Source organism: Streptomyces sp. NBC_01294 (assembly GCF_035917235.1).
Taxonomy (GTDB): Bacteria; Actinomycetota; Actinomycetes; order Streptomycetales; family Streptomycetaceae; genus Streptomyces; species Streptomyces caledonius.
Genome location: NZ_CP108423.1, coordinates 1,884,145 through 2,114,830, shown reverse-complemented (window position 1 = coordinate 2,114,830; position 230,686 = coordinate 1,884,145). Strand labels below are relative to the sequence as shown.

General features: G+C 71.5%; 158 protein-coding genes, 8 pseudogenes and 1 riboswitch (2 of these 167 running past the window's edge). Of the genes and pseudogenes, 96 read left to right on the top strand and 70 right to left on the bottom strand.

Annotated features, from left to right (window positions below):
* Positions 1-877, bottom strand: the 5' portion of a protein-coding gene (locus tag OG534_RS09345) for a hypothetical protein (protein WP_326587625.1). The gene continues 482 nt to the left of window position 1, outside the view; 877 of the gene's 1,359 nt are visible here — the first part of the coding sequence; it begins with the start codon at positions 875-877; its stop codon lies off the left edge, out of view.
* A gap of 230 nt (positions 878-1,107) precedes the next feature.
* Positions 1,108-2,067 carry a DUF1152 domain-containing protein gene (locus OG534_RS09340; protein WP_326587624.1) on the bottom strand — a complete coding sequence of 320 codons (960 nt, stop codon included), beginning with the start codon at positions 2,065-2,067 and terminating at the stop codon, positions 1,108-1,110.
* A gap of 147 nt (positions 2,068-2,214) precedes the next feature.
* Here OG534_RS09340 and OG534_RS09335 point away from each other — a divergent pair, with 147 nt between their 5' ends.
* The 8 genes from OG534_RS09335 to OG534_RS09300 all read left to right on the top strand — a co-directional run bounded on the left by OG534_RS09335 (position 2,215) and on the right by OG534_RS09300 (position 9,757).
* The gene (locus tag OG534_RS09335; protein WP_326587623.1) at positions 2,215-3,072 is read left to right on the top strand and encodes an arylamine N-acetyltransferase family protein; all 858 of its coding nucleotides are present in this window, start codon (positions 2,215-2,217) and stop codon (positions 3,070-3,072) included.
* A 32-nt stretch (positions 3,073-3,104) separates the two neighbouring features.
* Complete coding sequence (locus OG534_RS09330; protein ID WP_030713338.1) at positions 3,105-3,710, top strand: YdbC family protein; 606 nt, start codon at positions 3,105-3,107, stop codon at positions 3,708-3,710.
* A gap of 72 nt (positions 3,711-3,782) precedes the next feature.
* Positions 3,783-4,442, top strand: a complete 660-nt coding sequence (locus OG534_RS09325) for a histidine phosphatase family protein (RefSeq protein ID WP_326587622.1) — start codon at positions 3,783-3,785, stop codon at positions 4,440-4,442.
* A gap of 11 nt (positions 4,443-4,453) precedes the next feature.
* Positions 4,454-5,368, top strand: coding sequence for an ADP-ribosylglycohydrolase family protein (locus OG534_RS09320; protein ID WP_326587621.1), 915 nt, complete (start codon positions 4,454-4,456; stop codon positions 5,366-5,368).
* A 435-nt stretch (positions 5,369-5,803) separates the two neighbouring features.
* Positions 5,804-7,519 (top strand): DUF4153 domain-containing protein, encoded by a 1,716-nt coding sequence (locus OG534_RS09315; RefSeq protein WP_326587620.1) that lies wholly within the window; start codon positions 5,804-5,806, stop codon positions 7,517-7,519.
* 185 nt (positions 7,520-7,704) lie between these two features.
* Entirely contained in the window at positions 7,705-7,851 is a 147-nt protein-coding gene (locus tag OG534_RS09310) for a hypothetical protein (protein ID WP_326587619.1), read from the top strand.
* Positions 7,852-8,342: 491 nt separating this feature from the next.
* Positions 8,343-9,053: a ribonuclease HII gene (locus OG534_RS09305; RefSeq protein WP_326587618.1), complete on the top strand. Its 711-nt coding sequence runs from the start codon at positions 8,343-8,345 to the stop codon at positions 9,051-9,053.
* Positions 9,054-9,061: 8 nt separating this feature from the next.
* Positions 9,062-9,757 (top strand): hypothetical protein, encoded by a 696-nt coding sequence (locus OG534_RS09300; protein ID WP_326587617.1) that lies wholly within the window; start codon positions 9,062-9,064, stop codon positions 9,755-9,757.
* Between the two features lie 232 nt (positions 9,758-9,989).
* On the opposite strand, the gene OG534_RS09295 is transcribed toward OG534_RS09300, so the two are convergent.
* Positions 9,990-10,619, bottom strand: a complete 630-nt coding sequence (locus OG534_RS09295) for a hypothetical protein (RefSeq protein WP_326587616.1) — start codon at positions 10,617-10,619, stop codon at positions 9,990-9,992.
* Between the two features lie 213 nt (positions 10,620-10,832).
* The gene (locus OG534_RS09290; protein WP_326587615.1) at positions 10,833-12,992 is read right to left on the bottom strand and encodes a RecQ family ATP-dependent DNA helicase; all 2,160 of its coding nucleotides are present in this window, start codon (positions 12,990-12,992) and stop codon (positions 10,833-10,835) included.
* A gap of 122 nt (positions 12,993-13,114) precedes the next feature.
* Between OG534_RS09290 and OG534_RS09285 the strand changes: the two genes are divergently transcribed.
* The 7 genes from OG534_RS09285 to OG534_RS09255 all read left to right on the top strand — a co-directional run bounded on the left by OG534_RS09285 (position 13,115) and on the right by OG534_RS09255 (position 23,531).
* Positions 13,115-14,380: a DUF4192 domain-containing protein gene (locus OG534_RS09285; RefSeq protein ID WP_326587614.1), complete on the top strand. Its 1,266-nt coding sequence runs from the start codon at positions 13,115-13,117 to the stop codon at positions 14,378-14,380.
* A gap of 206 nt (positions 14,381-14,586) precedes the next feature.
* Positions 14,587-16,575, top strand: a complete 1,989-nt coding sequence (locus OG534_RS09280; RefSeq protein ID WP_326587613.1) for a glycogen debranching N-terminal domain-containing protein — start codon at positions 14,587-14,589, stop codon at positions 16,573-16,575.
* Between the two features lie 120 nt (positions 16,576-16,695).
* Positions 16,696-17,442 carry an NUDIX hydrolase gene (locus OG534_RS09275; RefSeq protein ID WP_326587612.1) on the top strand — a complete coding sequence of 249 codons (747 nt, stop codon included), beginning with the start codon at positions 16,696-16,698 and terminating at the stop codon, positions 17,440-17,442.
* Between the two features lie 202 nt (positions 17,443-17,644).
* Positions 17,645-19,438: an ABC transporter ATP-binding protein gene (locus OG534_RS09270; RefSeq protein ID WP_326587611.1), complete on the top strand. Its 1,794-nt coding sequence runs from the start codon at positions 17,645-17,647 to the stop codon at positions 19,436-19,438.
* Positions 19,439-19,575: 137 nt separating this feature from the next.
* Positions 19,576-20,517 (top strand): FadR/GntR family transcriptional regulator, encoded by a 942-nt coding sequence (locus OG534_RS09265; protein ID WP_326587610.1) that lies wholly within the window; start codon positions 19,576-19,578, stop codon positions 20,515-20,517.
* Between the two features lie 376 nt (positions 20,518-20,893).
* Positions 20,894-22,474, top strand: a complete 1,581-nt coding sequence (locus OG534_RS09260; protein ID WP_326587609.1) for an RNA polymerase sigma factor — start codon at positions 20,894-20,896, stop codon at positions 22,472-22,474.
* Between the two features lie 130 nt (positions 22,475-22,604).
* Entirely contained in the window at positions 22,605-23,531 is a 927-nt protein-coding gene (locus OG534_RS09255; protein WP_326587608.1) for a serine protease, read from the top strand.
* Positions 23,532-23,725: 194 nt separating this feature from the next.
* Here OG534_RS09255 and OG534_RS09250 read toward each other — a convergent pair whose 3' ends face one another.
* A complete protein-coding gene (locus OG534_RS09250; RefSeq protein ID WP_326587607.1) occupies positions 23,726-23,962 on the bottom strand; it encodes a DUF7455 domain-containing protein in 237 nt (78 codons plus the stop codon).
* Between the two features lie 447 nt (positions 23,963-24,409).
* On the opposite strand from OG534_RS09250, the gene OG534_RS09245 reads away from it, so the two are divergent.
* From OG534_RS09245 to OG534_RS09235, 3 genes are all read left to right on the top strand, one after another.
* The gene (locus tag OG534_RS09245; RefSeq protein WP_326587606.1) at positions 24,410-26,530 is read left to right on the top strand and encodes a DNA gyrase/topoisomerase IV subunit B; all 2,121 of its coding nucleotides are present in this window, start codon (positions 24,410-24,412) and stop codon (positions 26,528-26,530) included.
* A 177-nt stretch (positions 26,531-26,707) separates the two neighbouring features.
* On the top strand, positions 26,708-27,193 hold the full coding sequence (locus OG534_RS09240; protein ID WP_326587605.1) for a DUF485 domain-containing protein: 486 nt from the start codon (positions 26,708-26,710) through the stop codon (positions 27,191-27,193).
* Positions 27,190-28,782: a solute symporter family protein gene (locus tag OG534_RS09235; protein WP_326587604.1), complete on the top strand. Its 1,593-nt coding sequence runs from the start codon at positions 27,190-27,192 to the stop codon at positions 28,780-28,782. The genes OG534_RS09240 and OG534_RS09235 overlap by 4 nt, the downstream gene beginning before the upstream one ends.
* Positions 28,783-28,788: 6 nt before the next feature.
* On the opposite strand, the gene OG534_RS09230 is transcribed toward OG534_RS09235, so the two are convergent.
* From OG534_RS09230 to OG534_RS09220, 3 genes are all read right to left on the bottom strand, one after another.
* Positions 28,789-29,490 carry a response regulator gene (locus OG534_RS09230; protein ID WP_326587603.1) on the bottom strand — a complete coding sequence of 234 codons (702 nt, stop codon included), beginning with the start codon at positions 29,488-29,490 and terminating at the stop codon, positions 28,789-28,791.
* Entirely contained in the window at positions 29,487-31,097 is a 1,611-nt protein-coding gene (locus tag OG534_RS09225; RefSeq protein WP_326587602.1) for a sensor histidine kinase, read from the bottom strand. Before OG534_RS09225 ends, OG534_RS09230 begins: the two co-directional genes overlap by 4 nt.
* Positions 31,098-31,440: 343 nt before the next feature.
* Complete coding sequence (locus OG534_RS09220) at positions 31,441-32,676, bottom strand: citrate synthase (RefSeq protein ID WP_326587601.1); 1,236 nt, start codon at positions 32,674-32,676, stop codon at positions 31,441-31,443.
* Between the two features lie 65 nt (positions 32,677-32,741).
* Here OG534_RS09220 and OG534_RS09215 point away from each other — a divergent pair, with 65 nt between their 5' ends.
* Together OG534_RS09215 and OG534_RS09210 are read left to right on the top strand one after the other, a co-directional pair.
* A complete protein-coding gene (locus OG534_RS09215; protein ID WP_326587600.1) occupies positions 32,742-33,908 on the top strand; it encodes a citrate synthase/methylcitrate synthase in 1,167 nt (388 codons plus the stop codon).
* 35 nt (positions 33,909-33,943) lie between these two features.
* The gene (locus OG534_RS09210) at positions 33,944-35,020 is read left to right on the top strand and encodes a CobW family GTP-binding protein (RefSeq protein ID WP_326587599.1); all 1,077 of its coding nucleotides are present in this window, start codon (positions 33,944-33,946) and stop codon (positions 35,018-35,020) included.
* Here the strand turns inward: OG534_RS09210 and OG534_RS09205 are convergent.
* Together OG534_RS09205 and OG534_RS09200 are read right to left on the bottom strand one after the other, a co-directional pair.
* Positions 35,017-37,086, bottom strand: coding sequence for a restriction endonuclease (locus OG534_RS09205; RefSeq protein ID WP_326587598.1), 2,070 nt, complete (start codon positions 37,084-37,086; stop codon positions 35,017-35,019). The two genes, OG534_RS09210 and OG534_RS09205, sit on opposite strands and share 4 nt — an antisense overlap.
* A gap of 98 nt (positions 37,087-37,184) precedes the next feature.
* Positions 37,185-39,641 carry a DNA gyrase/topoisomerase IV subunit A gene (locus OG534_RS09200; RefSeq protein ID WP_326587597.1) on the bottom strand — a complete coding sequence of 819 codons (2,457 nt, stop codon included), beginning with the start codon at positions 39,639-39,641 and terminating at the stop codon, positions 37,185-37,187.
* Between the two features lie 267 nt (positions 39,642-39,908).
* Here OG534_RS09200 and OG534_RS09195 point away from each other — a divergent pair, with 267 nt between their 5' ends.
* From OG534_RS09195 to OG534_RS09180, 4 genes are all read left to right on the top strand, one after another.
* Positions 39,909-41,261 carry a M16 family metallopeptidase gene (locus OG534_RS09195; protein ID WP_326587596.1) on the top strand — a complete coding sequence of 451 codons (1,353 nt, stop codon included), beginning with the start codon at positions 39,909-39,911 and terminating at the stop codon, positions 41,259-41,261.
* Positions 41,262-41,281: 20 nt separating this feature from the next.
* Positions 41,282-42,649 carry a M16 family metallopeptidase gene (locus OG534_RS09190; RefSeq protein ID WP_326593533.1) on the top strand — a complete coding sequence of 456 codons (1,368 nt, stop codon included), beginning with the start codon at positions 41,282-41,284 and terminating at the stop codon, positions 42,647-42,649.
* Positions 42,650-42,867: 218 nt separating this feature from the next.
* Positions 42,868-43,026: riboswitch (cyclic di-AMP (ydaO/yuaA leader) on the top strand.
* A 13-nt stretch (positions 43,027-43,039) separates the two neighbouring features.
* Complete coding sequence (locus OG534_RS09185) at positions 43,040-43,840, top strand: M23 family metallopeptidase (protein ID WP_326587595.1); 801 nt, start codon at positions 43,040-43,042, stop codon at positions 43,838-43,840.
* Positions 43,841-44,072: 232 nt separating this feature from the next.
* A complete protein-coding gene (locus tag OG534_RS09180) occupies positions 44,073-44,750 on the top strand; it encodes a GntR family transcriptional regulator (protein ID WP_326587594.1) in 678 nt (225 codons plus the stop codon).
* Positions 44,751-45,441: 691 nt separating this feature from the next.
* Here OG534_RS09180 and OG534_RS09175 read toward each other — a convergent pair.
* Positions 45,442-45,723: an HPr family phosphocarrier protein gene (locus tag OG534_RS09175; protein WP_030026990.1), complete on the bottom strand. Its 282-nt coding sequence runs from the start codon at positions 45,721-45,723 to the stop codon at positions 45,442-45,444.
* Between the two features lie 184 nt (positions 45,724-45,907).
* Here OG534_RS09175 and OG534_RS09170 point away from each other — a divergent pair, with 184 nt between their 5' ends.
* The 6 genes from OG534_RS09170 (at position 45,908) to OG534_RS09145 (ending at position 52,842) form a co-directional block, all read left to right on the top strand.
* Positions 45,908-48,742, top strand: a complete 2,835-nt coding sequence (locus OG534_RS09170) for a bifunctional acetate--CoA ligase family protein/GNAT family N-acetyltransferase (protein ID WP_326587593.1) — start codon at positions 45,908-45,910, stop codon at positions 48,740-48,742.
* 50 nt (positions 48,743-48,792) lie between these two features.
* Positions 48,793-49,389, top strand: a complete 597-nt coding sequence (locus OG534_RS09165) for a DUF5998 family protein (protein WP_326587592.1) — start codon at positions 48,793-48,795, stop codon at positions 49,387-49,389.
* Positions 49,389-50,591, top strand: a complete 1,203-nt coding sequence (locus tag OG534_RS09160; protein WP_326587591.1) for an alkaline phosphatase family protein — start codon at positions 49,389-49,391, stop codon at positions 50,589-50,591. Before OG534_RS09165 ends, OG534_RS09160 begins: the two co-directional genes overlap by 1 nt.
* A gap of 80 nt (positions 50,592-50,671) precedes the next feature.
* Positions 50,672-51,322 carry a thymidine kinase gene (locus OG534_RS09155; protein WP_326587590.1) on the top strand — a complete coding sequence of 217 codons (651 nt, stop codon included), beginning with the start codon at positions 50,672-50,674 and terminating at the stop codon, positions 51,320-51,322.
* A 168-nt stretch (positions 51,323-51,490) separates the two neighbouring features.
* The gene (locus OG534_RS09150; RefSeq protein ID WP_326587589.1) at positions 51,491-52,321 is read left to right on the top strand and encodes a hypothetical protein; all 831 of its coding nucleotides are present in this window, start codon (positions 51,491-51,493) and stop codon (positions 52,319-52,321) included.
* A complete protein-coding gene (locus OG534_RS09145; RefSeq protein ID WP_326587588.1) occupies positions 52,318-52,842 on the top strand; it encodes a SixA phosphatase family protein in 525 nt (174 codons plus the stop codon). Before OG534_RS09150 ends, OG534_RS09145 begins: the two co-directional genes overlap by 4 nt.
* Before the next feature lie 159 nt (positions 52,843-53,001).
* On the opposite strand, the gene OG534_RS09140 is transcribed toward OG534_RS09145, so the two are convergent.
* On the bottom strand, positions 53,002-54,024 hold the full coding sequence (locus OG534_RS09140; protein WP_326587587.1) for a helix-turn-helix transcriptional regulator: 1,023 nt from the start codon (positions 54,022-54,024) through the stop codon (positions 53,002-53,004).
* Positions 54,025-54,147: 123 nt separating this feature from the next.
* On the opposite strand from OG534_RS09140, the pseudogene OG534_RS09135 reads away from it, so the two are divergent.
* The 4 genes and pseudogenes from OG534_RS09135 to OG534_RS09120 form a co-directional block, all read left to right on the top strand.
* Positions 54,148-54,341 (top strand): annotated as a pseudogene (locus tag OG534_RS09135) (VOC family protein); the annotation flags it as partial.
* Entirely contained in the window at positions 54,333-54,593 is a 261-nt protein-coding gene (locus tag OG534_RS09130) for a hypothetical protein (protein ID WP_326594042.1), read from the top strand. The pseudogene OG534_RS09135 and the gene OG534_RS09130, both read left to right, overlap by 9 nt.
* Entirely contained in the window at positions 54,590-55,684 is a 1,095-nt protein-coding gene (locus OG534_RS09125; RefSeq protein WP_326587586.1) for a winged helix DNA-binding domain-containing protein, read from the top strand. The genes OG534_RS09130 and OG534_RS09125 overlap by 4 nt, the downstream gene beginning before the upstream one ends.
* 281 nt (positions 55,685-55,965) lie before the next feature.
* Positions 55,966-57,234 (top strand): ATP-binding protein, encoded by a 1,269-nt coding sequence (locus OG534_RS09120; protein ID WP_326587585.1) that lies wholly within the window; start codon positions 55,966-55,968, stop codon positions 57,232-57,234.
* A gap of 95 nt (positions 57,235-57,329) precedes the next feature.
* On the opposite strand, the gene OG534_RS09115 is transcribed toward OG534_RS09120, so the two are convergent.
* The gene (locus OG534_RS09115; protein ID WP_442807222.1) at positions 57,330-57,650 is read right to left on the bottom strand and encodes a hypothetical protein; all 321 of its coding nucleotides are present in this window, start codon (positions 57,648-57,650) and stop codon (positions 57,330-57,332) included.
* A gap of 190 nt (positions 57,651-57,840) precedes the next feature.
* On the opposite strand from OG534_RS09115, the gene OG534_RS09110 reads away from it, so the two are divergent.
* Both OG534_RS09110 and OG534_RS09105 read left to right on the top strand, forming a co-directional pair.
* Positions 57,841-58,440 carry a hypothetical protein gene (locus tag OG534_RS09110; protein WP_326587584.1) on the top strand — a complete coding sequence of 200 codons (600 nt, stop codon included), beginning with the start codon at positions 57,841-57,843 and terminating at the stop codon, positions 58,438-58,440.
* Between the two features lie 110 nt (positions 58,441-58,550).
* Positions 58,551-58,800, top strand: a pseudogene (locus tag OG534_RS09105) (thymidine kinase); the annotation flags it as partial.
* 27 nt (positions 58,801-58,827) lie between these two features.
* Here the strand turns inward: OG534_RS09105 and OG534_RS09100 are convergent.
* From OG534_RS09100 to OG534_RS09020, 17 genes are all read right to left on the bottom strand, one after another.
* Complete coding sequence (locus tag OG534_RS09100; protein ID WP_326587583.1) at positions 58,828-59,592, bottom strand: NADase-type glycan-binding domain-containing protein; 765 nt, start codon at positions 59,590-59,592, stop codon at positions 58,828-58,830.
* A 1,610-nt stretch (positions 59,593-61,202) separates the two neighbouring features.
* Complete coding sequence (locus tag OG534_RS09095) at positions 61,203-61,802, bottom strand: phage tail protein (RefSeq protein WP_326587582.1); 600 nt, start codon at positions 61,800-61,802, stop codon at positions 61,203-61,205.
* Positions 61,799-63,778: a putative baseplate assembly protein gene (locus OG534_RS09090; RefSeq protein ID WP_326587581.1), complete on the bottom strand. Its 1,980-nt coding sequence runs from the start codon at positions 63,776-63,778 to the stop codon at positions 61,799-61,801. Before OG534_RS09090 ends, OG534_RS09095 begins: the two co-directional genes overlap by 4 nt.
* A complete protein-coding gene (locus OG534_RS09085) occupies positions 63,778-64,200 on the bottom strand; it encodes a GPW/gp25 family protein (protein WP_326587580.1) in 423 nt (140 codons plus the stop codon). Before OG534_RS09085 ends, OG534_RS09090 begins: the two co-directional genes overlap by 1 nt.
* A complete protein-coding gene (locus tag OG534_RS09080) occupies positions 64,200-64,517 on the bottom strand; it encodes a PAAR domain-containing protein (protein WP_326587579.1) in 318 nt (105 codons plus the stop codon). The genes OG534_RS09085 and OG534_RS09080 overlap by 1 nt, the downstream gene beginning before the upstream one ends.
* Positions 64,518-64,585: 68 nt before the next feature.
* The gene (locus OG534_RS09075; protein WP_326587578.1) at positions 64,586-66,403 is read right to left on the bottom strand and encodes a VgrG-related protein; all 1,818 of its coding nucleotides are present in this window, start codon (positions 66,401-66,403) and stop codon (positions 64,586-64,588) included.
* Complete coding sequence (locus OG534_RS09070) at positions 66,400-67,134, bottom strand: CIS tube protein (RefSeq protein ID WP_326587577.1); 735 nt, start codon at positions 67,132-67,134, stop codon at positions 66,400-66,402. The genes OG534_RS09075 and OG534_RS09070 overlap by 4 nt, the downstream gene beginning before the upstream one ends.
* An 86-nt stretch (positions 67,135-67,220) precedes the next feature.
* Positions 67,221-67,646 (bottom strand): phage tail protein, encoded by a 426-nt coding sequence (locus OG534_RS09065; protein WP_326587576.1) that lies wholly within the window; start codon positions 67,644-67,646, stop codon positions 67,221-67,223.
* 43 nt (positions 67,647-67,689) lie between these two features.
* Positions 67,690-70,977, bottom strand: coding sequence for a hypothetical protein (locus OG534_RS09060; RefSeq protein WP_326587575.1), 3,288 nt, complete (start codon positions 70,975-70,977; stop codon positions 67,690-67,692).
* 4 nt (positions 70,978-70,981) lie between these two features.
* Complete coding sequence (locus tag OG534_RS09055; RefSeq protein ID WP_326587574.1) at positions 70,982-71,140, bottom strand: DUF6760 family protein; 159 nt, start codon at positions 71,138-71,140, stop codon at positions 70,982-70,984.
* Complete coding sequence (locus OG534_RS09050) at positions 71,137-71,634, bottom strand: hypothetical protein (protein WP_326587573.1); 498 nt, start codon at positions 71,632-71,634, stop codon at positions 71,137-71,139. The genes OG534_RS09055 and OG534_RS09050 overlap by 4 nt, the downstream gene beginning before the upstream one ends.
* Positions 71,631-72,071, bottom strand: coding sequence for a phage tail protein (locus OG534_RS09045; protein WP_030388073.1), 441 nt, complete (start codon positions 72,069-72,071; stop codon positions 71,631-71,633). The genes OG534_RS09050 and OG534_RS09045 overlap by 4 nt, the downstream gene beginning before the upstream one ends.
* 105 nt (positions 72,072-72,176) lie before the next feature.
* Positions 72,177-73,733 carry a phage tail sheath family protein gene (locus tag OG534_RS09040; protein WP_326587572.1) on the bottom strand — a complete coding sequence of 519 codons (1,557 nt, stop codon included), beginning with the start codon at positions 73,731-73,733 and terminating at the stop codon, positions 72,177-72,179.
* Positions 73,734-73,904: 171 nt separating this feature from the next.
* Positions 73,905-75,938 carry an ATP-binding protein gene (locus tag OG534_RS09035; protein ID WP_326593531.1) on the bottom strand — a complete coding sequence of 678 codons (2,034 nt, stop codon included), beginning with the start codon at positions 75,936-75,938 and terminating at the stop codon, positions 73,905-73,907.
* Between the two features lie 128 nt (positions 75,939-76,066).
* Complete coding sequence (locus tag OG534_RS09030) at positions 76,067-76,780, bottom strand: DUF4255 domain-containing protein (RefSeq protein ID WP_326587571.1); 714 nt, start codon at positions 76,778-76,780, stop codon at positions 76,067-76,069.
* On the bottom strand, positions 76,777-79,899 hold the full coding sequence (locus tag OG534_RS09025; protein WP_326587570.1) for a hypothetical protein: 3,123 nt from the start codon (positions 79,897-79,899) through the stop codon (positions 76,777-76,779). Before OG534_RS09025 ends, OG534_RS09030 begins: the two co-directional genes overlap by 4 nt.
* A gap of 261 nt (positions 79,900-80,160) precedes the next feature.
* A complete protein-coding gene (locus OG534_RS09020; RefSeq protein ID WP_326587569.1) occupies positions 80,161-80,832 on the bottom strand; it encodes a helix-turn-helix transcriptional regulator in 672 nt (223 codons plus the stop codon).
* A gap of 224 nt (positions 80,833-81,056) precedes the next feature.
* On the opposite strand from OG534_RS09020, the gene OG534_RS09015 reads away from it, so the two are divergent.
* Entirely contained in the window at positions 81,057-82,463 is a 1,407-nt protein-coding gene (locus tag OG534_RS09015) for a COG1470 family protein (protein ID WP_326587568.1), read from the top strand.
* Between the two features lie 227 nt (positions 82,464-82,690).
* Here OG534_RS09015 and OG534_RS09010 read toward each other — a convergent pair whose 3' ends face one another.
* Positions 82,691-84,775 carry an eCIS core domain-containing protein gene (locus OG534_RS09010; RefSeq protein WP_442807049.1) on the bottom strand — a complete coding sequence of 695 codons (2,085 nt, stop codon included), beginning with the start codon at positions 84,773-84,775 and terminating at the stop codon, positions 82,691-82,693.
* Between the two features lie 221 nt (positions 84,776-84,996).
* Here OG534_RS09010 and OG534_RS09005 point away from each other — a divergent pair, with 221 nt between their 5' ends.
* Entirely contained in the window at positions 84,997-87,555 is a 2,559-nt protein-coding gene (locus tag OG534_RS09005; RefSeq protein ID WP_326587567.1) for a bifunctional serine/threonine protein kinase/MFS transporter, read from the top strand.
* Between the two features lie 37 nt (positions 87,556-87,592).
* Here OG534_RS09005 and OG534_RS09000 read toward each other — a convergent pair whose 3' ends face one another.
* From OG534_RS09000 to OG534_RS08975, 6 genes are read right to left on the bottom strand one after another with little or no spacing between them, the layout of a single operon-like run.
* Positions 87,593-88,609, bottom strand: coding sequence for a pyridoxal-phosphate dependent enzyme (locus OG534_RS09000; protein ID WP_326587566.1), 1,017 nt, complete (start codon positions 88,607-88,609; stop codon positions 87,593-87,595).
* Positions 88,530-89,690 (bottom strand): GHMP family kinase ATP-binding protein, encoded by a 1,161-nt coding sequence (locus OG534_RS08995; protein WP_326587565.1) that lies wholly within the window; start codon positions 89,688-89,690, stop codon positions 88,530-88,532. Before OG534_RS08995 ends, OG534_RS09000 begins: the two co-directional genes overlap by 80 nt.
* Positions 89,687-90,520, bottom strand: a complete 834-nt coding sequence (locus OG534_RS08990; RefSeq protein ID WP_326587564.1) for a Rossmann-like domain-containing protein — start codon at positions 90,518-90,520, stop codon at positions 89,687-89,689. Before OG534_RS08990 ends, OG534_RS08995 begins: the two co-directional genes overlap by 4 nt.
* Positions 90,517-91,404 (bottom strand): ABC transporter ATP-binding protein, encoded by an 888-nt coding sequence (locus tag OG534_RS08985; RefSeq protein WP_326587563.1) that lies wholly within the window; start codon positions 91,402-91,404, stop codon positions 90,517-90,519. Before OG534_RS08985 ends, OG534_RS08990 begins: the two co-directional genes overlap by 4 nt.
* Positions 91,401-92,624: a FecCD family ABC transporter permease gene (locus OG534_RS08980; protein WP_326587562.1), complete on the bottom strand. Its 1,224-nt coding sequence runs from the start codon at positions 92,622-92,624 to the stop codon at positions 91,401-91,403. Before OG534_RS08980 ends, OG534_RS08985 begins: the two co-directional genes overlap by 4 nt.
* Complete coding sequence (locus tag OG534_RS08975; protein ID WP_326587561.1) at positions 92,614-93,651, bottom strand: ABC transporter substrate-binding protein; 1,038 nt, start codon at positions 93,649-93,651, stop codon at positions 92,614-92,616. The genes OG534_RS08980 and OG534_RS08975 overlap by 11 nt, the downstream gene beginning before the upstream one ends.
* Positions 93,652-93,847: 196 nt before the next feature.
* Between OG534_RS08975 and OG534_RS08970 the strand changes: the two genes are divergently transcribed.
* Positions 93,848-95,125, top strand: coding sequence for an MFS transporter (locus OG534_RS08970; RefSeq protein WP_326587560.1), 1,278 nt, complete (start codon positions 93,848-93,850; stop codon positions 95,123-95,125).
* Positions 95,126-95,169: 44 nt separating this feature from the next.
* Here OG534_RS08970 and OG534_RS08965 read toward each other — a convergent pair whose 3' ends face one another.
* Positions 95,170-95,955, bottom strand: coding sequence for a VOC family protein (locus OG534_RS08965; protein ID WP_326587559.1), 786 nt, complete (start codon positions 95,953-95,955; stop codon positions 95,170-95,172).
* A 176-nt stretch (positions 95,956-96,131) separates the two neighbouring features.
* On the opposite strand from OG534_RS08965, the gene OG534_RS08960 reads away from it, so the two are divergent.
* Positions 96,132-96,977, top strand: coding sequence for a sulfurtransferase (locus OG534_RS08960; RefSeq protein WP_326587558.1), 846 nt, complete (start codon positions 96,132-96,134; stop codon positions 96,975-96,977).
* Between the two features lie 184 nt (positions 96,978-97,161).
* On the opposite strand, the gene sepH is transcribed toward OG534_RS08960, so the two are convergent.
* Entirely contained in the window at positions 97,162-98,178 is a 1,017-nt protein-coding gene (gene sepH, locus OG534_RS08955; protein WP_326587557.1) for a septation protein SepH, read from the bottom strand.
* Positions 98,179-98,700: 522 nt separating this feature from the next.
* Between sepH and OG534_RS08950 the strand changes: the two genes are divergently transcribed.
* Complete coding sequence (locus OG534_RS08950; RefSeq protein WP_326587556.1) at positions 98,701-99,549, top strand: hypothetical protein; 849 nt, start codon at positions 98,701-98,703, stop codon at positions 99,547-99,549.
* Between the two features lie 2 nt (positions 99,550-99,551).
* Here the strand turns inward: OG534_RS08950 and OG534_RS08945 are convergent, their stop codons facing one another.
* Complete coding sequence (locus OG534_RS08945; RefSeq protein ID WP_326587555.1) at positions 99,552-100,883, bottom strand: D-arabinono-1,4-lactone oxidase; 1,332 nt, start codon at positions 100,881-100,883, stop codon at positions 99,552-99,554.
* Positions 100,831-102,087 (bottom strand): MFS transporter, encoded by a 1,257-nt coding sequence (locus OG534_RS08940; protein WP_326587554.1) that lies wholly within the window; start codon positions 102,085-102,087, stop codon positions 100,831-100,833. The genes OG534_RS08945 and OG534_RS08940 overlap by 53 nt, the downstream gene beginning before the upstream one ends.
* A gap of 174 nt (positions 102,088-102,261) precedes the next feature.
* Here OG534_RS08940 and OG534_RS08935 point away from each other — a divergent pair, with 174 nt between their 5' ends.
* Positions 102,262-103,431, top strand: coding sequence for a ferrochelatase (locus tag OG534_RS08935; protein WP_326587553.1), 1,170 nt, complete (start codon positions 102,262-102,264; stop codon positions 103,429-103,431).
* Entirely contained in the window at positions 103,428-104,231 is an 804-nt protein-coding gene (locus OG534_RS08930; RefSeq protein ID WP_374776228.1) for an inositol monophosphatase family protein, read from the top strand. Before OG534_RS08935 ends, OG534_RS08930 begins: the two co-directional genes overlap by 4 nt.
* A 96-nt stretch (positions 104,232-104,327) precedes the next feature.
* On the opposite strand, the gene OG534_RS08925 is transcribed toward OG534_RS08930, so the two are convergent.
* The gene (locus tag OG534_RS08925; protein WP_326587552.1) at positions 104,328-104,507 is read right to left on the bottom strand and encodes a hypothetical protein; all 180 of its coding nucleotides are present in this window, start codon (positions 104,505-104,507) and stop codon (positions 104,328-104,330) included.
* 246 nt (positions 104,508-104,753) lie between these two features.
* On the opposite strand from OG534_RS08925, the gene OG534_RS08920 reads away from it, so the two are divergent.
* From OG534_RS08920 to OG534_RS08905, 4 genes are all read left to right on the top strand, one after another.
* Positions 104,754-105,407: a response regulator transcription factor gene (locus OG534_RS08920; protein ID WP_326587551.1), complete on the top strand. Its 654-nt coding sequence runs from the start codon at positions 104,754-104,756 to the stop codon at positions 105,405-105,407.
* A gap of 5 nt (positions 105,408-105,412) precedes the next feature.
* Positions 105,413-106,654 carry a sensor histidine kinase gene (locus tag OG534_RS08915; RefSeq protein WP_326587550.1) on the top strand — a complete coding sequence of 414 codons (1,242 nt, stop codon included), beginning with the start codon at positions 105,413-105,415 and terminating at the stop codon, positions 106,652-106,654.
* A gap of 382 nt (positions 106,655-107,036) precedes the next feature.
* Complete coding sequence (locus OG534_RS08910) at positions 107,037-107,333, top strand: DUF4193 domain-containing protein (RefSeq protein WP_030036261.1); 297 nt, start codon at positions 107,037-107,039, stop codon at positions 107,331-107,333.
* Between the two features lie 12 nt (positions 107,334-107,345).
* Positions 107,346-108,266, top strand: coding sequence for a hypothetical protein (locus tag OG534_RS08905; protein WP_326587549.1), 921 nt, complete (start codon positions 107,346-107,348; stop codon positions 108,264-108,266).
* Positions 108,267-108,292: 26 nt separating this feature from the next.
* Here the strand turns inward: OG534_RS08905 and OG534_RS08900 are convergent, their stop codons facing one another.
* Entirely contained in the window at positions 108,293-108,757 is a 465-nt protein-coding gene (locus OG534_RS08900) for a DUF3093 domain-containing protein (protein ID WP_326587548.1), read from the bottom strand.
* A 58-nt stretch (positions 108,758-108,815) separates the two neighbouring features.
* Between OG534_RS08900 and OG534_RS08895 the strand changes: the two genes are divergently transcribed.
* The 7 genes from OG534_RS08895 to OG534_RS08865 all read left to right on the top strand — a co-directional run bounded on the left by OG534_RS08895 (position 108,816) and on the right by OG534_RS08865 (position 115,471).
* Positions 108,816-109,400 (top strand): PaaI family thioesterase, encoded by a 585-nt coding sequence (locus OG534_RS08895; protein ID WP_326587547.1) that lies wholly within the window; start codon positions 108,816-108,818, stop codon positions 109,398-109,400.
* On the top strand, positions 109,400-109,945 hold the full coding sequence (gene dut / locus OG534_RS08890; protein WP_326587546.1) for a dUTP diphosphatase: 546 nt from the start codon (positions 109,400-109,402) through the stop codon (positions 109,943-109,945). The genes OG534_RS08895 and dut overlap by 1 nt, the downstream gene beginning before the upstream one ends.
* A gap of 1 nt (position 109,946) precedes the next feature.
* Complete coding sequence (locus tag OG534_RS08885; RefSeq protein WP_326587545.1) at positions 109,947-110,735, top strand: DUF3710 domain-containing protein; 789 nt, start codon at positions 109,947-109,949, stop codon at positions 110,733-110,735.
* A 173-nt stretch (positions 110,736-110,908) separates the two neighbouring features.
* The gene (locus OG534_RS08880) at positions 110,909-113,611 is read left to right on the top strand and encodes a sensor histidine kinase KdpD (protein ID WP_326587544.1); all 2,703 of its coding nucleotides are present in this window, start codon (positions 110,909-110,911) and stop codon (positions 113,609-113,611) included.
* The gene (locus OG534_RS08875; RefSeq protein ID WP_326587543.1) at positions 113,608-114,294 is read left to right on the top strand and encodes a response regulator; all 687 of its coding nucleotides are present in this window, start codon (positions 113,608-113,610) and stop codon (positions 114,292-114,294) included. Before OG534_RS08880 ends, OG534_RS08875 begins: the two co-directional genes overlap by 4 nt.
* 25 nt (positions 114,295-114,319) lie before the next feature.
* Positions 114,320-114,739, top strand: a complete 420-nt coding sequence (locus OG534_RS08870) for an OB-fold nucleic acid binding domain-containing protein (RefSeq protein WP_326587542.1) — start codon at positions 114,320-114,322, stop codon at positions 114,737-114,739.
* A 3-nt stretch (positions 114,740-114,742) separates the two neighbouring features.
* Entirely contained in the window at positions 114,743-115,471 is a 729-nt protein-coding gene (locus OG534_RS08865) for a DUF3159 domain-containing protein (protein ID WP_326587541.1), read from the top strand.
* Between the two features lie 257 nt (positions 115,472-115,728).
* Here OG534_RS08865 and OG534_RS08860 read toward each other — a convergent pair whose 3' ends face one another.
* Together OG534_RS08860 and OG534_RS08855 are read right to left on the bottom strand one after the other, a co-directional pair.
* The gene (locus OG534_RS08860) at positions 115,729-116,391 is read right to left on the bottom strand and encodes a potassium channel family protein (protein ID WP_326587540.1); all 663 of its coding nucleotides are present in this window, start codon (positions 116,389-116,391) and stop codon (positions 115,729-115,731) included.
* Complete coding sequence (locus OG534_RS08855) at positions 116,388-117,056, bottom strand: potassium channel family protein (protein WP_326587539.1); 669 nt, start codon at positions 117,054-117,056, stop codon at positions 116,388-116,390. The genes OG534_RS08860 and OG534_RS08855 overlap by 4 nt, the downstream gene beginning before the upstream one ends.
* Positions 117,057-117,275: 219 nt before the next feature.
* Between OG534_RS08855 and OG534_RS08850 the strand changes: the two genes are divergently transcribed.
* From OG534_RS08850 to OG534_RS08810, 9 genes and pseudogenes are all read left to right on the top strand, one after another.
* Positions 117,276-119,330 carry an APC family permease gene (locus OG534_RS08850; protein WP_326587538.1) on the top strand — a complete coding sequence of 685 codons (2,055 nt, stop codon included), beginning with the start codon at positions 117,276-117,278 and terminating at the stop codon, positions 119,328-119,330.
* Positions 119,331-119,429: 99 nt separating this feature from the next.
* Complete coding sequence (locus tag OG534_RS08845) at positions 119,430-120,767, top strand: class I SAM-dependent RNA methyltransferase (protein ID WP_326587537.1); 1,338 nt, start codon at positions 119,430-119,432, stop codon at positions 120,765-120,767.
* Between the two features lie 619 nt (positions 120,768-121,386).
* Positions 121,387-122,298, top strand: coding sequence for a helix-turn-helix domain-containing protein (locus OG534_RS08840; RefSeq protein ID WP_326587536.1), 912 nt, complete (start codon positions 121,387-121,389; stop codon positions 122,296-122,298).
* A gap of 323 nt (positions 122,299-122,621) precedes the next feature.
* Positions 122,622-122,861, top strand: a pseudogene (locus tag OG534_RS08835) (RNA polymerase sigma factor); the annotation flags it as partial.
* Positions 122,862-122,932: 71 nt separating this feature from the next.
* Entirely contained in the window at positions 122,933-123,646 is a 714-nt protein-coding gene (locus OG534_RS08830; RefSeq protein WP_326587535.1) for an ABC transporter ATP-binding protein, read from the top strand.
* Entirely contained in the window at positions 123,643-125,040 is a 1,398-nt protein-coding gene (locus OG534_RS08825) for a hypothetical protein (protein ID WP_326587534.1), read from the top strand. Before OG534_RS08830 ends, OG534_RS08825 begins: the two co-directional genes overlap by 4 nt.
* Positions 125,037-125,612, top strand: a complete 576-nt coding sequence (locus OG534_RS08820; protein ID WP_326587533.1) for a hypothetical protein — start codon at positions 125,037-125,039, stop codon at positions 125,610-125,612. The genes OG534_RS08825 and OG534_RS08820 overlap by 4 nt, the downstream gene beginning before the upstream one ends.
* Positions 125,613-125,762: 150 nt before the next feature.
* Positions 125,763-126,042: pseudogene (locus OG534_RS38670) on the top strand (transposase); the annotation flags it as partial.
* A 140-nt stretch (positions 126,043-126,182) separates the two neighbouring features.
* Positions 126,183-126,389, top strand: a pseudogene (locus OG534_RS08810) (IS110 family transposase); the annotation flags it as partial.
* A gap of 43 nt (positions 126,390-126,432) precedes the next feature.
* Here the strand turns inward: OG534_RS08810 and OG534_RS08805 are convergent.
* Positions 126,433-126,804: a VOC family protein gene (locus OG534_RS08805; RefSeq protein ID WP_326587531.1), complete on the bottom strand. Its 372-nt coding sequence runs from the start codon at positions 126,802-126,804 to the stop codon at positions 126,433-126,435.
* Between the two features lie 94 nt (positions 126,805-126,898).
* On the opposite strand from OG534_RS08805, the gene OG534_RS08800 reads away from it, so the two are divergent.
* The gene (locus OG534_RS08800; RefSeq protein WP_326587530.1) at positions 126,899-127,360 is read left to right on the top strand and encodes a MarR family winged helix-turn-helix transcriptional regulator; all 462 of its coding nucleotides are present in this window, start codon (positions 126,899-126,901) and stop codon (positions 127,358-127,360) included.
* Positions 127,361-127,482: 122 nt separating this feature from the next.
* Here the strand turns inward: OG534_RS08800 and OG534_RS08795 are convergent.
* Together OG534_RS08795 and OG534_RS08790 are read right to left on the bottom strand one after the other, a co-directional pair.
* Positions 127,483-130,270, bottom strand: a pseudogene (locus tag OG534_RS08795) (hypothetical protein).
* A gap of 80 nt (positions 130,271-130,350) precedes the next feature.
* On the bottom strand, positions 130,351-131,073 hold the full coding sequence (locus tag OG534_RS08790) for a hypothetical protein (protein WP_442807048.1): 723 nt from the start codon (positions 131,071-131,073) through the stop codon (positions 130,351-130,353).
* A gap of 444 nt (positions 131,074-131,517) precedes the next feature.
* Here OG534_RS08790 and OG534_RS08785 point away from each other — a divergent pair, with 444 nt between their 5' ends.
* From OG534_RS08785 to OG534_RS08775, 3 genes are all read left to right on the top strand, one after another.
* A complete protein-coding gene (locus OG534_RS08785) occupies positions 131,518-132,207 on the top strand; it encodes a response regulator transcription factor (protein ID WP_326587529.1) in 690 nt (229 codons plus the stop codon).
* Between the two features lie 14 nt (positions 132,208-132,221).
* Entirely contained in the window at positions 132,222-134,030 is a 1,809-nt protein-coding gene (locus OG534_RS08780) for a sensor histidine kinase (protein ID WP_326587528.1), read from the top strand.
* A 73-nt stretch (positions 134,031-134,103) separates the two neighbouring features.
* Positions 134,104-134,912 (top strand): IS5 family transposase gene (locus OG534_RS08775; RefSeq protein WP_326586176.1). Its coding sequence is split into 2 segments (ribosomal slippage): positions 134,104-134,451 and positions 134,454-134,912, totalling 807 coding nucleotides; the frame shifts between segments, so codons are not numbered across the junction.
* A gap of 149 nt (positions 134,913-135,061) precedes the next feature.
* Here OG534_RS08775 and OG534_RS08770 read toward each other — a convergent pair.
* Positions 135,062-135,202 (bottom strand): annotated as a pseudogene (locus OG534_RS08770) (DNA-binding protein); the annotation flags it as partial.
* Positions 135,203-135,542: 340 nt separating this feature from the next.
* Between OG534_RS08770 and OG534_RS08765 the strand changes: the two are divergent.
* Positions 135,543-135,791 (top strand): hypothetical protein, encoded by a 249-nt coding sequence (locus OG534_RS08765; protein WP_326587527.1) that lies wholly within the window; start codon positions 135,543-135,545, stop codon positions 135,789-135,791.
* Positions 135,792-135,873: 82 nt separating this feature from the next.
* On the opposite strand, the gene OG534_RS08760 is transcribed toward OG534_RS08765, so the two are convergent.
* From OG534_RS08760 to OG534_RS08750, 3 genes are all read right to left on the bottom strand, one after another.
* Entirely contained in the window at positions 135,874-136,170 is a 297-nt protein-coding gene (locus tag OG534_RS08760) for a putative quinol monooxygenase (protein WP_326587526.1), read from the bottom strand.
* A gap of 111 nt (positions 136,171-136,281) precedes the next feature.
* The gene (locus tag OG534_RS08755) at positions 136,282-138,837 is read right to left on the bottom strand and encodes a GH32 C-terminal domain-containing protein (protein ID WP_326587525.1); all 2,556 of its coding nucleotides are present in this window, start codon (positions 138,835-138,837) and stop codon (positions 136,282-136,284) included.
* Positions 138,838-139,046: 209 nt separating this feature from the next.
* Positions 139,047-140,018: a carbohydrate kinase family protein gene (locus tag OG534_RS08750; RefSeq protein WP_326587524.1), complete on the bottom strand. Its 972-nt coding sequence runs from the start codon at positions 140,016-140,018 to the stop codon at positions 139,047-139,049.
* A 299-nt stretch (positions 140,019-140,317) separates the two neighbouring features.
* Between OG534_RS08750 and OG534_RS08745 the strand changes: the two genes are divergently transcribed.
* From OG534_RS08745 to OG534_RS08730, 4 genes are all read left to right on the top strand, one after another.
* Entirely contained in the window at positions 140,318-141,331 is a 1,014-nt protein-coding gene (locus OG534_RS08745; RefSeq protein ID WP_326587523.1) for a sugar ABC transporter substrate-binding protein, read from the top strand.
* Positions 141,332-141,516: 185 nt separating this feature from the next.
* The gene (locus OG534_RS08740) at positions 141,517-142,512 is read left to right on the top strand and encodes an ABC transporter permease (protein ID WP_326587522.1); all 996 of its coding nucleotides are present in this window, start codon (positions 141,517-141,519) and stop codon (positions 142,510-142,512) included.
* The gene (locus tag OG534_RS08735; RefSeq protein ID WP_326587521.1) at positions 142,509-143,342 is read left to right on the top strand and encodes an ATP-binding cassette domain-containing protein; all 834 of its coding nucleotides are present in this window, start codon (positions 142,509-142,511) and stop codon (positions 143,340-143,342) included. The genes OG534_RS08740 and OG534_RS08735 overlap by 4 nt, the downstream gene beginning before the upstream one ends.
* A gap of 110 nt (positions 143,343-143,452) precedes the next feature.
* Positions 143,453-144,496 carry a LacI family DNA-binding transcriptional regulator gene (locus OG534_RS08730; protein WP_326587520.1) on the top strand — a complete coding sequence of 348 codons (1,044 nt, stop codon included), beginning with the start codon at positions 143,453-143,455 and terminating at the stop codon, positions 144,494-144,496.
* Between the two features lie 274 nt (positions 144,497-144,770).
* Here OG534_RS08730 and OG534_RS08725 read toward each other — a convergent pair whose 3' ends face one another.
* The 4 genes and pseudogenes from OG534_RS08725 to OG534_RS08710 all read right to left on the bottom strand — a co-directional run bounded on the left by OG534_RS08725 (position 144,771) and on the right by OG534_RS08710 (position 146,923).
* The gene (locus OG534_RS08725) at positions 144,771-145,160 is read right to left on the bottom strand and encodes a DNA-binding protein (RefSeq protein WP_326587519.1); all 390 of its coding nucleotides are present in this window, start codon (positions 145,158-145,160) and stop codon (positions 144,771-144,773) included.
* A pseudogene (locus OG534_RS08720) lies at positions 145,157-145,375 on the bottom strand (hypothetical protein); the annotation flags it as partial. The pseudogene OG534_RS08720 and the gene OG534_RS08725, both read right to left, overlap by 4 nt.
* A gap of 441 nt (positions 145,376-145,816) precedes the next feature.
* Positions 145,817-146,575, bottom strand: a complete 759-nt coding sequence (locus OG534_RS08715; protein ID WP_326587518.1) for a 4'-phosphopantetheinyl transferase family protein — start codon at positions 146,573-146,575, stop codon at positions 145,817-145,819.
* A gap of 171 nt (positions 146,576-146,746) precedes the next feature.
* Positions 146,747-146,923: a transposase gene (locus OG534_RS08710; protein ID WP_326587517.1), complete on the bottom strand. Its 177-nt coding sequence runs from the start codon at positions 146,921-146,923 to the stop codon at positions 146,747-146,749.
* 667 nt (positions 146,924-147,590) lie between these two features.
* On the opposite strand from OG534_RS08710, the gene OG534_RS08705 reads away from it, so the two are divergent.
* The 4 genes from OG534_RS08705 (at position 147,591) to OG534_RS08690 (ending at position 152,384) form a co-directional block, all read left to right on the top strand.
* A complete protein-coding gene (locus OG534_RS08705; RefSeq protein WP_326587516.1) occupies positions 147,591-149,579 on the top strand; it encodes an RICIN domain-containing protein in 1,989 nt (662 codons plus the stop codon).
* A gap of 143 nt (positions 149,580-149,722) precedes the next feature.
* Positions 149,723-150,349, top strand: coding sequence for a hypothetical protein (locus OG534_RS08700; RefSeq protein WP_326587515.1), 627 nt, complete (start codon positions 149,723-149,725; stop codon positions 150,347-150,349).
* Between the two features lie 206 nt (positions 150,350-150,555).
* Positions 150,556-151,425, top strand: a complete 870-nt coding sequence (locus tag OG534_RS08695; protein ID WP_326587514.1) for a papain-like cysteine protease family protein — start codon at positions 150,556-150,558, stop codon at positions 151,423-151,425.
* A gap of 14 nt (positions 151,426-151,439) precedes the next feature.
* Positions 151,440-152,384 carry a hypothetical protein gene (locus OG534_RS08690; RefSeq protein WP_326587513.1) on the top strand — a complete coding sequence of 315 codons (945 nt, stop codon included), beginning with the start codon at positions 151,440-151,442 and terminating at the stop codon, positions 152,382-152,384.
* A gap of 1,474 nt (positions 152,385-153,858) precedes the next feature.
* On the opposite strand, the gene OG534_RS08685 is transcribed toward OG534_RS08690, so the two are convergent.
* Positions 153,859-156,417 (bottom strand): AMP-binding protein, encoded by a 2,559-nt coding sequence (locus OG534_RS08685; protein WP_326587512.1) that lies wholly within the window; start codon positions 156,415-156,417, stop codon positions 153,859-153,861.
* A gap of 213 nt (positions 156,418-156,630) precedes the next feature.
* On the opposite strand from OG534_RS08685, the gene OG534_RS08680 reads away from it, so the two are divergent.
* From OG534_RS08680 to OG534_RS08670, 3 genes are read left to right on the top strand one after another with little or no spacing between them, the layout of a single operon-like run.
* Complete coding sequence (locus OG534_RS08680; protein ID WP_326587511.1) at positions 156,631-157,650, top strand: iron ABC transporter substrate-binding protein; 1,020 nt, start codon at positions 156,631-156,633, stop codon at positions 157,648-157,650.
* Between the two features lie 6 nt (positions 157,651-157,656).
* A complete protein-coding gene (locus OG534_RS08675; protein WP_326587510.1) occupies positions 157,657-159,252 on the top strand; it encodes an ABC transporter permease in 1,596 nt (531 codons plus the stop codon).
* Positions 159,249-160,298 carry an ABC transporter ATP-binding protein gene (locus OG534_RS08670; protein WP_326587509.1) on the top strand — a complete coding sequence of 350 codons (1,050 nt, stop codon included), beginning with the start codon at positions 159,249-159,251 and terminating at the stop codon, positions 160,296-160,298. The genes OG534_RS08675 and OG534_RS08670 overlap by 4 nt, the downstream gene beginning before the upstream one ends.
* Before the next feature lie 354 nt (positions 160,299-160,652).
* Here the strand turns inward: OG534_RS08670 and OG534_RS08665 are convergent, their stop codons facing one another.
* The gene (locus OG534_RS08665; RefSeq protein WP_326587508.1) at positions 160,653-161,468 is read right to left on the bottom strand and encodes a sulfite exporter TauE/SafE family protein; all 816 of its coding nucleotides are present in this window, start codon (positions 161,466-161,468) and stop codon (positions 160,653-160,655) included.
* An 824-nt stretch (positions 161,469-162,292) separates the two neighbouring features.
* Here OG534_RS08665 and OG534_RS08660 point away from each other — a divergent pair.
* The 4 genes from OG534_RS08660 (at position 162,293) to OG534_RS08645 (ending at position 168,589) form a co-directional block, all read left to right on the top strand.
* A complete protein-coding gene (locus OG534_RS08660; protein ID WP_326587507.1) occupies positions 162,293-162,505 on the top strand; it encodes a hypothetical protein in 213 nt (70 codons plus the stop codon).
* Positions 162,502-163,983: an esterase/lipase family protein gene (locus OG534_RS08655; protein WP_326587506.1), complete on the top strand. Its 1,482-nt coding sequence runs from the start codon at positions 162,502-162,504 to the stop codon at positions 163,981-163,983. The genes OG534_RS08660 and OG534_RS08655 overlap by 4 nt, the downstream gene beginning before the upstream one ends.
* The gene (locus tag OG534_RS08650) at positions 163,976-168,262 is read left to right on the top strand and encodes a WD40 repeat domain-containing protein (protein WP_326587505.1); all 4,287 of its coding nucleotides are present in this window, start codon (positions 163,976-163,978) and stop codon (positions 168,260-168,262) included. Before OG534_RS08655 ends, OG534_RS08650 begins: the two co-directional genes overlap by 8 nt.
* A gap of 147 nt (positions 168,263-168,409) precedes the next feature.
* Positions 168,410-168,589, top strand: coding sequence for a hypothetical protein (locus OG534_RS08645; protein WP_326587504.1), 180 nt, complete (start codon positions 168,410-168,412; stop codon positions 168,587-168,589).
* A gap of 345 nt (positions 168,590-168,934) precedes the next feature.
* On the opposite strand, the gene OG534_RS08640 is transcribed toward OG534_RS08645, so the two are convergent.
* Positions 168,935-171,031: a UvrD-helicase domain-containing protein gene (locus tag OG534_RS08640; RefSeq protein WP_326587503.1), complete on the bottom strand. Its 2,097-nt coding sequence runs from the start codon at positions 171,029-171,031 to the stop codon at positions 168,935-168,937.
* 132 nt (positions 171,032-171,163) lie between these two features.
* On the opposite strand from OG534_RS08640, the gene OG534_RS08635 reads away from it, so the two are divergent.
* Positions 171,164-173,746 carry a GmrSD restriction endonuclease domain-containing protein gene (locus OG534_RS08635; RefSeq protein WP_326593527.1) on the top strand — a complete coding sequence of 861 codons (2,583 nt, stop codon included), beginning with the start codon at positions 171,164-171,166 and terminating at the stop codon, positions 173,744-173,746.
* Between the two features lie 33 nt (positions 173,747-173,779).
* On the opposite strand, the gene drmC is transcribed toward OG534_RS08635, so the two are convergent.
* The 9 genes from drmC to OG534_RS08590 form a co-directional block, all read right to left on the bottom strand.
* Positions 173,780-174,544 (bottom strand): DISARM system phospholipase D-like protein DrmC, encoded by a 765-nt coding sequence (gene drmC, locus OG534_RS08630; RefSeq protein WP_326587502.1) that lies wholly within the window; start codon positions 174,542-174,544, stop codon positions 173,780-173,782.
* Positions 174,541-176,442 carry a DUF1998 domain-containing protein gene (locus OG534_RS08625; RefSeq protein ID WP_326587501.1) on the bottom strand — a complete coding sequence of 634 codons (1,902 nt, stop codon included), beginning with the start codon at positions 176,440-176,442 and terminating at the stop codon, positions 174,541-174,543. Before OG534_RS08625 ends, drmC begins: the two co-directional genes overlap by 4 nt.
* On the bottom strand, positions 176,439-180,269 hold the full coding sequence (drmA, locus tag OG534_RS08620) for a DISARM system helicase DrmA (protein WP_326587500.1): 3,831 nt from the start codon (positions 180,267-180,269) through the stop codon (positions 176,439-176,441). The genes OG534_RS08625 and drmA overlap by 4 nt, the downstream gene beginning before the upstream one ends.
* Positions 180,270-180,422: 153 nt before the next feature.
* Positions 180,423-182,012 carry a hypothetical protein gene (locus OG534_RS08615; RefSeq protein ID WP_326587499.1) on the bottom strand — a complete coding sequence of 530 codons (1,590 nt, stop codon included), beginning with the start codon at positions 182,010-182,012 and terminating at the stop codon, positions 180,423-180,425.
* A 330-nt stretch (positions 182,013-182,342) separates the two neighbouring features.
* Positions 182,343-184,685 (bottom strand): hypothetical protein, encoded by a 2,343-nt coding sequence (locus OG534_RS08610; protein ID WP_326587498.1) that lies wholly within the window; start codon positions 184,683-184,685, stop codon positions 182,343-182,345.
* 136 nt (positions 184,686-184,821) lie between these two features.
* A complete protein-coding gene (locus tag OG534_RS08605; protein WP_326587497.1) occupies positions 184,822-189,153 on the bottom strand; it encodes an Eco57I restriction-modification methylase domain-containing protein in 4,332 nt (1,443 codons plus the stop codon).
* Positions 189,150-192,368 carry a DISARM system SNF2-like helicase DrmD gene (gene drmD / locus OG534_RS08600; protein ID WP_326587496.1) on the bottom strand — a complete coding sequence of 1,073 codons (3,219 nt, stop codon included), beginning with the start codon at positions 192,366-192,368 and terminating at the stop codon, positions 189,150-189,152. Before drmD ends, OG534_RS08605 begins: the two co-directional genes overlap by 4 nt.
* A 150-nt stretch (positions 192,369-192,518) precedes the next feature.
* Positions 192,519-193,970, bottom strand: a complete 1,452-nt coding sequence (locus OG534_RS08595; protein ID WP_326587495.1) for a serine/threonine-protein kinase — start codon at positions 193,968-193,970, stop codon at positions 192,519-192,521.
* A gap of 96 nt (positions 193,971-194,066) precedes the next feature.
* Positions 194,067-195,005, bottom strand: a complete 939-nt coding sequence (locus OG534_RS08590; RefSeq protein ID WP_326587494.1) for a serine/threonine-protein kinase — start codon at positions 195,003-195,005, stop codon at positions 194,067-194,069.
* Between the two features lie 206 nt (positions 195,006-195,211).
* Here OG534_RS08590 and OG534_RS08585 point away from each other — a divergent pair, with 206 nt between their 5' ends.
* On the top strand, positions 195,212-197,248 hold the full coding sequence (locus OG534_RS08585) for an N-6 DNA methylase (protein ID WP_326587493.1): 2,037 nt from the start codon (positions 195,212-195,214) through the stop codon (positions 197,246-197,248).
* Between the two features lie 66 nt (positions 197,249-197,314).
* Here the strand turns inward: OG534_RS08585 and OG534_RS08580 are convergent, their stop codons facing one another.
* On the bottom strand, positions 197,315-198,796 hold the full coding sequence (locus tag OG534_RS08580) for a serine/threonine-protein kinase (protein ID WP_326593526.1): 1,482 nt from the start codon (positions 198,794-198,796) through the stop codon (positions 197,315-197,317).
* A 69-nt stretch (positions 198,797-198,865) separates the two neighbouring features.
* Between OG534_RS08580 and OG534_RS08575 the strand changes: the two genes are divergently transcribed.
* From OG534_RS08575 to OG534_RS08555, 5 genes are read left to right on the top strand one after another with little or no spacing between them, the layout of a single operon-like run.
* Positions 198,866-200,719, top strand: coding sequence for a PD-(D/E)XK nuclease family protein (locus OG534_RS08575; protein WP_326587492.1), 1,854 nt, complete (start codon positions 198,866-198,868; stop codon positions 200,717-200,719).
* Positions 200,712-201,899 carry a restriction endonuclease-related protein gene (locus OG534_RS08570; protein WP_326587491.1) on the top strand — a complete coding sequence of 396 codons (1,188 nt, stop codon included), beginning with the start codon at positions 200,712-200,714 and terminating at the stop codon, positions 201,897-201,899. Before OG534_RS08575 ends, OG534_RS08570 begins: the two co-directional genes overlap by 8 nt.
* Entirely contained in the window at positions 201,892-205,581 is a 3,690-nt protein-coding gene (locus OG534_RS08565) for a hypothetical protein (protein WP_326587490.1), read from the top strand. Before OG534_RS08570 ends, OG534_RS08565 begins: the two co-directional genes overlap by 8 nt.
* The gene (locus OG534_RS08560) at positions 205,581-208,535 is read left to right on the top strand and encodes a pPIWI_RE module domain-containing protein (RefSeq protein ID WP_326587489.1); all 2,955 of its coding nucleotides are present in this window, start codon (positions 205,581-205,583) and stop codon (positions 208,533-208,535) included. The genes OG534_RS08565 and OG534_RS08560 overlap by 1 nt, the downstream gene beginning before the upstream one ends.
* Before the next feature lie 9 nt (positions 208,536-208,544).
* A complete protein-coding gene (locus tag OG534_RS08555) occupies positions 208,545-208,922 on the top strand; it encodes a DUF2399 domain-containing protein (protein ID WP_326593525.1) in 378 nt (125 codons plus the stop codon).
* 133 nt (positions 208,923-209,055) lie between these two features.
* Here the strand turns inward: OG534_RS08555 and OG534_RS08550 are convergent, their stop codons facing one another.
* The gene (locus tag OG534_RS08550) at positions 209,056-209,640 is read right to left on the bottom strand and encodes a TIGR00730 family Rossman fold protein (protein ID WP_326587488.1); all 585 of its coding nucleotides are present in this window, start codon (positions 209,638-209,640) and stop codon (positions 209,056-209,058) included.
* Between the two features lie 499 nt (positions 209,641-210,139).
* Between OG534_RS08550 and OG534_RS08545 the strand changes: the two genes are divergently transcribed.
* The 6 genes from OG534_RS08545 to OG534_RS08520 form a co-directional block, all read left to right on the top strand.
* Positions 210,140-210,358: an MbtH family protein gene (locus OG534_RS08545; protein WP_053788479.1), complete on the top strand. Its 219-nt coding sequence runs from the start codon at positions 210,140-210,142 to the stop codon at positions 210,356-210,358.
* Positions 210,359-210,374: 16 nt separating this feature from the next.
* On the top strand, positions 210,375-215,315 hold the full coding sequence (locus OG534_RS08540; protein WP_326587487.1) for a non-ribosomal peptide synthetase: 4,941 nt from the start codon (positions 210,375-210,377) through the stop codon (positions 215,313-215,315).
* A complete protein-coding gene (locus tag OG534_RS08535; RefSeq protein ID WP_326587486.1) occupies positions 215,312-228,790 on the top strand; it encodes a non-ribosomal peptide synthetase in 13,479 nt (4,492 codons plus the stop codon). Before OG534_RS08540 ends, OG534_RS08535 begins: the two co-directional genes overlap by 4 nt.
* Positions 228,787-230,052 (top strand): MFS transporter, encoded by a 1,266-nt coding sequence (locus OG534_RS08530; protein ID WP_326587485.1) that lies wholly within the window; start codon positions 228,787-228,789, stop codon positions 230,050-230,052. The genes OG534_RS08535 and OG534_RS08530 overlap by 4 nt, the downstream gene beginning before the upstream one ends.
* A gap of 134 nt (positions 230,053-230,186) precedes the next feature.
* A complete protein-coding gene (locus tag OG534_RS08525; protein WP_326587484.1) occupies positions 230,187-230,519 on the top strand; it encodes an ArsR/SmtB family transcription factor in 333 nt (110 codons plus the stop codon).
* Between the two features lie 3 nt (positions 230,520-230,522).
* On the top strand, positions 230,523-230,686 hold the 5' portion of the coding sequence (locus OG534_RS08520; protein WP_326587483.1) for a hypothetical protein. 94 nt of this gene lie beyond the right edge of the window; the window shows 164 of its 258 coding nt (coding positions 1-164); the start codon lies at positions 230,523-230,525; its stop codon lies beyond the right edge, outside the window.

Genomic DNA, 230,686 nt, shown 5'->3' with positions numbered 1-230,686 from the left:
CGGAGGGATCGGGTGAGGCCAGCGCTTCGGTCACCACGCGCCGGGACTCGGGCGTCCCGATCACCCCGGCGTACCGGGCGGCTACCTCGGTCAGGCCGTGCTCGTCGAGCCACGCAGCTCGCGCGCCCTCGAAGCAGCGGTTGATCGAGATGAGCTGGAGCAGGGCCTGGACGGTCGTCGCGCCCGCCGTCCGGTGGCGCAGGTAGTGCGCCAGCGCGCGAGGAGCCCCTTCGTACGAGGAGAGGGACGCCCCCGGCCCGTCCACATCGGAGAGCGCGACGAGCATCCGGCCCGCGCCTCCCAGGGTCTGCTCGTCGAGCGTCGGCCGGCTGAGCACCCCGGCGAGGTCACCGGTCCGGGCGGCAGCCAGAACGAAGTAGCTGTCCAGGACGTCACCGGTGCAGGCATCGCGGATCAGCCAGTCCTTGATTTCCGGGTCGATCTCCGGGTCGGGGCTGCCGGTCAGCGCTTCGACCATGGTGACGCGGCTCCACCCCGTCGAGCGGCGGGCCAGTGCGAACAGGGCGCGCTCGGCCGCCGGATGGCGGCGCGACAGGGCTTCGGCCGTCGCGCGGCAGAAGATCGGGTCGGTGCCGAAGAGGCGGAAGAGGTCTTCGTCCCGCTCGGAGCCGAAGCCGCCGAGGAGGGCGAGGCCGAGGCGGACGGCGTTGGGGTGCTCCCCGCGCATGGCGTACCGGCGGCCGAGGCGGTGGAGCCGGTCGCGTGGGGCGGGCAGGTGCCGCAGCGATTCCGCGAGGGCGGATCCGTGGTCGTACCAGTTCAGACGCCGGACCATCAGGTCCAGCGCGCTGAGGACGGCGGCTTCGGGCTCCGCGGCGGCCGCGGCCCGGGCGACGGCCGCCACGATGCGGGGCACGCAGTGAGGGGAGCTGCTGAAGCGTCGGCCCGGTGGGGGAGGCCCGTCGTCGGGGCGGGGCGGCGGCCCGACCGGGGAGTCCCCCCGGTGCTGCCGGCTGTGGGCGACGGCGTGGTCGTAGAGGGAGCGGCTCACCGGGTGAAGACCCGGTTGTCCTTTCGCATGTTCATGCGGTGATCTTCACACGGTGGTGAGCGGCCGGGCAATCGGAAAGGCGCGGGGCCGGGTTGTCAGTGGGGGATGCGCAGGGGCGGCCGGGTGACCAGCTCGTCACGGAATTCCGCGATCCGGGAATGGACCTGGCGCATCAGGTGGGTGTCCTCGATGCGGTCCAGGTAGAGGCAGCGCGCGGCGAGCCCCGGCAGGTCGAAGGCGAAGCACAGCGACATCAGCGGGTTCACGAAGAGCTCGCTGCCGCGGGTGCGGTCGGTGAACTGGACGTCGCCGAAGGAGCCCCGTACGGCTGCGGCGATGGAGCCGTTCACGATGCTGGGGCGGTCCGGGGTGTGCTCCTGGGCATGGGCCACCGCGTCCAGGAAGAGCGCGCCCTCGCGGGTGGCGCGCGGTATGGAGAACGCGCCGAGGTACGCGCCCTCGCGCTCCAGCGCCGCGATGTTCTCCAGCACCAGGCCGTGACTGACCCCGTGGTACGCGTCCACGCCGAAGCCGACCGACACGACGAGGCGTTGCGGTACGTCGTCCAGCGCGGCCAGCGCCGCGACGCTGGTCAGGTCCTCCTCGGGCGTGCCGAGGCCGGCCTCGTCGCCCCGCATCAGGATGTCCGTGCCGCCGTCGACCAGGACGACCGCGTCGATGCGGTGGAGGTCGATCAGCGCGCGGTAGGCGGCGCGCAGCGGCTGCACGCCGATCTGGGGGAAGGCGTAGACGGTGGCCGGGTAGCCGTGGATCTCCAGCCACCGGGCCAGTGTCCGCTCGGGGAAATAGGCCTGGTGGGGTGCGGTGCGCGGGGTGACGGCAGCGAGGTCGGGGGCCGCCCACTCCTCGACGGGCAGCCCGGCGAGGGAGCTGAAGGAGAGGTTCGCCAGGTGGACCTCCTTGCCCTGGTGCAGGAGGGAGAGGGCGAGGGGGAGGCCAGCGTAGATGTCGAAGCCGCCGCCCGCGCCGGCGACCAGGATGCGTTCGGCGTCGGCGAGGCGGGCGAAGAGCGGGTTGGTCTGCAAGGCCGTCATGGCGATCATTGTGCGGGGCGTGGACGCACCGGCGCCCCGGGATTTCACGGCCGTGCGGTGGCAGACGACGTGTACGGCGCGGTTGGCGCTGGCGGCGCGACTGGCGCGACTGGCGCGACTGGCGCGGGGGACGAGGGAAACGGGGAGATGGGGAGATGGGGAGCCATGTGGAGCGGTGACGAGCTGGACCTGGACGCGTATCTGGCACGGATCCGTCTGCCGGGAGGATCGGGGGCGGCCGGGGAACTCCGGCCGGACCTCCGCACGTTGTACGCAGTGCACCGGGCCCACACCGCCGCCATCACCTTCGAGAGCCTGGACGTTCTGCTCGGCCGCCCCGTCGCGTTGGACGTCAAGTCGATCGAGGACAAGCTCGTGCACGGCCGTCGAGGCGGCTACTGCTACGAGCAGAACTCACTGCTGGCCGCTGCCCTGGAGCGGATCGGCTTCGAGGTCTCCGGGCGCGGGGCCCGCAACCGCACCCGCGGGGACTCCCTGTTGGCCGTCACGCACGCCGTCCTCGTCGTCACGGTCGACGGTGAACCGTGGCTGTGCGACGCCGGGTTCGGCTACCAGGGCCCTCGCGAGCCGGTTCCGCTGGGGCGGCCCGGCACCGAGGTGCAGCAGGGGCAGTGGACGTACCGCGTCCGCGAGGAGGAGGACGGCATCCTCGTGCTGTGCCTGCTGCGCGGGGGCGTCTGGCGGGACCTGTACGCCTTCTCCCCGCAGCGCTACCACCCCGTCGACTACGTCCTGCTCAACCACTACAGCTCCACCCACCCCGGGTCCTCCTTCATCGGGCGGGTCGTCGTCCACCTCCCGGGCGACGACGTCCGCCGGGCGCTCGTCGGGCAGGAGCTCACCGTGCTGCATCCGGACGGGCGGGCCGAGCGGCGGGTGGTCGGCCCGGACGAGCTGCTCGCCGTGCTCGACCGGGAGTTCGGCCTTCGGCTGCCCGAGCGGGATGCGGCGGAACTGGTGCGGATGTACCCCGCTGGGGACTGACCCGGGCCGCGCCGGGCCCGTACGATGGCGCAGTGCTGGTCAAGTGGATTCGCTGCACGGTGACGGACCGACGCGGGTTCGAGCGCGGGCAGCGAAAATGGGCGGGGCTGCCGGGCGAGCCGGGATTCCGGGGGCAGGGCGGCGGCTGGAGCCGGGGCCGGCAGGGGGTCGCGCACGTCTTCGCATTCTGGGAGAGCCGGTCCTTCTACGACTCCTTCATGGCCCGCTCGCACGACCGGCTGGCCGCCTCCCAGAACGGCACCTACACGGATCTGCGGGTCACCCTCTTCGACCACCGCTTCGACGTGAAGACCGGCTTCGAGCCGCGCTTCACCGATGCCGACGTCGTACGGGTCGCGCACACCCGGGTCCGGGAGGGCCGGGTCGACCACTTCGCCCTCATGCAGGAGAAGGTGTGGAATCCGGCCATGGCGGGCTCGCCCGGCATGATCCGCGGCCTCTTCGGGGAGGCTCCGGGCCGGGAGTTCCTGGTGCTGTCGATGTGGCACGCCGCCGCCGAGCACGGCAAGTACCGGCAGGAGCGGGTCGAGCGGCTCTCCCTGCGCGCCCAGATCCAGGCCGATGTCGAGGCCCTCACGGGTGACGTCGTCGACCTCGAACCGTCCTGGACGGTATGACCGTACGACGAGCGCCAGGCGAACCGGCGTGCCCGGTCCTCCGGCCCGCCGGTGGCCGAATAGGGTCGGGGGATGGTTCGACCACGGCGCATCGTCCTTGTCCGACACGGGGAATCGGAGGGGAACGCCGACGACACGGTGTACGAGCGGGAGCCCGACCACGCCCTGCGGCTGACCCGCAACGGCCGCGAGCAGGCCGCGGCGGCCGGCGTACGGCTGCGCGAGCTCTTCGGCGACGAGACCATCAGCGCGTACGTCTCCCCGTACCGCCGCACCCTGCAGACCTTCCGGGAGCTTCGGCTGGACCCGACGCGCGTGCGGATGCGCGAGGAGCCCAGGCTGCGCGAGCAGGACTGGGGGAACTGGCAGGACCGGGACGACGTACGGCTGCAGAAGGCGTACCGGGACGCGTACGGGCACTTCTTCTACCGGTTCGCGCAGGGCGAGTCGGGGGCCGACGTGTACGACCGGGTCGGTTCCTTCCTGGAGAGCCTGTACCGCAGCTTCGAGGCGCCGGACCATCCGGAGAACGTGCTGCTGGTGACGCACGGGCTGACGATGCGGCTGTTCTGCATGCGCTGGTTCCACTGGTCGGTGTCCGAATTCGAGGCCTTGTCCAATCCCGGCAACGGCGAATTCCGGGTGCTTCTGATGGGGCCGGACGGCCGGTACCGGATGGACCGCCCGTTTGAGCGGTGGACCACACCCGAGCCTTATGACCTGGACGGCTAGAGTGACCCGCGATGACCCCTGATTCCACTCCCGAACGGCGCTACGCACGCGCCATGGCCAGCCTCCGCGGGCTGGCGCTGGGTGACGCCCTGGGCTCCCAGTACTTCGTCCCCGTGAACTACCCGCTGCTGAAGCGGCGTGAGCTGCCGACCGGCGCCGAGACGTGGCAGTGGACCGACGACACGGAGATGGCCTGCTCGGTGGTGGCCGTGCTGGCCGACCACGGACGGATCGACCAGGACGCGCTCGCGCTTTCCTTCGCCCACCACCACGACTTCGACCGGGGCTACGGGCCCGCGGTGAACCGGATGCTGCGTCTGGTGCGGGAGGGGCAGGACTGGCGCACGCTGGCCGCCGAACTGTTCAACGGGCAGGGTTCGTGGGGCAACGGCGCCGCCATGCGCATCGCGCCGCTGGGTGCCTGGTACGCCGACGACCCCGAGCAGGCCACGCACCAGGCGGAGATCTCCGCCTACACCACCCATCAGCACCGCGAGGCCGTGTGCGGGGCCATGGCCGTCGCCGCTGCGGCCGCGCTGGCGGCCGGCTCGGAAGCCCCGCCTAAGGCCTCCGACCTGCTGGACGGGGTGATCGCGCTGGTGCCGCGCAGCGCGGTGGGCGCCGGACTGCGGCGGGCGCGGGACATGCTGGACTACGGGGACGCGACCACGGTCGCCGCGGTGCTGGGCTGCGGGCGGCGCACGAGCGCCCATGACACCGTGCCGTTCGCCCTCTGGTCGGCGGCGCGGGCGCTGGACGACTACGAGCGGGCGTTCTGGACCACCGCGCAGGTGGGCGGGGACGTCGACACGACCTGCGCGATCGTCGGCGGGGTGCTGGGGGCGCGCGGGGACGCGGTACTTCCGGCCGCCTGGCTGGCGCGCACCGAGGCCCTGCCAGCCTGGCTGCCGGAGGCGGCGGGCTAGAGCGGCGTTACCGGGTGACCGCGTGACCGGGCAACTGTGTGACCGGGTAACTGCCCGACCACGTGACAGCTGGGGGCCACGGTACGGGACCGGCCGTCCCCTGGTGCTCCGAGGCCGCCCCCAGGCGGTACCAGCGCTCCGACCTGTTCCGACCTGTTCCGAACTGCTCCGCCTCGGACCGCGCCACGCGCCACCGGGCGGCCGCTTCCATGCGCCCGGCGCACACCCGTAGCGCGCGGCGACGTCGTCCGTGAAAGTGGGCGCCGTCCAGGGTGCCCAGGGCGTCCAGCGACGGGTGAAATTTCGCGTTCCGATTGTCACGGTCCTGACACAGGGATCTTTTGAGCCTGTTCAAAACTGCCCGTCACCGGCCTACTCTGTTCCCTCGCCGCCCCTACCGGAACACCGGGGCGGCCTGCAGGGGAGGGAAAACCGATGTCAGACAACACCGGCGGGGCGGACGAAGCCCAGCCCAAGGCCGCGGCCAGCACCGAGGCCACGGCCGGGGATTCACCCGCGCGCCCGGCCCCGGCCGGGGGAAACCCCACCGGAGCGGCGGCCCCCCAGGCAGGGGCGCCCCTCGACGCCGCCGCCTGGCAGGCCTGGCAGGCGCAGCAGCAGCAACAGCACGCATGGGCGGCCAGCCGCGCGAAGGCCTCCGCGGCCCCCGTGTGGCCCGCGCTGGTGCGCCCCGCCGAGGCCGCACCCGTCCGGACGGCGACCCTCGCCGCCGCCCTCGTCGCCGGCTTCGCCTCCGCACTGTTCCTCGGCGACGGCATGGGCCCCGGCCTGCTGCTCGCGGTGGTGCCCGCCGTCGTCGCCGCGTACGTCGCCGCCCGCACGGCCCGTCGTACGGCCCGCCCTTGGACCGTGGTCTGGGCGATCGGCTGCCTCGCCCTCCTCGTCGTACCGGCCCTGCGCGACTCCGCGTGGCCGTCCACCCTGGCGATCCTGTCCGCCGTCCTGCTGGGCGCGCTGGCCCTGCACGGCAGCCGCACCTGGCCCGGCATCCTGCTCAGCCCGCTCGGCTTCTTCGACTCCGCCGTGTCCGGGGTCGGCTGGGCCTGGAAGGGTCTGCGCTCGCGCGGCGGGGTCAGCAAGGACCGCTGGCTCCCCGTGGCCAAGGCGACCGCCGTGGCCGTGGTCCTGCTGGTGCTCTTCGGCGCGCTGTTCGCCTCCGCCGACGCCGCCTTCGCCGATCTCCTCGGCGGACTGATGCCCGACGTCTCGATCGGGGACGGGCCCATCCGGTTCCTGCTCTTCCTCCTCGGCGCGGTCCTCGCGCTCGCCGCCGCCCGCACCGCCGCGGCCCCGCTGCGCTGGGACCGGATCAAGGTGGCCCCGGGCAAGCCGCGTTCCCGGGTCGAATGGGCCCTTCCGCTCGTCGTGCTCAACCTGCTCTTCGCCGGTTTCAACGCCGTCCAGCTGGCCGTCCTGTTCGGCGGCTACGACAAGGTCCTGCAGAGCACCGGCCAGACGTACGCCGAGTACGCCCGCCAGGGCTTCTGGCAGCTGCTCTGGGCCACCCTGCTCACCCTCGTCGTCATCGCGCTCGCCCTGCGCTGGGCCCCGCGCGCCGGAGCGGGCGACCGCCGCTTCGTCCGCATCGTCCTCGGGGTGCTGTGCGCGCTGACGCTGGTCGTCGTCGCCTCCGCGCTCCGTCGGATGGACCTGTACGTGGACGCGTACGGGCTGACCAGGCTGCGCGTGTCGGTGGCCGCGATGGAGCTGTGGCTCGGGCTGGTCATCGTACTGATCATGGCGGCCGGGGTGTTCGGTGCGCGCTGGCTGCCGCGCGCCGTCGCGGGCAGCTCGGCGGCCGTCGTTCTCGCCTTCGGCCTGCTGTCCCCCGACGGGATGGTCGCCGAGCGGAACGTGACCCGCTACACGGCGGACAAGAAGATCGACCTGGCCTACTTCCAGTCCCTGTCGGCGGACGCGGTGCCCGCCCTGGACCGGCTGCCCGAGCCCCAGCGGTCCTGCGCCCTGCGCGGGATCAACGACGAGATGGCCAGGGACGGAGACGTTCCCTGGTACGCGATGAGCCTGGGTGAGTACCGGGCACGGCAGATCCTGCGTGAGCGCCCGGTGACGGCCTCGTACGAGGTCTGCTCGCGCCTGGGTGCCTTCTCCACCCGCACCGAGGACTAGAAGCCGTCGCACCGGGGACCGCGAGCGGAACCGGAGCGCGTATGAGGGCCCGGGCGGGGGATGGTTCCCCCCGCCCGGGCCCTCGTCATCTGCCGCGCGGCCTCGTCGCGGTCGGCGCACTGGCCGGCGGCGCCGACGAGGCGCATCGGGGGTTCCGACTCGAACGGGCGATTCTCGATGCCGCGTTGGAGCAGCCGAGTACGGTCGGCTGGAACGCGCTCACGATGGAGGGCGTCGCGGCCGGCGCGTACACCGGCAAGGCCGTGCTCTGCCGGTGCCGACCGTCGAAGGCGGACCTGGTGGCCGCTGCGCATCGGGCCGGTCCACAGTAGATCGGTGAGATTCCCGACGGCGGATCGATCCGCGAGCACCTTCACCTGCCGTGCGTGCGCACGCCCGACGCCGTGCACTCGAGTGCCGGGCAGGCCCTGCGATGGCTGCTTCACGAATGCGATCACGCACATCCTGGCCGGTTCCGTGAAGTCGTCTGGTCCGGGCCGCGCGGGGCGGCCCGGCGCCTGATCGGGGGGGCTTGCGCTGCGGGGAATCGAGCGGGGCGGCGTTTGGTCGGAAGCGAGTAGTCCGTTTGTCGTGGATGTCATTCCGGCGACGCTGATGTACCGCGCCAAGATGTGCGGTAGCGAATAGAGGGATGCGGAGATCGCGGAGCCGATCGACGAGGTGAGGGTGCCGCTGCTCAGGGTGTGAGACGCGGCGGGGGTGGTGCGGGGTGCGCGGGGCGGCGGCCGTGCCGGTTCGGAGGGGCGTCGGACCCGGGCGGGGGTGTGCAGTTGGCTCAGGGCGGCGTAACCTTGCTGGCGCCATGCCGTACGAAGCACCCACTCACACCGTCGAACGCTCCCTCCGTGCAACCACCGGCGCCAAGGTCATCGCCGGGGTCGACGAAGTCGGACGAGGGGCCTGGGCCGGACCCGTCACCGTGTGTGCGGCGATCACCGGCCTGCGCCGGCCGCCCGCCGGGCTCACCGACTCCAAACTGCTCACCGCCAAGCGGCGCGATGCCATGCTCGACGCCCTGGAGAGCTGGGTCACCGCGTACGCGCTCGGGCACTCCTCGCCCGAGGAGATCGACGAACTGGGGATGACCGCCGCCCTGCGGCTCGCGGCGGAGCGCGCCCTGGGCGCCCTGCCGGTGCGGCCCGACGCGGTGATCCTCGACGGCAAGCACGACTATCTCGGCTCGCCCTGGCGGGTCCGTACGGTGATCAAGGGCGACCAGTCCTGCATCGCCGTCGCCGCGGCCTCGGTCATCGCCAAGGTCCGACGCGACCGCATGATGGCCGAACTCGGTGAACAGGGCGGCGGAATCGAAGACTTCGCTTTCGCCGCCAACGCCGGATATCCCTCGCCCGTGCACCGGGCGGCGCTGGAGGAACGGGGGCCCACCCCCTACCACCGGCTCTCGTGGTCGTACCTCGACGCGCTGCCGCGGTGGCGTCACCTCAAGAAGGTGCGCCGCAGCGAGGAATCGATGGAGCTGGAAAACGGAGGCCAACTCGGCTTCGATTTCTGATCGCACCCATGTGCCACCGGCCGGTACGTTTCGTACCGGTGTTTGATAGACAGCAACTCACGCCTCTCACCCACGCCATCGAGGAGCCTCAGATTCACGAGAGTGCCCAGGGTCCCCGCGTCACGCCGGCCGCGAGCCGCACCGCGCAGACCCCCCGCCCTGTACCTGGTCCGCGTCCCGCCGCCGTACCGCGGCCCGGTCGCCCCGGTCCCGCCCGGCCCGCATCGCCCGCGCAGCGTGCGCCGCAGGTCACCCCCGGACCCGTTCCCGCAGCCCCTGCCGCTGCTCCCACCGCACCGTCCGTCTCCGCGGCGGTGCCGCAGATCCAGCTGATCCCGGCCTCCGCCGAGGGCGCGCTGGACGCGGCCGAAGAGGCCGTAGACCTGCTGCTCGACACCGGGCGCGCGCCCGGCGACATCCTGGTGCTCACCAGTGGCGACCCGCACCCGTGGGCCGCGCACGAGCTGTCCTTCGGCGAGGCCGCTTACTGGGCCCTGCACGACGCCGCGGACGACGTCTTCTACGCGGACGCGGCGCAGGTCCAGCGCGCCACCGGCCGTCCCGTCGTGGTCTTCGCGGCCAACGGCGGAGCGACCGAGACCGTCGCGGGCGCCCTGCCGGTCGCACTCACCCGGGCGGGTGCGCTGCTGATCGTGTGCGGTGACCCGCAGCAGGTCAACTCCGTGCTGGGTGCGGGCGTCTGACGCCCTGTACCCCGGCACGGGCGAGGGGCGGGGCGGGCCTGGTGCCGGCCCCGCTGAAGCCCGGGCCGAAACCCGTGCTGCAGTCGTGGCCGGGTCCGAGCCGAGCCCGCTCTGCGGTCTGAGCCGGAGCCCGAGCCGATGTCCGAGGCCTGATCCGCCGTACGCCCGGTCCCGGGTGTACGGCCGTGAGGCCTGCCCGCGAGCACCCCGTGCTGTGCCCCGCGTACGAAGGTCAGCGCGCGGCGGTCCGGCGCAGGGCATCGCCCGCGCCGCCGCCGGTGTGCAGGGCGAGCGGGGAGAACTCGGCCGCGGTGTCGCCGAGGCGCTGCGGCCGCGAGTGCGAGCTGGGACGTCTGCCGCCACGGCCCTCGCCCAGCACCTGCCAGCCGTCACGGGTCAGCGTGATGTACGCGCCGCAGCGCAGCCCGTGCAGGGTGCAGGCGTCCCGCAGCCCCCACATCCAGGCACCGTCCTCCTCGGTCCACCGCTCGTCGCCTTCACGGCAGTAGAGCAGCACCGCCGTCCGCACCGGGGTCCGTCGCCGCAGGTCGTGCGGGAGGACCCGGCGCAGCCGGGAGAGCAGGGCGTTGCGGTACTCCCAGCCGTCGGCCGAGGTCGACCGCTGTACGAAGGAGGCGCTCGCCACGAGTTGCTCCTCCGGTCCGAGCACGGCGATGACCGCGGTCGAGGGCACGGGGCTGTGCCGGGAGTGCAGGCCGCTGACGACCTCGCGCGGATTGCGGAGCAGGGGGATGCCCGCCGCCGTCCATTCCGCAGGTTCCAGCAGCCTGCCGTGGCGGCTGGCGCCGCCGGTGGCCGTTGCCAGGGACGTGGTCGAGGGCGGCGCGAATCCGAAGGTCACGGTCCTCCCTTCGGGTACACACCCGCGGACGGGCACGGCTGGAGTCAGGGCGCGCCGCAGCACGGCCCAGGAGTGCCGGGGAGCCGAGCGGGAGCACTCCAATTCTCGCGTGGCTTCGGAGTGTGCGGCAACGAGCAATTGGCGCCGCAGACCGGAATTCGCCGGTATGCCGTTCATATCCTTGCCCCGCCACGCCGAGGATGACGCATTCGGCTAGCCCTGGAGCGCCAACACCAGTGGGAACACCCCCTTCGCACCCGCGCGCCGCAGCAGTCGGGCGGCCACGGCGAGGGTCCACCCGCTCTCCGCGCGGTCGTCCACGAGGAGCACCGGGCCCGCAGCCTCCGCCAGTGTCTCGGCCAGCGCCGGGGGCACGGTCAGGGACTGGTGGAGCCCGCGGACGCGCTGGGCGCTGTTCGAGGCCGCCGAACCGAACTCCGGGGCCTGGTCGGTGTACGCGACCGTGCCGAGCAGGGGCATCCGCCCGACCTCCGCGATCCGCGCGGCCAGCGAACCGACCAGCTGGGGGCGGCTGCGCGAGGGCAGCGCGACCACGCCCACCGGCCGGGCCGGGGCGTCCGGCGCCCCCGAGGCCCAGCCGCCGGGGCCTCGGGCCCAGTCGGCGAGCACCGCGACCACGGCCTGCACGACGTCGTCCGGAACCGGCTGGTCCGGAGCCTGCGGGGCGAGCATCGGGCGCAGCCGGTTGCCCCAGCCGATGTCGGACAGGCGACCCAGCGCCCGGCCCGTCGAAGCCTGATCTCCGGCGGGGATGCGCCCCTTGAGGTCGACGCCGACCGCCACGAGCCCGGTCGGCCACATCTTGCGCGGCTCCAGTTCCACGCCCGGGCGGCCGAGTTCGCCGCGCGCAGTGTCCAGTGCGGTGGTGGAGACCTCCGCGGTGAACCGGGCTCCGGCGCAGTTGTCGCAGCGGCCGCAGGGCGCGGCCTCCTCGTCGTCGAGCTGGCGGCGCAGGAACTCCATGCGGCATTCGGTGGCCGACGCGTAGTCACGCATGGCCTGCTGTTCCGTAGCCCGCTGGCGAGCCACCCAGGCGTAGCGCTCGGCGTCGTAGGCCCACGGCTCGCCCGTCGAGGTCCAGCCGCCCTTGACGCGGTGCACGGCGCCGTCGACGTCGAGGACCTTGAGCATGGTCTCCAGCCGGGTGCGGCGCAGATCGACCAGCGGTTCCAGGGCGGGCAGCGACATCGGCCGGCCCGCCTGGGCCAGGACATCGAGGGTTCGGCGCACCTGCTCCTCGGGCGGGAAGGCCACCGAGGCGAAGTACTGCCAGATCGCCTCGTCCTCCCGGCCGGGGAGGAGCAGGACCTCCGCGTGCTCCACTCCACGGCCGGCGCGGCCGACCTGCTGGTAGTAGGCGATGGGGGAGGAGGGCGAGCCCAGGTGCACCACGAATCCCAGGTCGGGCTTGTCGAAGCCCATCCCGAGGGCTGAGGTGGCCACCAGCGCCTTGACCCGGTTCGCCTGGAGGTCGTCCTCGGCCTGCTGCCGGTCGGCGTTCTCCGTCTTGCCGGTGTACGAGGTCACCGTGTGGCCGCGGTGGCGCAGATAGGCGGTGACCTCCTCGGCCGCCGCCACGGTCAGCGTGTAGATGATCCCGGAGCCCGGCAGCTCCCCGAGGTGGTCGGCGAGCCAGGCCAGCCGGTGCGCCGCGTCGGGCAGGGTCAGCACCGCCAGGCTCAGGCTCTCGCGGTCCAGGGGGCCACGCAGCACCAGCGCGTCCGTGCCGGCTCCGGTGCCCAGCTGTTCGGCGACGTCGGCGGTCACGCGGGCGTTGGCCGTGGCGGTCGTGGCGAGGACGGGCACGCCCGGCGGCAGGTCGGCCAGCATGGTGCGCAGCCGGCGGTAGTCGGGGCGGAAGTCGTGTCCCCAGTCGGAGATGCAGTGGGCCTCGTCCACCACGAGCAGGCCGGTGGCGGCGGAGAGCTTGGGGAGGACCTGGTCGCGGAAGTCGGGGTTGTTCAGCCGCTCGGGGCTCACCAGCAGGACGTCCACCTCGCCCGCCGCGACCTCGGCCTGGATCCCCTCCCACTCCTCGGGGTTGGCGGAGTTGATGGTGCGGGCGCGGATTCCGGCCCGGGCCGCGGCTTCGACCTGGTTGCGCATCAGCGCGAGGAGCGGGGAGACGATCACGGTGGGGCCTGCGCCGCTCGCCCGCAGCAGCGAGGTGGCGACGAAGTACACCGCGGACTTGCCCCAGCCCGTGCGCTGCACCACGAGGGCCCGTCGCTTGTGTGCGACGAGGGCCTCGATCGCCCGCCACTGGTCCTCGCGCAGCCGGGCGGTGCCCGTGGGGTCGCCCACGAGCCGGGCTAGTACGGAGTCGGCCGAGGACCTCAGGTCTGCGTTCATGCCCCCATGCAACCCGATGCCTCGGACATCGCGCCAATGCGGCTCCGGCCCTGTGGAAATTCAAGCATCAACAGTTATCCACAGGGCTTTCCGGATCGGATCATGCACGGGACCTTCGTGGCATGACGAACAACCACGCATCACGCAACCCGTCCGACCGGCCCTCCATCAGCCCGGCCGGAGCCGGCACCGGACCCCAGATCACCCTGCGCAGCCCGGCCGAACTGGCCGACGCGCTGCCCTACATGCTCGGATTCCACCCGACCGACTCCCTCGTCATGGTCGCCGTGCACGGCGAGGGCGGCCGCTTCGGCGGCCGGCTCCGCGTCGGCATTCCCGGCACGCCCGCGGAATGGGAGGACACCGCCCGACAGGTCGCCGACTGCCTGATCCGGGGCAGCGAACGGCGCGGCGACAAGCCGGACGGCATCGTCGTCTACCTCTGCCAGGAACCGCTCGGAGAGGAGAGCGGCCAGCGGGTGATGACCCGGCTGCGGCCGCTCGCCCAGCGGATCCGGCTGGCCTGCGGCGCCCTGGACGTGCCGGTGCTGGAGGCGCTGTGCCTCTCTGCGGGACGGTTCTGGTCCTACGTCTGCCCCGACGAGCGGTGCTGCCCGGCGGAGGGCAGTCGGCTGGCCGCTGTCGGCACCTCGGTGATGGCCGCGGCGGCGACCTTCGCAGGGCTCCAGGTCCGGGGCTCGCTCCGGGAGATCGAGGGCAGGCTGGCACCACTGCGCGGGGCCGTGGCCGAGGAGGCGGAACGGGCCCTGGACCGGGCGGCCGCCGCCCTGATGCCCAGGATCCTCGACGGGGCGACGCGGGAGGAGGTCGGCGCCGAGACCATCGGCCTGGCGCAGGCACTGATGCGGCGCCTGACGCTGGCGCCGCCCGTCGAGGGCGGTTCCGACGCCGACGACTGGGACGACGCACTGCTCGGCCACGACGAGGCCGCCTCGCTGATCCTCGGCCTGCAGGACCGCGAGATCCGGGACGTCGCGGCCGAGTGGATGGAGGACGAGGAGGCGGCCCCCGCCCTGCGGCTGTGGCGGGCCCTCGCCCGGCGCTGCGTCGGGGCCTACGGCGAGCACGCCGCGGCCCCGCTCACCCTCGCCGGCTGGGTTTCCTGGTCCACCGGGGACGAGCCGACGGCCCGGATCGCGTTCGGCCTGGCCCTGCGCGCCGACGCCGAATACCGCTTCGCCCAGCTGCTCCACCACGCGTGCAACGAGGGCATCGACCCCGAGGGGCTGCGGGAGTGCCTGCGGGAGGAGCGGCGCCGCCGGGAGCCCCGGCGGGGGCGCTCCTCGGCCACCACGCGTCCTCCCGGCCGACGCGGTCGGACGGCGCCCCGCCGCGGGTCCCGCCGCACCGCGGGGAGCGAACAGTGAACGCGCGCCGGCCCTTGCACGGTGGTCCGGTACGGCTTCTCCGGACCGCCCTGGGCCTGGCATCGCGGCGCACGCTCCGCCCCGGGTGCGCCCGGTCGGCGGCGGGGGCCGTGACCCCGGCAGGGGTGGGGGCGTTCAGCTGGGGGGTGGTGCGGGCCCGGCCACGCCGCCCAGGTGAACCGACCGGAGCGCAGACAAGGCGACACATGTCTCACCCCGCACCTCCCCACCCGCCCGGCGTGCCCGCCGCCCGCCGGCCCGAACTGCCGCCCGTGCACGGCGCCGTCATCTGCGTCGCCGCACCCTGTCTGGTCATCTCGCCGGAGCACGGCCAGCTGACCGGACGGGGGATCGACGGGATCTACCGCTCCGGGCGGCGACTGCTCTCCCGCTGCGTGCTGCGCGTCGGCGGCCGGGACCCGGTCGCCGTCCAGGGACGCAGCCTCGGCGCCGACCGGGCCGCATTCACCGCGACCGTGCGCACCGGTGCCGAGCCCGGCCCCGACCCGGACATCGGTGTGGAACGGGTCCGGCACGCGGACGGCACCGAGCGGATCACCCTGCGCAGTTTCACGACCCGGCCGGTACGGCTCCCCGTGGAGGTCCTGCTCGGCACCGATCTGGCGGAGCTCGCCGCAGTCGCCGCCGGCCGGTCCGGGCCGGAGCTGCCCGCCGGGGTACACGCCGCCGGGCTGCGCTGGAGCACCGGCGAGGCGCAGGCGGTCACCGCCGCCGAGCCGCCGCCGGACGACGCGCTGGCCTCGGCGGGGCTGCTGCGCTGGCAGCTCGAGCTGGGCCCCGGTGAGTCCCGCACCATCGAGCTCCGGACCACACAGGACCGGGTGTCGCGGGCGCCCGCCGGACAAGTGGCGAACCCGCTGGCCGATGCCCGGGCCGAAGGGGACGACCCGAGGGTCGAGGCGTGGTTCCGGACCAGCGTCGAGGACCTGGGCGCGCTGCTCCTGAGGGACCCCGAGGAGCCGGGCGACGCCTTCGCGGCCGCGGGGGTGCCGTGGCGGCTGGGCCTGGCCCCGGCGGAGTCGCTCTGGGCCGCCAGGATGGCGCTGCCGCTCGGCACCGGTCTCGCCGCGGCCACCCTGCGCGTCCTCGCCCGGACACAGACCGACGGACACGGTCCCGACGCCGGGAAGATCCCCGGGCCGATGCGCGGAGCGGGCCCGCAACTCCCGCCGGCGTGCACCGGAACGGAGGCCACCCTGGCCTTCCCCGTGGTGCTCGCCGAAGCCCGGCTCTGGGGCATGCCGGAAGAGGAGGTGGCCCGACTGCTCCCGGCCGCCGAGCGGTGCCTCGACTGGCTGCGCGGCGCTCTGGGCGAGGACGGTTTCCTGGCCGATCCCGACCCGGGACCGCGGCGCTGCGAGACCCAGGCCCACGCACACCGGGCCGCCGTGCTCGGCGCCGACCTCCTCGCCGGATGCGGGAGGCCCGGCGCCGAGGAGTGGCGGGAGCGGGCGGACGCGTTGCGCGAGCGGTTCCGGGCCGGCTTCTGGATCGACGGCCCCGACGGCGGCCGGCCCGCTTCGGCCCTGCATCCCGACGGACGGCCGCTGCCGCGGCTGACGGGAGCCGCGGCCCACCTGCTCGACACCGGACTGCTCGGCGGTGGTCGGCTCGCGCCCGGACTCCTCGACCGGACCCGCGCCGAGCAGCTGGCACGGCTGCTCGGAGCCCCCGCCATGGATTCCGGATGGGGGCTGCGGAGCATGGCCGTCAAGGAGCCGGGGCACAACCCGTTCGGCCACCGCTCCGGCGCGGTGCGGGCGTACGAGAGCGCCGTGGCCGTGGCCGGCCTGGCCCAGGCGGGCTTCGACAAGGAGGCCGCGGGCCTGCTCAGAGGCCTGCTGGACGCGGCGGAGACCTTCGGGTACCGGCTGCCGGAGATGTTCGCGGCCGAACAGCGCACCGCGGGCAGCGCCCCCGTCCCGCACCCGGCGGCCTGCCGCCCCGCCGCGGTGGCCGCGGCGGCCGGGATCCACGCGCTGACCGCCCTCGCCGGAATCCGGCCCGACGCGCCCTTGGGCACGGTCGCCCTCGCACCCCTCCCCGGCGCCCCCCTCGGCGCGCTCCGGCTCTCGGGCCTGCGGGTGTCGGGGGAGCCCTTCGCCGTACGGATCAGCAGGCTCGGCCTCGGCATGGTGGAGGAGGCAGCCGATGTGCTCCAGCTGGGAGGCTGAGGGCCGCCCTGCCGATCAGGCGGGGCAGCCCGACCGGCAAGAGGGACCCAGCCGCCGGAACAGTGCCTTCAAGGTCACCAAAGCGCTGTTTATCGTCAGGCAGACGACTATGATCGCGGCATGTCGCCCTACGACCCGTCGGCCTATCCGCCCTTTGCCGTCACCGTCGACCTGGTCGTGCTCACCGTGCGGCGCCACGCGCTCTGCGCGCTGGTCGTCCGGCGGGGTGAGCAGCCGTTCCAGGGGCGCTGGGCGCTGCCCGGCGGATTCGTCCGCGGGGACGAAGACCTGGCGGCTGCCGCCGCCAGGGAGCTCTCCGAGGAGACCGGCCTCTGCGCGCACGACCCCGCACTGCCCGGCGCGGGCAACGGGGCGCACCTCGAACAGCTGGCCACCTACGGTGATCCGAAGCGTGATCCGCGGATGCGTGTCGTCAGCGTGGCGCACCTGGTGCTGGCTCCGGACCTGCCGGCGCCCCGGGCCGGGGGCGATGCCAACAGCGCGCGCTGGGCCCCGGTCGACGAGGTGCTGGCCGCCACCGGCGAGGCCTCCACGGGGCTCGCCTTCGACCACGCCACGATCCTCGCCGACGGTGTGGAGCGGGCCCGATCGAAGATCGAGTACTCCTCGCTGGCCACCGCCTTCTGCCCGCCCGAGTTCACCGTCGGCGAGCTGCGCCGGGTCTACGAGGCCGTCTGGGGCGTTGCCCTCGACCCGCGCAACTTCCACCGCAAGGTCACCGGTACCCCTGGATTCCTGGTGCCGGCCGGAGGGACGACGACCCGTCAGGGCGGACGCCCGGCCCAGTTGTTCCGCGCGGGCGGTGCCACCCTGCTCAACCCGCCGATGCTGCGCCCGGAAGTCTGACACCGGGACTGCCGCGAGCGCGGCGGCGCGGGCCGGGGCAGTGGGCCGGGCGCCGGGCCCGAGCCCGCCATCCGTGCCGGGTGCGGCGGCAGTATCGGCATCCCATCGGACCGGTTGCGCCTTAAATCGGACATATCGCGTTATCTTGCTTGCGGTATTCACCCTGCCGCAGAGCGGTCTCACCCCCCCCGCGAGAGAAGCGATGCTCCAGGCCATCGGACTCACTAGCAACCACCGCCCCAACACCCCGCCCCGCGTGGACGACCTCACCTTCGAGGCCCGCCCGGGACACGTGACCGCCCTGCTCGGCGAGCCGGGATCGGGCAAGACCACCGCGCTGCGGCTCATGCTCGAACTCGAACCGGGCCGCGGCGTCACCTACTTCCGCGGCCGCCCGCTGCACCGGATCCCCCACCCCGGCCGTGAGGTCGGCGTGCTGCTCGGCGACGTGCCCGGCAACCCGGCGCGGACCGTCCGCAACCAGCTGCGGATGCTGTGCGCCGCCGCCGGGGTGCCGGCCTCCCGGGCCGACATCATGCTCGAGGTCGTCGGCATCGGGGGCCTTCGGGACCAGCGGCTCGGCTCCCTGTCGCTCGGCATGGAGCGCCGGGTCGCGCTGGCCTCGGCGCTGCTCGCCGATCCGTGCACCCTGCTCCTGGACGAGCCCGGTGCCGGGCTGTCCCCCCGCGAACGCGGCTGGCTGCACGGGCTGCTGCGCGGTCACGCCTCCCTCGGCGGAGCGGTGCTCTTCACCACCGACGACGCCAAGGAGGCCGCCCGCAGCGCCGACCGGGTCGTCAGCATCGAGGCGGGCCGGCTCGTCGCCGACCAGGACGCCGCCGAGTTCGCCCGGACCCGGCTGCGCCCGCGGGTCGCCGTGCGCACCCCGCACGCGGCCCGGCTGGCCGACGTACTGGGCCGGGAGGCCCGGGCGGCCCAGCGCTCGGTGGAGATCGTCGAGGAGAGCGGCAGTCGCCTGTCGGTGTACGGAAGCAACTGCGCCGAGGTCGGCGAGGCGGCGTTCCGGCACGGCGTGCTGGTCCACCAGCTCGCCGACGAGACCGGCGACGCCGGCACGCCGACGGCGCCGGTACCGCACGCCCGCACCGCCGCCCGAAACCCCGCGGAGGCCGCGGAGGCCTCCACCGGGGCCTCCGACGGGCCCTCCGGCGGCCGGCCCCGCGATGCCCGCTCCCGGCGGCCGGCCTCGGCCGTGCGCCGTGTGGGCGGGCCGCTGCGGCCGCTGCGCTACGAGTCGCTCCGGGTCTTCGGCACCGCGACCCCCGTCCTCACCGCCGCCCTCGTCGTCGCCGTGTCCGTCCTCACCGCCCTGGTGCTGGCCCGGCTCGGACAGACCCCGCAGAACCGGCTGCTCGCCGCCTGGCCCGAGCTGCTGCCGCTGCCGCCCGCCGCCCTGGGGGCGGGACTGCTCGGCGCGCTGGCCTTCGGCGAGGAGTACCGCTACCCCGCACTCGCCGCCGACCGCGGCACCGTGCCCCGCCGACTGGGGCTGCTCATCGCCAAGCTCGGCATGAGCGCCGCGCTGGCCCTGCTGCTCGGCGCCCTGGTCGCGGCGGCCGACGCCGCGGCCCTGGCACTGGTCTTCGACAGCGGACCGCTGCGCACGCCGAAGGAGTGGCTCTCCCCGGCCGCGAGTTGGGCCGGGCTGCTGATCGGCTGCGCCTGGGCCGGCGTACTGGCCTCCGGTGTCTTCCGGTCCGCCACCGCGGGTCTGGCCGCGGTGCTCGCCGTACCGGTGGTGGTCGTACCGCTGGTGCGCCGGGCGCTGGAGGGCTCGTCCGCGTACCCGGTGACCGGACTCGGGCCCCGGCTGCGGGGCCTGACCTGGGTGCAGTGGCCGCCGGAGGCGGACCGCCTGCTCGTGGGGGCCCTACGGGTGATGACCCAACCCGTCGGGACCGCACTGGTGTTGTCGCTGATGGTCCTGTTGTGCGCCTATGGGTTCACCGGACTGCGCAGCCGGGTCCGTTGGTGATCGTTCCGGTGCGGGAGAAGTCACGGACGGGACCGTTGCCGTCCGTGTCGCGTCAAGCGGACCGCAACTCCCCGCAAAAGGCCCGGTTCTTTACGATAAGTCGTCAATTGCGTAGGTGGCACCGATCACCCTTTCGTGTGCTTTTCACCAAAGACCTCAAGGGTCATGGAGGCAAGGCCGACAAAGGATTCGTGAGTACCCTTGCGCACACCATGATGACCGCCGCCCGCCACGCCGACTCCGGCCTCGCCGGCCCGGGCGAACTCGACCGCTACCCCTACGCGGAGGCCCCCGGGTCCGACCGCGTCGGAGCGCCCCACTGGGACGGCGCCGACGTCGAGTTGAGCCGCGTGGGCCGCCGCGCCGCAGGCAGTCGCGGCCGCGGCCTGCACGGCCAACTCGTCCAGCAACTCGGCCAGATGATCGTCTCCGGCGACCTCGGCGCGGACCGCCCGCTGGTCCCCGAGGAGATCGGCCAGCGCTTCGAGGTCTCCCGCACGGTCGTCCGCGAATCGCTGCGGGTCCTGGAGGCCAAGGGCCTCGTCAGCGCCCGCCCCAACGTCGGCACCCGGGTCCGTCCGGTCGCCGACTGGAACCTGCTCGACCCCGACATCATCGAGTGGCGCGCCTTCGGCCCGCAGCGCGACGACCAGCGCCGCGAGCTGGGTGAGCTCCGCTGGACCATCGAACCGCTCGCCGCCCGCCTCGCCGCCGGCCACGGCCGTCCGGACATCCAGCAGCGCCTCGCCGACATGGTCGAGATCATGGGCCACGCCCTCGGCCAGGGCGACTCGATCACCTTCGCGCGCGCCGACAACGAGTTCCACGCGCTGCTCATCCAGGTCGCCGGCAACCGCATGCTGGAGCACCTCTCCGGCATCGTCTCCGCCGCGCTCCAGGTCTCCGGCAGCCCGATCACCGCCTGCGACCGTCCGAGCGAGACCTGCGTCGCCCACCACGCCCGGATGGTCGAGGCCCTTGCCGCAGGCGACGCGATCGGCGCCGAGAATGCCATGCGCCAGCTCCTGACGGTTCATCCGGAGGTCGAGCGCGTGGTTCCCGCCCCGCGCGAGCACTGACGGGCGGACGCGTCGCGGGGGCGCGGGGGTGTACGAGGTGTCGCCGGGCCCGGTCGGGTCCGGCGACACCCGTGTGGGGCGCCGTTCTGCAGGGGTTTCGGCCTCGCCGGAACGGCCGGTACGACCCTATGACCGGCATTCGTGCATACGGGGTGTGACTCGGGCCACGAAGATTGGGCGTAACGCTCCGCGAGGTTTCGCGATGACCTAAGAGGTGATGGCCGACGGAGGGAAGACAGCAGCCCTTGGGGGTGCTGTGCAGCTCCCCGGCCCCTGCCCGCGCCGCCGGCCCAACCCCGGTCGGTGGTCGTCGGCTCCGGTCCAGCACCACCAGGCCGGGGTCGGAAGCCGTTTCCATCGTTCCGAGAGGTTGTTCGTGTCGGCCAGCACATCCCGTACGCTCCCGTCGGAGATCGCCGATTCCGAGTCTGTGATGGCGCTCATCGAGCGGGGCAAGGCCGAGGGGCAGATCGCCGGCGATGACGTGCGTCGGGCCTTCGAGGCTGACCAGATTCCTGCGACCCAGTGGAAGAATGTTCTGCGCAGCCTCAACCAGATCCTCGAGGAAGAGGGTGTGACGCTGATGGTCAGTGCCGCGGAGTCGCCCAAGCGCACCACCCGCAAGAGCGTCGCAGCGAAGAGCCCGGCCAAGCGGACGGCCACCAAGACCGTCGCGGCCAAGACGACGGCAGCGCAGCCCGCAGCCACCTCGGCCACCGTGGTCCCGGCAGGCGAGACGACGGACCCGGAGACCGCGGACGCCCTCGCGCAGGAGCCCGGAACGGAGCCCGCCGCCAAGAAGACGGCGGCGAAGAAGACGGCGGCGAAGAAGGCCGCACCCGCCAAGAAGACCGCCGCCAAGAAGACGGCGGCGAAGAAGACCGCCTCCAAGAAGGACTCCGACGCCGGCGACGAGGAGACCCGGGACGAGGGTCCCGACGCCGCCAAGGCCGAGGCCGACGAAGAGGAGGAGGGCGGCGAGAACAAGGGCTTCGTCATCTCCGACGACGAGGACGACGCCCCCGCCCAGCAGGTCGTGGTCGCCGGCGCCACCGCCGACCCGGTCAAGGACTACCTCAAGCAGATCGGCAAGGTCCCCCTCCTCAACGCCGAGCAGGAGGTGGAGCTCGCCAAGCGCATCGAGGCGGGCCTGTTCGCCGAGGACAAGCTGGCGAACTCCGACAAGCTGGCGCCCAAGCTCAAGCGCGAGCTGGAGATCATCGCCGAGGACGGCCGCCGGGCGAAGAACCACCTGCTGGAAGCCAACCTCCGCCTCGTGGTCTCCCTCGCCAAGCGCTACACCGGCCGCGGCATGCTCTTCCTGGACCTGATCCAGGAGGGCAACCTGGGTCTCATCCGCGCGGTCGAGAAGTTCGACTACACCAAGGGCTACAAGTTCTCGACCTACGCCACGTGGTGGATCCGGCAGGCGATCACGCGCGCCATGGCCGACCAGGCCCGCACCATCCGCATCCCGGTGCACATGGTCGAGGTCATCAACAAGCTCGCCCGCGTGCAGCGCCAGATGCTCCAGGACCTGGGCCGCGAGCCCACCCCGGAGGAGCTGGCCAAGGAACTCGACATGACCCCCGAGAAGGTCATCGAGGTCCAGAAGTACGGCCGCGAGCCGATCTCCCTGCACACGCCGCTCGGCGAGGACGGCGACAGCGAGTTCGGTGACCTGATCGAGGACTCCGAGGCCGTCGTTCCGGCCGACGCCGTCAGCTTCACGCTCCTGCAGGAGCAGCTGCACTCGGTGCTCGACACCCTGAGCGAGCGCGAGGCCGGCGTGGTCTCGATGCGCTTCGGCCTCACGGACGGCCAGCCCAAGACGCTCGACGAGATCGGCAAGGTCTACGGGGTCACGCGCGAGCGGATCCGCCAGATCGAGTCGAAGACGATGTCGAAGCTGCGCCACCCGTCCCGGTCCCAGGTGCTGCGCGACTACCTGGACTGACCGGGCAGGGTCTCGACGGCGACGCAAAGGTCACGACGGCGAGGGCGGCAGCGGTGGCCGCGCGGGTGCGCGCGGCCACCGGGCATCCCACTCTGGGTGGAGTCATGCACACTCGGAGTCAGGAGGCCTCATGCGTCGTCCCTTTGCCCGTGCTCTGGCGGGCGCGCTGACCCTGGCGGCGGGAGCGGCCGCGGCGCCGCTCGCCCAGATGCCGCAGGCGGCCGCGGACAGCGTGGTGATCGGTGGCAAGCCGGTGAGGGTGGCCGACAGCCCCTGGGTGGTAGCCCTGGCCAGCCGTGACCGATTCGGGGGTACGCGGGGCGGACAGTTCTGCGGGGGCGTCATCGTGGCCCCGACCAAGGTGTTGACCGCGGCGCACTGCCTGGGCCACCAGGTATTGGGCGGCCCGGTCGAATCCGTGCCCGACTTCCGGGTGATCGCCGGCCGTACGGAGCTCCGGGCGACCGACGGCCGGGAGATCGCGGTGAGCGGGGCCCGGGTGAACCCGGACTACGACCCGGCGAGCAACGCGGGGGACCTGGCCGTACTGGAACTGACCGAGTCCGTTCCGGCGCACTACGTGCTCCCCATGGCCGAGGCGGGGCATTCCGCCTACGCCGCGGGGACCGAGGCAGCCGTGTACGGCTGGGGCGACACGAGCGGTTTTGGTGACTACGCGTATGCGCTGCGTGCCGCGCCGGTGACCGTCTTCGCGGACGAGGTCTGCGGGAGCGCCTACCCCGGGGACGCGGACGGGCAGTACCGCGCCGAATCCATGGTGTGCGCCGGGGACAGCGGAGGCGGCAAGGACGCCTGCCAGGGTGACAGCGGCGGGCCGCTGGTCGCGCAGGGCCGGCTCATCGGGCTGGTCTCGTGGGGGCGGGGCTGTGGGCGCGCCGACAGTCCGGGGGTGTACACGCGCATCGCCCCGCTGGCCGGCTTCGTGACGGCCCCGGAGAGCGGCGCGCAGCCCGGCGGGGTCCAGGACGGCGCAGGACAGGCCCGGAGGGGCTCCGGGCCTGGCGCAGGGCCCGTGCAGGGGTATCGCATGGGCTAGCGAGTGTCCGGCCTCGGCGGCGGACGCTCGCGGACGCCGTCCGGGCGCCCTCCGAGAGGTCCGTACGGCCGTCCGTCCCCGAGGACGGGCGGGCGCAGGACGTGAGGACGGGCGGCACCCCTGGGTCTCAGGGGTGCCGCCCGTCGACCGGCCTGGCCGGTCCTGGCTCGTCGGATGCGAGGTGCAGGCCTGTGTCAGCGGTCCTCGGGTTCGGCGGCATTCGCAGCCGGAGCGGGCGTAAGCCGCTCGGTCTCATCCTGTATTTCCGCGGCGATCTTCTTGAGTTCCGGCTCGAACTTGCGACCGTGGTGGGCGCAGAAGAGCAGTTCACCGCCGCTCAGCAGGACGACGCGCAGATATGCCTGGGCGCCGCAACGGTCGCATCGGTCAGCGGCCGTCAGCGGGGTCGCGGGTGTCAGAACAGTAGTCACGTCGCCTCTTCTCTAGCTCGACGAGCTGTCGTACCAGGGTCAACATCCAACCAGGCCGAAAACGTTCCCGCTCGCGGCTTTTCCTCGAAACTTCCTTCCGAAGCTGGCCGGCTGTTGCCGGTTGGCGGCGAAGGAGCCGTATTGCGTTGCTTTACGGTTTCGCGTTGTCAGTCGTGCGCTTGTTGCAGTTCCATCCTCGCTGGCGTCAGTGCCAGGTTGTTCATGAGGACGTGCCCGAACCCTAAATGGTTCATGCGCGGAAGGGAACGTGATGTTTCCTTCACCCGACCGGGGGATCGAACAGCCGTGCGGATCTGGACTAGGCTGAGGAACGCGCGAGGGTGGCGTTGCATCGGCTCTACCTGGCCTCGGTACCCTTCGACCGGCAACCGAGCCACCCCTGCGCCCGACAGGGCCAGAAAAGAAATTCAGCGAGGAGCGAACTGCGTGACCGCCGACACGTCCGTGCCTTCCAGCGCGCTGCTGTCCGGAGCAGACCGGGACGGTTCCAACTACACCGCGCGGCACCTGCTCGTCCTCGAAGGGCTGGAGGCCGTCCGCAAGCGCCCCGGCATGTATATCGGCTCGACCGACAGTCGAGGCCTGATGCACTGCCTGTGGGAGATCATCGACAATTCCGTCGACGAGGCCCTGGGCGGCTACTGCGACCACATCGAGGTGATCCTCCACGAGGACGCCTCCGTCGAGGTCCGGGACAACGGCCGCGGCATCCCCGTGGACGTCGAGCCCAAGACCGGCCTGTCCGGCATCGAGGTCGTCATGACCAAGCTGCACGCCGGCGGCAAGTTCGGCGGCGGCTCGTACGCGGCCTCCGGCGGCCTGCACGGCGTCGGCGCCTCCGTGGTCAACGCCCTGTCCGCCCGCCTGGACGTCGAGGTCGACCGCAACAGCGCGACGCACGCCATCAGCTTCCGCCGCGGCGTCCCCGGCATGTTCACCGAGCAGGGCGCCGAAAGCCCCTTCGACCCGGCGAACGGCCTGCGCAAGATCAAGCGCGTCACCAAGGGCAAGACCGGCACCCGGGTCCGCTACTGGGCCGACCGCCAGATCTTCCTCAAGGACGCCCGCCTCAATCTGGAGACGCTCTACCAGCGCGCCCGCCAGACCGCCTTCCTCGTTCCCGGCCTGACCCTGGTCGTCCGCGACGAGCGGGGCATCGACGGGGCCGGCAAGACCGAGGAGACCTTCCGCTTCGACGGCGGCATCAGCGAATTCTGTGAGTACCTCGCCCAGGACAAGGCCGTCTGCGACGTGCTGCGCCTGACCGGCACGGGCACCTTCAAGGAGACCGTCCCGGTCCTCGACGACCGCGGCCACATGACCCCCACCGAGGTCACCCGCGAGCTCGGCGTGGACATCGCCCTGCGCTGGGGCACGGGGTACGAGACCAACGTCAAGTCCTTCGTGAACATCATCGCCACCCCCAAGGGCGGCACCCACGTCTCCGGCTTCGAGCGCTCGATCGCCAAGACCGTGAACGAGGTGCTGCGCTCGGCCAAGCTGCTGCGCGTCGCCGAGGACGACGTGGTCAAGGACGACGCGATGGAGGGCATGACGGCCGTCGTCACCGTCCGCCTCGCCGAGCCGCAGTTCGAGGGCCAGACCAAGGAGGTCCTCGGCACCTCGGCGGCCACCCGGATCGTCGCGGCCGTGGTCGCCAAGGAGCTCAAGGCCTTCCTGACCTCCAGCAAGCGCGACGACAAGCAGCAGGCCCGCGCCGTGATGGAGAAGATCGTCGCGGCCGCCCGGACCAGGATCGCGGCCCGTCAGCACAAGGAGGCGCAGCGCCGCAAGACCGCGCTGGAGACCTCCTCGCTCCCCGCGAAGCTGGCCGACTGCCGCAGCGACGACGTGGAGCGCAGCGAGCTCTTCATCGTCGAGGGCGACTCGGCCCTCGGCACCGCGAAGCTCGCCCGGAATTCGGAGTTCCAGGCGCTCCTGCCCATCCGCGGCAAGATCCTCAACGTCCAGAAGTCCTCGATCTCGGACATGCTCAAGAACGCCGAGTGCGGGGCGATCATCCAGGTCATAGGAGCCGGCTCGGGCCGGACCTTCGACATCGACGCCGCCCGGTACGGCAAGATCGTGCTGCTCGTCGACGCCGACGTGGACGGCGCGCACATCCGCTGCCTGCTGCTCACGCTCTTCCAGCGGTACATGCGGCCGATGGTCGAGGCCGGCCGGGTCTTCGCGGCCGTGCCGCCGCTGCACCGGATCGAGCTGGTCCAGCCGAAGAAGGGCCAGGACAAGTACGTCTACACGTACTCGGACAACGAGCTGCGCCAGGCCCTTTTGGAGTACCAGCGCAAGAACATCCGGTACAAGGACTCGATCCAGCGCTACAAGGGCCTCGGCGAGATGGACGCGGACCAGCTGGCGGAGACCACCATGGACCCCCGGTTCCGTACCCTGCGCCGGATCAACATCGGCGACCTGGACTCGGCCGAGCAGGTCTTCGACCTGCTCATGGGCAATGAGGTGGCCCCGCGCAAGGAGTTCATCACGAGCTCCGCGGCGACCCTGGACCGCTCGCGCATCGACGCCTGATCCGGGTGCTGCCGCCGGCGCCGGCGGCACCTGACACCGAAGGGCTCACGGCACACCGGTGCTCTTCGCCCCATCACCTGTTGGAGTGAAGAGCACCGGTACACCAGTCCGGAAAGCGCCCATTCCGCACATCCTTGTGGGCACGCGGCCAATGCGGCGGCGGACAAGGAGAGTTCGGTGGACAAGCACGAAGGTCGTGATGCCGGAACGATCCGGCTGGACGACCCCTGGTACGACGCGCTGGCCGTCGGCTGGGGCGAGGGAGAGGAAACGTCCCCGCCACGCCCGGCCCCCGGCGGCCGCCCCGCACCCGGCGCATCCGACATCTACCTCGAAGTGCAGCGCAGCGCCGCCTTTCAGGAGGTGCGCCGCCGCTACCGCAGGTTCGTCGTCCCCGCGACCGCCGGTTTCTTCCTCTGGTACGTCGCCTACGTGGTCGCCGCCACCGCCGCACCCGGCGTGATGGCCCGGCCCGTGGTGGGCGCGGTCAACGTGGCCATGCTGGCGGGGCTCGGCCAGTTCCTCAGCACCTTCCTGCTGACCTGGGCCTACGCCCGGCACGCGCGGCTGCGCCGGGACCGCGCCGCGCTCGACCTGCGCTGGACCGTCTTCGAGCAGGAACGCGGCCAGGAGCGGGCCAGGGCGAGGGGGGCCGGCCGGTGAGCACCGAGCACCAGACCCTCGCGCTGATCCTGTTCAGCGTCTTCATCGCGGTCACCCTGGGCATCACCACCTGGGTCAGCCGCAACCGGCACGGATCGGCCGAGGAGTTCTACGCCGGCGGGCGGTTGTTCTCCCCCATGGAGAACGGTTTCGCCATCGCCGGCGACTACATGTCCGCCGCCTCCTTCCTCGGCATCTCCGGCCTGATCGCCCTCTTCGGCTACGACGGCCTGCTCTACTCGGTGGGATTCCTCGTCGCCTGGCTGGTGGTCCTCTTCCTGGTCGCCGAACTGGTCCGCAACTGCGGGCGCTTCACCCTCGCCGACGTCGTCGCCGCCCGGATGAGCGAGCGCCCGGTGCGGATCGCCGCCGGCACCTCCTCGGTCGTCGTCTCCGTGCTCTACCTCATCGCGCAGATGGTCGGCGCGGCCAGTCTGGTCGGTCTGCTGCTCGGGAGTTCGAGCGCCACCGCCCGGACCCTCGCCGTGGTGGGGGTGGGCGCGCTGATGGTGGTCTACGTGTCCTTCGGCGGGATGCGGGCCACCACCTGGATCCAGATCGTGAAGGCCGTGCTGCTGATGGGCGGGGCGATCACCCTGACGGTGCTCGTGCTGCTGCGCTTCCACGGGAACTTCGACCAGCTGCTCACCACGGCCGCCGACCGCAGTGGGCACGGGCGGGCGTTCCTGGCCCCCGGCCTCAAGTACGGCGGGGACTGGACCGCCCGCTTCGACTTCATGAGCCTCGGTCTCGCGCTGGTCCTCGGGACCGCAGGGCTGCCGCACATCCTGTCGCGGTTCTACACCGTGCCCACCGCGCGGGCGGCCCGCCGCTCGGTGGTGTGGGCGATCGCCCTGATCGGCGGCTTCTACCTGATGACCATCGTGCTCGGGTTCGGCGCGGCCGCGCTGGTGGGCCCGGACCAGGTGAGGGCCTCCAACGCCTCCGGGAACACGGCCGTTCCCCTGCTCGCGGCCTTCCTCGGCGGGGGCGCCGGATCCACCGGGGGCGCGGTGCTGTTCGCCTTTGTCGCCGCCATCGCCTTCGCGACCATCCTGGCCGTGGTGGCCGGCATCACCCTGGCCTCGTCGGCCTCGGTCGCGCACGATCTGTACGCCTCCCTCAAGCGCCGGCACGCCAGGCAGCGCAGCGAGGTCGCGGTGGCCCGGGTCGCGGCCGTCGGCATCGGGGCGGTGGCGATCGCCCTCGGGCTGCTCGCCCAGAACCTCAATGTGGCGTTCCTGGTGGGGCTGGCCTTCGCCGTGGCGGCCTCCGCCAATCTGCCGGTGCTGCTGTACTCGCTCTTCTGGCGCGACTTCACCACGCGGGGAGCCGTCTGGTCGGTGTACGGAGGCCTGGTTCCGGCGGTGTTGCTGGTGCTGGTGTCGCCGGTGGTGTCGGGCAGCGCGGAATCCCTCTTCCCCGGAGTCGACTTCCAGTACTTCCCGCTCCAGAACCCGGGCATCGTCTCGATCCCGCTGGGCTTCCTGGCGGGCTGGCTGGGCACGGTCACCTCGAGCGAGGAGCCGGACGAGGCGAAGCACGCGGAGACGGAGGTCCGCTCCCTGACCGGCGCCGGAGCGGTCTGAGCGCCGTCAGGCCGGGCCCTCCGACGGGAGCCAGGTGTAGCGGTGCTCCGGGCGGCCGGTCTCGCCGTAGCGCAGGGCCAGGGTGACGCGGGCGGTGCGTTCGAGGAGCTTCAGGTAGCGCTGGGCGGTCTGGCGGCTGATGCCCGCGCGGTCGGCGATCTGCTGGGTGGACAAGGGGCCTTCGGCGGAGAGCAGGACCTGACGGACCAGCTCCGCGGTGGTGGGGGAGTGGCCTTTGGGGAGTTCGTTCGCGGGTCCTGCCGCGGCGAGGGCGCCGAAGATCCGGTCCACCTCGGCCTGTTCGGCCTCGCCGCCCGTGTCCAGGGTGCGGCGCAGGGCCCCGTACGCCTCCAGCCGGGTGCGCAGCCCGGCGAAGGTGAAGGGCTTGACCAGGTACTGGAGGGCGCCCAGGCGCATGGCGGCCTGGACGGTGGCGAGGTCGCGGGCTGCCGTGACCATGATCACATCGGTGCGGTGGCCGAGTTGGCGCAGGCGGCGGACCAGGTCCAGGCCGTTCTCGTCGGGGAGGTAGTGGTCCAGGAGGACCAGGTCCACCGGATGCGTGCCGAGGAACTCCAGGGCCTCTGACGCCGAATGGGCCTGCGCCATCACCAGGAAACCGGGAACCTTCGCGACGTACGCCGCGTTGATCCGGGCAACACGCATGTCGTCGTCGACGACCAATACGTGGATCGGGGTCTCGTTCATCGCAGGGCCTCCGGAAGTACGACGGAGAATTCCGCCCCTCCGTCCGCTGCTTCACCGGCCCGGGCGCTGCCGCCCTGCCGCTCCGCGAGGCGGCGTACGAGGGCGAGGCCCAGCCCGCGCTCGCGGTGGGCCCGGGGCTGTTTGGTCGACCAGCCCTCAGTGAAGATTTCCTCGCGGCGCGCGGCAGGCACCCCGGGGCCGCTGTCGCGCACCCGCAGCACGGCGGTACGGCCTTCGGCGCGCAGCTCCACCTCGACCAGGGGCGCCGTCGAACCGGCGGCGGCGTCCAGGGCGTTGTCGACGAGATTGCCGAGGATCGTGACCAGGCCGCCGGGATCCACCAGGCGGTCGGGGAGGAGGCTGGTCCCGGCCAGCCGCAAGGGGACGCCGCGCTCGGCGGCGACGGTCGCCTTGCCCACCAGAAGGGCGGCCAGCAGCGGGTCGTGGACCTTCTCGGTGACCTGCTCGGCGGTCGTGCGGTGCACCCCGACGACCTCGGTCACGAACTCCACCGCCTCCTCGTGCAGGCCCAGCTCCAGCAGGCCGAGGAGGGTGTGGAGGCGGTTGGCGTGCTCGTGGTCCTGGGCGCGCAGGGCGTCGATCAGGCCCCGGGTGGAGTCCAGCTCGCGGCCCAGGTGCTCCAGTTCGGTGCGGTCGCGCAGGGTGGCGACGGCGCCGCCGTCCTCGGTGGGCATGCGGTTGGCGACCAGGACGCGGGAGTCCTGGACGGTGAGCAGGTCGCGGCCGGTGACGCGGCCCGACAGCACGTCGGCGGTGCGGCCGGCGCCGAGTACGTCGTCGAGCGGGCGTCCTGCGAAGGTGCCGGCGGGGTCCGGGGCGAGGCCCAGGAGGCGGGCGGCCTCGTCGTTGACCAGCCGGACCCGGCCGTCCGGGGCGAGGGCGATCACGCCTTCGCGGATGGAGTGCAGCATCGCCTCGCGCTCGGCGAGCAGGCCGGCGATGTCGGAGAAGGCCAGGTCGCGGGTCTGGCGCTGGATCCTGCGGGAGAGCAGGTAGGCGGCGAGGGCGCCCACCGCCAGGGCGCCGCCGGCGTAGGCGAGCAGTCCCGGGATGGCGCCGAGCAGCCGGTCGCGGACGCTGTCGTAGGCAATGCCGACCGAGACGGCGCCGACGATCTCGCCGTCGGCCGCGACGAGCGGGACCTTGCCCCGTGCGGAGCGGCCCAGGGTGCCCTCGTCGATCTCCATGACCTCGCGGCCCGCCAGGGCGTCGCTCGGGTCGGTGGAGACGGGCAGCCCGATCCGGTCGGCGCTCGGGTGCGAGCGGCGGATGCCGTCCAGGTCGAGGACGACGACGTACTCGGCGCCGGTGGCGCGGCGGATCCGCTCGGCCGAGGCCTGCACCGGGCTGTCCGCGGACGCCTCGGACGCCCCGGACGCCAGGAGACCGGCGGCCAGCGAGGGGTCGGCCGCGGCGCTCTGCGCGATGGCCAGGGCGCGCCGCATGGCCTGGTCGTCGAGCTGTGCGCTCAGCGGCGCCAGGAACAGTCCGGTGGCCAGGACGAGGACCCCGGCGGCGATGGCCAGCTGGGTCAGCAGGATCTGGGAGACGGCCCGTCTGGGCAGCCCGAGGCGCCGAGCGCTCATGAGGGGGAACCGCATGGGCAGTAACGGTAGGTCGGCTTCGGCACAAGCGGAACATTTGCGCCCGACTTGTCGGGTACCCCACTCCGGTCATGGCAGGGCCGTGTCCACGGCTCACTGCTGGTGAAGTGGGTGTCGTCGAGATCCTGCACGTCGAGCAGGACTCGGCGGGCGGGCGCCGAGGAGCTGTACGCGGCGCCGCTGCCGTACCGTGACGCCCCGCCGCCCTCCTCCGGGTTCACCGTGGCGGACCGGCCGGTCGTCCGGGTCCTCGGTGAACCGGCCGGTCGTCCGCGTCCTCGGTGAACCGGCCGTGCTGCCGGGCCGCGGGCCGGGCCGCAGCCCGTCAGGGCATCGGCTGGGGCGGGCGGGGACCGTGGTACTGCCCGCTCGGGCGCATCCGCAGGGGCCGCTCCTGGTACTCCTCCAGGGCGTGCGCGATCCAGCCCGCCGTACGGGCCACGGCGAAGACCGTCTCCCCGGCCTCCGCCGGCATCCCGCACGACACGGTGAGCACCGCCAGCGCCAGGTCCACATTGGGGTGCAGCCCGCCCTGCCGGGCCATCACCGAGGCCACCTCGCGTGCCGCACCCAGCGCCGGCCCGGCCTGCTCCAGCCCTTCCAGCCGGGCGAACAGCGCCCGCGCGCGCGGGTCCTCACCCTGGTAGAGCCGGTGGCCGAGGCCCGGGACCCGGCGTCCCGCCCGCAGGTACTCCGCCACCACCGGCGCGGCCCCGCCCTGCTCCAGCACCTCCACCAGCATCCGGTGCGCGAGCCGCCCGGCCGCGCCGTGCAGCGGCCCTTCGAGTGCGCCGAGCCCGGCCGACACCGCCGCGTACGGGTGGGCGCGCGCGGATGCGGCCACCCGTACGGCCAGGGTCGAGGCGGCCAGGTCGTGGTCGACCAGCAGCGCCAGCGCCAGGTCCAGCACGGCCAGCGCGTCCGGGTCCGGCTCGCGGGTCGTCAGGCGCGACCACAGCTGCCGGGCGATCCGGCCGTCCCCGGCCCACCGGGCGGGGCCCGCCGCGGGCAGTGCGCCGACCAGCGTGGGAATCAGGCAGCGCGCGGAGCCGAGTACGGCCTCCTCGGACAGGTCGAAGCGCAGCGGGTCCGCCACCGCGGCGGCCGCGACCGCGACCCGCAGCCGGTCGATGGGGCCGCCGTGGTCCGGCAGCGCGGCCACGGCCCGGCGGGCCGCCGCCAGGGCCTCCGGGGGAGCGGTGAACCGGGCGCCCCGGGGGACGGTCCCCGTCCAGAGCCACTCGGCGACCTCCTCGTAGCGGTACCGCGAGGCCAGGTCCACGGCGTCCACGCCGCGGAAGTAGTACCGGTCGGGCTCGATGAGGGTGAGCGCCGTGCGGACGGAGAGTTCCCCGGTGGGCGCCGCCGCCTCGCGCCGGCTCCGCCGGGCCAGGGCCTCGACCTCGGCCGCGTCGAAGCTGCTGCCCCGCCCGGCCGGATCGCGGCGGCTGGTGAGCTGGCCCCGGCTGACGTACGCGTACACCGTCGCCGGTTTCACCCCGAGGGCCCGCGCCGCCTCCTGTGTGCTGAGCCTGCGCCCGCCGTCCGTCTGGTCGCTCATGACGGACACCCTACAGATGAAGTGTTGTATTGATTTAATCAATATTGACAAGGATTGAATCCATCATGGATGGTCGATCCATGAACACCACCTTCGAAGTACCCCGCGGTCTCGCGGGTGTCGTGGTCACAGAAACCGAGCTGGGCGACGTCCGGGGCCGCGAGGGCTTCTACCACTACCGCCAGTACTCGGCGGTCGAACTCGCCGCCGGCCGCAGCTTCGAGGACGTGTGGCACCTGATGTTCCGCGGCACGCTCCCGGCGGACTCCGCCGAGCGGGCCGCCTTCGCCGCCGAGACCGCCCCGCTGCGCCGGCTGCCCGCGCCGGTGCGCGACGCCCTGCCCGGTCTGGCCCGGGCCACCCGGCTCTCGGGCCCACTCGCCGGGCTGCGCACCGCGCTCTCGCTGCTCGGCGCCTCCGCCGGCTTCCGCCCGGTCTACGACCTCGACCCCGGCCGCCGGGCCGCCGACGCGCTGGCCGCCTGCGCCGCCGTACCGACCCTGCTGACCGCCCTGCACCGGCTGGGGCAGGGCCTGGAGCCGGTGGAGCCGCGCGACGACCTCCCGTACGCGGCCAACTACCTCCACATGCTGACCGGCCGGGAGCCCGACCCGGCCGCGGCCCGCGCGGTCGAGCGGTACCTGATATCCACCGTCGACCACGGCTTCAACGCCTCGACCTTCACCGCCCGCGTGATCGCCTCGACCGGCGCCGACGTCGCGGCCTGTCTGACCGGGGCGATCGGCGCGCTCTCCGGGCCGCTGCACGGCGGCGCCCCCAGCCGGGCCCTGGACACCCTCGACGCCATCGGCACCGTGGACCGGATCGGGCCCTGGATCCGCGAAAGGGTCCTGGCGGGCGACCGGATCATGGGCTTCGGCCACCCCGTCTACCGCACCGAGGACCCCCGCTCACGCATGCTGCGCGAGATCGCCCTCCAGTTCGGCGGCCCCCTCGTGGACTTCGCCGTCGAGGTCGAGCGCCAGGTCGAGGAGATCCTCGCCGAACTCAAGCCGGGCCGGGAGCTGCACACCAACGTGGAGTTCTACGCGGGGGTGGTCATGGAGCTGTGCGGGCTGCCGCGCGAGATGTTCACCCCGACCTTCTGCGCGGCCCGGGTGGTCGGCTGGAGCGCGAACATCCTCGAACAGGCCGCCGATTCGAAGATCATCCGTCCGGCCGCCCGGTACACCGGCCCGACCCCGCCCCAGCCCGTGCCGCTCTTGGACTGACGGTCGGACCGACGGAGCCTGACTACGATCGACCGGTGAACAGCAGGCAGCCCATCCCCGTCGTCGTCCTCGCCGGATTCCTCGGATCCGGGAAGACCACCGTGCTGAACCACCTCCTCGCCGGCCGCGGAGGCACCCGGATCGGGGTCGTCGTCAACGACTTCGGGTCGATCGAGATCGACGCGATGTCGGTGGCCGGCCAGGTCGGGGACTCGATGGTCTCCCTCGGCGGCGGCTGCCTGTGCTGCGCCGTCGACGGCAGCGAGCTGGACGCGTACCTGGAAAAGCTCTCCGCTCCCGCCCACAGGATCGATGTGATCGTCATCGAGGCGAGCGGGCTGGCCGAGCCCCAGGAGATGATCCGCATGCTCATGGCCAGCGAGAACCCCGCCATCCGGTACGGCGGGATGGTGGAGGTCGTGGACGCGGCCGAATTTGACGCGACCCGCGCCAGGCACCCGGAGACCGACCGCCACCTCGCCGTCGCGGACCTGGTCGTGCTCAACAAGACCGACCGGGTGGACGCGGCCGAGCGGGCCCGGATCGAGTGCGAACTCGCCGGGCTCTGCGCCCCCGGCACCCCGGTCGTGGGCGCCGACCACGGGCGGATCGACCCGGAACTGCTCTTCGACCGCAGGCCCTGGACCGAGACGCGGGGGCAGCTCTCCTTCGAGGACCTCCTCGCTGAGGCCGACGGCCACGACCACTGCACCCACGCGCACGCCGCGTACGAGAGCACGGAGTTCGCCTCCGAACAGGCCCTGTCCCCGCGCCGGTTCATCGACTTCCTCGACCGCCGCCCGGCAGGGCTCTACCGGATCAAGGGCTTCGTGTGGTTCGGGGTCACCGGCCACGAGGAGAAGTACGAGGTCCACGCGGTCGGCCGCTTCCTCCGCTTCGCCCCGCGCCCCTGGGGCAAGGGCGAACCCCGCCTGACGCAGCTGGTCCTGATCGGCGCCGGCACCGACGGCCCGGGTCTGGTGCGCGAACTGGAGGCCTGCCGCGAACCGGCCCCCCACGAGGCCCGCCCCGAGAGCATGTGGGGCGTCCTGCGCTACGTGGCCCGGCCCGCAGAAGCCGAGGGCGAGACGCCCGAAGCCGACCCCGCCTAAGCGACCTCGACGCCGTACTCGCTCAGCAGGGCCTCCAGGCCGCCGCGGTAGCCCTTGCCGCCGATCACGAAGTCCCAGTCCCCGTTGGAGCGGCGCCGGAACGAGCCGAGGACCAGGGCGGTCTCGGCGGGGCGCCCGTCGGAGACGTCCAGCCGGCCGAGTTCCTCGCCGCCGGCGGACAACAGCCGGATGTGGGCGTCGGTGAACCCGGCGAGGTCGGCGTGGGGATCCACCTCCGGATCGATCGCGGCCACGAGGACCAGGCGGTCGGCGGACGTGGGCAGGGCGTCGAAGGAGACCTCCAACGCCGCCTTGTCGGGCGCCGCGTGCTCGCGGGACCGTACCGAACCGTCCGGGGTCCGCGTGTTGTTGAAGAAGACGAAGTGGTCCTCGCTCAGCACCCGGTTGCCCGTGCAGACGAGGGCGCAGACGTCCAGGGCGACCGAACCCGACCAGGACATGCCGAGCACGTTGTGGTCCGCCGCGGGAACGGGCTCGGGTGCCTGCCGCGCCGGGGCCGCGGCGGCGCCGCCGAGCCGGCCGCGAAGCCCGTACTGGCGGAGCAGATCGACCAGGTCCGTTCCGGGAACCAACTCCAGCGGCTTGCCGTTGGCAAAGGTGTACGACCCCGGCCCGAAGGACGCGGTGGTGACCAGCACCCCCTTGTTCGCCCCCTTGTCCTGGACCGTGCCGTACAGATCACGCACGGCCGTCGGCGGCACCGTGTTCCGGTAGCGCTTGACCTGCACCACGATCCGCCCGCCCCGGATCGGCGCCGGGTCCACCGCCTCCACGTCCACCCCGCCGTCGCCCGACCGCTGCGTCGTCACCGCCTCCATGCCCATCGCCCGGAACAGCTCGGCGACCAGGTTCTCGAAGGCGATCGGGTCCATCACGAAGAGATCCGGCTCGTCCTCGTCCGCGTCGCCCGCGTGCCCGCCGTGGCTGACGACACCTCCGCCGACCTCGTCGGGCCGGCGCCCGGGGCGTACCGCCGTCAGCAGGTCGGGCCGCGCCGACAGCTGCCCGCCCAACCCCGAGACCAGACAGTCCACCGCGCTGACCTGCTCCAGCCGCAGTCCGGCGAATGCGCTGCGCGCCGCAGGCACCGTGGCGAGCACGAACCGTGCCTCCTGACCCGTCACCGGATCGTGGCAGTCCACGAAGCCGTTGACCACGACCGAGTCCAGTACGCCGAACTCGTCGGCCGCGTACAGCTCGCGCACCACCAGCAACAGGCACTGAGCCAGCAGGTCCCGGTACAGCGCACGTCGTTCCGTGACCGGGCGGGGCTTCACCTTGTCCTGGTCGGTGCTCGGCAGGTACTGCACCGCCCGGGCCTCCGGTACCACCGCGTACCCGGGCAGTTCCCAGTCCAGCACCAGCTGGCGCGCGGCGGGATCGTACGCGGCCGCCAACTGCCTCGGCAGTGCCTCGGGCCAGGCCGTCGAGGCGTACAGGGCGGCCGAGAAGTACTCCACCGCCGCGTCGGCGTCGCCCGCGCGCAGTGCGTCGGCCAGCTCGGTGAGTCCGCCGTTGTGTGCCTGCATCCCGGCGAGCTGCTCCGCTGCCCACCGGTCGTACTGCTGGCGGTACGCGTCCAGTTGCTGCCGGCGCTGCGCCTCCGCCGCGTTCGCGGCCTGCCAGGCCTGGGTGTACCGGGCGTGCGCCTCCCGCTCCGCCTGCGCCCGGTGGTTCGAGCCGAGCGTCCAGCCCCGGCTCTGCTGCTGGAAGTCCTCGATGCGGGGCATCGGCACCGGGTGCGCGAGAGCCCCGGGGTCGAAGGGCTGCAGCCGGTCGGGCCGGGCCAGGGCGGATATGCGGAACGCCGGTGCCCGGCAGCCCGCGGCCAACAGGCCCTTGAGGGCGTCGACCTCGGCGTCGAGCTGCGCGGTACGCCGTAGGGCCTCGGCCTCGCGGTACTGCCGGTGGCTCCGGTTCGCGTCCCGTTCGTGGTCGCGCTGACGGCGCTCGGCCTCCCGCTGCTGGACCTGCTGGGTCTGTTGCTGCCGGCGCTGCGCCTCTGCCCAGTTCCCGATCAGTCCGCTGCCCGCTCGACGGCTCATCAGCTGCGTTCTCCCCCCACCGTGCCAAGAGGGAAAACACTAGTCGCCATTCGGGTGGTACGTCCCCCTGACGTACCACCCGAACGGCCGCGTACGTCCTACAGCGCGGCGCCCGCCAGCGCCGCGACGGTCGCGGGCAGCGCCGCCCCCGAGCCGTCCCGGCGCGGGTCCACCGCCGGCAGTTCGGCCGGGGTGCCGTTCGCCGCCGCCGCGCGGACGGGGGAACCGCCCGCCCAGGCCAGCACCAGCACGTCCTCGCCCTTCAGGAACCGCTGGCAGCGCACGCCGCCGGTGGCCCGTCCCTTGCGCGGGTACTGGTCGAAGGGGGTCAGCTTCCCGGACGTCACCGAGTCGTCCAGCGTCCCGTGCGAGCCCGCCACCGTGAAGACCAGGGCCTCCCGGCCGGGATCCACCGCCGAGAAGTGGATCACCTTCGCGTTGTCGGCGAGCTTGATGCCCGCCATACCGCCCGCCGGGCGGCCCTGCGGGCGTACCTGGGCCGCCGGGTAGCGCAGCAGCTGGGCGTCGTCGGTGATGAAGACCAGGTCCTCCTCGCCCGTGCGCAGCTCGACCGCGCCGACGATCCGGTCACCCTCCTTGAGGGTGATGACCTCGAGCTCGTCCTTGTTGGCCGGGTAGTCCGGCACGACGCGCTTGACCACGCCCTGCTCGGTGCCCAGCGCCAGGCCCTGCGAGGACTCGTCCAGCGAGATCAGGCAGATCACCTTCTCGTCCGCCTCCAGACCGGAGAGGAACTCCGAGACCGGGGCGCCGCCCGCCAGGTTCGGCGCGGCGTGGGTGTCCGGCAGCTGCGGCAGGTCGATCACCGACAGCCGCAGCAGCCGCCCGTACGAGGTGACCGCGCCGACGTCCGCCCGGGCGGTCGCCGCGACCTGCGAGACGATCAGGTCGTGCTTGGCGCGGGCGCGGCCCTCCTCCTCCGGCAGCGGGTCGCCGTTCGCCGTGCGGGCCAGCAGGCCCGTCGAGGACAGCAGCACCCGGCAGGGGTCGTCCGCGACCTCCAGCGGGACCGCCGCCACCGCGGTGCCCGCCGACTCCAGCAGGACCGTACGGCGCTCGGTGCCGAACTTCTTCGCGACCGCCGCCAGTTCCGTGGAGACCAGCTTGCGCAGCTCGGTGTCGGACTCCAGGATCCCGGTCAGCTCGTCGATCTCGCCGGTCAGCCGGTCGCGCTCGGACTCCAGCTCGATCCGGTCGAACCTGGTGAGGCGGCGCAGCGGGGTGTCCAGGATGTACTGGGTCTGGATCTCGCTCAGCGAGAACCGCTCGATCAGCCGGGCCTTGGCCTGTGCGGAGTTGTCGCTGTCCCGGATGAGCCGGATGACCTCGTCGATGTCGATGAGGGCCACCAGCAGGCCCTCGACGAGGTGCAGCCGGTCGCGGCGCTTGGTGCGGCGGAACTCGCTGCGCCGCCGGACGACCTCGAAGCGGTGGTCGAGGTAGACCTCCAGCAGTTCCTTGAGGCCCAGCGTCAGCGGCTGTCCGTCCACCAGCGCCACGTTGTTGATGCCGAAGGACTCCTCCATCGGCGTCAGCTTGTAGAGCTGCTCCAGCACGGCCTCGGGGTGGAAGCCGTTCTTGATCTCGATGACCAGGCGCAGGCCGTGCGAGCGGTCGGTGAGGTCCTTGACGTCGGCGATGCCCTGGAGCTTCTTCGACCCGACCAGGTCCTTGATCTTCGCGATGACCTTCTCGGGACCGACCGTGAAGGGCAGTTCGGTGACGACCAGGCCCTTGCGGCGCGGCGTCACGTCCTCCACCGCCACCGTCGCGCGGATCTTGAAGGTGCCGCGGCCGTTCTCGTAGGCGTCCTTGATGCCCGAGAGCCCGACGATCCGGCCGCCCGTGGGCAGGTCGGGACCCGGGACGAAGCGCATCAGCGCCTCCAGGTCCGCCTGCGGGTGGCGGATCAGATGGCGGGCGGCCGCGATGACCTCGCCGAGGTTGTGCGGGGGCATGTTGGTGGCCATGCCGACCGCGATCCCGGACGCGCCGTTGACCAGCAGGTTCGGGTACGCGGCGGGCAGCGCGACCGGCTCCCGCTCCTGGCCGTCGTAGTTGGCGGTGAAGTCGACGGTGTCCTCGTCGATCGACTCCGTCATCAGCGAGGTGGCGTCGGCCATCTTGCACTCGGTGTAACGCATCGCGGCCGGCGGGTCGTCGTTGCCGAGCGAGCCGAAGTTGCCGTGGCCGTCGACCAGCGGCAGCCGCATCGAGAAGGGCTGGGCCATGCGCACGAGGGCGTCGTAGATCGACGCGTCGCCGTGCGGGTGGAGCTTGCCCATGACCTCGCCGACGACACGGGCGCACTTCACGTAGCCGCGGTCGGGGCGCAGCCCCATCTCGTTCATCTGGTAGACGATGCGGCGGTGCACCGGCTTCATGCCGTCCCGGGCGTCGGGCAGGGCGCGGGAGTAGATCACCGAGTACGCGTACTCGAGGAAGGAGCCCTGCATTTCGTCGACGACGTCGATGTCGAGGATCTTCTCCTCGAAATCCTCCGGCGGCGGGGTCTTCGTGCTGCGGCGGGCCATCGCTGCGCGGCTCCTTAACCAAGAATGGGATGTGCTGGGTGTCTGGCTGAGTCTGGCTGGGTCTGGCTGGGTCGAGTGGGTGTCCGGCGGGGTATGCCGCGGACCATTGTGGCCCGAGGCACCGACAACGCCGACTCCGACCCCGGGGGTCCCCCCGGACGGAGTCCAGGGGCGTGACCCGGGAACTTATCCGGCAGCCGACGCGCTTGCATACAGTGGCAGGTCTGACAGAAATCTCTGCATCGCGATCGAAGGGACCACATGCCCATGGGTCACACGGCCACAGCCCAGGCCGGCTCCGGCGGCCTGACAGCGACCGAGCACCGGCTGGCCAACGGCCTGCGCGTGGTGCTCTCCGAGGACCACCTGACCCCGGTCGCCGCGGTCTGCCTCTGGTACGACGTCGGCTCGCGCCACGAAGTCAAGGGGCGTACCGGCCTGGCTCACCTCTTCGAGCACCTGATGTTCCAGGGATCGGCGAGCGTACCGGGCAACGGGCACTTCGAACTGGTCCAGGGCGCCGGCGGCTCCCTCAACGGCACCACCAGTTTCGAGCGCACCAACTACTTCGAGACGATGCCGACCCACCAGCTGGAGCTCGCGCTCTGGCTGGAGGCGGACCGGATGGGGTCCCTGCTGGCAGCCCTGGACGACGAGTCCATGGAGAACCAGCGCGACGTCGTCAAGAACGAGCGCCGCCAGCGGTACGACAACGTCCCGTACGGCACGGCGTTCGAGAAGCTGACCGCCCTGGCGTATCCCGAGGGCCACCCGTACCACCACACCCCGATCGGTTCCATGGCCGATCTGGACGCCGCCTCCCTGGAGGACGCGCGCACCTTCTTCCGCACGTACTACGCGCCCAACAACGCGGTGCTGTCGGTCGTCGGGGACATCGACCCCGAGCAGACCCTCGCCTGGGTCGAGCAGTACTTCGGCACCATCCCCGCGCACGACGGCAAGCAGCCGCCCCGCGACGGCTCGCTGCCCGACGTCATCGGCGAGCAGCTGCGCGAGGAGATCGTCGAGGACGTCCCGGCGCGTGCGCTGATGGCCGCCTACCGGCTGCCGCACGACGGCACCCGCGAGTGCGACGCCGCCGACGTGGCGCTGACCATCCTGGGCGGCGGCGAGTCCTCGCTGCTGCACAACCGCCTCGTCCGCCGCGACCAGACGGCCGTCGCGGCCGGCTTCGGCATGCTGCGGCTGGCCGGGGCGCCCTCGCTGGGCTGGCTGGACGTCAAGACCTCCAGCGGGGTCGAGATCCCCGCCATCGAGGCGGCCGTGGACGAGGAGCTCGCGCGGTTCGCCGCCGAGGGCCCGACGGCCGAGGAGATGGAGCGCGCCCAGGCGCAGCTGGAGCGCGAATGGCTGGACCGGCTGAGCACGGTGGCCGGGCGCGCCGACGAACTGTGCCGCTTCGCGGTGCTGTTCGGCGACCCGCAGCTGGCGCTGACCGCCGTCCGGCGCGTCCTCGACGTCACCGCCGAGGAGGTGCAGGCCGTGGCCGCGGCCCGACTGCGCCCGGACAACCGCGCGGTGCTCGTCTACGAGCCCATTGCCGCAGACGAGGGCGATGAGCCCAACCAGGACGACGAGAACGAGGGGGCGGAGCAGTGAGCGACACCGCAGCCGTCACGATGACCTTCCACCCGCGTCCGCAGGCCGGCGAGCCGCAGCCGTGGGCCTTCCCGGCCCCCGACCGTGGGGAGCTGTCCAACGGGCTGACCCTGCTGCGCTGCCACCGGCCGGGCCAGCAGGTGATCGCGGTCGAGGTCAACCTCGCCGCCCCGCTCGACGCGGAGCCCGAGGGCCTGGACGGTGTGGCGACCATCATGGCGCGCGCGCTCTCCGAGGGCACCGACAAGCACTCCGCCGAGGAGTTCGCGGCCGAGCTGGAGCGCTGCGGCGCCACCCTCGACGCGCACGCCGACCACCCGGGCATCCGGGTCTCCCTGGAGGTCCCGGCCTCCCGGCTGCCCAAGGCGCTGGGCCTGCTCGCCGAGGCGCTGCGCGCCCCGGCGTTCGCCGACTCCGAGGTCGACCGGCTGGTGCGCAACCGGCTCGACGAGATCCCGCACGAGCTGGCCAACCCGCAGCGCCGCGCCGCCAAGCAGCTCTCCAAGGAGCTCTTCCCGGCCTCCCTGCGCATGTCCCGGCCGCGCCAGGGCACCGAGGAGACGGTCGTCCGGATCGACTCCGCCGCCGTACGCGCCTTCTACGAGGCCCACGTACGCCCCGCCACGGCCACCGCGGTGGTCGTCGGGGACCTGACCGGCATCGACCTGGACGCCGTGCTGGCGGACACCCTGGGCACCTGGACGGGCAACACCGCCGAGGCGCTCCCCGTGCCGCCGGTGACCGCCGACGACACGGGCCGCGTGGTCATCGTGGACCGGCCCGGAGCGGTCCAGACGCAGCTGCTGATCGGCCGGATCGGGGCGGACCGCCACGACCGGGTCTGGGCGGCCCAGGTGCTGGGCACGTACTGCCTGGGCGGCACCCTCACCTCGCGCCTGGACAAGGTGCTGCGCGAGGAGAAGGGGTACACCTACGGCGTGCGCGCCTTCGGCCAGGTGATGCGCTCCACCGCGGACGGCAAGGGCGCCTCGATGCTCGCCATCAGCGGCTCGGTGGACACCCCCAACACGGGGCCGGCGCTGGACGACCTCTGGAAGGTGCTGCGCACCCTCGCGGAGGGCGGTCTGACCGATGCCGAACGCGACGTGGCCGTGCAGAACTTGGTGGGCGTGGCCCCGCTGAAGTTCGAGACGGCGGCCTCGGTCGCCGGCACGCTCGCCGACCAGGTCGAGCAGGAACTGCCGGACGACTACCAGGCGCAGTTGTACGCGCAGCTCGCCGAAACCGGCACGGTGGAGGCCACTTCGGCGGTCGTGAAGGCCTTCCCCGCGGACCGGCTGGTGACGGTCCTGGTGGGCGACGCGGCGCTGATCGAGGAGCCGGTGCGGGCGCTCGGGATCGGTGACGTGACCGTCGTCGCCAACTGACGGCCGGATGACCGTCAACTGACGACCATTTGACGGGTATGTGTAAGGGGCTCTGGCGGCTTGTCCGCCGGAGCCCCTTTTGTCCGTTTAGTGGTGAGGTTGCTTTTATGTGGTGTGGCGTACGCAACAAAAAGGCGTGTCTGTTTGGCGATTGACTGATGATCCGCCTAGCGTCGGCCGTGCTGTCCGTCAGTTGTGCCCGCCGCACCCGCGGCACCGGGCAGCGATCGCCGAGTCCCCGTCAGGCGCGAGCCTGGGGAGCCGGGGACCCACATGAGTCCCTGGGGTGAATCGGACCCCCTCGCAAGAGGAGGCCCGTAGGAGACCTTCCTGCTCCGAACCCGTCAGCTAACCCGGTAGGCGAGAAGGAAGGAAAGGATCAAACCCTTCATGGCGTTTGGCAGTCGTCCCGCTGGCTCCGGTAAGCACCGTGGTTCCAGCCGTCTGAGCCGCAAGACCGCCGGTTACGCCGGTATAGCCGCGATCGCCACCACGGGTGTCGTCGGCTCCCTCGCCGCCCCGGCCTTCGCCGCGGACAACCACAGCAGCTCCGCCCCGGAGAACGGGCTGGGTGCCGTGGTCGTCGCCGAGGACCTCGCGGGCGACCTCGCCGAGCAGGCCGAGTCCCAGGAGCGCGTGGCCGACCAGGCCGCCGCCAAGGCGCAGGCCGAGGCCGAGGCCAAGCAGAAGGCCGCCGAGTCCAAGCGCCTCGCCGAGGCCAAGGCGAAGGCCGAGCGCGACGCCGCCGAGCGTGCGGCCCGCGAGGAGGAGCGCAAGCGCCTCAACACCTTCGTCTCGCCGCTCGACGCCTCGTACGTCAGCACCCAGTACAAGGCGGGCGGCGGCATGTGGTCCTCCGGCAGCCACACGGGCATCGACTTCCACGCCGCCTCCGGCACGTCGGTCCACGCCGTGGGCGTCGGCACCGTCGTCGAGGCCGGCTGGGGTGGCGCGTACGGCAACAACGTCGTCATCAAGCACAACGACGGTACGTACACCCAGTACGGGCACATGTCCTCGCTGAGCGTCTCCGTCGGCCAGCAGGTCACCCCGGGCCAGCAGATCGGCCTGTCGGGCTCCACGGGCAACTCCAGCGGCCCGCACCTGCACTTCGAGGCCCGCACGGGCTCGCAGTACGGCTCGGACATCGACCCGATCGCCTACCTGCGCTCGCACGGCGTCAGCCTCTGACCCCGTCCCGCACCGCTTCACCGAAGACCCCGGCTCCCCGAGCCGGGGTCTTCGTGTTGCGTCCCGTGTTGCGTCCCGTGTTGCGTCCCGTGTTGCGTCCCGTGTTGCGTCCCCGTGCAAATGTTTCGTATTTCCGGCCGCTCTCGGAAATTATCGTGTGTTGCAATAGAGTCGCAGCGCACGCATGTGCGTGCAAGGAGACTGGCAGTCGGAAATAGGCGGAGGTTCGGTCTTGCGTATTCCTGCGCACGCGGTATGCACAGCAATCCGCGACGACATCGTCTCCGGGGTGTTCGAACCGGGCAGTCGGCTGACCGAGGAGGTGCTGGCCCGCCGGTACGGAGTCTCGCGCGTCCCGGTCCGCGAGGCGCTGCGGACCCTGGAGTCCGAGGGGTTCGTGACCACGCGCCGCCATGCGGGGGCCTGCGTGGCCGAGCCGACCGAGCAGGAGGCCGCGGACCTCCTGGAGGTACGGATGCTCCTGGAGCCGCTGGCGGCCGCCCGGGCGGCCCGGCGTCGCACCGAGGCACACCTCAAGGTGCTGCGCGGGCTGGTCAGGCTGGGGCAGGAGCGGGCCAGGCGGGGCCAGGGGGAGGATCTGCGGTCCCTGGGCGGCTGGTTCCACGAGACGCTCGCGCAGGCGTCCGCCAGCCCCGGGCTGATCGCGATGCTGACGCAGATGCGGCACAAGATCGCGTGGATGTACGTGGTGGAGGCGCCGGCCCGGCCCGTGGAGTGCTGGGCCGAGCACGGCGCGATCGTGGACGCGGTGGCGCGCGGGGACGCCGAGCGGGCGCGGACGCTGACCGCGGTGCACGCCGACCGGACGGCGGGGGCGCACCGGCCGCGGCTCCGCCCGGCGGTGAGCACTTCGCAACCTGCCGTAAACATGTCGAGCGGCCGGCATTAACAGACGCCGTATACAAAGGCGGGATGCGCGGGAATTCGCTGCGCGGCGGCCGGGTGGATTTCAAACCGGGTGAATTCGCCGTGCAGAATTCCTGCGGAGCGGGGCAGGGGCGATTTCTCTGCCGAGCAGGATTTCCCGAGGTCCGGTCCCGCGAGGGTTCGATTCCGCAGGCGGGCCCGCCTGCATCGGATCGCCTGCATCGGCGGGCCCGTATCTGCGGGGCCGGGCGCTCTCGGCCCGCCGCCCGGCGGGGGCGGGGGCTGCGCCGGCTTACGCACCGTCAGGCCGGACGGGATCCGGAGGGGTCCGGAGGGGTCCGGAGCAGCCTTCCCGCAGCGGCCGGGTTCCCGGCCCCCTGGGCGGTCGGGTGGGCCGGCTCCTTGCGGGCGCGGGAACCGTCCGGGGCGGGTGAGGAGGCCCGCCCCGGGCGGCCGTCGCTTCGCGTGGCGGGGCGCGGCGGCCGGGGCCCGGCTCTTCGGGCGGGCGGTGAGGTCTGCCCCGGCGGGCCACGCGGCGGAGCCGACGGCCCGGGGCCGGCCCTCAGGATGGGCGGGTGGTTTCCCCGGCGCCCGTCGCGCCGCGTGGCAGAGCGCGCCGGCCGGGCCCGGCGCCGGAACGGCGAAGCCGCGGCCCCCGGGGCGTCGGGGGCCGCGGCTTCGCCGCTCATCCTGCGTGGGTCGAACCCGAAGGGTCAGACGGTCTCGGGGAGCTCCTCGAGACCCTCGGCGACCAGCTTCGCGAGGCGGTCCAGCGCGGCCTCCGCACCCTCGGCCTCGGAGGCGAGGACGATCTCCTCGCCGCCCTGGGCGCCCAGGCCCAGAACCGCCAGCATGGAGGCGGCGTTGACGGGGTCGCCGCCGGACTTCGCGATGGTCACCGGGACGCCGGAAGCGGTCGTCGCACGGACGAAGATCGAGGCGGGACGAGCGTGCAGGCCCTCGGCCCAACCGACGTTGACGCGGCGCTCTGCCATGGTGATGCCCTTCAGGTTCTTACGGTTGTCTAGACCAGTCTCTCACGACGCCCGGAATGCTCCGACCGGCCTCCGGCCCGGATTTTCGGCCGCTCGGCCTTCCCCAGCTTGCACTGATTTGTCAGGTCTTGCCTAATGCGCCGCGCGAGCGCTGTCCGGGCCGATCCGGCCGTAAGGTAGGCCCATGACCATCGAGTCGGACCCCTCCTACCCGGCCCACTGGGAAGCCGATGTCGTCCTCCGCGACGGCGGCACCGCCCGGATCAGGCCCATCACCACCGAGGACGCGGGCCGGCTCGTCAGCTTCTACGAGCAGGTCTCGGACGAGTCGAAGTACTACCGCTTCTTCGCCCCCTATCCCCGGCTCTCCGACCGCGACGTGCGCCGCTTCACGCACCACGACTTCGTGGACCGGGTCGGCCTCGCGGCGACCATCGGCGGGGAGTTCATCGGCACCGTCCGCTTCGACCGCATCGGCCCCGACGGCCGCCCCGCCTCCGCGCCCGCCGACGAGGCCGAGGTCGCCTTCCTCGTCCAGGACGCCCACCAGGGCCGCGGCGTCGCCTCCGCACTCCTCGAACACATCGGCGCGGTGGCCCGGGAGCGCGGCATCCGCCGGTTCGCCGCCGAGGTGCTGCCCGCCAACACCAAGATGATCAAGGTGTTCACGGACGTCGGCTACCAGCAGAAGCGCAGCTTCGAGGACGGCTCCGTCCACCTCACCCTCGACCTCGAACCCACCGCCGAGTCCCTCGCCGTGCAGCGCGCCCGCGAACAGCGGGCCGAGGCCCGCTCGGTGCAGCGGCTGCTGGCCCCCGGCTCGGTGGCCGTCGTCGGAGTCAGTCGCTCCGGTGCGGGCGTGGGCGCGGCCGCGCTGCGCAACCTGCGGGACAGCGGCTTCCACGGCCACCTCTACGCCGTCAACGAGGCCGTCACGCGCGACCTGCTCGACGGCGTGCGCGCCTACCGCACCGTCGAGGCCATCGGCGCCCCGGTCGACCTTGCGGTGATCGCGGTTCCGGCCGACCGCGTCCCCGAGGCCGTGGCCGCCTGCGGCGAGCACGGGGTGCAGGGCCTCGTCGTCCTGTCCGCCGGATACGGGGACAGCGGCCCGGCCGGCCTCGCCCGCCAGCGCGAACTGGTGCGGCAGGTGCGCTCGTACGGCATGCGGCTGATCGGACCCAACGCCTACGGGGTGATCAACACCGCGCCGGAGGTGGAGCTCAACGCCTCGCTGACCCCCGCGCCGATGCCGACGCGCGGCCGGATCGGCCTGTTCACGCAGTCCGGGGCGATCGGGATCGCCCTGCTCTCCGCACTGCTCCGGCGCGGCGAAGGACTGTCCTCCTTCATCTCCGCGGGGAACCGGGCCGACGTCTCGGGCAACGACATCCTCCAGTACTGGTACGACGACGAGACGACCGACGTCGCCCTGATGTACCTCGAAACCCTGGGCAACCCGCGGAAGTTCAGCCGCCTCGCCCGGCGCACCGCAGCCGTGAAGCCGGTGGTCGTCGCCAAGGGCGGCCGCCACACCCCGGCCGGGCTCGTCGTCCCCGACACCAGGCTGCCGGAGGCCACCGTCTCCGCCCTGCTGCGGCAAGCCGGCGTCATCCGCGTCGACACGGTCACCGAATTGGTGGACGTCGGCCTCCTGCTGGCCGCGCAGCCGCTGCCCGCCGGGCCCCGGATCGCGATCCTCGGCAACTCCGAGTCCCTCGGCGTCCTCACCTACGACGCCTGCCTGACCCAGGGCCTGCGGCCGCTGCCGCCGCTGGACCTGACGACGGCCGCCTCGCCCGAGGACTTCCGCGCCGCCCTCGCCGCCGCGCTCGCCTCCGACGACTGCGACGCGGTGGTGGTCACGGCCATTCCGTGGGTCAGCGAACACGCGCTGGCCGACGACCTCGCCGGCGCGCTGCGGGAGGCCGTCGCCGAGATTCCGGGCAAGCCCGTGGCCGTGGTGCACGTGGAGCTCGGCGAACTCGTCGAAGCCCTTTCCGCCGCGCGGAGCACGTCCCCCGCCCCGCCCCTTCCCGCCGTACCGCACACGGAGCCCCACCCCGCGGGGGCTTTGCCCCGGAGCCCGTACGCACGCCCCGCGCCCGCGGCCGCGCCCGTCCCCTCGAACCCCGGGCGGGCCGGATCGGGCCGGATCCCCAGTTACCCCGCCGCCGAGCGGGCCGTACGGGCCCTCGCCGAAGCCGTCCGGTACGGGCAGTGGCGGCGGGGACTCGCCGAGGTCGGGCAGGTCCCCGAGTACGAGGACATAGACGAGGCCGGGACCGCCGCCCAGCTGGCCGGGCTGCTGGCGGACGTCGACGGCGGGGCCGTGCTGACCCTGACCGACTGGGACGCCCGCGAGCTGCTCGCGCGGTACGGGATCCGCGTCCTGTCCACCCTGCCCGCGCCGAGTGCCGACGCGGCGGTCCGGGCCGCCGGGATCCTGGGCTACCCGGTCGCCCTGAAGACCACCGCCCCGCACCTGCGCCACCGCGCAGACCTGGGCGGCGTACGCCTCGACCTCACGAGCGAAGCCGAGCTCAGGCGCTCGTACGAGGAGATCACCGAGCTGCTGGGCAAGCCGGCGGAGCTCCAGCCGGTGGTGCAGGCCATGGTGCCGCGCGGCGTCGACACCGTGGTCCGCTCCGTGATCGACCCCGCGGCGGGAGCCGTCCTCTCCTTCGGGCTGGCCGGCGTCGCCTCAGAGCTGCTCGGGGACACCGCCCACCGGCTCGTGCCCGCCACCGACCGCGACGCCGCCGGACTGATCCGGTCCATCCGGGCGGCCCCCCTCCTCTTCGGCTGGCGCGGCAGCGACCCCGTGGACACCCCGGCCCTGGAGGAGCTGCTCCTGCGGCTCTCGCGCCTCGTCGACGACCACCCCGAGGTGGTCGGGGTCACCCTGGAGCCCGTGGTGGTCGCGGCCGAAGGCCTGTCCGTGCTCAGCGCCACCGTCCGCGTCGCCCACCCGCCCGCCCGCGACGATCTCGGCCCGCGGACCCTCCCCAGTTACTGACCGGGTCCGGCGCGGTCTGAGGGCACCGGAGGGGCCTTAGGATGGACCTCATGGCGAAATCCGGTACGACGACCCAGGGGCTGCGCACGGCGATCGAGCGCAGCGGCTACTACCCGGCCCTCGTGGCCGAGGCGGTGGAGGCCGCGGTGGGCGGCGAGCCGATTTCGTCGTACCTGGTCCACCAGGAGACGACCTTCGACTCCAACGAGGTGCGCCGCCACGTCACCGTGCTGGTCCTGACCGGCAACCGTTTCATCGTCAGCCACACCGACGAGCAGGCCGCCGACGCCGGGTCCCCGTCCCCGTACGCGACCACCTCCACCGAGTCGGTCAAGCTGTCCAGCATCTCCTCCGTGGTGCTGAGCCGCGTCGTCGCCAACCCGGAGTCCTACACCCCCGGCACCCTGCCCCGCGAGGTCGTCCTGACCATCGGCTGGGGCGCGGTCTCGAGGATCGACCTGGAGCCGGCCGCCTGCGGCGACCCGAACTGTGACTCCGACCACGGCTACACCGGCAACTCCACCGCCGACGACCTCAGCCTGCGGGTCAGCGAGGCCGGCGACGGCCCGGAGGCCGTGCGCCAGACCCTGGTCTTCGCACAGGCGCTCAGCGAAGCCACGGCCGCCACGTCGGCCCCCACCCGCTGATGGCCTACTCCGCGGCGCAGAACTGGGCCGAGCCGGAGCTGCTGGACCTGGCCGGCGCCCCCGTCCCGGAGTACGGCACCGGTTCGCTCGCCGACCTGCTGCCCACGCTCGTGGCCGGCCAGGGCGTCCCCGGCTTCACCGCCGCCATCGCCGAGCTGACCCCGGCCGACCGGAACTGCGTGTTCCTGGTCGACGGCATGGGCTGGGAACAGATCAAGGACCACCCGGACGAGGCCCCGTACCTCACCTCCCTCCTCGGCAGCTCGCGCGGCGGCACCGGCCGCCCGATCACCGCGGGCTTCCCCGCGACCACCGCCACCTCGCTGGCCTCCGTCGGCACCGGCCTGCCGCCCGCCCGCCACGGCCTGCCCGGCTACGCCGTGCGCAACCCGGCCAGCGGCGAGCTGATGAACCAGCTCCGCTGGCACCCGTGGACCCCGCCGAAGCCCTGGCAGCCGTACCCGACGGTCTTCCAGCAGGCCGACAAGGCCGGTGTGGCGACCGCCCAGGTGTCCTCGCCCGCTTTCCAGACCACCCCGCTCACCAAGGTCGCGCTGAGCGGTGGCACCTTCCACGGGCGGATGACCGGCGAGGAGCGGATGGACCTCGCGGCCATCCAGCTCGCGGCGGGCGACCGCTCGCTCGTGTACACGTACTTCAGCGAGCTCGACGGCGCCGGCCACCGCCACGGCGTGGACTCCGACGCCTGGCGAGGCCAGCTGATGCTGGTCGACCGGCTCGTCCAGCGGATCGCCGAGCAGCTGCCGCCGCGCACCGCGCTGTACGTGACCGCGGACCACGGCATGGTCGACGTCCCCTTCGACGAGGACTCCCGGATCGACTTCGACGAGGACTGGGAGCTGGGCGCCGGCGTGGCCCTGCTGGGCGGCGAGGGCCGGGCCCGGCACGTGTACGCGGTGCCGGGCGCGCAGAACGACGTGCTGACCGTGTGGCGCGAGGTGCTCGGCGACCGGTTCTGGGTCGCGAGCCGCGAAGAAGCCCTGGAACTGGGCTGGTTCGGTGTGCCGGGGGAGTGCGACGAGCGGGTGCTCGGGCGGATCGGCGACGTGGTCGCGGCCGCCCAGGCCGATGTCGCGATCACCGCCTCGCGCAACGAGCCGAACGAGTCCGCGCTCGTCGGCATGCACGGCTCGATGACGGCGGCGGAGCAGCTGGTCCCGCTGCTCGAAATCCGCACCTGACCGCGCCGGCCACCCGCCGCCGCCCTCGACCACCCACCTACCCCCACCTACCGCACGACCCGAAAGGTCCCGTACTCCCCATGCCCGAGCTGGTGTTCTTCTCCGGAACGATGGACTGCGGAAAGAGCACCCTGGCGCTCCAGATCGCGCACAACCGCGATGCGCGGGGACTCCAGGGCGTGATCTTCACCCGTGACGACCGGGCGGGCGAGGGCAAGCTGTCCTCGCGCCTGGGCCTGGTGACGGAGGCGGTCGAGGCGCCGGAGGGCATGGACCTGTACGCGTACCTGGTCGCGCAGCTGTCGAAGGGCGGCAGGGCGGACTACGTGATCGTGGACGAGGCGCAGTTCCTCGCCCCGGAGCAGATCGACCAGCTGGCCCGGATCGTGGACGACCTCGGGCTGGACGTGTTCGCCTTCGGGATCACCACGGACTTCCGCACGAAGCTCTTCCCGGGCTCGCAGCGTCTGATCGAGCTGGCGGACCGCTTGGAGCAGCTCCAGGTCGAGGCACTGTGCTGGTGCGGCGCCCGGGCCACGCACAACGCCCGTACGGTGGGCGGGGCGATGGTGGTCGAGGGCGCCCAGGTCTTCGTCGGCGACGTGAACCGCCCGGCGGAGGAGATCGGCTACGAGGTCCTCTGCCGCCGCCACCACCGCAAGCTCATGACCTCGGCCGCGGCCCACGCGGGCGCCCTTTCCCCGGACGTCCTCCCGGTCAACCACGCCTGACCGTCCACCTCGGTCCTGGTGCCCCCTGGGCTCCTGCCCGCCGACCGGCTTCCTGGGGGCTGAAAGGGCGCCGGCCCCGCGATCGTGCGACGCGCGGTGTTCCACAACGTCGGCGTCCTGGTCAGGTCCTCCCCGGTGCCGGAGGTTTCCACGACTAGCCTCCACATCATGCTGCGTATCGCCGACACCCGCACCGGCCGCTCCGTGGAGATTCCTTCCGCACACCGCCATCTGCTGCGCATCTGCGTCCACCTGCCGGTCATCGACACCGAGATCGGGGCGGTGCACGTACGGACGCCCCTGGTCGGCGACGTGCTGGCGCGCACCGCGGAGCTGCATGGCCTGGAGTCCCAGACGGTCCTCATCACACCGGAACTGCCGGATGGGCAATCCCAGGCGCTCGATCGCGCCATGTCCGATCTCGGCATCCACCCACCCGCCACCGTCGGTGGACATGATCTGACCGAGACGCTTTGCGCCGCTGCCGAGGTGCACGTGCTCGCTCACGGCACCCCCGGACAGGACGCCGCCGGCGCGGTCTGGATCGACGTGGGACAGGTCAGCCCAGCACCCCCGGACGGAGGCGTCCCGGGCCGTGACCACCTCCTCGCCCCGGGCCTCCTGAACGCGTTCGCCCCAGCGGGGACCGATCCGCTGGCGGTGCGGCTGCTGTTGCTCGGCCACGCACACAGCACGCCGGTCACGGTCACCAGCGCCGCGCTCGACGAGGCCCGGCGGACGCTGGGGCGTTGGCGGCAGCAGGTGGCCGACTGGGCGCAGGAGCCGTCCAGGCCGATCCCTGCCGACGTGCTGCGACAGGCTCATGCAGCGCTCGCCGATGATCTCGGCGTCCCCGCTGTCCTGGGCATGCTGGTCGGCATGGCGACGCGCGCCGACGTGCCGGCCGGCGCCAAGTTCGAGACGTTCGCCTTCCTCGACCGCGTCCTCGGGCTGGACCTCGCGCGCGAGGTCGGCCACCAGCACCAGGCGACGCCATGACGTCGGATGACTCCCGGCGCCTGGTCGTCCTGCGGCACGCCAAGTCCGCCTGGCCGGAGGTGCCCGACTCCGAGCGGCCGCTCGCCCCGCGCGGCCGCCGTGACGCACCCGAAGCCGGCCGCTGGCTGCGCGAGGCCGGCTGCGTTCCCGACCTCGTCGTGTGTTCCTCCGCCCACCGCACCCGCCAGACGTGGGACCTCGTCGCGGCCGAGTTCGGCGCCACCACACCCGTGATCCACGACGCGCGCATCTACCGCGCGACAGCCGGGGAGTTGCTCGGCGTCGTACGGGAGGTTCCCGCGCACGTGCGGACGCTGATGCTGATCGGGCACAACCCGGGCGTGCAGGAGCTGATTCTGCTGCTTGCCGGTGAGGCGGACGGCTACGCGCTGGAGCAGACCCGTACGAAGTTCCCGACGTCCGCGATCGCGGTCCTGCGCGTGCCGGGGCCTTGGTCGTCTCTCGAACCGGGTGCCGCCCGAATGACCGACATGGTCGTGCCGCGCGGCGCGAAACCCTGATGGACGGCACGGGTCGGCCTGCCGTACCGCTGGCCGGCTCCGGACCGAGCGAGGTGCGTGCGCTGCCTGGTCGGGTCGTACGGTTCAAGTCCTACCAGCGGCTGGCGTATCTCCCCGAGGAGCCCATCCGCCCCGAACCGTGGCCGACGAGCGCTCGGGTCATTGAATCGGGGGCAGCGTGGCGGGTGTGCCGGTTGCGGCGTTGGCGTAGCGGCGGGCCAGGTGCCCGAAGGCGTCATTGAGTTCGGCCGGTCCGACGACCTCGATGTCGGCGTCGAACCTGCCGATGGTGGCGGCCAGGCCGGGCCACGACCACGAGCCCAGGACGAGCCGGCAGCGGTTCGGCCCGAGTTCCTCGACCAGTCCGTCGGGGGTGTGGCGGGACACGGCTGCGGCCGGCAGGTCGAGGAGCACCTCGCCCCGGCAGGGCCAGTCGGCCGAGCCGTCGGCGCCCCGGAACCTGTCGGCCACGAAGGCGGCCACGTCACCGCCGGGCAGCTCACGCGGGGTGAAGCGGGGCCCCGAGGGGGTGCGCGGGGTGATCCGGTCCGCGCGGAAGGTGCGCCAGTCCTCGCGGTCGAGGTCCCAGGCTACGAGGTACCAGCGCCCGCCCCAGGTGACCAGGTGGTGGGGCTGCACCCGGCGCGGAGGGGAACCGGCGTTGCCGTCGTGGTCCGCGGCTACCGGCGCGGACGCGGGGGCGTAGTCGAAGCGCAGCACCTCGCGGGCGTGGACGACGGCGCTGAGCGCCATGAGCACGCCGCCGTCGACCTGTGGGTGCGGCCGGACCGAGGGCCGCTCGACGACGGTGACCTGGAGGGTGTCGATGCGGCGGCGCAGCCGTGCGGGCATGACCTGCCGGACGCTGTGCAGCGCACGGCCCGCGGCTTCCTCGATGCCGGCGCCGCTGGTGGCGGCGACCTGGAGCGCGACGGCGAGGGCGACGGCCTGCTCGTCGTCGAACAGGAGCGGGGGCAGTTCCGCGCCGGCGTCGAGCCGGTACCCGCCGTCCGGGCCCTTGGTGGCCACGACGGGATAGCCGAGCTCGCGCAGGCGGTCGACGTCGCGGCGCACGGTGCGGGGGCTGATGTCCAGCCGCTCGGCCAGCAGGCCTCCCGGCCAATGCCGCCGAGCCTGGAGCAGCGAGAGCAGCGACAGCAGGCGCGCTGAGGTCTTCTGCATGACTCCCATACTGCCCCGAGAAGCGGACAGAACCTGACCGCTTCTCCTGCGACTGTGGTCATCGGGCCGGGCCAGGCAAGCCGGGTCGCCCAGACACAACGCATCGAGAGCCAGGAGCCCATCATGTCCGTCAACGCTGTGACTCACCTGAACTTCCGAGGTGACTCCCGCGCGGCACTCACCTTCCACGAGTCCGTGTTCGGTGGGGACGTGGTGGTGGTCACGTCACCGCGTTCTGGGAGAAGCTCGCCGACGGCGCGGCCGTCCTGCAGCCGCTGGGCCCTGCGCAGTGGGCGCCCCTCTACGGAATGCTGAAGAAGGACCTGGCAGTGAAGATGCGCGCGCTGGGGCGGACCGGGATTCAGGTCAACCCCTACTGTCCGGGCACCGTGATGTTCGGCCAGGCAGACGATCCCGATCACGATGACTGCGTCCGAATCATCCACCGGGTGCCGGACTCAGGGATCAACCTCGTCGACGCGGCCGACGTGTCCAGCACCCCGCCTGCCATCACCCGCCCGGCACTGCACCGACGATCGGCAGACGAGCGCGCCGGGGTGACCCGATGACCGTTCTCGACACCCGGGCCCTGGGCCGTGCGACGCTCGCCCGGCAGTTGCTGCTCGATCGCGCCGACATTCCCGTCCTCGACGCCGTCGCGCACCTCGGCGGTCTGCAGGCGCAGGAGCCGCAGGAACCGTTCGTCGGGCTCTGGTCGCGGCTACGCGCGTTCGACCCGGCGGCACTCTCGGACCAGCTTGTCCGGCGGGGCGTGGTGCGGACCCATCTCATGCGCCGCACCGTCCACCTCGTCACCGCCGACGACGCCCTGGCCTGGCGGGCCCGCCACGAGACCATGCTGCGCCAACGGGTCCTCGGAACCTACCGGCGCGAGCTCGAAGGGGTTGACCTCGACGAGCTGGCCGCAGCGGGCCGGGCGATCATGGCCGACGGCGAACCGCGCTCGATGACCGAGCTCGCGCGGGCGCTCGCCGAGCGCTGGCCGGCGCCGGGGCCACGGGCTCTGGGGGAGATGCTGGTCGCCGCCCTCGTGCCGATGGTGCAGCTGCCGCCGCGCGGGCTCTGGCGCACCAGGGCGGGAGTGCGCAACGTCCCGCTCTCGTCCTGGCTGGGTCGCGAGATCGACTCTCCGTCCCCCAACGCCGCCGATCCGGTGGGCCAGGCGCTGGTGCGGCGCTATCTGGCCGCGTTCGGCCCCGCCGCCTCGGCCGACCTGCGTGCCTGGTGCGGCCTCGCCGGACTGCCGGCCGCGGTCGCCGCGATCCGCGAGGAGCTGGTCAGCTTCCGGGACGAGCGGGGCAGGGAACTGTTGGACCTCCCCGGCGCACCGCGCCCCGACCCCGACACACCCGCCCCGGTCCGGTTCCTGCCGGCGTTCGACAACGCGATCCTCGGCTACCACGACCGCAGCCGAATCATCGACGACGCCCACCGCGGACTGTCGGTCGCCGGCGCCCGCGTCGTCCTGGTCGACGGCCGGGTCGCCGCGACCTGGACCGTTGAGGACGGCACCGTGATCGTCAGCCCGTTGGGCCTTCTCTCCCGAGCCGACCGCACCGCCGTGGCCGAGCAGGGGCGGGCAACGGCGTCGTTCCTCTCCGACAACGACAGCCACCGCGTACGGATCGCCGCTTCCTGAGCACAGGGTTTCGCACCCTGTGCATGGTGTGCGTCACTCCGATCCGCGTCGCGGCAATCGGGAGCGCTCGGCGCCCGGCCGGCCGTTGACACGGGCCGGCCGGAGGGCGGCGCCGAGATTCCGGACCCGGCGGATCCCGCCGACGAGGAGCTGCCCGACGCGCTGCGGCTCGGTCGCCGGGTTCCGGGTCGCCCGCGCTGATCGGACGTACGGCTCCCATCGCGCGCGTTCTCCGCGCATCGGCTGATGATGGGAGTACGGCCGAGCACGCGGAGCTGATCATGACGGGTTGGCGTGTCAGGGACTACACCCAGGACGATCTCGAAGCGGTGATCCGCGTCGATGCGGAGAGCCGCGCGGCCGAGGAGCCACCCCTCTTCCCGCTCTCGGACGCCGTGGCCGCCCTTCAGGCTCTGCACCCGGCGGTGGTGGCCACGGCGGACGAGGTGGTGGTCGGCGCCGCGGTGAGCAGGGTGGAGGGTGACAGGGCGTGGATCCTGCGCATCTGCATGGCGCCCGCCTGGCGGCACCAGGGCCTGGGCAGCAACCTGATCACAGCCCTTGAGGACCGGCTGTTCGCCGGTGGAGTCCGAACGGTGCAGGCGGTCCTGCCCGACGGCGGGACCGGAGCCGCGGCCCTGCACAACTGCGACTTCGGCGCCCGCCCGGGCCTGGTCTTCTTCGAGAAGCGCGGGCGGGTGACTCCTCAGGCGGTCGGCATGCTCTCCTCGCTCGGAGCGGAGCTGCCGCCCGGGGGACTGTGGCAGAAGGTCGCGGGCATGCAGAGGGAGAAGCAGCTCATCGAGCGACGTCTGGTCCTGCCGCTGGCCCACCCGGGACTGGCCGCCCAGCACGGGGTGGAGCCGCCGCGGGCGGTGATGCTGTTCGGTCCGCCCGGGACCGGGAAGAGCACGTTCGCGCACGCGATCGCCAGCCGCCTGGGATGGCCCTTCCTCGAACTGTTCCCCGCCCGTCTGGCCGCCGAATACGGGCTGGCGAGCGGGCTGAACCGGCGCTTCGACGAGATCGCCCAGCTGGACCACGTCCTGGTCTTCATCGACGAGGTCGAGGAGATCGCCGGGACACGCAGCGGTGCGGACGCGACCGCGGTCGGTGTCGTCAACGAACTGCTCAAGGCGATCGTCCGGTTCCGGGGCCAGGACGGCCGGCTGCTCGTCTGCGCCACGAACAACGTGACCACGCTCGACTCCGCATTCCTTCGGCACGGCCGCTTCGACTACGTGCTGCCGATCGGACCTCCCGACCACCGCGCCAGGACCGCGTTGTGGGAGAGCTACCTGGCCCGAGCGGGCGCGGAGGCCGACAGCACGGCGCTGGCGTCCGCCAGCGAGGGGTTCACCCCCGCCGACATCGCCCATGTGGCGCGCACCGTCTCCCAGGTCCAGTTCGAGCGCACCTTCGACACCGGGACCCGGGCCCGCCCCACGACCGACGACTACCTGGGCACCATCGGCGACACCAAGCCCACGGTCAGCGCCGCCATGGCCCAGGAGTTCGCCCAGCAGACCGAGAAGTTCGCCCGCATCTAGGCCGCGCTCTTCCTCCTCGGCCTCCATGCGCCGGATTCCCTCGTGGGTGAGGGTGACCATTGCGGGGGTGTTGCCCGGTTCCCAGTCGACGGTGATCAGGCCCTCGCCCGCGAGGTAGGTGCAGGCGGCGGCCAGGTCCTGTTCCGGTACGTGGAGGTCGCGCCGCAGTCGTCGGAGTGGGCGCCGCTGCCGGCGGGGGTCCTGCTGGCGGCCAGCCACGAGCGGGCGGGGCCGGCGGGTGTCGCGGTGTCCACGGTGAGGTGGAGGCGGGTGTCGCCGTCGGGGGCGGGGTAGCTGCGCTGTTCCGTGCCCGCGAAGCAGTGGCGAAGCGCCTCCGCGACTGCTCGGGCGGCTTCGGGCGTGTGCGCGATGATCCTTACCTCGGCGTGCCCGAGCGAGGGCAGGGTCTGGGCCAGGTGAAGCACCCGTCCTGGTGGGACGGGAACGCGGCGCCGCCCCGCGCCGGCGACAAGCTCCACGTCTGCGTGCTGGACGCCACCCTCGAGCCGTTTGCCCGTCTCAGCGCGCTCCAGAACGACATCGACGTCGCCCGGCGGCTGAGAGGTGACGCCTGGCACGGCAACGACTTCGCCTTCGCCTTCACTGATGACGCATGGGCTGCCGTGCGCATACGGTGCGGGCGGGCGGCTGGTCACCCGCGCCAACGCCGCGGGCCGGGCGGTCCTGGTGGAGTGCGACGTACTCCACGACCCCGGATCCACGTTTGTGACACCGGACATCGAGCTGTATCCGTACACGATCCAGGCATCAGAGGGGCCCCCACGAATGAGCGGGACCGGAGAAGCGGCGAAGGCCGGGCTGGAGGTCGTGGCCGGGGACGTCGGTGAGGCGGTGCCCTCGTACGCGCGGGCCTTCCAGGTCGTTGTCAACATCGAGGTGAAGCCGGTGGCCACCGTGCCTCGCAGGACTTCGGGAGCGCCGGAGGAGGCCGACCGGCTGTGGCTGGAGCACGCGCGGACTGCTGCTGTCATCGATGACGAGGGCTGCTTCCTGGTCCGGGGCGCCGATCGGGACTGGGTCCGCGTGCGCCGCACCGCGCACACCGCGCTCTCCGCCGCCCTCGTACCCGGTGCCGGCTCCATGGTCATCGCGATGTCTCCGGACGGCCGGCGACTGTGCGCCCTGACCGAGGAGGACGACGACTACTGGATCGTCGTGCACCACTTCGAGGACCGTCCGGTGTGACCCGGGGCGCGGCGGCACGGTACCTGCGGCAGCGCTCCGCACCGTGGAGCCCGCCGCCGATCGCTACGCTGGCCGCCTCGGTCGCGCGTGACTCCGGCGCGAGTTGGTGGATGCCCAGTAGGAGGACCCTGCCGCTCCGGATCGCGCACAACCGCGATGCGCGGGGACTGCAGGGCGTGATCTTCACCCGTGACGACCGGGGAGGAGGAGGGCAAGCTGTCCTCGCGCCTGGGTCTGGTGACGGAGGCGGTCGAGGCGCCGCAGGGCATGGACCTGTACGCGTACCTGGTCGCGCAGCTGTCGAAGGGCGGCAGGGCGGACTACGTGATCGTGGGCGAGGCGCAGTTCCTCGCCCCGGACGTCCTCTCGGTCGACCACGCCTTTTCGTCAGCTGCGCTGGAAGAACTCCACTTCGCCCAGGGCGACATGGCGGTCCGGGGTCAGTCCGGCGGGTGCGTCGAGGGTGAGGCGGATCGTCGTGGCGTCGCTGATGCCGGTGGGGAATGTCTGTGGTCCGGGCTTGTCGCTCAGGGCGAACTTTTTGTGGATCTTTTGGCCGTCCCGTGCGGTCACCTCCATGCCGATCTGGAGTGCCCGTCCCTGTTTCGCGTACTCCTCGGGTGATGACGAGGCGCCGTTGGTGATGATCACGTTGACCAGGCGGAACGGCTTGGCGAAGGTGTACGTCACCGAGGCGCCGGGGCCGGGCACGGCCCAGTAGCGGTTGCTGAGCCCGTCCGTGCTGTGGCTCACCGGGTGTCCGGGCAGTTCGGTGCTCGCCTCGATGCGGGTCGGGGTCACCGCCTTGGCCTTGCCGAGCTTGTCCCGGGTGTCCTCCAGCAGGTGGCGTCCGGCCGGCAGCAGCAGGAAGCCGCCCGCGCACAGGGCCAGCACCACGGCCAGGATCACCAGGAAGCGCACCATCCGGCCCGAGCCCGCCCGGGTGCGGCGGCGCAGCGGCCAGATCGTCCGCCACCAGGGCAGAGGAGCCGGTGCGGTGGTGGGCGTCAGCGGCGCGGCGCAGCGGCGGCAGAAGCGGCGCTCTGGCGGGTTGGGCGTGCCGCAGGCGGGGCACGGCACCCCGGCCACGTCGTCGCTCACCGCGGCGGGACGGACGACCGGACGCGGCGCGACGGCCTTCGCGGGGCGCACGGGTGCCGGTGACGCTGTGGGCGCTCCCGCTGGGGTGGCGGGTTGCGCGGCGGTGGCGGGCGGTTGCGGTGCGCGGGGCGGCGGGGACGTCGGCGCCGGGGCGACGGGCGGTACGACGGTCGGTGTTCGTGCTGCCTGGGAGGCGCCGGTGGTGCTCCGGGCAGTGGGCGCGGCTTGAGGGGTGCCTTCCGCACCGTCCGCCCGAGCGGCTGAACGGGCGGATGGTGCGGAGGGGACCGACTCCGCGCCGGCGGGACCGGCCGGGCCGGCCCCGGCGTCGGCGGGCGCGCCCGGGTGGGACTCCGAGGCAGCGGGTGTGGACGGGTTGCCCCGTCCACGCAGCCAGGCCAGCCGCCGACCTGCGGGGGCGGGCGGGGTCGACTCCGTGTTGGCGCGAGCGGAAGGGCCGGGCTCGGCGTCGATGGACGCAGGCGGGTGAGACTCGGTGCCGACGGGCGTAGTCGGATGGGATGCCGGGGCGGCGGGTGTGGACGGGGTGGACCGTCTACGTGGCCAGGACAGCCGCCGACCTGCGCCGGCGGGCGCGGATGGGTCGGATTCCGCCCCGGCGGGCGCGGGCGGGATCGACTCGTCGGCGGTGGGCGGCCGGGAGTCCGACCGTTGCGGGGCTGTGCGCTCTCGGGGTGCGCCCGGTTGGGCTGTACTCGCCTGGGTCCTGCCCGGTTGGGCTGTGCCCTCTCGGGTCGTTGCCTCCCGGGGCGTGCCTTCCCGGGTTGTGCTCTGCTGGGTGGGGCCAGCTTGGGTTGTGCCGCGGGCCGTGCCCTCCGGAGCTGTGCCCGCGCGGGTTGCGGCCTCGTGGGGCGTGCCCGCCTGGGGCGTGTCCGCCTGGGGCGTGTCCGCCTGGGGCGTGTCCGCCTGGGCCGTGCCCGTCTGGGCCGTGCCCGTCTGGGCCGTGCCCGTCTGGGCCGTGCCCGTCTGGGCCGTGCCCGTCTGGGTGGGGCCAGCTTGGGTTGTGGCGCGGGTTGTGCCCTCCGGAGCTGCGGCCTCGCGGGGCGTGCCTTCCCGGGGGGTGCTCTCCGGGGTCGCGCCCCGTTGGGGTGTGCCCTCGCGGGCTGTACCCTCCGCAGCTGTGCCCTCGCGGGGCGTGCCCTCCCGGGCCGTGCTCGCCTGGGTGGGGCCAGCTTGGGTTGTGCCGCGGGCCGTGCCTGCCGCAGCCGTGGCCTCGCGGGTCGTTGCCTCCCGGGGCGTGCCCGCCGGGGCCGTGCCCTCGTAGGCCGTGGCCTCCCGGTCCGTGCCCGCTTGAGCCGTCCCACTTTGGGCCGTGCCCGTCTGGGGCCTGCCTGCTTGGGCCGTGCTCGCCCGGGCCGTGTCTGCTTGGGTCGAGGTTTCCCGGGCCGTGGTCGCCTGAGGTGTGCTTGCTTGGGCCGGGGTTCCTTGGGGCGTGCCCGGCTGGGGCGTGGGCTCTTGGGGTGTGGTGTTCTGGGTGTCGGGTTCCGGACCCGCAAGGGGTGCCGGGGGGTTTGGGGTTGGGGCCGACGTACGCCGTGCGGGGGCGGAGTCGGACCAGCCCAGGTAGGCGCCGCAGTTGGCGCAGAAGTCGTCCGTCGCGCCATTGGACGCCCCGCATGCCGGGCACGCTCGCAACGCCGTCACCTTCCTTCACCGGTGGGCGGTCCGGGCAGGACCTCCACCCGGCAGACCGTGTGGACAGGGCACAGGGTGCGGACGAGTGCGCGGACCCGGTCCGCGTCCACCGTGTTCATCGTGTTCACCGCGCCCGCCGATCCCGCCGATCCCGCCTGCGGTGCCCACACCCGTACCAGGACCTCCTCGGCCGGGGCGGGCGGCAGATCGGCGCCCGCCGTGCGGGACCAGGTGGCCCCGCCGTCCCCGCTGACCTCGGCGGACACGCCCAGCACCAGGCGCAGGGCCTCGACCAGGCCGCGCCGGGTGCCGCGCCACCGGTGCAGTTCCACCGCGCGTGCCACCGCCTCGCGCCGCAGCTCGACCGGCCACCGCGGATCGTCGAGGCTGCCCACCCAGGAGGCCAGCCAGGACAGGAAGTCGGCCGGGGCCAGCCGGGGATCGAGGTAGGAGGGCAGGTTGTCGAGGGTCGTGAACACGGGGGCGAGGACGGTGTCCAGCCCCGCCGTGAACCGCTGGGCGAAGTCGTCGTCGGCGTACAGCGCGGGCAGCTGCTCGCCGATCGGGTGCCGGCTGGGCAGGCCGGGGACGGCGGCCCGGCTCATCCGAGCACCTCCGGCTCCGGCGCCGTCACGACCACTTGGTGCTGGTAGGAGAAGACCAGTGCGCCCGCACCGATGTCGATCCGGTCGACCGGCGCCCCGCGCCGCCCCGTGATCGGGTCGGCGGCGAACATCCGGATCTCCTCCACCAGTACGTCCCCGACGGCGCGTTGCAGGACGCCGAACACCTCGCCGTACTGCACGGGCCGCCCGAACGGCCAGCCGGTGCCGTCGGGCCCGCCCTGCAGCGGGTTGAGGTGGCGGAACAGCGCGGCGAGCGCCGCGTCGCGCACCCGGTCGGCGTCCCCGGCGGGCGCCGACAGCCGGGCGACCACGGTGACGCCCTGGTAGACGGGCGGTTCCACGACGAGGCGCGTGCCGATCAGGCGCCGTTCGTCGAGGGTCGTGGTGATCGCGGTGAGCACCTGGTCGGAGGGGATCAGCTGCTCGAAGCGGAGCCGGTCGTCGCCCTCGTCGGCCACCGCGTCCGGAACCACGAGGACCCGTACCGCGCCCGGGCCTCCCCCGCCGTCCCGGTCGGGAAGGCAGCGGACCCGGCGCACCGACGGCGCCGCCCGGCGGGCGATGATCTCGTAGTCCTCGGCGGTCACCGCGCGCTCCTGCACGCGCAGCGCCTGCGGCGCCCGCAGCTTGGCGTTGTCGATCGTCTCCCCGGCGACACCCCCGCGCGCCGCCTCCCGGTTGGTGACCCGGGCGACGTACGGGACGGAGCTGCGCAGTACGGAGATCGCTCCGCGCGAGACGTTGCCCGCCGGGCCGCCCCCGGTGCGGTAGCGGGCCACGCGGATCTGGGAGCCCTTGGGCGGTACGGCACCGCAGGGACGCAGGGTGCCGTCGGCCTCGCGCAGCACCGGCGGGAAGGCGAACTCGCCGGTGGTGGCGTCCACGCGCACGTGCCGGTCGTCGGGCCCGGAGCGGCCGAAGTGCTCCACGACGTCCCAGCGCTGCCACCCCTCGGCGGAGGACACCTCCACCACCGGCGGTTCCCCGTCGAGCAGGACGGGCGGGCGGCCGAGCCGGAAGGTCTGCCCCGCCACCCCCTCCGACGCGCCGAGCGGTACGTCGCTCACGCGCTCGGCGTGTTCCACGGCCATCGTGCCGCCGACGGTGAAGACGGCGGCCTCGCGCACGGTCGGGGACTCCGAGTAGAACGGCTGGCCGGGCTCCGGCTCGGTCACCCGGCAGCGCAGCCAGCCCGCGCGGGTCCCGCTGATCACCGACGCGGCGTGCCCGGCCGGTACGTAGACGATGACCTCACCGGGCCGGTTCAGGCCGCCGGTGCTGTCGGAGCCGGTCTCGCAGCGCTGCCACCGCCCGCCGTCCCACGCCTCCCACACCAGCGGGGGCTGGCGCGGGTCGACACCGACGCCCTCGACGCGGCTGTCGAGGCGCACCGCGACCACGCAGCGCGGCACCGCGGTCGGCAGGCCGAACAGCAGGGCGTCGCCGGGCTCGGGCGTCGCCTGGAAGCACGGTGTGTCGCGGCCCTCGGCGAGCGCGCCGGTCCGGTCGGTCAGGTCGCCGGTGCGGGGCGAGGTGACCAGGCGCGTCAACTCGCTCGGCACGATCCGCAGATCGCCGGTGGTCGCGAAGACCACCGCCTCCTCGGTCTCGCCGGTCTCGCCGGCCGCGGTGGTCACCTCGGTGCCGGCGGGCAGCGTCACCGTCTCGGGCTGAGGGGCCGAAAGCCAGAAGTCGACGTCGGCGAGGGCGGCCGAGGGCGGGTACAGCTGGATGCCCAACAGGTCCAGGAACGCCAGGTAGTTCTTGTCCGGGACCCGGTTCAGCCGGTACAGCAGCTGGTCGACGAGGTAGGCGAACGTCTCGATCAGGGTGACGCCCGGGTCGGAGACGTTGTGGTCGGTCCACTCGGGCGCGCGCTGCTGCACGTACCGCTTCGCCTCGTCGACGAGCTGCTGGAACCGTCGGTCGTCCAGGTTGGGGGAGGGCAGGGCCATCAGTCCGCGACCATTTCCTCGGCCCCCTCCTCGGAGGGGATCGTGTAGAAGGGGAAGACCAGGTTGCGCCGGTCGTTGGTGGTGCGCACCGTGTAGTGCACATCGATGTAGAGGGTGCCCGCGTCCACGGAGTCGAAGGCCACGACGACCTCGTCCACCGCGATCCGCGGCTCCCAGCGCTCCAGCGCCTCGCGCACCTGCTGGGCGACCCGCCCGGCGGTGTCGCCGTCGCCGGGCGCGAAGACGTACTCGTGGATGCCGCAGCCGAATTCGGGCCGCATCGGCCGCTCGCCGGGCGCGGTGCCCAGGACGAGGCGGATGGCCTCCTCCAGCTCCCGCTCCCGCTCGACCATGGCGATCCCGCCGGTCGGCCCGACGCGCAGGGGGAAGGCCCAGCCGCGCCCGATGAACCGTTCGCTCATCACACGCCCCCGATCAGGACGTTCGGGGCGCCGGTCAGGACCATCGCGCCGCACGCGGTCTGGTCGCGGGCCCGCGCGGCGGGCAGCCCGCCGATGAGCACCGTGCCGGAGGCGAGCCCGGCCGGGTTGGGCACGATCACGTTGGCCGGTCCCAGCGCCGCGTGCGGCGGGACCACGCAGACGTGCAGGCTGCCCACGACGGCGGCGGGCAGGCCGCCGATCAGCACCGTCGCGACCGCCGCGGCGGCGCCGGGCGGCGGCGTGGCGAGCCGGCCACCGTGGTTGGTGGGGTCGCCGGTACGGGCTGCGGCTGGCATCGGGTGCTCCTCGGGGAAGGCGGTCGTGGGGCAGGGGGGACGGGGGCCCTGGGGCCCTGGGGCGAGGCTCAGTTGATCCGGATGAGCCGGGCCTTGAGGACGGCGAGCAGGCCGCCGTTGACGGTGACGTCCGCGGTTCCGTTCACCTTCACCGACCGGCCGCCGATGCTGACCCCGGCCGTGCCGTCGATGTCGACCTGGCGGCCGGACACCTTCACGGTGCCCTGCCCGGCGTCCAGCGTGATGCCGCTCTTGTCCAGGAGGACGGAGGTCAGCGGGCGGTTCCGCCCCGCGTACACGGTGAGCTCGATCCGGTCCCGGCGGTCGTCCATGCGTACTTCGAGCCGCTCATCCCCGGTCACCAGCCGCAGCCCGGACGGGCCCGGCGCCGCCGCGTCCAGCAGCTCCACGCGGTGGCCCGAACGCGACACCACCGAGCGGCGGTTGACCTTGCCGCTGGTCTTGTCGATCAGCGGTACGTCGTGCGGTGAGGGCTGGTCCACGCCGTTGTAGAGCCCGCCGAGGACGTACGGACTGTCGAGCAGCCCCTGTTCGAAGCCGACGAGCACCTCGTCGTTGACCTCGGGGCTCACCACGCCGCCGCCGCCCTTGCCGCCCCACTGGACGGTGCGCACCCAGTCGGTGACGTAGGTGTCGTCCAGCCAGGGGAACTTCAGGCGGACCGCGCCGCGTTGGGAGCCGTTCGGCTCGCGTACGTCCGTCACCACGCCGATCGCCAGACCGGGGAGGCGCGGGCCGCGTCCCGGCGCGTTGGCGCCGGTCACCAGGCCGGTCAGGGAGCGGTCCGGGCTGGCGCTGACCCACACGGTCGTGCGGTAGCCGCCGTGCGGCTCCAGCACGTGCTGCACGGCCGTCGCCGTGTACCGGCCGGAGAACGCCTGCCCCACGTTGCCGAGCGCCACCGGCTTGCCCGCCCGCAGCAGCGGGTTCCCCTCGGCGACCGCCTCCAGCTCGCCGAACCCGGCGCTGGTCCGGTCCGCCGCCGCCTTCGCGGCCGCCGTCGTCTCGGCCTGCGTCCGGTACGGGGTGTCGGTGACGGCCACGGCCGACTTCCCGAACCGTGCGGCGAGCTGGGGGCTGAGGCCCGGCACCACGGTGTCGCTGACCACGGACGGCTGCTCGGCGACCAGCGGCCGCTTGGTGGTCACGTCCCAGCCGCGCACCTGCACCTTCGAGGCGCCGTCGGCGGCCGACAGCGCGGCCCGCAGGGCGAGGAGGTTCCGCCCGTACTCCAGGACCATCGGGTCGCGCGTCGCCGACGTCGAGGGGGCGGGCGCACCGGAGGCCTTCACGGGCCGGGTGAACTGGAGCAGCCCCTTGTCGTCGACGCGCACCTGCGCGCCGCACTCGCCCGCGAGGTACTGCAGGAAGTCCCAATCGGAGACGTTCGCCTGCGACAGCTGCTTGTACGTCACCGGCGCGGCCTCCACCTTCCCGACGGCCAGCCCGGCGCCGGCGGCCACCTTGCGGACGATGGCGGCGGCCGTCATGTTCCGGTACGCCACGACCTTGCGGCCGCGCTGCAGGCGGTGGGCCTTGGAGTAGGCGCGTACGACGGTGAACGAGCCGGTGCGGTCCCGGTCGATCTCCAGGGCCGTGACCTCGCCGTTGAACAGCCGCTCCCGTGCCTGCCCCTTCACGGTCGTCACCGACACCCGCAGCGGGGTCCCGATGGTGATGCCGGTGGCGCGCAGGAACTCGTGGTCGGGGTCGCGGTAGGTGAGGACCGCGGTGTCCGGCAGGCCCACGTTCTCGTCGACCACACAGCTCACCAGCTGCGCGGCCCAGACCGGCGGCAGTTCGCCGGGCGTCTCCACGATCGGGTCGGCCGCGAACGACCGGCCCCCGGATTGGGACGTACTCACCGCTGGTCCTCCTCGCCGGCGCCGTATTCGGGGTCCTGCAGCCCGGGCACCACGAGCTCGGTGCCGGGGACGAGCGCCATCGGGTCGTCGATGCCGTTGGCCTCGGCGATGGCCCGCCAGGCCGTCGCGTCGCCGTATTCGCGCCAGGCGAGCATCGCCAGACTGTCGCCCGCCACCACGATGTGCGTGCTGCGGGCGGTGCGTGACCCGGAGGTCGGGTTCTGGCCGGGCGGGTCGACGCTCGCCTCTTCGATGGACAGTGAGCAGGTGGCCCGCAGCGGCTTCCCGTCCACGTCGAAGAGCGTGTACGACACCGACAGGTTCGACAGGACCCCGTCGAACGAGGTCGTCCGGGCGCTGCCCCACTCGAAGCGCACCCACGGGCTCGCCGGCTTCTTGCGGCCGAGGCTGGCCGGGGTCGGCACGCATGCCTTCATCAGCTTCTCCACCGCCTGCTCCACCGAGTTGTCGTGCGTGGCGGTGGCGTCCAGGAACACGTCCAGGCTCAGGGTGCGCGGACCGCTGCCCACGAACTCGGGCAGCGCCGACTGCCCCGCCATCCGGGACGGGGAGCGCCGCCACTCGGTCGTCTTGCCCAGTTGCAGCGTCGAGGGGTTGAACTGGAGGTCGAGCTTCGCGATCGTCCCGCCGGGCTTGGCCCCGACCGAGGTCGGGGGCTCCTTGAGGGTGAGCTGGGCCCTGGCGCGGCTGGCGCGTGCCGATGAGGCCATGGCGTGGGCTCCCTTCCGGAGCGGGGACGACGAGGACGACGTACAGGGGGTGGACGGTCGGGCGGGCGGCGGCGGTCGGGCGGCGGTCAGGAGGGCAGCAGACCCGCGTGGGCGATCTCCAACGTCTCCACCGCCGCGGCGGAGTTGGCGGGGTCGAAGGACGGACCCTGCCAGCGGACCGGGACGATCCCGAACACCTGCCAGCTGATGATCCGGCTCAGGTCGGGCTTCAGGGCCACGATCTCGCCGTCCTTGGGCTCGACCCGCCGCAGCGTCTCGTCCAGCCAGCGGCCGATCTTCGCGGTGTCGGCGGTGACGGGCCGGGTGAGCGTGATGTTCGACCAGGTCACGCGTCCCGGCAGCTGCCAGGTGAAGCCGTTGTTGCCGCCCTCGGCGTAGCTCTCCATCTCGACCTCGGCGCCCATGCCGGAGCAGGTGTGGAAGGCGCCCAGGTCGTTGCCGCCGATCGCCAGCCGGAAGAACACGCTGGTCGCGAAGATGTTGTCCGTCATCGGTACGTCGTCCGTTTCTCGTTCGTACGTGATCTCGGCGCGCTCAGCGGCGGCCGTCGAAGGGCCGGCCCGCGCGTTCCCGGCCGCGCCGCAACTCGGTGCGCAGCAGGCGGGCGACCGGATCGAGCAGACGGCGTGCCAGGTCGTCCAGGTCGGCGTCGGGGACTTGCGGCGCCGCCTCGCGCGCACGCTCGTGCCGGCCGGAAGCCGTGGTCCCTGTCCCTGTCCCGGTGCCTGTGGTCGGGGCCGGGCGTCGGTCGCCGCGGGGCGCGGGGGCGGCGGTCTGGACGCTGACCGGACCGGGGGTGCCCCGACTGCCGCCCGTGTCGCGCTGTACCGGTGGTGTGCTCGCCGGTGGCGTGGGGCCGTTCGCTCCCGGGGTGACGGCGGGGGCCGGTGTCCTGGGCCGCACCACGGGTACGGGCCGCGCCGACGACGCGGCCACCAGGGACGGCTGGACCACGAGCGGCGGAGCGTGCGGGCCGGTCACGGGCAGCGCGGTGGCCGCGACGCGGGCCGGGGCGGCCGATGTGGGCGCCGGGCGCACGGCGTGCACGGGACGCGGGCCGTGGCCGGGGGAGGCGGAGGGACGTGCCGGCGTCGGCGTGGTCGGCGGGGTCGTTCCTCGTGTCCCGTCGGCGGCGCGCTGGACGTGCTGCGGTGCGGTGGACGGGGCGGGCCAGCGTGCCGCGACCACGGGACGGCTCGCCGGGCGGGGCGCGGGGGCGGCCGCGCTGCCCATGTCACGGGTGCCGAGGGGCAGGGGACGTGCCGCCAGGAGCTGGAGGGTGCGGGGCGCGGGAGGCGCTGCCGCGACGGGCGTGCGGTGCGGGGTTCCGCTCCGGTCCGCCGCGACGGCGCGGGCGACGACGAGCGGGACCTGACCGCCGGTACCACGGGCCGGCGACGGCTTGTCGGTGCGCCGGGACGGGGCCGGTGCGCCGGACCCGGCCGCGGACGGCGCGGTGCCTTGCAGGGTCGGGAGGTCCGGCGAGGTGGCGGCGGCCCGCTGGACGAGCCGGGGAGCGCCGGGCGCGGGGGCCTCGGGGGCCGTTGCGGGGGTGGGGTTCGGCGCCTTGCCCGCGCCCAGCAGAGGCGCGTGGACGGACGGTGCCTGGGTCCGCGCGGCGTCAGCGGGCGCGGGCGCGCGCTGGACGTCGGCGGGGGAGGCGGGCCGCGAGGCGCGGGACCGGTACGAGGGGTACGAGGGGTACGAGGGGTACGTGGGCGAGGCGGCGCTCGGCGGCAGTGCGGGCAGCGGAGCCCCCAGCCCGGTGCGCACGCGCGGCGTGGATCGCCCCGGGGCCGGACGGTCGGCCGGGGGTTCCGCCTGGCGCTGCACGATGGGCATCGCCGGGGTGGGTGCCGGGTCGGCGGTCGCTGCGGGTCGGCCCGGTGGTGTGGCCGTGGGCGGGAGTTCCGTGAGCGGTGCGCCGAGGGGTGCGCGGGTCTGTGCGCGTTGGACGGGCGTCTGCGGCTCGGTCGTGGTCGTGACCGGGCCCGGGTGGTCGGCCGGGGGTTCCGGTTGGCGCTGCACCATGGGCATGGCCGGCGTGGGTGCCTGGTCGGGCGCCGCTGTGGAGCGGGCCGACGGCACGGCGGTGGCGGGCAGTTCGGGCAGCGGTGCGCCGAGCGGTGCGCGGGTCTGTGCGCGTTGCACGGGGGTCTGCGGGTCGGTCGTCGTCTTGGTGGTGGCCGGTGCCGGACCCGGGCCCGGGCGGTCGGCCGGGGGTTCCGCCTGGCGCTGCACCATGGGCATGGCCGGGGTGGATGCCTGGTCGGGCGCCACTGCGGACGGGCCCGACGGCACGGCCGTGGCGGGCAGTTCGGGCAGCGGTACGCCGAGGGGTGCGCGGCTTTCCACACGCTGCACGGGGGTGTCCGCGTCGGTCGTGGTCGTGGTTGTGACGGGGGGCGCCTGCGCGGGCGAGGGACGTACGACGGACACGCGGCGCCTCGGCGTGGCCGGGACCCGGGCGACGGTCAGCGCGCGGCCGACGGCGCGCGGCCGGACCACCGTGTGCGCCGGCTTCTCCGCGCTGGGCGCGGGGGCGCCGGGGGCCTCCGGGACGGGCCCCGATCTCGTGGAGCTGGTGGTTCCGGTGGATCCGGACGTGCCCGCCGCGGCCCGCTGGACGGGTGGGGCGGACGCGGCGGACGGGCCGGCCGAAGGCGCCGTGGCACGCCCGGCGGACGTCGCTCGGGCCGCCGGGGAGCCTTCGACGGACGCCCCGGGGACTACCGCGATACGGCGGATCAGCGGGAATGGCGGAGGCATCGGCGCACGGCCGGGCGCTGCCGGGGACACGGCGGTGCCGCTGCCGGTCGCCTCGGCCCGCTGCACGGCGGGAGCGGGAGTGCCGAGCAGGGCCGCGGAGTGCGTGGACGTCAGGCCACGAGTACCCGGTGTCGCGCCGGTAGGTGTCCGGCCCGGCGCGTCCGTGCCCGACCGGACCTCGCGCGCGCCGCCACGGGCGGTGGCACGGGCCACGACCGGGCCGGGCGCACCGCCGCCGCGGGACGGCGACGTGGGGTTCGGCGCGGACGGGCCCGTGCCCGCCGCTGCCGCGGGAGCAGACCCGGCCGTGCCCGTTCCGGACATCGCCGGATCCGCTGCCGGCCCGCGTGCACCTGAGGTACTCGTACGAGACGACGTCACGCTGGACGACGGGGAGCCGGACGGGGCGGAACCGGAGGAGGAGGCGTCTGACCGCACCCGGCGGGAGATCTGCGGGGTGTCGAGCCTCGGCGGGGTGTCGCGCCTGCGCGGTGTTCCCGGTCCTCCCGGTGCTCCCGGCGTTCCAGCTGCACTCGGAGCCGTGGTCCGTGCCTGTGCGAACGGGGCCGCCGCCCCGGGCGCCGCGTCCGCCTCGGACGGGTGTCGCAGCGCACGCAGCAGCAGCGGCCCGCCGCCGCTGGAGGCAGGCGCGGGGCGTGCGGTGGCGGGGCGGGCGACCCCGCGTACGAGACCGGCCGGGGCGGACGGCAGCAGGGCGTGGGCGAGCCCGGTGTCGAACGACGGATCGCGCCACGCGGCCAGGCCGGACCGGAAGGCCAGCCCGTCGCTGACGCCCATCGGCGCGCGGGACACCGTCAGTGCGGGCTGCGCCGTCATGCGCCAGCCGCCGTCCCAGTCACCGGGCACGCCGACGTTCCGGATGGCAGCAGCCGCGCCACCGGACGACGCCGCGCCACCGGACGACGCCGCGCCACCGGACGACGCCGAGTCGCCGGAGGACGCCGAGTCGCCGGAGGGCGCTGCCGCCTCCCGGCCGGTCGCGGCGTCCGGTGGCACGGCGGCGCGCCGACGCAGCCTGTCCCGCCATGCCATGTTCTCAACCGCCTTCGTTCACACGGGTGTTGATGCGAGCGATCTCGCCGACCCACTCCTGGCGCTCGCCGTGGGTCAGGTCGAGGATCTCGTCGCGTTGCCAGTGGAAGTGGTAGGCGATGTACGCGATCTCCTCCCTGAGCCGGGGGAGGGCGTACGTCACGATTCCCCCAGGCGCCCACCGGAGAGGTCGACCTCGAAGCCGCCTTCGCAGTGCGGGCAGGTGACCGCCGCGCGGGTGTGTCCCTCGCTGTTGACGCGCCGGTAGAAGTCCTGGAGGAACGCGACGTCGGTCGCGTACATCCGCTCCACGATCCCGGCGTGCACGTCGGTGATGGTGCCGAGCCGGGTGATCACCTGGCTGAGCAGCACCACGCTCAGGTATGCCGGGTTCTCCTTGACTCGCAGATCGATCTGCGGGCGCAGCTCGTCACGAGCCGTGGCCAGGCGCATCGAGCCGTGCCGGTGCACGGTGCCCGCTTCGTCCACGTATCCGCGCGGCAGCTCGAACTCGAACTCGGTGCGCAGCCCGTGGTCCTCGCGAGGGGCCGGAGCGGCGGCGGCCGGGGGTACCGCCGCCTGCTCCGGGGTCTGGGTAGGCGCCGTGACCTGGAGGATCTCCTCCAGGTTGCCGGCCGTCACCGTACGACGCCTCATTCGACGATGATCTCCTCGAACACGATGGTCACGGACTCGGTGGCCGCGGCGGACTCGCCGGCCTTCAGGGAGGGGCCCTCCCACTTGGAGGCCCAGCCCTGCATCAGCTGGATGCGGCGGACGGTCGCGCCCGTGGAGTCCTTGATCTCGATGGTGAGGTTCTGCCGAGCGGTGTCGACGGCACCGTTGTTCAGGGTCTCCTTGATCCACTTGGTGAACTCGCTGCTCTTGTCGAGTCCCCGGGTGATCGTGACCTCGCCCGCCTGGCGGGCGCCGGGCTGCTTGCGGATGATCTGCTTGCCCTCCGCGCTGACCTGGCGGACCTCGACGACCTCCTCCTCGACGGTCAGGCCGCTGATCTCCTGGATCGATTCGACCAGGTAACCACCGAGCTGCACGCCGAAGATATGGGTGGAAAGAGCATCGCCCTCTGCCATGACTGTCCTTCACCTTTCCTTGCTGTTCCGGCTGTTACGGCTGTTCCGACTGTTCGGGCCGTTCGGGCCGTTCGGCCGTTCACGCGGTTGGGGCTGCCGCGGCTGTCACTCGTCGACGAGGCTGGTGCTGTCGGAGAACTGGGCCAGGCGGAACACCACGAACTCGGCGGGCTTGACCGGCGACACACCGATCTCGCAGACCACGCGGCCCTGGTCGATCGACTCCTGCGGGTTGTTGTCCCGGTCGCACTTGACGTAGAACGCCTCCGCGGCCGTGCGGCCGAACAGCGCGCCACGACGCCACTCCTCGGTCAGGAACGCGGTGACGTTGCGCCGGATGCTCGACCAGAGCCGGTCGTCGTTCGGCTCGAAGACCACCCACTGGGTGCCCAGGAGGATGGACTCCTCCAGGTAGTTGAAGAGGCGGCGCACGTTCAGGTAGCGCCAGGCCGGGTCGGAGGAGAGGGTGCGGGCGCCCCAGATCCGGATGCCCCGGCCGGGGAAGGCCCGTACGCAGTTCACGCCGATCGGGTTGAGCAGGTCCTGCTCGCCCTTGCTCAGGCGCAGTTCCAGGTCCACCGCGCCGCGGATCACCTCGTTGGCGGGCGCCTTGTGCACACCGCGCTCGGCGTCGCTGCGTGCCCACACGCCGGCGATGTGGCCGCTCGGCGGGACGGTCGTGTTGTGCCCGGCGGCCGGGTCGAAGACGCGCACCCACGGGTAGTAGAGGGTGGCGTAGCGGGAGTCGTAGCCCGCCTCGTCGTTGCGCCAGGTGCGCACCTGCTGCGCGGAGAGCCCGGGCGGGGTGTCCAGGACGGCCACCCGGTCGCCCATCTGCTCGCAGTGCGAGATCACCGCGAGCTGCACGGTGCGCACGCCTTCGGCGTCGATGTCGCCGCGCTGGTAGGCGCTCATCAGGTCCGGCACCGCGACCATGGTGATCTCGTCGATGGTCTCCAGACCGGCGAAGCCGGTGCGGGCGCTCGCGTCCCCGACGTACTCGGCCGGGTCGAGCCGGGACACGTCGCCGTGGCCGGTCGCGGCGAGCGCGGCCGGGGCGTCGGACAGGGCCACGGTCTGGGCGGCGGGCCGGGTCTGGGCGGCGCCCCGCTGCTCGGTGACCTCGATCAGCTTCGAGGCGCGGGCCTGGGTGACGAGGTAGCCCTTGACGTTCTTGCGGGCGGACACCTCGTAGGTCTCGGCCACCTGCTCGCCCTGGCGGACCAGGACCTTGAAGCGGTCCTCGGGCGGGTTCTCCCCGTCCGCGTCGGCGATCTCCACGGAGACGCCGGTGACGCCCGGCCGGGCCGCGACCAGGAAGCCGCCGAGCTCGGCCGGCTCCGCCGCGCGGACCGGGGGGCGTCCGGCGCCGGAGGCCGGTGCGGAGGCGTCCCGGTCGGACCCGCCGACGCGGACGACGTACGCGGCGCCGCCGCCGTTGGCGAAGTACCCGTAGACCGCGTGGGGCAGGTAGGTGCCCTCGGTGAAGCCGCCGAAGTGCTGGCTGTACTGGTCCCAGCTGGTGACCAGGGTGGGCTCGTGGAACGGTCCGCTCTGGGCGAACCCGACGAACGCGGCGACGGCGGTGCCGACCCCTTCGATCGGGCGAGCACCGGACTGCACCTCCTCCACGTACACGCCCGGGGTGAGGTACGTCGGCATGCTCGCTCCTTCGTGTTACTGATCTTCATTCAGGTCTGTTCACAGCCTTTCCGGCCGGGGTCCCGGACGGCAGGGGCGTTCGGACCTGGCCGGGGGCAAGCGGGCTGCCCTCCTGGTCGCCCCCGCCGGACCTGCCAGGCAGCGCGCCCGACCGGTCCGGCGCCGCGCGGCTCACACGTGCGTGACCTGGCCCACGTACGGCCCGAACTCGCCCTCCAGGAGCAGGCGGCCGAGCTTGCGGTACTCCTGGGCGACCGCCGTGACCACCTGGGGCATCGTCAGCGGCTCGCCCGACGCGGCCGCGAAGTAGGCGGCGGTCACCGCGCAGGCCCGGATCGAGCCCCCGGCCAGTTCGAACCGCTCCGCGCAGAAGCCGAGATCGAGGTCGCCGGCCCGGGGCAGCCGGTCGCCCAGACACCGCTCCCACAGGGCCAGCCGCTGGGCCGCGTCGGGCACCGGGAAGTCCGCGACCACGTCCAGGCGGCGGGTGAACGCCTCGTCGAGGTTGGCCCGCAGGTTGGTGGTCAGGATGGCGATGCCGTCGAAGGACTCCATCCGCTGGAGCAGATAGGCCGACTCCATGTTGGCGTGCTTGTCGTGGGAGTCCTTCACCTCCGAGCGCTTGCCGAAGATCGCGTCGGCCTCGTCGAACAGCAGCACCGCGTTGACGGCCGACGCCTCGGTGAAGATCCGCTCCAGGTTCTTCTCGGTCTCGCCGACGTACTTGTCGACGACCGTGGACAGGTCCACGACGTACAGGTCCATGCCCAGGTCGGCCGCCACCACCTCGGCGGACATCGTCTTGCCGGTACCGGAGGAACCCGCGAACAGCGCGATCACCCCGCGCCCGCGCCCGCCGCCGGGCCGCATGCCCCACTGTCCGAGCACCTGGTCACGGTGGCGGGCGCGCACCGCGAGCTCGCGCAGCCCGCGGAGGGTGGGGGCGGGCAGCACCAGGTCGTCCCAGCCCACCGCGGGCTCCACCCGGCGGGCGAGACGGGCGAGCCCCGCGCCGTTCTGGGCCCGTACGGCGGTGCGCAGGTCCTCGGGGGAGACCGCGCGGCCGTCGAGCGCGGCCGTGCGCACCGCGGCTCCGGCGGCGCGCCGCAGCTGCCCGGCGTCGAGGCGGTGCGCGGACACGGACCGGGCGAGGGCGTCGGCCTCCCCCGTCGCGCCGTGCTCCCCGGCGGCCCGTTCCAGCGCGTGCCGCCAGCGCACGGCCTGCCGGTCGGGGTCGGGGGCCGCCACGGTCAGGGCGACGGGGGTGTCGGCCGCCCAGGCGGGTTCCCAGCCGCCCGCCCCGTACGTGAACAGGGGGATGCCGCGCAGCTCCGTGCACAGCGTGCGCAGGAGGCGGGCCCGCTCATCGGGCTTGTCGGGGAGTTCCTCCACCGGCCCGAGCAGGACCCCGGCTCCCGTCAGACGGGCCTCGCGGGCGGCGGCGCGGGCGAGTTCGGGCACCGTACGGGCGTGGTGGGCCAGGGCCGAGGCGTCCAGGGCCAGGGGGCTCAGCCCACACGCGCGCAGCGCGGCGGCGGCCAGGCCGACGGGATCGCCGCCGCGGGTCCGCAGGTGGACGTGGCCGGTTCCGCTGCCGGCCGCGGCGACGGCCCGGTGCGACTCGGCCGGGTCGACGGCCGGGTCGTCGGTGGCCTCGCCGAGTACGCCGGCCAGCCGCGGGTCGGGCGAGGTGTCGCCGAGCAGGTGGGCGGTGACCCGGTCGGGGACGACCAGCACCCGGGACAGGGGCGGCCGTTCGGGCTCGGTCACCTCCAGCAGACCGCCCGCGACGAGCGGCGCGGCGGGGGAGAGCCGGAACCGCGCGGCCGCGGCGCCGGTGCGGCCGCACAGTTCGAGGGCGAGGCCGACGGTGGGCCGACGGCGGGTCAGGTCGTCGTTGAGATAGCCGTAGAGCTGCTCGAAGCGGGCGTCCAGGTCCGGGGCCAGGGCGACCAGGAGCAGGTCCAGGTCGAGCGGCGCCAGCGCGAAGCGCGTGGCGAGGACGTCGAGCGGCGAGCCGGGCGGCGGGTCGGCCGGTGCGCGTTCGGGCGGGCCGGGGTCGTGCCGTGCGTCCAGGATGCGGGCGGCCGCGTCGGGGGTGAGGTACTGGCCCCGGTAGGGGTCGTCCGGGTCGGGGTCGACGGCACGCCGGAGCGCCACGGCCCGGCGCACCCGCTCCTCGACGATCCGGAGCCGTTGCCACAGGTACGGGGTCGTGTCGGCCGGGGCCGGGGCCGGGGCCGGTGACGGTGACGGTGACGGTGACGGTGACGGTGACGGTGACGGCACCTTGGCTTGTACCGGTGCCGTGGGCGCCGGCTCGAGGGTGTGCGTCACGGCTGCCGTTCCCCCCGCCGGCGGCGCGCGGGAACCCGCGGCCGCTCCCGGGAACCGCCGAAGCCCTCCGGTCCCGGCTCGCCGGGCTCGTCCAGCTCGACGTAGCGCAGCCGGCGCGCGTCCTCGGCCCCGTACGGTTCGGCCTGCGGCACGGACCGTACGACGACCCCCTCGGTGACCGGCGCGGCGGCGACCCTGCTGATGCCTGCCAGCGGTGCCTTCACGCGCAGCCCCAGGGACGGCTTCAGTTCGCCGCCCAGCGCCGACCACACGTCGGAGGCGGCCGGTGCGTCCATCCCGGTGCCCCCCGCGTCCACGTCCACGAGCAGGCCCAGGTCGGCGAGCGTGCCGCCGAGCAGGCGCGGCGGCAGCGTGTCGGTGGACACGAGGCAGGCCAGCACCTGGGAGAGCAGCCGGTGTTCGTCCTGTGGCCGGCTCGCCCACGCGGTGACCAGGTACGTCAGATCGAACCAGCGGGGCGGGGTGCGGCGCGCGACGACGAACCCGTCCGCGTCGTACACCTCGCCGGCGCCGCTGCCGCGCCGGGTGTGGTCCTCGCGGATGTCGTACAGGAACACGCAGACCGTGGGCGCGCTGCGGCGGGCCGCCCAGTCACGCGTCGGCGCGTCGAAGACCACCTCGACGCCCGACGCCTCCAGGCCGGACTCCGCCAGCAGCCGGCGCAGCCCCTCGTCGACTTCGTGGATCACCGGCGGGTCACCTCGTCCGGCGGCTGCACCGTGCCGCTGACCACGAGGAAGTCGGTCTGCACCGGGGAGAATCCGGGGCCGCTCGCGGTGATGACACGGGGGCCGGTCTGGTCCTTGGCGAGGATCAGCAGCTGGCCGATGAACGTGCCGTCGGGCCCCGGGACGGTCGGCGCCGCGGCTGCCGTGATGCCCGGCTTCCACACGAACCGCACAGGCGCGCCGGGCGGGAAGTCCTCGCCGCGCACCGAGGTGACGAAGCCGGGCTTGCCGATCGGCGGCACGGCGACGATGCGCGGCTGGAGGATGCGCAGCTGCTGCTCGGCGGTGTTGTCGCCGGGGTCGGCGTCGGTGCCGGTCGTGGTGAGGTTGCCGGTCACCCGGCCGGTGAGCGCCTTGTCGGGGGTGAGGACGACCTGGAGGACGGTCCGGGCGCCCGGCGTCAGGTCCGGCAGCGCGCACACCCAGCTCTGGTCGCAGCCCGGCGGCGGCCCGTCGTGGGGTACGCCCGCGGGCAGGCCGATGCGCAGCCGCAGGCCGGTGGCCAGGGCGTTTTGGCCGTTGCGGACGGTGTACGTGACGACGACGCGGCCGCCCACGTAGCCGGGGTTGGGCTGCGCGGTGACGCGCACGCCGGGGCCGGCCGGCGGCGCGGGCGGCTCCGGCTGCGGCTGCGGCGTGGGCGTCGGGGCCGGCGCGGTCGGCGTCGGCGGCTTCGGCGTCGGCGGGTTCGGGGTGGGCGGGTTCGGCGTCGGGGGCACGGGTGCCTCGCGCACCGGCACCACGGTCCGGTCGGCGTTGTCGCTGGGGCGGGGGTCGAGGACGGTGCCGGTGACCGACCACTCCACGGGCTGGTCGCCGGGGGTGACGCCGGTGAGGGTGACGGTCACCGGCACGGCGGTGCCGGGGCGCACCACGCCCAGGGCGCAGGTCAGCGCCGCCGCGTCACAGGTGGCGCCGGGCGCGGTGAGCGCGGTGACGCGCACGCCGGCCGGGGGCGCCACGGTCAGCCGGGTACCGGGCGAGGCCGCCGGGCCGTGGTTGACGACGTCGACCCGGACGGTGGCGGAGCCGCCGACGGTGAGCGGCGCGGCCTTGTCCGGTGCCTGGACCGCGAGGTCCACGGACTGCTGCACGCTGGGTTCCTTCTGACGGCCCGGCAGGCCGGTGACGAGCAGGTTGTGGGCGCCGGAGGCCACGTCCACCAGCTTCAGCTTCTCCGGGCTGTTGGGGGCGCGGGAGCCGCGGGCGCTGAGCACCAGGCTCTTGCCGTCGGCGGTCCAGGCGGCGTCGCGGGGCTGGAACGGTCCCTTGTCCGTGGGTTCGGGCAGCTCCCGGCCGCAGGCGCCCGGCACGTCGCGGGCGGCGTCGGGCAGCAGGACCCGGCAGGAGCCGGAGCCGCCCGCCGCGGAGGCGAGCAGGATGCCGCTGCGCTCGTCGACGCGGCCTCCGCCGTTCTTGCGGTTGAAGGCGATGGTGGCGCCGTCCGGTGAGAAGGCCGGGCTGTCGTCGATGACTTCGCACGCACCGAAACAGACGGTGGCGCTCAGGTCGCGCTGCCGGTCCAGGCGGTCCACGGGCACGGTCCAGATGTGCTTGTTGCCGCCGTGGCCGTTGATCACGAGGTTGCGGGTGAAGGCCAGGGTCGTGCCGTCGGAGGACCAGGTGGGCTGGGCGTCGCCGCCCCGGGCCTGGCCCGCCGGCGGGGTGATCTCACCGCGGATCGCACCGGTGGCGGCGTCCGCGATCAGGATGCGCGCGGGGCCGGCGGCGGCGCCGACGCCGCCGGGCGAGGTCCGGGTGAAGGCCAGGGACCTGCCGTCGGGGGAGAACGTCGGGTCGGTGTCCCAGTCCTTGGGGCCGCGTCCCGCGAGCGGCAGGGGCTCCGCACGGGAGCCGTCGGCGTCCGCGATCCAGATCCGTTCGATCCGGCCGTCGGGTGTGTCCTCGAAGCGGGTCAGCACGATCCTGCGCCCGTCGGGCGTGTAGTTCTGCCGCTCGGTCCACGGGTCGGACCCGGGGGCGGGCTGGAACAGCGGGTCCTTGGCCGGGTCGGTGTTGGTGTCGGCCGCCGGGTCCTCCTTGAGGATGGTCAGGCCGAGGTCGCGGGGGTCGGAGCCGTCCATCCGGGCGTCCTGCAGGGTCACCACGTGCGGCCCGGCCGCGGAGGTCCGCTCGACCACGGCGCCGCCGCCGTTCAGCGGACCGAGCCAGGTGGGCGAGCCGACCTCGCGGTCCTCGCTGAGCACCAGCTGGGGCGTGTCCGCCGAGTGCGCGGGCACCCGGAAGACGTGGTCCCAGTCGCCCTTGCAGTCACAGGTGCGGTCCGGGCTGAGGAAGAGCAGCCCGTTCCCGTCGGGCAGCCAGGCTGCCCCGTGGGTACGCCAGCCGGCCTGGGCGCCCGCCAGCAGCTGCCCGCCGCGGCGCCCGTCGGTCCACCGCAGGCGGGGCCCGGCGGGTCCGGTGGCGGTGTAGGCGATCAGGTCCCGGTTCGCCGCGTCGTCCACCGGGTTCCACACCGGCTCGGTGGCCGTGCCGCCCGCCGGGTCGGTGACGCGGGTGGCGGCGCCGCCCCGCAGGGGACGTACGTGGACCTGTCGTCCGGCGGCCCGGTCCTCGTCGCTGGAGTACGCCAGACGTCCGCCGTCCGGCGAGACCGTGGGGTGCTCCTCGTTCGCGGGAGTGTCGGTCAGCCGGGTGAGGCCGGTGCCGTCGGTGCGCACCAGCCACAGGTCGCGCTGCGTTCCGCCGGACCCGGCGGGCGGCGCCGAGTCGAAGACGACCGCCCGGCCGTCCGGGGTCAGCCGGGGGTGCGCCACGTCCAGGCCGCTGGTCAGGCGGCGTACCGAGCCGTCCGCGGACCGCAGGTAGACCTGCGGGTTCCGCTCGTCGCGGCGGCTGGCGAAGACCAGCCGGTCGCCCAGTGCGGAGGGCTGGAGGTCCTGGTGGGCCGGGCCCTCGCCGAACAGGGGAGTGCTGGACGTGCCGCTCGCCACCCGGCCCAGGCTGCGGTGGCGCGTACCGGCGTACGCGACGCGGCTGTCACCGGCGTCGGCCGCGACGGTTCGCGCCCCGGCGTCGCCGGGGCCGCTGGCCGCCGTCACCGCGAGCAGGGGGATCATCAGCAGCAGCGACGCGCCGACTCTCCCCCATCGGGGTCGCCGACCGCCGGATCCACCCGTGCCCATCAGGGTCCACCTCACCGTCCGGTGCAGCATCTACGTATGACCCCGTCACCCTGCGGCCCGCCCGTGCGGACCGGGAGGGCCGCGGGGCCGGACCCGGGGGAAGCACCCGGTGCGCTTTCGGGCAGTGGCGGGTCCCGGCGGCCCGCCCGCGCGGGGCGCCGGGGCCGGAGCGTGGGCGCCGGGAGCACTCCACGGTCAGATCAGTCCGTTGCGCAGGGCGTAGCCGACCGCGTGCGTGCGATTGCGCAGTTGCAGCCGGGTGATGACCTCGTGCAGCACGTTCTTGACGGTCCGTTCGGAGTACGAGGTCTTGCGCGCGATCTCCGCGGTGTCCAGTCCTTCCGACACCAGGCGCAGCATGTCCGCCTCGCGCGGGGTCAGCGTGGACAGGGACACCGCGCGCGGGTCGAGCGCCGACCGCTGCAGGCTGCCGACGTGGTCGAGGAGCTTCGCGAGCAGGTCACCGGGCAGTACGCCCTCGCCGTTCGCTATCGCCAGGACCAGCCGCAGGAGCCGGTCCTGGTCCGCCTCGGTGCGCCGCAGCACCGCGGTGACCCCGCATTCGATGGCGCGCTGGAGCGCGTCCCCGGATTCGAACGTGCCGACCACGAGCCCGGTGCGCGTGTCGGAGTTGTGCCGCAGCCGGTACAGCAGGGCGGCCGTCTCGTCGTCCACGCTGTCCACGGTCACGAGCGACACCTGCGCGTCGTCGGCCCGGGCGTGGTCGACGAGCACGATCTCCGGTCGCTGGCGCAGCTGGTGGACGACCCCGACGCGCAGGATCGGGTCCGACGCGTACACGGCCACGGTGACCCGTTGGCCGGCGCCGAATGAAGGGGCGGGTCCGTTGCTGTCAGGCTGGGGCATGTGGGGTACCTGTTCCGTGATGCGTGGTCGTGGTGCAGAGGTCGGGATGCGTGGGTCGGGATGCGTGGGCCGGATGTGTGTGGCGTGTGTGGAAGGAGAGGCGGAATGAGCAACAGATGGTTCATTGCGTGGAGTTGAGGACAGCCCGCGGGGGCATCGGGGCTGCCCGGGGCGTTGCCCTCGCGCCCGTGGAAGTGGCCGCGGCGTCGCCCTAGCGTCGCGGTGTGATATCCCCAGCAGCCTCTTCCAGCCCTGGCGCGCCCGCCCTCGACATCCCGCCGGTGTCGGTGACGCCGGGTGGTACCGCATCCACCAGCCTGACCGTCCGCAACGACAGCGACATCGTCGAGGCGTACCGCCTGGAGGTCGTCGGCGACTGCGCTGCGTGGACCACGGTGGAACCCGAGCGCGTCTCCCTCTACCCCGGCACCTCGGAAACGGTGACGATCCGCCTGGCCCCGCCGCGTTCGTCGCAGGTGCGGGCGGGCGACGCGCCGCTCGCCGTGCGCGTGCTGCCCACCGAGCACCCCGAGTCCGTGCGGGTCCCCGAGACCACCGTGCACGTCGAGGAGTTCCGGGAACTGCGCGTAGAGAGCGCTCCCAAACGCCGCCGCGGCTGGCTGCGAGGGCGCTATCGACTGGCCGTGCGCAACGAGGGCAACTCCCCCGTACGGCTCGGTTTCACGCCCGCTCAGCCGGGTGAGGAGCTGAAGTTCGACTTCCGCCCCGCGGAGCTGAAGCTGGAGCCGGGTGAGTCGGCGGAGGTGGTGCTGCGGGTCCGCACCGGCCGGCCGGTGTGGTTCGGAACCCCGGTGACCTGGCCGTTCGCCGTCGAGGTGGTCGACGTCGGCGCCGGCGACGGCGACGGCGACACCGACGCTGACGGTGACAGCGAGGGCGGCACGGAGCGGTCGGAGCGGTCGGAGCGACCTGAGCCGGACCCCGTACGCGCCCCGCTGGAGCTGGAGTTCGTCCAGATCCCGATCTTCCCGACGTGGCTGCTCGCGGTCCTGGCCGCACTGCTCGCGCTGCTGCTCGCCTGGTTCATGCTGGTGCGCCCGGCCGTGCGCAGCACGGCCAAGGAGGCCGCCGACCAGGCGGTCCAGAACAGGCCGACGCCCGGTGCGGACGCGAACGGGCAGAACCCGGGGGCCGCCGGCAACGCCAACCAGCCGGGCGGCGGAGGCAAGAACCCCCAGCCCGGGACGGGCGGGGGCGGTGCGGGAGCCGGAGCCGGTGCGGGAGCCGGGGCCGGATCCGGCGGGGGCGTCGCAGGACAGCAGAGCTCGGCCACCATCGACCTGCAGACCGGCAGCGGACAGACCAAGACCGGTTCCTACACGGTGCCCGCGGGCAAGGCGTTCGGGATCACGGACATCGTCGTCGCCAACTTCCAGGGCGACGAAGGGGTGGTGACCATCAGCTTCGGCGACCGTAAGATCACGACGATCGCGCTGGAGACGTTCCGCAACCAGGACTACCACTGGGTCACCCCCATCAGCATCACCGAGAGCCAGACTGTGACCGTCCAGGTGACCTGTGCGAAGCCGGGCACCCCTGCCACCGGTCGTCAGGCGCAGGAGTGCCACGAGGTGCTCAACGTGAGTGGTGTGCTGAACGACCTCAGGTGACCCGAGCGGGGAAGGTCATCCTCGGTCAGGTCGGGCGCCAGGACAAAGAGCGCCTTCTCCGTTCCGTCCGGAAATCGGCACTCCGGCGACCGCTCGGATGTCCGTTCATCGACCGTACGTTCTTATCCCAGCGGCCCCGGAGCAGTGAACGCGGGGCCGCTGGGCAAGAGTTGACCGAGCCAGAAAGATGGCCGGTTCTCGACTAGGTCGAGGGCTCCGGGCTCCGGTCAGTGCGTGGCAGCCCCCACCTGCTGGCCGGAGGCCAGGACCACCGTGGCGCCACTGAGGTCGACCGTGTTCGGCAGCATGGCCTGCGGCCGCAGCAGGTCCTTGAGGAGGAAACGCATCAGATCGGCGCCGGACATCGCCTTGAGCCTGTCCGCCAGCTGCGGGTTCACCTCCCCGAGACGCTGGATCTCCACGATCGCCCGCTCCACCAGACCCGGCACGATGTCCCGGCCCATCAGGGTGTTGGACCGCAGCCGCTCCGAGTGGACCTGCTCCTGCTCACCGGCGCCGTAGGTCATCGCGCTGTGCGGGTCCGACAGTGCCTGGGTCGTGGCGAACATGATCTGGCCCCGGCGGTCCGGGTCCGTCTCGTTGCCCATCGCCTCCATGACCCTGTCCATGTCCAGCGCGTCGGCTCCCGCCGCCGCCCCGATGTCGAACTTGCGCACGGGCAGGTCGAATCCGGGCGAGAAGGTCTCCTCGCGGGTACCCAGCCGGCTCTGCGTCTGCGCCGGATCCCCGGGCTTCGCCCGCACGGTCGGGTACTCGCGCTGCGCGAAGTCGCTGAGCATCAGCCAGCCCTGGCTCATCAGAGGGGACCTGGCGAGGGGGATCTGGATCCGGGCGGGCTCGTCGCCGCCGAACCGCGTCTCGCGGAACGGGCTGTCCTCCACTTCCAGGAAGAAGAAGACGAAGCCCTCGTTGGCCAGAACGTGCTTGTCGTACGCCTCCGAGTTGTTCGCCGCGTCGGGGTTCGCCTTGATCAGCTCGGTCTTGGACTTCATCTGCCCCTGGGCGAGCATCGTCTCGGCCCGTGACTTGCCGGTGTAGTGGCACAGCACGCTCCGGTCGAGCGCGGTCGACAGCTTGGTCCGGACGTCGGCGACCCAGTTCCGGTCACCCCCGCCCCCGGAGATCTCCTTGGCCATCCCGGCCCGGTTGAGCTCCGAGAGCTCGCGGAAGTAGCTCGCCCCGTGCATCTGGAACGCGGCGGCGCTGTCGGCCCACTGCTCCTGCTGCCACAGCATGCCGTTCTGCGTCATCGCGTCGAACGGCGGCCGCGCCCCGTCGGGGAACTCGTTGTCGCGGACGAGCTGGTCGTTCACCAGCACCAGTTCGTCCTTGATGACCTTGAGCGCCGCCGACAGCCAGGGCTTGACGGCCGCGGCCGCGTCCTCCTCGGCCGGCGCGAACTCCTGCGTGAGGTCCGTCAGCGCCATCATGCAGTGCATGGGGTCGCGGTTGGTGTCGCCGTCGTACGCGGCGATGCCCGCCCGGACCCGCGCCACCAGGTCGTCCGCCGGCGCCGGCATCGTACGGGTCTTCGCGATGAGCCGGCCGAACAGGTTGCCGCCACGCGGCGGGTCGGCCGGCAGCGAGGGGGCGAGATCCTCGGGTCCCTTGCGCTGGACGACGGCCCGCCCGCCCGGTACCGGCGCGTGGGTGCCGTGCTCGTCGCAGGCCGCACGCTGCACGTCGGGCGCGGGGCCGGCCATGACCCGGCTCGCGTTGGCCTCGGCCTCCCGCTCGAAGCGGTCGCCGGGGTCGCTGACCCGCAGCCCGTGGCCCGTGTCCGTGCCCGAGACCGGCCCCTGCCGCTGCTGGATGACATGGGTGAGCTCGTGGGCGAGGGTGTGCTTGTCCTTCCCGCCGTCCGTGACGACCACATGGCTGCCCGAGGTGTACGCACGGGCCCCGATCTCGGTCGCGGACCGCTGCGCGAGGGGATCGGAGTGGACCCGTACGTCGGAGAAGTCGGCGCCGAGCCGGTTCTCCATCTCCTCGCGCAGGGGGGCGTCGAGGGGCCGCCCGGGCGAGCGGAGCACCTGGTGCGCGGACGCCCGCTGGACCGGAGCGTCCTCGTGCCCGTGCCCGTGTCCGTCCTCGTGCCCGTGGCTGGCCCCGTGGCCCGCCGCGAGCATGCGCGTCACCGCCGCGTTGCCGACGGACCGCTGGAGCGCCGGCAGCGTCGCCGCCGCGGGAGCGGCGGGGGCCCGCTCCTCACCGGGACGCGACTGCCGGGACGGGGCGGAGCTCTCCTTGGAGGCATCGGCTGCTGCCTTGTCGCGGGCGGGGATACGCATGGGTGTGCCTCTCGGGGGATACGGCGGGACGTACACCTGCCTACCCCGCCGAACCGGCCTGGCGGCATGCCCGTTCGGACACACCCGGGGGAAGACACGACTGCTCCGGAGGCGGTCCGCCGTGACTGCAGGAGGTGGGGAAGGCGCCGGGGCGGTGGCCTTGGGCTTCCGATTCGACCGATGGGCCCACTGCCGTTGGACAGTTGAAATATCCTCCTCGCGTGGACCAGCTGATCGCCGAAGACCCGCCCCGCATAGGCCCGTACCGTCTGATCGCCCGACTGGGGGCCGGAGGGATGGGTTTGGTCTACCTCGGCCGTTCCGAGGGCGGGCGGACCGTCGCGGTGAAGGTCGTACAGGCCGAGTACGCGGGGAACCCCGATTTCCGCAAGCGCTTCGCCCGCGAAGTGGCCGCTGCGCGGCGGGTGGACGGGAGTTGGACGGCGGCCGTGCTCGATGCGGATCCCGAGGCCGCCGTGCCCTGGGTGGCGACCCGGTACATACCGGGGCCCGACCTGCACGCCGTGGTCGCCAAGGACTTCGGGCCGTTGCCCGAGCACTCGGTCCACACGCTCGCCAACCGCCTCGCACTCGCCCTGCAGGCCGTGCACGAGGCGGGGCTGATCCATCGCGACCTCAAGCCGTCCAACGTCCTCGTCACCGTCGACGGCCCGCGCGTCATCGACTTCGGCATCGCGCGGGCGATGGACAGCCTCGCCGGGGACAGCATGCACACCCGCACCGGCATGCTCATCGGCTCGGCCGGCTTCATGTCGCCGGAGCAGGTCCGCGGCCTTGAACTCACCCCCGCCAGCGACGTCTTCTGCCTGGGTGCCGTCCTCGTCTACGCCGCCACCGGGCGCCTGCTCTTCGGCGCCGGGGACACCGGCCTGAACGCCCACCTCTTCCGCGTCGCCGAGGAGGAGCCGGACCTGACCGGAGTGCCGGAGATCCTGCTCGATCTCGTACGCGCCTGCCTGGACAAGGATCCGGCCAAGAGGCCCACGCCCCGGCAGGTGGCCGCGTTCACGGCGAAGGACCAGGCGGCGGAATGGCTGCCGGGCGCGGTCCTGGCCCAACTGGGCCGCCATGCAGCCCGGTTGCTGGACTACGCGCCCGAGAACCCCACCGAGACCCCCACCGAGACCGAGGCCTCCACCGGGACACCCGCCGCGCAGCCCGACCCCCGTTCTCCGTCCGCCGGGCCCCGGCCGCTGCTCCCGCCGCCCGGGTACGCCCCGACGGCCCCGGCCGCGCACTTCGGCCCCGCGCAGGGCTTCGGACCGCCGCCCGCCCCGCTCCCCGGCGCCTGGTCCGCGGCCCGGCCCCCGGCCCCCGGCCTCCAGGACGCGGAGCCCGCGCACCCCCGACGCTGGTGGGGCCTCGCGGTGATCGCCTTGGCGCAGCTGATGGTGCTGCTCGACGCGACGGCCTTCACCCTGGCCGTCCCGTTCGCCCAGCAGGACCTGGGCCTTCCCGCCGGCGACATGACGCTGATCTTCAACGCCTATCTGCTCACCTTCGGCGGCCTGTTGCTGCTCGGCGGGCACCTCGCCGATCTGCTGGGGCGCAGGACCGCATTGATCATCGGTCTCGTCGGATGCGCGGCGGCCTCGGCGATCGGCGGCTCGGCCGCCAACCCCACCATGCTGGTCTGCGCCCGCGTCCTGCAGGGCGTCTTCGCCGCGCTGCTGACGCCGTCCGCGCTGGCCCTGGTCGCCACCGGCTTCCCCGACCCGAGGGAACGCGGCAAGGCCTTCGCGATCTACGGGGCGATCGCGGCCGGCGGCCCGGCCCTCGGCATGGCCACGGGCGGATGGCTGCTGGAGAGCGCGGCCTGGAGGTGGTGCATGTACGCGGGCCTCCCCCTCGCCGTGATCGCCCTGATCGGCGCGCTCACCCTGCTGCACGACCGGCCGGGCCGCACCGGGGCCCGCCTCGACCTGCCCGCGGTGCTGTTCGGCACCGGCGGATCCCTCGCCCTCACCTACGGCCTCGGCGAGGTCGGGCAGCACGGGTGGACCCCCCGGGACCTCGGCCTGATCACCGTGGGCGTCCTCCTGCTCGGGGCCTTCCTGTGGGGGCAGACCAGGGCGTCGAGCTCGTTCCTGTCCCCGTCCTTCGTCAAGGACCGCAACCGCATCGGCTGCGTCCTCGCCCTGTTCCTGGTCGGCGTCGGCACGGTCACCTCCCTCCCGTCGGTGGATTTCTACGCGCAGAGCGTGCTCGACCTCTCCCCGGCCACCGCCGGGGCGGCGTTCCTGCCCATGGCCGCCGCCGCCGTCGTCTGCGCCCAGGTCTCCGGCCGCCTGCTGCACCTGGTCCCGCCCCGCGTCCTGATCGTGCCGGGCCTGCTGCTCGCGGCTCTCGGGCACCTGCTCCTGTCCTTCCTCGAAGTGGGCGGCGCCTACACGACCCATGTGCTGCCCGGCATGCTCCTCATCGGCTCCGGCATCGGCCTGGCCTTCACGCCGCTCTTCGCCACCGCGACCGCCGCCGCCGCCCCGCAGCTCTCCGGAGGGACCTCGGCGACCGTCACCGCCGGCCAGGAGCTGGGCGGAGCGGTCGGCGGGGCGCTGCTCGGTGCCGTCATCGCGGCCCGCGTCGGCGAGGGGTACCTGCCGTCCGAGTCGATCACCGATGACCTGCTGGGCGGCTACACCGACACCCTCTGGTGGACGGTCGGCGCCACGCTGCTCGCGGCCCTGTCCGCCGGCCTGATGATCACCGCCGGGGCGGCCCGGCGCGACGTACCGGCGGTGCCCACGCCGGCCCGGTGAGCTGACCGCCGACCTGCCCGGCGGGCTGCCCGGCGGGTCAGGGCCGGACCGGGCCGGTGGAGTGCGCGGGGGACCGGTTCCACTGCATCCGGGACCAGGGGAGGGCGAGTTCGGCCTGGCTGGTCACCGTGTGCGGGCCCAGCTCGTCGACGGCGACCGCCTCGCGGTGGCGGGCGTACACCGTGTCCACGTAGCGGTGGCCGGTGTCGGCGGCGATGAAGAGGACCGTCCGGTGCGGGGACCGGGACCGCTCCCAGCGGGCGGCGAGGTAGCCGGCCCCGGTGGACAGGCCGGCGAACACCGCGTGCCGTCGCAGCAGGTCGACGCTGCCGGCGAGGGCGGCGTCGAAGGAGATCCAGTGGAGGGTGTCGTACGCCGCGTGGCCGACGTTGTCGAAGGGGATGGAGCTCCCGATCCCGGCGATGATGATCTCGGGGTCGGCGACGTGCTCGGCACCGAAGGTGACGCTGCCGAAGGGCTGGACGCCGACGAGTTCGACGCCGGGTGAGTCCTCCCGGAGGTAGCGGGCGAGGGCTCCGGTGGAGGCGCCCGATCCGACGCCGCCGACGACGGTGAGTTCGTCCCCGCCCGTCGCGTCACGGATCAGGTCGGTCACGGCCCGGTAGCCCAGGTAGTGGATGTCGTCGTGGTACTGGCGCATCCAGTGGTACTCGGGGTGCTCGGCGAGGATCTCATGGATGCGCTCGACCCGCCGCTTCTGGTCCAGCTTCAGGTCGCTGCACGGCTCCATCTGTTCCAGCGTCGCCCCGAGGACGGCGAGTTGGGTGCGCAGGGCGTGGTCGACCGTCGTCGAGCCGACGATGTGGCAGCGCATCCCGTGGCGGTGGCAGGCCAGGGCCAGGGCGTACGCGTAGATCCCGCTGGAGCTGTCGAGCAGGGTGTCCCCGCGCCGCACCACCCCGGTGTCGAGCAGGTGGCGCACCGCGGCGAGGGCGGAGACGACCTTCATGGTCTCAAAGCGCAGGCAGATGAGCCGGTCGTCGAGGCGTATCAGGTCCGGTCGGCCGATGGCCTCCGCGATGTGCTGGTCCACTCGGGAACTCCTTGGTCGTCGGGAAGGTGGGGGAGGACGGTGAGGTGGGTGAGGTGGGTGAGGTGGGTGAGGTGGGTGAGGTGGGTGAGATGGGGGTGGACGGGGAGGCGGCTGAGGTGGGGGAGGTGGGAAAGGTCGTGAAGGTGCGGGTCGCGGCGATGCCGTTGCTCTCCAGGGCCCGTACGCAGCTCCGGACCCGGCGGCGCAGGCCGGGGGCCGCCGGGTCCAGGAGCAGGCCGGCCACCGCCCCGCTGTGCGCGATCTGCACGCCCACGGCCCCGAGTCGCCGGGCGATGTCGGCCAGGGTGTCGAACTCCGGGTGGCGCAGGACCTGTTGCCCGCGCCGGGCGCTGGCCGTCGCGACCTCGCCGAGCAGGGCGGCGTCCCCCGTGGCCACGGCCCGCCGCAGCAGGGTGCGCAGCCGCTCGAAGGCGCGTACGTCGGTGTCGTCGTGCACCCGGGCCGGCAGGGCGAGGGTGTCCACGGGAGCGCCCCCGCCGAGCGCGCAGCCCACGACGACGAGGGGCGGCAGGCGGCGGCCGAGGACCTCCAGCACCCGCCCCTCGCGCTGGGCGAAGAGCACCGGGCGCGCGTCGAGCATCAGCGGGTCGCAGGCGAGCTCGGCGCGCACCGCCAGCCGGGCGACGGCGTCGGGCGACAGCAGCACCCCGTAGGAGTCCGCGACCGCGCGCACCACGGCGATGACGTCGCTGGTGGAGCTGCCCATGCCCAGGCCCACCGGGATGTCGCCGCTGATCCGCAACTCCCCGCCGCAGGGCGCCTCCCGGCGCCGCCGCGCGCACTCCTCGACGGCCAGGACCGCCGCGCGCGCGGCCTTCGTACGGTCGCCCGGCCGGACGGTGAGCTGCTCCGGAGGTGTGCCGGGGCGGCGGGTGAACTCGGCCCGGCTGCCCGGCCCGGTCATCGGCAGGGTGACCAGGCCGGCGCACCGGCGCCCGGCGGCGTCGAGGAAGACGCCCTGCAGGATCTCGCCGTGGTGGCAGGAGGCGTGCCCGGCGCCGCGGTGCGCGGCGCCGCGGCGGTCGGCGCCGGGCACGGCCCGGCGGGCGGCCGGGATCACGGCCGCCCCACCGCCCGGTAGCGGTACAGGGTGGTCGGGTCGGCGCTGAACTGGGAGAAGGGGAAGGGCTCCGCGGACACGGCGGTCACCCCGGATCCGAGGAAGGCCCGGGCGACCGCGCTGCCGGTCTGCGCGTAGACGACCAGCGGGATGCCCCGGCCGCGGCAGCGGTCGAGGATGGTGTCGAAGGAGCCGTTGCTGAGGGTCATGCCGGTGGCGACGACGGCGTCGGCGCGCTCCAGCACCTCGTGCATGTCGGTGGTGACGGGATCGCCCCACTGGGTGGCCTTGAGGTTGAAGTCGCAGGGCAGCGGTTCGCCGCCCCGCTCGCGGATCGCCGCGACCAGCGGGTTGACCACGCCGATCAGGCCGACCTTGGCGCCGGGGTCGATGTCCAGCAATCCGGCGATCGCCGCGTCGCGGGCCCTCGCGCGCACTTCGGGGGTGCCGGCGGGCAGGGTGACCGGTTCCGCTCCGGCGTCGCGGTGCGGGCGCTGCCCGGCCAGGTACGCGTCGAGGGCGGCGATCCGCAGCGGGCGCGGGGCCTCGCGCAGCAGGACGTCGAGCGGGGTGCCCGAGGAGTCGCGGCAGATCGCCGGGTCGATCTCCCCGGCCTCGAAGGCGCAGCCGCCGAAGGAGTCGCCGAGGCGCACCAGGACGTACTGGTTGAGGTAGGTGGTGTCGCCGCCGGCCAGCCGGGTGCCGTGGTGGATCCAGAACACGCTGGTCGCCACGAGGGCGGAGGGCAGGGGGCCGTGTTCACCGGCCAGGACGGCCGTGACGAGGGCGTCGACGGTCGGTGCGGGCGGGGTGGCGGTCCGGGTCGTCATGAGGATCCTTGTCGGAGAGCGGGTGGTGCGGGCACGAGCGAGTCGAGCGGGTCAGGTGGGTCGAGCGGGGCGGGTGGGCCGAGGGGGTCGGGTGGGCCGAGGGGGTCGGGGACGGGCGAGCGGAGGGGACCGTGGAAGGCGACCGCGGGCCGGCCCAGGGCGTCCGTGGCCAGTTCGGCGTCCACCTCGAAGATCCGGGCGAGGTGTGCGGGCGTCAGTACGGCGGCCGGGGTGCCGGAGGCCACCAGGCGCCCGCGGTGCATGAGCAGCAGCCGGTCGCAGTAGCGGGCGGCCAGCGTGAGGTCGTGCAGGGCGACCAGGACCGTCTGGTCGGCGCCCGCGAGCAGCTCCATCAGCTCCAACTGGTGCTTGACGTCCAGGTGGTTGGTGGGCTCGTCCAGGAGCAGCCCGTACGGTTGCTGGGCGAGGGCGCGGGCGATGTGGGCGCGCTGCCGCTCGCCGCCCGACAGGCCCTTCCACGAGCGCCCGGCGAGCCCGGTGAGGCCGACGCGCTCCAGCGCGGCGGCGACGACCGCCCGGTCGGTGGCGTCCGGACCGCGCCAGCGGTCGCGGAAGGGGGTCCGCCCCAGCCCGACGACGTCGGCGACGCGCAGGTCGGCGTCGAGCCCGGAGTCCTGCTCGACGAAGGCGACCCGGCGGGCGATCCGGCGGGCGCTCAAGTCCCGTACGGGCACCCCGTCGTAGTGCACCGTGCCCGTGTCGGGCACGCGCAGCCCGGCCAGGCAGCGCAGCAGCGAGGACTTGCCCGAGCCGTTGGGGCCGAGCAGGCCGACCGTCTCGCCGGACGCCACGTCCAGGTCGACCCCGCGGACGACGGGCGTGCCGGAGGCCGACCAGGTCAGCCCTTCGGCGGCGATCCTCACAGCTCACCCCTCCTGCGCAGGACGAGAAGGAACAGCGGTACGCCGAGCAGCGCGGTGATCACGCCGACCGGCACCTCCCGCGGGGCGAAGGCGACCCGCGCCAGGGCGTCGGTCCACACCAGGAACACCGCGCCCGCGAGCGCCGCGCAGGGCAGGAGCACCCGGTGCAGCGGTCCGACGAGGAAGCGCACCCCGTGCGGGACGATCAGTCCGACGAACCCGATGGCGCCGACCGTGGCCACCGCCACCGAGGTCAGCACCGCCGTCACCACGAGCAGCACCATCCGGGTGCGCCGTACGCCGATCCCCAGGGAGGCGGCGGTGTCCGCGCCGAACGCCAGGCCGTCGAGGGCGCCCGCGCACAGCCAGGCGGCCGCCAGCCCGAGCGGCATGACGATCGCGCAGACCACGACGGCCTCCCAGCGTGCCGGGGCCATCGAGCCCAGCAGCCAGTGGGTCAGGGCGCGGGTGGTGTCGGCGTCCGCCGAGGCCATCAGGACGAGTGAGGTCAGGGCGGTGAAGAGCTGCCCGACGACCACGCCCGTCAGGACGATGCGGACCGAGTCCAGGCCCGTCCGGCGCAGCAGCGCCAGCAGCAGGCCGAAGGAGAGCAGGGCGCCGACGAGGGCGCCGCCGGTGACCCCGAGGGTGTCGGCGCCCACGCCGAGGACGACCACGGCGACGGCTCCGGTGGAGGCGCCCGACGACACCCCGAGCAGGTACGGGTCGGCGAGCGCGTTGCGGGTGACGGCCTGGAGCACGGTGCCGCAGACCGCGAGCGAGGCACCGACCAGGGCCGCCATCAGGACCCGCGGCAGGCGCAGGTCCCAGACGAGCGAGTCCACCAGCGGCGGCAGCGGCTCGGCGCCGAGGCCCAGCCGGGTCCCGAACACCCGGGCGAGGTCGGTCCATCCCACGTCGGCGGTTCCGATGCGCGTGCCGGCCGCCACCGATGCGGCCAGGACGAGCGCCCCGGCGAGGAACACCCCCGCCCGGACGGTGCCGGACCGGGCGGCCCGGGGCAGCGGGGACGGCGCGTTGACCGGCTCCGTCACCGCCGTCCCACGGGCCGCCGGATGCAGCAGGTCCACCGGCGGGGCCGGCGGCCGCTCCGGCGCACGGTCTGCAGCCGGGGCCGGCGCACGGTCCGTCACCCGGCCCGCCGCCGGATCCACCGCGAGGTCCACCGGTCCCGGTCGGCCCACCGGGTCAGCGGACATACCCGAGGTCCTTCATCCCGGCCGCCAGCAGGCCCAGCGCGTGCACGGAGCGCACGGAGGGGTCCAGTTCGATGCCCGGCACTTCGATGATCTTGTTGTCGCGCACCGCCGCGAGCTTGGAGACCACCGGGTCCCCGGCCATCGTGGCCCGCTTCTCGCCGGCGCTGTCGCCGGGCCGGCCGCGCTCGGACAGGTCGCCGATCACGATGAAGTCCGGGTTGCGCTTGGCCACTTCCTCCCAGGACACCTCCGGCCAGTCCTCCTTCACGTCGTCGAAGGCGTTCCTCGCGCCGACGATCCGGCTCATCTCGCTGGGCAGCCCGGTCCCTCCCGCCACGTACGGCATGCCGTTGAAGACGGAGTAGAGGTAGACGACGGTGGGCTGCTTGCCGCCCTGGGCGGCCCGGGCGGCGGCGCTCTCACCGGCCTTGGCCACGGCGGCGCGCTGTTCCCGGGCGAGCTTCGCGGCCCGCTCCTCGCTGCCGAAGACCTTGCCCAGCTGCTCGTAGTCGGAGAAGAGCAGTTCGAAGGGGCTCTTTCCGGCCTCGTTCTGCTCCGGGCAGTCCACGGCGCTGACGAAGGTGGGGACCTTGAGGGCGTCCAGTTCCTCGCGGGTGCCCGCCCGGTCCGCGGTGTAGAGGTCGGCGGAGCCGGCCACCACGAAGTCGGGTGTGGCGGAGCGCAGTTGCTCGCCGGTGGCGATCTTGGGGGCGATGACCGGGACCTTGGCGTACGCGTCCTGGTACTGGGCCGGGATCTTCGTCTTCAGGTTGGCGGTCCCGGCCATCCGGTCCTGGAGCCCCAGTTCCAGCAGGGTCTCGGTCGAGGTCTGGTCCAGGGCGACGGCGCGCTCCGGGGACCGGTCGAAGGAGAGCTGCCGGCCGCAGCTGGCGAGGGGGGCGGCCTTCGCGCCGGCGGCTTCGGCGGCGGGTTTGCCGGTCGTCGCGGGGGCGTTGGTGGCGGTCGAGCAGGCCGCGGTCGCGAGGACGAGGGTGAGGGCGATGCCGAGTCGGGCGCGGTGGCGCATGGGTTCTCCGGTCTGGGAAGGGAGGGGCGGGGAGGCGTGGGGAGGCGTGGGGAGGCGTGGGTGTGGTCGTGCACCGGGCGGGAGTGCCGCGTTCGAAGAGTACTGTAATGGTTATCGTTTTCATTAACACCCCCGGGGTGTGGTTCGACGAGCCCCGCCCCGGCACCACCTGCCGACCCATGAGGAGCACCACACCGTGGCGACCACACCTGCGCCCGCATCACCCAAGACCGGCCCGCCGCCCGCGCGTTCCGTCCTGCGCGACATCGCCTTCCTGCGCCTGTGGGCGGGCACCACCGCCTCCGGCCTCGCGACCTGGGCGCTCCCCTTCGTCCTCGGCCTCGCGGTCCTGCACCGCGAACTCGGCGCGGCCGGACTGGGCCTGGTCCTCGCGGCGCGCACCGCGGGCTTCCTCGCCGCCGTCGCCGTCGGCGGGGTACTGGCCGACCGTCACTCCCGCCGGGCCGTCGTGCTCTGGTCCGCCCTCGCGGCCGCGGTCGCCGCGCCCCTCCTCGCCATCGGCCTCGGCCGGTCACTGGTGCTGATGACCCTGGCCGCCGCGCTCGCCGGAGCCGGCCAGGGAGCCTGCCGCCCCGCCTTCCAGGCACTCACCGCGGAGGTCGTCGACGCCGGCCGCCGGCAGCAGGCCAATGCCGCCATGACCCTCGCGGTACGGACCTCCACCCTGGCCGGACCCGCCCTGACCGCGCTGCTGGCGGCCTTCGTCGACGTCGGGACGCTGCTGCTGGGGATCGGCCTGCTCTGGCTGGTCGCCGCCCTCCTGCCGGGCCGCGGCGCCGCCCCCGCGCCCTCTGCCGCCCCCGCGCCCTCCACCGAGCGCACGCCGCGCGCGTCATTCCGGGCCGAGTTCATCGACGGGATACGCGAGGCGCGCCGCCACCCCTGGTTCGTCGCCGGACTCGGCGCGCTGGCCGCCGTGATCGCGCTCGGCTACTCCGCCACCAGCGTCGCCCTGCCCCTGATCAGCCGCGACCGCTACGGCACGGAGTGGGTCCTGGCCGCGGCCGTGACGGCCTACACCGTGGGCGCGCTCGGCGGGGCCCTGGTCACGGCCCGGTGGCGGCCCCGCTCCCAGGGCTGGACCGCCTTCGCCGGACTGGCCGTGTACGGCGTCGCACCGCTGAGCCTGATGCTGCCGGTCCACCCGGCCGTGGTGATCGCCGCCTACGTCGTCGCCGGGATCGGGATCGAGCTGTTCAACGTGCCCTGGTTCACGGCCACCCAGCGCGAGGTGGCCCCGGACAAGCTGGCCCGCGTCTCCTCCCTGGACTTCCTCGTGTCCTACGGCCTCGCCCCGGTCGGCCTGGCCCTGATCGCCCCGGCCATCGGCACCTTCGGCGTCACCCCGGTGCTCGCCGTGTGCGCCGCGGCCTGCTTCCTCGTCCCCGCCGCGGCCGCACTGGTGCCCACCGCCCGCCACTTCGGCCGGACGCCGGAGCCGAGGACGGACTGACCGGACGGCCCCGGCCGGTCACCGGGCGGCCCCGCCTCCCGCGCTCAGGGCCGTGACCGTACGAGGGCGAAGACCGCGCCCTCCGGGTCCGCGACCGTGGCCTGCCGCCCGCGCAGGCCCTCGCGGGGCGGGTCGACGACGCGGCCGCCGAGCCGGACCACCCGGGCCGCGGCCGCGTCGGTGTCCTCCACCTCGAAGTACGCCATCCAGTGCGGCCCGCGGTCGTGCGGCAGCGAGCGGCCGACGCCGTGCACGGCGGCCACCGGGCGGCCCTCCAACTGGAGGGTCAGGTAGTCGAAGTCGTCGGAGGCCGTGGAGTGCGTCTTCGCCTCGTGGCCGAAGACGTGCTCGTAGAACTTGCCGACCGTCGAGGTGTCCTGGGTGACCAGCTCGTTCCAGACGGGGGTGCCCGGCCCGGTGTGCAGCCGGGTGCCCATGCGGGTCTGCGCCTGCCACAGCCCGAAGATGGCGCCCAGCGGGTCGGAGCAGATCGCCACCCGCCCCGCGATGCCGGCGTCCAGCGGCCCCACCGCGACCGTGCCGCCGCAGCTGCGGACCGCCTCGGCGGTCGCGTCGGCGTCGTCGGTGGCGAGGTACGTCGTCCAGGCCACCGGAAGATGCCGGTCCGGCGGCATCTCGCCGATGCCCGCCACCTCGTGGCCGTCCAGCACGGCGCGGACGTACGGGCCGAGCTGCTCGGGGCCGGGTACGTACTCCCAGCCGAACAGGTCGGCGTAGAAGTCCTCGGTGGTCCCGAGGCCGTGCACCATGAGGCTCACCCAGCACGGGGTGCCGGGCGTGCGCCGGGTTGCTTCCGCTGCCTCGGTCATGTCAGCCGTCTCCTCCGTCGTGCCGCTTACCGGTGCTGATGCTTCCACTCCCGGGGACTCGGCGCGCCCCGACCGGGCCGCATCGCGGGGGCCCGGGGCGGAGTTGACCGGATCGGTGCGCCCCGCCGATGACGGCCTTGTTACGAGGGTTGCGGGCGGGGAGGAAGATGGCCGGCATGACTGCGAAATCTGCGATCCTTCCCGCCGCCGAACTGAGGAACGAGCTGGCGGGTTCCCGGCCGCCGGTGCTGCTGGACGTCCGCTGGCAGCTGGGCGGCCCCGACCAGCGGCCCGCCTACGAGGCCGGACACCTTCCCGGCGCGGTGTACGTCGACCTCGACCGGGAACTGGCAGGTCCGGCCGGGGCGGGCGGCCGGCACCCGCTGCCGGACCCGGAGGCCTTCGGCGCGGTGATGCGGCGGGCCGGGGTCTCGGCGGACGTACCCGTCGTTGTGTACGACGGCGGCCAGGGCTGGGCGGCCGCCCGGGCGTGGTGGCTGCTGCGCTGGACGGGTCACCCGAACGTGCGAGTGCTGGACGGGGGCCTGACCGCCTGGACGGCGGCGGGGGGCGCCGTGACGGCCGAACGAGTGACTCCCGCGGAGGGCGATTTCAAGCCAACTCCGGGGGCGGTCGGGCTGCTGGACGCCGACGCGGCGGCCGCCCGGGCTCGTACGGGAGTTCTCCTGGACGCCCGCGCGGGGGAGCGGTACCGCGGAGAGGTCGAGCCGATCGATCCGGTCGGCGGCCACATCCCGGGCGCGCTGTCGGCTCCGACGACGGAGAACGTGGGGCCGGACGGCCGGTTCCTGCCGGCGGACGCACTGCGTGCCCGGTTCGAGGGGCTCGGCGCGGCCGAGGGGACCCCGGTGGGCGTGTACTGCGGCTCGGGGGTCTCCGCGGCGCACGAGGTGCTGGCGCTGGAGGTGGCCGGCATCGCGTCCGACCTCTACGCGGGCAGCTGGTCGGAGTGGTCCTCGGACCCGGACCGCCCGGTGGCCACGGGCCCGGACCCCCGGTAACCGCGCCGGGGTCGGGTGTGTGCCGGGGCGCTCCCCGCAGGGCGCCGAACGCACTTCCGCCCGGCCCCTCGTCACGTTCGGCGTCCGAGGAGCCCCCCGGCGTGCGCCCGGCCCCGGCGCAACCGGCTCGCTCACCGGTCCCGCCGTACCGTTCGGCCCGCCGCTCCAGGCGTCGGCGGCGGCGCTACTCCTGCTTCTTGCGGCGCGTGCCGAAGACGATCTCGTCCCAGCTCGGCACCGCCGCGCGGCGCCCGGGACGGACGCCGTCGGCCTCCGCCTGGCGGTCGGTGGTGCCCGTCAGGCGGTCGCGGTGGCCCGCCACCGTGCGCGGCATCAGTACGTCGGCGTACGCGGAGCCCGCGCCCGCCGAGGCGGCCGGGGCCGGCGGTTCTTCCGCCTCCGGTTCCGTCGCCGGGGTCTCGGTGCGCTCCGGGACCACCATGTCGCCGCGGAAGCTCGGTACCGCTTCCAGCAGGCTCGTCAGGGTGTCCCGTTCCTCCTCCGGCTCCGGCGCGGGCGTGACGGGGCGCTCCAGCTGCCGGTCCAGGGCGCGGTCCAGCGGCCGGTCGCGCGGCAGCCGCGCGATCCTCGGCACGAAGGGGAAGCTCGGCTCCGGCGTGGCCGGCAGGTCCTCCGACTCGCCGATCAGGGAGCGGGCCTCGTCGTCCACGGCCACGACCAGCCGGCGCGGCGGGTCGTAGGTCCAGCTCGCCGAGTGCGGCTCGCCCGCGACCCGGTAGACGAGGAGGACCTCCCAGGTGCCGTCGTCGCGGCGCCAGGAGTCCCACTGGACGGATTCCTTCTCGGCCCCGCGCAGGGTCAGCCGCTCCTGCACGGCCTCGCCGAGCTGCGGCCCGGTGTTCTCGCCGGGACGGCGCACGGGGGTCTTGCGGGCCCGCTCGGCCATGAACGCGCGCTCGGCGAGCACGGGGCCCTCGAAGCGGCGTACGCGGTCGACGGGGATGCCGGCGAGTTGAGCGACCTCCTCCGCGGAGGCACCGGCTCGTATGCGGGCCTGGATGTCGCGGGGGCGGAGGTGGCTCTCGACCTCGATCTCGATCTGGTTCAGGCGCGCGCGATCGTTGCGCACGGCAGCCCGCAGCCGCTCGTCGATCGGAAGCGTGTACTCCGTGCTGTCCCCAGCCTTGAGCACCAGTCGTGTGCCGTCATTTGAGACGGCCACGACACGCAGTTCGGGCATGGGGACCTCCCGGGTGGTGCCTGCCGACGTCACGTGCGTCGCTGCTTCCGCTAGTCGAGTGTGGCCTGCCCGGGTGCAGCCTGCCACAACCTTGCCGAGTTAAACCGGCGTGTCGGGCATGCGCCCTTGATCGCCGTTATGGCACGGTTACCTGTTGGGTACGCACAGTGACCGAACGATTACTGTGCGCAGCAGGAGTCCGTGCAATACCGCGGCATCACCGGTCTTTGAGTGCCGTTCTCCATCAGTCGGCCCCCTCTCCCGAGTCCGGACATCCGAAAGGAAGGACGGCCCCAGGGCTCGCCACAGTACTCCATTCGGGCCACCTGGGTGGACCCGCCGCGCCGCCGAACTTCTCCCGGACGGCGGCAGTTGGGCTGCCCTCTGTCGGGCCCACCTGCAAGCGCGGTCCGTTTTGGGGTGTCTTGCTTCACAGAATCACCAGAAACGGAACTATCCGCTTCGCTCGGTGGTCAGTAACTCCTGGAAGAGGAGAAGCGCGAGAGGCGGGACACACACGGGATGGCGATGGGTCAGAAGACGACGCAGGACGTCGAGCCCGATCCGGAGGAGAAGAAGCTCGACCTGAGCGTGGCCCAGGTCGCCGGCTCCTCCCTCGCCACCGTCGCGGCAGCCCTGCTCGCCTCGAAGATGGGCGTCTACGGGACCATCCTCGGGGCCGGAGTGGTCAGCGTCGTCGCCACCGCCGGTGGGCCCGTCATCCAGCACCTCTTCCGGCGCACCGGCGACCAGCTGCGGGACACCGCCCGGCCCAGGGCCCGTCAGGCGCCGCCGCCCCACGGGGGGAAGGCGGCCGCGGACGGCGCGACGGCGCTGCGGGCCGCGTCGCCCGCCGAGGAGTCCGGCGAAAACGCCGGCGAGGAGTTCGGCGCGGCCACCGTGCACGGCACCCGGGTACGGGGCTGGAAGCGCACCGCGGTGGCCTCCGGCGCGGCCTTCGCCATCGCCATCGGCGCCCTCGGCACCTACGAGGCGATGGCCGGCACCTCCGTCAGCAGCGGCGGCGGCACGCTCTTCTCCGGCGGCACCCGCACGGCGGGCCAGGACCGGCCCGCCACGCCCCCCGCGCCCCGGGACGAACCGCCGGCCGGGGAGAAGGGCGGGGGCAAGGGCGGGGAGAAGGACGGGAGGAGCCCGGGGTCCGGGACCTCCCCGAGCCCCTCGGACCCGCCCGGCGGCCGGAGCCCGGGCCCCGGCCCGGACCCCTCCCGCTCCGGGGAGCCGGAGCCCGGCCCCTCCCCGTCGAAGTCGGCCCCGCCGCCGGACCCGGCGCCGACACCCACGCCGCCGGCCCCGACGCCGAGCCCGGACGCCTCGTCACCGGCGGCGCGGCGCGGTGACGCCCCCTGACCTCAGTCCCCGAGGACGCGCCGCAGGTAGTCGTTGCCGAAGACCCGGTCCGGGTCGAGGTCGTCCCGGAGCGCGGTGAACTCGCCGAACCGCGGGTAGACCTCGGCGAAGTACTCCGCGTCCCGCGTGTGCACCTTGCCCCAGTGCGGCCGGCCGCCGTGCGCGGTGAAGATGCGCTCGGCCGCCGTGAAGTAGGCCTGGTAGGGGGTGCCCTTGTACATGTGCACCGCGATGTACGCCGTCTCGCGCCCGGAGGCCGTCGACAGCGTGATGTCGTCCGCCGGAGCCGTCCGCACCTCCACCGGGAAGCTGATCCGCAGCGAGGAGCGGTCGACCATCGCCCGCAGCTCCCGCAGCGCCTCGACCACCTGCTCGCGCGGGAGGGCGTACTCCATCTCCACGAACCGCACCCGGCGCGGACTGGTGAACACCCTGTACGGGATGTCCGTGTAGGTCCGCGCCGACAGGGCGCGGCTGGCCACGCGGGCGATGCCCGGAATGGTGGCCGGGACCGCGCGGCCCAGGGAGTTGACGGCCTGGAAGAGGCCGTTGGAGAGGAGCTCGTCCTCGATCCAGGCGCTCACCGGCCCGGGCGGGGCGGCGGGACCCTGGCTGCGGTTGTTCCGCTTGGTGTTGCAGTTGCCGGTGTGCGGGAACCAGTAGAACTCGAAGTGCTCGTTCTCCGCGAAGTGCTCGTCGAACTCGGCCGTCACCCGGTCGAAGCCCATCGGCTCCTCACGGGCGGTCAGGAGGAAGAGCGGCTCCACGGCGAAGGTGATCGCGGTGACGATGCCCAGCGCGCCGATGCCGATCCGGGCGGCCGCGAAGACCTCGGGGTTCTCCTTCTCGGAGCACGTCAGCAGCCGGCCGTCGGCGGTCACCAGTTCCAGGCCGCGGATCTGGGCGGCGATGGAGGCCGAGTCGCGGCCGGTGCCGTGGGTGCCGGTGCCGATGGCGCCGGACACCGTCTGCTCCATGATGTCGCCCATGTTGGTGAGCGAGAGACCCTCCCCGGCCAGGGCCTGGTTCAGGTCCTTCAGAACCGTGCCCGCCGCCACCGTGACGGTGCCGGCGGCCCGGTCGATCGACCGGATCCCGGCCAGGGCCTGCGGTCGTACGAGCACCCCGTCGGTCGCGGCGGCCGCGGTGAAGGAGTGGCCGGTGCCGACCGCCTTCACCCGCAGCCCCTGCTCGGCGGCCCGGCGGACCTCCTCCTGGAGCTCCCCGACCGTGGCCGGGGTCACCACGCGGGTGGGGGTGGCGGTGACGTTGCCCGCCCAGTTATGCCACGCGGTCCGTGCCCCGCTGCTCTTCCCTGCTGTCGCCGTCCCCATCGGTTGCTGGCTCCTCCCCTTGCGCCGGCCTCGTCAGCCGGCGGTATCCCGCGAACGCAACCGCCGCCGCGGCCACTCCCGCCGATACGGAGACGACGTACCCGGTCTGCGCACCGGCTGTGTCGACGACCCAGCCGGTCACGGAGGACCCGAGCGCGATTCCGACCGCGAGGCCGGTGCTGATCCAGGTCATGCCCTCGGTCAGCTTCGCGTGTGGCACGTGCGCCTCGATCAGGGCCATCGTGGTGATCATCGTGGGAGCGATGGCGAGGCCCGAGACGAAGAGCGCCACGGCCAGAAACGGCAAGTTCCCGGCCAGTAGGAGGGGGATCATACTCACGGCCATCGCACTGATGCCCAGTACCCAGCGAGGTTCGGCCTTGCCTTTGAAGTGCAGCAGGCCGAAGACGATGCCGGCCAGGCAGGATCCGAACGCCCAGACCGCCAGGAACACCCCGCCGAGGGACTTGTTGCCGTGTTCCGCGGCGAAGGCCAGCGTGGCCACGTCCACGGAGCCGAAGATCGCGCCGGTCGCGACGAAGGTCGCCACCAGGACCTGGAGGCCGGGGGAGCGCAGCGCCGAGGACCGGTCCGTGTGCTCCTGGTGCGGATGCGGCTCGGGCTCGGTGGCGGTCAGCGCCGTCAGCCACCACACGCCCGTCAGCAGGCAGACGAGGGCGACCACCGGACCGGCCTCGGGGAACCAGCCGGCCGACAGCGTCGCGGCCAGCGGCGGGCCGACGATGAAGCAGAGCTCGTCGACGATCGACTCGAACGAGTAGGCCGTGTGCAGCTGCGGGGTGTCGCGGAACAGGGCCGTCCAGCGTGCCCGGACCATCGACCCGACGCTGGGCACGCATCCGGCGACGACGGCGAAGGCGAAGAGGGTCCAGCTCGGCCAGTCATTGGCCGCCGCCACCAGCAGTCCGGTCACCGCGGCGGCCGCGATCAGGGTGGCCGGGCGCAGCACCCGCCGCTGTCCGTACTGGTCGACCATCCGGGACACCTGGGGGCCCACGGCCGCGGCGGACAGGGCGATGGTGGCGGTGATGCCGCCGGCGAGGGCGTAGCTGCCGCCCAGCTCGGTGATCATCGTGAGGACACCGATGCCCACCATGGACAGCGGCATCCGGCCCAGCAGGCCGGCGGCTGTGAACCCCTTGGTGCCGGGGGTCGCGAATATCGCGCGGTAGGGACTGGGCAAGGTGGTGCCCTCCGTAAGGGACGTGGTTGGCTCAGACAGATTACGTCTGCCGACAAGGCGCCCGCATGGGGAAAATACCGACAGGAAGTTAGGGTGACCTTACCTGTTGTCCGAAGCGTGGGACGGGCCGGGTCCGTTGCCCGGTCGCGGACGCCGGGTGGCAGGATTCGATCCATGTCAGACCAGCTCTCCCCGCCCGCCGGCGGGTCCGCCGCCCCGTACGACGCCCTGCTGCTGCTCTCCTTCGGCGGTCCCGAAGGACCCGACGACGTCGTGCCGTTCCTGGAGAACGTCACGCGCGGGCGCGGCATCCCGCGCGAGCGGCTCAAGGAGGTCGGGCAGCACTACTTCGGCTTCGGCGGGGTCAGCCCGATCAACGCGCAGAACCGCGCGCTGCTGGACGCGCTGCGCAAGGACTTCGCCGGGCACGGGCTGGACCTGCCGGTCTACTGGGGCAACCGGAACTGGGCCCCGTACCTGACCGACGTGATGCGGGAGATGGCCGCCGACGGGCGGCGCCGGATCGCGGTGCTCGCGACCAGCGCCTACGCCTCGTACTCGGGCTGCCGGCAGTACCGCGAGAACCTCGCCGACGCGCTGGCCACCCTCGCCGAGGAGGGTCTGGAGCTGCCGCGGGTCGACAAGCTGCGGCACTACTTCAACCACCCCGGCTTCGTGGACCCCATGATCGAGGGGGTGGAGGCGGCGCTCGCGGCGCTGCCCGAGGAGGTGCGCGCCGGCGCGCACCTCGCCTTCACCACCCACTCCATCCCGACCGCGGCGGCGGACACCTCAGGCCCGGTCGAGGACCACACCGAGGGCGGCGAGGGCGGGGCGTACGTCAAGCAGCACCTCGACGTCGCCCGGGTGATCGCGGACGAGGTGGCCGTGCGGACCGGTGTCATGCACCCCTGGCAGCTCGTCTACCAGTCCCGCAGCGGCGCCCCGCACATCCCGTGGCTGGAGCCGGACATCTGCGACCACCTGGAGGCCCTGCACGCCGACGGCGCGCCCGCCGTCGTCATGGTGCCCATCGGCTTCGTCTCCGACCACATGGAAGTCCTGTACGACCTCGACACCGAGGCCACCGCCAAGGCGGCCGAACTGGGCCTGCCCGTCGTGCGCTCCGCGACCGTCGGAGCCGATCCGTCCTTCGCCGGGGCCGTACGGGAGCTCGTGCTGGAGCGGGCCGCCAAGGAGCGCGGAGAGCCGGCCGGGGAGTGCTGGGTGGGCATGCTGGGCCAGAGCCATGACCTGTGCGCGGTGGGCTGCTGCCCGGCGCGGGCGCCCCGGCCGGCGGCCGCGGGCGCGGACAGTCCGTACGCGTGGGAAGAGGGACAGTGATCTCCGAAGAGCTGAAGGCCGAACTGCTGGACGTGGGCCTGGAGGCCGCCCGGCAGGCCGGGGCTCTGCTGCGCGACGGCCGCCCGGCCGATCTGGCGGTGGCCGCGACGAAGACCAGCCCGATCGACGTGGTGACCGAGATGGACATCGCGGCGGAGAAGCTGATCACCGGCATCCTCGCCGAACGGCGTCCCACGGACGGGCTGCTGGGCGAAGAGGGCGCGGACACCCCGGGGACGAGCGGCGTGCGCTGGGTCGTCGACCCGCTGGACGGCACCGTGAACTACCTCTACGGGCTCCCGAGCTGGGGCGTGTCCATCGCGGCCGAGTACGAGGGCCGGAGCGTCGTGGGCGTCGTGGCGGCGCCGATGCGCGGGGAGACGTACCACGCGGTGCTGGGCGGCGGTGCCTGGATGGGCACGACCCGCCTCGCCTGCCGGCCGGCGGCGCCGCTGGACCAGGCGCTGCTCGGGACCGGCTTCGCGTACGTGCAGACCCGGCGGGCCCATCAGGCCGGGGTCGTGGCGCGGATCATCCCCGTGGTGCGGGACATCAGGCGGGGCGGGTCGGCGGCGCTGGACCTGTGCGACGTGGCCGCGGGGCGGCTGGACGGGTACTACGAGCGGGGCCTGAACCCCTGGGACCTGGCGGCCGGTGACCTGATCGCCCGGGAGGCGGGGGCCCTGACGGGCGGCCGTCCGGGTGAGCCGGCCTCAGGGGAGCTGGCGCTGGCGGCCACGCCGGCCGTGTTCGCCTCGCTGCAGCCGCTGCTGGACGAGGCCGGGGCCTGGCACGACTGACCCGGCGGGACCCCCGTACGCGAGAAAACACGCGAACCCCGGACGCCCTCTCGGGCGGCCGGGGTTCGCGCCGTACAGGAACAGCAGGCCGGTGGATCAGCAGGCGGGCACGGTGGCCGAGACCGGGACACCGTGCTCGGCGGCCAGGCGCTGGAGATCTTCCAGCTCCGCCAGTTCCACTTCCGCGAGGAAGTCGTCGCCCGACTCGCGGGCCTGCCTGAGGTCCGACTGCGTGGCCCTGATGCGCTGCAGGAGACCCGCGGTGAATGCGTCCATGGTGGGTTCGCCCCCTCTGCTTGGGTCGACGGCGGCACACGGCAGTCCGCCGTCAGGGAGTGGATGGGGTGTGCTCACGTCCTCCCCGGCACCCTGGGCCCAGAAACCTCGCAAGGCCAGGTAATCCTCACTTCTGCCCCGGGTGCCCCCCGTGTACAGCGCCTTACAGCCGGTTTACGGCTGAAACGGGCAGGATGGATGACGCAACACACGTGTGCCCTTTTGGGCTCGGAGGAAGGAAACGACGTGCGCGTACTCGTCGTCGAGGACGAGCAGCTGCTCGCCGATGCGGTGGCCACCGGCCTGCGCCGGGAGGCCATGGCCGTGGACGTCGTGTACGACGGCGCCGCCGCCCTGGAGCGGGTCGGCGTGAACGACTACGACGTGGTCGTGCTCGACCGGGACCTCCCGCTCGTGCACGGTGACGACGTGTGCCGGAAGATCGTCGAGCTCGGCATGCCCACCCGCGTGCTGATGCTGACCGCATCCGGCGACGTCAGCGACCGGGTGGAGGGCCTGGAGCTCGGGGCGGACGACTACCTGCCCAAGCCCTTCGCCTTCACCGAGCTGACCGCCCGCGTTCGAGCCCTCGGGCGGCGCACCACCGTCGCCCTGCCGCCCGTGCTGGAGCGGGCCGGGATCAAGCTCGACCCGAACCGGCGCGAGGTGTTCCGGGAGGGCAAGGAGGTCCAGCTGGCACCGAAGGAGTTCGCGGTGCTGGAGGTCCTGATGCGCAGCGAGGGGGCCGTCGTCTCGGCCGAGCAGCTGCTGGAGAAGGCCTGGGACGAGAACACCGACCCCTTCACCAACGTCGTGCGGGTGACCGTCATGACCCTGCGGCGCAAGCTCGGCGAGCCGCCCGTCATCGTGACCGTGCCCGGTTCCGGATACCGGATCTGATGCGCGTGGCAAGCAGTCCGGCGCCACCGGCGGTGCCACCGAAACCGACGTGGGACCCCGGCGAGCCCGAGGGTCCCTTCCCGTGGCTGCGGCCGACCATCCGGATACGCCTCACGCTGCTCTACGGCGGGATGTTCCTGATCGCGGGCATCCTGCTGCTGTCGATCATCTACCTGCTGGCGGCGCAGGCCCTGCGGCAGGGCAACGCCCTCCCGTTCACCATCGTCGGCGGCCAGGTGAAGGTCACCAGCAGTTCCTGCCCGGGCGTGGTGGGCGAACTGACCCCCGATCAGTTCAACGCCGCGATCGGCCAGTGCATCCTCGAACAGCGCAGGCACGCCCTGGACGACCTGCTGAGCCGTTCCCTGATGGCCCTGCTGGGGCTGAGCATCATCGCCTTCGCCTTCGGCTACGCGATGGCCGGCCGGGTGCTCTCGCCGCTCGGCAAGATCACCCGGACCGCCCGCCGGGTGGTCGGCACCGACCTGACCCGGCGGATCGAGCTGGACGGGCCGGACGACGAGCTCAAGGAGCTCGCCGACACCTTCGACGAGATGCTCGACCGGCTGGAGCGGGCCTTCACGGCCCAGCAGCGGTTCGTGGCGAACGCCTCGCACGAGCTGCGGACGCCGCTCGCGATCAACCGGACCCTGCTGGAGGTCCACCTCTCCGACCCCGGGGCCCCGGTCGAGCTCCAGCAGCTCGGAAAGACCCTGCTGGCCACCAACGAGCGCAGCGAGCAGCTGGTCGAGGGCCTGCTGCTGCTCGCCCGCAGCGAGAACCAGATCGTCGAGCGCAAGCCCGTCGACCTGGCGGAGGTCGCCTCGCGCGCCGTCGACCAGGTGCGGGGCGAGGCGGAGGCGAAGGGCGTCGAGATCCGCGGCGAGCGCGCGCTCGCCGTCGTCCAGGGCAACGGGGTCCTGCTGGAGCGGATCGCCCTCAACCTGGTGCAGAACGCCGTACGGTACAACGTGCCGGAGGGCGGCTGGGTGGAGGTCACCGCCGAGGCCCAGCACGGTCAGGCGGTCCTGCTGGTATCGAACACAGGTCCCGTGGTTCCCGCGTACGAGGTGGACAACCTCTTCGAGCCCTTCAGACGGCTGCGTACGGAGCGCACGGGCAGCGACAAGGGTGTCGGGCTGGGTCTGTCCATCGCGCGCTCCGTGGCGCGCGCACACGGTGGCAGGATCCAGGCGATGCCCCGGGAAGGCGGTGGCCTCGTGATGCGTGTCACTCTTCCCATGTGAGACCCCCACCCCGTGTTCGCTGTTGGCTGAATCCTTGTCTTGTGAAAACAATCGGTCCTGTGTGATCGATCACAGTGGCGAGTGTCGGGCCATGTGCGTTCTGTGACCCCGGGGCGGCCGGAACGCCCGGGAAGTCCGGGTTTCCGGCCTCCCGAATGGCGGGAAATACACGGGGTGGCGTTTGTGCAAGACGGCCCCCGGACCGTGTACGGTCCCGGTCGTCATCCCAGCCAATCGCCCCTTCAGGTGGGCGGCTGGGTGTCGATTGAGTAACAGACCTTGATGTGAGGCAAAATCTCCGCCTCAGGTCGGGCACAAGTCCGGCCTCTCGTGCGTTACGTGCGCTGAGACACCGCTAACACCCAGAGGGGGAGAGCGAACAATGGCAACGGACTACGACACCCCGCGCAAGACCGACGACGACGTCGACAACGACAGCATCGAGGAGCTCAAGGCTCGACGCAACGAGAAGTCGTCCTCGTCCGTCGACATGGACGAATTCGACTCGGCCGAGAGCCTGGAGCTTCCCGGTGCGGACCTCTCCAATGAGGAGCTGGCCGTCCGGGTCCTGCCCAAGCAGGCCGATGAGTTCACCTGCATGAGCTGCTTCCTGGTGCACCACCGCAGCCAGCTGGCACGTGAGAAGAACGGTCAGCCGATCTGTCGCGACTGCGACTGAGAGGCGTCGGCCGTGGCTGGCTCCACCCCCTTTCGGAAGCGCCGCTTCCGGAAAACAGGTGATCCGGCGGAGACGCAGGTGGCACTCCCGGCCCCGGAAACGGGTCCGGAAGCTCCCGGCGGCTCCGCCAGTGCGGGGATCGCCGTGCCCTCCGGTACCGCCCCAGCGGTGCCGTCGGCCACAGAGCCCGACGAGGGATCCCGGCAGCGGTCCGGGGCTCGTCGGATGCAAGCCGTCAGGAACGGTGTGCGCAAGGGCGGCGAAAGTGTCAGGGACGCCGCCCAGTACGTCACCGACAGGATCATCGAGAACGCACCGCGCGTTCCCGTCCGGGACCTCGCGGCACTGCGCGCGCAGTTCCCGGGACTCGGCCCCGATCAGCTTGCCGACAAGCTGATCTCGGGCGCCGCCACCGCCACGTCGACCGTCGGCGCGGGCATCGGCGCCGCGGCCATGCTGCCCGTCCCGCCCGCGATGCCGGCGGAACTGGCGGCGGAGATCACCAGCGTCGCGGCGATCGAGCTGAAGCTCATCGCCGAGCTCCACGAGGTCTACGGCCAGCGGCCGCCCGGCACCCTCCGGGAGCGCAGCTTCGCCTACCTGACCGCGTGGACGGAGGAGCGCGGGGTCGACCTCACCAAGCCGACGACGCTGAACGTGGCGCTCGGCGGTCAGATGAAGCGCGAACTGCGCCAGCAGATCATGAAGCGGATGATCCGCAGCCTGCCCAACGTCATGCCCTTCATGGTGGGCGCCGCCATCGGCGCGGTCATGAACCGGCGCGACACCCGGAAACTCGCCGAGAAGGTCCGTGGCGACCTGCGCGGGCGAGCGGTGGCCTGGGACGCCCTGCGCACGCTGCCGCCCCTGGAGCGGCCCGTCCAGCCCCTTCCCGAGGCCACCAGGGTCGCACTCGAGGGTCCCCGGACGTAAGCCCGGGACCGGATCGGACCGGACCGTCAGGCCGCCTGGGTCCGTGCGGCGCTCAGGGCCGCGACCAGGGCCTGCGGCTCGCGGGTGGAGACGTAGACGTACGGGGTCGGGTCGGCGGGGTCGGTGATCTCGATGCGGACCGCCGTCGGCACGTAGCTGCGCATCAGCATGAACGCGCGGGTGTCCGCCTTGTACGTGCGCCAGGCGCGCGACTCCTCGGCGTCCAGGATCTCGGGCTCGCCCAGGGCCGTCACCGGGATCCGTGCGTCCCCGGCCGCCAGGGCCCCGTTCACCACGCGCACGCGTGCGGAGCCGTACGAGCTCACCAGCAGCCCGGACAGCGCGGTGCCGCCGACCAGGCCGGCCAGCAGCGGCAGCGTGCCCAGCGGCAGCAGCATCAACGCGCACGCGAGGCCGATCAGTACGGCGATGGCCCACCAGGAGCGGGGGGCGGTCAGGCGTTCGTCGTGGTGCGCGGTGGAGAGCTGCATGGGCCCTAGCCTGCCACGAGGCGACCGGCGGGTAGCCGCGCGGGTAAGGTCTGCGGCTGTGAGTGGACGAAACACAGCGTTGACGCCCCCGGCCGATGCCACGGCACCGGTCCGGCACCCCGACGCGCCGGCGCCCGGTGAGCTGCTCGGAGCGCACTACGAGCACTGCTTCGGCTGCGGCGGGGGGCAGCCGCACGGACTCCATCTGGAGGCCCGCGCGGGCGAGGGCGTGAGCATCACCGCCGAGTTCACCGTCAAGGCGGCGCACCAGGGTGCCCCCGGGCTCGCCCACGGAGGGGTGCTCGCCACCGCGCTCGACGAGACGCTGGGTTCCCTGAACTGGCTGCTGCGCGTCATCGCCGTGACGGGGCGGCTGGAGACCGACTTCGTGCGGCCCGTGCCGGTGGGCACGGTGCTGTCCCTGGAGGCCGAGGTCACCGCCGTCGCCGGCCGGAAGATCTACTGCAGCGCCGTCGGCCGGATAGGCGGTCCGCAGGGCCCGGTCGCCGTACGTGCCGACGCCCTCTTCATCGAGGTGAAGGTCGACCACTTCATCGACAACGGACGGCCCGAGGAGATCCGGGCGGCGATGGCCGACCCGGACCAGGCCAGGCGCGCACGCGCCTTCGAGGTGAATCCCTGATGTCCCTGAACGACCACGGACCCCGCCACGACGTCGACGTGCTGATCCGCCGCGTCGACCCGGAGGTCCCCATCCCGGCGTACGGGCACCCCGGCGACGCCGGCTGCGACCTGGTGACCACCCAGGCCGCCGAGCTGGCTCCCGGCGAGCGCACCGTGCTGCCCACCGGGGTGTCGATCGCCCTGCCCGACGGGTACGCGGCCTTCGTGCACCCGCGATCGGGCCTGGCCGCACGCTGCGGGCTCGCCCTCGTGAATGCCCCGGGGACGGTGGATGCCGGGTACCGTGGGGAGATCAAGGTGATCGTGGTCAATCTCGACCCTCGCGAGAGCGTCCGGTTCGAGCGTTTCGACCGCATTGCCCAGCTGGTTGTCCAGCGGGTCGAGAAGGTGCGCTTCCACGAGGTGGCGGAACTTCCCGGCTCGGCCCGGGCCGAGGGGGGTTTCGGCTCCACCGGCGGTCATGCGGCCGTGGCCGGATCCGGGGCTGGTCAGCAGGGTGGGAATGGCTACGCTTCGGTCGTAACCGACCGGGAAGGACAGTGACGTGTTCGGACGTCGCAAGAAGAACGACTCCGCCAAGGACGGCGGCGCGGCCGAGCAGGTCGTGGACGGCGTCGGCTCGGATGAGCAGGACGACGCGGGCGAGCAGGACGACGCCGTCGCGCCGCGCAGGGTGAACCTGCCGCCGGCCCCGCGGCCCGACGGCCCGTGGGACGTCTCCGAGGTGCTCGGGGACCCGGCCGACGGCCGGGTCGACCTGGGCGGCATCCTCGTACCCGGTGTCGAGGGCATGGAACTGCGCGTCGAGGTCGCCGGTGACGCGATCGTCGCCGCGACCGTGGTGCTGGGCGACAGCGCCGTGCAGCTGCAGGCCTTCGCGGCACCCAGGAAGGAAGGCATCTGGGGCGAGGTCCGCGAGGAGATCGCCTCGGGCATTACCCAGCAGGGCGGCATCATCGACGAGGCCCAGGGCTCCCTGGGCTGGGAGCTGCGAGCCCAGGTGCCCGTACCGCTCCCGGACGGGCAGACCGGCGCCCAGCTGGTCCGCTTCGTCGGCGTCGACGGCCCGCGCTGGTTCCTGCGCGGCGTCATCTCCGGCCAGGGCGCGGTGCGCCCCGAGTCGGCGGGCGTGCTGGAGCAGATCTTCCGGGACACCGTCGTCGTCCGCGGCGACGGCCCGATGGCGCCCCGCGACCCGATCGTCCTGAAGCTGCCGAACGACGCCCAGATGGTGCCGGACGGCGTGCAGACGACGGAGGAGCAGGAAGGCTCCCGCTTCGGCGGGGGCATGGGCCAGCTGGAGCGCGGCCCGGAGATCACCGAGGTCCGCTGACCTCGGACGGGCCTCGCGCACAGGAGGCCGCGTCATGTTCCGGCCGGTGGGCCCTACTCCTTCGGGGGTAGGGCCCACCGGCCTTCGCGCACCGCGTCAGGGATCCGTCAGGGATCGGCCGCGGGGCACCGATCGGTGCGTGCGCGGTGTGGACGTCCCCGAGAATGGGGCACATGGGACGCGGCAAGCTCAGGATCTATCTCGGCGCGGCACCCGGTGTGGGCAAGACCTACGCGATGCTCTCCGAGGGTCATCGCAGGGTGGAGCGGGGCGCGGACTGCGTCGTCGGCTTCGTCGAGCACCACGGGCGGCCGCGTACGGAGGTCATGCTCCACGGCCTCGAACAGGTGGAGCGCACGGCGCTGACGTACCGCGGGGCCTCCTTCACCGAGATGGACGTGGACGCGGTCCTCGCCCGCCGGCCCGCGATCGCGCTCGTGGACGAGCTCGCGCACACCAACGTGCCCGGCTCGCGCAACGCCAAGCGCTGGCAGGACGTGGAGGAGCTGCTGCGGGCCGGCATCGACGTCGTGTCCACGGTGAACATCCAGCACCTGGAGTCGCTCGGCGACGTGGTCGAGTCGATCACCGGGGTGCGGCAGCGGGAGACCGTGCCGGACGAGGTGGTCCGCCGGGCCGACCAGGTCGAGCTGGTCGACATGTCCCCGCAGGCGCTGCGCCGGCGGATGGCGCACGGGAACATATACAAGCCCGAGAAGGTCGACGCGGCCCTGTCCAACTACTTCCGGCCGGGCAACCTCACCGCCCTGCGCGAGCTCGCGCTGCTGTGGGTGGCCGACCGGGCGGACGAGTACCTCCAGCAGTACCGGGGCGAGCACGACATCCGCTCGACCTGGCAGGCGCGGGAGCGGATCGTCGTCGGGCTCACCGGCGGGCCCGAGGGGCGCACGCTCATCCGGCGTGCCTCACGGGTGGCGGCCAAGGGCTCGGGCAGCGAGATCCTGGCCGTCTACATCGCCCGCAGCGACGGCCTGACCGCGGCCTCGCCCAAGGAGCTGGCGGTCCAGCGGACCCTGGTCGAAGACCTGGGCGGAACGTTTCACCATGTGATCGGCGACAACGTCCCCGACGCGCTGCTCGCCTTCGCGCGCGGGGTCAACGCCACCCAGATCGTGCTCGGCTCCAGCCGCCGCCGCTCGTGGCAGTACGTGTTCGGGCCCGGCGTCGGCGCGAGCGTGGCCCGCGACTCGGGGCCCGACCTCGACGTGCACATCGTCACGCACGAGGAGGTCGCCAAGGGGCGCGGCCTGCCCGTGGTCCGCTCGGCCGCCCGGCTCGGGCGCAACCGGATCCTCGCCGGCTGGGTGGTGGGGGTGATCTTCCCGCTGCTGCTGTGCCTGCTGCTCACGCACATCTCCGCGGACCCCGGGCTCGCCAACGACATGCTGCTCTTCCTGGCGCTGACGGTGGCGGCGGCGCTGCTCGGCGGGCTCTGGCCGGCCCTGGCCTCGGCCGCCGTCGGCTCGCTGCTGCTGAACTACTACTTCGCTCCGCCGCTGTACCGGTTCACCGTCTCCGACCCCCGGAACATCGTCGCCATCGCCGTCTTCTTCGGCGTCGCCGTCTCCGTGGCCTCCGTGGTGGACCTGGCCGCCCGGCGCACTCACCAGGCGGCCAGGCTGCGCGCCGAGTCCGAGATCCTCTCCTTCCTGGCCGGCAGCGTGCTGCGCGGCGAGACCACGCTGAACGCGCTGCTGGAGCGGGTGCGCGAGACCTTCGCGATGGAGTCCGTCGCCCTGCTGGAGCGGTCGAGCGACGTGGAGCCCTGGAAATCGGCCGGCAGCGTCGGCCCGAGGCCCGTCGCCCGGCCCGAGGACGCCGATGTGGACATGCCCATCGGGGACCACATGGCGCTGGCCCTGTCCGGGCGCGTGCTGCCCGCCGAGGACCGCCGGGTGCTCGGCGCCTTCGCCGCCCAGGCGGCGGTGGTCCTGGACCGCCAGCGGCTGGTCGGCGAGGCCGAGGAGGCCCGCCGGATGGCCGAGGGCAACCGGATCCGGACCGCGCTGCTGGCCGCCGTCAGCCATGATCTCCGTACGCCGCTCGCCTCCATCAAGGCGTCCGTGACCTCCCTGCGCTCCGATGACGTCGAGTGGTCCGAGGAGGACCGGGCCGTGCTCCTCGAAGGCATCGAGGACGGCGCCGACCGCCTGGACCACCTGGTGGGCAACCTGCTCGACATGTCCCGGCTGCAGACCGGCACCGTCACCCCGCTGATCCGGGAGATCGACCTCGACGAGGTGGTCCCGATGGCCCTGGGCGGCGTACCCGAGGGCAGTGTGGTGCTGGACGTGTCCGAGACGCTGCCCATGGTGGCGGTGGACCCGGGGCTGCTGGAGCGGACCGTGGCCAACGTGGTGGAGAACGCCGTCAAGTACAGCCCGGCGCGGGAGCCGGTGCTGGTGGCGGCCAGCTTCCTCGACGACCGGGTCGAGGTACGGGTCGTCGACCGCGGGCCGGGTGTGCCCGACGAGGCCAAGGACCGGATCTTCGCCCCGTTCCAGCGGCACGGGGACGCCCCGCGCGGGGCCGGCGTGGGCCTCGGGCTCGCGGTCGCCCGCGGGTTCGCCGAGGCCATGGACGGCACCCTGGCGGCCGAGGACACCCCCGGCGGCGGGCTGACCATGGTGCTCACCCTGCGCGCGGTGCCCCGCGAGGGGGCCGCGGCACGTGTCACGGTGGACGGCGAAGGCCTCGGCGCGGCTGCGGACAACGGCGATGGCCTGGGCGCGGCTGCGGAAACCGGCGAAGACCTCGGCGCGGCTGCGGAAACCGGCGACGGCGCCGGAGCGGACCCAGGGGAAAGCGATCACGACCGTGATCGGATGATGCGACAGAAGGCAGGACCTCAATGACCCGGGTGCTCGTGGTGGAAGACGAGCCGCAGATCGTCCGAGCCCTTGTGATCAACCTGAAGGCGCGCAGGTACGAGGTCGACGCCGCCGCGGACGGCGCGAGCGCGCTGGAGCTCGCGGCGGCCCGCCACCCCGACGTGGTCGTCCTCGACCTCGGCCTGCCCGACATGGACGGCATCGAGGTGATCAAGGGGCTGCGCGGCTGGACCCGGGTGCCGATCCTGGTGCTCTCCGCCCGCCACACCTCCGACGAGAAGGTCGAGGCGCTGGACGCGGGCGCCGACGACTACGTCACCAAGCCCTTCGGCATGGACGAGCTGCTGGCCCGGCTGCGCGCCGCCGTCCGCCGGGCGGAACCGGCCGCCGGCTCCGGCGAGGACGAGGTGGTCGTGGAGACCGAGGGCTTCACCGTGGACCTGGCCGCGAAGAAGGCCGTACGGGAAGGGCGCGACGTACGGCTGACGCCCACCGAGTGGCACCTGCTGGAGGTCCTGGTCCGCAACGGCGGCAAGCTGGTCAGCCAGAAGCAGCTGCTCCAGGAGGTCTGGGGGCCCTCGTACGGCACCGAGACCAACTATCTGCGGGTCTACATGGCGCAGCTGCGGCGCAAGCTGGAGGCCGACCCCTCGCATCCGCGGCACTTCATCACGGAACCGGGCATGGGATACCGCTTCGAGAGGTAGTGCGCACGCCGGTACGCTTCCCTGTATGAGTGCTGAACCGCGTCCCGAGAAGCTCGCGAAGCCGGCCCGGCCGGCGGGCCGGTTCCGCCGGATGATCGAGCGGCTTTCCACCTCGCAGGAGGAGCTGCATTCGGCGGAGCTGCAGGAGGATGCAGAAGCCGCGGGGTGCACGCGGATCTGCGACTGCCACGACCGCCAGATAGTCAAGGTGACGGGCACCCTGCGTACCGTCACCCTGCGGCCGCGGGCGGGCGTCCCCGCCCTGGAGGCCGAGCTGTTCGACGGCTCGGCCGCCCTGGACGTGGTCTGGCTCGGGCGTCGCTCGATCGTGGGAATCGAGCCCGGTCGGCGCATGATCGCCTCCGGGCGCATCGCCATGAGCCGCGGCCGCCGCACGCTCTTCAATCCGAAGTACGAACTCCGACCGCTCGGACAGGAGCACTGACCGGTGACGTCACTCGACAAACCGACCACCCCGGACCCCGCCGGCGGGCCTTCCGGCGACGACCAGAAGGCCGTGACGCAGGCGGCGCTCTTCGACGCCTTCGGAGGCATCCGGGGCACCGTGGAGACGATGCTGCCGGGGCTGCTCTTCGTCATGATCTACACGATCAACAAGGACGTGAAGCTGTCCGCCATCGCGGCGGGCGCGGTCGCGGTCCTGCTGGTGATCGTGCGGCTGCTGCGCAAGGACACGGTGAAGCACGCCTTCAGCGGGGTCTTCGGCGTGGGCGTGGGCGTGGCCTTCGCCCTGTTCACGGGCAGCGCCAAGGGCTTCTACCTGCCGGGCATGATCTACGGCGTCGGCCTGGGCGTGGCCTTCACGGTCTCGGCCCTGGTGGGCTTCCCGCTGCTGGGCGTGATCCTGGGCCCGGTGTTCAAGGAGAACCTGTCCTGGCGCACCCGCAACCCGGGGCGCAAGAAGGCGTACGTCAAGGCGAGCCTGGCCTGGGGCCTGATCTTCCTCGCCAAGTACGCGATCCTCTTCCCGCTGTACTGGTGGGGCGACGCGACGCAGCTGGGCTGGGTGCTGATCGCGCTCAAGCTCCCGCCGATGGTGCTCGCGGTGTACTTCACCTGGGTCTTCCTGGCCAAGGCCCCGCCGCCGATCGACGTGATCGCGGAGTGGGAGGCCAAGGAGGCCGCCGAAGCCGCCGCCAAGGGGCCGAAGGCCTGACGGCGCACAGCTGACGAAGGGGGCGGGACCGGCCGAGGCGGCCGGTCCCGCCCCCTTCGCACGGCCGCAACCCCGTTGTCGGGAGCGCGCCTGCGGGCGCAGGGGGAGTCCGGGGGGCCGGCGGGCCGGGGTAGCCGGGATACCGGGGTGCCGGGTCGTACCCGTGCGGTACCCACCCGGGGCGGCCCGGGCGGGAAGCCCGAAGGGGGCGCGCCCCGCTGGGCGCGCCCCCCTCGTCGTCGAGCGTGCCCGCAGGGCTAGCGGCGGGCCTGGAGGAGGTCCTCCAGCTGCTCCTCGCGTGCCTGGGCGGCCACGAAGAGCAGTTCGTCGCCGGGCTCCAGGGTTTCCTCCCCGTGCGGGGTGAGGACCCGGTTGCCCCGGATGATCGTGACCAGCGAGGTGTCCTCGGGCCAGGTGATCTCGCTGATCTGGGTGCCCGCGACCGAGGAGTCGGCCGGCAGGGTCAGCTCGACGAGGTTGGCGTCGCCGTGGCTGAAGCGCAGCAGCCGCACCAGGTCGCCGACGCTGACGGCCTCCTCGACCAGGGCCGACATCAGGCGCGGCGTGGAGACCGCGACGTCCACGCCCCAGGACTCGTTGAAGAGCCACTCGTTCTTCGGGTTGTTGACGCGGGCCACCACGCGCGGTACCCCGTACTCGGTCTTGGCGAGCAGCGAGACGACGAGGTTGACCTTGTCGTCGCCGGTCGCCGCGATGACCACGTTGCAGCGCTGCAGCGCGGCCTCGTCCAGCGAGGTGATCTCGCAGGCGTCGGCCAGCAGCCACTCGGCCTGCGGCACCCGCTCCACCGAGATGGCGGTCGGTGCCTTGTCGACCAGGAGAACCTCGTGGCCGTTCTCCAGCAGCTCGCCCGCGATGGAGCGGCCCACCGCGCCTGCCCCGGCGATCGCGACCCTCATGCGTGTGCCTCCTCAGGCCCTTCGGCGAACGCCGCCTCGACCTTGTCGATCTCGTCGGTGCGCATCATCACGTGGACGAGGTCGCCCTCCTGCAGGACCGTCGCCGACGTGGGCAGGACGGCCTCGCCCAGGCGGGTCAGGAAGGCGACGCGGACGCCGGTCTCCTCCTGGAGCTTGCTGACCTTGTGCCCGATCCAGGCCTCGGAGGCGTGCACCTCGGCGAGCTGCACGGCGCCGCTCGGGTCGCGCCACAGGGGCTCGGCGCCCGAGGGCAGCAGCCGGCGCAGCATCTGGTCGGCGGTCCACCGCACGGTCGCGACGGTGGGGATGCCGAGACGCTGGTAGACCTCGGCGCGCTTGGGGTCGTAGATACGGGCGGCGACGTTCTCGACGCCGAACATCTCCCGGGCCACGCGAGCGGCGATGATGTTGGAATTGTCACCACTGCTGACGGCGGCGAAGGCGCCCGCGTCCTCGATCCCCGCCTCCCGCAGGGTGTCCTGGTCGAAGCCGACCCCGGTGACGCGGCGGCCGCCGAATCCGGCGCCGAGCCGGCGGAATGCGGTGGGGTCCTGGTCGACGACGGCGACCGTATGCCCCTGCTGTTCCAGGGTTTGCGCGAGGGCGGAGCCCACTCTTCCGCAGCCCATAATGACGATGTGCACGGCCGTCCTTCCGGCTGTCAGCGACTCGCTGGTTCCCAGCCTCATTGCATGCTCTGGTTTAACAGGGTCTCAGACCATGGCCCAAGCTACACACGGGCGGTCACCGTTGGGGCCTGTTGCGCCGCAGTCGTGGTGCGCTCGGGGAGGAATTGCGGCGGGATTGCGGTATGAGGGGGTGGGGGTTCGTCAGTCTGATTTCGAACGCTTACGATCCTCTGCGTGTCCAAACTGACCGACGTGCCCAAACGGATCCTGATCGGCCGGGCGCTACGCAGCGACCGCCTCGGTGAAACCCTCCTTCCCAAGCGGATCGCGCTTCCCGTCTTCGCGTCCGATCCGCTCTCCTCCGTGGCGTACGCCCCCGGTGAGGTTCTGCTGGTCCTGTCGATCGCGGGCGTGTCGGCGTACCAGTACAGCCCGTGGATCGCCCTCGCGGTCGTCGTGCTGATGTTCACCGTCGTCGCGTCCTACCGCCAGAACGTCCACGCCTACCCGAGCGGTGGCGGCGACTACGAGGTGGCCAACACCAACCTCGGACCCAGGGCCGGCCTGACCGTGGCGAGCGCCCTGCTCGTCGACTACGTCCTGACCGTCGCCGTCTCGATCTCCTCCGGAGTCGAGAACCTCGGCGCCGCCGTGCATTTCGTCATCGAGCACAAGGTGCTCTCGGCGATCGTCATGATCCTTCTTCTCACGCTGATGAACCTGCGCGGAGTGAAGGAGTCCGGCAAGCTCTTCGCGATCCCGACGTATGTGTTCGTCGCCGCCGTCTTCGTCATGATCGCCTGGGGTGCCTGGAAGGGCCTCGTCCTCGACGAGACGATGACGGCGCCGACCGCCGACCTGGAGATCAAACCCGAGCAGCAGGGCCTGGCCGGCTTCGCCATGGTCTTCCTGCTGCTGCGCGCCTTCTCCTCCGGCTGTGCGGCCCTGACGGGCGTCGAGGCGATCAGCAACGGCGTACCCGCCTTCCGCAAGCCCAAGAGCAGGAACGCCGCGACCACCCTCGCCTACATGGGCGGCCTGGCGGTCACCATGTTCTGCGGGATCATCGGCCTGGCCATGGCCAGCGACGTGCGGATGGCCGAGAACCCGGCCGAGGACCTGCTGTCGAACGGCGTCCCGGTCGGCCCCGAGTACGTCCAGGACCCGGTGATCTCGCAGGTGGCCGAGGCCGTCTTCGGCGCCGGCAGCTTCCTCTTCATCCTGCTGGCCGCGGCCACCGCACTGGTGCTGTTCCTGGCCGCGAACACCGCGTACAACGGCTTCCCGCTGCTCGGCTCGATCCTCGCGCAGGACCGTTACCTCCCGCGCCAGCTGCACACGCGCGGCGACCGGCTCGCCTTCTCCAACGGCATCGTGCTGCTCGCGGGCGCCGCCATACTGCTCGTCTGGATCTACGACGCGGACTCGACCAAGCTGATCCAGCTCTACATCGTCGGCGTGTTCGTCTCCTTCACCCTGAGCCAGATCGGCATGGTCCGGCACTGGAACCGCCACCTGAAGACGGAGCGTGACGTCGCGGCCCGCCGGCGGATGTACCGCTCCCGGGCCATCAACACCTTCGGCGCCTTCTTCACCGGCATGGTGCTGGTCGTCGTCCTCGCCACCAAGTTCACCCACGGCGCCTGGGTGGCCCTGCTCGGCATGCTGATCTTCTACGGCACGATGAGCGCGATCCGGAAGCACTACGACCGCGTCTCCGCCGAGATCGCCGCCGCCGAGGGCCCCAGCGACGACAGCGTGCGGCCCTCCCGGGTCCACTCGATCGTCCTGGTCTCCAAGGTCCACAAGCCCACGCTGCGCGCCCTGGCCTTCGCCAAGCTGACCCGCTCGGACACCCTGGAGGCGCTCAGCATCAGCGTCGACGCGGCCGAGACCAAGGCGCTGCGAGACGAGTGGGACCGCCGCGGGATCAACGTCCCGCTCAAGATCCTCGACTCGCCGTACCGGGAGATCACCCGCCCGGTGGTCGAGTACGTCAAGGGCCTGCGCAGCGAGAACCCGCGCGACGCGGTCAGCGTCTACATCCCGGAGTACGTCGTCGGCCGCTGGTACGAGCACCTCCTGCACAACCAGAGCGCGCTGCGGCTCAAGGGCCGGCTGCTCTTCACGCCCGGCGTGATGGTCACCTCGGTGCCCTACCAGCTGGAGTCCTCGGAACTCGCCAAGAAGCGGGCGAAGAAGCGGGCCGAGTGGAACGCCCCGGGCGCGGTGCGCCGCGGACCGGTGGACACGCCGCGGCCCCCGAAGGAACCCTCCGCGAAGGGCTGAGAGCCGAAGAGGTTGGTGAACGGCCGGACGAGATCCACGTAAACTGGTGGGTCGGTCGTCCGGCCGTTTTCCTTTTCAGTTTTTTGGAGTCTCCCCACCATGACGAGCGCCGAGCAGAACGAGAAGCAGTCACTGGTCGGGGAGGAATACGAGGTCGAGGTCGGCCCCGTCGCGCACGGCGGGCACTGCATCGCCCGTACGTCCGACGGGCGGGTCCTGTTCGTCCGCCACACGCTGCCCGGCGAGAAGATCGTGGCTCGTGTGACGGAGGGCGACGAGGACTCCCGCTACCTGCGCGCCGACGCGATCACCGTGCTGGACGCCTCCAAGGACCGCGTCGAGGCCCCCTGCCCGTACGCCGGCCCCGGCAAGTGCGGCGGCTGCGACTGGCAGCACGCCAAGCCCGGTGCCCAGCGCCGGCTCAAGGGCGAGGTCGTCGCCGAGCAGCTGAAGCGGCTCGCCGGGCTCACCCCGGAGGAGGCCGGCTGGGACGGCACCGTGATGCCCGCCGAGGGCGACAAGCTGCCGGCCGGGCAGGTGCCGCAGTGGCGCACCCGCGTGCAGTTCGCCATCGACGAGGACGGCATCGTCGGCCTGCGCAAGCACCGCTCGCACGAGATCGAGCCGATCGACCACTGCATGATCGCGGCTCCCGGTGTTTCGGAACTGGGCATCGAGAAGCAGGACTGGCCGCAGATGGAGACGGTGGAGGCCATCGCGGCCACCGGCTCCGGCGACCGCCAGGTCGTCCTCACCCCCCGCCCCGGCGGCCGCCTCCCGCTCGTCGAGCTGGACAAGCCGGTCTCGGTCCTCCGGGTCGAGGAGAAGGACGGCGGAGTCCACCGCGTCCACGGCCGCCCCTTCGTGCGCGAGCGCGCGGACGGCCGTACGTACCGCGTGGGCATGGGCGGCTTCTGGCAGGTCCACCCGCAGGCCGCCGACACCCTGATCAAGGCCGTCATGCAGGGCCTGATGCCGCGCAAGGGCGAGATGGCCCTCGACCTCTACTGCGGCGTCGGCATCTTCGCGGGCGCGCTGGCGGAGCGGCTCGGCGACACGGGCGCGGTGCTCGGCATCGAGACGACGAAGCGCGCGGTGGAGGACGCCCGGCACAACCTGGCGGACTTCCCGCGGGTGCGCATCGAGCAGGGCAAGGTCGAGCAGATCCTCCCGAAGACCGGGATCACGGAGTGCGACCTGGTCGTCCTGGACCCGCCCCGCGCGGGCGCCGGCAAGCAGACGGTCCGCCACATCGCGGGCCTCTCGGCCCGCCGCATCGCGTACGTGGCGTGCGACCCGGCGGCGCTGGCCCGCGACCTGGGCTACTTCAAGGAGAACGGCTACAAGGTCCGCACCCTGCGCGTCTTCGACCTCTTCCCGATGACGCACCACGTGGAGTGCGTCGCGATCCTTGAGCCGGTGAAGAAGGACGCCTGACCTGCGGTTTCGTGGGTGCGCAGTATGTGCGGTGTGGGCGTTACGGGCGATATCTTGACGCCGAAATGACGCTCGTGACGCTCAAATGACGCTCGTTCTGATGGGGCGTCACCTGGGCTGATCGTGCAGGTCACGCTGGGTGGGAGGCGCACTTGCCGAGTGCCGGCTTTGCGGGAGCGTGACGAAAATCAGCTGGGTTTCAGCGCCGCTGATTGCGGCGGCAGGGCCTGAGATTCTCGGCGCGGAGTTCAGGGATTCCGGCAGCAACGGTGAACCGTTGAGGGAGTTCGGGCGTTGCACGTGGCTCTCGGCCCATACGATCATGGGCCGCGCTCAGCGGCTGCGAGCTGCGGAGCGGCAGGGTCCGGCGTGCCTCCTGTTTTCCCTGCGCTGCGCAGCCGTGCAGGCGATTCTCTTGGGGGTGTGCATCCAGGCAGGTGGTGTTGCCAGTACGGATGTGCCTTCGCTGAGCCCCGTCGTGTGCCGGGTCCTCACGGGCTCAGGTGGACCTGCATGACCGCCACGGCAAGCGGCGGAAAGCCCCTCGACGTCAAGATCCACCGGCTCGCGCGTCCGGGCGGTTGAGTCTCCAGCGGCTGGAAGGTCCAGGATCTCGCCCATGGAAGACGAACACCCCGACGTGCTCACCATCGGCCAGCTCGCGCACCGCACCGGACTTGCGGTGCGCACCCTGCGCTTCTGGTCGGACGAGGGAGCGGTGCCGCCCGTGGCCCGCTCCGCGAGAGGCTACCGGCTGTACGACGCAGAGTCCGTGGCCCGCGTCGAGCTGGTCCGCACCCTGCGGGAGCTGGGCCTCGGGCTCGACGACGTGTGCCGCGTCCTGACCGGCCGCACCACGGTCGTCGAGGTCGCCGACGCGCACGTGGCCGCGCTCGACGCGCAGATCCGCTCCCTCAAGGTGAGCCGGGCAGTCCTGTCCACCGTATCGAAACGTGGTTCGACCACTGAGGAGACAGCGCTGATGAATCGGTTGGCACGGCTTTCCGCCGCCGAACGCAAGCAGATCATCGACGAGTTCAAGGAGGAGGTGTTCGGGGGTCTCGACATCGACCCGCGCCTGCGTGACCGCATGCGCACCTTCAGCATCGATCTGCCCGACGACCCCGCACCTGAGCAGGTCGACGCCTGGATCGAACTGGCCGAGCTGGTGCGGGACCCCGGTTTCCGAGCCCGGATGCGCACCATGCTGGAGCTGACCACCCCGGTCCCCGGGCAGAATCGTGCCCCCGGGGCGTCCATCTGGTGGGCCAGGCAGGTCGTGCAGACCGTCGCGGAGGTGAGAAAACGCGGGATCGCCCCCGAGGGACCGGCAGCGGCCGAAGTGCTGTCCGAGCTGTTCGGCGACGCCGATCGGGCCGCCGTGCTGTTGTGCCTGGAGGCCGGGATCGAGGCGGGGGCGGAACGCTACCGCAGGCTCGTCGCCCGCGTGCGCGGACAGTATTCGTCTCCCGACGCGTCCGAGGAGCTGGAGTGGCTGGCGCGAGCCCTGCGTGCGGCGGATCAAGCCTGACCGGCCGTACCGCCCCTGCCCCGCATGGGTTGGGGCGAGCCGGGGCGAGTCGACGCGAGCCGTGGTGGTGACCGCCGTCACGAGGGGGCGGCCGGTCGGCCGTGCTGCTCCATCAGTACCTCCCGCAACGACTGGGGAAGGCCGCCGTCCACCCGGGCTGGGGCGCCTTCACCCCCGGCTGGATCACCCGGTGTAAGAGCACACCGGCCCCGCTTGACCCGGCCCACGCGGCAAGAAGTCTCTCCCCCACGTGGCATGTGGCGGGGATCACGTCGGGGGGAAAACCTGCGGCCCGGCTCGGGCGTCTAGGGGGTGTGAGATCAGTGAGAGCAGCACTGCACGAGTTGGACGAGGAGCGTCTCGTCCGGCTGGTGGCCAAGGGCGACCGTGCCGCGTTCGAGGAGTTGTACCGGCGTACGTCGCCGTGGATGGCCCTGCGGCTGCGCCGCCGCTGCGCGGACGAGCAGATCGTCGCCGAGGTCATGCAGGAGACGTATCTGGCGGTGTGGCGCGCGGCGGGTGCGTTCGCCGGGGCCGCGGCCGGAGGAACGGCCGTCGGCTGGACGTCGCGCCGACGGCCTACGCCTGGGAGATCCAGGCCACCGGGCTGAAGGTCAGAGTCGGCAGGAACCGGATGGCCGTCGACGGGCTCGACCTGTCGCTGGGCACCGGCGTACACGGACTCCTCGGCCCCAACGGGGCGGGCAAGACCACCCTCATCCGGACACTGGCCACCGTACTGTGCCCCACCGAGGGCACCCTGGAGCTGCTCGGCCAGTCCACGGGCGGCATGGGCGAGCACCGTGCGCTGCGCCGCCGGATCGGTTACCTGCCGCAGGAGTTCGGCTACTACAAGCGCTTCACGGTGCGCGAGTTCGTCGAGTACATGGCCTGGTTGAAGGAGGTGCCCAAGGCGGACATCCCCGGGGCGGTGCAGCGCGCCGTGGAGCGGGTGGGTCTGGCGGACCGCGCCGACGAGAAGATGAAGGCCCTGTCGGGCGGCATGGTGCGCAGGGTCGGCATCGCCCAGGCCATCGTCAACGACCCGACGATCCTGCTGCTGGACGAGCCGACGGTCGGCCTGGACCCGGCGCAGCGGCTGCGCTTCCGCGAGCTGCTGCAGGAGCTGGGCAAGGACACCTGCGTGCTCGTCTCGACCCACCTGGTGGAGGACGTCGCCGCCGCCTGCACCGACGTGGTGCTCTTCGCCGAGGGCAAGCTGGTCTTCCAGGGCCCTCCAGACGAGCTGGCCTCGATAGGCGGCCCCGAACACGTGGGCGACAGCCCGCTGGAGCGCGGCTACTCGGCGCTGCTGCAGGGCCCCGAGCAGTCAAGGGGCGCCTGGTGAACATCCGCGTCCTGCGCATCGAGCTGAAGCGCTCCATCGCCCCGTGGGCCGGCGCCGTGGTCCTGACGACGGCGCTGGCGTTCCTGTACCTGATTCCCGGACAGCACTGGAGGGGCACCACAGCGTGGACGGCCCAGTGGACGTCCATGGCCCTGTGGACCCGCTCCCTGCTGTTCTATCTGTGGCCGCTCGCTGTGGGGTTCGGGGCGCTCCAGGGCCTGCGTGACCACCGCTCGAAGATGTCCGAGCTGCTGACGACCACACCGCGTCCCGCCTGGCACCGCGCGGCCAAGGGGGCGGGCACGACAGCGATCACGCTGGCCTCGGCCTTCGCGCTCCTCGTCCTCGTGGGCGCGGTCCCGGTGCTCGCCAACACCGACTACACGCACCTCGGGTGGCTGCCGATCTCGCTGGTGGGGGCACTCGCTCTCGTCGCGGGGGCCGTGCTGGGCATGGGGGTCGGGCGGGCCCTGCCGTCCGCGCTCACCCCGCCCGCGCTGGCCATGGGCGCCCTCGTGTTCACGACCCTCATGCACATGTCGTTGGGCCGGACGGAGACGATCACGGCGACGGGGTTCCCGAGCACGGAGCCGAACCGGGTCTCCTTGCTGTCACCGGCGGTGGAAGAGGTGCGCGAGGCGCTCGTCACGCTCTCCGCCTCCGTGCACGTCGGGCAGACGATCTGGCTGCTCGGCATGGCCGCGACCGGCTTCGCGCTGCTGGTCGCCGCGACCCCCCGCGCCCGGCTGATCGCCCTGACGCCCGTCCTGGCGGGCGCGGTGCTCGCCCTGCTCGTCCTCCCCTCCGACCCGCGCCGGATGTATGTCGTCGATGAGGCCGCCGCGGAGCTGGTGTGCGACGGCCCGGTGTGCGTGACGAAGACGCACCAGGCACGACTCGCCGACCTCGCGGGTCCCGGTAAGGCGGCCCTCCACCTGCTGCACGGCGCCCTGGGCAGCCAGGCGCCGGTCTCGGTCCGGGAGAACACCGCCGTACTGCCGAACGGCTCCACGCCGCAGTGGTCCCGCAAGACCGTTCTCTTCGACTTCGACGACGACATCATCGCCGCCGCGAAGGGCGAGGAGCTGACCTGGGCCCTGCTCGCCAAAGGCATGGTGCCAGGGTGCGCCCCCGTCGGCTGGAGCAGCTTCGGGGGAGATGAGTTCGCGCAGCCGGTCGCGGTGGGCTGGGTTCTCGGGGACCTTCGGTCGCTGCCCGGCACAGGAGCAGAAAGTTTGCGCCGCAAGATCGACGCCGAGGCCCGCCCGGTGTGGACGGAACTCAAGGCGCTGCCGCGGGCCGAGCAGCTCTCGAGGATCGACGCGATGCGCGCTGCCGCGCTCTCCTGCAAGGGTGACGCGTTCGACGCGCTGAAGGGCGGTGCGTCCCGGTGAGGTGGCTGACGCTGTACGCGCGCTCGCGGCAGGTGCCCGCGTCACTCGCCGTGGTGGTGATCGGTGCGGTGGTGGTGTGGGCACTTGCCCGGGACGGCAGCGGGGGGCCCGGCGATCCGCGGATGCCCGCGCTCGTGATCGTCGCGGGGGCGACGGCGGCCTCGACCGGGCTCGGCGGGCAGGACGTCGCACTGGACCGGACGGCCGCGATCCGCTGGGTGCTCCGCAGGGCGGCGCATGTGCTGCTCATCGGCGCGGTCGTCGGCGCGGTGCTGCTGGCGGTGCAGGCGATGGGCGAGGACCTGGCCACCACCGCGTTCGTCGTCCGGAACAGCGCGGGGCTGATGGGGCTCGTCGCCATCGGGGCGACGGTGGGCGGGGCACAGTACGCGTGGACGCTGCCGATCGCCTGGCTGTCGTTCTCGCTCTTCGCCCCGGCCCCGACGAGTGCGCCGATGCAGGTGGCGACCTGGATGCTGCTGCCACCCGGCACGGCAGCGGGCACCTGGACGGCTCTGGTCCTCGCGGTCGCCGGCACCGCGGCCTACGCGGTCGCGGGCCCGAGACGGTAACTGGATCGGGCCACCGGACCGGGACACGGCTGTGGCAGCGAGGGGCTGAAAACCCGGCCCGAGTACACAAAGGGGGTGATGACCGCAGCGCGGTCGCGTGCGGCGTGCGCACGCATCGGATCGAACACCCACCACGCGGCCTCGCTCATCCGGACCCGGCCCGACCGCGTCGGCGCGGACAAGGTCTACTCCGCCCGGAAGATCCGCGCCTACCTCCGAAAGCGCGGCATCGCCTGCACGATCCCCGAACGGATAGGCCAGGTCAACGGATCGCCTACGGCGCGGTGAGAGCCTGTGCCGGCTCGACCACGTCGCCCACCGGCGACGCAACGTCGTCGAACGCTGCTTCCACCGCCTCAAACAATGGCGCGGCATCGCCACCCGCTACGACTGTGAGGATGTTCGGGTGCCGCTCCGGGCGGTGGTCTGACTCGCGCTACGACTGGCCCTGGTGCCTTGCCTTTGATCTGTCGGCCGCTGCTTGGGGCGGTACTTGCTGCCGCCGGGCAGGGGGATGTGTCCCGACAGGGGCCTTCGCGGCAGGCACCGTCACAGTCTTGACCGCCCCTGGCGACCACCGACGGCTATCGACAACTCCTCGACTGGGCACGATCATTCGGCGTGCTGCGACGGGCCGGCGTTGAATGCACCGGTTCCTACGGAGCCGCCGTGGCCCGACACCTTCGTGCCGAGGGCATCGAGGTGACAGAGGTCAACCAACCGGACAAGGCAGCCCGACGCCGTCGCGGCAAGACCGATGTCATCGACGCCGAGGCACCCGTCGTCGGTCGCGCGGCGACCGTGGACACGGTGGCCGTGGTCAGCCTCCGTGCACGGTGAGCAGGTAGCCGCCGGGGCCGGTGAAGGTGAACGTGGGGCCGAACGGGCTGTCCTGCACGGGGGTGACGGCCGCAACGCCGGCAGCCACGAGCTGCTCGCGCAGCTGTGCGGCGTTCGCAGTCCGCAGCCACAGCGCCACCCCCAGGCCGAGGGGGGTATCGCCGTCCAGGTCGACGCCCGGGAGCGGCTCGCGGACGGCGAACGGGATCGGGCTGGTGGTGAACACGACCGCGCCGGGGGGCGAAGAGGGTGCGCGGCGCATACCGAGGTGCTCCTCGAAGAAGGCGGCCGCGGCGGGCACGTCCTTCACCTGCAGAGCGATGAAATCGGGACCTTCGACGGTGGCGGGCATGGTTCCTCCGGGAACTGAGATGCCAGGACGTGATGTCAGGACTTTGACATGCGTGACTGTAGGTGCCGCTTCTCGCGTATGTCAAAATGCTGACATGGAAGACCGTGTGCCTGTGCCCTCGCCCCACCCCGCCAAAGACGTCACGGAGCACGTGGGGTACCGCCTCAAGCGCGCTTCAGTCGCCCTGCGCACCGCCATGGACAAGGTCCTGCGCGAGCACGATCTCACCGTTCCGCAGTACTCCTGCTTGGAACTCCTCGACGAACAGCCGGGCCTGTCCAACGCCGATCTGGCACGCGGCACCTTCGTCACCCGGCAGTCGGCCAACGTGGTCCTGCGCGGACTCAAAGACGCCGGTCTCATCACCCGGCCCACCAGCGCCGATCACGGCCGCGCCCTGCCCGTCCACCTCACCCCCGCCGGCCGACAGCGACTGCACGCGGCCCGCAGCGCCGTCTACGCCATCGAAGAACGCATGATCAAAGCCATCCCTCCCCGGCGCCTCGCCGCGCTTCTTGCCGACCTCGACACCATGACCGATGCCCTCGGTGAATGACTGCGGCGCCCCAAGCCATGGCCGGCCTCCTCGGTGTGGTTCGGCCACGGTCTGGGTCACCTGACGGACACGCCATGGGCCGGGCCGTCCCCGGGGGCCCGGCCCATGACGTACGGCGTCGCTCAGGAGCCGTCGGCGACCCTTCCTGCGAAGATCGGGCCGACTGGTGGCTCTTCGAAGCCGAACAGCTGGATCCGCACCGCTTCCTCCTGTTCGGTCACCCCGTCCGCGATCGTGGGTATGGCCACCTCGGTGCTCAGCTGACCAGCGGGGACGCTGGACAGCAGGGACATGCCTGCCACCTTGGACAGGGGGCGCTCCGGGAGCGGCGATTCGCCGTAGTTCTCCATCAGCCACCGCGGGTACACGTCCGTACTGGACAGCTCCGTGCCGTCGCCCGGCGGAAGGACGCTGAAGGGGACGAGCATCTCGGTGTCAGCGGCTTCGGACAGGGACACCCGCCACGTCAGGCCCTGCCCCTCGGTGACCCGGTCCGCGACCGGTGTCACGGTGACCTCGGGCATCGGGTCGTCGTTCTGCACGGTCACGCCGCCGTGGTAGGAACCGACCACCGCGCCCCGCACCGCTTTCACGAGGACATCGTGCGAAACGTTGTAGGAGTAGCGCGTGTTGCCCTCCACCTCCACCGGCAGGTCGACGACGTCGCTGCCGGGGCGCACCGTCACCAGCCGGGTCGTGGCCCGTCCGGTGATGGGGTCCAGGACGAACAGCCGGACCTGGCCGCTGCCCTGGCCGGAGACCCGCACCGGGACCTGGTAGGTCCGGGTTCCGGAGTTCCCTTCCTCGACCTTCAGTCGGCCGATGTCGACGCGGGGCAGTGCGGCCGGCCGGACGGCCGGTGTGCCGGGGCGCCAGCCCCAGGCGTCCATCAGCCAGGCCCGTCCGGAGCTGCTGCGCGGGGTCAGTTCCAGGCCTTCGACCCTCGTCAGATCCAGCCCGGCCCGGGTCGCGGTGGTCAGCGGTACGCGGATCTCCTGCCCCCAGTACGAGGCGGTACGGTCACTCCCGGGCAACCCGTCGATAGAGACCCCGCCGAGGGTGACCCGGCGGCCGGAAGCGTCGGCGATCGACACGTCCAGCTGGGTTCCCGTGGTGCCCGGCGGCACGATCACTCGCAGGGTCAGCGCCTCGGCGCCGGAGAGGGAAACCGGCTTGGCAGAGCGCACCCGTCCCGCGGAACCCGGTGTCGGCCAGCTCAGGGCCACCGCGTGGCGGCCCGGTTCGGGGCCCGGCTCCCATTCCGCGAAGTGCGGCGAGGTGCCGGTCCCGTCGGGGTCCAGGCAGGCGACCGCCGGGTCGGCGTCCACCGCCGAACACAGCTGTCCGCCGCTCACGGTGAGCGAAGTGTCCGGTATGAAGGCGGCGGTGCGGTGCGCGCCGACGGCGTGGGTGAGCACCCGCGCAGGATCCGCGGACGGTGCTCGCAGGTTCGAGCCGTCCAGCAGCGGTCGTACGCGGTCGTCGCCCGCGACGAACAGTCGGGCTGCCGCAGCGATGTACGTCGCGCCCGCGGCCTGTTGCTGAACTGCCGTCAGTCGGGTCTCTCTGCCCGGCGAGCACACCGGGTCCGGTCGGCCGTCGTCCGCAAAGTCGTCTTCGGCCGGAGCCTTCGCCTGCCCTGGTGTCCACTCGCTGTTGAAGAAGTTATGGTTCGCCGCCGACCATGTAGACCGCGCTGTGCAGGGCGGCACCTCGGCTGACTCCGCGCGTGCCGTCCACGTACGTCTCGCCCTGCAGGTCGGCGACGTCGCCGTCGCAGCCCGGCAGGATGGTCATCGACGGCACGTCGGGGGCCGGGCTCTGTCCGAAGGCAGTGGGGCCGATCAGGGCGGTGCCGCGGATGTGCCAGCGCACCGGCCCCCGGTATCCGTCCTGGTCGGCGGGCGGCGGGGTGATGCTGTCCGTGGCAGCCTGGTTGACGCCCTCCCCGCCGCGTGAGTGGCCGACCAGCAGTACCCGGGACAGGTCCGCCGTCGGTGCGGTGCGCACGATCTCCGGTGCCGGAGCCCGATCGGCCGCCCAGTCCGCCCAGCGGGCGAGGTGCAGCCGCACCAGGGAGGAGCGGGCCTGGGCCCCGCCGTCCTCCAGTGCGTCCTGCGCGTTGATGCCGTTGGCCGAGACGGACACCGTCACGTACCCCTGGGAGGCCAGGAGTTCCTGGTCGCGCAGATAGCCTCGGTAGCTCGGCACCGGCGTCGAGCCGGCCGGGCAGGGCCATGCGCCCGAGCGGTCGCCGTCGGCCGTGTAACAGGTGTCGTGGCGGCCGTGCAGGAAGAGCGCAAGCGGCCGGCGGCCCACGGCCCCGGTCGGGGCCACCACGACCGCCCGCATCTCCACGGGGGCCGAAAGGCCGGGCAGCCGCACCGAGGGCAAGGAGTATTCGCCGGTGGCCGTCCCGTAACCGCCCGCCTTGCCGGGGTCGACGGGGTTGGCCGGCAGCGCGGGCAGCTGCGTGGCTGCCGGGGCGGTGCGTCGCCGCTGCGCACCCGCGGCGACGCCGGCTGCGTCCAGACGGCGTCCCCCTGCCCGCGCCTGGAGGTCCGCCGCCTGTCCGAGCCCCGCACCAGGGAGGTCGAGCCGGAACGTGCGCCGGTCCTTCGCCGCCACCGGCCGGCCGAGGAAATCGCCCCCGGCGTAGAACGCGACACCGGCGTCGGTCAACGGCACCGGTTCGGCCGAGTGCCAGACCAACTGCTGCTTCCCGGCGTCCCCACCGGTGATCTGCCAGCCGGACGGGAGCCGGCCGTCCCGGCCGACCTGCGACCGGCTGACCTGCGACGCGGACAGCCGAGGATCGGCAGCCTCCTGGGCGGAGGTCGGCCATGGCAGTGCCAACGCTGTCGCGAGTACCGCCGCGGCGGCAATCAGCATGTGTCTTGTACGTATCAAAGCTCCACTCCTGCTTGGTACTTGGTCGAGCGCCACGGCATTTCCGGGACGCTTCTCTCCGTCATCCCTCACCGCTCGCATCAGCGTTCGAGAGACGCGGCGTCCCCCATGACGACCACCGGGTGCTGAGCGGGGTCGAGGGTGCGCAGCAGCTCCCGCATGTGCTGATTCGCCACGCTCACGCAGGCCTGAGTGGGCCCGCCGTGGTCGACGTGCAGCCAGATGCCCCCGCCCTTGCCGGCGCCGAGCGGGCGGGTCCAGTCGAGAGGCGAGGTGCCGGGCTTGCGGTTGTAGTTGATCGCCACGACATGGTCGAAGGAGCCCGCGAGAGGCTCGCCTTCGAAGCCCGTGCCGTTGATGACGAATCCGCGCCCTTGGTCGTAGGGCAGCTTGGTGCCGGGATCGGCGAGCAGTCCGCCGGCGTCGGTCAGGGCGAACACACCGATGGGCGAGCGGAGATCACCGGCATGGTGGTCGTCCGTCCAGCCTTTGCGGCCGTTGTGGGCCGGCCAGGTGGCTCCCGGCTGCCATCCCGCGCCGGTGCGCCGGTACAGCACCACCTGGGAGGTCGAGGAGTTCTTGCCTTGGCCGGTAACCAGGACGGCCTGGCGGGCGTTGTCGGGGATCTCGGCCAGTGTCCGGGGGCCCAGGCCCGGCAGCCGCGCGGAGCTGTTGCGGTTCGAGGATGCCTGCCGGCCGGGCCCGGCCTGGGTTGTGCTGGGGGCCGCAGGCGCGGTGGCCGATCTGTCATGCGCTTCGGCGGCCGAAGGGCCGTCGTCGATCGCCCTGACCCCCGTCCCCATCCCGCCGCATCCGGTGAGCATGACGAGCAGGGCCAGGCCGGCGGCCGGTACCCCGAGACGCCTCGCGCTGAGGGTCGCAGAGGTGGTCGCTTGTCGATTCCCGGCCCAGACGCGAAGGCACCGGCGTGCGGACCGGCGCATTGATGAAGTCATGGTCGTCAGGCTGGAGCAGACGTGTGAGGAACTCGTCAGCTCCGGACTCCCGGCCCGAAGCTGTGGCCGATCGGCGGACAGGCCGGGATCGGCGGTGCGGCGAGACGGCCGGGTTGCTTCGGTGGACGAGAGCTTCGTCGCGCGTGTCGGGACGCGCGTCACTGGTTCGTGCGGTCGCCGCACGGGATGCCTTGAACGACCGCGGCCATGCGAATATCAGGAAGTTGTCAGGGTGTGGGAAGCCCCGCACTCGGTCCTGAACACCGATCACACGCGCTTAGAGTCAGCTGCGTGTGCGCACATATTCTGGTCGCGGAAGACGACAACATGCAGGCCGAGCTCATACGACGGCTGCTGCTTCGGGAGGGTCACACCGCCGTCGTCGTCTCTGACGGGCGGGCCGCGATCGACGAGGCCACGAACCGCAGACCCGACCTGGTCGTCCTGGACCTCATGCTGCCCAAGGTCGACGGACTCGGCGTCTGCCGCGTGCTGCGGCAGAACGGGGACGTACCCGTTCTCATGCTCACCGCCCGCTCCACCGAGGACGACGTGCTGCTCGGCCTCGAGGTCGGTGCGGACGACTACATGACCAAGCCCTACAGTCCACGGGAACTGATGGCCCGCATTCGGACCGTGCTACGTCGCACTCTCCGCCCCGCCGACGAATCCCCTGTCTTCCGCGCGGGAGGCGTCACCGTCGATCCCGCACGGCACGAGGTCACGTGCGACGGCGTCCCCGTCCCGTGCACACCTGGCGAATTCGCCATCCTCCACGCCATGACCGAGGCGCCGGACCGGGTCTTCTCGCGCCGTCAGCTGCTGGAGCACACCCGGGGTCATGACCGCGCCTCCACCGAGCGTGCCATCGACGTACACATCATGAACCTGCGCAAGAAGATCGAGGCCGACCCGCGGAGGCCCGTCCGGCTGCTGACCGTCTTCGGTATCGGCTACAAACTCACCGGACAGCCGTCATGACACCGGGTCCCCGCATGCCCTGGCGCAAGAGCCTGCTGGTGCGGCTTCTGCTCACTTCCATCGCCATCGCCGTACTCTCCGTGGGCGCCACCGCCTGGCTGGCCGTGCAGACCACCACGCGGGCCATCCAGGAGGAGCGCGGCCAGGTGCTCTCCGACGACACCGACATCCTGCGGCAGCTCAGTGGCTTCGCCGCGACCCACGCCGACTGGAGCGGCGTGCAGACCTCGGTGCACGCCCTCTCCCGCACCATGGGACGGCGCATCGCCCTGGCGACAGAGGACGGCCGCACCATCGCCGACTCCGCCGCCCCCGGCACCGCCCTGCCCGCGCGCGCCTCAGCCACCATCGACCCACAGAACACCGACACCTACACCGAACCAGGCGCCCAGCTCGCCGGGATCGACCCGCGGGCGGTCGGACCGTATCTCCTCCCGGCGGCAGAACGAGCGCGGGTGAAGGCGCTCGCCGAAAAGCGACTGACATGCATGCGCGCGAACATGAGCGACGGCAGCATCCGACAGCTTCCCAGCGGCCGCTCCCTCGTCATCGCCGACGGCGGAGAAGCATCCGTGCCCTCGGAGTGCGCCGACGGAGCGCTCAACACCCCCACCCACACCGAGCAGAAGGCACTGGACCACCTCAGCTCCCTGACCGCCCCCTGCCTCAACCTGGACGGCGAGAAAGAGCGGGCGACAATCCCGCCGGCCGGAATCGGAACCGACTTCATACCCGGCGCCACCGCCGCGGCCGACGACCCCGGCCGCGGGTTCGGCGGCAGCCGGCAGACACAGAACTGCGTCGACGACGCACGCCGCACACAACTCGACCCGTACGTCGCTCCCAGGGCGAAGCTCTACCTGGGCGCCCTCGGCCAACAGCCCGCGGGCTTCGACCTCACCCCCGCCAACAAGGCAAGGATCATCGGTGTCGCCGGGCTGGTCCTCCTCGTCACCATCGCCATGACCGCAGGGGTCGCGATCCGCCTCGTCCGTCCCCTGCGAGCCCTGACGGCCGCGGCCCAACAGCCGCCGCAACAGCACACACGCGTCGCCATCACCACCAAGGACGAGACCGGCTACCTGGCCGCCGCCTTCAACGACCTCACCGCACGCCGCCAACAGTTGGAGGCACAGCGCAAGGCCATGATCAGCGACATCGCCCACGAGCTACGGACCCCCCTGACCAATATCCGCGGCTGGCTGGAGGTCACCCGTGACGGGCTGCTCGAGCCGGACCCGGACCTCATCGCCTCCCTGCACGACGAGGCACTGCTCCTGCAGCACATCATCGACGATCTGCAGGACCTCGCAGCCGCCGACGCCGGCACACTGACACTGCACCGCGAACCCGTACGCGCGGACGACCTCGTCGCCCAGACGGTGTCGGCCCACCACGCCCGGGCGGAGTCCTCCGGAATCCGCCTGAGCACCCGAACCGATCCCGACCTCCACCTGGACGCCGACCCGGTGAGGATGCGGCAGGTCCTGGGCAACCTGACCTCCAACGCCCTCCGACACACCCCTGTCGGCGGCACCGTCACACTCACTGCCCGACAAGCCGGCGACTTGGCCCTCCTCACCGTGGAGGACACCGGCAGCGGCATCGCCACCGACGACCTCCCCCACATCTTCGAACGCTTCTGGCGGGCCGAGAAGTCCCGCAGCAGACGCACTGGCGGCAGCGGCCTGGGCCTGTCCATCGCCCGCCAGCTCGTCGAGGCACACGAAGGAACCGTCACCGTCGAAAGCGAGCCCGGCAACGGCTGCGTATTTACCATCAAACTCCCCCGAGCCCATCACACGAACCGACAAACCCCATGACACACGCAGCGCGAACCACGGCCGACGTGTTCAGACGTCGTTTCTTATGGCGTGATCGTTCGTTGAACCGTGCATGACGGATCTGGTTGAGCGGCTGGTGCCGGACGAGTTGTGGGTGCTGTTTCGGCGGGTGGTACCGCCGACGGAGGTCATACGTCCACAGGGTGGCGGCCGGCGTCGAGCGGGTGACCGCGAGGCATTGGCCGCGATCATCTTCGTGGCGACGTCGGGCTGCACCTGGCGGCAGCTGCCGCCGGTGTTCGGCCCGAGCTGGCAGACCGTCTACCGACGATTTGCCCAGTGGAGCCGGGCCCGGGTCTGGGCCCGGCTCCACCGCGTCATCCTCGACGAACTCGGGGCCCGCGGGGAACTGGACTGGTCGCGCTGCGCGATCGATTCGGTCAGCATGCGGGCTGCAAAAGGGGGCCTCTGACGGGACCGAATCCGACCGACCGTGGCAAGCCGGGATCGAAAATCCACCTGATCACCGACCGGAACGGGCTGCCGCTCTCGCTGGGCGTCTCCGGCGCGAACATGCACGACAGTCTCGGTCTTGAACCACTCGTGCGGGGCATCCCGCCGATCCGGTCCCGGCGAGGACCTCGTCGACGGCGCCCCGGCAAGCTCCACGCGGACAAGGGCTACGACTACGACCACCTGCGCCGATGGCTCCGCAAACGCGGCATCCGCCATCGCATCGCCCGCCGTGGTATCGAGTCCTCACAACGGCTCGGCCGCCACAGGTGGGTCGTCGAAAGAACCGTGTCCTGGCTCGCCGGCTGCCGTCGGCTCCACCGCCGATACGAGCGCAAGGCCGAACACTTCCTCGCCTTCGTCGGCATAGCTGCAGCACTCATCTGTCACCGCCGCCTCACCAAATGAAACGACCTCTCAGTGCGCCCGTGCTCGAAGCCCTGGCTCGTCACGTGTTGGGCCGCGAGAGCTCCAGGGAATGCCTGGCCCTCCAAAGCCGCCCACAGGCGTGTCCGTCGCAGCGGAGAGCCACCGCGAGCACGGCGTAACGGCACGAATCAGACCTTCTCGGCGGCGACGCGGGGGTGGTCGGCGGTGAGCATGGTGATGTCCTCGACGTCGGAGGTCAGGATTGTGACGCGGTCGGGCTGGGTGAGGGCTGTGGCGCAGAGCATGGCGTCGATGGCGTACTTGTCAGTGCTCCTTCCTTGCCTTCTCTTGGTGAAGTCATGTCGGTTATGGCCTGGTTTGGGACTCAGTAGGGAGTGAGGTCCGTGGGGGCTTCGGTGGTCGAGGAAGGGCTCTAGGCCTGCGCTGCCGGGCTGTGGCGGCGTGGGTAGTTTCGGTGTCCAGGTGGACTCGGTGAGCTGTTGAAGGTGGGCGTCTGCGAACGCGAGCCACGTCTCGATCTCGGTTCTTTTCTGTCCGGGTGGCAGTGAGGTGGCGTGCTCGCGCACGGCTGGTCAGACGCTTGGCCTGGTGCCAGGCGTCTGACTGTTCTTCGAGGTGCTTTACGCGATAGGCGTGGGTGTATGCGGCGTGGGCTTTGCGTACGGCGCTTTCCCATTTCTGCTGTGCTGCCTCCTGGGCTTGCTCGTCTGCGCGGCGGTTGCGTTCCGCGGCCTCGCCACGGACAAGGTCCAGTGGCACAAGCCCACCAAGAGCTGGCTGATGACGGTGTCGCTGTCCACCGAGCACAAGGTGCGGGTTGCAGAAAGGGAAGCCGAGCTCGAAGCGGCGCGCGCGGCGAACCGGCAGCTGACGCGCGCCCTCAACTGCAGGGAATGAAGGACCCAGGCTCGGCCTTGGCGAATCCGGCCGACGACCCGCCTGCTGGTGGTGCGCGACCTGCGAGGCCGGCGCCGATTCCTCAGCCGAGCGGGCTCAGGAAGGTGAGGAGGGACTCCTTCTCCTGTATCAGGGGCTGGAGCGCCGCGTTGAACGGCGGGCCGTAGGGGGCCGCCAAGTGGGTCCGGAAGGCGGCCTCGCTCGCATACACCTCAAAGATCCAGTACGCCAAGGGGTTGGATTTCTTGGTGTACACCTCGAAGGCGAGGTTGCCGGGCTCCTCGCGGACGCGGGCAGCGTAGCCCTGGACCAGCTCGGCGACACGTTCCTCGTTTCCGGGGCGCACGGTGAACTCGGCCAGCAGTGACTTCTTGTTCATGATTTTGACTCCTGTTCTGTTGCCGGTGGTGCCGGCAGGGCGGAACGGTGTGGAGGCGGTCGGTTGAGGAGCGGTTTCCGCCTCCACACCGTCAGGGGGCTGGGCAGATGGTCAGCTGCGGTATGACCGCATCTGCCAGACGTTGGCGCTGTCCAGGCGGGCAGAGCCGCCTTCGGCGAAGAGCTGGATGCCGTCGCTGTCCGGGCTGGGGAAGATCTGGTCCGTGATCACGGCCTCGCCTTGGCCGCCGAACACCTCGACCGAGGACCAGTCGACCAGGATCCGGAGTTCGACCTTGCCGTTCTTGGCTGTCAGCGGTGCGCGCTGGATGCCGGGGAAGTCGCGGTGGAAGTCCACTGCGCCCGAACGCGTCCGGTCGACGTAGAGCTCCTGGGTCTCCCTGTCGTAGCCGATGACGGTTTCCTGGCCGTGCCCCGTGCGCACCTTGAACCCAAAACGCTTGGCGTCGCTGAGGGTGAACGTGGCCCGGATGTCGAGTGCTTTGCCGTCGGCCCGGCCCGCGGCCAGCGGCATGGAACCGGCCGCGATTCTGGTGCTGCGCACGCTGGTCAGGGGTCCGTGGAGTGATGCCACAGTGGACACGGGCTGTTGCGTCAGCCGGATCCGGCCGTTCACCGTGCGCAGAGCCATCTCTCGCGGGATGCTCTGTGCGCCCCGCCAGGGTGAGGTCGGGGTGTTGTTGCCGTATTGCCAGTTGTTCATCCAGCCGATCATGCGGCGCTTGCCGTCCGGGCTGTCCTCCCAGGAGACGGCGGCGTAGTAGTCCTTGCCGTAGTCGACCCAGTCGGCTCGCTGCAGGTTCGAGCGGGCCGGCTGGTCGGCGGCGACGAAGTGGTCGGCCATGACGTGGCCCCAGCCGGCCGTGTTCATGTCGACGATCTGGATGGTGGCCTGCTTGCCCTGGTGGGCGCGGAGGTCGAAGGAGGCCCAGTCCAGGGTTCCGCTGTCCGCGCCGGTCGTGCTGTGGACGACCTTGCCGTCGATGAGGAGGTTGACCGTGGTCTCTGTCGAGCGGGGCCGTGCGGGGGTGTCGGACAGCATGACCTGGTCGAGCAGGATGTGTCCCCAGCCGCCGGTGTTCTGGTCGACGACCTCGATGCGCGCGGTCCGGCCGGCGAGGTCGCCCAGGTCCCAGGAGACCCAGTTGAGGGATTCGGAGTCGGCGCCGGTGGCACTGCGTACCGTCTTGCCGTCGACGATGAGCCGGACGGCGGTGGGCGCGTCGGATCCGGAGGGGTGGTTGCCGCCGCCGACGAGGAGGTTGAGGTGCTTGGCGGTGATGTTGAACTCGGGCGAGGTGAGGGTGCCCGTGGTTGCGTCGCCGTTCAGGAACGTGTTCACCAGGCTGGTGCCCGTGTGTCCGGACACGGGGTTCTGTCCGGGGAGGGTGCCGTGTGCGGGGCTGGTGCCGAAGGCGGTGCCGGTGGTGGTCCAGGATCCGTAGGAGTCCTGCTCGAAGTCGGCGAGGACCTCGCCCGCGGGTGCGGGCGAGTCGCCCATCACGGAGCCGGGGACGTAGGGGTGATGGCCGCCGCCGATCTTGAAGTTGAGGTACGGGGTGTTGACGGTGAAAGGGGCGGAGGTGAGGGTGCCGGTCTCAAAGTCGCCGCCGCGGAGGCTGTCGACGAGTCCCTTGCCCTCGAAGCCGTTCGTGCCCGAGGGGTCGGGCGCCGGCGCGGGGATCGGCCCGCTGCCGAAGGCGGTGCCGGTCGTCTGCCAGCTGCCGTAGTCGGTTCCCTCGAAGTCCTGCATCACCACTCCGGGCGGAGGCGTGTAGGAACCGTCGTTATCGGGCGTGAACTTCGTGCCGTCGAAGTCGCCCACGAAGTACTGGGCAGCCGAACCACCGGCGATTCCACCGGGGTTGATGTTGACGACGAGCGCCCACTTGGTGCGTGTGGGGTCGCCGTCAACGGGGAGCGGGAACAGGTCCGGGCATTCCCAGACGCCGCCCACCGCGCCGTGGGGGCCGAAGTCGCTCAGGTGCGTCCAGGTCTTGAGGTCCTTGGAGGAGTAGAACTGGACCTTGCGCTCGGTGGACAGTGACACCGTCATCAGCCAGCTCTTGGTGGGTGCGTACCACTGGACCTTGGGGTCGCGGAACTCCTTCGATCCGATGTCGAGCACGGGGTTCCCAGCGTATTTGGTCCAGGTGCGGCCGCGGTCGGTGCTGTATGCCAGGGACTGGGCCTGCTTGCCGCTGTCCTTGTAGTGGCTGGTGTAGATGGCCACCATCGCCGGGTTCGTACTGGTTCCGAATCCCGTGGTGTTGTTGTGGTCGACGACGGCGCTGCCGGAGAAGACCATCTCCTGGTCGTCGTGGGGGATGGCGAGGGGCAGCTCCTGCCAGCGCACCAGGTCCTTGCTGACGGCGTGGCCCCAGGACATGTTGCCCCAGGTGCTGCCGCTCGGGTTGTACTGGTAGAAGAGGTGGTACTCGCCCTGGTACCAGACCAGTCCGTTGGGGTCGTTCAGCCAGTCCTTCGCGGGGCTGAAGTGGAACTGCGGGCGGTACGTCTCCGTGTACGGCCGACTGTCTTCCGCCACCGCCTGAGGGGCGACGGCGGTGACGGTGAGGGCGCATGCCGCTACCGCGGCGGCGACGAGGCGCCGCGGGACACGGCGGAGTGCGGGGGCTCGGCTCATGGTTTCTCCTGCACTGTGGGCGTCGTCGTGCCCGCGTCCGCTGCGATGGGACGACGCCGGGGGATTCGCAGTGCCGGGCGGTGGGGGACAGCCCGGAAAGGGGTGTCATCGATGACATGTGTCAGCGATGACACCCAGTGCGGAGTGATGATGTGCGCGCTCCGGGCCACGCGTCAATGGCTTGGTCCGAGTTCGTTCAGGCCGCCGTTTCAGCCGGCAAGGTGCCCGGCCACGGGTGATGGCTGGGGCAACTGGCTGGCCCACGGCGGGTTCGGCCCGACGACCCCGCAGGTCAGCGCCGCCACCCGGGCGGCGAAAGCGCAGGCGTCGAAGACGTCGTCGACCCGCAGATCCGTCAGTCGCCCGCCGAGGAGCCCCTTGGCGCCGAGATGGTGCAGGAAGCCCGCGGTGAAGGAATCGCCCGCGCCGACGGTGTCGACCACAGCGGTCGAAGGTGTGGGTACGGCGGTGCGCACGCCGTTCAGCGAGGCGACCGCGCCGCGCTCCCCTCGGGTGATCACGACGAGCGGGACACCCGCCGCGTGCCAGGTGTCGCAGGCGCGTTCGATCGTGTACTCGGGCAGCAGAAGTTCCAGGTCGTCCTCGCTCAGGCGGAGGATGTCCGCGATCGCGCACCAGTACGGCAGGCGTTCCCGGTAGACCTCGGGCGCCACGAGCAGCGGCCGGACGTTCGGGTCGATGGAGATCGTGGCCGTGGCGGAGGCGCGGGCGAGGAAGTCCTCCACGACCGTGCCGCCGGGCTCGCGCACCAGGGTCAGGGAGCCCGAGTGCAGGCAGGCCGTGGAGGTCAGGTCCACGGCTGCGAGTTCATCGGCCGTCCACTGCCAGTCCGCGGTGCCCTGGGCGTGGAAGGAGTACGCGGCCCGGCCCTGGGCGTCGAGCTCGGCGACGGCCAGCGTGCTGGGCTCGGGCGCGTGTATCGCGGCCGTGAGGTCGACGCCCGAGGCTTCCAGGTGCCCGCGGAACAGGCGCCCGAAGACATCGTCGGACAGCCGCGCCAGGAAGCGGGCGGGCGTGCCCAGACGGGCGAGCGCCACAGCAGTGTTCGCCGGACCGCCGCCCGGCAGGACCCGCAGGGAAAGCTCGCCCGGAACGGGTGCGGGGGCGGTGAAGGCGTCCGCGACGCATTCTCCAAGGACGGTGACCAGAGGCAGGCGCATGGCTCGTTCTCTCCAGGTGGGCAGCGCGGGAAGGCTGCGTTTTCAAGGGGCCTTGAGGAAGCTCACGGAGAGCGGCGCTCTCGGCGTGAGGCGGTGCAGGCGGGCAGCGTTGCCGATTTGTGACGGCGGGAAGGCATTGACGTTTCCGGGTGATGGAGTTCATCATCCTCCGCAAGCGGTGTCAACGATGACATCGGTCAACGATGACACCGCTCCGGTGCGTTCGCCAGCAGCAGTTCCCTTGCTCTGCAGCACCTCGATCCACGGCCGTTCCGCCCTCGTCCAGCAGGAGATCAGTCATGCTTCGCAGAAGCCGCACCGCCTTCGCTTCCATCGGATTCACCGCTCTCGCCGCCGTCTCGGCGCTGACCCTGACGGCCTGCGGCTCCGGCGCGCAGGGCGGGTCCGGCGGCAACGGGGTCAAGGTCGGGCTGATCACCAAGACGGACACGAACCCGTTCTTCGTGAAGATGAAGGCGGGCGCCGAGCAGGCCGCGAAGGACAACGGCGTCGAACTCGTCAGCGCAGCCGGAAAGTTCGACGGCGACAACGCGGGCCAGGTCACCGCCATCGAGAACATGGTCAACTCCGGGGTCAAGGGCATCCTCATCACGCCCAACGACTCCAAGGCGATCGTCCCCGCCCTCGAGAAGGCACGCGCCAAGGGCGTCCTGGTCATCGCGCTCGACAGCCCGACCGACCCGCAGGACGCCACCGACGCCCTGTTCGCCACCGACAACGTCAAGGCGGGCGAGCTCATCGGCCAGTACGCCAAGGCGGCCATGGCCGGCAAGGAGGCGAAGATCGCCACGCTGGACCTCGCGCCCGGCGTCGCGGTGGGCGTGCAGCGCCACCAGGGCTTCCTCAAGGGCTTCGGCGTCGCGGAGGGCGACCCGTCGATCGTGTGCATGCAGGACACCGGCGGCGACCAGGCCAAGGGCCAGACGGCAATGGAGAACTGCCTCCAGAAGTCCGCGGACATCAACGTCGTCTACACGATCAACGAGCCGGCCGCACTGGGCGCCTACACCGCGCTCAAGGCCAAGGGCTTGGAGAAGAAGGTGCTCGTCGTCTCCGTCGACGGCGGCTGCACCGGTACGAAGGCCGTCAAGGAAGGCAAGATCGCGGCGACCTCGCAGCAGTACCCGCTCCAGATGGCATCCCAGGGCGTCAAGGCGGTCGCCGACTTCGCCAAGAACGGCAGGAAGGCATCCGGCTACACCGACACCGGCGTCACGCTCGTCACCGACGCCGCCAAGACGGGGGTCGACTCCAAGGACACCGCCTACGGCCTGGAGAAGTGCTGGGGCTGAGCCCGGCATCAGGGTGTGCCTGCGGTCGTACAGGCCGCTCCTGCGGCCGAACAGACCGAACCCGGTCTCCCCGTCCGTAAGGCCGGGCTACCCGCACCCTTCGCGGCGTGCCCCGGCGAACAGCCCTCCGCCAACCCTCTGACGAACCCCGCTCCGCCGATCATCGACCACCGGCAAGGACCCTCATGACTGCCACACCCCTGCCCTACGATCAGCTGAAAGGACCGACCACGGTCCGCCGGCTGCTCACCACGCCGACCACGGGCCCGCTCGTCGCCCTGCTGCTGGCCTGTGTCTTCTTCTCCCTGACGACCGAGCAGTTCCTCTCCGGCGGCAACTTCTCGCTGATCGTCCAGCAGGTCATGGTCGTGGGCACACTGGCCATCGGCCAGACCCTGATCATCCTCACCGCCGGCATCGATCTGTCCTGCGGTGCCGTCATGGCGTTCGGCAGCATCGTCATCGCCAAGACGGCAGCCGAAAGCGGCCTGCCCCCGCTTGTCGCGATCGCCCTCGGCCTGGCCGTGTGCGCGGGCTTCGGTCTGGTCAACGGTCTGCTGGTCCAGCTGATCCCGCTTCCCCCGTTCATCGTCACCCTCGGCATGCTGAACGTGGCCTTCGCCCTGACCCACATCTACTCCGCCGAACAGACGATCACCAACCTCCCCGGACCGCTGACCGCCCTCGGTGAGACCTTCCCGCTCGGCAACACCGACATCACCTACGGCTCGCTCGTCACCATCGCCCTGTTCCTGGTCTTCGCCTACGCGCTGAGCAGCACGTCCTGGGGCCGTCACGTGTACGCGCTGGGCAACAGCCCCGAGGCGGCCCGCCTCAACGGCATCCGCACCTCCCGGCTGACGATCGGCCTTTACACCCTGGCCGGAGCCGTCTACGGGATCGCCGCGCTGCTCCTGATCTCCCGTACCGGCGTCGGTGACCCGCAGGCCGGACAGACCGACAACCTCGACAGCATCACCGCCGTCGTCCTCGGCGGAACCAGCCTCTTCGGCGGTCGCGGAGCCGTCCTCGGCACCTTCATCGGCGTCCTCATCGTCGGTGTGTTCCGCAACGGTCTCCAGCTGATGGGCGTCGCCTCCATCTACCAGACCCTGATCACCGGCGTCCTGGTAATCCTCGCCGTGACCGTCGACCAGATCTCCCGGAGGAAGGCACGATGAGCACTTCCGATATCACGCCCGTGCTCCAGGCCCGCGGCCTGGTCAAGCGGTACGGTCATGTCACCGCCATCGACGGCGCCGACTTCGACCTGCTGCCCGGCGAGGTCCTGGCCGTCATCGGCGACAACGGCGCCGGCAAGACGAGCCTGATCAAAGCCCTCACCGGCGCGATCACCCCCGACGAGGGCGAGATCCGGCTGAACGGCGAACCCATCAGGTTCACCGGACCGCAGAGCGCCCGGCAGCACGGCATCGAGACCGTCTACCAGGACCTTGCCGTCGCCGCCTCCATGGACATCGCCTCCAACATGTTCCTCGGACGCGAACTGCGCCGGCCGGGCCTCCTCGGCAGCGCGCTGCGCATGCTCGACAAGAAGCGCATGCGCCAGGAAGCAGCGGCCCACATGGCCGACCTCAAGATCGGGCTGCGGTCGCTTACCCAGCCGGTGGAGACTCTGTCCGGAGGCCAGCGCCAGGCTGTGGCGGTCGCGCGGTCCGTCGCCTGGGCCAAGAGCGTCGTCGTGATGGACGAGCCCACCGCCGCGCTGGGCGTCAAGGAATCGGGACAGGTCCTCGACCTGATCCGCCGCGTCCGTGACAAGGGCATGCCCGTGGTCCTGATCAGTCACAACATGCCGCATGTCTTCGAGATCGCCGACCGCATCCACATCCACCGGCTCGGCCGGCGCGAAGCCCTGATCAAGCCTTCCGACTTTTCGATGGCGGAGGTCGTCGCCATCATGACGGGGGCGCTCAGGGTGAGCGACGATGGAGGTACGGTCGTTGCTGACGCGGATGCTGCCGAGGCGGCAGGCGTGTCCGCCCACTGAGTCACCGCGGGGGCAACGCCGCGTCGAACGCAGGGTCGCCGCATAGCCAGGACAGCGGGCCCGGCCCTCGGCAGGGGTCGGGCCCGACGAACGCACAAGAACGGTGGTACATGGCCGCTAACCGTCGCCCCACACTGGCCGATGTCGCCAAGGAAGTGGGCGTCAGCGCCAAGACGGTGTCCCGGGTCCTCAACGAGGACGGGCCGAGTTCTCCGCAGACCCGTGAGCGTGTGCTCGCCGCGGTCGCGAAGCTCGGCTTCCAGCCGAACCTGATGGCCCGCAACATTCGGGTCGGAGGCCCCGACACCACCGTCGGCCTGGTCGTACCGGATCTGGGCAACCCCTTCTTCGGAACCGTCGCCAGCGGCATAGAAGACGTCGTGCGCAGCCGCGGGCTCACTCTGCTCATGGGCTCGTCAGCTGAAGACCCGGACCGTGAGAAGGCATTGATCCAGACCTTCCTCGCCCGGCGCGTCAGCATGCTGATGGTCGTCCCCGCGTTCGGAGCCGACCACAGTCACCTCAAGGCGCCGCGCGCGGCAGGGCTGCCGCTGGTCTTCCTCGACCGGCCGGGCGTCGGTCTGTCCGCCGACTGCGTGGTCAGCTCCAACCGGACCGGCGTCCACGAGGGCGTCTCCCACCTCATCGCCCGCGGCCACACCCGAATCGGCTTCATCGGAGACCTTCCCGCCAAGCTCTACACCCGGCGTGAACGGCTCGCCGGCTACCGCTCGGCGCTCGCCGAGGCCGGACTGCCCTACGACCGGTCCCTGGTGACCGGCGCCCACAGCCAGGACGGGGCCGCCTCCGAGACCACAGCACTGCTGAACCTGCCGAATCCGCCCACCGCCATCTTCGCCGGAAACAACATGATGGCCCTCGGCGTCATCGCACAACTCGCCCGCGCACGCCGCAAAGACATCGCCCTGATCACCTTCGACGACCTCCCACTCGCCGAAGCCCTCGAACCGGCACTGACCGTTGTCGCCCAAGACCCCGCGACCATCGGTGAAGCAGCGGCCAAGACCGCGCTCGCCCGCCTGGACGGCGACCACAGCCGCGTCCGGACCATCATGGTCCCCACCCGCCTGGTGATCCGCGGCTCCAGCGAACTGCTCCCGCACGCTGCCGGGCCGACAACAGCCAGGAGCTGAGCACCACAACCTTGATATCCCGGGCGCCCTCGTGACCCGCTCGATGCCAGCCCGGTAGAGGCCGCCACCCTGGCCAGCCGGTTCGCAGTCCGTTGCCCTCGCGGGCTGAGAACGGTGCCAGTGGCCCTGCCCCTCGGCCGATGGGTCGAGTACAGGCAGGCAGGGGGCGCTGCCCGGCAGTCAATCGAGAGACATGCCACAAAAAGGTCCCTGGCCATCGACGAGGTTGTGCCGACCAGGAAATGGCGGAGTCGAAGGAAGCCCCCGGTGCGGATCAGGCCTTTTCGGCGGTCACGCGAGGGTAGTCCGCGGTGAGCCTGGTGACGTCCTCGACGTCGGAGGTCAGGATGGTGATGCGGCCGGGCTGGGCGAGGGCGGTGGCGCAGAGCATGGCGTACTTGTGGCCGTGCAGGCCGGTCGCGCGCAGCAGGCCGGCGGCGGATTGGGCGAGGGCCTGGGTGACGGGCTCGATCCGCAGCCGGGACAGCGTCCACTTCAGGGCGGTGTCGTTGATCCGGGGGTGGATCACCTCGACGAGCGAGGCCGCCGAAGTGATCACGGGAAGATCGGCGTCGCGGGCGGCGGTGAGCCACTCGTGGACCTCGCGGTCACGTTGTACGGCCTTGGACAGGCCCTCGCTGTCCAGGATGAGGGCGCCGCTCACGCAGCCGCCCCGGCGTCGGAGGAGGTGCCGCCGGTGAGTTTGGCTCGCTTGGCGGCGACGGCTTCCGGGTCGGCGGGGCCGTGGGTCTTGTCGAAGTCGGCGATCAGCTCGTCCAGGTTGTCCCGCTCGATCTGCCGCTACGCGGCCTTCTCCAGGTAAGCGGACACGCCACGCTTACCGACCCGCTCGCGGATCGCCTGGAGGGTGCCGGCGGTTGGTCAGGCATCGCACATAGAACCCATCGTGCACGTAATGCACATTGATCTTGCGTCCGTTTTGCGTAGCACGCGTCTCTGACCTGCGGTTTTATTTGACCTGTTTTGGCTTACATGTTTGCGATGACGCACCACGTGGAGTGCGTGGCGATCCTTGAACCCATCGCGAAGGGCGTCTGACCAGCAGGTTTATTGGTGCGGATGATGTGCGTTGTGGGCATTACGGGCGATATCTTGACACTGATCTGACGCTCGTGACGCTCGTGACGCTCGCCCGGCCTGTTTCCTGACGATGCATCAATGAGGGAAATGCCGCCTCTCCGACGTGGCTGCGCAGCTGCTCAAGGAAGCGGTTTCTGTGGGCCGTGGAGGGCAGGGCGCCGTACCTGTCCCGCGTTGGCGAATTCTCCCCGTGTGTACGCTCTGTAGTAGCGACCGCCACTATGCCGCCGCCCCTTCGGTCTCGTCCGCGGATCGCGTATGCAGCCCTTGGGGAGGGTGCCGCGAGGGCTGCGCAGTATCCAAGGGGGGGCAGAGGTCGGACGAGGTCCAGCCCGGGACGGGGGCCGGGACGGGGCTGGCGCCCACGAACGGGTGGGTCAAGCCGTACCCGATGCCCGCGCCCGTGGCCTTGAGGCAGGCCTCCTTGCGGACCCAGACCCGGGCCAGGGCCGCTGGCCGGGCCGCCGCCGACAGAGCCAGGAGCGCCGCGCTCTCCCGCGGATGCAGGAAGCGCAGCAGCCCCCCGGCCAATTCCGGCCGAGGATGGGCCTCGATGTCCAGCCCGACCGGTGCCGTGGCCACGGCGACCGCGGCCACGGCACCGCTGTGCGTGAGCGAGAAGTGAAGCCCCGCCGGAGGGTCGCCGCCCAGGGCCGGCCTGCCGTGCGGGCCCCCGCAGTGCGGGCAGTCCTCCCGTACGAACGACACCAGCTCCGGCGGGATGCCCAGGTAGCCGCCCAGCAGGACCCGCAGGCCCACGTGCGCGGCCAGGTAGCGGTGCCGGTCACCGGGGCGTACCAGGGCGGCGGCCCGCGAGCGTTCCGCAGTGTCCAGCAGGGCGCCCCCGACCCGGTGGCCGCCGATCACGTCCTGCCGGGTGTCCAGGCGCCAGAGCGCCACCGCGCCCCTGGCCGGGCGGATGCCCTGCCGCGGGGCGGTGGTGCCCAGGACGGACCACGGCTCGGGGCGGTCGTCCATCAGGCCAGCACGAAGCCGCTGTTCGCGCGGTAGCCCGTCGTGCGGCGGTTGTCGAGGTGGACGAAGGTGCGGTGCAGCCAGCGTCCCGGCCGTCGTAGCGGGGCCGGAACGACGTACGGCCGTGGACGGCGACGCGGTTGTCCACGAAGGCCAGCTCACCGGGCTGCAGGATCAGCATGGCCGCGACGTCGAGGAGAGGGCCCGGTCATCGCGGACCCACTTGCGCAGGGTCTCCAGATGGATGCCCAGGCTGTGGGCGATGTCGGTGAGGGAACGGTCCGGCGAGGAGCACACCGGGTCCACCGCGTCCCGCTTGAACTCTTCGGGGTAGCTCTTCCGCTTTGCCACCTTGGATCACTTCCCCTGGATGACGAAACATCCAGCGTCCAGGTGTCGGAATTTCGGGGGTCACTCCAAGCCGTGCTGCCTCCCGAACTGCTGTCAAAACGCTGCTCCCTGTCGCGTACAGAGCCAGATCACCCGTGCCGGGGGCGTGAGAGCGATGGGGTACGAGACGAAGATCTGGGCATGGGAGGTCAGTTCGGGCCCAGGCTGCGCGACCCGCCGGCAGCTGGACCCGTCGCGCATCAAGGCCTTCGCATCGCCGAGTCGTCATCCTCAGGCGGAGCGAGGGATTCCTTACCGCTCGTAACAGGGGAAATTCGGCCGGTAGTAATTAGATGAATCGCTGACTGAATTTCCGTCAGTAAGCCTCACTCAATTATCTCGATTCTATAACGACATCGCCGAGATGGCCTGGACCTTTCGGTGCCTACACGAGTAACTAGCCTAGTTTTAAAGGAACTTGACAGATCATCAAATTGTGCCGCCAAGGTAACGGTCAGATATCTCGAAGCCCATTCCCGTTTGTCCGAATTCTCCGTCTCACCCGTCTGGCAGGCTTCCGGGCACCCACTCCTCCGACCAAGGATTTGAGGTGCGCATGACGGGATACCGTCGAAAGAAACGTGAACACCGGCGCAGACCCCGCCGGTTGATACTCCTCACCGCCGCTATGGCGTCGGCCGCGGTGTTAGCGGGAGGCATCGCCTACTCCGGGCTCGGCGACAACGCCCAGGCGGGAACCGCCGCTCAGGCCGACGCAGCCGCGGACGTCTTCACACCGGCCGCCGCGCCGGCCCGTGATGCTGAGCCTGCACCCATCGCGGATGCGCCCGCCAACGACGCGACGCGCGGCATGGTCTACGACGGCCTCAAAGCCGCGCCGAAGGGCGACAAGTGTGTCGGCGTCTACCGCACGGAAGCCGGACTGTGCAGCCACGGTCCCGACGCCCCGCCGAAGGACGTCGACATCAAGGCCGACGTCCCCCCCGTCGTCAAGACGAAGGCCGTGGCTTCCGATCCGGCCCGCCCGGAGTCTGACGAAGTGGCTGCCGCCGAAGGCAGCGGGCGTCCTCAGGACGCGCCCGCCGCCGACGCGGCATCCGCCAAGGCCCCGGCGTCGAAGGCCCCGGCCCCCGCCGGCGGCAGCGGCAGCGGCCAGGCCGTCGCCGCCGGTCCGGCCGGGCAGACCGTCCAGTGCGATGGTGACGGCAGCACCGGCAACCGCGTCCAGGTCGTGTACGTGCACGGCCCCGACCGCGACCGGTACTCCGAGTACCTCGCCTCGTTCCGCAAGTGGGCGGCCGACGCCGACCTCATCTACTCGGCGAGCGCCCAGGAGACCGGCGGCGTACGCCACATCCGGTACGTGACGGCCGCCGACTGCACGCCGACCGTGCTCAACATCGAGCTCCCGGCCTCCGCTCTGGCCGAGTTCAGCGCCACCAACAACGCGCTGGCAGCCAAGGGACTCGACCGCCGCGACCGCAAGTACATGATCTTCTCGGACACCCAGGTCTACTGCGGCATCGGCACCTTCGCCGGCGACGAGCGGCCCGGCCAGAACAACCAGAGCAACTTCGGCCCCTCCTACGGCCGTACGGACTCCGGCTGCTGGGGCGGCCACACCGCCGCGCACGAACTGGGTCACAACCTCGGCGCGGTCAACAACAGCGCCCCCAACACCAGCCGCGGCGCCCACTGCACGGACGAGTGGGACGTCATGTGCTACTCGGACACGCCCTACTACCCGCAGATGCGCAACATCTGCACCAACAAGGCGTCCGAGAACATCCTGGACTGCAACCACGACGACTACTTCCACACCAGCCCCAAGGCCGGAAGCTACCTGGCCACACACTGGAACATCGCCGACAACCAGTTCCTGATGAAGGGCAAGGGCGGCAACCCGAACCCCGACCCCAACCCGCAGCCCACCACCAAGCCCACACCCACCCCGACCAAGAAGCCCGGTGGCGGACCGGCCGTAACCGTCGGCCAGATCCGGTCCAACTCCGCGGTGGCAAGCTGGCCCAAGGCCGACGGCGCCGCCTGGTACCAGGTGCTCCTCAACGGCAAACACCTCACCTGGGTCCAGTCCCAGACGCTGAACATCCACAACCTCCAGCCCGGCACGGAGTACAAGGTCGCCGTCTCGGTGCGCGACGCCGCCGGCCGTGACAGCGGCCCCGGCAACGTCACCACCTTCCGCACCACCGCCGGCGGCGGCACCACCACCGCCGGCACCCGCTACACCCTCGGCAACGGCAGCACCGGCATGGCCGCCGAACTGTGGGGCGGCCGCAGCTCCGACGGCACCCTCCTCGTGGGAGCCCGCGCCAACGGCTACGCCCAGCAGCAGTGGCTGTTCGAGGACGCCGGCAACGGGCTGTTCCGCATCAAGTCCGCGGTGTCCGGCAAGTGCCTGCAAGCGGGCGGCGCCGCGGCCCAGGGCATGTGGATCGCGCAGCAGCCCTGCGGCAGCGCCGCCACCCAGCAGTGGAAGCTGAACTCCAGCTCCGGCACCACCACCATCACCGACGCGAGCGGCGGATACGCCCTCACTGTGAGCAACCGCCCGTACTACGGCGAATGGCTGCTCGACCTCCAGCGCGCCGACGGCCGCGCAACGCAGGTGTGGACGGTCCAGAAGGTCGGCTGACCTTCGACCGTCTGATCAACCGCCGGCGGACGGCCGTATTCCCCATGCAGCCGTCCGCCGGCTCCCTCACCGGCACCGCACCTCCACCGCGCCGCAGCGGTGGCAGCCCCTCGCATCCCCACCGCACCAGGAGCACCACAACGATGCGTACACGCCACAGCCCCCCGGTCCGTACCGGACTCGGGGTCCTGTTCCTCCTCCTCGCCCAGGCCCTGGCCCTGGCGACCCCGGCCCAGGCCCACGGTGACACCGTCAAAGTCGTGATCACCGGGCAGCGGGAAGGCCACGTCACCACCGACGTCACCTGGGAGAACGACGGGGACGCCATCGAGGAGGAGCTCGCCGCCACGGTGAACGCCACCAGCGCGGACGGCACCCGCAGCGTGGGCCCCTGGAAGCTGGTCCGGGATTCCGGCACGCGCACCGGATGGAGCACGGCCGAGGTCCTGCCGGCCGGCACCTGGAAGGTGCACGTCCACATTGGGTTCCCCCGAGGACACGCCGAACGCGAGGTCTCCGTACCGGTATCCGACCCGGCACCGCCCGGCACTTCCGCCGCGCCCACCGCTCCCGTTCCCGTTCCTGCGAGCCCCTCGGCCACAGCCGTGCCCTCGGCCGCCGCATCCGCGCAGCCCGCCCCGGCCGGCGACGGGAGCACCCTCTCCTGGACCACGGCGGGCTTGGCCATGGCCGCCCTCGCCGGGGCCGCTTGCGGGCTGCTGCTGGTCCGCCGGGCCCGAGCCCGCAGGCAGCCGCGGGGCGACGGGTGAAGCGTCCGTAACCAGCGCGTCGTGTGAGCCCGAGCCGTCGTGGCGGCCGTGATGTTCCTGCGCCGTTCCGTTCAATGCCAACCGGCTGACTGTTCGTCATCCAACGGAGTGCCGCCGCCGAGCCGGGCACCCTCGACACCTGTCGCGCAGAACGGACGACCAGGTTGCCGGGCGAGCAAGTCCCCGTATTTCTCAGATCAAGGAGCATGATGCACAAACGTCGCGCGTCCCGCCGCAAGAAAGCGCTGATAGCCGCGATCACCGCCGCACTCTCCGGCGGTCTGCTGTTCGGCTTCGGCGCCCTCGCCCAGGCCGATGTGGTCAGCGGCACGGTCATCGGCGGGCAGGGCAACTACAAGACCGTCAACCAGCGGGCCAAGCCGTCCCTTTCGGCTCAGGTGAAGGGCTCCTCGAAGGTGGGCGACAGGATCCAGATGTCCTGCCGGACCACCGGCGACACCGTGGAGAACAACCCGCGGTGGATCTACACCGGCTCGTACTACATCGCTGACGCCTTCATCAACGAGAACACCACCCCCCTGCCGGTCTGTGGTTCGAGCCCGAACCCGAAACCCACCCCCACCCCTCCCCCCACGACCGCGAAGACGATCAAGATCGACATGCAGAAGCAGGTCAGGACCCAGTGGTGCTGGGACGCCTCCGGCGTGACCATCGCCAAACACTGGGGCCGCTCCGTCAGCCAGGAGCAGTTCTGCCAGCTCGCCGCCCAGGGCACCTGGGTGGACTGCAACAACCAGCCCGCGACGCTGGAGGACATGGCCAACGGCCTGGCCAGGCTGGGACTGAGCAACAGCGGCCGCAGCCTGAACCGCAACGCCTCGTTCGGCGAGTCCGCCACCGAGATCGCCGCAGGCCGGCCCTTCGCCGTCCGGTTCGGCTGGCGCACTGGAGGCGGTCACATGAACGTCATCTACGGCTACGACAGCGCCACCAACATGATCGCGGTCGGCGACCCGTGGCAGACCACCCAGACCTACACCTGGTGGAACCACTCCACGTACGCGAACAACAACTCGTTCCAGTGGACCCACTCGCGCATCGGAATCCAGGGCTGAGGAGCAGACCGACCATGCAGACCACGCAGACCATGCGACACCCCAGGCACATGGCAGTCCGGGCCGCCGTTCTCGCCACGACCGCGCTCGCCGCCGCCCTGTGCGGAATCGTTCCCGCCCAGGCTGCGGAGGGCGACGGCATCGCGGGCTACCCGTCCGCCCAGCAGGCCCTGCGGAGCGACCAGCTCCGCGACACCGTCTCCCGCTTCCTGGTCTCGGCCCGACAGCCCGCCACGGCCCCCGCCGCGGACGGCGGCGCCGTCGGCGCCCCCGGGAACGCACCCGCCGCGGTCGCCGCGCCGCCCGGGTTCGATCTCAACAAGGACCCGGTGCCGATGTTCGAGATCAGCCCCGAGTTCGTGACCGGCAAGACCCAGGCGAACCCGCAGACCGCGCTCCGGCTCTCCTACCTGGCCTCCCGGGTGACCGCAGCCGACGGCAAGAACGCCGCCGTACTGCTCGCGCCCAAGGGGAACGCCCCTACGACGGGAAGCGGCCCGCAGAACGTCGGTGCCGAGGGCTGGCAGCTGGCCGGCATCCGGGACGGGGACGCCGAGGTCGGCTTCGCCGAGCGCGGCACTCCCCAGGCCCGTACCTTCACCGAGCCGCAGATCCACGCCTGGTACCGGCTCACCGCCGAAGGCACGGTCGAGCCGCTCAACGAGGAGGCGACCACCGGCCTCGGCGGAAAGCGCGGCATCACCCTCGCCGCCTACCAGAAGCTGGTCACCGCCCGCTACGGCGACAAGATGCCCGGCTCGGAGTACGACCGCAAGGGCATGGCCGGCGGGTACGCCGGCCTCGTGGAGGACCAGCCGGAACAGGTCGCCGTCGCGTCCGGGACACCGGTCGCCGACGAGTCCTGGCAGCCGATCTCCGTCACCGCGGCCGCAGCCCTGGCGGCGATCGGCGGTGCGGTGGTGTACGCGCGACGCCGGCAGATGGCCGGCGTCCGCTGACCCGACCCCGTGAAGGCCGGGCCCCCTCCGTGCGCAGCCTGACGACTTCCATCGTCGGATACGCATGAGCTCGGGAAGGAGGCCCGGCCGTGCGGTCCACGTCAGTATCGACGTGGACCGCATGCGGTCGTGGACCGCCGTCGGCGCTACCTGGGCCCAAGCAGCAGTGAGCCTTTTCAGCTCGCTCACTGATCGGGTGCTGCTCCTGCCTGGTCTACGCAGGTCACCGCGCACTGCGCCGCAGGACCGAAGCCCAATTTGAAAGGGCTCACCGTGTAGCGGCTCCGAGGCCAGGCCGGATCTGATGGCGGCTCCAGTGCCCACAACGCACACCATTCACATCACGAAGTCAGATCTGCAAGGCCCTGACCGGCGACTTTCTTTCACCTGCCTCGGCCTGCACTGTTCCTTGTGACCCACCACGTGGAGTGCGTCGCGATCCTTGAACCCATCGCGAAGGGCGTCTGACCTGCAGGTTTGTCGATGCGCATTATGTGCGTTGTGGGCGTTACGGGCGATATCTTGACGCTGATCTGACGCTCGTGACGCTCATCTGACGCTCGACGGACACATTTCCTGAAAGGATGTCAGTATTAGCTGACGTGCCATCAGCAGCGAGAAGGCCATCTTGGACCGGGCCTGTGCCCGGCCGGGGAGGCGGCTTCTGCGTGCGGCGATCGGTCCCGGTGTCGGGCCCTTCGGCGCGGCGGCCAAACGCGAACACGCTCTGTAGCGGAGAAGGAAATGGTTCAGCATGACCACCCTGCTGATGACGCGCGTTTCTGGCCGGGGTGAGGAGCCGAAGGCCGCCACGGGGCGGCGGCTGGCCGCTCCTCCTCGGAGTCGATGTCGGGCCGGGACTGCGGCGGCGGGGCACGGGGCCGGGCCACCCGGTCCCCCTGTGCAGCGGCACACGACACGAGGCACCGCCGGTGAGCAGACCGGTGCTCGGACGGTGATCGGCAAAACGATCTGCGACGACGGCGCGCGCAGGGACATCAGGCCGTGCCGAAGTGGACGTGAGAGAAGGAGGCTTCCCGCGAGGCGTCAGCCCTGCGGGTGGCCGGCCGCCACGTCTTTGACACGCACAACCGGTGCAGACCGGGAGGGGCCGCCGTCGGAGGCGGGGCATGGGGCTACGGGTGCGGGAGCCTGAGTGAGCAGTCCGTCGGGTGCGGCACGGTCGCCGGCGCCGGGTTGTCGGGCCGTCCTGTGTGAGGACGGCCTTCGGCGCCGCACTGCTCCTGCGCCACCGGGCAACGGGAACCGTGGTCGGCGCTGCGATGGCGGCGGAAGCCTACGTGTCCCCACCGACCGCGACGTGCGGGGCTTTGTCCATCGGCCCCGGCATCGCCATCACGGGACGAGCGAGCCCCGTAGCAGCACTCCGGACCGCGCCCGAAGCGACAGAGGCAGGCGCCGCGGCATGCGCGCCACGTCAGGGCATGTCCCGATCGCCCCTTCCGGCCGGTGCTCAGCGAGTCAGGACGCCGCAGGCTTTCGTCCGCGCGGACAGGCCTTTCATCAGACGGGCGGCGCCGGCCGCGTAGGCGATGCCGAAGAGGAGTGAGGTGAGAAAAGCCAGGTGCCGGGAGAATCCGTCGATGAGCGGGAAGATCTGCCAGTGGGTCAGGTAGATGTACAGGGAGCTGGTCGCGAGGAGGCCGGCCAGCTGGTTGAGGCGCTCGCGGCTGGGGAGGCTGGGCACCCAGACCAGCAGCGCGAATCCGGCGACGACGATCGCCTCGCGCCCGGGGTCGCCGGGGAAGAAGCCCGGCACGGTGGCCAGGGCCGCGGCGGTGACCAGCAGGCGCTGTCGCACGGTGGTGGCTTTCGCCGCAGCCCAGCCGAGCGCGAACAGCCAGAAGACCGTGATGGCATCGGGGATGTGCTCGCGGGCGGGCAGGCCGACGAGGTCGTAGCGGGTGAGGAGTCCCAGGCTGACGAGTGTGAGGGGCAGGCCGTACGGGAAGCGGCGTTCCCACCGGTCTACGGCGGGCAGGCCCAGGAGGCTGACGGCGGCGATCAGGATGTAGAGGAGAGCCTCGATGAACCAGAAGTGCATACCGGTCTTGAGGTCGTCGGGGCCGATGACGCTGTCGAGCAGGAAGAGATTGGCGAGCGTGTAGTCGTCGTTGAGGAACAGGATCAGGCCGATCCAGGCCATGCTCGGCAGCGCGACGCGGGCGATGCTGGTCCAGCCCCGGCGTACCCGTACGCGCCGTTCGGCAGTGGTGAGGTGGAAGCGGGCGAAGTTGTATCCGGCGACCGCGAGCAGGATGTGCGCCCCGCCCTTGATGCCGAACACATGGATGTGCGAGCCGACGATGCAGAAGATCGCCAGGGCGCGGAGCGCGACGCTCGTCTCCAGGGTCCGCCTGCGGGAGGTCTCCGTATGCTCGGGCGGCCTGAGATCCCGGATCGGTGTCGTGTGCCAGCCGGGCGGCAGGTGCCCGAGCCGCTCTTCGAGCTGGATCGACATCTCGACGTATGAGAGCGAATCGCCGCCCAGGCTGACGAAGGAGCTGTCGTCCGTCACGTCCGAGCGGTCGAGGACCCGCGAATAGAGCAGACGCAGGCTTTCGGGGACTCCGTTCGGCGTGGCCTCGGGGCCGGTGGCGGTGTCAGGCGCCTGACGGGTCAGTTCGCGCACCGCGCGGTAGTCAGGCTTGCCCGTCGGCAGGCGCGGGAGGTCGGCGAGGATGCGGACGCGGACCGCGCGGGCCGGCAGACCGCAGTCGTGGGCCACGAGCCTGGCTATCCGGCGGGCGTCGGTGTCGTGACCGCCGACGGCCACGACACCGAGGGTCTCGTCGTCGCCGGTACACACGGCGGTGACGCCGTGCCGGGCGAGCATCGCCTCGACCTGCCCGGGGTCGATGCGCAGGCCGAGGATCTTCGCGAACCGGCTGCTCCGGCCGACGATCTCGTACAGCCCGTCGGGGGTGCGGCGCGCGATGTCGCCGGTGTGAAGTTCGTGCACGGTCCGGCCGTGCGCGAGGTCCTCGGGGGTCTGTGCGTAGCCGAGCATGACATTGGGGCCTGAGTAGACCAGTTCGCCGGTGTTCTCGGCGGGGCTGTCGGGCAGCGGCTGAAGGCGGAAGGAGCCGCCGGGGATCGGGATTCCCGCCGCCTCGGGGTGGGTTTCCGCGAGGTGCGGCGGCAGGTAGGCCATGCGGGCCGTCGCCTCGGTCTGGCCGTACATCACGAAGAGCTTCCAGCCGGCGGCGCGGCCGAGTGCGGCGTACCGCCGGACCCGGTCGGGAGCCAGGCGGCCGCCCGCCTGGGTGACGTAGCGCAGGTGGGGCAGTTCCATGTCGGCGAAACCGACCCGGTCGAGCAGGTCGAAGGTGTACGGAACCCCGGCGAGGGCCGTCCCCCGGCCGGCCTTGAAGAGCTCCCAGAAGCAGGTGTCGGCGACCGACAGGTCAGTCAGGATCAGTCCGGCGCCGCGCAGCAGGTGGCTGTGCACGACGGACAGGCCGTAGCAGTAGTGCAGGGGCAGGGTGGTCGCGGCGCGGTCGGTGTCCCGGATGTCCAGGTACTGCGCGATGGACTTCGCGTTGGTCTGGAGGTTCTCGTGTGACAGCCGGACAAGCTTCGGCGATCCGGTCGAGCCGGAGGTGCTGAGCAGCAGGGCGAGGTCCGGGTGCAGCTCGTGCGCCGAGACCGTGCGTCGCTCATCGAGCAGCCATTCCCCGCCCTCGGGGTGAGCCACGATGTCCGGGTCGTACGCGTCGATCAGGGACTGGACGGCTTCGGGGTGGTCGCCCGGCACCAGGAGGACGGGGTGCCCGGCCGCGAGGGCGGCGAGATGGACGACGAGGGCGTCGACGGTGTTGGAACCGACCAGCAGGACCAGACGGCGTTCCCTGCCGAGGCGGCGGGCCGTCGTGTCCACGCGCGCGGCCAACTCGGCATAGCTGACCGGGCCGTCGGCCGTGATGACGGCGGTCCGGTCGCCGTGGGCGGCGAGGCCGAGGGCGAACGGGACCGACGTGGTGCCTGGGAGTTGGTCGGGAAGGACTGTCACGGGCGCATCTTAGGAATGCCTTACCTCGCCCGATAGTCACAGGAAAGTCACAGATGGCTCACGGAAGATCCACAGGGAGGGAACCGGTATGCTCGGCTCCGCCGATGCGTGGGCGCGGTCGAATTGTTGTGTGCGTCACCCTTGCCTTTAGGTTAGCTTTACCTTACTTATTGGGCGTTACTGTTCTTCGCTGCCCTTGTAGGAAGGCTTTCCATGCGACGCCCCTTGGTCCGACGCTTGACCGCGCTCTTCGCGGCGGCCCTTCTTCTCCCCGCGGTCGCAAGCTGCGGTGTCGACGAGGACGACGCGGGGCTCGTGATCTACTCGGGCCGCAACGAGAAGCTGGTCAAGCCGCTCCTGGACGAGCTGGAGAAGGCCGTCGGCACCACGGTCGCGGTCCGCTACGGCGAGAGCGCCGAACTCGCGGCCCAGATCCAGGAAGAGGGCGGCAAGACCAAGGCCGGGCTGTTCTTCTCCCAGGACGCCGGCGCCCTCGGGGCCCTGTCCAGCAAGGGCCTGCTGGAGAGGCTGCCGCAGGCCTCCCTCGACAAGGTGGACCCCGGCTTCCGCGGTGGCGCGGGCGACTGGGTGGGCACCTCCGGCCGGGTCCGCGTCCTCGCGTACCACCCCGGACAGGTCTCCAAAGTGCCGGACACCGTCCACGACCTGGTCAAGCCGGAGTGGAAGGGCAAGGTCGGCTACGTCCCGACAAACGCCTCCTTCCAGGCCTTCGTCACCGGCATGCGCGTCCTGGAGGGCGACGACGCCACCCGCACCTGGCTGAAGGGCCTGAAGGCCAACGAGCCGAAGGTGTACGACAACAACCTCAAGGTGCTGGAGGCGGTCGGCAAGGGCGAGGTCTCGCTCGGGCTCGTCAACCACTACTACTGGTACGAGCAGGTCGCCGAGAAGGGCGAGGCCAAGGTCAAGGCGAAGATCCACTTCCTCCCCGGCGGTGACCCGGGCGGCCTCGTCAACACCGCCGGTGTCGCCATCGTCAAGGGAACCGACCAGGCACCGGCCGCCCAGAAGGCCGTCGACTTCCTGCTCTCGGAGAAGGCGCAGAAGTACTTCGCCGAGGACACCAAGGAGTACCCGCTCGCCTCGGGCGTGACCAGCACGGTCAAGGGCCTTCCGCCGCTGGCCACCCTGGACGCCCCGAAGATCGACCTCGGGAAGCTGGAATCTCTTCAGGAGACCCTGAAGATGCTCCAGGAAGCCGGGATGGTCTGACCCCTCATGCCCTCCACGGATCCCGTCACGCCGACGGATCCCGCCACTGCCCACCGCCCGGACGGCGCCACCGCGCCGACCGGGCGGTGGCGTGCCGGGCGCCGGCCACCCTCCATCCTGCTCGTCCCCGCGGCCGTCGCCGCGGTGTTCGCCCTGCTGCCTCTCGGCTACCTCGCCGTCCGCTCCCTGGAACGCGGCCCGGCCTTCGCCTGGGACGTCATCTCCGACGAGCGCACCGCCCAACTGCTCGGCCGCAGCCTCGGACTGGCCGCCGTGGTCGTCTCGGCCTGCCTGGTCCTGGGCGTCTCGCTGGCCTGGCTCACCGTACGCACCGACCTGCCCGGCGCCCGGGCCTGGTCGGTGCTGGTGACCCTGCCGCTGGCCGTGCCGAGTTACGTCGCCGCCTTCGCCTGGCTGTCCGCCTTCCCGGAGCTGGCCGGCTTCACCGGGTCCGCCCTCGCGCTGACGCTGGTGAGCTTCCCGTACGTCTACCTGCCCGTCACCGCCGCACTGCGCGGCACCGACCCGGCGCAGGAGGAGGTCGCCCGCTCGCTCGGCCACGGGCCGCTGAAGACCTTCCTGCGGGTGACGCTGCCGCAGCTGCGGCCCGCGGCCGCAGGCGGGGCGGTACTCGTCGCGCTGTACGTGTTCTCCGACTTCGGCGCCGTATCGCTGATGCGGTACGACACCTTCACCCGCGGCATCTACACCTCCTACCGGGCCAGCTTCGACCGCACCCCGGCCGCCGCCCTCAGCGTCGTCCTCGTGGTGATGACGATCCTGCTGGTCGCCGCGGAGGCGCGGACCCGGGGCCGGGCCGGCCACGCCAGGACAGGCGGCGGCACCGCGCGCCCCGCCGTTCCCGCGGGGCTGGGCCGCTGGCGGGCGCCCGCGCTGGCCTGGTGCGCGGCGGTCACCGGCGTCGCCGTCCTCACCCCGCTGGCGACGCTCGGGTACTGGCTGGCCGTCGGCAACTCCGCGACCTGGGACCCGTCCACACTTCTCGACACCGCCGCCACCACCCTCGGCGTCGCTGCCGCGGGAGCCGCGCTCACCACCCTGCTCGCCCTGCCGGTCGGCGTGATCGCCGCGCGGTACCGCGGCCGGACCGCCCGGCTGCTGGAGCAGTCGGCCTACGCCGGCCACGCGCTCCCGGGCATCACCGTTGCCCTGTCCCTGGTCTTCTTCGCGGTCCGCTACGCCGAACCGGTCTACCAGGAACTCCCGCTGCTGGTCTGCGCGTACGCCGTCCTCTTCCTGCCCGTGGCCGTCGCGGGCACCCGCGCGGCCGTCCTCCAGTCCCCGCCCGTCCTGGAGGACGTGGCCCGCTCCCTCGGCCGCTCCCCGCTGCGCGTGCTGCGCGAGGTGACCGTGCCGCTGGCCGCCCCCGGGGTCGCTGCCGGAGCGGCGCTCACCTTCGTCGTGTGCATGAAGGAACTGCCCGCCACCCTCCTGCTGCGCCCCACCGGGATGGACACCCTGGCCACCCGCCTGTGGACGGAAACCGGCACCGGATCCTTCGCCGCCGCGGCGCCCTACGCCGCGGCGCTGATCCTGCTGGCCGCCATCCCGTCCTACCTCCTCGGAAGGCACCGCACATGACCGACCTGCAGATCGCCGGACTGGCCAAGGCGTACGGCCCCGGTGCGGCGCCGGTCCTCGACGGCCTCGACCTCACCGTCCCCGGCGGCGCACTGACTGCTGTCCTCGGCCCCTCGGGCTGCGGCAAGACCACGCTGCTGCGCATCGTCGCGGGCTTCCTGCGCGCCGACGCGGGCACCGTCACCCTCGACGGGCGCACACTGTCCGGCCCTGGAGTCCACCTTCCGCCCGAACGCCGCCGCATCGGCATCGTGCCCCAGGAAGGCGCGCTCTTCCCGCACCTCAGCGTGGCCCGCAACGTCGCCTTCGGCCTGACCGGCCTCGACCGGGCCACCCGTCGGCGGCGCACGGAAGAGATGCTCGAACTCGTCGGCCTCGTGGGCTACGGCGACCGCATGCCGCACGAGCTGTCCGGCGGCCAGCAGCAGCGCATCGCCCTGGCCCGGGCCCTGGCACCGGAACCCGCCCTGGTCCTCCTCGACGAGCCGTTCAACGCCCTCGACGCCGCCCTGCGCACCGGCGTACGCGCAGACGTACGCGCTGCCCTGCGCGCCACCGGGGCCACCGCTCTGCTCGTCACCCACGACCAGCAGGAAGCCCTCTCCACAGCCGACCTCGTCGCCGTCGTCCGCAACGGCCGCGTGGCCCAGTGCGACACACCGCACGAGGTGTACAGCCGTCCCGCCGACCCCTGGGTCGCCGCCTTCGTCGGTGACGCGGTACTCGTCACCGGTACTGCGGACCAGGACATGGCGGCCACCGCGCTGGGCCGCATCCCACTGACGGACTCGCCCGGCCGACTCCGCGAGGGGGTGGTGCTGCTGCGGCCCGAGCAGCTCCGACTGACCGCTCCGGATGCGGCCGAAGCCAGTGGCATGGTGACCGACGTTCGCTTCTACGGCCACGACGCGATGGTCACCGTTGCTGTGGACGGCATCGACGAGCCCATCGACGTCCGAGTCCCCAGCCCAGCCGCTGCCCGGCCCGGGGAGCGCACAGGCATCGAGGTGATGGGGGAGGCGACTCTGCACTCCGCCGCCGTGTGATTCCGGACGCGCTCCCCGGGGCGGGCACTCGGGCCAGGGACCATGCGGCTGCGGCACGATCTGGCGTGTGTTCCGGCACACGGTGCCTGACCCGCCCAGGCAACGCGAGTGGCACGCTAGCCTCCGCGTTCCAGGCATCTGATCTGGCCGTGCCCGGGGGTATTACCTACCTGGAACCACTGGCGGACAAGATCTCGGCGCTTGCTGGATGGCTCCACGCGAGCGATGGGGAGCGCTGTCTCGGCGCGAGTACCAGGGACGGCGTAGGTCATTGCAGTTGCTTTTGCGCGGGCCGGAGTCGACGTCGGAGACCAGGACGTTCCCCAGCTGGTCTCCAGGGGTGTCTCGGCAAAGTCAGTCGTGACGGGCGAGCTTGACTGCGGAGACAAGCAGGATCAGGGCCAACAGGGGGATGAGGACCAGGTCCGGGAACACCCCCAAGAGCAGGCCGCCCAGCACCGCGCCGACGATGGAGCCCGCGGCCATGATCGCGGTGAAGCGGAGGTTGGCGCCGAGGACCGCGAAGCTGCCGTCCCGGCTGTAGCGGGCGAACGCGACGAGCATCGTCGGGAGGGAGACCAGCAGGGATAGGCTTCCGGCGGTCTTGATGTCCTCCCCGGACAACAGCACGATCGTCGGGATCAGCAGCTCGCCTCCGGCCACGCCCATGATCGCGGCGACCACCCCGATGCCGAACCCGGCTACGACCCCGGCGGGCACTTGGGCCCACAGCGGCAGGGAGAGGGTGCCCAGGGTGGTGGTGTGCGTGACCACCAGAGCGGCGGCCATGAGCACCATCAACGCTGCCAGCACCTTGTAGAGGGTCGCGGTGCGCATGCGCGCCGCCCAGCTCGCTCCGGTCCACGCGCCGAGCAGACTGCCGGCGAGCAGGTTGACCGCGACGGGCCAACGCGCGGCCACCTCGGCGGCCGGAACCGCCGCCAGGCGGGCGGGCAGCGCGACCAAGACCACGACCAGGCTCATCGCCTTGTTCAGGATGACGGCTGAGAGCGCGGCGAACCCGAAGAGGCCGATCAGCAGAGGCAGGCGGAACTCCGCGCCGCCCAGCCCGATCATCCCGCCCAATACACCGATGGCCGCTCCCGCGCCGAACACCACGGGCGCTGAGTGTGTCGAGCGAAGAGGAACGAGGTTCTGGTCAGTGGTCATGACGAGGACCCTCGCTGGTGGCCGCTCTCGCCTGCTACGACCCGATTCCACTGGGTCTTCCCCAAGCCTTTGTCCGGACCTCCGAGCATCGGCATCGCGCCCGGCGGGTCTGCTCGTGCGGTCAGGGGGACGGCGGCTGGATGGCGCGGGCCACGGGTCGGCCAGCACCTCGGTGCTTGCGTTGCTTGGCGACGGCCGCGTCCACCAGCTCCGGCGTGAACACCTTCGTCAGGATTCCTATGCGTGACCGGCACCCGGCCCCCAACCCTCCAGGAGCTGGGCAATGGCCCGCCCCAGCTCAAAAGCAACTGCATTGGCGGGCGTAGGCCCCTGGGTCAGGTCGGCACGGTTCTCCGGAGCCTTCGTGGAACCCGGGGTGGCCCTCCGCGACTGACCGGCTTCCGGGCGCTCAGGGGACGCAACGCGGGGGCGTCGCTGGTCACCTCTCGATGGGGCTCCGTTCGCCCGGCCAGAGGCAGGCAAGGAGCGTCAACGCGTTGCACATACCGCCCACTACGCACGTAACGCACACGGGCAGCCTGCCCAATCTGCGCCTTGCGGGTCGCTGACCTGCGGTTTCCTTTGACCTGTTTTTGTTGGATCTTATTCCGATGACGCACCACGTGGAGTGCGTGGCAATCCTGGAGCCGATCGCGAAGGGCGCCTGACCTGCTTGCTTGTCGGGCTGCTCGACCTATTTCCGGCTGCACACCGGTTCGGGCGGACGGCCTGTCCAGTGGAGGCGGTCTGACCTGCGACTTCACGATGCAGCGGTGACCGGGCCCGCAGCGGTGTCACACCACTTCTCTGAGTGTTGAGCTCAGATGACGCTTCTGCGGGCTCTTTCCGGCGAGTTTTCGTGGGTCGGGCATCGCTCGCTCCTCGTCGAGGCCGTCGCCAACCTGTTCCGGGAAGCCGAACTGCAGCCTCTGACGCCGACGCTGGTCATCAGTGCTGCCGCTGCATCTCGTCGGCGGTGGTGCTCCTCGGCTTTCCGCTCCTTCGCACGGCGTCTGCCGGATATCGTTCGTGCATGATGCTTGGGGGGAACGAGCGCACCGGCGTGTCATCTGAAGTCACGCATGACGCCGTGGTCGTGGTGCCGGGGATCATGGGTAGCGCGCTGCGCGACACCGTCACGGGACACCCGGTGTGGGGCTTGCGTGATCCTCAGTGGTTGGGCGCCTGGCTGCGTGATGACGGGACGCACCCGTTGCACATGGACGAGGACGAGCGGTCCGGCAAGTACGGCCGGGTGGAAGCCACCGAGCTGCTGCGCTTCCCCGCCTGGGCGCCGTTCCTGAAAGGGTTCGAGCCCTACAGTGCCCTGCTCGCTGCCATTGAGCGGACGGTTGCTGACCCGAAGGGCGTTCTCGCGTTCCCGTACGACTGGCGGCTACCCGTTGCCGTCAACGGCGCACTGCTGGCGGAAGCCGCCCACCGTCACCTGACCCGGTGGCGCGCCAGCGAGGAGCACGATCGGGCACGCCGTCGGCATCCGGACGGGCGCGAGGCCCGCCTGGTGTTCGTCGCCCACTCCATGGGTGGCCTGGTCACCCGGGCCGCCTTCGCCCACGCCGTATCCCAGGGCAGCGACCTGGCCCCCGACACCAGAGCCGTGGTCACCCTCGGCACGCCGTTCCTCGGTTCGGTCAAGGCGGCCGTCATCCTCAACGGCGACCGCTCCAGCCGGCTGCCCGCCCGGCTGCGACGCCGGATGCAGGTCCTGTCGGCGACACTGCCCGGTGTGCACGACCTGCTGCCGGACTACCGCTGCGTTGACGCGGGCACGGACGTGCTCCGCCTCGGTCCGGCCGACGTGGCTGCCCTGGGCGGTGACGTAGAACTCGCCCGTGAGGCCCATTTGTTCCAGCAGAGCATGCGTGAACAGGCGCCCGCCCTTCCAGGGCACCGCGCGCTCGTCGGCGTGGCTCAGCCGACGGCGCAGAGTCTGCGCCTCGACGCCGGCGTGGTGCACAAGCAGTACGTCGCGTTCGAGCGGAACAGAGACGGTGCACTGGCCCGCGACGGTGACCGCATCCCCATCCGCCGTGACCGGGCAGGCGACGGCACTGTCTACCGGGACGCCGCCTACCTCGCCTCGAACGAGCCTGTGTGGCTCCCGTTGCAGCATGGCGGCCTGGCCAAGGACAGCACCGCCGTCCAGTACGTGCAAGCCGTGCTCACCGAGTACGACCACAACCGCGGTCCCGCACTGGGCGACGGCCACATCGGCCTGGAGGTTCCCGACTACGTCATGGCAGGCAGCCCTTGGCGGCTGCGGGTGCATTCCGCGCCGGACTCGGGACGGCCTGCGAACGCCGGTACGGGGTGCACCGTCCACAAGGCGGCAACCGATCAGCAGATCGCCAAGGTCGCCCTCCGCCGTACCGAAGGTGAACTCGGATCCCAAGTCACCCTGCCCGCACCCGGTCTGTACCGGATCAAGGCCAAATCCGGAGGCAACTCACCCGTCACACAGCTCGTCCTGGCAGTCGATCCTGAGGATGACTGAGACACAGCCGATGACGACTGTTTCGGACAGCGGGAACGCCTCGGGGCCGCTGCAGTTCTTTCCGGTCGACATCGGTGTCTACGTTCACCACGACCACCTGGACACGGGGCCGGAGGTGGCGGCCGTCGCCGCGCTCCTGGAGCCGTTCGGTGCCCGCGTGGATTCCTGGGCGGTCCCCGCGGAGAATCGAGAGGTCGGCGCGGTAAAGCAGCGGCTTGAGGAGTGGTCGGCCCCCGATGTCACCGGTGACACGTTCCTGTACTGGGTCGGCCATGGGTGGAGCAACGGGGGTCCCACGACCTTGCTCGCCCACGCCCTCAGCCCCGCAGAACTGACTCAGAACGGAATCGGGCCCGAGGAACTGTTGCAGTCCCTCAAAGCGCGGCAGTGTCAGGTCGGCGCCGGCTGGGCCATCGTGATCATCGACGCGTGCTCCTCCAGTGACTTCGTGGATCGGATGCACGCCAAGGCCTTGGAAGACGGGGAAGCGCGCGGCTACCTGCTGATTGCGACGGCCGCGGAGGGGAGCACCGTCCTCGGCGCCTTCCGCAGAGTACTGAACACCGTTCTGACGAGCACTTTCCGCACTGAGGACACAATCGACTTCCACGACCTCACCAAAGAGCTCCAGCGGAACCTGAACGGCTGTTCCATCCACCTGCGTCCGGGTGATAATGGTGCCGCTCTGCGCCGCGCCGTGCCCACACTGGCGGGCCGCATGCAGGCGTCCCTGGACACCGTGATCGACATCGAGAGGGTCCTCGAGAACCTCACGGACGACGAGCGTCTTCACTTCATCCCCAAGGCCAGTGGCGCTGAACTGGGCGAACAGAACTGGTACTTCGAAGGCCGGGAGGACGAGCGCCGCCGGATCCTCGCGTGGCTCGACGGCGCGGAACGGGGCATGCTCGTCGTCACCGGAGCGGCGGGGTCGGGGAAGTCGGCGCTTCTGGGCCATGTCGTGGTGCACTCCCGGCGTGAGCTCGCCGATATCCTGATTGAGCATCAGAAACTCCGCCCTCTACCCGAGGGCGCCGTCCCTCCCTACGACGTCTTCGACGCGGTGCTTCACCTGACAGGGGCGACGCCCCGGACCGTGGTGCAGCGGATCGCCACCTCGGCCGGGCTCGGCACTCCGCCCGACGCGACGATCGGCGAACAGTGCGCCTGGCTGATAGAGCGATTTCGTGCGGTCGTGGCTGGGGCCGACCCCGGCGTTCGCTTCACACTGCTGGCGGACGCGCTCGACGAGGCACACCTACCCCTGCTGATTGCCGAAGAGGTACTCAGCCCCCTGGCGGACCTGGCCGGCGTGCGCGTTGTCGTCGGCACGCGCCGGTCCACGGCCGAAGGCCCCGATCTGCCTGCTTTCGAGGATGCGGACCTCATGGAGGCACTGGGAGCGGATCGGAACGGCAACCGCGAGACACTGAGCGTCGCCCGCGACCCCGCAGCCATGCGCCAGTACATACGCAATCGCCTGCACGCGGCACGGGCCCGGTTGGGCGTCGAACCTTCGCAGATCGACAGGACCGCGGAAGCCCTCAGCAATCTTGACCGGGAATTCCTCTACGGTCGCCTCGCTGTGCACGAGGTCATCAGCAACCCCGAGCTGGCCGCTGACCCGACCCCCTTGCTCGAGTGCGACCACCGACAGCTCTTCACCCGAGCCGTCGAGCGCCTGAGCGACAAGGCCCCCTGTCATCGCCTCCTGCTCGAAGCGCTCGCCTTGGCCCAGGGACGCGGCCTGCCCATCGCCGACGGCGTGTGGGCGGGCATCGCTACGGCCCTCGCCGACAGCCCTGACATCGCCGTCACCGATGATGACATCAGAGAACTGACGGACACGGCCGCGCCGTACCTGATGCTGGACACGGAATCGGGCCAGAGCGTGTACCGCCTGGCACACCGGACCTTCTCCGAGCACTTCACCCGGACGCATCCGCCCTCCGAGCACGACGACCGGCACTGCCGTATCACCCAGTATCTGGCAGAACCCCCGAGCCCGGGGTTGGACGAACGGTCCAACCCCTATGTCGTGAACCATCTGCCCACCCATGCCGGTCTCGCCGGGCCGGATGGATGGCAGGTCCTGGCGGACTGCCCCCGACTGCTCGACCGGCTGAGCCCCTCGGCGGTCGTCTCCAGCGTCATGCTCAGAGCCCTCGGGCGGTTCGAGCTTCCTCCCGCAGTGGCCGGAGTCCTGTTCGAATGGGAGCGACTCGCCACTGCGAACTCCCGGGACCGGCGAGGATTGCGGGAGCTCGGGAGCCTTCGCTGTTCGCAGGAGACCGTCGTGCAGCGCTTCGGCAGGAGAGCTTCCGACCCCGATTCGGCCTGGTCCGTGCGCTGGGGACAACTGAAGGGCCACGCGACCCACTTGCGTCTCAGCGGTCATACGGGCTCGGTCCAGACCATCGTGGCGTTCAGGGACGCCTCAAGGGGAGTGCTGCTGGCGTCGGGCAGTGATGACGGGACGGTGCGGTTCTGGGACCCGGCGCGGGGGGAAGCGGTGGGAGACCCGGTGACGCTGCATGACGCCCCTGTCCAGGCGATCGAGGCGTTCACGGGCCCAAAGGGACAGACGCTGCTGGCCAGCGGGGGAGCGGACGGCACGGTACGCATCTGGGACCTCATCAGGGGAGAGACAGTGGGGGAGCCGCTGACCGCTCACAATGACTGGGTCCACTCCGTGGCGGCGTTCAAGGACACCGACGGGCAGACGCTGCTGGCCACAGGAGGCGGAGATGGGACGGTCCGTGTCTGGGAACCGCTGACCGGCAAACAGCTGGCGGTGGGAGGCTTGGACGAGCCCGGGACGGAGTGGGACCCGGACGCCGGCCAGGAGACCGATGTGCTGGTGGGGACCGGTCACGATGGCGATGTCTACTCGGTGGTGGCGTTCGACAGCCTGGACGCCGACCAGGACAGGCACGTGCTCCTGGCCACCGGGGGCATCGACGGGACGCTACGGATTTGGGACCCGGCCACCGGAGTGGAAACCAGTGGTCCCCTGACCGGACATGAAGGAGCCGTCTTCTCCGTCACGGCGTTCGTGGGGTGGGGAGGGCAGACGCTGCTGGCATCCGGGGGTGAGGACGGGACGGTACGGATTTGGGATCCGGACACCGGCAGACAGACCATGGCGCCTCTCATCGGTCACGTGGAGCCAGTCCTCGCGGTGGGAACGCTGGTCGAGGCAGGCGAGGATGGGGCGCGGACGCTGCTCGTCACTGTCGGAGCGGACAACAGCGTACGACTATGGGATCCGGCCGGCGGCCAGCCGGTGACAGCGCCTCTGACAGGCCACGAGGACTGGGTGCGGGCCGTGTCGCCGGTGCCGCCCCTGTCCGGTGCGTATCCACTGCTGGCCACCAGCGGCGACGACCAAACCCTACGGATCTGGGCACCGCCCAGTGGCCGACCGGCAGGTGTGCCCTTCCGCGACACCGCGACGACCACGCAAGCGCTGACATCCTTCACCGGCGAAGACGAACAGACCCTGATCGCCGCCGTGGACGCCGACGCGATGCTGCGTGTGTTCGACCCGGCCGAGGGCGAGCAGGTCGATGAGCTGCCGACCGAACACGACGGAGACGTCCTCGCGGTGACCGCGGTCCGGGTCGTCCATGGCGATGACGAAAGGCTCACTTTCGGCACGGGTGGTGAGGACGGGGTGGTGCGGTTGTGGGATCCCGGTACCGGCGAGAAGACCGGTGAGTTGGTGACGGATCACGCCGGTGGGGTGCAGGCGCTGTCGGCGTTCGTCGGGTTTGGCGGGCGGTCTTTCCTGGCCACGGGTGGTGAGAACGGGGTGGTGCGGTTGTGGGATCCGGGTACCGGCGAGAAGACCGGCGAGTTGGTGACGGATCACGTCGGTGGCATACGGGCCTTGTCCGCGTTCGTCGGACTCGGCGGGCAGTCTCTTCTCGCCACGGCGGGCGCGGATGGGGTCGCACGACAGTGGAACCTCATGACGGGCGAGGCCGTGGGGGAGCCGATCGCCCATCCAGACCTGACCGCCATTGAGTCCTATCAGCTCCCGGACCGCGAAGCCATGCTCGTCACGGGCGACAGCAATGGAACCGTCCGCTTCTGGAATTCCGAGACGGGGGGCGAGGCGCTGAGCATCCCTCTGGGCCTTCCCGTGCACGACGTCGCCTTCATCGACGGCGACTTGGCCGTCGCCACCACGGAAGGCCTCGTTCAAGTGAGCCTTGAAGCGGGATCGAACCTCACGGGCGGACCTGAACCGAGCGACCCCCGCTGGTCTGCCTAGAGCCCCTTACCGGTGAAGAGCCGCGGCGTAGACGGACCCTCACTCCGTTGGCGCATCCCCTGGCGCGTACAACCGGAGGGAGCTCCTCGGCCACTGCGACGGGAAACGGAGGGGACCCACCCGGACGGTGTCGACGACGCCCGCAGGATGGCCTGCACCGCTGCCCAGTCCACCTCGACGTACAGGTCTGCGAACGTCCGGCGGGAGAGGACCTGCGTCCTGGAGGTGGCCCTCAGTAACCGGCTCCCCGAGGGCACGTCGGACCTGAGGGCCGCCGAGGAGCCGGAGGAGCGGCGGCTGCTTCTGCTCTACCGTGACACTGCTTGACGGCACCGGGCCGGAGCAGTTGCGCAGGCGAGTCTGGCAGCCGAATATCGGATACCAGACACAGGCGCGGCCACCGGTTCGGAAGAAGGGACCGACGATGGCGTGTCAGACCTTCCCGGTATCCCCGACAGACCTGCCCGTCGGCCCCGCCGACTACGCTCCCTCCGCCCACGTCACCATCCCCAACGCCATCTCCACCGACACGTGATGCGCGCTTGACCTGCTGTGCAGCGCCTTGGTGCTGCACAGCTGACAACCTGCCGATGACGCACCAGGTGAACTGCGTGGCGATCCTGGAACCGGTGCGTTAGGACGCCTGACCTGCCGCTCCTTCGGAGGGTCAGTTCAGGAGGAGAGAAAGGTGCTGGCGTCTCCATGCCAAGAGACTCGCAGGAACTCCCGCGCTCGGGTGCAGGCAACGAAGAGCAGACTCAACTCGCTCCGGAGGTCTTCCCGGTGCTGCTGCGGGTCCAACTCCTCGGGTGTTACCGCACCGGGCATCGGCAGCACGCCGTCGTTCACACCGGAGACTGCCATGCACCGGAACTCAAGTCCCTTCATCCGGTGCATGGTTCCGATGTGGATCCCTTCGCCGTGCCCGGCCTGGGTACCGAGTACGACAGCCGGTACCCCGACCTGCTTCATGGCCTGGGCGATCTCCTTGCCGAGTTGGATGTAGCGCACCGCCACGCCGATCTCGCTGGGTTCGATTCCGTCGGTGACCCACTCGGAGACCTGGGCAGTGAGAGCCGAGATCTCCTCGGACTTGCTCGTGGCTCCGTGAGTCATGGGGTGCGCGCCTCGGAACGCGGACCGATAGCCCGACAGGGAATCGATGCCGCCGTCCATGTCGTCGACGTGCTCACCCGTCAGCAGTGAGGTGGACCACGTCAGGATCTCGCGGGTAGTCCGGTAGTTGATCCGCAGGCGGTGGGACCGCCCGGTAACCGAGATGCCGAGGCTGCGCAGTGACACCTTGTTGCCGTAGATGCGCTGGTGTGTGTCTCCTGCGATGAACAGGTCGTCCGGCCCCGGTGTCACCAGAGCGCGCAGCATGCGCCATTGCACGGGGTGCAGGTCCTGGGCTTCGTCGATCACCACGTGACGGAACGGTCGTTCCAGGCGCGGCTCCATCAGCCGTCCTGCTTCCGCGCAGACCTGGAGGAACGTCAACTCGTCGGCTTGGCGTAGTTCCTGGGTGAATGCTTCGACAGCCCGCCAGACCTGGGCACGTTTGAGTGGGCTGAGAGCGGTGCCCCGGCCGCTGCGGGACGCTTTGAGATAGGCCTCGGGCGATCGGAGATCCTGAGCGAGGACGACCTGGCGCCACTCCTGGTCTAGGAAGGTACCGGTGAACTCCACACCGAGTCGCTGAGCGATCCGCGACCAGCGCGCGGCGATCTCCCTCTGGTCGGTGACGATGTTCAGGTGACGGCCGCGGTCGGCTCGTACCACCTGATTGGCCAGCGCATCCACGTTGATCACGCGGATCTTGGCGCGGAGCCCTTCTTCGGGGATGAGCAGTTCGAGACTCCGCCGCAAGTCGGTGGCGAGGTCCCGGGTGAAGGTGGTCAGCAGGATCGACTCGGCGGGTGCCTCGGCGGGCAACCGCCGCGCCAGGTGCAGGGCGCGGTGCAGTGCCACCACGGTCTTGCCTGTGCCAGGGCCTCCGGTCACTCTTGCCGGCCCCTTGTACGAGGGCTGGTAGGCCACGCGCCGCTGACTCGGGTGCAGGAAGACCCGCCAGGCGTCGAAGGGCCGGGACAAGACGTCCATCAGCTCGTCCGGGCCGTTGAGGAGGGCGATCCTTCCCTGCGATCGGGCCATGGCAGCGGTGAGCAGATCCGCAGAGTCCGCGTGGTCGTGCTGGTGGGAACGCTCGGTTTGCGAGGCGATCGCCTCGCGCCACACATCCTCCGGCTCCAGTCCGGCCGCGAGGCCGGCGAGTACGTCGTACTGCTGCTCGGGGAGGATCTTGTGGAGTGCGTCGAGATGACTTTCGTCGCTGAGGTGTCTGACCAGGGGCAGCAGATCGGGATCGATGCCGAGCCGGATCAGTTCCTTGTCGGCGACGCGGTCGAACAGCCCGCCGGCTTCGGTTGCCGGCACCGTCTGGTGGACCGACGCGGTGGCGCGGTCGAGTGCGACGTCGTCACGCAGCTCGATCCCCTGGGTCGCGGAGTTCACCGTCGCGCGGTGCTTCAGCGCCCAGGCGATGGCGTCGTCGTGCGCCATGACCTTGAGCAGCAGGAAGCTGTCACCGGAGTCGGGGGCGAGTACGACTCCGCGCATGAATTTGGTGATGCGGATGGTGCGGATGCGGGGGTCACGGGGGTGCTCGAGCTTCTCGAGGTGGAGCCCGGCATGCCGGTGCTCGCGGAACTTTTCGAAGACCTCCTGAACACGCTTCTGGACCGGTTTCTCCAGCCTGGCGAATTCCATCAGGAAGTCCTTGTGGATTCCCAGTGTCGCCATCCGTGCCCCCATGCGGTGCGGTTCTCGATTCTGGTGATCACCGTACCGGTATGGGGGACAATGAGTGGCCGGTACCGGGTTGTTGGCGAAGGGATGCGCGTGCAGGCTCGGGAGATCACGTTCAGCAAACTGGTTCAGCAGGGCGAGATGCAGTTGCAGGTCCCCCTCTATCAGCGAACCTACAGCTGGCAGCGGGAGGAGCTGCAGCAGCTGTGGTCCGACGTGGTGGAGCTGGTGGAAGACCGGTTGGCCGGCCGACCTCCGACCGCGCACTTTCTCGGCTCGGTGGTGTTGGCGCCCGAAGGGATAGCCGCCGGCGGCATGACCCGCTGGCTCGTGGTGGACGGTCAGCAGCGGCTGACCACGCTCATGCTCGCCTTCACTGCTCTGCGGGACCGCCATCGGGAGAGCGGCGCCCAGAAGAAGGCGGCGCGCATCCACGACCTGCTCCTCGTCAACGGTTACGAGGACGGCTACGACCACTACCGACTGCTGCCCACCCAGGCCGACCGTGAGGCATTCATCGCCTGTGTGGACTCCCTCCCGAAGGCAGGCGGGTCGGGGAACATCGGCGCCGCCTACCGTTTCTTCGTCGCTGCCCTGACCGACGGCGAGGAGAACGGGGGAGAACCCTGGGTGGATGCGGCCGAGGCAGTACTGCGCGATTTCCTGTCCATCGTCGCGATCACCGCGGCACCGGGAGACAACGTCTACCGGATCTTCGAATCCATCAACAATACGGGCGTCGGTCTCAGCCAGAGCGACTTGCTGCGCAACTACCTGTTCATGTGCCTGCCGACGCGGGGCGAATCCGTCTACCGCAACCTGTGGCTCCCCATGCAGGAACTCCTCGGCCCGGCCAACCTTGAGCTCCTGGTCTGGCTCGACCTGGTCGTCGGCGGCAACAGCCGGGCCAAGCAGAGCGAGATCTACCGCGACCAGAAGAAGCGGCTGGAGCCGCTCAGCACGGACGAGCCGGCGCTCGAGGCGGAGATCAGCCGCCTCTCGCTGCGGGCGGACCGGCTCATGCGCATCCTGGAACCGGAGCGGGAGAAGCACCCGGAACTGCGCGAGGTGCTGGAGCGCCTCCTGCGGTGGGGCGGGCAGACCCACTACCCGCTGGCGCTGCACGTGCTCGACCTCGTGGACGTCGGCCAGGCCGGGCCTGCCGAGGCAGCCCAGGCTCTTGTCTACGCCGAGAGCTACATGGTGCGACGGCTGTTCACCGGGAACTCCACCGCGGGCAGCAACCGCGTCTTCATGGAGCTGCCCAAGGAGATGGACAAGGACGATTCTCCGGCCGAAGCGGTACGCCGCCACCTTTCGCGGTACAAGGTCGGTCCCCGGGTGTGGCCCGGTGACGAAGCCGTCCGCGAGGCGATCCGCACCCGCCCCTTCTACAAGACGGGCCGCGGACAGCAGAGGTTCCAGGTGCTGCGCCGCCTGGAGGAGAGCTACAGCGCGAGCGAGCCGGTCGATTACGCCAAGGCGCAGCTGACCGTCGAGCACGTACTACCGCAGCAGCCTGCCCAGCAGTGGTTCGACCTGCTCGCAGAGGAGGCCGGCGACGGCGAGAGTCCGGGCGAGCTGCACACGCTGCTGGTCCACACTCTGGGCAATCTGACCCTTTCCGGCGACAACATGCGCCTGTCCAACCACCCCTTCCGCCGCAAGCAGGAGATCCTTGACTCCAGCGCTCTGCGGATGAACCAGAACATCGCCGCCCAGAAGCGCTGGGGCAGGGCGGAGATCCTGGCGCGTGCCGATGAACTGGCCGACCGCGCCGTCACCCTGTGGCCCGGCCCCATCGACGGGGTGGTCCACGCCGACGACGAATGGACGGGGTGGCGGGAGCTGCGGGAAGCTCTCCTGGCGATGCCGGCCGGTACCTGGACGACGTACGGAGATCTCGGCGCCCTCATCGGTACGCATGCGGTGGCCATCGGCAACCACGTGGCGACCAGGACGGGTCTGCACTGTGCCCATCGTGTCCTCACGGCGGACGGGCGGATCTCGGCAGGCTTCCGCTGGCCGGACGACCGGCACTCCGGCGATCCGAAGGCCCTCCTAGAAGCCGAAGGGGTGCCGTTCGACGAGAGCGGCCGAGCCCACCGTTCCCACCGGCTGACCACGGCGGAACTCGCCGCTCTGGTGGGCAAGGAGGCCGCCGAGGACGGTGCGCCCGCATCGCCTCCGGGACCGGGCGACGAAACCGCGGCCGACCGGTTCGAGACTCAGCTCCGAGACAACCAGACACCCGAGGCGGTTCAGGGACTGTTGAGCACGCTGGGGTTCTGGGAGAACCAGGGCGGCCACCAGGCCTACGGCAAGGCGAACGAGACCAGTTGCTTTCCCACGCTGGACGTCGGCAGTGCCCTCGCACCGCGCCCGCTGTGGCCGCTCGCGATCTACCCGGTCAGCGGCACGGTCGAGGTGGTCTTCCAGCACCTCAAGCGGAGGCCGCCGTTCGACGATGAGCCCTCGCGGCGCGAACTCATGGCCCGGTTAAACCAGATCGAGGGCATCGACCTGGCCGAGGCCAAGCTGGACCTCCGGCCTTCCTTCTCCCTGGAGGTCTTCGCCAGCCAGAGCAAGGAGATCTGCGCCGTACTGGAATGGTTCATCCATGTGACAGCCCTGGCTGAAGCCCGGCGCCCGATCGAGGGCGAGGCGACATTCTGAAATGCGGAGACGGCAGAACGCGTGGATGTGTGCTCAGGCAGACAGGGGCCTGAGCACACCCCGCCGCTGCAGCTCGCGTATGTGCTCGGCAGCGCGCTGAGGGGCGGTGCCTCCGGTGACCAGAACCCCGGCTTCCAGGTTCTTGCGTACCCCCGACTCGGTGAGGTTCGCACTGCCGAGCCACAACACCTGCCGGTCGGCCACGGCCAGTTTGGCGTGCTGGCGGGCCCGCTGGTGATCTCGCCGCTCGGCGGCCCAATGCCACAGGCGTACACCTGACACGCCTTGGAACGCCTTCGCCGGCTCGGGTCCGTCGAGCAAGCCCGAGGCCCCGGCCTTCGTCTCGACCACGATGTGGACCTCGACGCCGCGCCCGACTGCCGCCCGCAGCGCTGCCGACAGCGGCGGGTAGGCGCGTGCCGAGTAGGTCATGGCCAGCAGCTCCCGTTGAGCTTTCCCGACGACCTCGACGAGCACCCGGGCGGTAGGCCGTACGGGCACACCGGGTGTGGCGGGACCGCTCCATACCGTGCGGACGTCCACCTCGTCCCGCTGTCGCGTCCAGCCGGTGACGAAGCCCCGCAGATAGGCGGCGGCCTCGGCATAGGGAATGCCGTGCCGTTCCACCGCGCTGTAGAGCTCCCGGATCGCGTCGCTCGCCGTCGGATCCTGGACTGTCATCAGAGCATGCTCCACCCCCCGTCCGCGGGCGAACAGTCCCACCAGGTCCTTGGTCCGCGAGGTGCCCAATATCGCGGTGACAGCCTCGGCCGCTTCCTCGAACCCCGCCCGGCTCACGGCCGAAGACTGATGGGGGTCAGCACCTGGTCGGTCTCGTCACCGAGCGGCACGAGGAAGCGGCGGTCGAGGAAGCGATTGCCGCGCTCGCAGGTGGTCTCGGATACGAACAGGCATACGTGGCAGGCGGCGCCGTGCAGGTAGTCGGCAGGATCGTGAGGGAGCCGCTCGGCGCACAGCGGATCGGAGGAGCACCGGGATGCGTCCCGCAGCGCCCGGCGTACGATCCGCTCGAAATGCGGTTCCTCGGCCAGGGAGACAAGGCCTCCGAGGGTGCCCTCCGAGTCGGGCACGGCCGTGTAGATCAGGATTCCGGTACGCGGATTGTCCTCGTCACCGGCGTAGATGCGCTCGCCGAGGCTGGCCGAACTGTAGCCGCACTCCAGGGAGATGGTGCGGATGAGCAGATGGGAGAGCGAGTGCAGGGCGAGATAGCGCTCCCCGGGCCAGCCGCGCATCGGGTCGAACGGCCCGTGGAGCCGGTCCGACTTGCGGTTGGTGCGGAAGCGGGCGAAGGATTCGCGGTGCGCCTGCATGGCGGGCGACTTCCGCATCCGGTCCTCCCACTCGGCCATCAGTTCATCCCGGACCCGCAGGAAGATCCCCTCGCCGCGCACCTCGCTCGCCGGAACCCAGTTCTGGGAGGTACGGGCCAGGCGCACGGGCGTGGCGATCTCCGGAGACTCCGGGTCGGGCGCGTCGAGCCGGGTGAATCCGATCAGCGCGCGGGCCTCCCGCAGCCGTTGCACCTGCCGTACGTCCGCGAACAGGTCCTTCAGGCTGTCGGGGACGGTCACCTCCTCCAACGCGAAGTCATCGGTGGCATCGGGAACGGGTGAGGACGAGAGCACGGCCCATTCGGGGCTGAGCAGGTCGGCCGGGGTGACCGGGCCCGCGGTGTCCTCGGCTTTCTTGCCGGTCAGCCGGTCCTGGTGAGCCTGCACGGCGGCGATGAGCGCGTCGGCGTCGTACTCCTTGAGATAGGCGTAGGCGGGTGTCCCGGCGAAGGCGTCGAACACCACACGGGATGTGACGTTCTGCAGCTCGGCCCACCGTTCCTCGACCAGTTCGGCGAGGTTCGCGTTCTTACTGGGAGGCAGTGCGAGCGCGCTGAGCGTCATCGGAAACCACTGGTTGGACGCGCCGGCGACCATCAGCGTGGCCTCCTCGGCGCACCCGGTCTCGTACGTGCCGAGGTGTGGATGGCGGCCCCGGCAGGCGGGCAGGTTGCGGCGCCCCCGCTCGCCCATGGCGTCGCGGATGTTGCGCTGCTCGCCGCAGGCCACGCATTCCAGGGTGACGTTGGCGGCCTGGTTGCCTCCGTGGTCCTTCATGCGCAGCAGGGGCCGGGGCGCCTTCGAGCACATGTTGCCGTGGTGGACGAAGGGCGCGTACGGGAACTCGTCGAGGTGGCCCGTGATGCACACCAGCGTGAAGCGGGCGGCGACGGCCAGCGGCTTGCTGCGCTTGCAGTCGTGGACGAACTTGGCCTCGTGAGGCGTGCGCGGGTTGTTGTTGACGAACGTGAACGCCTCGGCGTCGATGGGGGCCAGCAGATTGCATGCCGTGCACCGCAGCCACTGCGGGAAGGGTGTCACCGGCACGCCCACACCCTGCGCGGCGAAGTCCTTGGGCGAGCTGTCCGCCCCCTCCATCCAGGGCGCGGAACGCAGTTCGTTGATCTGCGCGGCGCCGTAGAGCTGCAAGGAGCGGTTGACCGCCGTACGCAGCCGGGGCTCGTCGATGACATATCCGGCCAGGCCGTTGTGGCTCCAGGATTCCAGGCCCTTGACCAGCACGGAGAAGTTGGGCAGGTCGATCAGGGCGCCGACACCTGCCGTGTACATGAGGTGGCTGGGGCGGGCCGCGCCCACCCGTCGGTAGTAGTTGGCGCTCATCGTCGTCCCTTTCCAGCCGGCCCGGCCGTGGTGATCCCGTACTCGTCGGCGTCGACCGGCGCGTCGGAGGTGGTGCTCTCGTCATCCGCCGGAGTGAAACGCCACTCCGGCCCGCTGTGGGTGGCCTGTTCCATGAACTTTCCCCCTCCGGACAGCAGGAGATTGAGTTCGTTCTCCGTCTCCCGCATCGACATGGGCACGGTGAGCTCGTCCCACCGTGAACCGTCTGCCCGGTTCAACAGGCCCTTGACCAGGGTGTCTTTCCTCTTCTCCTTGCGATAGCCGAGGACACCGCCGCTCTCGCGCTGCTCGGCCCAGGAGTCCTTCAGCGCGGTGATGCGCTCGGACAGATAGCGCTGGGCACGTTCGCCTCCGACCCGGTCCGCTCGTTCCAGCAGCCGCTGTTCGACCTGGGTGGCGATGGGGCCGTCAAGGTCCACGTGGTGCGCATCGGTGTTGCGCGAGTGCTCGTACGCGGCCTGGCGCAGGGCCGCGACATAGGTCGGCGCGGTGCCCCGGTCGAGGGCCCGGCGGGTGAACGGCGTGACGGACAGGGCCTCGACCTGGCGGTAGAAGGTGTCGTGGTAGTGCGCGAAGTCCTCGAAGTGCGCCAGGTCACGGGGACGTGACCAGTTGTAGAGGGTGACGACGAGGCCGGGCCGGCGGGCGTCACGGCCCACGCGCGAGGATGCCTGGATGTATTCGGCGGTGTTCTTGGGCTGGCCGACGATGAGCATCAGGCCGAACCGGGATACGTCCACACCGACCTGGAGCATGGAGGTGGCGAGCACGACGTCCACGGCCTGCTTCTGGACGGGTGTGAGCGTCACCCGCGAGTCCCGCTTGTCCCGGAGGGCGGCCGCGTACTCGGCGAACAGCGCACGGCGCCGCACCGAGGTGTCCCGCTCGGGATCGAACGGTGTCTCCAGCCGCTTGAGGGTGGCGCCGATGTCGGCGGAGGAGATCCGCGACGTCAGCTCCTGGATGCCCAGCATGCCGGCTTTGGTGACGATACGGTCGGCGATCGTCCGGTGGCCCTTGCGGCCGCCGTTCACGCGGACCCGGGTGGCGATGTCGTCGTCCATGTACCGCCTCATGCCGGCGAGTTCCCGCGTCGCGTTGAAGTAGCCGACCAGTGTCATGTACGGATCGGCCGGGGCGCCATAGGTGTCGAAGAGTTCCTGCCCGCCCAGCAGGAGGATCTCGGCGACCCGGATCTCGGCAGCCTTCAGTCGTGTACCGTGCGCGCACACCCCGAGGTAGCGGCGGCCGGGATCGGTACGGCTCAGCTCGACCTGCCGGGAGAAGAAGGTGTCGCCCACGTCCAGGACCTGCGGTGGGAAGACGGCGACCTTCCGCGCGAACACACCGCGTACCTGGTCCGCGGCACGCTTGGTCGTCGCCGTGGAAGCGATGATCTTCGGTCCCACCTCCTGGCGACGCCCCTCCGTGTCCGTGTACGACCAGCTGCACAGCTGGTCGACGGCAGCCTCGAACAGTCCCACCGTGGTGCCGAGCGCACCGGAGATCAGGTGCAGCTCGTCCTGAATGATCAGGTCCGGGGGTCGCAGCCGGGTGACAGGCTGGGCAGCAACCGCGGGCAGCCTGTCACCCTTGCGGGTATGCCGGCTGCGGCAGCCGGTGCGCTGGTCCAGGTCGTCGTGGCGATAGCCGTGCCGGGGGCACCACTCGGTGACCCGTCCGAAGAGCAGCCCCGCGTATCCGTTCCAAGGGAGCTGCGCCAGCTTGTCCACGGTGGCGATCACCATCGCGGGCGCGAGCCGGTAGATCTCCTCGTCGACGGTGAGGACGGGAATGCCCTCGCCGGGCGCGCCGAGCCGGGAGAAGGGGCAGCGCCCCTCGCCCTCGCCGCGGGGGCAGTACAGCAGCACCCGGCGCCGGTCCTCGTCGTAGTTCATGTTCGAGTGGGCGGTCAGGCCCTCGCCGCACCACGGACAGGTCAGGACCTGGATCACCCGGGCATGCTTGTCGCTCGCGCTCTCCTTCGCGCCCGCGATCTGCTCCTGCGCCTCCGAGGACCAGTTGGGCGACACGGAGTTGCCGACCCACAGGCCGATACGGAACGGGGCCTCGCCCCACCGTCGGTCGCGCGCGAACTCCTCGCGTCGCAGCACCTCGCAGGCGCTGACGAGTGCGGCCGCCCGCTGGAACTGCTGGGCCGTCAGCAGCCGCAGCGTGTACCGCATGAGGACCCCGACGCCGGCACTGCCGTCGCGTGCCTCGGTACCGCGGCCCACGATTCCCTGGAGACGGCGCAGGGCGAAGGTGTACGCCGCCAGACCCAGATACGCCTCGGTCTTGCCGCCGCCGGTGGGGAAGAACAGCAGGTCGACGAGAGCCTCGCGGCCGGTGCCGCGGTGCGGGTGGCCGGGCTGGCTCAGGGAGGCCAGGTTCAGCAGGACGAAGGCGAGCTGGAAGGGCCGCCAACTGGCCGCCTCCTTACCCTTCTTGTCAACCGCGGCGACGGCCTCTTCGTAGCCGAGGGCGTCCTGTCCGGCGCGCAGGGCGGTGATGGCCGTGTTCCGCCGCTGGTGTGCCATGGCCCGGTTGGCGAAGCGGAACGCTTCCAGGGCCTGGGGGTCGGAGCTGAGCGCGTCGATGCCGAACGCGATGCGGTGGCAGACGTCCTCGGCCTGGTCGATGGCGGTCTCAGCGGCGACCCGCAGGTCCTCGGGCAGCGTACGGGTCTTGGCGCGCTGCCCCTGGAGCCAGGTGTGGTAGCCGTCGGCGAGGGGCGCGAGCGTGTCGCTGAGCTCCTTGTGGCGCCCGGGCACGGCCAGGGCTGCGAGTTCGTCCATGCCGAGTTCGAGCCCGGCGAGCAGGGGCTGCTCGGTGGCGGTGGGTGCCGTGGTGGCCGGAACGTCGTGTTCGGGCAGCCAGTTGGTCCGCAGCCGGTGGGCCCGGCGTTCGCCCTTGCGGACGTCGACCTGGACAGCAGTGTTACGGCCGACGGCATGGCGCAGGCTGTCGCGGTAGAGAAGGCGCAGCCGACGTTCCTCGACGTCCTCGGCGCCGCCCGAGGACGTGGGGTCCAGCGGATCGTCGATCGGCAGGAAGACAGCGGCCTTGTCGTCGGGGAACGCGGTCACGGTGAGACCCGTCTGGAACAGCCACTGGGTGTCCCGGCGCTCCGCGTCGTTCTCCCGCAGTCGATTGACGAGCGCGATCTCGACGACTCGAAGGTCCTCGCCGCCCTGACCGCCGGCGCGTTCGCGCACCTGTACGTCGAGGCAGATCCCCGAGGACGCGTCGCCTTCCAGGATGCGGCTCTGGTCCCCGGTGCGGGTGACGTTGATGTCGCAGGGGTGCTCGACCGGCTCGCGCCCCCAGACCTGGGCGGACCGCCCGTCGTCGGTGAGGGCGGTGGAGAGCGAGTACCGGCCCCAAGAGGCCTTGACGCTGAGGGCGCCGATCGATGCGGGAACCACGAACGACAGACCCATCGACGAGGCCCAGATCCGCCCTGACGCCTGCGGGGTCAGCCGCTCCTGCGGCCCGCCCTCCTCCTGGCCGTCGTCGCTGCCCGGCTCGACGTCGGCGATCTGGGCGGCGGTACGGGCGATCTGAGTCGCGGTCTCGCTGCTTTCAGGCCGGGGCCCGAGCATGCCGACGAGGTAGCGGTCGCGCGGTCCGGCGGAGCGGGGCGGGAGTGCCTCCGTGTCGCCGTCCCAGGGCCCGAGCAGGTCGAGGCGGATGAACTCGGCCAGCTTGTCACGCACGTCGTACGAGTCACCGGGGAGGAAGGTCTGCGGCACCTCGTCGAGGGGGTGCGGCACGCCGGGAGTGGCGGCGGGCTGGGGCGGCATGCGGATCAGGCCCTTTCGTGCGAGGGAGCCGGTCGGTGGCCTCTGTGAGGGGCCGCCAGGCTTGAGACTACCGGTGGAGGGCTTTGGATGGCGCCCTCACAGAGAATTGTGCACATTGACTCAGTTCACAACGAAGTTCGTGTCTCGTTGCGGTCAGAACAGGGTGTCGCCGCGAGGGAAGAGCCCGCCGTCGAGCAGACCGGCCGACTCGTCCTCGTCCACCTCGTCGTCTTCGAAGGCCTGGGGGGTCGGTTCGGGCTCGATGAGCTTCGCCAGCACCCGGGGATCACCCCCGGTCATGCTGTCCAGCCGACGCAACGCCTTGTCCTGCATGGCCTCCCGCAGGGCTTCGGGCAGCGGGACGCTGACCGCCCGCAGCATGCGGTACGCCCCGCTCGCGTCGCGGACCAGGAAACCCAGCTGGGTGCGCCCCGCCCGCGACAGGATCAGCAGCTCGCACATCTGGTGCGCGTCGTCCTCGTCGTAGCGGAATCGCATGTGCAGGTTGTGTGCGTCGGGGTCGTTCTGAGGGAATCCGACGAGCATGTCGTGCGGGTCGTCGAGCGTACGGTGTCCGATGCGCACCTGCCCGTCGTGCTTGAAGCGCATGGCCGCCGCCGACTCGAGGCCTGCGTCGGCGACGTAGAGCCACCAGGGCTGTGAACCGACGGTGCCGGTCCAGCCCAACGGGCCCGCCTCGGCATAGGCCTTGGCGACCGCGCCCATCCACTCCGGGACGATCGAGTGCGGGCGCTCGGCCGGCTTCAGGGGGGCGTAGTCCTCCTCGGTGAAGACCGGCGTGGGCAGCGCCGGGTCGCCCGGGGCGCACCAGATCTGCGTGTACCGCTGCAGATACGCCTCTATGCGGGCGGCCTCCGGTGAGTCGAGGGAGAGGTGGGCCCGCTCCAGTGGGGTGAGGTGTGGGAGGAACTCGCCCTCCAGCCACTCCAGGTACGAGCGGCCGGTCCTCACGATCTCCTGCATGGCGGAATGGAGGTCGTCGGGCAGGTCGTCGCCCCCGGCTTCGAGGTTCCCCTCGACCACGGTCGTAAGCGATTCGGCGAGCCTGCGTTCCGCGTGTACGAGGGCCAGGTGGGGTGCGGCCGCCAGCTCGGCGGCGCACTCCGAGGTGAACGCGTCGATCTCCTCGGCCAGCCCGTCGAAGCGGGTCAGGAGCATCCGCGCGAACTGGGCCTCCTGGCCGTGCGTGTGCGTCTCCAGATAGGCGAAGTACCCGGACCAGTCGCCATCGTCCGGCCCATGGGCGGGTCCGAGATCGCGTCGCCAGATGCCGTCACTGTCCACCGACCAGCGCTCGCGCAGCTCCTTGTGCACCTGCGGCCAGCCCACGGAGGCGGCCCTGGAGTGCGCCCAGTAGGCGAGGAGCCCCTCGCCGAGCGGCTCGCGCCACCACGAGTGGAGGAGGGGGATGGTGGGCTCGCGCAGCGCGGTCCACAGCGCCTCGACCTCGGCGACCCGCTGCGGATGGCGGGCCCCGCGCCCGCCGGCCAGGCGGACGAGGTCGCCCGCCACGTATGCGATCTCCTGGCGCTCCATGTCGGCCTGGGCGGTACGGGCGAGCGCGGTGGCGGCGAGGAGGTCGCGGGGGCCGAGGTCGTCCGGGATGGCGGAGTGGATCTCCGGAGACAACCTCTCGAGGAGGCGGGACAGTTGCTGAGTGACGTCCTCGAACCATGCGCGGCGTAGGGAGCGGAAGTCGGCGAGATTCCCCGTGGTGGTCATGGTCGACAACTCTACGTCCATTGACTTAGTTCACACAAGTGTTCTTCGTTTGGGCTGTGACTCCGCCCTCAGAGGCATGGCTGGCGCTTGCAGTCGCGGCAGCGGGTCCTGTCGTCGTGCTGCCCGGTCTGCCAGTGCACGCGCATGGTGGATGTGGTTGCCTCGCGGAGGAGGCGCGAGTGGTACCGGTTACATGGGCGCTGGAGGCGGAGGCGTTGGGCCTGTGGCACTTCGCTCTGAGGCCCGGTGCTCGTGTTCCCGGCGGTCGGCTGGACGTGCTTCTTCTCCGCTGTCAGGCACGGGGAGTTCCGCGCCTGACCTGCGAGTGGATCAGGCCGGGGGCATCAGCCTCGGCGGAAGCTCACGCGGTGGGTTCGCGTACGCCGCATGGGCCCGCTGTTGTTCCCTGCGCCAGACGACCGTGAGCCATCCGTCGGTCTCCGGCGGCGCAAGCCCGGCCTCCTTGAGGATCTGGCGGAAGAACAGCACGGGCCCACCGTCCGGGGCGGTGACCAGTGCGGAGAGCAGCGGGGCATCGGGCCCGACGTTTCGGTCGATGGAAGTCAGCAGCCAGCGCAGCGTCTCGTCCGGGAGGGTGGGGCCGCTTTCCAGGTCAAGGAGTGGGATGGTCTGGCCTTGGGCGGCCGCGTTGATCAGCTGACGCTTGAGCCGCTCATACAGCGTGCCGGAGGAAGCCTTCGGTGCTGAAGGGAGCGGTGCGGGCACTGACTCCTTTGGCTCTGCGGGGGCAGGCGGAGGCTGTTCCTGCTCCTGACGTTCACGGAGCTGCGCGGCGGCGATGTCCTTGCAGGCGGCGCTGAGGGCGTTCTCCAGGGAGCTGACGTGGTGTTGGCGACTCTGGGTGGCAACCGGGCTTTTCCTGGGCGATTGCTGGACCGGTAGTTCGCCGAGCCATACCCGGGCGCCCGTGACCGCCTTGTTGGCGCGCTTGCGAACCGGCCTGCTGACTTTCGGTTGTATCTTGCGAAGCTCGGCGATCAGTTCGCTGATCCGTGCGTCGGTGCGCTTCGTCACCGGTGTTGCGGCCGACCGCTTCGGTGCAGGGATCATCTGTGGGTTGACCCAGGTGCGAAGCGCCTTGGCGACCGTAACCTCGGGCACGGAAGGCGCGGAGCTCAGCTCCAGGCGGGGCTTCATGGCCTGCGATGGCTGACCGTACGCGGCATGGGCGCGCTCAATCTCAACGGTGGCCCACTGCTTGAGGCGATGTGAACCCTTGGAGTTCTGCACCCCGAGCCGGTCAAGGACATCGCCCAGCTCGGGCAGCGGGCCATTGTCGTGCTGGATGAGCGCGCAGAGCACGGGCACGTTGGCCCACAGGGGTGTGTCTACGGCTACGAGCAGTGCGATGCGTTCGCTCTTCGATAGGAGCGAAACCTCTCGGCCGATTCCGCGGGCGAGTTCCTCCCAGGTGGTGGTGGAGCGCCGTTGGGCGGTGCGGGAGAGCGCCTTGCGCATGGCGGAGACCAGGTCCGCCTGGGTGCGGGCCGCCTTCGGTGCAGCGGCGGGGGCCTTCGGTGGGGCGAGTACACGAGCGGGTTGCGGCTCGGGGCTCTTCCCGGCCGGTGGAACCGTGGTGGAGGGCGGCGGACTGTCGGCCTGCGAGCGCGGGGGAGGGGACCACAGGCCGGTGCGCTGGGCCTCGTGGGCGTTGAGCCGGACGTAGCGGTTGGCTTCGACGGCCCAGCCGCGGCCGTCGTCGGTGACCAGCATCCGGGAGGACTCGGGTATGCGGTAGACGTGTTCGGCTGGTGGGACGTCCGTGTCGCCGGGGAGAGAGAGGAGCGCGCGGACGATGGGGCTGTCGGTCGGCTTGAAGTCCGCTACGACGAGGTGGCGGTCGCCGACCGCGAACGGGGAGGAGGTGGGGACCTTGGCTTCGGGTACAAGCGCGAAGACCAGGCCACCGAGGAGAGGGAACGACGGCAGTTTGGGGCGGGGGAGAGACAGCCGGATCTTCTCGACGTGCTGGGTGGAGAGGCCCGTTGGTGTCAGCGTGCAGTCTTCGAGCGGGGTCCACTGGACCGTGCGGTCGCGGGCCTCTGCTCCGATGTGGACGCGGCGTTCACCGCCCACGGTTTCGCAGCGGACACGCAGGGTGAAACCGTGCCGACCCGCGAGTTCGCGGGAGACGGGGGTGTCCGGGCCGAAGATCCAGTCCAGATCCTCGGAGCCATCGGTCAGGTCGTCCGCGGCGCGTCGCCAGGCGCGGTGGTCGAGGGAGCTGAGCTGGAAGCGGAGCCGGCGGCGGCCGCCGGGGAGGTGGACGTCGACGGCGTCGCCCGGGCCGGTGCCGAGGTTGCGGGTGTTCACGTTGCCGCGCACCTTCTGCTTCTTCAGCAGCCGCTGCACGCCGCGCTTGATGAAGAGGTGGTCGGCGCTGGACTCGCCGTTGTCGGTGCGACGGCAAATGGGTGCACTGGGGTGGTGCGCGAAGTGGCACACCTTTTGCGTGTACCGCCTGTCGCTCAACTCGCCGCCGCAGCCGCCCAGCTGGATGCCGCACCAGTAGGTGTAGTTGGGATGCGCCTTGCGCCACATGTCCAGCTCGTGGGCGTCCATGGGGAGGATGACCGGGTGGTCGGAGTTCTTGTTGCCGATCACGGCGGTCTGGACGCGGCGGTGGTCGAAGGCGATGCCGGAAGATGACATGGGGCCTCGCGGTGAGGGTGGGGTCGGTGGGTGCGCGTAGCCCTGTCAGCGCCGCCGATGGCGTTCCATCGGCGGCGCTGGCAAGGGTGGTTGGAGCGGGGGTGGGACCCGGCTGGCCGGGCCCCACGCAGGCGACTCAGAAGATGGTGTCCCCGCGGGGGAAGAGCGCGTCATCGTCGAAGTCGACGGTGGTGGTCTGCTTTCCCTCGGCCTTCTTGCGGCGGGCCTCTTCGGAGGCCGGGGGCATGTCGGGGTGTGTCTTGGGCTTCTTGTGGAGCCCGAGGAACACCTCGTCGGCGTAAGCCTGGTGGTTGAGCTGGCGCAGCCGGTCGATGATCTCGGTTCTGGCGAGGAGGCCGATGGTATAGCGCGGGCCCTGGTCGGTCTCGTGGAACCCGTGGTCGAGCGGGACCGTCACGTGAGTCGGGTCGGCGGGTGGCATCGCGCCGGTCTCGTCCAGAAGGTCGTGCCAGCCGTACGCCTCGACGGTGGCCTTGTCGATCTCCTCGTGGATACGGCGGAGTTCGGCGATGTCGGCGTCTTGGCAGGTCTCGTCGTGGACGAGGTTGTAGGTGGCGGTCAGGCCGATGTTGCGGCGCAGCATGAGTTCACGGCGGAACTCGTCGAGGTGAGTGCCGGCGGAGCGGAGTCGGTCGGTGAGCGGCGGGCGTACGAGGGTCTCGAAGACGTCCGTGGGCGTGTAGCGGAGGTCGCCCTTCATGGTGGAGGCACGGTCGAGGGCCCACCAGTAGTGGGGGGCACCACTCAGTAGAGCCAGGAGGGCGAGATCATCATTTGCGAATACAGCCAAGGCGTGCGAGAAAGTCTGCCCAGTCGGAACGAGAGCCGGCATTACCGATTTACTCACGAGTGTGATAACCACACACCGTTCAAGCGGTGACAGGGCTCGTTCCATTCCCTCTCGATAGTCCGCGAAGCGCCACCATCTACGTGCGTGCGATGCCCTATTGCGCTGCTCGCGCTCCGGCTTCACTAGGCGTTCGATGATGCGCAAACAATCGGGGAAGTTTTCGGCTTCAGGTAGATCCAAGTCGCGAAAATTAATGATCCATCGACTGGCCTTTCCGCCCGGAATCTGATTGAGGTCTTGTCCGATCAAGTAAGGCTTGAGGATTTCGGCGTTACCTGAATCCTTTGAGATCAATTCGTGGGCTGCGTCCGGGGTCAGTAGGAATCCCGAGCCGTTCACATGATGCCCAATGAACGAGATACCTTGATTCATTGCCAATGGTGTTACATCTGCCGAGACTCGAGAGGCTGCTGACAAGGATGATGTGATGCCCGTAACGGAATGGCCGTCGAGTACGGAGCTTTTCCCTTGAGTGCGGCTCATCCATACGGCGCAGAATTCAAGAGCGGCACTCCGGGCAGGCCAGGGGCGGCTTTTTACGGCGCGATTGATAACCCACCCAGAGGCTGTCAGCTGGTCAAGTCCGACAGCGCGGGTATCCCCCTGTGCGAGACTATTTGTCGCGATTACGTTTACCGTGCCCTGTGGCTGCTTAACCAGGGTGCTGCAGCGCATGAGGAAAAAGGCAACAAGATCCGTGTTCGTCTTGCTTACGCCCTTCGACACAATCGTGGCAAGGTGCTTTCTATAGGCCAGTCCAGTGGACGGAGTGACCTTCGGGCCGCCGAGGAACGGAGGGTTTCCGATGATCGCGTCAAAGCCTCCGTCCTTGAACACCTCAGGGAAGATGATGGGCCAATGCAACGGTCTGCGGGTGGCGGCCTTTTCGGGGAGGTCCGTCGCCAGCCATTCGTCTGAAAGGGTCTGGGCCTCGACTGTTGCCTCCTCCACACCGCTTGTGATCACGTAGCCGAGTCCCGCAGCTGCCATCGGCGCCTCTGACCGCCTCAACGACCACCCTTGGCGGGCCATCTCCTTCTGCAACGCTTCCCGCGCTGGAAGGGGGCCGGAGCCATGAGTAGCGAGAGCAGCACCAACTGTGAGGTCTGAGAGAAGGGCAATCTGTCCTGCTCTCTCGCTGACCTCGGCCAGGATCGCCCGCTTCTGCGCCACGCCTTCTGCGTCACCCGGCAATGTGGCAATCCGCATACGCTGTCCCGAGAGCTGGTCTGTCAGCTCTCTGACACCGCTTGTGAAGTCAACAACGCCACGTCGATGCCGCCGTCGCCCCCGTGCCGCATCGAGGTCCATGACCTCCAACTGATCCAGTGACGTAATGCCCAGCAGCGAGTCGCCGGCCACCAACCTGTCGTCCAGGAAGGTGAACGGGCGGTCCGGGTCCATCGAGACTAGCCACAGAGACAGCTTCGCCATCTCGACCGCCATGGGGTTGATGTCCACCCCATACAAGCAGTGCTCGATGATCTGGCGGCGTGCCCCTATGACCAGCGGGTCGGACTCCGTGTCTGCCGCCGTCACCGTGTCCACGGCGCGGCCGGCCCGGAATGTGACCGCGTCCTCCCGGTCCTCCCGGGCCCACGCTTCGATCAGCCGGTCGCCCAGGTAGCGGCACGCCGCCACCAGGAACGCCGCCGAGCCCATCGCGATGTCCGCCACCTTGAGGGCCAGGATCTGCTTCGCCGACTTCGGAATCCAGGCCGCCTCGTCCGCCGTCTGGAGCGGGCCCGGCTCGTACACCAGAGGCTCCAGCGCGTGCCGGACGACCTCCTCCGCCAGCGACCTCGGCGTGTAGTGCGTGCCGGTGTTCTTGCGGAGGGAGGACTCCGTCACGAACAGCGCACCGGCCGGGATCACCACCGGCAGACCGCGCAGGTCGAGCCGCAGCAGGTTCACGAACGGCAGTAGGCGTTCCGTTAGCTCGGCGTCCCGGGAGGCCGCCTGGAGGCGACGCTTCGACTCCGCCACCTCCTCCGGCTTCGCCGGGGCGAGGAGCTTCTCCAGCTTCGCCGCGCTCGCCGGCGGCTTCGGGTCCTTCCACTTGTCGTGGATCTTCTTCGCGAGGGCTTTCACGTTGCCGTTCGAGGTCGCCGCCAGCGACTCCAGCTCCCGCAGCGGGACCTCGTGCTCCATGCCCGCCGGCCCTATCAGGCCGACCATCGTCTCGGTGGCGCGCTCGCCGTCGTACGAGAGCAGGCCCTCGTACACGTAGCCGATCTGCTCGACGTCCAGGGCGCGGAAGCTCAGCGTGCGCCTCTCGCGCTGCCTGCCCGAGCCGACGCTCACCTCCTGCACGGACTGGAGCATGTGCAGGACCGTGCGGTCGTCGATCGGCAGGAGCGGGGTGGTCTGCTCCAGCCAGGCGTAGGTATCCGGGGCGAAGATCGAGCCGTCGTATGCCGGAAGCTTCAGGTCCGGGTGGTCCACACCGCCGTGCACCGCGTGGAACAGGGCGATGAGCCGATGCCAGGCCGCCGTGGTGTGCTCCAGCGAGGCTGCGCCCTCCGCGTCCGCCCGGGCCTTCAGTTCCGTGCGCAGGAAACGGGCCGAGTACGACTTCGCGTACACCTCACGGTCCGCCGGGAGCAGACCGCGTTCCTCGGCGAAGAGGAGGAAGACCACGCGCATCATCACCGCGACCGCGCCGCGGTAGACCTCGTCCGCGCCGACCCCGCTCGCCCGCAGGCCGGGCGCGCCCTTCTCCATCGCCCGTACGTCCGCCCGGCCGATGGCGTCGACCAGAAGTTCCACCGCCTGGCGGACCTGGACGCCGAGCGCGTCCGTGACCTCGTCGCCCGCGTCCAGGCTCTTCTTCAGCAGGCCTACCAGGGTCTCCGATTCCGCGTACTCGAAGAAGCGGCGGCGGCGGAGCAGGGAGAGGAAGGCGCGGACGACGTTGCGTTCCGCGGCCTCGTTCCAGCCGATGGCGTCGAAGACCGCTGTCGTCGTCACGCCGCCGACCGGCGCCCATACGAGGCACCACCAGCGGCCGTCGGTGAGGAGGCCGAGTGGGACGTTGTGGTGGCGCAGCAGGCGGGCCAGGCGATCGGCCGGGCTTGCCGACCAGTCGTCTCCCCACGCAGGCCGGGCCGTGGGAGCCGTGCCGCTGGGCACCGTCATGCCGAGGACGCGTACCTGCTTGGCTGCCGCTTCCGCGTCGGGCTCCGAGACGAGGTCCGCGCCCGGCTCGACTAGGGCGAAGTCCGCACGCAGGCGGGCGCCGTGTTCGGGGACGTCGAGGGTGAAGCGGTCCAGGACCAGGTCCGGAATGTCCTCGGCTTCGCCCTGGCGCAGCGCGAGGGCGTCGCCCCACTCCAGCAGCGAGCGCAGGACGTACGCCACCCACTCGTCCCGGCCCGCCGTGGTGTCGGTCTGCCAGTCGGCGTGATGGGCACGCAGCCGGGCCCTCAGGTCCTTGTCGAGGGCGTCGAGCTGCGGCCAGGTCTGGAGGAGGACCGGCAGGGTCAGGAACGGGCCCGAGACCTCGGTGAGGTCGAGCCACTCCTGGTGCTGGGCGCGGCCGTCGAGCGCCTTGGCCTTGGCGGCGGCGAGGCCTCGGGATGCGTCGGGGCGGCTCATCGGCGGGCTTCCTTTGCGGGGATCACGAAGACGACGGCGACGGGGAAGAGGTGGGAGCGCGGTTCGTCGTAGCGGGCGGCGATGGCCGCCAGCTCGCGTTCCCGTTCGGTGCCGAGGTCGTCGAGGCGGGTCTGCCAGCGTTCGCGGTCCTCGCGGTACTGGCGCTGTTCTGCGGTGGTCACCTCGCGAGTGCCGAAGAGGGCGATCTGCTCGTTGGCTTCCTCGCCCTCCTCCTTGAGCTTGGCGCGCAGGGTGGCCTCGAAGCGGTCGAGGGTGCCCTGGATCCGGCGTTCTTCCTCAGCCTTGCGATCGTCGAGCCGCTTCCCCAGGCTGGCGCGCAGTTCGCGGGCGCGGGCGGCGAGCGATTCGTACAGGGGGCCGTTGAGCCGGGTCCAGGCGTCCGTGAGCTCCTGGTGCAGGGCGGGCGCGGCCTTGGTGCCGTCGGTGAGCGCCCGGGCCAAGGTGGCGCCCTGGGTACGGACGGAGTCCCAACGGCGGAACCGGCCCGTGTCACCGAACCATCCGCCCGCATACAGGATTTCCTCGTGCAGGCGGGTGCCGTCTGCCGCCACCAGCACGTAACGGGCATAAGCGGAGACGAGGGTGGTCTGGAGGGCGGGGTCGTCGCTGACGACGGCCGTGACGCGGTGCAGTCCGACGCTGTCGGCGTTCCACACGGCGGCTGTGAGCAGCCGGGTGGACAGGGCGACCAGCGGGTGCTTGAGGTGGGCGAGGACGACGTCGTCGCGGCCGAGCGAGGCGATCTGCGGGTCGAAGGTGACCGGGCGCTGCTCGGCGGGGCGCAGCTTGTGGGCCAGGCCCCGGGTTGCCCGCTCCCAGGTGCCGGACAGTGGCGGAACCTCGTACAGGCCGCCCTCGAAGTCCTCGCTGTGGTGCGGGGCCAGGGGCTGCTGGTGGTCGAGCGCGAGGGCGGTGTCCACCACCCGCTTGATGTTCGACGGCGTCAGGCCGAGGGCGTCGACCGTCTCCTGGTACTGGTCGGCGAGGCGCTTGGCCTGCGCGGTGACGTTCTGCTCGGCGGCGATGGTGCCGCCGGTGCGGCGACCGGCGATCTGCTTCGGCTTGGCGCCTTCGATGTCGACGGGGGTCTGGTCACCCGTCATCCGGCGCTGCACGGCGTCGGCGATGACCGCGTTGACGGATCCGAGGTCCTCTTCCATCTTGGCGACCTTGCGGGCGACACGGGAGAGGAATTCGAGGTCGGCTTCGTAGGAGCCGGCCTTGGCCTGTTCCCATCCAGAGCCGATGAAGTGGGTGATCTCCGGGTCGTGGCGCTGGCCCCATCGATCGATGCGGCCGATGCGCTGTTCGAGCTTGTTGGGGTTGAACGGGATGTCGTAGTTGAACAGCCGGTGGCAGTGGTTCTGAAGGTCGATGCCCTCGCTGGCGGCGTCGGTCGCCAGCAGGATGCGGACCGTGCCCTCTTCGGTGGCCGGGTCGGCCTGGAAGCCGAGACGGATCTCCTCGCGGTCCTCGGTGCTCAGCCCGCCGTGCAGGACCGCGATCCGGCCGCCGTCGGTGAGTTCGTGCTGCCGGAGCAGGTGGAGCAGCCACTTCTGGGTGTCGCGGTACTCGGTGAAGACCACCACCCGCTCATTGGTCCAGTGCCGGTCGGGACGGCAGATGGCCTTGAGCGCGTTGATCAGCGCATCGGCCTTGGAGTCGGCGGCGGCCTCGTGGGTCAGCGCCCAGCGTTCCATCTGCCGGAGCAGGGTCAGCTCTTCGCCGTCCTCCTGCGGGGTCAGGCTGGTGGAGCGGGTGAGGGCGTCATCCTCGGCGTCGGCGAGTCCCAGGTCGTCGAGTTCGGCGGCCAGGTCCGGGAAGTCCTCCAGCCAGTCCGGGACTTCGGCCGCGGCCGAACGCGGGCGGCCCTGGGTGTCGTCCAGGTGCGAGAGGTAGACCTTGACGGTGTGCAGGAAGGCGGCGGGGGAGGAGAAGAGGCGCTTCTTCAGGAGCAGTGTGACGAGGTCGGCGGCGCGCCGACCGCCGCGGGCCTTCGGAGCCATGCGCTGCCTGCGCAGGTCTGCGAAGCTGCCGAGCAGGCCGTGGACCTCGCGCTCGACGTCCGTGTACTCGACGGGGAGTTCGCGGGTCTGCCGGGTGCGGAAGCGGGGGGTGCCGTCGGGGTTGGTGACGTTGGCCTTCAGCCGGCGCACGACCGTCTCGTCACGGGACTGCTTGTCGGGGTCGACTCCGCGGGCGAACTTCTGATTGTCGATGAGTTCGAGCAGGGCGGTGTACGACTCCGGGTAGCCGTTGTGCGGGGTGGCGGAGAGGAAGAGGCGGTGCTCGAAGTGCGGAACCAGGCGCCGGATCAGCTTGGTCTGCTGGGAATCGACGGCGTACACCTGCTTGGGGGCGGCGGGTGCCACGTGATGGGCCTCGTCGAGCACCAGAAGATCGAAGAAGCGGCGCAGGCGGGCCCCGTCCTCGGTGTTCTCTTCGTGGGTGGGGACCACCTCGTCCAGCAGGCGCTGTGCCTTCGCGCCGCGCAGCCAGGGCAGGGAGACGATGGTCAGCGGGTGGACGCGGAAGGGATTGGCCGCCGTGCCGTGGGTACGGCGCAGCCGGGCGCAGTGCTCGGAGTCGACGATGGTGAAGTCGAGGCCGAATTTGTCGTGCAGTTCGTCGCGCCACTTGAGGGTCAGGCCGGCCGGGCAGATGACCATGACCCGGTGGGCCCGGCCGCGTAGCAGCAGTTCCTGGACGACCAGGCCGGCCTCGATGGTCTTGCCGAGGCCCACGTCGTCGGCGAGCAGGAGGTTGACGCGGGGTGCGCCGACAGCTCGGGAGACCGGTTCGAGCTGGTACGGCTCGACGGCCACGCCGGACCGGAAGGGCGCCTGGAGGGTCTTGACGTCGGCGGAGGCCACGGCCGACCAACGGACGGCGTCGAGGAACGCGGCCAGGCGGGAGGGCGGGTCGAACTGGCCGGAGGAGGCATCGGGCAGCGAACCGCGGTCCAGGACCCTGCGCCCCGGCTCGACCTCCCATATGACGGAGAGGGTGTCGCCGAAGCGACCATCGGCGACCGACTGCAGGTGGACCAGCGTGGCTGCCCGGCCACTCGTGGGCGGTGCCGCCTCGACCCGCGCCACGACCCAGCTCTGACCGCGCACCTCGACCAGCTCGCCCTCTTCGGGGAGCTGGTCCGAGGGACGTGTCCCCTGACCCTGCCGGGTCGTCTGCGTCATGCTGCCGCCTTCTCTCCATGGCTCGTATGCGCCCATTGCATACGGCATGAGCCTACGCAATTCGGAACCCCGAATGCGGGCCTTCCGTAAGAGCAGACTAACAGAGCGATAGTGCTGTGAACATAGTTCACGTGATCAGCTCTCTGGGTGTCACGCGGACCTGAGGAACTGGTCGAGACGTACAAGGAGCCCCTCGGCCCGGGTGTGCCGTTCGTCGCCCGCCGGTAGGACGCGCTGCTGGTCGGCAAGCAGGCCGGTCAGCTGATCTCGCGCCGACTGGACCTGTCCGCCGCGGGCCATCAGCGCGGCGATCTCGTACCGGGTGTCGAAGACCGTCCGGTCCATGGGCCCGAACACATGCTGCTGTACCGGCAGCAGCGCTTCGAACTCGTGCAGCGCCTCAGGGGTGCGGCCGAGCTCGGACAAGCAGCGGGCGGCCCCCGCCCGGCATGCGAGGACGTCACGGTCGGTCGATGGGCGGGATTTGCGCAGCGCGCTCCCGAGGGCGAAATAGCCGTCGTAGGCGCGGGTGAAGTCCTCGCCGGTAAGCAGCATCTCGTTGAGAGCGAGGCTGAGAGGAGCGATGTCGGGGGCGTCGAGAGCGTGGCGCCCGGAGTGCTGACGGAGGAGGTCCGCGGCCGCCGCATGCTCGCCCTGGTCCATCAGCCCTCGTGCCTGCTGGGCGAGAGGAGTGGGGGCGGGAGGGCCCGGATTCTTGATCGTGACCTGGGGTGGGGGAGGGCTCGGCGCGGGGGGTGGTGGCTGCGACAGCCACTGGCGGGCCACTTCCTGCACTTCTCGCGCCGACGGGCGTTCGGCGGGGTCCTTGGCGAGCAGGCGCATGACGAGATCCGCGAAGGCGTCGGGCAGCTCCGGCCGTAGCTCGGTAGCCGGGCGGGGCTTGTCCTTGATGTGGCTGAGGATCAGGACGTACGGCGAGGCGCCAGGTGGGACCGTCAGGGGCGGCTGCCCTGTCGTGATCTCGTACAGCACGCAGCCGAGGGCGTACAGGTCACTTCGGGAGGTTGCGGGCCGCCCCTCGCCCTGCTCCGGTGAGATGAAACCTGGTGTGCCCGGCATCTCGTTCGTCCCGGTCAGCCGGGGCTGGCCCGGCTCAGGCTCTCGGGCTGCGGCGATGCCGAAGTCCAGTACCTTCACCGTGCCACTGCCGGTGAGCATCAGATTCGACGGTTTCAGGTCCCGATGGATGACACCTATGCGGTGGGCGTGTGCCAGCACGTCTGCTGTCTGCGCCGCCACGGTCGCGGCCAGGGCCAGGGAGAAGGGGCCGTGCTCCTTGAGCTGGGCGGACAAGGTCCGTCCGTCCACGAGCTCCATGGCGATGAACAGGAGGTCGCCCTTGTGTCTGCCGGTCTCATGGACCGTAGGCACCCCCGGGTGCCCAATCCGGGCGGTGAGCTGGGCCTCCCGCTCGAAGCGCTGTTCGAGGCGAGTGAGGTCATCGCCGGCGTTGCGCGAGCGCAGCAGTTTCACCGCAACCAACCGGTCGAGTTGCCGGTCCTTTGCCGACCAGACCTCGCCCATCCCACCCCGGCCGAGCAAGTCGAGGAGCTCATAGCGCTCTTGGATGACTCGTTCCACGCCTTCTCCGGCCCCCTGATCCCGTCCGCCCCCACGCGGCACGTCTCACGCATCCTCTCACCGCCACCCCGGCGAGCAGCCGAAATGGCGAAATGATCACCCCGGATAGGGGCCCTGAGGCAGGGCGAAGGGGCGCCGTGGATCCTCGGGGCCGAAGCCGTGCAGGAGGAAGGGGCCCGCAGACGCCCCTGGCAGCCAGGGGCCGAGCGCGGCATAGACATCCGCCGCCGAAGCCGGACGGTCCTCCCGGTTCTTGGCCAGGAGGGCGAGCAGGAGCGCCTGTAGTCCTTCGGGAACGTCCACACCGTGGTCCGCGAGTGTCGCCGGGGGGTCGAACAGATGCTGGCTCAGCAGGGCCATGGGCTGCGGGGCGGAGAAGGGCGGGACGCCGGCCAGCATGTGGTGCAGCAGGCATCCGACGCTGTACAGGTCGCTGCGCGGGTCCAGGGCCGGGTCTCCCTTGAGCAGTTCGGGGGAGGCGTAGAGGAGGTTGCCGGGCTGCTGTCCCGTAGCAGTCAGCCTGGGACCGTCATCCGCCACCAGCTTGACCAGGCCGAAGTCCAGGATCTTCACGACGCCGTCCCGGCGGATCATGACGTTCTCCGGCTTGAGGTCCCGGTGGACGAGTCCGGCGGCATGCGCAGCCGCCAGCCCCGCACAGATCTGAGCCGCGGCGGCGGCGGCCGAGTCCACTTCGAGCCGCTCCCTCTCGTCCAGCACGGTGCCGAGCGTGGCTCCGTCGACGAGTTGCATGACGAGCCAGTGGACGTCGCCGGTGATGTCGGCGTCGTAGACGGTTGCCACATTCGCGCTGTCGAGCGCGGCGGCGGCCTTGGCCTCCCGCTCGAAGCGCCGCTTGAAGTGCTCCAGGTCGCTCGGCTCGGTCCGCGCGCCGGCGGCCACGGTCTTGACGGCGACGGGTCGGTCCAGGTGCAGATCGCGGCCTTGCCAGACCTGGCCCATGCTTCCTTTGCCCAGCGGGCGCTCCAGTCTGTAACGGTCTTTGAGTACGTCTCCTGCATGGACGGCGCGCATGACGTGCTCCTTCTGGACATCGGCGTCGGCGATGAGTGCGGGAGTGATCGTATGGCCAAAGAGTGCCTGATTTCGCCCTCTGGTGGGCTGTGAACAAAGTCAACGCTCGTAGTACGCTGAGTGCAGGGAGGGGCTGGGGTGTCTTGTTTCGTGTGCCCCGGTAAGTCGAAACGTTTCGCTTTCATCGGTATTGCCTGGGAGTGCAGATGACCTCGTCGCCCGCCGTGCCGGTCTCACTGGCCGAAATCGCGCGGCTCGCCGGTGTGGGTCGCGCCGCCGTGAGCAATTGGCGTCGTCGGCACGAGTCCTTTCCCGAGCGGATCGGCGGCACGGATGTGAGCCCTCAGTTCTCGCTGACCGAGATCGAGGTGTGGCTGCGCGAGAACAAGAAGCTCAAGAAGGACACGGAGCGCGAGTGGCTCTGGCCGCAATTCGAGGCGCTCGGCAGTCGTGATGCGGCAGGTCTGGCCGTAGCGGCCGCCGGACGGGTCATGAGCGGTGCGCAGGAACCTGCCGCGGATGAACCCGATCTTTCGGACGAGGCTCGGCAGCTGGTCGACAGGGCGGCGGAACTCGGGCGGCGCGAGGGTGCGCTGGAGACGTTCGAATTCCTGCTGCGGCGATGGCTCGATGTCAATGTGCGCCAGATCAGCACCACCCCGGAGCCGCTGGCCACGCTCATGGCGGACCTCGCGCACGAAGCGGGAGCGCTTGCGGACGGCGGCGGGCGCCACGGCGTCGGGACTGTTCTGGATCCTGCCTGCGGAACGGGACATCTCCTGGCCGCGGCCGCGGCGTACGCACCGGCCAGGTTGATCGGATGTGATCGGGATCCGGTACTCGCCGCGCTTGCCGAAGCCCGGCTCATGCTGGTGCCGGGGCCGCCACGGGGAGGTCCGGCGTCAGAGGTCCGGGCTGCCGACTCCCTGCGAGTCGACCCCTTCGGTGATGCCCGGGCAGATGTGGTGCTGTGCAACCCGCCCTTCAATGAACGGGACTGGGGATACGAGGAGCTCGCCACCGACGCGCGGTGGGCACACGGAGTGCCGCCGCGCACCGAGCCCGAGCTCGCCTGGGTTCAACACTGCCTCGCCCGGCTGTCTCCCGGCGGTACGGCGGTCCTGCTGCTGCCACCTGCTGTGGCGTCCCGCAAGGCGGGACGCAGGATCAGGGGATCACTGCTGCGTACCGGGCAACTGAGGGCCGTTGTGGCATTGCCGCCGGGCTGCGCGGCGCCGCACAGCGTCTCCCTCCAGCTCTGGGTGCTGCGGATGCCCGGGAGCGTCCAGGAAGCGACGTCGGGCGAGGTGCTGCTCGCCGATGCAGCATCCCGCTTCCCCCGGACACAGGCCCGGGATTCGGTACCGGACTGGAGTGCGCTCAGCTCTTTCGTCCAGTCGGCGATCGACGCGGCCGCGGGTCGGGAAGCCGAGGCATCAACATGGCCTGAATTCGTCAGATCCGTACCGGTGATCGACCTCCTCGACGATGAGGTCGACCTGACCCCAGGGCGCCACATCGCTCCAGCTCCTTCCGGCGCCGGCTCCCGACGCGCGGAATCATGGGAGGAGTTCGGCAGGGTGGCGGCTGCTCTCGACGAAGCCGGCGGGCGCCTGGCCGCGCTGGAACTCTCCGGTCAGGGAGCCGGCACGCCCTCGACGGCGACCGTGGGCGAGCTCGCCCGCGCCGGTGCGCTCACCCTGCGCGGCGGCCAGCAACCGGCCGGGGGAACGGTCTGTGAGGGGCAGCCCGCCGCTGACGGAGTCCCGCTGCTCACCGTCCCTGATCTGCTCATCGACGGTGAGCCGCACAGCTGGATCTCCGCCGCGGATGCCGAGACGGAAGGCACGCTTGTCGTCCAAGCCGGCGACGTCGTGGTGGCCGGAGTGGCTCGGGCTTTCTCCGCGTGGGTGCACCAAGGCCGCCCGACGGTGCTCGGACCTCAGCTCTACGCCTTGAGGGTGCATCCGGAACAGCTCGACGCCTGGTTCCTCGCGGGATCACTGCGTGCACCGGCCAATGCCCGTCAGGCCGGTACGCACGCGTCGAGTTCGTCACGCGTCGATGTACGCAAACTTCAGGTGCGGCAGGTCAGCCTGGCCGAGCAGCAGACCTACGGGGAGGCGTTTCGTCAAGTGGCCGTGTTCGACAAGGCTGTCCGGCGTCTGAGCGCGCTCGGTAGCGGACTCGTGCGCGACCTCGGCGATGACCTGGCCGCCGGGCGTCTGGCCGGAATCGCCTGACGGATCCCGGCGGTCGGTGAAACGCCGATCACGGCCCTTTCGGGCGGCAGCCGACGAACGCGCGCCTCAGGCCTCTGGCCGGTGTCCGAGCTTGGGATCTGTGAGTCGCCCGGCGATGTTCGCATCGACCTGGCGGCGCACGTCTTCCACCCACGCTGCCAGGGGCGCGGGCAGCCCAGCTGCGACGTGCCCGGCCTCGTCGACCGCACGGATCGCCGACTCGATCTCACCGAACTCGAGTCGGCACCTTGCGAGGCGCAGCCGCAGCACAGCCCGGTCGGCCCGCTCCTGCGGGCCCTCGCCGTGTACCAGGTCGTCTGCGGCGCCCTGGTAGAAGTGAACAGCTGCACCGCAGTCGCCGGCCAGGTAGCTTCCTTCGGCTGCCAGTTCCCAGATCTGACGCACCAGGGGCCGCCGCGAGCCCCATTCCTCGCGTGCCTGGTACGCGAGCTCTCCGAGCCGGCGTACCGCGTCCCTCGGCTTGCCGCTCCGGATCTCGCGCCGGGCCTCGTCGCAAACCCGCTCGACGGCGCTTGCGTCCAGCCATTCGTCCTCATTCTCGGACACCGGCGGGGCAGGCACCGGCAGCCGCCGTCCGACTGATCGCTCGCGCGGCAGCCGAAAAGGAGCCGTCGGGTCCCAAGGGAGGCGAGGGCGAGGTTCGGGAGAGTCGACGCACGGTGTCAACGGGCCAAGCACGGCCTGGACTTCGGAGATCGAGGGGCGTAGCCCGGGATCCTTGGCGAGCATGCGCAGCACCAGATCATCCACGGCGTCCGGGATTCCCGCCGCGAACAGGCCGGGCGCCAGCGGGTCCTCGTGCAGGTGCTGCTCGATCAGTCCCATTGTGCCATCGACGACGAAGGGCGCCCGGTCGGCGAAGAGTTCGAAGCATACGCAGCCGAAGCTGTAGATGTCCGTACGCGCGGTGGTGTCCCTCTCCAGGATCTGCTCCGGAGCCTGGTAGCCGCGGCTCCCGAGTGTCGAGCCGTGTCGTGTGTACTGCGTCGCCCCGATCCCCAGGGGTTTGGCGATGCCGAAGTCGATGAGGACCACTACGCCATCGTCGGAGATCATGACGTTCTGCGGCTTCAGATCCCGGTGCACGACGGGCAGCGTGTGCGCGCAGGCGAGAGCCTCCGCCATCTGTGCCGCCACGGCGACAGCCACACTGAACGTGAGCGGTCCGTGCTCGCGGAGGAACTTGTGCAAGGTTACGCCCGGTACGAGGCGCATCGCCATGTACGGCAGTTCCTGGTGCGATCCGTGCCCGTACAACTCGGGAATTCCTGGGTGATCCAGTTGCTCGAGGAGTGTGGCCTCACGGCGGAACCGGGCGCGGAGCGTGTCGAGTTCGTCCCGCCGGTGCAGGGTGTCGAGCTGCCGCAGGTCCTCCGAATCCGGGCGGAGGAACTTGACCGCCACGTCCTGCCCGGTTTTCAGATCCTTGGCGCGCCATACCTGTGCCATGCCGCCCTTGCCCAGCGACTCGGACAGCTTGTAGCGACCGCCAGCTACTTCTCCGGCCCGGATCGACTGTGAGCCCATGTCCACCGCTGCGCCCCTCCATGCTCCTGTACCACTCGATGCCCGCCAGCGTAGCGTGAAAGAGTGAGATTGCGATTTATCTATGGACTAAGTTCACAGAACTATGTCATTGTGAAAGCGCGCTCGGTGATGTTGTTGAAACCTTGCGTGCTCCCGTCCGCGCTGCCCTCACCAGGGGGAACCATGCAGAATTTGCCCGGGACCACCGGACACGGCTGGCTGATCAAGGTGAGCTCCAGGACCGCCCGTCCGGACCCTGCCGCGTGCCCGTCCCATCTGCATACGACGGTGAGGCCCCTGCTCGCCGCTGATCCGCCCGTACCGTTCCGTCCCGCCCCGCGCGAGGAGTTCGGCTTCGGGCCCCTGTTCGCCGCAATGGACCTGTGGGAGCACGACGGGTGGCCGCTCCACCGCGTCATCGACGAACTCCGAGAGACCCGAGGTGTCTTCCGGGGCCGGGGTGCGCCGGTGCATCCCGCTTTGCTGGCGTGGACCATTCACGCCCTTGAGCGATACGCGGCGGCCCGTGCCCAGGAGCAGCAGACGGCGTCGGCAGCCGGTCTCCCGAAGACCGAGCCCGTTCGGCTTGGCTGGACGGTACGCACCAAGAGGCAGACCGACGCCGACGCGAGGGGGGCGCGGCAATACGAGCAGACCACCTGGGGCAGGCAGTACTCCTCCTCCGACGGTTCTGTCAGGGACCTGTGGATTCCCTCTCTGGGGCAGGCCAAGCGGGACCGCGCGGCGGCGGAGAAGGCGGCCATCGCCCATGCCGTGGCCAACGGAGTGCCCTCCCCACGCCGCCGCCGTGGAGCCGAACCACCGGAATGCGCCACTTCTGGCGGGCGAGGGGCGGACCGCGTACGCGTATTCGACTTCGGCTGTGCGGACGGCAGCGTCACCCTTCTGCTCGACTGGGGCCGGACCGAGGTGGCCGAACGGTTCGCCGCTGACGCGGCCCCCGCCTTCCATCAGGCCGCAACCGGTGCCGGCACCCAGCCCGGCGAGAGCTGCGTCGACTGTAAGGTCATCAGCCGGTGTACGGCCCTGCCCAGAACGCCACAGCTGTGGGGTGGGGTGCCCGCGGTACCGGCACGTCGGCGCCGCTCACTGTCCGCGTGGGACCTGCGTCTGTACGGCGAGTGCCCCACCCAATACCACCTCGTGCGGCAACTGCATCTGAACGACCTGACCGCGGAGAACGACGGAGCAGGCCGGGGTCGGGCCGTGGATGCCTGGCTGAACGACCGCCACGCGGCACGTCCGCAGCGAGGCTGCCGGGACCTGCCCGCCCCGGAGGAGTCGGCGATGGCCGCGGAGTTCGGGCTGGAGGCTCAGCAGGCGAGGGAAGGCGCGCGCATGCTCGACGCCCACAGGGCGCTGTGCCCACTGAACGGCGTGGGGGCCGAGGAACAGGTACTCGTGCAGCACCGGGTGACGGCCTACATTCCCGAGCTCGACGTCGTTGTCCTGGCCGTGCCCGACCTCTTGTCCACCTACAGGGGCAGGTGGATCTGGCGAGAGACCAAGACCTCGTCCAGCCCCTTGTGGGAAGGCCGTTCTCTCCTGCACTCCTACCCCCAGCTGGCGCTGGCCGTACTGCTGTTCTCCGCTGGGGCCCTGGGCACGGACCCGAACCGCTCCTGGGTCGAGCTGGAACATCTGCGGGAAGGCCGGGGAGACAGCCGTCTGGAACGCATCGACCCGGGCCGTCCGGAGGTCGTCGCAGAAGCCCGCGCGGTCATCGCCGGACTCGCGCAGCCACTCCTGGACGACACGACGTACGAGCCGAGGACCGGGCGCCATTGCCACGGCTGCCAAGCACGTGCCTGGTGCGGGCCAGGCCGCGCGTACACCACGGACCACCCGCGGCATCCCGAGCCTCCCCGTCAGGCCGGCGACACTCGGAGCATTCATGTCTGACCTGGCAGCGGGCCCGGACTGGCTCGCCAATCGCGATGTCGTCCTGCTGAGGGACGTCGCCACGGCTGTCGTTCGGCTCGACGGAGCAACCCGGCTCGACTCCTTCACTCTGCCGTACCCGGCAGAGGCCCAACGCGCCCTGGACGCGCTCGTGCTGCGATGCCTGCGTGACGGCGCGCGACCACCGTCGGGAGTGCCCGAGCTCATCCGCTGGTGCCGGACCCGCCCACTCGGCAGCTGGCCACTCGATCGGCTGCCGGACGGACTGTTCGGGACCGATGACCGCCTGATCAACGCCGAGTCGGGCGAACCGACCCAGCTGTGCCAGGAACTGGCAGTGAAGGAGCACGGGGACAGCACCGGCCGGCAGTACGACCGAATGGTGATCCGCGAGGCCATGAGGGCGTGCCGCGACGCGTCGTCCCCGGAGTCGTACACCTCGTTCCGCCGACTGCTCGTCACCCGCCCGGTGCTGACCGAGGCGGACTGGTTCGACATCAGCACCGATCTGTACCTCGACCCGGTCGGATTCCTGATCGAGGAGGTATACGCGCCGGTGCCCGTCAGCTACCGGAGGCACGGCTCCTACCTCAGCTGCGGTCGGTGCCTGACCCTGCTCACGCCTCTGGCCGGGGGCGGTTGGTGGTGCGAGCGCGACCAGTGCCGACACCGGGGTGCAGCGCCGCACGGACGCCTGCTTCATGCCGCCGACGTGGGGGGACTGCGTCAGCTTCGCAGGCCGTTGCGGCAGTTTGTGACGGGGCCCGGACAAGCGGAGACCGCCCTGGAAATCGAGTTGAGAAGCCTTGGACTCGCCGTGGAGATGTGGCCCGGCTTCGATGCATACGACCTCAGGATCACCTTCGCCGACGGGCACGTATGGGCGGTGGATGTGAAGGACTGGGCACATCCGGGTCTGCTCGGTCGTGCGGCGACGCCGGTTCGGCCTGAACCGTCGTACGACGAGGCCTGCTGGGTGGTGCCGAGCTTTCGCGTGGAGATGCGCCGGGACTATCTCGACGTCTTCGCCCGGGAACGTGGCGCGCACGCCCGTGCCCTGGCTCTACTCACCGACAGCCAGCTCCTCACGGCGGCGCAGCGGCGCGTGCGCGGCGACCGCAGCGCCAAGGCATGCATCACACCGGCGGACTCAACGGACGATGGAGCAGACAGTGCGTGACCGCAGCAGTTGGTACCAGCAGCTCGTGCGTGACCTCAGGCCCTGGCCCGAGGAGCACGCCGGCACGAAGCCCGCACTGCTGTGTCAGGTGGAACTCGGGCTGCGACTCCTGGAGACCCTCGCTGACGGCTGCGCCGCTGACGGCGTCTGGACGCTCCTCGGAGGCTATCCCTTCGCCCAGGCTGCCGGTCTGGCTGCGGGGCCCGATGCCGATCTTGCCCTAACCGCGGCGCGGCATCTGCTGTGGCCCATGCGCCGCCGACGTATGTGGCAGCAGAGCCTGGAGGCCTACTTGGAGCTGCCTGAGCGGCTGCGGGCCTACCGCGTACCGATGGGCGGCGGGCCTGCCCGGCGCGTCAGCCCCTTCGTGGCGGCAGACCGCTTCGTCGCATACGACGCGGCATTGAGCAGGATCCCCGACTTCTCCGCGAAGCCGCTTCCGCAGGCCGGCGAGGGTGTACACCGCTTTGTGGAGCGGCGCAGGCAAGCTTCGGTCACGGTGCCGGCCGACTTGGTGTTCGATCCTGCTGCGGGTCACGATGTGCGCGCCGGACGCCCTGGTCTCTCCGGGCCGGTTGACGTACCGCTTGCTGAACTCGCCTACACCGCACGGTGGATGGACGAAACCGAGGGTGCACGCGGCATCAAGCCCGGTGGCTGGGCCGAGCGGCTGACACGAATCGAACTCGACACGCGCACCGCGGACGGAACAGACTTCGAGAAGACCGAGGCGCTCAGGCTTGATCAGCTCACGCATCTCGTGGGCATGGTCGGCGCCGGCAAATCGACGTTGATGATCCTCGTGGCGGTGTGGGCCCATCAGAAGGGGATGCGCACCACGCTCGTCGTCGGGGACGTCGCCGAGCAGCTCGTGCTGACTGAGCTGTTCCGGGGCCTGGGTCTTCGTGCGGGGCTCGTGCAGGGGGGCACCACCCGTCAGCAGCACGCCCAACGGCTGCACAGGCGGCTCGCGGCCCGAGGTCAGCACTCCCTCCTCACCCACACCAGCCGCGCCTTCGCCCATCTGAGCTCAGCCTGTCCACTGGACGCGTTGCGGGGGCTGGACGTGTCGGAGCCACTGCGCCATGCCGATGCGCCGTGCGACCGACTGCACCCTGTGCGCACGCAGGAGGTAGCGCCGGACGAGTCCGCGATTGTGCGGGCCACTCGGGAACTGGTGCATGCCCGTGGCGCACAGCCCACGAGCCCGGATGTGACCTCGGAGACCGAGGAATTGCGCAATCCGCACGCCTGTCCGATCTGGAGTGCATGCCCGCGCCATGCACCGGCTCGGGACCTCGTGGATGCGCTGATCTGGGTGGCGAATCCCTCGAGTCTTCTCCAGACGGCAGTGCCCCGACAGCTCAACGCAGAACGCCTGCGCTACCTGGAGCTGGCGTGCCTGCGCAGTGACATCGTGATCGTGGACGAAGCCGACCGGGTCCAGATGCAACTCGACCAGATGTTCGCACCTTCGGCGACCTTGGTCAGCACAGGACCGGAATCCTGGCTCGATCAACTCCAGACCCACGAGATCGCCGAACTGGCCCGGCAGGGCCGACTGCAGTTGTCCGAACGGGATGTCGAGCGTTGGTCCGCCGCCCTGGACGTCGTCGGCTCGGCAGCCGACAGACTCTACGCGATGCTCATCAGCGACAAGAGGCTGCGGGACTGGGTGCAGATCGACTACTTCAGTGCCTGGACCCTCCAGGAGAAGTTGCTCCACGCCTGGTACCCGCCACACCCGGCCCGGACCGTGCGGAAACTCGACTTCGATCAGGACATCGAGGACGAAGTCGAGCTCTACGCAGACGATGAGGGGCTTGGACCGGGGCCCGGTGACGCCCCTCCGGTAGCCACTGAACCTTGGGCCGCGCGTCGTGAGGAGGTGACCAGGTTCTTCGACACGTTCCGGGACGACCCTCTCGGCGATCGAGGGCCTTACGCGACAGCCGCCGACTCCCTCGCCGACCTGGCCCAGGATCTTCTGCACACTCTGAATGAGAAGCACACGCGGCGCCGGGTCCGTGCTCTTCTGGAGAGTCTGCTCGAAGGTGCGCCGGACCGAGAGCAGCGCTCGATGCTGAAGCGCCCGGCCGATCGCGATGTCCCCGCGGAGGACACCCCGTTCACCGAGGAATGGCTGGAGACCAACGCTCAACGACTGGAGTTCACCCTCATCCTCGCCGCCCTGCATCAGCGCCTGGACCGGGTCACATTTCTTTGGCCTCAAGTCGAAGCGGCCCTGCGGCTCGATCCGGGCGGTCATGAACTGACTCGGAGGCCGCCACTGGACTACGCGCCTCTGCTGCCCGAGGCGCCCATGGGCAATGTGATCGGATTCCAGTACTTGCTGGAGGAGCGCCCTGCCGTTGGTGACCGCGAAGGACGCCGCACCGGCACTCTGCGCTTCTTCCGCTGCGCCGGCGTAGGGCGTGAGCTGCTGCTGACCCTTCCCCGATTGGGTGCGGTGCCGGAGCGGCGGTTGCCCGGCCCGCACGTCCTTCTCATGTCCGGCACCAGTTGGGCAGGGACCTCGACGCGCGCTCATGTGCTGGCACCCGTCAACGTCGTACTCAAGCCGCAGCCGCAAGCGCTGGACGCGATCCGGAAGACTGTGTTCCGTACCGAGTTCCAGTACGACGACGCAGGTCGGCCGATTCGCTTGTCAGGGCAGCCCCCCGAGAAGCGGGCAGACGTCCTCCGCATGCTGGTGCACAAGCTCGCTCGACCCGGCCAGGACGGCGGCGCCGGCCCGCTCCAGCGTGAACTCGCCCAGATCAAGGACGAGCGCCGTCGACGGGCCCTCCTCCTCGTGGGCAGCTACCGGGAGGCTTCCGCAACGGCGGAACTCCTTCAAGAGATCCCCCGTTGGAGGGGAAGGGTCCGTGTTCTCGCCGCGGATGACGCGGAACTGCAGAGCACTGACGACCTCGTCAACGGCGGCGCGACCCCTCACGCCGGTGCGGTGCGTCGAGGTGACCTGGCCTCGTTTGCCGATGATCTGGATGCCGAAGTGCTGGTGGCGCCGATGCTCGCCATCGAGCGTGGGCACAACATCCTCACAGTCCCACAACGCCCCGGTGAGGAGCGTGTAGCCGCGTTCGGCACCGTGTTCTTCCTGGTGCGTCCCCACCCACGCCCCGATGACCTCTTCCTTGCGGTGTTCGCGGTCAACGACTGGGCCACCCGGTTCGTGCGCGACCACTCCGGCCTCACTCAGGGCACGTTCACTGAGCTGGTGAGCAAGGCGGCAGACCTTGACACGGCCGGAAGTGACTTCAGAACTGCCGCGCGCGGAGTCTGGCGGCACCTGTTGTCGCGCCGTTATGTCTACTCCGCGCTGTCCGATGCGGAGAAGGTGTCCTTCGCTTGGGACCAGCTCGTGACCATCTGGCAGGTGATCGGGCGACTGGTGCGGGGTGGGGTGCCGGCGCGGGTCGTGTTCGTCGACGCGGCCTTCGCGCCACGGCTCGCCGCCGAGCGGACCCGGTCCGTTTCGCCGGGGCGGCTTCCGCGCTGGCTGAGCGACCCGGGTCTCCTGTTGCGGCTGAGAGACGTGCTGGCCCCCTACTTCGCACCTGAGACCGATCCCACGGCCTTCCCTGACCCGGCTGACCCCGCTCTCGTCAAGTTGCTCTACAGGCCCTTGTACGAGGCCCTTTGCAACGGAGGCAACTGATGTACAAGAAGATCCGCAGGGCTGCCTATCACCTGGCGCCCGGGGCAGCATGGACCGCGGACTTCCGTGCATTCCGGTTTCCGGAGCACTGGCAGCAGGGCCTGCTGGAGCTGCACAATCACGGACGGCCGGAGGAGGCACGGCACAAGGTCCTCCCGACCCGGCGGCTGGACGGTGTGTTGCAGACCCTCGCACCCGACGTTCTCATCCGTCCTCGACCGCGGCCCTCCGTGGGTGGAGAGCCCCTGCCCGTAGAAGACTTCTGGATGTATGCGCCGGCTGAGGTGCCTGACCCGCTTCCGGGGAGCTCGCTGGAGAAACTGCTGGACGCCTGGCTGCGTACGCTTGGCCCCAAAGGAGCGGCCGAGGACGATCCCGGCTTCCGGTCTCAGCTGCTTCGTTGCAGCGCCAAGCTGAAGCAGCACCTTCCGGCGTGGGAAACGATCTCCGGTGTGGGCCTGCTGGACACGCCCGTCACGGCGGGCGGTACCGCAGCGCCGGAGCCGCGGCAGTTCCACCTGGCCACCGACACGCTGGCGCGCAGGATCCTCACGTTGGACCCCTTCCCTTTCGAGGGAGGCGAGCTGCGTTTCCGTGCGCTCCCCCGGGGGCCCCGCGACCAGGGTGCGGAACTGATGTCCCAGCCCGTGTGCCGCACCATCAAGCGCAAGGACTGGTGGTTCTCGATCGTTCTGAACGTCTCCTTGCAGACGACACCGCTGGATCCGCGGCCGCGACTGCACCTGCACTGGGGCGTGCGCCGCTGGGCCACCCATCCGAAAGCGGAAAGCAGGCGCCTGCACCTCCCGTATCGCGAGGCCACCACGGTGTATCTCCAGCCGAGGATTCCCTGGCTGCCCGGGGCACCCATCACGGAGCGCTACGCCCTCGCCCGCCTGAGGCGTGAACGTGAGTCCGACCGGTTCGCCTGGGCCGAGAACGATCCGGCGGGGATCCTCCGCCGGCTCAGTATCGCGGGGGTCTTCCCCGACCCGGATCAGCTGCTCTCGGAACCCGCCACCTGGATCGGGGAAGGGCGTGCTGTCCAGGCCGCGGTGGTTCACAGCACGCGGATGGGCGTCCACGAGGTGGGTCCCGGCCTCATGCCGCATCAGCGCTCTCAGCTCACCGAATGGGCGGAGCAGGCATTGCCCGACGGACTGACACGGGTTCCCGACCTGGTGCGCGGCCGAGGCCGGGGCATCGGAGCCCCGGCGAACCGGCGGCCGAAGCCGAGAGGCGACGCCGACAAGAAGGCAGAGGAATTGCGCGCAGCGGTGCAGAGGCGAACCACACTCGCCGCCCTGTCCCGTGTCACGGGGCCGGATGCGGGACAGGGCGGCTCCGTCGTGGAGGCCAGACTGTTGTGGCAGACCGCAGAGCTTCGGCGCCAGGCGGTTGTGGCCTTCGCTCAGGCCTTCGGCCTGGACGGCGACGGTGGCGCCGGAGCCAGAGGTCTTTCAGACCGGACTTTCGACGAGGCGCGTCCGGGTGCACCAGCCGTCCTGGAGTGGCGGACGCCCGAGCTGACCCTGCGCGTGCGCTGCCTGCCACTGATCAACGGGTTGGGCGATCGTCTCGTTCTCGACGAGTCGATCGAAGGCAAGGGCGCCCGCATCGCCGCCGCCATCGCTGCACGCCGACGTGAGCTTTGTACATGGCTGCGCCAGGACGGTTTCGACCCGACTCGTCCTGGGCTGGCCATGGTCGAGATCGCGCACCGCACCACCTTCCGACCGGCTGAGACAGACCCGAAGTTCGCTGTCCGGCTCGGCTGCGCCGATGCCGGGCTCCTCACCCAGTTCGTCGTCACGCCGTCCGACGACTGGCAGATCAAGAATGTCGAGAGTCTGGATCACCGTGTCCACAACGGCTGGCTCGATGGGTTGCGGCAATTGGGCGTACGTGTCCTGCCCCAGCACACACTCGGCGGTGATCTCCCTGAGGAGCTGGAGTATGCCGCGCTGTGGATGGTGAAGCGGCGCAAGGACGGCCCGACGCGGCTGTCGAAGCATCTGCCGATCGCTGTGCTCGTCTCCCCGTTGTCGGGGAGCGAGGGCCTGGCCGTCGTACGTGGCTGGGATGACGATGCCTGCGACTGGATCCCCTACCCCAGCTTCCTTCTCCACCTGGTACAGAAGGCCGAGATCGATCCGGATGCCTACTTGGAACCAGATCAGCTCATCCCAGGACAACCCGATGAAGGAGGCGCAGAGGACTCCCGTGTGACCTCCCAGGAACGGCGATCGAACTTGGCGCGGCAACGCCGGGAGACCGCGAGTTTCCTTCAGCGCGTGCTGCACTCACTGCGGGGGCGCCCGACGGTTCTCATCGCACACGCCCAGAACAGCAGATCGCACTGGCCATGGCTGCAGGACGGCCAGATCGTCCGAGATCTGCTCACGACAGGGCACGCGGGTGCCGGTCGCCTCGACGATGAGCTGCGCCTGGTACGGATTCGAGGCCGCGTGGGCCGCGAGACTGCACAGTGGTGGGGTTTGGCCGAACCCGGGAAGGCACACGGGCAACCGGCGGGCTTCTGGGCCCTGCCGGTCACGGACGATGAGCGGTGCTCGGAACAAGAGCGGATCTTTTACAGCACCACGGAGCGTCCCGGGACGCACGCGATCTCGCCCGCCCTCGACAGGCTCGCCACCCGCGTCAATGCTGCCGGACACCTCACCTCTCAGGCCGGGACAGGAGCCTGGAACCCGACGCTTGTCGAGATCGCTGTGCTGGGATGCCACACGGAGTCCGAAACCCTGGATCACGTGGGGCGGAAACCGGATGCCCCAGAGGCGATCGCCCTGGCGATGCACCAGCTGCGTCAGGCACCGGACTACCCGGCACCGCTGTCTCTCCCCCTCCCCCTGCACCTGGCCAGCCTCGCACAGGCATATGTCCTGCCGATGCTCGCCGAAGGCGAACCTGCGGAGGAAAGAGAGCACGAGTGAACAGGAGGTCTGGCGCTTGCCCGGCCTGTCGGTGCGGCCGACATCCACGATGCTGGCTCCGTCCCGCTGGTGTTCCTCCAGAGCCATCCGCAGGCAGCCACCCTGACCCTTCTGTGCAACCTGCGTCAGGGCGGAACCTCGCTCCACCATCACGGCGACTTCGACTGGGGCGGTTTGCGTCTCGCCTCCACACTGCTGCGTCGCGTTCCGTGCCTGCCCTGGTGCCACACAGCGGCCGACTACCCTGCCGCAGCGCATACCCGCCTGCGGACTCGCCCTCACCGGGTGATCCTGGAGCCGATCGCGCGAAGGGTGCCTGAGCTGCCGTTGAGGGAGGTGCGCATGAGGGGCGCCGTGCGCGTTGAGGGTGATTCCTTTCGCTCGTGACGTGCGTGTGACGCACGCTCGACGCATGTGCTGAGGGATCGTCCGTACGAGAGCCGCCTCCCGCGCCAGGGTTACAGCCCGGTGGGGGAGGCGGCCTTTGCTGTTGGTGACGGTCGACGGGACCGGCGGGGCGTCAGGCCGTGGCCACGGCCGTGCGGGTGTGGACGCGCAGCAGGTCGAGGCATTCCTCGATGCCCGTTCCCGCCTGGATGAGAGAGCGGTCGCGGGCCGACATGAAGCCCTCGGCCACCAGGTGGTCGAGCAGGGCGATCAAGGGGTCGAAGAAGCCGCGCGCGTTGACCAGGACGATCGGCTTGTCGTGGAGGCCGAGCTGGTTCCAGGTGGCGACCTCCATGAGCTCGTCCAGGGTGCCGTAGCCGCCGGGCAGGACGGCGAAGGCCTCGGCGAGCCGGTACATCCGCGCCTTGCGCTCGTGCATGCTGCGGACCACGAAGATCTCGCCGCGGGCCTTGTCGGGGCGCTCGCGCTCGTGCAGATCGTGCGGGATCACGCCGGTGACGGCCGCGCCGGCGGCGAGGGCCCCGTCGGCGACCGCGCCCATCACGCCGACACCGCCGGCTCCGTAGACCAGCCCGAGGCCGCGGGCACCGAGCGCCTGGCCGAAGGCGTACGCGAGGTCGGTGTGGTGCGCTGCGCGGCCCGGCCTGGCCCCGCAGAACACGGCGACACGCTGGGGGTGTTGCACGGTATGGGACATGTACCTCTCCACTGCTGCGGTGGTCGGCCCGCGGTCGGGCCGCGTCTGTCGGAGGGGGACCCTGCCCGCGAGCCCTATACCGGCCCCATAACTCCGATGTGAGCAGCGCGGTGAGACGCGGTGACCTCCGCGTGAGGCCGCCGATCGCGGCCCTCGCCGGGGAATTCCCGCGCGCCGTAGGCCGAAGAAGCGGCGATAACCGGGGTGGTGGTCCGCGGCGGCCTCGACGGGTCGCCGTCCTCCGGCCGTTGACCGGGGGCTTCGCCAGGAGGCGCAGCGGTTCCGCTGCGACCCGGGTCCCGGGAATCGGCGACGAGGGAAGGCCGGGGAGCGGGCGCGGCGCCCCACTCCGGCGCACCGGAGGCACGGCCCGGCTCACGCCGTATAGGCGGGATATAGGGGGCGGCCGAATATTCCTTCGAGTACAGCTGTGCTCCTTGCGCAGTCGTACCCACCGTCCATCACCCGAAACACCCGACTCCATCAACGAGGAGTGCTGATGAGCGCCGTGAACGACGCAACCACCACCCACCGGGTCGTGCTCAACGACGAGGAGCAGTACTCGCTCTGGTGGGCCGACAGGGAACTTCCGGCCGGCTGGCGCGCCGAGGGCTTCGAGGGCACCCACGAGGCGTGCCTCGCCCACATCGCCGAGGTGTGGACCGACATGCGACCCCTGAGCCTGCGCCGCCGGATGGCCGAGCAGACCGCTTCCTGACCCAGCTGAAGGAGCAGTGTTGAGTCCCCTTCTCCACCACCGTGTTGCGCTGCGGGCGGCCCAGTCGCCCAGCGCCGTCGCCGTGATCGACGGTCAGCGGCACCTCACGTACGCAGAACTGGAAGAGCGCGCCGGCCTGCTGGCCGGTCACCTGCGTGCCCAGGGCGTCGGCCCGGAAGGCCTCGTGGGCGTCCTTCTGCCCCGGGGGCTCGACCTCGTGGTCGCGCTCCTCGGCATCTGGAAGGCCGGCGCCGCCTACGTACCGCTGGACACGACCCACCCCGCCGACCGTGTGCGCCGCCTGCTGTCCGACACCGGTGCCTCCGTCGTGGTCACGGACGCGGCGGCGGCCGGGATGCTCGCCGGCACCGGCGCGCGCCCCCTGATCGCCGCCGACGCCCTCGCCGGTCCTGCGGCTGCCGGTCCTGCGGCCGCGGTGCCGCAGGACGCGCCCCGCGCGGAGGCCGACGGGGCCAACGCGGCATACGTCCTGTACACCTCGGGCTCGACCGGTGAGCCCAAGGGCGTCGTCGTCACGCATGCAGGCATCACCAACCACATCGACTGGAAGATCCGCCTGCACGGCATCGACGAGCACGACCGGGTGCTCCAGCGCACGCCGGTCAGCTTCGACGCGGCGGTATGGGAGTTCTTCGCCCCGCTGGCCGCGGGTGCCACGCTCGTCATGGCGCCGGCCGGCGCGGAGCGCGACGCGAAGGTGATCGCGGGCGCGGTCGCCGAGTACGGCGTGACCATCCTGCAGCTGGTCCCGTCGGTGCTGCGGCTGCTCGTCGAGGAGCCGGCCTGGGGGACGTGCGACTCGGTGCGCCTGCTGCTGTGCGGCGGCGAGCCGCTGCACGCCGAGCTGCTGGAGCGGGTGAAGGCCGAGGTGTGGAACGCCTACGGCCCGACCGAATGCACCGTCGAGGCTTCCGCGGGCCGCCACGACCCGGCGCTCGGGGCCGGTCAGGTGCCCATCGGACGTCCCGTCGACAACGTGCGACTGCTGGTGCTGGATCCGTCCGGGGACCCGGCCGCGTTCGGGGTGCCGGGGGAGCTGTACGTCGGCGGGGCCGGCGTCGCCCGCGGCTACCTCGGGCGGCCGGCCCAGACGGCGGAGCGGTTCGTCCCCGATCCGTACGGCGAGCCGGGAAGCCGGCTGTACCGTACCGGCGACCGCGTCCGCTGGCGCGAGGACGGCCAACTGGAGTACCTGGGGCGCCTGGACCAGCAGATCAAGGTCGCCGGCGTGCGCATCGAACCGGGCGAGATCGAGGCGGTCCTGAACGCCCACCCCGAGGTGTCCGGCGCGGTCGTCTCGGCCGTCCGCGGCTCGGACGGCACGGTCCGGCTCGCCGCGCACGTGCGCGGCACCCCCTCTCCGGCGGAACTGCGCGGCCATCTCCGCGACCGGCTGCCGGCGCCCTTCGTCCCCTCCGTCTTCGTACAGGTGGACACGTTCCCGCTGCTCGCCAACGGCAAGGTCGACCGATCGGCGCTGCCCGCCCCGGTGTTCGACACGGACGCGGGGTCGTACGTCTCCCCGCGCACCGCCGCCGAGGAGACCGTCTCGCGCGTCTGGGCCGAACTGCTCGGCGTGGAACGGGTCTCGGTCCACGACGACTTCTTCCAGCTCGGCGGCCACTCCCTGCTGCTGGTCCGGCTCGCCGGGCGGCTGCGCGCCGAGTCGGGCGGTGGGGACTCGATCCACGTCCAGGACCTGTACGGCGCGTTCACCGTCGAGGCGCAGGCACGGCTGCTGGAGCGGACCGGCGCCGCGCCGGCGCCGGTCACACCGGCGGACCGCACTGGCATCCTGCCCCTGTCCTTCGGCCAGGAGCGGCTGTGGTTCCTGGACCGGCTGACGCCGGGCAGCGCCGAGTTCACCGTGCCGCTGTTCGTCCGGCTGCCCGGGCGGGCCGACCTCGGCGCCGTCCACGACACCCTGCGGGCACTCGTGGCCCGCCACGAGATCCTGCGCACCCGCTACCCGTCGGTCGACGGCGTGCCGCGCCAGGTGATCAGCGCGGAGGTCGACTGCGAGCTGCGGGAGGCCGCGACCGGCGACCTGGCAGCCGAGGCACGCGTCGAGACGGGTCGCGGTTTCGACCTGGCCGAGGGGCCGGTGTGGCGGGCGCTGCTGATCCGCGCCGAGGACGGCGACGTGCTGCTGCTGACCCTGCACCATCTGGCGTGCGACGGCTGGTCGGCCGTCCTGCTGGAGCGTGACTTCCGGGCCCTGTACGCGGGCGAGGTCCTGCCCGCCCCGGCGCTCCAGTACGCCGATCACGCCGTGTGGCAGCGCCGTGAGCTGACCGACGAGCGGATGGCCGCCGGACTCGCCGCGTGGCGCACGGCGCTCGACGGCAGCGAGCCGCTCCAGCTGCCGACCGACCGCCCGAGGCCCGCGCTGCGCGACGGCCGGGGCGCCGTGGTTTCCTTCACGGTGCCGGCGGACGTGGCCGACGCCGCCCTCGCCGTCGGCCGGGAGCAGGGGGCCACGCCGTTCATGACGCTGGCGGCCGCGTACAGCGTGCTGCTCGCCCGGCACACGGGCCAGTGGGACCTGACGATCGGCACTCCGGTGGCGGGACGGCTGCGCCCGGAGACCGCCGAGGTACCGGGCTTCTTCCTCAACTCCCTGGCGCTGCGCTCCCAGGGCGCTCCGCAGGAGACCTTCGCCGAGGTCGTGGCGCGTACCCGGACGGCGAGTCTGTTCGCCTTCGCGCACCAGGACGTTCCCTTCGAGCGGGTCGTGCAGGAACTGGAGCAGGAGCGCGATCTGTCACGTACACCGCTCTATCAGGCCGCGTTCGACCTGCACGACCAGGAGCTGACCGGCGGACTGTCCGGCGGCGCCGACGCCGACGTCATGGCGCGGGCGTGGGGCGTCGCGAAGACCGACCTGACGCTCTTCCTGCGGCGCAACGAGGACGGCTCCTACATCGGAGGCATCGAGTACGCCACGGCCCTGTTCGACGCTTCCACCGTGGAACGCCTCGCCGAGCACTTCGTACGCGTCCTCGCCCAGGCCGGGGCCGACCCGGACCGGCGCACCGGGGAGCTGGAGCTCCTCTCCGAGGCGGAGCGTGCACAACTGGCCCGGTGGAACGTCACCGACGCCGACTGGCCGGTCTCCCACACCCTGCGCATGTTCGAGGAGCAGGCGACGGCGACGCCCGACGCGGTCGCGGTGTCCTTCGGGGCGCTGCTCCTGACGTACCGCGAGCTGGACGAGCGGGCCTCCCGTTTCGCGCGCCGGCTGTCCGGCCGCGGGGTCGGACCGGGCGACACGGTGGGCGTGCTGCTGGGGCGCGGACCGGACGTGCTCGCCGCGTTCCTCGGAACCTGGAAGGCAGGGGCGGCATACGTGCCGGTCGACCCCGACTTCCCGGCCGACCGCATCGCGTACATGCTGGCCGACTCGCGTGCCACGGCGGTGATTTCCGAATCCTCGTTCGCGGCCGTGCTCGGCGAGGTGTGGCAGGGGGAACTGGTCCTCACGCACGAGGCGGCCGGGGAGGAGCCGGCGCCGCTCGAGGTGGCGGCCGACCCGGACGCCACCGCGTACGTGATCTACACGTCGGGTTCCACGGGGCGCCCCAAAGGCGTCCAGGTGCCGCACCGCGGACTGGCCGGGCACCTGCGCTGGGCGGTGCGCGACCTGGCTTCACACGGCTCGACGGGCGCGCCGGTGTTCTCGTCGACGGCCTTCGACCTGGTGGTGCCGAACCTCTACGCGCCGCTGCTGTGCGGGCAGACCGTGCACCTGCTGCCGAGGGAGCTGCCGGTGACGGACCTGGGCCGGGCACTGGCCGAGGCCGGGCCGTTCAGCTTCATCAAGCTCACGCCGGGCCACCTGGAGCTGCTCACCCACCAGCTCAGCACCGAGCAGGCGGCGTCCCTGGCCTCCGTACTGGTCGTCGCGGGGGAAGGCCTTCCGGCGCGACTGGCGGAACACTGGCGGCAGATCCTGGGCGACGGCCGGCTGATCAACGAGTACGGGCCGACCGAGGCGTCCGTCGGCTCCACCATCCACCCGGTGACGGGCGAGCAGCCCGGCGAGATCGTGCCGATCGGCCGTCCGCTGCCCGGTGTCACCACGCACGTGCTGGACGCGGAGCTGCGCCAGGTGCCGGTGGGGGTGACCGGTGAGCTGTACGTCGCCGGAGCGGGCCTGGCCCACGGCTACGTGGACCGGCCGGCCCTGACGGCGGAGCGCTTCGTGCCCAACCCGTACGGCGAGCCGGGCTCACGGCTCTACCGGACGGGCGACCTGGCCCGGCTCCTTCCCGGCGGCGCGGCCGACTTCCTCGGCCGCATCGACGGACAGGTCAAGATCCGCGGCTACCGCGTCGAGACCGGCGAGATCGCCGCGGTCCTCGGTGCCCACCCGGACGTCCGGGAGGCGGTCGTCGTCGTCGACGAGTCCGCCGCGGGGGACAAGCGCCTGGTCGCGTACTGCGTGCCGGCCGGGGGCGGACTGCCCGCCGCCGCGGCGCTGTCCGCGCACTGCGCGCAACGGATGCCGGACTACATGGTGCCGTTGCTGTTCATCGAGATCGACGCGGTGCCGCTCAACCGCAACGGAAAGGCCGACCGGCGCGCCCTGCCCGCCCCGGACCTGTCCGCCGTCGTCGCCGCCGCGGGCCACCGGGCACCGCGCGATCCGGTGGAGACCCGGATCAACGAGATCTGGACGGCGCTGCTCGGCGTCGACGCCGGCATCCACGGCAATTTCTTCCAGATGGGCGGCAACTCCCTCCTGGCGGTGCGGCTCATCGCCCGCATCCAGGACGAGTTCGACGTGGACCTGCCGGTCCGCGCGGTGTTCCAGGGGCCGACCGTCGCCGAACAGGCGGCGGCCGTCGAGGAACAGATCAGGGCCGAGATCGCCGCCATGTCCGACGCCGAACTGGTGGCGGACGCGACACAGCTGAAGGGGTACGAGTCATGAGCACCGGCCAGACGAACCCGCCTGCCGGAACCGGGGCCGTCGGTGGACCGGCCGCCGAGTCGGCCACCGGCGCCACCGCGGACTCCACCGGCGCCACCGCGAACGCCGCCGCGCTGCGCGAGCAACTGCTGCGCCGGCGCCTGGCGGGTGGCGGCAGGAGCCGCCGCACCGGGATACCGCGCGCCGACCGCGACAAGCCGCTCCCGTTGTCCTACGGGCAGCGCCGGCTGTGGCTGCTCGACCGGCTCGACCCGGACACCGCCGAGTACCTGGTGCCGCTCGCACTGCGCATACGCGGAGCCCTGGACGAGGACGCGTGGCGCCAGGCCTGGGCCGAGGTGGTGGAGCGGCACGAGGTGCTGCGCACCCGGTACGGCACGGTCGGTGGCGAGCCCGTGCAGATCATCGACCCGGCCGGCCCGGGCGACTACGAGCTGGTCGACTTCACGGACGTGCCCGAGGCCGACCGCGAGGCACGTGCCCACGCGTTCGCGGTCGAGGAGACCCTGCGGCCGTTCACGCTGGAGCACGACTGGCCGGCCCGGCTGCGGCTGGTGAGGCTGGCCGCGGACGACCACGTGCTGGTCGTCGCCTGTCACCACATCGCGCTCGACGGCTGGTCCATCGACGTACTGCTGCGCGAGCTGCGCGGCCTCTACCAGGCGCGGATCGAGGGCCGCCCCTCCCCGCTGCCTCCGCTGGCCGTCCAGTACGCCGACTACGCGGCCTGGGAGCGCGAGACCCTGACCGAGCGACGCAGCTACCAGGACGCACTGGTCCACTGGCGTGAGCGGCTGACCGGTGCGGCTCCGCTGGAGCTGCCCACCGACCGGTCGCGACCGGCACGGCGGGACTGGTCCGGCGAGATGCGGCCGTTCCGGGTGGACGCGGAACTCGCCGGAAAGCTGCGCGAGATCGGCCGCGAGCAGGACGCGACCCTGTACGCCGTACTGCTCGCCGCGTTCAACGTGCTGCTGTACCGCTACACCGGAGAGCGCGACATCAGCGTCGGCTCGCCCGTCGCGGGCCGCGGCCGGCCCGAGGTCGCGAACCTCGTGGGCTTCTTCGTCAACACGCTGGTGCTGCGCAGTACGTGGGAGGGTGACCCGGTCTTCCGCGACCTGCTCGCCACCGCGCGGGAGACGGTCTCGGACGCCCTGGTCCACCAGGAGGTGCCGTTCGAACATCTGGTCAAGGAACTGGCGCCGGAGCGCGACCTGTCGCGCAGCCCGCTGTTCCAGGTGATGCTCGGGCTGCGCAGCAGCGGTTCCTTCGAGGCCACGCTGCCCGGATTGACCATGAGCGAGTTCCCCATCGGCGTCAAATCAGCCCGATTCGACCTGACGTTGCTGATGACCGAGCGACCGGACGGATCGCTGGACGGCGAATTCCTCTACCCGACGGCCCTTTTCGACGCGCCGACCGTGGAGCGTCTCGGTCGCCACTTCGGCCGGCTGCTGCGAGCGATCGCCGAGTCGCCCGACTCCCGCCTCTCCGCTCTTGACGTGCTCGACGAGGCCGAGACCGCGGCCCTGACTCCTGCGGGACCGGCCGTCCGCGGCGACCTCTTCGACCACGGTGTCGACCGCACCGTGCACGCGCTGTTCCAGGCGCAGGCGCGTCGTACGCCGGACGCGGTCGCCGTCGTCGCCGACGGCACGACGCTGACGTACTCCGAGCTCAACGCCCGCGCCAACCGCGTCGCGCACCGGCTGCGCGCCCTGGGCGCGGGCCCCGAGACCCTGGTCGGACTCTGCCTGGAGCGCGGAGCCCACCTGGTGCCCGCCCTCCTCGGCATCCTCAAGTCCGGCGCGGGATACCTGCCGCTGGACCCCGCATCGCCGGCCGACCGGCTGGGCTTCGTGCTGGAGGACGCCTCCGCGCAGCTCGTGATCACCCAGAGCGTCCACGAGGACAAGATCGCCGCGGTCCACACGGGCGCGACGGTCGTCCTGGACCGGGAGGACCTGAGCACCCTCCCGGAGGGCGACCCGGAGGAGCTCGCCACACCCGACAACCTGATCTACGCGATCTACACCTCGGGCTCGACCGGCCGCCCCAAGGGCGTCGCCCTCAGCCACGCCAACGTCGCCCGGCTGCTCACCTCCGCCGAGCGGCACTACGGCTTCACGGACACCGACGTGTGGCCGCTGTTCCACTCGTACGCCTTCGACGTCTCCGTGTGGGAGCTGTGGGGGTGCCTGCTGTACGGCGGCAGGCTCGTCGTGGTGCCCTTCGAGACCGCCCGCTCTCCCGAGGACTTCCTCGACCTGCTCGTCGAGCACCGGGTGACCGTGCTCAACCAGACGCCGACCGCGTTCCGTTCGCTGGTCGCCGCGGTTGGGGAGGGCGATCCTCGCCTGGAGCGGCTCGCGCTGCGCGCCGTCGTGTTCGCCGGTGAGAAGCTGGAGGTGCCCGAGCTGCGGCCGTGGACCGACCGGCTGGGGCTGGAGCGGCCGGCGCTGCTGAACATGTACGGCATCACCGAGACCACGGTCCACTCGACCTTCCACCGGGTCACCGAGGCCGACCTCGACCGGCAGGCGGGCAACCGGATCGGCGATCCGCTCGGCGACCTGCGGATCTACCTGCTCGACCAGGACGGCAACCTGGCGCCCACCGGCGTGCCCGGCGAGATCCATGTGGCGGGTCCCGGCGTGGCCCGCGGTTACCTGGGCAGGCCGGACCTGACCGCGCAGCGATTCGTCCCGGATCCGTTCGGCCCGCCCGGCTCACGCATGTACCGCAGTGGCGACCTCGCGCGCCGGACGGCCGACGGGCATCTGGAGTTCGCCGGCCGCATCGACCACCAGGTCAAGATCCGCGGCTACCGGATCGAACCGGGCGAGATCGAGAACCAGCTGATCGCCGCCGAGGGTGTCCAGGACGCCGTGGTGGTCGTCCGCGAGGAGACTCCCGGCGACAAGCGCCTCGTGGCGTACGTCGTCCCGGCCGAGGGGCGTGACGTGGATCCGTCGCGCCTGCGCGACCAGCTCGGCCGCACGCTGGCGCCGTACATGGTCCCGGCCGCCTTCGTCACCCTGGAGGCCCTGCCGCTGACCGTCAACGGCAAGCTCGACAAGCGCGCCCTGCCTGCTCCGGGCGGCTCCGCCCTCGCGGTCGGCACGCGCTTCGTCGCCCCGCGCACCGCCGACGAAGAGCGTGTGGCGGCCATCTGGCGGGACGTCCTCGCCCTGGACCAGCTGGGCGTCGAGGACGGCTTCTTCGACCTCGGCGGCGACTCGGTGCGGGCGGTGGCACTGACCGGTGCGCTGCGCGCCGCCGGATTCGACGTCGCCGTCCGCGACATCTTCGAGTACCGGACGGTCGCCGCGCTGTGCGCCCATCTGTCCGGGCAGCCCGCCCTGGTGGGCGAGGAACCGCCGGTCGAGCCGTTCTCGATGATCTCCGAACGCGACCGGGCGCGCCTGCCCGAGGGCGTCGTCGACGCCTACCCGATGTCCGGCGTGCAGCTGGGCATGGTGGTCGAGATGCTTGCCGACAGCGGCGAGCGGAACTACCACAACGTCACCACCATGAAGATCACCGACGACGCCGCGTTCTCGGCCGAGGCGTTTCACCAGGCCGCGCAGATCGTCGCCGAGCGCCACGAGAACCTCCGTACCTCCTTCGAGCTGTCCGCCTACTCGCAGCCGATCCAGCTGGTGCACGCCACCGCCCGCGTACCCTCCGCCGTCCACGACCTGCGCGGGCTGCCCGAGCAGGAGCAGGACCCGGCGATCCGCCAGTGGATGGCCGAGGAACGCGAGCGGATGTTCGACCTCGCCAAGCCGTCGCTGCTGCGCTTGACCGCGCACCTCACCGAGGACCGCGTCTGGTGGTTCTCCATCACCGAGTGCCACCCGGTACTGGAGGGCTGGAGCTACCACCAGCTGCTCATGGAGGTCCTGCACCTCTTCCGCGGGCTGCGCGCGGGCGAGCGGCCCGAGCCGGTGGAGCAACCGGAGGTCCGGTACGCCGACTTCATCGCGGCGGAGCAGAAGTCGCTGGCCTCCGAGGAGGACCGGGCGTACTGGTCGGGCATCGTGTCCGGGCGGCCGGCCCTGCGGCTGCCGACCGGGTGGCACGGAGATCTGGCCGTGCCCCGCGAGACCTACCGCACGGGCGTCCCGTTCTCCGACGTGCTCGACGAGATCAAGGCGTTCGCCGCACAGGCCCGGGTCTCGCTCAAGAGCGTGCTGCACGCGGTGCACCTCAAGGTGATGAGCATGATCACCGAGGAGGACGAGTTCTTCTCGGGCCTGGTCTGCGACACACGGCCCGAGAAGCAGGGCGCCGACCGCGTCCACGGCATGTACCTCAACACCGTGCCCTTCCCCTTCGACCGCAGTGCGCGGACGTGGGTGGAGCTGGTCCAGCAGGTCTTCGCCCGGGAGATCGAGATCTGGCCGCACCGGCGGCACCCGATCCCCGCGATCCAGCGGGCGGCGGGCGGCGAGCGGCTGATCGACGTCTACTTCAACTTCATCGACTTCCATGTGGTCGACACCGAGCTCGTCGACTACATCAAGACGATCGACATCAGCCCCAACGAGTTCTCGCTGCGGGTCACCACCCAGGCGAAGCACTTCTCGATCACCGTCAACACGCATGTGATCAGCAAGGCGAACGCGGACCGGCTGACGGCGCTCTACCGCACGGTCCTGGAGCTCATGCTGGCCGACCCCGACGGCGACGCCTCCCAGGTCCCGCTCCTCGACGGCGAGCACGAACTGCTCGACGCGCTCAACGAGACGGCGGCCGAGCGCCTCGACTCCGCGGCGCACGAACTGGTGCACGTCCATGCCCGGCTGCGGCCCGACGCCATCGCGGTCAGCGGTGCCGGCACGTCCCTGACGTACCGCGAGCTGGACGAGCGGTCGGACCGGGTCGCAGGGAGCCTGCGCGCCCGCGGCGCCGGCCCGGAGTCCGTGGTCGGCGTCCTGCTCTCCCGTACGCCGGACCTCCTCGCCGTCCTGCTGGGCATCTGGAAGGCGGGCGCCGCCTACCTTCCGCTCGACCCGGCCCTGCCGGACGACCGGATCTCCTTCACCCTCGCCGACGCCGGCGCCCTCACGGTCGTCACCGAGCCGGCGCACGCGGGGCGGGTGGCGCGACCCGTGCTGCTGTCCGACGCCCTCGCCGGCCCGGCGCTCGCGCGGGAGCCCTCCGACGCGAACCGGCTGGCGTACGTCATCTACACGTCCGGTTCCACCGGCCGTCCCAAGGGCGTAGCCGTCACGCACGGAGCGCTGACGAACCTGCTCGGCGCGATGGACGGGCTGGTCGGCGCCGAGGCCTGGCTGGCCTCCACGTCACTGTCCTTCGACATCTCCGGGCTGGAGCTGTTCCTGCCGCTGACCACCGGTGCCCGTGTCGTGCTGGCCGGTGACGGCGAGGCGATGGACGGCGAGGCGCTGCTCGCCTTGATCCGCGACCAGCGGGTGAGCCATGTCCAGGCGACCCCTTCCGGCTGGAAGGTCCTCCTGGAGGCCGGTTTCGACGAGCCGGGCGTCACGGCCCTCGCGGGCGGTGAGACGCTGCCCGCGCCCCTTGCCCGCGATCTGCGCGCCCGGGTGAACCGCCTGGTCAACGTGTACGGCCCGACCGAGACGACCATCTGGTCGCTGGCCTGGGAGGTCCCGGCGGACGCCGGTGACGTCCTGATCGGCCGGCCGATCACCAACACGAGCGTGTACGTGCTCGACGCACGAGGCCGGAGGGTGCCGGTCGGCGTCATCGGTGAACTCGCCATCGGCGGCGCCGGTGTGGCCCGCGGCTACCTCGGCCGGCCGGACCTGACGGCGGAGCGGTTCGTCTCGCACCCCGCGGCCGACGGCGAACGGCTGTACCGTACCGGCGACCTGGTAAGAGTGCGCCCGGACGGCGATCTGGAGTTCCTGGGACGAACCGACCACCAGGTCAAGGTGCGCGGACACCGGATCGAACTGGGCGAGATCGAGGCCCGGTTGCTGGCGCTGGACCAGGTGCGGGACGCGGCCGTGCTCGCGTACGGCGAGGGCGAAGACGGCCACGTCCTCGTGGCCTACGTCGTCGGCAGCAGCGAGGGCCTCGCGCAGCGCCTCGCCCTGGTCCTTCCCGACTACATGATCCCGGCGGTGTGGGTGGAGATGGACGCCCTGCCGCTGAACACCGCGGGCAAGGTGGACCGCCGGGCGCTGCCCGCCCCCACCGCCCGGCCGGCCGCGCACGCCTACGTGGCCCCGCGGACGGCTGACGAACAGCGCATCGCCGTGATCTGGTCCGAGGTGCTGGGCGTCGAGCGGGTCGGCGCCGAGGACGGCTTCTTCGACCTCGGAGGCGACTCGATCAAGGCGATCGGGCTGGTCGGTTCGCTGCGCGCGGCAGGCTACGACGTGTCGGCACGGGACGTGTTCGCGCACCGTACGGTCTCCGGGCTCAGCGCCCACCTGAGCGGCCGGCCCGCCCCGGCCGTGTCCGAGGCGCCCACCGAGCCGTTCGCGCTGGTGCCGGAGGCGGACCGGTCCGTGCTGCCGCCCGGGCTGGCCGACGCCTATCCGCTCTCGCAGCTCCAGCTCGGCATGGTCGTCGAGATGCTGACGGGCCGCGGCGATGGTTTGTACCACAATGTGGAGGCCTTTCGGATCCGTGACGGGGTGCCGTTCTCCGCTGACGCACTGGGCGAGGCCGCGCGGATCGTCGCGGAGCGGCACGAGATCGTGCGCACGTCGCTGGACCTGACGAGCTACTCGGTGCCGCTGCAACTGGTGCATCCGACGGCACGGATTCCGTTGACCGTGCACGACCTGCGCGGCCGGTCGCAGGCCGACATCACCCTGGCCATCACCGAGTCCACCGCGCGGGAGCGGCGGTCGCCGATCGACATCGGCATCGCTCCGCTGCTGCGACTGACCGTTCACGTCGCCGACGACGACAACTGGTGGCTGACGGTCGCCGAGTGCCACGCCGTGCTGGACGGCTGGAGCCACCACGGCCTGCTGACCGAGCTGGTCGGCGCGTACGGTCGGCTGCGGGACGGCATCGACGTGCCGCAGTACGACCGCCCCGCCGTCCGCTACGCCGACTTCATCGCGGCCGAGCAGAAGTCGCTGGCCTCCGAGGAGGACCAGGCGTACTGGAAGGCCGCGGCGGCCGGCCGGCCCAAGCTCACCCTGCCCGAGGGCTGGGGCGACACCACGGAGGGCGACGGGCCCGGCACGCCGTTCCGCCTCGACGTGCCCTACCACGACCTGGAGGAGGCCCTGCGGGCGCTGGCGGCCCGGTCCCGCACCTCGTTCAAGAGCGTGCTGCACGCCGCGCACCTGAAGGTGATGAGCCAGCTCACCGAGGAGGACGGCTTCCTCACGGGCCTGGCGTGCGACGCACGGCCCGAGGCCATCGGCGCCGACCGCGTCTACGGCATGTACCTCAACACCGTGCCCTTCACGTTCGATCGAACCGCCCGAACCTGGTCGGAGCTCGCCCAGCGGACCTTCGCCCGCGAGATCGAGCTGTGGCCGCACCGCAGGCACCCGCTGCCCGCGATCCAGCGCGCCCTGGGCACGAACCGTCTGGTGGACGTCCACTTCACGTATCTGGACTTCCGGGCCTTCGAGACGGACATGCTCGACACCGCCGGCGCCCTCGCCGAAGGCGGCACGGAGTTCGCACTGGCCGTCACCACGGCCGGCGGTAGCTTCACGCTCGCCACCTCCACCGGCTCGCTGAGCCGCGCCAACGCCGAGCGGATCGCGCGGATGTACCGGCTGGTCCTCGAGGCCATGGCCACCGACCCGGAGGGCGACGCCACCGCGGCGTACCTGCCCGCGGCCGAGCACGAGCTGCTGTCGGCGCACGACACCGGCGTGACCGCGGTCCGCCCGGCGGGCACCGTCGTCGAGGTGATCGAGCGGCAGGCGGCCAGGACGCCCGACGCCGTCGCCGTCGTCGGCACCGAGGACGGCGTCCGGATCTCCTACCGGGAGCTGGACGAGCGGGCCAACCGGCTCGCGCACCACCTGCGTGACCTCGGCGTCGGGCCGGACCGCTCGGTCGGCGTGTACCTCGGGCGCGGTCCCGAGCTGCTGGTGGCCTTCCTCGCCGTGTGGAAGGCGGGCGGAGCGTACGTCCCGCTGGACCCCGCCCTGCCGCAGGAACGGATCGGCTACATGCTGGCCGACTCCGGATCGTCCGTGGTGATCACCGACAGCGGGCTCGGGCTTCCGGCCCACGGCGGACGGACCGTGGTGCTCGCCCGTGACGCAGCGGCCATCGCGGCCCGCCCGGCCACGGCGCCCAGGCGCGTCATCGACCCCGACCTGATCGCGTACGTCATCTACACCTCCGGCTCCACCGGGCGTCCGAAGGGCGTCCAGATCACGCACCGAGGACTGGCCAACTACCTTTGGTGGACGGTCGAGGAGTACACCGCATGCGGCACGGGCGGCGCCCCGCTGCTGTCCTCGACCGCCTTCGACATGGTCGTCCCCGTCCTCTGGGCGCCTCTCATGACGGGCCAGCACGTCACGGTGTTCCCGGCGGACCTCCCCGTCGAGGACCTCGGCCTGCTGCTGCTGGAGAACGGGCCCTTCAGCTTCGTCAAGGCGGCGCCCGCGCTGCTCGACCTCCTGACGCAACAGCTCGGCCCGCGCCAGGCGGCAGAGATCGCCGGGATGACGGTCGTGGGAGGCGAGGCCTTCTCGACCGCCCTCGCCTCCCGCTGGCGGCGACTGTGCCGCGGCGGCCGCCCGGTCAAGCTGGTCAACGAATACGGACCGACCGAGGCCACCGTCGGCAACGCGGTGCATTTCGCCGACGGCGCGGAAACCGGTGAGCACCTGCCCATCGGCCGGCCCCTGCCGAACACCACGCTGCACGTGCTGGACCCGTTCATGGAACCGGTGCCGGCGGGCGTCACGGGCGAGCTCTACATCGGCGGTGACGGCCTGGCCCGCGGCTACCTGGGCCGCTCGGGCCCGACCGCCGAGCGGTTCGTGCCCAACCCGTACGGTGCGCCGGGATCCCGGCTCTACCGCACCGGCGACCTGGCACGCGTACTGCCCGACGGCGGAGTGGACTTCCTCGGCCGCACCGACGACCAGGTCAAGGTCCGCGGGTACCGCATCGAGCCCGGGGAGGTCGAGTCGGCGCTCACCGCCCACCCGCTGATCCGGCAGGCCGTGGTGGTGGCCCGCGCGGCCGACGACGGCGGCAGGGAACTGATCGGCTACGTGGTGGCGGCGCCCGGCGCCGCCCCGGCTGCGGCCGAGCTGCGTGAGCACCTCTCCGCGCGGCTGCCCGCGTACATGCTGCCCGCGGCGACCGTCACGCTGGACCGCATCCCGCTGACCGCCAACGGCAAGGTGGACCGGGCGCAGCTGCCCGACCCGTCCTGGGGCCCTTCGGACGAGGAGTACATCACCCCGCGCTCGGCGTCGGAGGAGCGCATCGCCGCGGTGTGGCGAGACGTGCTGGGCGTGGTGCGGGTCGGGGCCGAGGACGCCTTCTTCGACCTCGGCGGCGACTCGATCAAGGCGGTCTCGCTCGTCGGCGCCCTGCGCCGGGACGGCTTCGACGTCTCGGTACAGGACGTGTTCGCGCACCGCACCGTGGCCGGCCTGGCGCGGCTCCTGGAGGGCCGCGAGGGCACCGCGGGCCCCGAGCGTTTCACCGAGCCCTTCGCCCTGGTGTCCGCCGAGGACCGGGCGGCCCTGCCCGGTGGTCTCGCCGACGCCTACCCGCTGTCACAGGTCCAGCTCGGCATGCTCGTCGAGCTGCTGTCGGGCGAGGGCGGCGAACACAACTACCACAACGTCAGCTCCTTCCGGATCCGGGACGGCAGACCGTTCTCGGCGGACGCCCTGCGGGAGGCCGCGCAGATCCTCGCCTCCCGGCATGACGTGCTGCGGACCTCGATCGAGCTCGACGCGTACACCGTGCCGCTCCAGCTGGTCCACCGGTACACCGCCCTGCCCGTCTCCGTGCACGACCTGCGCGCAATGGCGGAGCAGAAACGTGTCGTCGCCCTGCGGGAGTTCACCGCCGGGGAGCGGCGGGAGCTGTTCGAGCTGGCGAAGGCTCCCCTGCTGCGGCTGGCCGTACACATCGGCGGGGACGGCGACTGGTGGCTGACCGCCACCCACTGCCACGCCATCCTGGAGGGCTGGAGCCACCACTCGCTGCTCACCGAGCTGATCGGCGTGTACGAGCGGCTGCGCGACGGCCTGGAGCTCCTGCCGTACGAGCCGCCCGCCGTCCGCTACGCCGACTTCGTCGCGGGTGAACTGGCGTCACTCGCCGATGACGCGGACCGCTCCTACTGGGAGCGGACAGCGGCCGGCCTCCCCAAGCTCGCCCTGCCCGCGGGCTGGGGAGACGAGGAAGGCCCCGACACCCCGTTCCGGGTGAAGGTGGCGTACCGGGACCTGGACGAGCGGCTGCGGAGCCTGGCGACGGGAGCGCGGGCCTCGATCAAGAGCGTGCTCCACGCCGCGCACCTGAAGGTGATGAGCCAGCTCACCGACGAGGAAGCCTTCTTCGGCGGGCTGGTGTGCGACGCGCGGCCCGAGTCCGCGGGCGCCGAGCGCGTCTACGGCATGTACCTGAACTCGGTGCCGTTCGCCTTCGACCGCAGTGCGCGGACCTGGTCGGACCTCGTCGGGCAGGTCTTCGACCGCGAGGTCGAGCTGTGGCCGCACCGACGCCACCCGCTGCCCGCCATCCAGCGCGCGCTGGGCGGCGGTCGGATGATCGACGTTCTCTTCAACTACCTGGACTTCCAGGAGCTGGAGACGGACCTGGTGGACGCGGCCGAAGTCACCGGGGAGTCCACGAACGAGTCGGCCCTCACCGTCACCACGGCCGACGGACACATCGTTCTGTCGACCTCCACCGGCACCCTGAGCCGCGCGAACGCCGAGCGGATCGGGCGGATGTACCGCGCGGTCCTGGAGGCGATGGCCGACGGAGCCGACGGGGACGCGCGCGCCACCTGCCTGCCCGGCGGGGAGCGCGACCGGCAACTGGGCGAATGGAACAGCCGCACCGCCGAACGCCCCGGCGGCTGCGTCCACGAGGTCATCGAGGAGCGGTCGCGCACGACGCCCGACGCGATCGCCGTGGTGGCCTTCGGGGGCGAGGTCCAGCTTTCGTTCCGCGACCTGGACGAGTGGGCCAATCGCATAGCGCACCATCTGAGGGAGCTGGGCGTCGGCCCGGAGTCCACGGTCGGAGTGCTGCTCGACCGGGGCCCGGAGCTCATCGCCGCGTTCCTCGGCATCTGGAAGGCCGGCGGCGCGTACGTGCCGCTGGACCCGGCACTGCCCGCCGACCGGATCGGCTACATGCTGGAGGACTCGGGGGCGAGGGTGGTGCTCACCGAGCAGAAGCACACCGCCGTCACGGCCGGGTTCGCCGGGCGTACGCTGATCGCGGCCGGTGCGGGCAGGCCCTCCACGGCCCCGGAGGCCGGGAGCCCGACGGACCCCGAGACGCTGGCCTACATCATCTACACCTCCGGTTCCACCGGCCGCCCCAAGGGCGTGCAGATCCCGCACGGCGGCCTGGCCACCTACCTGTGGTGGGCCGTCGAGGCCTACGGCGCCCACGGTACGGGCGGCGCCCCGCTGTTCTCGTCGATCGCCTTCGACATGGTGGTGCCGAACATCTACGCGCCGCTCATGAAGGGTGAGCCGGTCACGCTGCTGCCCGAGGGCTTCGCGATGGAGGATCTGGGCCGGCTCCTGTCGGAAGCGGCTCCGTTCAGCTTCATCAAGATGACTCCCGGGCATCTCGATCTGCTCACCCACCAGCTGGACGCGGACCGTGCGGCCTCGCTCGCCTCGCTGCTGGCCGTGGGAGCCGACTCGTTCCCGGGCCGGATCGTGGACCGCTGGTACGACCTGGTCGGCGAGCACGCCGGACCGCTGCTGCTCAACGAGTACGGGCCGACGGAGATCTCGGTCGCCAACAGCACGTACGACATCGACGGACCGCGCGCGGGTGACGTGGTGCCGATCGGTCTGCCGATCCCCAACACCACGATGTACGTGCTGGACCGGTTCATGCAGCCGCTGCCGGTCGGTGTCAACGGCGAGGTCCACATCGGCGGCGCGGGGCTCGCCCGGGGGTACGCCGGGCTGCCGGCCCGTACGGCGGCGTCCTTCGTGCCCGACCCGTTCGGCCCGCCCGGCTCCCGCCTCTACCGGACCGGGGACATCGGCCGGGTGCTGCCGGACGGCAACGTCGACTTCCTGGGCCGGGCCGACGATCAGATCAAGATCCGCGGGTACCGCATCGAGCCGGGCGAGGTCCAGTCGGTGCTCGCCGCCCACGAGATGCTCCACGATGTGATCGTCGGCGTTCACCGGGGCCGCCTGGCGGTCTGGTACGTGCCGGTCGAGGGCGTGCTTCCCGAGCCGGCCGAGCTGGCGGCGCACTGCGCCCGCCGGCTGCCCGCCTACATGGTGCCCTCGGTGTTCGTCGCCCTGGAGAAGGTGCCGCTGAACCAGAACGGCAAGGTCGACCGCAAGGCACTGGTCGTGCCGGACGAGGCCGGTCCGGTGCAGGAGGCGGTCGCCCCGCGCAACGCGACCGAGCGGAAGCTGGCCGAGATCTGGGCGACGGCGCTGGGCTTGGCCGAGGTCGGGGTGGAACACGACTTCCACGACCTCGGCGGCCACTCGCTGCTGATGCTGCGGATCGTCGCGATGGCCAAGAAGCAGGGCTTGACGATCACCCTGAGGGACGTCCTGGAGGGCCGTACGGTCGCAGGACTCGCGGCACGGCTCGAGGCGGCCCCCGTGACGGCGCAGGAGCGCTCCCTCGTGTGGCTCAACGCCACCACCGAGGGAATGCCGCTGGTCGTGCCCCACACCGAGGGGGGCAGCGCGCACTGGTTCCTGCCGTTGGCCGGCGCGCTGGAGGGCGAGCGGCCGCTCGCGGCGTTCGAGTGCCGTCGGACCGGCAGCGTGGGCGAGATGGCGGCGCGCTACGTCGCCGAGCTGCTCGCCGTTCGTCCCCAGGGCCCGCACACGCTGCTCGGCTGGTCCTCGGGGGCCACGCTCGCCTGGGAGATGGCCCGGCTGCTGACCGAGCGAGGCTCGGCCGTACCGCGGTTGCTGCTGATCGACCCGCTCGCCGACCTGGATCCGGCGCCCGGCGCGGCGCGGGTGCTTCCCGCACAGGTGGACGAGGAGTCCCGCGCGGATCTCGCCGGGCACCTGGAGACATGGCGGGCGCTGACCCGGGCGACGGGCGAGTACCGCTACGCGCCGACCGTCTCCCCGGTCCACGTGGTGGTGACCGACGAGTGCGCGGCCGGGACCCACTCGGTCTCGTGCGGTCACCCCTACGAGAAGTACCTGGCCCGCTGGGCCGAATTGGCGGGCGGCGGTCTGCGGGTGACGCGCGTGACGGGCAGCCACGAGGACATCCTGGGAACGCCTGCCGCCGGCCGGCTCGCGGAGCTGGTCCGGGACGTGATGGAGGCGTGAGCGAGCAGACCGCGACGCAGGAGCCCGCGCAGCGCCCGCAGCCGCCGGCGCTGCGCGAGAACCGCGACTTCCGCCTGCTGTGGGCCGGAGCGGGGATCTCCTTCATCGGCTCGCGGATCAGCGTGATCGCGTACCCGATGCTGGTCCTCGCCCACACGGGGTCGGCGGGCGATGCGGGAGTCGTGGCCTTCTGCGCCAACCTGCCGTACGTCCTCCAGCTCCTCGTCGGGGGAGTCATCGACCGGTGGGACCGGCGCCGGTTGATGATCGCGTGCGACATCGGGCGGCTGGCGGCGATCGGTTCGCTGGTGGCCGCGCTGCTGACCGGGCACTTCTGGCTGGCGCACGTGGCGGCCGTGGCGTTCGTCGAGTCCGGTCTGACGATCCTCTACCGGATTTCGGAGCGGGCCGCCGTACGCCACCTGGTGCGGCCGGAGGACCTGTCCAGGGCGCTGTCCCGGAACGAGGCCCGCGAGCGTGCGGCGGGTCTGCTGGGACAGCCCGTCGGCAGCCTGCTCTTCGGGCTGGTGCGCTGGGCGCCCTTCCTGTGCACGGCGCTCTCCAACGTGGTGTCGCTGTTCACACTGCTCGTGATCAAGAGGAAGTTCGGGGCGGAGCGGGCGGGCAAGCCGTCGGGCGGCGTCAAGGGCTTCTTCACGGAGCTGAGGGCCGGCCTGGTCTGGGCCTGGAGCCAGCCGTTCGTCCGGGTGCTCGCCGGACTGATCGCCGGGACCAACATGCTCTTCGCCGGGCTCAGCCTGGCCCTGCAGTACATCGTGCGGGAGGGCGGCGGCTCGGACGGCGAGGTCGGTTTCACCATCGGCCTGATCTTCGCCCTGTCCGGCGTGGGCGGCACGCTGGGCGCGCTCACCGCCTCGTGGTGGATGCGCAAGGTGTCCCTGCCGGCCGTCGTCATCGGCTGCAACGCCGCCTGGGCCCTGCTGATGCCGCAAGTGGCGTACGTGCGCGACACGGTGGCCCTCGGAGTCCTGTTCGCCGGCATGGGCTACGCGGGTGCGCTGTGGAACGTGGCGGCGGCGGTGTACCAGCAGAAGGCGACGCCGGACGAGATGCAGGGCCGGCTGCTGAGTGTGGCGACGCTCGTCGCCTACGGCACGGTGCCCCTCGGGGCCCTGGCCGGCGGCTTCCTGCTGGATCACTTCGGCGCCACCTGGACGGTTCTGGGGCTGGGCGGCGCGATGTGCCTGCTGGCCCTGACGGCCGTGGCCAGCCCGTCCGTTCGGCGGTTGGACATGTCCTGATCGGGCGCCCGACCCGGGTGCGCCACCGCGTGAGCACGAGGCCCGTACGACGCCGACAGGTCGTACGGGCCTTTGTGTTGACGGTCCGTCGGGCACGTGTCAGAATCTTCTTACACGTGTTAGAGGATGTGGCCATGAGTCACGAGACTATGACAGGTGACCAGTTGCTGAGGATGCTCTCGGCGCTTGCGAATCCGCACCGTCTGCGGATCGTGGCGGCGCTGGCCGACGGACGGAACTACGTCAGTCAGCTGGCGCGCGACATGGGCATGAGCAGGCCCCTCCTGCACATGCATCTGCAACGCCTGGAGGCCGCGGGTCTGATCACCGGAGCCCTGGAAGTGTCGGAGAACGGCAAGGCGATGAAGTACTTCGAGGTCGCGCCGTTCGATTTCGAGCTGAGCGCCGCCACCGTCGCCGCCCTCGTCCCGACCCTCACCGAAGACAACGAGAAGGCTGGTAAGTAGCGCATGTACGGGGCAAGTTACGCCGCAGACGCCTGGACGAGCTCCAATGACAAGACACTGCTGACCGTGATCGCGGTGGTGCTCGTCGCTGCGGCCTTCGCGGCCGTGAAGATCTACCAGGCCCGCGCCGCGGCCAGCAAGGACGGCTACCGCGTGCTGCTGGAGCA

Excerpts from the sequence above, each read along its gene's own strand:
- OG534_RS09340 (WP_326587624.1), bottom strand. The coding sequence starts at position 2,067 with ATGACGGCCTTGCAGACCAACCCGCTCTTCGCCCGCCTCGCCGACGCC.
- OG534_RS09335 (WP_326587623.1), top strand. The coding sequence starts at position 2,215 with ATGGGGAGATGGGGAGCCATGTGGAGCGGTGACGAGCTGGACCTGGAC.
- OG534_RS09325 (WP_326587622.1), top strand. The coding sequence starts at position 3,783 with ATGGTTCGACCACGGCGCATCGTCCTTGTCCGACACGGGGAATCGGAG.
- OG534_RS09320 (WP_326587621.1), top strand. The coding sequence starts at position 4,454 with ATGACCCCTGATTCCACTCCCGAACGGCGCTACGCACGCGCCATGGCC.
- OG534_RS09315 (WP_326587620.1), top strand. The coding sequence starts at position 5,804 with ATGTCAGACAACACCGGCGGGGCGGACGAAGCCCAGCCCAAGGCCGCG.
- OG534_RS09305 (WP_326587618.1), top strand. The coding sequence starts at position 8,343 with ATGCCGTACGAAGCACCCACTCACACCGTCGAACGCTCCCTCCGTGCA.
- OG534_RS09300 (WP_326587617.1), top strand. The coding sequence starts at position 9,062 with ATGTGCCACCGGCCGGTACGTTTCGTACCGGTGTTTGATAGACAGCAA.
- OG534_RS09290 (WP_326587615.1), bottom strand. The coding sequence starts at position 12,992 with ATGAACGCAGACCTGAGGTCCTCGGCCGACTCCGTACTAGCCCGGCTC.
- OG534_RS09285 (WP_326587614.1), top strand. The coding sequence starts at position 13,115 with ATGACGAACAACCACGCATCACGCAACCCGTCCGACCGGCCCTCCATC.
- OG534_RS09280 (WP_326587613.1), top strand. The coding sequence starts at position 14,587 with ATGTCTCACCCCGCACCTCCCCACCCGCCCGGCGTGCCCGCCGCCCGC.
- OG534_RS09275 (WP_326587612.1), top strand. The coding sequence starts at position 16,696 with ATGTCGCCCTACGACCCGTCGGCCTATCCGCCCTTTGCCGTCACCGTC.
- OG534_RS09270 (WP_326587611.1), top strand. The coding sequence starts at position 17,645 with ATGCTCCAGGCCATCGGACTCACTAGCAACCACCGCCCCAACACCCCG.
- OG534_RS09255 (WP_326587608.1), top strand. The coding sequence starts at position 22,605 with ATGCGTCGTCCCTTTGCCCGTGCTCTGGCGGGCGCGCTGACCCTGGCG.
- OG534_RS09230 (WP_326587603.1), bottom strand. The coding sequence starts at position 29,490 with ATGAACGAGACCCCGATCCACGTATTGGTCGTCGACGACGACATGCGT.
- OG534_RS09225 (WP_326587602.1), bottom strand. The coding sequence starts at position 31,097 with ATGAGCGCTCGGCGCCTCGGGCTGCCCAGACGGGCCGTCTCCCAGATC.
- OG534_RS09220 (WP_326587601.1), bottom strand. The coding sequence starts at position 32,676 with ATGAGCGACCAGACGGACGGCGGGCGCAGGCTCAGCACACAGGAGGCG.
- OG534_RS09215 (WP_326587600.1), top strand. The coding sequence starts at position 32,742 with ATGGATGGTCGATCCATGAACACCACCTTCGAAGTACCCCGCGGTCTC.
- OG534_RS09205 (WP_326587598.1), bottom strand. The coding sequence starts at position 37,086 with ATGAGCCGTCGAGCGGGCAGCGGACTGATCGGGAACTGGGCAGAGGCG.
- OG534_RS09200 (WP_326587597.1), bottom strand. The coding sequence starts at position 39,641 with ATGGCCCGCCGCAGCACGAAGACCCCGCCGCCGGAGGATTTCGAGGAG.
- OG534_RS09195 (WP_326587596.1), top strand. The coding sequence starts at position 39,909 with ATGGGTCACACGGCCACAGCCCAGGCCGGCTCCGGCGGCCTGACAGCG.
- OG534_RS09190 (WP_326593533.1), top strand. The coding sequence starts at position 41,282 with ATGACCTTCCACCCGCGTCCGCAGGCCGGCGAGCCGCAGCCGTGGGCC.
- OG534_RS09185 (WP_326587595.1), top strand. The coding sequence starts at position 43,040 with ATGGCGTTTGGCAGTCGTCCCGCTGGCTCCGGTAAGCACCGTGGTTCC.
- OG534_RS09175 (WP_030026990.1), bottom strand. The coding sequence starts at position 45,723 with ATGGCAGAGCGCCGCGTCAACGTCGGTTGGGCCGAGGGCCTGCACGCT.
- OG534_RS09170 (WP_326587593.1), top strand. The coding sequence starts at position 45,908 with ATGACCATCGAGTCGGACCCCTCCTACCCGGCCCACTGGGAAGCCGAT.
- OG534_RS09165 (WP_326587592.1), top strand. The coding sequence starts at position 48,793 with ATGGCGAAATCCGGTACGACGACCCAGGGGCTGCGCACGGCGATCGAG.
- OG534_RS09160 (WP_326587591.1), top strand. The coding sequence starts at position 49,389 with ATGGCCTACTCCGCGGCGCAGAACTGGGCCGAGCCGGAGCTGCTGGAC.
- OG534_RS09155 (WP_326587590.1), top strand. The coding sequence starts at position 50,672 with ATGCCCGAGCTGGTGTTCTTCTCCGGAACGATGGACTGCGGAAAGAGC.
- OG534_RS09150 (WP_326587589.1), top strand. The coding sequence starts at position 51,491 with ATGCTGCGTATCGCCGACACCCGCACCGGCCGCTCCGTGGAGATTCCT.
- OG534_RS09145 (WP_326587588.1), top strand. The coding sequence starts at position 52,318 with ATGACGTCGGATGACTCCCGGCGCCTGGTCGTCCTGCGGCACGCCAAG.
- OG534_RS09140 (WP_326587587.1), bottom strand. The coding sequence starts at position 54,024 with ATGCAGAAGACCTCAGCGCGCCTGCTGTCGCTGCTCTCGCTGCTCCAG.
- OG534_RS09130 (WP_326594042.1), top strand. The coding sequence starts at position 54,333 with ATGCTGAAGAAGGACCTGGCAGTGAAGATGCGCGCGCTGGGGCGGACC.
- OG534_RS09125 (WP_326587586.1), top strand. The coding sequence starts at position 54,590 with ATGACCGTTCTCGACACCCGGGCCCTGGGCCGTGCGACGCTCGCCCGG.
- OG534_RS09120 (WP_326587585.1), top strand. The coding sequence starts at position 55,966 with ATGACGGGTTGGCGTGTCAGGGACTACACCCAGGACGATCTCGAAGCG.
- OG534_RS09110 (WP_326587584.1), top strand. The coding sequence starts at position 57,841 with ATGACGCATGGGCTGCCGTGCGCATACGGTGCGGGCGGGCGGCTGGTC.
- OG534_RS09095 (WP_326587582.1), bottom strand. The coding sequence starts at position 61,802 with ATGAGCCGGGCCGCCGTCCCCGGCCTGCCCAGCCGGCACCCGATCGGC.
- OG534_RS09090 (WP_326587581.1), bottom strand. The coding sequence starts at position 63,778 with ATGGCCCTGCCCTCCCCCAACCTGGACGACCGACGGTTCCAGCAGCTC.
- OG534_RS09085 (WP_326587580.1), bottom strand. The coding sequence starts at position 64,200 with ATGAGCGAACGGTTCATCGGGCGCGGCTGGGCCTTCCCCCTGCGCGTC.
- OG534_RS09080 (WP_326587579.1), bottom strand. The coding sequence starts at position 64,517 with ATGCCAGCCGCAGCCCGTACCGGCGACCCCACCAACCACGGTGGCCGG.
- OG534_RS09070 (WP_326587577.1), bottom strand. The coding sequence starts at position 67,134 with ATGGCCTCATCGGCACGCGCCAGCCGCGCCAGGGCCCAGCTCACCCTC.
- OG534_RS09065 (WP_326587576.1), bottom strand. The coding sequence starts at position 67,646 with ATGACGGACAACATCTTCGCGACCAGCGTGTTCTTCCGGCTGGCGATC.
- OG534_RS09060 (WP_326587575.1), bottom strand. The coding sequence starts at position 70,977 with ATGGCATGGCGGGACAGGCTGCGTCGGCGCGCCGCCGTGCCACCGGAC.
- OG534_RS09050 (WP_326587573.1), bottom strand. The coding sequence starts at position 71,634 with ATGAGGCGTCGTACGGTGACGGCCGGCAACCTGGAGGAGATCCTCCAG.
- OG534_RS09045 (WP_030388073.1), bottom strand. The coding sequence starts at position 72,071 with ATGGCAGAGGGCGATGCTCTTTCCACCCATATCTTCGGCGTGCAGCTC.
- OG534_RS09040 (WP_326587572.1), bottom strand. The coding sequence starts at position 73,733 with ATGCCGACGTACCTCACCCCGGGCGTGTACGTGGAGGAGGTGCAGTCC.
- OG534_RS09025 (WP_326587570.1), bottom strand. The coding sequence starts at position 79,899 with ATGATCCCCCTGCTCGCGGTGACGGCGGCCAGCGGCCCCGGCGACGCC.
- OG534_RS09020 (WP_326587569.1), bottom strand. The coding sequence starts at position 80,832 with ATGCCCCAGCCTGACAGCAACGGACCCGCCCCTTCATTCGGCGCCGGC.
- OG534_RS09010 (WP_442807049.1), bottom strand. The coding sequence starts at position 84,775 with ATGCGTATCCCCGCCCGCGACAAGGCAGCAGCCGATGCCTCCAAGGAG.
- OG534_RS08990 (WP_326587564.1), bottom strand. The coding sequence starts at position 90,520 with ATGACGACCCGGACCGCCACCCCGCCCGCACCGACCGTCGACGCCCTC.
- OG534_RS08980 (WP_326587562.1), bottom strand. The coding sequence starts at position 92,624 with ATGTCCGCTGACCCGGTGGGCCGACCGGGACCGGTGGACCTCGCGGTG.
- OG534_RS08975 (WP_326587561.1), bottom strand. The coding sequence starts at position 93,651 with ATGCGCCACCGCGCCCGACTCGGCATCGCCCTCACCCTCGTCCTCGCG.
- OG534_RS08965 (WP_326587559.1), bottom strand. The coding sequence starts at position 95,955 with ATGACCGAGGCAGCGGAAGCAACCCGGCGCACGCCCGGCACCCCGTGC.
- OG534_RS08960 (WP_326587558.1), top strand. The coding sequence starts at position 96,132 with ATGACTGCGAAATCTGCGATCCTTCCCGCCGCCGAACTGAGGAACGAG.
- sepH (WP_326587557.1), bottom strand. The coding sequence starts at position 98,178 with ATGCCCGAACTGCGTGTCGTGGCCGTCTCAAATGACGGCACACGACTG.
- OG534_RS08950 (WP_326587556.1), top strand. The coding sequence starts at position 98,701 with ATGGCGATGGGTCAGAAGACGACGCAGGACGTCGAGCCCGATCCGGAG.
- OG534_RS08945 (WP_326587555.1), bottom strand. The coding sequence starts at position 100,883 with ATGGGGACGGCGACAGCAGGGAAGAGCAGCGGGGCACGGACCGCGTGG.
- OG534_RS08935 (WP_326587553.1), top strand. The coding sequence starts at position 102,262 with ATGTCAGACCAGCTCTCCCCGCCCGCCGGCGGGTCCGCCGCCCCGTAC.
- OG534_RS08925 (WP_326587552.1), bottom strand. The coding sequence starts at position 104,507 with ATGGACGCATTCACCGCGGGTCTCCTGCAGCGCATCAGGGCCACGCAG.
- OG534_RS08910 (WP_030036261.1), top strand. The coding sequence starts at position 107,037 with ATGGCAACGGACTACGACACCCCGCGCAAGACCGACGACGACGTCGAC.
- OG534_RS08900 (WP_326587548.1), bottom strand. The coding sequence starts at position 108,757 with ATGCAGCTCTCCACCGCGCACCACGACGAACGCCTGACCGCCCCCCGC.
- dut (WP_326587546.1), top strand. The coding sequence starts at position 109,400 with ATGTCCCTGAACGACCACGGACCCCGCCACGACGTCGACGTGCTGATC.
- OG534_RS08880 (WP_326587544.1), top strand. The coding sequence starts at position 110,909 with ATGGGACGCGGCAAGCTCAGGATCTATCTCGGCGCGGCACCCGGTGTG.
- OG534_RS08875 (WP_326587543.1), top strand. The coding sequence starts at position 113,608 with ATGACCCGGGTGCTCGTGGTGGAAGACGAGCCGCAGATCGTCCGAGCC.
- OG534_RS08870 (WP_326587542.1), top strand. The coding sequence starts at position 114,320 with ATGAGTGCTGAACCGCGTCCCGAGAAGCTCGCGAAGCCGGCCCGGCCG.
- OG534_RS08860 (WP_326587540.1), bottom strand. The coding sequence starts at position 116,391 with ATGAGGGTCGCGATCGCCGGGGCAGGCGCGGTGGGCCGCTCCATCGCG.
- OG534_RS08845 (WP_326587537.1), top strand. The coding sequence starts at position 119,430 with ATGACGAGCGCCGAGCAGAACGAGAAGCAGTCACTGGTCGGGGAGGAA.
- OG534_RS08840 (WP_326587536.1), top strand. The coding sequence starts at position 121,387 with ATGGAAGACGAACACCCCGACGTGCTCACCATCGGCCAGCTCGCGCAC.
- OG534_RS08830 (WP_326587535.1), top strand. The coding sequence starts at position 122,933 with ATGGCCGTCGACGGGCTCGACCTGTCGCTGGGCACCGGCGTACACGGA.
- OG534_RS08805 (WP_326587531.1), bottom strand. The coding sequence starts at position 126,804 with ATGCCCGCCACCGTCGAAGGTCCCGATTTCATCGCTCTGCAGGTGAAG.
- OG534_RS08800 (WP_326587530.1), top strand. The coding sequence starts at position 126,899 with ATGGAAGACCGTGTGCCTGTGCCCTCGCCCCACCCCGCCAAAGACGTC.
- OG534_RS08790 (WP_442807048.1), bottom strand. The coding sequence starts at position 131,073 with ATGGGGACGGGGGTCAGGGCGATCGACGACGGCCCTTCGGCCGCCGAA.
- OG534_RS08780 (WP_326587528.1), top strand. The coding sequence starts at position 132,222 with ATGCCCTGGCGCAAGAGCCTGCTGGTGCGGCTTCTGCTCACTTCCATC.
- OG534_RS08760 (WP_326587526.1), bottom strand. The coding sequence starts at position 136,170 with ATGAACAAGAAGTCACTGCTGGCCGAGTTCACCGTGCGCCCCGGAAAC.
- OG534_RS08755 (WP_326587525.1), bottom strand. The coding sequence starts at position 138,837 with ATGAGCCGAGCCCCCGCACTCCGCCGTGTCCCGCGGCGCCTCGTCGCC.
- OG534_RS08750 (WP_326587524.1), bottom strand. The coding sequence starts at position 140,018 with ATGCGCCTGCCTCTGGTCACCGTCCTTGGAGAATGCGTCGCGGACGCC.
- OG534_RS08745 (WP_326587523.1), top strand. The coding sequence starts at position 140,318 with ATGCTTCGCAGAAGCCGCACCGCCTTCGCTTCCATCGGATTCACCGCT.
- OG534_RS08740 (WP_326587522.1), top strand. The coding sequence starts at position 141,517 with ATGACTGCCACACCCCTGCCCTACGATCAGCTGAAAGGACCGACCACG.
- OG534_RS08735 (WP_326587521.1), top strand. The coding sequence starts at position 142,509 with ATGAGCACTTCCGATATCACGCCCGTGCTCCAGGCCCGCGGCCTGGTC.
- OG534_RS08730 (WP_326587520.1), top strand. The coding sequence starts at position 143,453 with ATGGCCGCTAACCGTCGCCCCACACTGGCCGATGTCGCCAAGGAAGTG.
- OG534_RS08715 (WP_326587518.1), bottom strand. The coding sequence starts at position 146,575 with ATGGACGACCGCCCCGAGCCGTGGTCCGTCCTGGGCACCACCGCCCCG.
- OG534_RS08705 (WP_326587516.1), top strand. The coding sequence starts at position 147,591 with ATGGCGTCGGCCGCGGTGTTAGCGGGAGGCATCGCCTACTCCGGGCTC.
- OG534_RS08700 (WP_326587515.1), top strand. The coding sequence starts at position 149,723 with ATGCGTACACGCCACAGCCCCCCGGTCCGTACCGGACTCGGGGTCCTG.
- OG534_RS08695 (WP_326587514.1), top strand. The coding sequence starts at position 150,556 with ATGATGCACAAACGTCGCGCGTCCCGCCGCAAGAAAGCGCTGATAGCC.
- OG534_RS08690 (WP_326587513.1), top strand. The coding sequence starts at position 151,440 with ATGCAGACCACGCAGACCATGCGACACCCCAGGCACATGGCAGTCCGG.
- OG534_RS08680 (WP_326587511.1), top strand. The coding sequence starts at position 156,631 with ATGCGACGCCCCTTGGTCCGACGCTTGACCGCGCTCTTCGCGGCGGCC.
- OG534_RS08675 (WP_326587510.1), top strand. The coding sequence starts at position 157,657 with ATGCCCTCCACGGATCCCGTCACGCCGACGGATCCCGCCACTGCCCAC.
- OG534_RS08670 (WP_326587509.1), top strand. The coding sequence starts at position 159,249 with ATGACCGACCTGCAGATCGCCGGACTGGCCAAGGCGTACGGCCCCGGT.
- OG534_RS08665 (WP_326587508.1), bottom strand. The coding sequence starts at position 161,468 with ATGACCACTGACCAGAACCTCGTTCCTCTTCGCTCGACACACTCAGCG.
- OG534_RS08660 (WP_326587507.1), top strand. The coding sequence starts at position 162,293 with ATGACGCTTCTGCGGGCTCTTTCCGGCGAGTTTTCGTGGGTCGGGCAT.
- OG534_RS08655 (WP_326587506.1), top strand. The coding sequence starts at position 162,502 with ATGATGCTTGGGGGGAACGAGCGCACCGGCGTGTCATCTGAAGTCACG.
- OG534_RS08650 (WP_326587505.1), top strand. The coding sequence starts at position 163,976 with ATGACTGAGACACAGCCGATGACGACTGTTTCGGACAGCGGGAACGCC.
- OG534_RS08645 (WP_326587504.1), top strand. The coding sequence starts at position 168,410 with ATGGCCTGCACCGCTGCCCAGTCCACCTCGACGTACAGGTCTGCGAAC.
- OG534_RS08640 (WP_326587503.1), bottom strand. The coding sequence starts at position 171,031 with ATGGAATTCGCCAGGCTGGAGAAACCGGTCCAGAAGCGTGTTCAGGAG.
- OG534_RS08625 (WP_326587501.1), bottom strand. The coding sequence starts at position 176,442 with ATGAGCGCCAACTACTACCGACGGGTGGGCGCGGCCCGCCCCAGCCAC.
- drmA (WP_326587500.1), bottom strand. The coding sequence starts at position 180,269 with ATGCCGCCCCAGCCCGCCGCCACTCCCGGCGTGCCGCACCCCCTCGAC.
- OG534_RS08615 (WP_326587499.1), bottom strand. The coding sequence starts at position 182,012 with ATGACCACCACGGGGAATCTCGCCGACTTCCGCTCCCTACGCCGCGCA.
- OG534_RS08610 (WP_326587498.1), bottom strand. The coding sequence starts at position 184,685 with ATGTCATCTTCCGGCATCGCCTTCGACCACCGCCGCGTCCAGACCGCC.
- OG534_RS08605 (WP_326587497.1), bottom strand. The coding sequence starts at position 189,153 with ATGAGCCGCCCCGACGCATCCCGAGGCCTCGCCGCCGCCAAGGCCAAG.
- drmD (WP_326587496.1), bottom strand. The coding sequence starts at position 192,368 with ATGACGCAGACGACCCGGCAGGGTCAGGGGACACGTCCCTCGGACCAG.
- OG534_RS08590 (WP_326587494.1), bottom strand. The coding sequence starts at position 195,005 with ATGCGCGCCGTCCATGCAGGAGACGTACTCAAAGACCGTTACAGACTG.
- OG534_RS08585 (WP_326587493.1), top strand. The coding sequence starts at position 195,212 with ATGACCTCGTCGCCCGCCGTGCCGGTCTCACTGGCCGAAATCGCGCGG.
- OG534_RS08580 (WP_326593526.1), bottom strand. The coding sequence starts at position 198,796 with ATGGGCTCACAGTCGATCCGGGCCGGAGAAGTAGCTGGCGGTCGCTAC.
- OG534_RS08570 (WP_326587491.1), top strand. The coding sequence starts at position 200,712 with ATGTCTGACCTGGCAGCGGGCCCGGACTGGCTCGCCAATCGCGATGTC.
- OG534_RS08560 (WP_326587489.1), top strand. The coding sequence starts at position 205,581 with ATGTACAAGAAGATCCGCAGGGCTGCCTATCACCTGGCGCCCGGGGCA.
- OG534_RS08550 (WP_326587488.1), bottom strand. The coding sequence starts at position 209,640 with ATGTCCCATACCGTGCAACACCCCCAGCGTGTCGCCGTGTTCTGCGGG.
- OG534_RS08545 (WP_053788479.1), top strand. The coding sequence starts at position 210,140 with ATGAGCGCCGTGAACGACGCAACCACCACCCACCGGGTCGTGCTCAAC.
- OG534_RS08535 (WP_326587486.1), top strand. The coding sequence starts at position 215,312 with ATGAGCACCGGCCAGACGAACCCGCCTGCCGGAACCGGGGCCGTCGGT.
- OG534_RS08525 (WP_326587484.1), top strand. The coding sequence starts at position 230,187 with ATGAGTCACGAGACTATGACAGGTGACCAGTTGCTGAGGATGCTCTCG.